At 32.4% G+C, this 230,686-nt stretch carries 199 protein-coding genes and 1 pseudogene (2 of these 200 running past the window's edge); 89 read left to right on the plus strand and 111 right to left on the minus strand.

The genetic code is table 11. From position 1 onward, the window contains the following. The 5 genes from ACZ098_RS06515 to ACZ098_RS06535 form a co-directional block, all read right to left on the minus strand. Positions 1 to 808: the beginning of a type I restriction-modification system subunit M gene (locus tag ACZ098_RS06515; RefSeq protein ID WP_487310933.1), read on the minus strand. Its footprint begins 824 nt before the window's first position; the window shows 808 of its 1,632 coding nt (coding positions 1–808); it begins with the start codon at positions 806 to 808; the stop codon falls past the left edge of the window. 11 nt (positions 809 to 819) lie between these two features. Further along, positions 820 to 1,947, minus strand: coding sequence for an AAA family ATPase (locus ACZ098_RS06520; protein WP_487310934.1), 1,128 nt, complete (start codon positions 1,945 to 1,947; stop codon positions 820 to 822). Between the two features lies 1 nt (position 1,948). Next, positions 1,949 to 3,220 carry a restriction endonuclease subunit S gene (locus ACZ098_RS06525; protein ID WP_487310935.1) on the minus strand — a complete coding sequence of 424 codons (1,272 nt, stop codon included), beginning with the start codon at positions 3,218 to 3,220 and terminating at the stop codon, positions 1,949 to 1,951. Further along, a complete protein-coding gene (locus ACZ098_RS06530; protein ID WP_487310936.1) occupies positions 3,213 to 6,209 on the minus strand; it encodes a type I restriction endonuclease subunit R in 2,997 nt (998 codons plus the stop codon). Before ACZ098_RS06530 ends, ACZ098_RS06525 begins: the two co-directional genes overlap by 8 nt. Before the next feature lie 526 nt (positions 6,210 to 6,735). Beyond that, a complete protein-coding gene (locus ACZ098_RS06535) occupies positions 6,736 to 7,971 on the minus strand; it encodes an NUMOD4 domain-containing protein (protein ID WP_487310937.1) in 1,236 nt (411 codons plus the stop codon). A 595-nt stretch (positions 7,972 to 8,566) separates the two neighbouring features. Between ACZ098_RS06535 and ACZ098_RS06540 the strand changes: the two genes are divergently transcribed. Continuing rightward, positions 8,567 to 8,671, plus strand: a complete 105-nt coding sequence (locus ACZ098_RS06540; RefSeq protein ID WP_487311211.1) for a type II toxin-antitoxin system RelE family toxin — start codon at positions 8,567 to 8,569, stop codon at positions 8,669 to 8,671. A 481-nt stretch (positions 8,672 to 9,152) separates the two neighbouring features. Beyond that, positions 9,153 to 9,461, plus strand: coding sequence for a hypothetical protein (locus ACZ098_RS06545; protein ID WP_487310938.1), 309 nt, complete (start codon positions 9,153 to 9,155; stop codon positions 9,459 to 9,461). Positions 9,462 to 9,678: 217 nt separating this feature from the next. Here ACZ098_RS06545 and ACZ098_RS06550 read toward each other — a convergent pair whose 3' ends face one another. The 5 genes from ACZ098_RS06550 to ACZ098_RS06570 form a co-directional block, all read right to left on the minus strand. Further along, positions 9,679 to 10,701: an ankyrin repeat domain-containing protein gene (locus ACZ098_RS06550; protein ID WP_487310939.1), complete on the minus strand. Its 1,023-nt coding sequence runs from the start codon at positions 10,699 to 10,701 to the stop codon at positions 9,679 to 9,681. Between the two features lie 35 nt (positions 10,702 to 10,736). Then, positions 10,737 to 12,269: a hypothetical protein gene (locus tag ACZ098_RS06555; RefSeq protein WP_487310940.1), complete on the minus strand. Its 1,533-nt coding sequence runs from the start codon at positions 12,267 to 12,269 to the stop codon at positions 10,737 to 10,739. A gap of 17 nt (positions 12,270 to 12,286) precedes the next feature. Continuing rightward, positions 12,287 to 12,955, minus strand: coding sequence for a hypothetical protein (locus ACZ098_RS06560; RefSeq protein WP_487310941.1), 669 nt, complete (start codon positions 12,953 to 12,955; stop codon positions 12,287 to 12,289). Between the two features lie 140 nt (positions 12,956 to 13,095). Further along, on the minus strand, positions 13,096 to 13,872 hold the full coding sequence (locus ACZ098_RS06565) for a LytR/AlgR family response regulator transcription factor (protein ID WP_487310942.1): 777 nt from the start codon (positions 13,870 to 13,872) through the stop codon (positions 13,096 to 13,098). A 166-nt stretch (positions 13,873 to 14,038) separates the two neighbouring features. Next, positions 14,039 to 14,662 (minus strand): alpha-ketoglutarate-dependent dioxygenase AlkB, encoded by a 624-nt coding sequence (locus ACZ098_RS06570; protein ID WP_487310943.1) that lies wholly within the window; start codon positions 14,660 to 14,662, stop codon positions 14,039 to 14,041. A gap of 139 nt (positions 14,663 to 14,801) precedes the next feature. On the opposite strand from ACZ098_RS06570, the gene ACZ098_RS06575 reads away from it, so the two are divergent. Further along, positions 14,802 to 15,242 carry a hypothetical protein gene (locus ACZ098_RS06575; RefSeq protein ID WP_487310944.1) on the plus strand — a complete coding sequence of 147 codons (441 nt, stop codon included), beginning with the start codon at positions 14,802 to 14,804 and terminating at the stop codon, positions 15,240 to 15,242. Between the two features lie 473 nt (positions 15,243 to 15,715). Here the strand turns inward: ACZ098_RS06575 and ACZ098_RS06580 are convergent, their stop codons facing one another. The 13 genes from ACZ098_RS06580 to ACZ098_RS06640 form a co-directional block, all read right to left on the minus strand. Then, positions 15,716 to 16,582 (minus strand): hypothetical protein, encoded by an 867-nt coding sequence (locus tag ACZ098_RS06580; RefSeq protein ID WP_487310945.1) that lies wholly within the window; start codon positions 16,580 to 16,582, stop codon positions 15,716 to 15,718. 2 nt (positions 16,583 to 16,584) lie between these two features. Next, positions 16,585 to 17,358: a hypothetical protein gene (locus ACZ098_RS06585; protein WP_487310946.1), complete on the minus strand. Its 774-nt coding sequence runs from the start codon at positions 17,356 to 17,358 to the stop codon at positions 16,585 to 16,587. A 375-nt stretch (positions 17,359 to 17,733) separates the two neighbouring features. Continuing rightward, positions 17,734 to 18,021, minus strand: a complete 288-nt coding sequence (locus ACZ098_RS06590; protein ID WP_487310947.1) for a hypothetical protein — start codon at positions 18,019 to 18,021, stop codon at positions 17,734 to 17,736. Between the two features lie 14 nt (positions 18,022 to 18,035). Continuing rightward, positions 18,036 to 20,069, minus strand: a complete 2,034-nt coding sequence (locus ACZ098_RS06595) for an AAA family ATPase (RefSeq protein ID WP_487310948.1) — start codon at positions 20,067 to 20,069, stop codon at positions 18,036 to 18,038. 14 nt (positions 20,070 to 20,083) lie between these two features. Continuing rightward, positions 20,084 to 20,428, minus strand: coding sequence for a hypothetical protein (locus ACZ098_RS06600; protein WP_487310949.1), 345 nt, complete (start codon positions 20,426 to 20,428; stop codon positions 20,084 to 20,086). Positions 20,429 to 20,433: 5 nt separating this feature from the next. Beyond that, positions 20,434 to 20,793: a hypothetical protein gene (locus ACZ098_RS06605; RefSeq protein WP_487310950.1), complete on the minus strand. Its 360-nt coding sequence runs from the start codon at positions 20,791 to 20,793 to the stop codon at positions 20,434 to 20,436. A 369-nt stretch (positions 20,794 to 21,162) separates the two neighbouring features. Next, entirely contained in the window at positions 21,163 to 21,939 is a 777-nt protein-coding gene (locus tag ACZ098_RS06610) for a hypothetical protein (protein WP_487310951.1), read from the minus strand. After that, complete coding sequence (locus ACZ098_RS06615; RefSeq protein ID WP_487310952.1) at positions 21,932 to 22,351, minus strand: hypothetical protein; 420 nt, start codon at positions 22,349 to 22,351, stop codon at positions 21,932 to 21,934. Before ACZ098_RS06615 ends, ACZ098_RS06610 begins: the two co-directional genes overlap by 8 nt. 83 nt (positions 22,352 to 22,434) lie before the next feature. Next, positions 22,435 to 23,088, minus strand: coding sequence for a response regulator (locus ACZ098_RS06620; RefSeq protein WP_487310953.1), 654 nt, complete (start codon positions 23,086 to 23,088; stop codon positions 22,435 to 22,437). Position 23,089: 1 nt separating this feature from the next. Continuing rightward, the gene (locus ACZ098_RS06625) at positions 23,090 to 25,018 is read right to left on the minus strand and encodes a tetratricopeptide repeat-containing sensor histidine kinase (RefSeq protein WP_487310954.1); all 1,929 of its coding nucleotides are present in this window, start codon (positions 25,016 to 25,018) and stop codon (positions 23,090 to 23,092) included. A 96-nt stretch (positions 25,019 to 25,114) separates the two neighbouring features. Next, positions 25,115 to 25,360 carry a hypothetical protein gene (locus ACZ098_RS06630; RefSeq protein WP_487310955.1) on the minus strand — a complete coding sequence of 82 codons (246 nt, stop codon included), beginning with the start codon at positions 25,358 to 25,360 and terminating at the stop codon, positions 25,115 to 25,117. Between the two features lie 366 nt (positions 25,361 to 25,726). Next, complete coding sequence (locus ACZ098_RS06635; protein ID WP_487310956.1) at positions 25,727 to 27,301, minus strand: hypothetical protein; 1,575 nt, start codon at positions 27,299 to 27,301, stop codon at positions 25,727 to 25,729. 2 nt (positions 27,302 to 27,303) lie between these two features. Next, positions 27,304 to 27,699 carry a hypothetical protein gene (locus ACZ098_RS06640; protein WP_487310957.1) on the minus strand — a complete coding sequence of 132 codons (396 nt, stop codon included), beginning with the start codon at positions 27,697 to 27,699 and terminating at the stop codon, positions 27,304 to 27,306. A gap of 346 nt (positions 27,700 to 28,045) precedes the next feature. Between ACZ098_RS06640 and ACZ098_RS06645 the strand changes: the two genes are divergently transcribed. The 6 genes from ACZ098_RS06645 to ACZ098_RS06670 all read left to right on the plus strand — a co-directional run bounded on the left by ACZ098_RS06645 (position 28,046) and on the right by ACZ098_RS06670 (position 33,460). Then, the gene (locus ACZ098_RS06645; RefSeq protein WP_487310958.1) at positions 28,046 to 29,449 is read left to right on the plus strand and encodes a type IV secretory system conjugative DNA transfer family protein; all 1,404 of its coding nucleotides are present in this window, start codon (positions 28,046 to 28,048) and stop codon (positions 29,447 to 29,449) included. A 34-nt stretch (positions 29,450 to 29,483) separates the two neighbouring features. Next, entirely contained in the window at positions 29,484 to 29,843 is a 360-nt protein-coding gene (locus tag ACZ098_RS06650; protein ID WP_487310959.1) for a DUF2958 domain-containing protein, read from the plus strand. A gap of 92 nt (positions 29,844 to 29,935) precedes the next feature. After that, positions 29,936 to 30,307: a hypothetical protein gene (locus ACZ098_RS06655; protein ID WP_487310960.1), complete on the plus strand. Its 372-nt coding sequence runs from the start codon at positions 29,936 to 29,938 to the stop codon at positions 30,305 to 30,307. Then, positions 30,308 to 30,775, plus strand: coding sequence for a hypothetical protein (locus ACZ098_RS06660; protein WP_487310961.1), 468 nt, complete (start codon positions 30,308 to 30,310; stop codon positions 30,773 to 30,775). It abuts the gene before it with no gap. Next, a complete protein-coding gene (locus tag ACZ098_RS06665; protein WP_487310962.1) occupies positions 30,759 to 31,616 on the plus strand; it encodes a relaxase/mobilization nuclease domain-containing protein in 858 nt (285 codons plus the stop codon). Before ACZ098_RS06660 ends, ACZ098_RS06665 begins: the two co-directional genes overlap by 17 nt. Positions 31,617 to 31,933: 317 nt before the next feature. Then, positions 31,934 to 33,460: a recombinase family protein gene (locus tag ACZ098_RS06670; RefSeq protein WP_487310963.1), complete on the plus strand. Its 1,527-nt coding sequence runs from the start codon at positions 31,934 to 31,936 to the stop codon at positions 33,458 to 33,460. On the opposite strand, the gene ACZ098_RS06675 is transcribed toward ACZ098_RS06670, so the two are convergent. From ACZ098_RS06675 to ACZ098_RS06735, 13 genes and pseudogenes are all read right to left on the minus strand, one after another. Continuing rightward, positions 33,450 to 33,695: a hypothetical protein gene (locus tag ACZ098_RS06675; protein WP_487310964.1), complete on the minus strand. Its 246-nt coding sequence runs from the start codon at positions 33,693 to 33,695 to the stop codon at positions 33,450 to 33,452. The two genes, ACZ098_RS06670 and ACZ098_RS06675, sit on opposite strands and share 11 nt — an antisense overlap. Positions 33,696 to 33,766: 71 nt before the next feature. Next, complete coding sequence (locus ACZ098_RS06680; RefSeq protein WP_487310965.1) at positions 33,767 to 34,261, minus strand: hypothetical protein; 495 nt, start codon at positions 34,259 to 34,261, stop codon at positions 33,767 to 33,769. A 416-nt stretch (positions 34,262 to 34,677) separates the two neighbouring features. Beyond that, positions 34,678 to 35,580, minus strand: coding sequence for a replication initiation protein (locus ACZ098_RS06685; protein ID WP_487310966.1), 903 nt, complete (start codon positions 35,578 to 35,580; stop codon positions 34,678 to 34,680). A gap of 507 nt (positions 35,581 to 36,087) precedes the next feature. After that, entirely contained in the window at positions 36,088 to 36,549 is a 462-nt protein-coding gene (locus tag ACZ098_RS06690) for a hypothetical protein (protein WP_487310967.1), read from the minus strand. Between the two features lie 900 nt (positions 36,550 to 37,449). After that, positions 37,450 to 38,274, minus strand: a pseudogene (locus ACZ098_RS06695) (DNA cytosine methyltransferase). 1,219 nt (positions 38,275 to 39,493) lie between these two features. Then, a complete protein-coding gene (locus ACZ098_RS06700) occupies positions 39,494 to 39,904 on the minus strand; it encodes a hypothetical protein (RefSeq protein WP_487310968.1) in 411 nt (136 codons plus the stop codon). Between the two features lie 39 nt (positions 39,905 to 39,943). After that, positions 39,944 to 40,222 carry a hypothetical protein gene (locus tag ACZ098_RS06705; protein WP_487310969.1) on the minus strand — a complete coding sequence of 93 codons (279 nt, stop codon included), beginning with the start codon at positions 40,220 to 40,222 and terminating at the stop codon, positions 39,944 to 39,946. 22 nt (positions 40,223 to 40,244) lie between these two features. Then, on the minus strand, positions 40,245 to 40,499 hold the full coding sequence (locus tag ACZ098_RS06710; protein WP_487310970.1) for a hypothetical protein: 255 nt from the start codon (positions 40,497 to 40,499) through the stop codon (positions 40,245 to 40,247). Continuing rightward, positions 40,496 to 40,939, minus strand: coding sequence for a hypothetical protein (locus ACZ098_RS06715; protein ID WP_487310971.1), 444 nt, complete (start codon positions 40,937 to 40,939; stop codon positions 40,496 to 40,498). Before ACZ098_RS06715 ends, ACZ098_RS06710 begins: the two co-directional genes overlap by 4 nt. Further along, on the minus strand, positions 40,891 to 41,133 hold the full coding sequence (locus tag ACZ098_RS06720; RefSeq protein WP_487310972.1) for a hypothetical protein: 243 nt from the start codon (positions 41,131 to 41,133) through the stop codon (positions 40,891 to 40,893). The genes ACZ098_RS06715 and ACZ098_RS06720 overlap by 49 nt, the downstream gene beginning before the upstream one ends. A 38-nt stretch (positions 41,134 to 41,171) precedes the next feature. Next, positions 41,172 to 41,759: a hypothetical protein gene (locus ACZ098_RS06725; RefSeq protein WP_487310973.1), complete on the minus strand. Its 588-nt coding sequence runs from the start codon at positions 41,757 to 41,759 to the stop codon at positions 41,172 to 41,174. A gap of 43 nt (positions 41,760 to 41,802) precedes the next feature. Next, a complete protein-coding gene (locus ACZ098_RS06730) occupies positions 41,803 to 42,252 on the minus strand; it encodes a hypothetical protein (RefSeq protein ID WP_487310974.1) in 450 nt (149 codons plus the stop codon). 165 nt (positions 42,253 to 42,417) lie between these two features. After that, positions 42,418 to 42,633 (minus strand): hypothetical protein, encoded by a 216-nt coding sequence (locus tag ACZ098_RS06735; RefSeq protein WP_487310975.1) that lies wholly within the window; start codon positions 42,631 to 42,633, stop codon positions 42,418 to 42,420. Positions 42,634 to 43,235: 602 nt separating this feature from the next. Between ACZ098_RS06735 and ACZ098_RS06740 the strand changes: the two genes are divergently transcribed. The 10 genes from ACZ098_RS06740 to ACZ098_RS06785 all read left to right on the plus strand — a co-directional run bounded on the left by ACZ098_RS06740 (position 43,236) and on the right by ACZ098_RS06785 (position 61,569). Beyond that, the gene (locus ACZ098_RS06740; protein WP_487310976.1) at positions 43,236 to 43,853 is read left to right on the plus strand and encodes a type IV secretory system conjugative DNA transfer family protein; all 618 of its coding nucleotides are present in this window, start codon (positions 43,236 to 43,238) and stop codon (positions 43,851 to 43,853) included. Positions 43,854 to 44,165: 312 nt separating this feature from the next. Continuing rightward, positions 44,166 to 44,483, plus strand: coding sequence for a hypothetical protein (locus ACZ098_RS06745; RefSeq protein ID WP_487310977.1), 318 nt, complete (start codon positions 44,166 to 44,168; stop codon positions 44,481 to 44,483). Between the two features lie 40 nt (positions 44,484 to 44,523). After that, a complete protein-coding gene (locus tag ACZ098_RS06750) occupies positions 44,524 to 44,736 on the plus strand; it encodes a hypothetical protein (protein WP_487310978.1) in 213 nt (70 codons plus the stop codon). 39 nt (positions 44,737 to 44,775) lie between these two features. Then, positions 44,776 to 45,372 (plus strand): hypothetical protein, encoded by a 597-nt coding sequence (locus ACZ098_RS06755; RefSeq protein ID WP_487310979.1) that lies wholly within the window; start codon positions 44,776 to 44,778, stop codon positions 45,370 to 45,372. 51 nt (positions 45,373 to 45,423) lie between these two features. Then, entirely contained in the window at positions 45,424 to 45,819 is a 396-nt protein-coding gene (locus ACZ098_RS06760) for a hypothetical protein (RefSeq protein ID WP_487310980.1), read from the plus strand. Positions 45,820 to 46,594: 775 nt separating this feature from the next. Next, positions 46,595 to 48,499, plus strand: coding sequence for a T9SS type A sorting domain-containing protein (locus tag ACZ098_RS06765; RefSeq protein ID WP_487310981.1), 1,905 nt, complete (start codon positions 46,595 to 46,597; stop codon positions 48,497 to 48,499). A 2-nt stretch (positions 48,500 to 48,501) separates the two neighbouring features. Then, a complete protein-coding gene (locus tag ACZ098_RS06770; protein ID WP_487310982.1) occupies positions 48,502 to 59,247 on the plus strand; it encodes a SpvB/TcaC N-terminal domain-containing protein in 10,746 nt (3,581 codons plus the stop codon). A gap of 4 nt (positions 59,248 to 59,251) precedes the next feature. Next, positions 59,252 to 59,683, plus strand: a complete 432-nt coding sequence (locus ACZ098_RS06775) for a hypothetical protein (protein ID WP_487310983.1) — start codon at positions 59,252 to 59,254, stop codon at positions 59,681 to 59,683. A 205-nt stretch (positions 59,684 to 59,888) separates the two neighbouring features. Further along, entirely contained in the window at positions 59,889 to 60,881 is a 993-nt protein-coding gene (locus tag ACZ098_RS06780; protein WP_487310984.1) for an RHS repeat domain-containing protein, read from the plus strand. A gap of 10 nt (positions 60,882 to 60,891) precedes the next feature. After that, a complete protein-coding gene (locus ACZ098_RS06785) occupies positions 60,892 to 61,569 on the plus strand; it encodes a hypothetical protein (protein ID WP_487310985.1) in 678 nt (225 codons plus the stop codon). A gap of 217 nt (positions 61,570 to 61,786) precedes the next feature. Here ACZ098_RS06785 and ACZ098_RS06790 read toward each other — a convergent pair whose 3' ends face one another. The 3 genes from ACZ098_RS06790 to ACZ098_RS06800 all read right to left on the minus strand — a co-directional run bounded on the left by ACZ098_RS06790 (position 61,787) and on the right by ACZ098_RS06800 (position 67,275). Then, entirely contained in the window at positions 61,787 to 63,079 is a 1,293-nt protein-coding gene (locus ACZ098_RS06790) for a DDE-type integrase/transposase/recombinase (RefSeq protein ID WP_487310986.1), read from the minus strand. A gap of 293 nt (positions 63,080 to 63,372) precedes the next feature. Continuing rightward, a complete protein-coding gene (locus tag ACZ098_RS06795) occupies positions 63,373 to 66,492 on the minus strand; it encodes an efflux RND transporter permease subunit (protein ID WP_487310987.1) in 3,120 nt (1,039 codons plus the stop codon). Between the two features lie 429 nt (positions 66,493 to 66,921). Then, positions 66,922 to 67,275 (minus strand): hypothetical protein, encoded by a 354-nt coding sequence (locus tag ACZ098_RS06800; RefSeq protein WP_487310988.1) that lies wholly within the window; start codon positions 67,273 to 67,275, stop codon positions 66,922 to 66,924. Positions 67,276 to 67,946: 671 nt separating this feature from the next. Between ACZ098_RS06800 and ACZ098_RS06805 the strand changes: the two genes are divergently transcribed. From ACZ098_RS06805 to ACZ098_RS06835, 7 genes are all read left to right on the plus strand, one after another. Next, positions 67,947 to 68,174, plus strand: a complete 228-nt coding sequence (locus ACZ098_RS06805; RefSeq protein ID WP_487310989.1) for a hypothetical protein — start codon at positions 67,947 to 67,949, stop codon at positions 68,172 to 68,174. A gap of 9 nt (positions 68,175 to 68,183) precedes the next feature. Further along, positions 68,184 to 68,405: a hypothetical protein gene (locus tag ACZ098_RS06810; RefSeq protein WP_487310990.1), complete on the plus strand. Its 222-nt coding sequence runs from the start codon at positions 68,184 to 68,186 to the stop codon at positions 68,403 to 68,405. Positions 68,406 to 68,409: 4 nt separating this feature from the next. After that, entirely contained in the window at positions 68,410 to 68,637 is a 228-nt protein-coding gene (locus ACZ098_RS06815; RefSeq protein ID WP_487310991.1) for a hypothetical protein, read from the plus strand. Between the two features lie 67 nt (positions 68,638 to 68,704). After that, entirely contained in the window at positions 68,705 to 69,742 is a 1,038-nt protein-coding gene (locus ACZ098_RS06820) for a BF3164 family lipoprotein (RefSeq protein ID WP_487310992.1), read from the plus strand. Between the two features lie 3 nt (positions 69,743 to 69,745). Next, positions 69,746 to 70,156 (plus strand): DUF1573 domain-containing protein, encoded by a 411-nt coding sequence (locus tag ACZ098_RS06825; RefSeq protein ID WP_487310993.1) that lies wholly within the window; start codon positions 69,746 to 69,748, stop codon positions 70,154 to 70,156. Positions 70,157 to 70,170: 14 nt separating this feature from the next. Beyond that, positions 70,171 to 71,244 (plus strand): efflux RND transporter periplasmic adaptor subunit, encoded by a 1,074-nt coding sequence (locus ACZ098_RS06830; protein ID WP_487310994.1) that lies wholly within the window; start codon positions 70,171 to 70,173, stop codon positions 71,242 to 71,244. After that, positions 71,244 to 74,213: an efflux RND transporter permease subunit gene (locus tag ACZ098_RS06835; protein WP_487310995.1), complete on the plus strand. Its 2,970-nt coding sequence runs from the start codon at positions 71,244 to 71,246 to the stop codon at positions 74,211 to 74,213. Before ACZ098_RS06830 ends, ACZ098_RS06835 begins: the two co-directional genes overlap by 1 nt. 740 nt (positions 74,214 to 74,953) lie before the next feature. Here the strand turns inward: ACZ098_RS06835 and ACZ098_RS06840 are convergent. Then, positions 74,954 to 75,487, minus strand: a complete 534-nt coding sequence (locus ACZ098_RS06840) for a DDE-type integrase/transposase/recombinase (protein WP_487310996.1) — start codon at positions 75,485 to 75,487, stop codon at positions 74,954 to 74,956. A 72-nt stretch (positions 75,488 to 75,559) separates the two neighbouring features. Then, the gene (locus tag ACZ098_RS06845) at positions 75,560 to 76,018 is read right to left on the minus strand and encodes a hypothetical protein (RefSeq protein WP_487310997.1); all 459 of its coding nucleotides are present in this window, start codon (positions 76,016 to 76,018) and stop codon (positions 75,560 to 75,562) included. Between the two features lie 332 nt (positions 76,019 to 76,350). Here ACZ098_RS06845 and ACZ098_RS06850 point away from each other — a divergent pair, with 332 nt between their 5' ends. Then, on the plus strand, positions 76,351 to 77,649 hold the full coding sequence (locus ACZ098_RS06850; RefSeq protein WP_487310998.1) for a DUF2927 domain-containing protein: 1,299 nt from the start codon (positions 76,351 to 76,353) through the stop codon (positions 77,647 to 77,649). A gap of 764 nt (positions 77,650 to 78,413) precedes the next feature. On the opposite strand, the gene ACZ098_RS06855 is transcribed toward ACZ098_RS06850, so the two are convergent. The 3 genes from ACZ098_RS06855 to ACZ098_RS06865 form a co-directional block, all read right to left on the minus strand. Further along, positions 78,414 to 79,103, minus strand: a complete 690-nt coding sequence (locus ACZ098_RS06855; protein ID WP_487310999.1) for a TlpA family protein disulfide reductase — start codon at positions 79,101 to 79,103, stop codon at positions 78,414 to 78,416. Positions 79,104 to 79,309: 206 nt separating this feature from the next. Further along, positions 79,310 to 80,161 carry a M23 family metallopeptidase gene (locus ACZ098_RS06860; protein ID WP_487311000.1) on the minus strand — a complete coding sequence of 284 codons (852 nt, stop codon included), beginning with the start codon at positions 80,159 to 80,161 and terminating at the stop codon, positions 79,310 to 79,312. 536 nt (positions 80,162 to 80,697) lie between these two features. Further along, complete coding sequence (locus ACZ098_RS06865) at positions 80,698 to 81,927, minus strand: PQQ-dependent sugar dehydrogenase (protein WP_487311001.1); 1,230 nt, start codon at positions 81,925 to 81,927, stop codon at positions 80,698 to 80,700. Between the two features lie 283 nt (positions 81,928 to 82,210). Between ACZ098_RS06865 and ACZ098_RS06870 the strand changes: the two genes are divergently transcribed. The 3 genes from ACZ098_RS06870 (at position 82,211) to ACZ098_RS06880 (ending at position 90,738) form a co-directional block, all read left to right on the plus strand. Continuing rightward, positions 82,211 to 84,229: a M13 family metallopeptidase gene (locus tag ACZ098_RS06870; RefSeq protein ID WP_487311002.1), complete on the plus strand. Its 2,019-nt coding sequence runs from the start codon at positions 82,211 to 82,213 to the stop codon at positions 84,227 to 84,229. A gap of 254 nt (positions 84,230 to 84,483) precedes the next feature. Then, complete coding sequence (locus ACZ098_RS06875) at positions 84,484 to 88,407, plus strand: choice-of-anchor I family protein (RefSeq protein ID WP_487311003.1); 3,924 nt, start codon at positions 84,484 to 84,486, stop codon at positions 88,405 to 88,407. 222 nt (positions 88,408 to 88,629) lie between these two features. Next, positions 88,630 to 90,738, plus strand: coding sequence for a prolyl oligopeptidase family serine peptidase (locus tag ACZ098_RS06880; protein WP_487311004.1), 2,109 nt, complete (start codon positions 88,630 to 88,632; stop codon positions 90,736 to 90,738). 175 nt (positions 90,739 to 90,913) lie between these two features. Here the strand turns inward: ACZ098_RS06880 and ACZ098_RS06885 are convergent, their stop codons facing one another. The 4 genes from ACZ098_RS06885 to ACZ098_RS06900 form a co-directional block, all read right to left on the minus strand. Next, the gene (locus ACZ098_RS06885; protein ID WP_487311005.1) at positions 90,914 to 91,108 is read right to left on the minus strand and encodes a hypothetical protein; all 195 of its coding nucleotides are present in this window, start codon (positions 91,106 to 91,108) and stop codon (positions 90,914 to 90,916) included. Between the two features lie 175 nt (positions 91,109 to 91,283). Further along, positions 91,284 to 98,219: a T9SS type A sorting domain-containing protein gene (locus ACZ098_RS06890; RefSeq protein WP_487311006.1), complete on the minus strand. Its 6,936-nt coding sequence runs from the start codon at positions 98,217 to 98,219 to the stop codon at positions 91,284 to 91,286. Positions 98,220 to 98,625: 406 nt separating this feature from the next. Further along, positions 98,626 to 99,219, minus strand: coding sequence for a hypothetical protein (locus tag ACZ098_RS06895; RefSeq protein WP_487311007.1), 594 nt, complete (start codon positions 99,217 to 99,219; stop codon positions 98,626 to 98,628). A gap of 204 nt (positions 99,220 to 99,423) precedes the next feature. Next, complete coding sequence (locus tag ACZ098_RS06900) at positions 99,424 to 100,014, minus strand: 2OG-Fe(II) oxygenase (RefSeq protein WP_487311008.1); 591 nt, start codon at positions 100,012 to 100,014, stop codon at positions 99,424 to 99,426. Between the two features lie 458 nt (positions 100,015 to 100,472). Here ACZ098_RS06900 and ACZ098_RS06905 point away from each other — a divergent pair, with 458 nt between their 5' ends. The 3 genes from ACZ098_RS06905 (at position 100,473) to ACZ098_RS06915 (ending at position 102,180) form a co-directional block, all read left to right on the plus strand. After that, on the plus strand, positions 100,473 to 100,967 hold the full coding sequence (locus tag ACZ098_RS06905; RefSeq protein ID WP_487311009.1) for a nuclear transport factor 2 family protein: 495 nt from the start codon (positions 100,473 to 100,475) through the stop codon (positions 100,965 to 100,967). 160 nt (positions 100,968 to 101,127) lie between these two features. Further along, positions 101,128 to 101,565, plus strand: a complete 438-nt coding sequence (locus ACZ098_RS06910) for a hypothetical protein (protein ID WP_487311010.1) — start codon at positions 101,128 to 101,130, stop codon at positions 101,563 to 101,565. Positions 101,566 to 101,583: 18 nt separating this feature from the next. After that, positions 101,584 to 102,180, plus strand: coding sequence for a globin family protein (locus ACZ098_RS06915; protein WP_487311011.1), 597 nt, complete (start codon positions 101,584 to 101,586; stop codon positions 102,178 to 102,180). Between the two features lie 72 nt (positions 102,181 to 102,252). Here ACZ098_RS06915 and ACZ098_RS06920 read toward each other — a convergent pair whose 3' ends face one another. After that, positions 102,253 to 103,209 carry an L-threonine 3-dehydrogenase gene (locus ACZ098_RS06920; RefSeq protein WP_487311012.1) on the minus strand — a complete coding sequence of 319 codons (957 nt, stop codon included), beginning with the start codon at positions 103,207 to 103,209 and terminating at the stop codon, positions 102,253 to 102,255. Positions 103,210 to 103,361: 152 nt separating this feature from the next. On the opposite strand from ACZ098_RS06920, the gene ACZ098_RS06925 reads away from it, so the two are divergent. Both ACZ098_RS06925 and mfd read left to right on the plus strand, forming a co-directional pair. Further along, positions 103,362 to 103,982 (plus strand): hypothetical protein, encoded by a 621-nt coding sequence (locus ACZ098_RS06925; RefSeq protein ID WP_487311013.1) that lies wholly within the window; start codon positions 103,362 to 103,364, stop codon positions 103,980 to 103,982. 71 nt (positions 103,983 to 104,053) lie between these two features. Further along, a complete protein-coding gene (gene mfd / locus ACZ098_RS06930) occupies positions 104,054 to 107,344 on the plus strand; it encodes a transcription-repair coupling factor (protein ID WP_487311212.1) in 3,291 nt (1,096 codons plus the stop codon). 61 nt (positions 107,345 to 107,405) lie between these two features. On the opposite strand, the gene ACZ098_RS06935 is transcribed toward mfd, so the two are convergent. The 4 genes from ACZ098_RS06935 to ACZ098_RS06950 form a co-directional block, all read right to left on the minus strand. Next, entirely contained in the window at positions 107,406 to 108,959 is a 1,554-nt protein-coding gene (locus tag ACZ098_RS06935; RefSeq protein ID WP_487311014.1) for a DUF4394 domain-containing protein, read from the minus strand. Between the two features lie 146 nt (positions 108,960 to 109,105). Beyond that, positions 109,106 to 111,277 (minus strand): M12 family metallo-peptidase, encoded by a 2,172-nt coding sequence (locus ACZ098_RS06940; RefSeq protein ID WP_487311015.1) that lies wholly within the window; start codon positions 111,275 to 111,277, stop codon positions 109,106 to 109,108. Between the two features lie 81 nt (positions 111,278 to 111,358). Next, positions 111,359 to 111,718, minus strand: a complete 360-nt coding sequence (locus tag ACZ098_RS06945) for a YraN family protein (RefSeq protein ID WP_487311016.1) — start codon at positions 111,716 to 111,718, stop codon at positions 111,359 to 111,361. 87 nt (positions 111,719 to 111,805) lie between these two features. Next, complete coding sequence (locus ACZ098_RS06950; protein WP_487311017.1) at positions 111,806 to 112,765, minus strand: S66 peptidase family protein; 960 nt, start codon at positions 112,763 to 112,765, stop codon at positions 111,806 to 111,808. A gap of 490 nt (positions 112,766 to 113,255) precedes the next feature. On the opposite strand from ACZ098_RS06950, the gene metG reads away from it, so the two are divergent. From metG to ACZ098_RS06975, 5 genes are all read left to right on the plus strand, one after another. Then, positions 113,256 to 115,343, plus strand: a complete 2,088-nt coding sequence (metG, locus tag ACZ098_RS06955) for a methionine--tRNA ligase (RefSeq protein ID WP_487311018.1) — start codon at positions 113,256 to 113,258, stop codon at positions 115,341 to 115,343. Positions 115,344 to 115,356: 13 nt separating this feature from the next. Next, positions 115,357 to 116,775: a hypothetical protein gene (locus tag ACZ098_RS06960; RefSeq protein WP_487311019.1), complete on the plus strand. Its 1,419-nt coding sequence runs from the start codon at positions 115,357 to 115,359 to the stop codon at positions 116,773 to 116,775. Further along, positions 116,772 to 117,461 (plus strand): HAD family hydrolase, encoded by a 690-nt coding sequence (locus tag ACZ098_RS06965; RefSeq protein WP_487311020.1) that lies wholly within the window; start codon positions 116,772 to 116,774, stop codon positions 117,459 to 117,461. The genes ACZ098_RS06960 and ACZ098_RS06965 overlap by 4 nt, the downstream gene beginning before the upstream one ends. Before the next feature lie 88 nt (positions 117,462 to 117,549). Next, positions 117,550 to 118,176: a CatA-like O-acetyltransferase gene (locus ACZ098_RS06970; RefSeq protein WP_487311021.1), complete on the plus strand. Its 627-nt coding sequence runs from the start codon at positions 117,550 to 117,552 to the stop codon at positions 118,174 to 118,176. After that, positions 118,176 to 119,075, plus strand: a complete 900-nt coding sequence (locus ACZ098_RS06975; protein WP_487311022.1) for a histone deacetylase family protein — start codon at positions 118,176 to 118,178, stop codon at positions 119,073 to 119,075. Before ACZ098_RS06970 ends, ACZ098_RS06975 begins: the two co-directional genes overlap by 1 nt. Before the next feature lie 58 nt (positions 119,076 to 119,133). Here ACZ098_RS06975 and ACZ098_RS06980 read toward each other — a convergent pair whose 3' ends face one another. Both ACZ098_RS06980 and ACZ098_RS06985 read right to left on the minus strand, forming a co-directional pair. Beyond that, positions 119,134 to 119,568, minus strand: coding sequence for an HRDC domain-containing protein (locus tag ACZ098_RS06980; protein WP_487311023.1), 435 nt, complete (start codon positions 119,566 to 119,568; stop codon positions 119,134 to 119,136). A gap of 8 nt (positions 119,569 to 119,576) precedes the next feature. Next, complete coding sequence (locus ACZ098_RS06985) at positions 119,577 to 119,909, minus strand: single-stranded DNA-binding protein (RefSeq protein WP_487311024.1); 333 nt, start codon at positions 119,907 to 119,909, stop codon at positions 119,577 to 119,579. A 185-nt stretch (positions 119,910 to 120,094) separates the two neighbouring features. Here ACZ098_RS06985 and ACZ098_RS06990 point away from each other — a divergent pair, with 185 nt between their 5' ends. The 4 genes from ACZ098_RS06990 to ACZ098_RS07005 all read left to right on the plus strand — a co-directional run bounded on the left by ACZ098_RS06990 (position 120,095) and on the right by ACZ098_RS07005 (position 124,065). Then, positions 120,095 to 120,367 carry a hypothetical protein gene (locus tag ACZ098_RS06990; RefSeq protein WP_487311025.1) on the plus strand — a complete coding sequence of 91 codons (273 nt, stop codon included), beginning with the start codon at positions 120,095 to 120,097 and terminating at the stop codon, positions 120,365 to 120,367. Between the two features lie 137 nt (positions 120,368 to 120,504). Further along, a complete protein-coding gene (locus ACZ098_RS06995; protein ID WP_487311026.1) occupies positions 120,505 to 120,855 on the plus strand; it encodes a hypothetical protein in 351 nt (116 codons plus the stop codon). Between the two features lies 1 nt (position 120,856). Next, positions 120,857 to 123,244, plus strand: a complete 2,388-nt coding sequence (locus tag ACZ098_RS07000; protein WP_487311027.1) for a M20/M25/M40 family metallo-hydrolase — start codon at positions 120,857 to 120,859, stop codon at positions 123,242 to 123,244. Positions 123,245 to 123,246: 2 nt separating this feature from the next. Further along, on the plus strand, positions 123,247 to 124,065 hold the full coding sequence (locus ACZ098_RS07005) for an NAD(P)H-binding protein (RefSeq protein WP_487311028.1): 819 nt from the start codon (positions 123,247 to 123,249) through the stop codon (positions 124,063 to 124,065). Positions 124,066 to 124,111: 46 nt separating this feature from the next. Here ACZ098_RS07005 and ACZ098_RS07010 read toward each other — a convergent pair whose 3' ends face one another. Beyond that, the gene (locus ACZ098_RS07010) at positions 124,112 to 126,166 is read right to left on the minus strand and encodes a M13 family metallopeptidase (RefSeq protein WP_487311029.1); all 2,055 of its coding nucleotides are present in this window, start codon (positions 126,164 to 126,166) and stop codon (positions 124,112 to 124,114) included. 141 nt (positions 126,167 to 126,307) lie between these two features. Here ACZ098_RS07010 and ACZ098_RS07015 point away from each other — a divergent pair, with 141 nt between their 5' ends. The 4 genes from ACZ098_RS07015 (at position 126,308) to ACZ098_RS07030 (ending at position 131,925) form a co-directional block, all read left to right on the plus strand. Next, a complete protein-coding gene (locus ACZ098_RS07015; protein WP_487311030.1) occupies positions 126,308 to 127,003 on the plus strand; it encodes an SCO family protein in 696 nt (231 codons plus the stop codon). A 210-nt stretch (positions 127,004 to 127,213) separates the two neighbouring features. Then, complete coding sequence (locus tag ACZ098_RS07020; protein WP_487311031.1) at positions 127,214 to 127,453, plus strand: FeoA family protein; 240 nt, start codon at positions 127,214 to 127,216, stop codon at positions 127,451 to 127,453. After that, positions 127,453 to 129,555 carry a ferrous iron transport protein B gene (gene feoB, locus ACZ098_RS07025; protein WP_487311032.1) on the plus strand — a complete coding sequence of 701 codons (2,103 nt, stop codon included), beginning with the start codon at positions 127,453 to 127,455 and terminating at the stop codon, positions 129,553 to 129,555. Before ACZ098_RS07020 ends, feoB begins: the two co-directional genes overlap by 1 nt. Before the next feature lie 138 nt (positions 129,556 to 129,693). Then, positions 129,694 to 131,925, plus strand: coding sequence for a TonB-dependent receptor family protein (locus tag ACZ098_RS07030; RefSeq protein WP_487311033.1), 2,232 nt, complete (start codon positions 129,694 to 129,696; stop codon positions 131,923 to 131,925). Between the two features lie 143 nt (positions 131,926 to 132,068). On the opposite strand, the gene ACZ098_RS07035 is transcribed toward ACZ098_RS07030, so the two are convergent. From ACZ098_RS07035 to ACZ098_RS07045, 3 genes are read right to left on the minus strand one after another with little or no spacing between them, the layout of a single operon-like run. Then, on the minus strand, positions 132,069 to 132,455 hold the full coding sequence (locus ACZ098_RS07035; protein WP_487311034.1) for a hypothetical protein: 387 nt from the start codon (positions 132,453 to 132,455) through the stop codon (positions 132,069 to 132,071). A 3-nt stretch (positions 132,456 to 132,458) separates the two neighbouring features. Next, positions 132,459 to 134,330 carry an Nramp family divalent metal transporter gene (locus ACZ098_RS07040; protein ID WP_487311035.1) on the minus strand — a complete coding sequence of 624 codons (1,872 nt, stop codon included), beginning with the start codon at positions 134,328 to 134,330 and terminating at the stop codon, positions 132,459 to 132,461. 2 nt (positions 134,331 to 134,332) lie between these two features. Next, on the minus strand, positions 134,333 to 134,986 hold the full coding sequence (locus tag ACZ098_RS07045) for a metal-dependent transcriptional regulator (protein ID WP_487311036.1): 654 nt from the start codon (positions 134,984 to 134,986) through the stop codon (positions 134,333 to 134,335). 88 nt (positions 134,987 to 135,074) lie between these two features. On the opposite strand from ACZ098_RS07045, the gene ACZ098_RS07050 reads away from it, so the two are divergent. The 11 genes from ACZ098_RS07050 (at position 135,075) to ACZ098_RS07100 (ending at position 147,690) form a co-directional block, all read left to right on the plus strand. After that, entirely contained in the window at positions 135,075 to 137,117 is a 2,043-nt protein-coding gene (locus ACZ098_RS07050) for a TonB-dependent receptor plug domain-containing protein (protein WP_487311037.1), read from the plus strand. Between the two features lie 73 nt (positions 137,118 to 137,190). Continuing rightward, on the plus strand, positions 137,191 to 137,580 hold the full coding sequence (locus ACZ098_RS07055; protein ID WP_487311038.1) for a hypothetical protein: 390 nt from the start codon (positions 137,191 to 137,193) through the stop codon (positions 137,578 to 137,580). Between the two features lie 82 nt (positions 137,581 to 137,662). Continuing rightward, positions 137,663 to 138,511 carry an HAEPLYID family protein gene (locus ACZ098_RS07060; protein ID WP_487311039.1) on the plus strand — a complete coding sequence of 283 codons (849 nt, stop codon included), beginning with the start codon at positions 137,663 to 137,665 and terminating at the stop codon, positions 138,509 to 138,511. Between the two features lie 29 nt (positions 138,512 to 138,540). After that, positions 138,541 to 139,683 carry a lycopene cyclase family protein gene (locus tag ACZ098_RS07065; RefSeq protein ID WP_487311040.1) on the plus strand — a complete coding sequence of 381 codons (1,143 nt, stop codon included), beginning with the start codon at positions 138,541 to 138,543 and terminating at the stop codon, positions 139,681 to 139,683. 120 nt (positions 139,684 to 139,803) lie between these two features. After that, entirely contained in the window at positions 139,804 to 140,214 is a 411-nt protein-coding gene (locus tag ACZ098_RS07070; protein ID WP_035124683.1) for a BrxA/BrxB family bacilliredoxin, read from the plus strand. A gap of 169 nt (positions 140,215 to 140,383) precedes the next feature. Further along, a complete protein-coding gene (trhO, locus tag ACZ098_RS07075; protein ID WP_487311041.1) occupies positions 140,384 to 141,742 on the plus strand; it encodes an oxygen-dependent tRNA uridine(34) hydroxylase TrhO in 1,359 nt (452 codons plus the stop codon). 162 nt (positions 141,743 to 141,904) lie between these two features. Then, the gene (locus ACZ098_RS07080) at positions 141,905 to 143,251 is read left to right on the plus strand and encodes a PSP1 domain-containing protein (RefSeq protein WP_487311042.1); all 1,347 of its coding nucleotides are present in this window, start codon (positions 141,905 to 141,907) and stop codon (positions 143,249 to 143,251) included. After that, positions 143,235 to 143,720 (plus strand): gliding motility lipoprotein GldH, encoded by a 486-nt coding sequence (locus ACZ098_RS07085; protein ID WP_487311043.1) that lies wholly within the window; start codon positions 143,235 to 143,237, stop codon positions 143,718 to 143,720. The genes ACZ098_RS07080 and ACZ098_RS07085 overlap by 17 nt, the downstream gene beginning before the upstream one ends. Positions 143,721 to 143,726: 6 nt before the next feature. Beyond that, entirely contained in the window at positions 143,727 to 146,048 is a 2,322-nt protein-coding gene (locus tag ACZ098_RS07090; protein WP_487311044.1) for a penicillin-binding protein 1A, read from the plus strand. A gap of 189 nt (positions 146,049 to 146,237) precedes the next feature. After that, entirely contained in the window at positions 146,238 to 146,939 is a 702-nt protein-coding gene (locus tag ACZ098_RS07095) for a CoA transferase subunit A (RefSeq protein WP_487311045.1), read from the plus strand. A 94-nt stretch (positions 146,940 to 147,033) separates the two neighbouring features. Then, the gene (locus ACZ098_RS07100) at positions 147,034 to 147,690 is read left to right on the plus strand and encodes a CoA transferase subunit B (RefSeq protein WP_487311046.1); all 657 of its coding nucleotides are present in this window, start codon (positions 147,034 to 147,036) and stop codon (positions 147,688 to 147,690) included. Positions 147,691 to 147,772: 82 nt separating this feature from the next. Here the strand turns inward: ACZ098_RS07100 and ACZ098_RS07105 are convergent, their stop codons facing one another. The 11 genes from ACZ098_RS07105 to hemB form a co-directional block, all read right to left on the minus strand. Beyond that, positions 147,773 to 148,168, minus strand: coding sequence for a hypothetical protein (locus tag ACZ098_RS07105; RefSeq protein WP_487311047.1), 396 nt, complete (start codon positions 148,166 to 148,168; stop codon positions 147,773 to 147,775). 130 nt (positions 148,169 to 148,298) lie between these two features. Continuing rightward, positions 148,299 to 149,900: a fumarate hydratase gene (locus tag ACZ098_RS07110; protein ID WP_487311048.1), complete on the minus strand. Its 1,602-nt coding sequence runs from the start codon at positions 149,898 to 149,900 to the stop codon at positions 148,299 to 148,301. A gap of 348 nt (positions 149,901 to 150,248) precedes the next feature. Further along, entirely contained in the window at positions 150,249 to 150,581 is a 333-nt protein-coding gene (locus ACZ098_RS07115; RefSeq protein WP_487311049.1) for a transposase, read from the minus strand. Between the two features lie 48 nt (positions 150,582 to 150,629). Then, positions 150,630 to 152,069, minus strand: coding sequence for a nucleoside recognition domain-containing protein (locus tag ACZ098_RS07120; RefSeq protein ID WP_487311050.1), 1,440 nt, complete (start codon positions 152,067 to 152,069; stop codon positions 150,630 to 150,632). A 110-nt stretch (positions 152,070 to 152,179) separates the two neighbouring features. Continuing rightward, on the minus strand, positions 152,180 to 152,413 hold the full coding sequence (locus ACZ098_RS07125) for a hypothetical protein (protein ID WP_487311213.1): 234 nt from the start codon (positions 152,411 to 152,413) through the stop codon (positions 152,180 to 152,182). Positions 152,414 to 152,593: 180 nt separating this feature from the next. Further along, complete coding sequence (locus tag ACZ098_RS07130) at positions 152,594 to 153,307, minus strand: 3'-5' exonuclease (protein ID WP_487311051.1); 714 nt, start codon at positions 153,305 to 153,307, stop codon at positions 152,594 to 152,596. 82 nt (positions 153,308 to 153,389) lie between these two features. Next, entirely contained in the window at positions 153,390 to 156,419 is a 3,030-nt protein-coding gene (locus ACZ098_RS07135) for a T9SS type B sorting domain-containing protein (protein ID WP_487311052.1), read from the minus strand. Between the two features lie 36 nt (positions 156,420 to 156,455). Continuing rightward, complete coding sequence (locus ACZ098_RS07140; RefSeq protein ID WP_487311053.1) at positions 156,456 to 158,978, minus strand: T9SS type B sorting domain-containing protein; 2,523 nt, start codon at positions 158,976 to 158,978, stop codon at positions 156,456 to 156,458. A gap of 285 nt (positions 158,979 to 159,263) precedes the next feature. After that, positions 159,264 to 159,734, minus strand: coding sequence for a methylated-DNA--[protein]-cysteine S-methyltransferase (locus ACZ098_RS07145; RefSeq protein WP_487311054.1), 471 nt, complete (start codon positions 159,732 to 159,734; stop codon positions 159,264 to 159,266). Beyond that, positions 159,735 to 160,106 (minus strand): hypothetical protein, encoded by a 372-nt coding sequence (locus tag ACZ098_RS07150; RefSeq protein ID WP_487311055.1) that lies wholly within the window; start codon positions 160,104 to 160,106, stop codon positions 159,735 to 159,737. A 115-nt stretch (positions 160,107 to 160,221) separates the two neighbouring features. Further along, complete coding sequence (gene hemB / locus ACZ098_RS07155; RefSeq protein WP_487311056.1) at positions 160,222 to 161,214, minus strand: porphobilinogen synthase; 993 nt, start codon at positions 161,212 to 161,214, stop codon at positions 160,222 to 160,224. 198 nt (positions 161,215 to 161,412) lie between these two features. Between hemB and ACZ098_RS07160 the strand changes: the two genes are divergently transcribed. The 5 genes from ACZ098_RS07160 to ACZ098_RS07180 all read left to right on the plus strand — a co-directional run bounded on the left by ACZ098_RS07160 (position 161,413) and on the right by ACZ098_RS07180 (position 165,878). Continuing rightward, positions 161,413 to 162,006: a DUF6705 family protein gene (locus tag ACZ098_RS07160; protein WP_487311057.1), complete on the plus strand. Its 594-nt coding sequence runs from the start codon at positions 161,413 to 161,415 to the stop codon at positions 162,004 to 162,006. 284 nt (positions 162,007 to 162,290) lie between these two features. Beyond that, on the plus strand, positions 162,291 to 163,298 hold the full coding sequence (recA, locus tag ACZ098_RS07165; protein ID WP_487311058.1) for a recombinase RecA: 1,008 nt from the start codon (positions 162,291 to 162,293) through the stop codon (positions 163,296 to 163,298). Between the two features lie 117 nt (positions 163,299 to 163,415). Further along, positions 163,416 to 163,820, plus strand: a complete 405-nt coding sequence (locus ACZ098_RS07170; RefSeq protein ID WP_487311059.1) for a hypothetical protein — start codon at positions 163,416 to 163,418, stop codon at positions 163,818 to 163,820. 16 nt (positions 163,821 to 163,836) lie between these two features. Continuing rightward, positions 163,837 to 164,385, plus strand: coding sequence for an RNA polymerase sigma factor (locus tag ACZ098_RS07175; protein ID WP_487311060.1), 549 nt, complete (start codon positions 163,837 to 163,839; stop codon positions 164,383 to 164,385). After that, positions 164,382 to 165,878 carry a porin family protein gene (locus ACZ098_RS07180; protein ID WP_487311061.1) on the plus strand — a complete coding sequence of 499 codons (1,497 nt, stop codon included), beginning with the start codon at positions 164,382 to 164,384 and terminating at the stop codon, positions 165,876 to 165,878. Before ACZ098_RS07175 ends, ACZ098_RS07180 begins: the two co-directional genes overlap by 4 nt. A gap of 86 nt (positions 165,879 to 165,964) precedes the next feature. Here the strand turns inward: ACZ098_RS07180 and ACZ098_RS07185 are convergent, their stop codons facing one another. Next, positions 165,965 to 166,702 (minus strand): lysophospholipid acyltransferase family protein, encoded by a 738-nt coding sequence (locus tag ACZ098_RS07185; protein ID WP_487311062.1) that lies wholly within the window; start codon positions 166,700 to 166,702, stop codon positions 165,965 to 165,967. A 95-nt stretch (positions 166,703 to 166,797) separates the two neighbouring features. On the opposite strand from ACZ098_RS07185, the gene trpS reads away from it, so the two are divergent. From trpS to ACZ098_RS07225, 8 genes are all read left to right on the plus strand, one after another. Next, a complete protein-coding gene (gene trpS, locus ACZ098_RS07190) occupies positions 166,798 to 167,769 on the plus strand; it encodes a tryptophan--tRNA ligase (protein ID WP_487311063.1) in 972 nt (323 codons plus the stop codon). Between the two features lie 297 nt (positions 167,770 to 168,066). After that, entirely contained in the window at positions 168,067 to 168,543 is a 477-nt protein-coding gene (locus tag ACZ098_RS07195; RefSeq protein WP_487311064.1) for a hypothetical protein, read from the plus strand. 20 nt (positions 168,544 to 168,563) lie between these two features. Further along, positions 168,564 to 168,941: a hypothetical protein gene (locus ACZ098_RS07200; protein ID WP_487311065.1), complete on the plus strand. Its 378-nt coding sequence runs from the start codon at positions 168,564 to 168,566 to the stop codon at positions 168,939 to 168,941. A 135-nt stretch (positions 168,942 to 169,076) separates the two neighbouring features. Continuing rightward, on the plus strand, positions 169,077 to 169,271 hold the full coding sequence (locus tag ACZ098_RS07205; protein WP_487311066.1) for a hypothetical protein: 195 nt from the start codon (positions 169,077 to 169,079) through the stop codon (positions 169,269 to 169,271). Position 169,272: 1 nt separating this feature from the next. Beyond that, positions 169,273 to 169,794 (plus strand): hypothetical protein, encoded by a 522-nt coding sequence (locus ACZ098_RS07210; protein ID WP_487311067.1) that lies wholly within the window; start codon positions 169,273 to 169,275, stop codon positions 169,792 to 169,794. A 145-nt stretch (positions 169,795 to 169,939) separates the two neighbouring features. Continuing rightward, positions 169,940 to 170,140: a hypothetical protein gene (locus tag ACZ098_RS07215; protein ID WP_487311068.1), complete on the plus strand. Its 201-nt coding sequence runs from the start codon at positions 169,940 to 169,942 to the stop codon at positions 170,138 to 170,140. 44 nt (positions 170,141 to 170,184) lie between these two features. Beyond that, positions 170,185 to 170,403: a hypothetical protein gene (locus tag ACZ098_RS07220; RefSeq protein ID WP_487311069.1), complete on the plus strand. Its 219-nt coding sequence runs from the start codon at positions 170,185 to 170,187 to the stop codon at positions 170,401 to 170,403. Positions 170,404 to 170,659: 256 nt separating this feature from the next. Beyond that, complete coding sequence (locus tag ACZ098_RS07225) at positions 170,660 to 171,070, plus strand: hypothetical protein (protein WP_487311070.1); 411 nt, start codon at positions 170,660 to 170,662, stop codon at positions 171,068 to 171,070. Positions 171,071 to 171,163: 93 nt separating this feature from the next. Here the strand turns inward: ACZ098_RS07225 and ACZ098_RS07230 are convergent, their stop codons facing one another. Further along, positions 171,164 to 172,693: a hypothetical protein gene (locus ACZ098_RS07230; protein WP_487311071.1), complete on the minus strand. Its 1,530-nt coding sequence runs from the start codon at positions 172,691 to 172,693 to the stop codon at positions 171,164 to 171,166. Positions 172,694 to 172,743: 50 nt separating this feature from the next. Next, positions 172,744 to 174,234 (minus strand): hypothetical protein, encoded by a 1,491-nt coding sequence (locus tag ACZ098_RS07235; RefSeq protein WP_487311072.1) that lies wholly within the window; start codon positions 174,232 to 174,234, stop codon positions 172,744 to 172,746. A gap of 121 nt (positions 174,235 to 174,355) precedes the next feature. On the opposite strand from ACZ098_RS07235, the gene ACZ098_RS07240 reads away from it, so the two are divergent. Both ACZ098_RS07240 and ACZ098_RS07245 read left to right on the plus strand, forming a co-directional pair. Next, the gene (locus ACZ098_RS07240; RefSeq protein WP_487311073.1) at positions 174,356 to 174,643 is read left to right on the plus strand and encodes a hypothetical protein; all 288 of its coding nucleotides are present in this window, start codon (positions 174,356 to 174,358) and stop codon (positions 174,641 to 174,643) included. 14 nt (positions 174,644 to 174,657) lie between these two features. Further along, positions 174,658 to 177,144, plus strand: coding sequence for an Hsp70 family protein (locus ACZ098_RS07245; protein ID WP_487311074.1), 2,487 nt, complete (start codon positions 174,658 to 174,660; stop codon positions 177,142 to 177,144). A gap of 1 nt (position 177,145) precedes the next feature. On the opposite strand, the gene dprA is transcribed toward ACZ098_RS07245, so the two are convergent. After that, positions 177,146 to 178,255 (minus strand): DNA-processing protein DprA, encoded by a 1,110-nt coding sequence (gene dprA, locus ACZ098_RS07250; protein ID WP_487311075.1) that lies wholly within the window; start codon positions 178,253 to 178,255, stop codon positions 177,146 to 177,148. 102 nt (positions 178,256 to 178,357) lie between these two features. On the opposite strand from dprA, the gene ACZ098_RS07255 reads away from it, so the two are divergent. Both ACZ098_RS07255 and ACZ098_RS07260 read left to right on the plus strand, forming a co-directional pair. Continuing rightward, complete coding sequence (locus ACZ098_RS07255; RefSeq protein ID WP_487311076.1) at positions 178,358 to 179,305, plus strand: HU domain-containing protein; 948 nt, start codon at positions 178,358 to 178,360, stop codon at positions 179,303 to 179,305. A 248-nt stretch (positions 179,306 to 179,553) separates the two neighbouring features. Then, a complete protein-coding gene (locus ACZ098_RS07260; protein ID WP_487311077.1) occupies positions 179,554 to 180,063 on the plus strand; it encodes an acyl-CoA thioesterase in 510 nt (169 codons plus the stop codon). A 56-nt stretch (positions 180,064 to 180,119) separates the two neighbouring features. On the opposite strand, the gene ACZ098_RS07265 is transcribed toward ACZ098_RS07260, so the two are convergent. From ACZ098_RS07265 to ACZ098_RS07390, 26 genes are all read right to left on the minus strand, one after another. Beyond that, positions 180,120 to 181,373, minus strand: a complete 1,254-nt coding sequence (locus ACZ098_RS07265) for a murein hydrolase activator EnvC family protein (RefSeq protein WP_487311078.1) — start codon at positions 181,371 to 181,373, stop codon at positions 180,120 to 180,122. Positions 181,374 to 181,435: 62 nt separating this feature from the next. Then, a complete protein-coding gene (gene lolB1, locus ACZ098_RS07270; protein ID WP_487311079.1) occupies positions 181,436 to 182,206 on the minus strand; it encodes a lipoprotein insertase outer membrane protein LolB1 in 771 nt (256 codons plus the stop codon). Then, complete coding sequence (locus tag ACZ098_RS07275; protein WP_487311080.1) at positions 182,206 to 183,555, minus strand: tetratricopeptide repeat protein; 1,350 nt, start codon at positions 183,553 to 183,555, stop codon at positions 182,206 to 182,208. The genes lolB1 and ACZ098_RS07275 overlap by 1 nt, the downstream gene beginning before the upstream one ends. Before the next feature lie 7 nt (positions 183,556 to 183,562). After that, positions 183,563 to 184,573, minus strand: a complete 1,011-nt coding sequence (locus tag ACZ098_RS07280; RefSeq protein ID WP_487311081.1) for a sugar nucleotidyltransferase — start codon at positions 184,571 to 184,573, stop codon at positions 183,563 to 183,565. A 107-nt stretch (positions 184,574 to 184,680) separates the two neighbouring features. Then, a complete protein-coding gene (locus tag ACZ098_RS07285; RefSeq protein ID WP_487311082.1) occupies positions 184,681 to 185,043 on the minus strand; it encodes a four helix bundle protein in 363 nt (120 codons plus the stop codon). Between the two features lie 130 nt (positions 185,044 to 185,173). Then, positions 185,174 to 185,608, minus strand: a complete 435-nt coding sequence (gene dut / locus ACZ098_RS07290; RefSeq protein ID WP_487311083.1) for a dUTP diphosphatase — start codon at positions 185,606 to 185,608, stop codon at positions 185,174 to 185,176. Continuing rightward, positions 185,608 to 187,074, minus strand: coding sequence for a lipopolysaccharide biosynthesis protein (locus ACZ098_RS07295; protein WP_487311084.1), 1,467 nt, complete (start codon positions 187,072 to 187,074; stop codon positions 185,608 to 185,610). The genes dut and ACZ098_RS07295 overlap by 1 nt, the downstream gene beginning before the upstream one ends. A gap of 91 nt (positions 187,075 to 187,165) precedes the next feature. Next, the gene (locus ACZ098_RS07300; RefSeq protein ID WP_487311085.1) at positions 187,166 to 188,563 is read right to left on the minus strand and encodes an AAA family ATPase; all 1,398 of its coding nucleotides are present in this window, start codon (positions 188,561 to 188,563) and stop codon (positions 187,166 to 187,168) included. A 74-nt stretch (positions 188,564 to 188,637) separates the two neighbouring features. Then, positions 188,638 to 189,468, minus strand: a complete 831-nt coding sequence (locus tag ACZ098_RS07305) for an ATP-binding cassette domain-containing protein (RefSeq protein WP_487311086.1) — start codon at positions 189,466 to 189,468, stop codon at positions 188,638 to 188,640. Between the two features lie 4 nt (positions 189,469 to 189,472). After that, positions 189,473 to 190,243 carry an ABC transporter permease gene (locus ACZ098_RS07310; protein WP_487311087.1) on the minus strand — a complete coding sequence of 257 codons (771 nt, stop codon included), beginning with the start codon at positions 190,241 to 190,243 and terminating at the stop codon, positions 189,473 to 189,475. Between the two features lie 63 nt (positions 190,244 to 190,306). Further along, the gene (locus tag ACZ098_RS07315; protein ID WP_487311088.1) at positions 190,307 to 192,121 is read right to left on the minus strand and encodes an OmpA family protein; all 1,815 of its coding nucleotides are present in this window, start codon (positions 192,119 to 192,121) and stop codon (positions 190,307 to 190,309) included. Positions 192,122 to 192,155: 34 nt separating this feature from the next. Beyond that, positions 192,156 to 193,277, minus strand: coding sequence for a hypothetical protein (locus ACZ098_RS07320; RefSeq protein ID WP_487311089.1), 1,122 nt, complete (start codon positions 193,275 to 193,277; stop codon positions 192,156 to 192,158). Between the two features lie 5 nt (positions 193,278 to 193,282). After that, complete coding sequence (locus ACZ098_RS07325) at positions 193,283 to 193,948, minus strand: hypothetical protein (protein ID WP_487311090.1); 666 nt, start codon at positions 193,946 to 193,948, stop codon at positions 193,283 to 193,285. Between the two features lie 114 nt (positions 193,949 to 194,062). Beyond that, complete coding sequence (locus ACZ098_RS07330; protein WP_487311091.1) at positions 194,063 to 194,500, minus strand: GNAT family N-acetyltransferase; 438 nt, start codon at positions 194,498 to 194,500, stop codon at positions 194,063 to 194,065. Positions 194,501 to 194,581: 81 nt separating this feature from the next. After that, entirely contained in the window at positions 194,582 to 195,442 is an 861-nt protein-coding gene (atpG, locus tag ACZ098_RS07335) for an ATP synthase F1 subunit gamma (protein WP_487311092.1), read from the minus strand. Positions 195,443 to 195,541: 99 nt separating this feature from the next. Beyond that, positions 195,542 to 197,116 (minus strand): F0F1 ATP synthase subunit alpha, encoded by a 1,575-nt coding sequence (gene atpA / locus ACZ098_RS07340; protein WP_487311093.1) that lies wholly within the window; start codon positions 197,114 to 197,116, stop codon positions 195,542 to 195,544. A gap of 31 nt (positions 197,117 to 197,147) precedes the next feature. Beyond that, positions 197,148 to 197,579: a hypothetical protein gene (locus ACZ098_RS07345; protein WP_487311094.1), complete on the minus strand. Its 432-nt coding sequence runs from the start codon at positions 197,577 to 197,579 to the stop codon at positions 197,148 to 197,150. Between the two features lie 7 nt (positions 197,580 to 197,586). Next, positions 197,587 to 198,120, minus strand: coding sequence for an ATP synthase F1 subunit delta (gene atpH / locus ACZ098_RS07350; RefSeq protein WP_487311214.1), 534 nt, complete (start codon positions 198,118 to 198,120; stop codon positions 197,587 to 197,589). Further along, positions 198,120 to 198,620, minus strand: coding sequence for a F0F1 ATP synthase subunit B (locus ACZ098_RS07355; RefSeq protein ID WP_487311095.1), 501 nt, complete (start codon positions 198,618 to 198,620; stop codon positions 198,120 to 198,122). Before ACZ098_RS07355 ends, atpH begins: the two co-directional genes overlap by 1 nt. 80 nt (positions 198,621 to 198,700) lie before the next feature. Continuing rightward, entirely contained in the window at positions 198,701 to 198,898 is a 198-nt protein-coding gene (atpE, locus tag ACZ098_RS07360) for an ATP synthase F0 subunit C (protein ID WP_395065510.1), read from the minus strand. 33 nt (positions 198,899 to 198,931) lie between these two features. Next, on the minus strand, positions 198,932 to 200,083 hold the full coding sequence (atpB, locus tag ACZ098_RS07365; RefSeq protein WP_487311096.1) for a F0F1 ATP synthase subunit A: 1,152 nt from the start codon (positions 200,081 to 200,083) through the stop codon (positions 198,932 to 198,934). 519 nt (positions 200,084 to 200,602) lie between these two features. After that, positions 200,603 to 200,836, minus strand: a complete 234-nt coding sequence (locus ACZ098_RS07370; RefSeq protein WP_487311097.1) for an AtpZ/AtpI family protein — start codon at positions 200,834 to 200,836, stop codon at positions 200,603 to 200,605. Continuing rightward, positions 200,802 to 201,209, minus strand: coding sequence for a bactofilin family protein (locus tag ACZ098_RS07375; RefSeq protein ID WP_487311098.1), 408 nt, complete (start codon positions 201,207 to 201,209; stop codon positions 200,802 to 200,804). Before ACZ098_RS07375 ends, ACZ098_RS07370 begins: the two co-directional genes overlap by 35 nt. Before the next feature lie 5 nt (positions 201,210 to 201,214). Then, entirely contained in the window at positions 201,215 to 204,100 is a 2,886-nt protein-coding gene (gene porW / locus ACZ098_RS07380; RefSeq protein WP_487311099.1) for a type IX secretion system periplasmic lipoprotein PorW/SprE, read from the minus strand. Between the two features lie 247 nt (positions 204,101 to 204,347). Further along, positions 204,348 to 205,046 (minus strand): ABC transporter ATP-binding protein, encoded by a 699-nt coding sequence (locus ACZ098_RS07385; RefSeq protein WP_487311100.1) that lies wholly within the window; start codon positions 205,044 to 205,046, stop codon positions 204,348 to 204,350. A gap of 79 nt (positions 205,047 to 205,125) precedes the next feature. Beyond that, positions 205,126 to 206,595 (minus strand): DUF5687 family protein, encoded by a 1,470-nt coding sequence (locus ACZ098_RS07390; RefSeq protein ID WP_487311101.1) that lies wholly within the window; start codon positions 206,593 to 206,595, stop codon positions 205,126 to 205,128. A gap of 120 nt (positions 206,596 to 206,715) precedes the next feature. On the opposite strand from ACZ098_RS07390, the gene ACZ098_RS07395 reads away from it, so the two are divergent. Beyond that, entirely contained in the window at positions 206,716 to 207,771 is a 1,056-nt protein-coding gene (locus tag ACZ098_RS07395) for a 2Fe-2S iron-sulfur cluster-binding protein (protein WP_487311102.1), read from the plus strand. Positions 207,772 to 207,853: 82 nt separating this feature from the next. Next, a complete protein-coding gene (locus ACZ098_RS07400; RefSeq protein ID WP_487311103.1) occupies positions 207,854 to 208,162 on the plus strand; it encodes a hypothetical protein in 309 nt (102 codons plus the stop codon). A 121-nt stretch (positions 208,163 to 208,283) separates the two neighbouring features. Here the strand turns inward: ACZ098_RS07400 and ACZ098_RS07405 are convergent, their stop codons facing one another. After that, positions 208,284 to 209,285: a glycosyltransferase family 9 protein gene (locus ACZ098_RS07405; RefSeq protein WP_487311215.1), complete on the minus strand. Its 1,002-nt coding sequence runs from the start codon at positions 209,283 to 209,285 to the stop codon at positions 208,284 to 208,286. A 138-nt stretch (positions 209,286 to 209,423) separates the two neighbouring features. Continuing rightward, positions 209,424 to 210,029, minus strand: a complete 606-nt coding sequence (locus ACZ098_RS07410) for a DUF4254 domain-containing protein (RefSeq protein ID WP_487311104.1) — start codon at positions 210,027 to 210,029, stop codon at positions 209,424 to 209,426. A 99-nt stretch (positions 210,030 to 210,128) separates the two neighbouring features. Here ACZ098_RS07410 and upp point away from each other — a divergent pair, with 99 nt between their 5' ends. After that, entirely contained in the window at positions 210,129 to 210,782 is a 654-nt protein-coding gene (gene upp / locus ACZ098_RS07415) for a uracil phosphoribosyltransferase (protein ID WP_487311105.1), read from the plus strand. On the opposite strand, the gene ACZ098_RS07420 is transcribed toward upp, so the two are convergent. After that, a complete protein-coding gene (locus tag ACZ098_RS07420; RefSeq protein ID WP_487311106.1) occupies positions 210,777 to 211,706 on the minus strand; it encodes a DUF6427 family protein in 930 nt (309 codons plus the stop codon). The genes upp and ACZ098_RS07420 overlap by 6 nt on opposite strands. A gap of 134 nt (positions 211,707 to 211,840) precedes the next feature. Here ACZ098_RS07420 and ACZ098_RS07425 point away from each other — a divergent pair, with 134 nt between their 5' ends. Next, positions 211,841 to 212,071 (plus strand): DUF6341 family protein, encoded by a 231-nt coding sequence (locus tag ACZ098_RS07425; RefSeq protein WP_487311107.1) that lies wholly within the window; start codon positions 211,841 to 211,843, stop codon positions 212,069 to 212,071. On the opposite strand, the gene purD is transcribed toward ACZ098_RS07425, so the two are convergent. After that, entirely contained in the window at positions 212,063 to 213,337 is a 1,275-nt protein-coding gene (gene purD, locus ACZ098_RS07430; RefSeq protein WP_487311108.1) for a phosphoribosylamine--glycine ligase, read from the minus strand. The two genes, ACZ098_RS07425 and purD, sit on opposite strands and share 9 nt — an antisense overlap. Before the next feature lie 107 nt (positions 213,338 to 213,444). On the opposite strand from purD, the gene ACZ098_RS07435 reads away from it, so the two are divergent. The 4 genes from ACZ098_RS07435 to ACZ098_RS07450 all read left to right on the plus strand — a co-directional run bounded on the left by ACZ098_RS07435 (position 213,445) and on the right by ACZ098_RS07450 (position 217,904). Further along, positions 213,445 to 214,758, plus strand: a complete 1,314-nt coding sequence (locus tag ACZ098_RS07435) for a phenylacetate--CoA ligase family protein (protein ID WP_487311109.1) — start codon at positions 213,445 to 213,447, stop codon at positions 214,756 to 214,758. A gap of 25 nt (positions 214,759 to 214,783) precedes the next feature. Further along, complete coding sequence (locus tag ACZ098_RS07440) at positions 214,784 to 215,311, plus strand: ORF6N domain-containing protein (protein WP_487311110.1); 528 nt, start codon at positions 214,784 to 214,786, stop codon at positions 215,309 to 215,311. A gap of 115 nt (positions 215,312 to 215,426) precedes the next feature. Beyond that, positions 215,427 to 216,524 carry a non-hydrolyzing UDP-N-acetylglucosamine 2-epimerase gene (gene wecB / locus ACZ098_RS07445; protein WP_487311111.1) on the plus strand — a complete coding sequence of 366 codons (1,098 nt, stop codon included), beginning with the start codon at positions 215,427 to 215,429 and terminating at the stop codon, positions 216,522 to 216,524. Between the two features lie 186 nt (positions 216,525 to 216,710). Further along, positions 216,711 to 217,904: a glycosyltransferase family 4 protein gene (locus tag ACZ098_RS07450; RefSeq protein WP_487311112.1), complete on the plus strand. Its 1,194-nt coding sequence runs from the start codon at positions 216,711 to 216,713 to the stop codon at positions 217,902 to 217,904. On the opposite strand, the gene ACZ098_RS07455 is transcribed toward ACZ098_RS07450, so the two are convergent. The 4 genes from ACZ098_RS07455 to ACZ098_RS07470 are packed head-to-tail and all read right to left on the minus strand — an operon-like array spanning position 217,901 to position 222,604. Next, positions 217,901 to 219,268: an undecaprenyl-phosphate glucose phosphotransferase gene (locus ACZ098_RS07455; RefSeq protein WP_487311113.1), complete on the minus strand. Its 1,368-nt coding sequence runs from the start codon at positions 219,266 to 219,268 to the stop codon at positions 217,901 to 217,903. The genes ACZ098_RS07450 and ACZ098_RS07455 overlap by 4 nt on opposite strands. A gap of 1 nt (position 219,269) precedes the next feature. Beyond that, positions 219,270 to 220,253 (minus strand): UDP-glucuronic acid decarboxylase family protein, encoded by a 984-nt coding sequence (locus ACZ098_RS07460; RefSeq protein WP_487311114.1) that lies wholly within the window; start codon positions 220,251 to 220,253, stop codon positions 219,270 to 219,272. A gap of 4 nt (positions 220,254 to 220,257) precedes the next feature. Further along, positions 220,258 to 221,556 carry an O-antigen ligase family protein gene (locus ACZ098_RS07465; protein WP_487311115.1) on the minus strand — a complete coding sequence of 433 codons (1,299 nt, stop codon included), beginning with the start codon at positions 221,554 to 221,556 and terminating at the stop codon, positions 220,258 to 220,260. Then, entirely contained in the window at positions 221,504 to 222,604 is a 1,101-nt protein-coding gene (locus tag ACZ098_RS07470) for a DUF1972 domain-containing protein (protein WP_487311116.1), read from the minus strand. The genes ACZ098_RS07465 and ACZ098_RS07470 overlap by 53 nt, the downstream gene beginning before the upstream one ends. 166 nt (positions 222,605 to 222,770) lie before the next feature. Here ACZ098_RS07470 and ACZ098_RS07475 point away from each other — a divergent pair, with 166 nt between their 5' ends. Further along, positions 222,771 to 223,547 carry a 2OG-Fe(II) oxygenase gene (locus ACZ098_RS07475; RefSeq protein ID WP_487311117.1) on the plus strand — a complete coding sequence of 259 codons (777 nt, stop codon included), beginning with the start codon at positions 222,771 to 222,773 and terminating at the stop codon, positions 223,545 to 223,547. A 1-nt stretch (position 223,548) separates the two neighbouring features. Here ACZ098_RS07475 and ACZ098_RS07480 read toward each other — a convergent pair whose 3' ends face one another. Genes ACZ098_RS07480 through ACZ098_RS07490 form a run of 3 tightly spaced genes read right to left on the minus strand, consistent with a single transcriptional unit; the run spans position 223,549 to position 226,827 of the window. Next, positions 223,549 to 224,658, minus strand: coding sequence for a glycosyltransferase family 4 protein (locus ACZ098_RS07480; RefSeq protein WP_487311118.1), 1,110 nt, complete (start codon positions 224,656 to 224,658; stop codon positions 223,549 to 223,551). A gap of 24 nt (positions 224,659 to 224,682) precedes the next feature. Further along, positions 224,683 to 225,615, minus strand: coding sequence for a hypothetical protein (locus ACZ098_RS07485; RefSeq protein WP_487311119.1), 933 nt, complete (start codon positions 225,613 to 225,615; stop codon positions 224,683 to 224,685). Between the two features lie 36 nt (positions 225,616 to 225,651). Then, complete coding sequence (locus ACZ098_RS07490; protein WP_487311120.1) at positions 225,652 to 226,827, minus strand: O-antigen ligase family protein; 1,176 nt, start codon at positions 226,825 to 226,827, stop codon at positions 225,652 to 225,654. Positions 226,828 to 227,017: 190 nt separating this feature from the next. Between ACZ098_RS07490 and gmd the strand changes: the two genes are divergently transcribed. The 4 genes in view from gmd to ACZ098_RS07510 are tightly spaced (at most 24 nt apart) and all read left to right on the plus strand, a layout consistent with a single transcriptional unit that may run on beyond the window. After that, positions 227,018 to 228,103, plus strand: a complete 1,086-nt coding sequence (gene gmd, locus ACZ098_RS07495; RefSeq protein ID WP_487311121.1) for a GDP-mannose 4,6-dehydratase — start codon at positions 227,018 to 227,020, stop codon at positions 228,101 to 228,103. Positions 228,104 to 228,127: 24 nt separating this feature from the next. After that, positions 228,128 to 229,048: an NAD-dependent epimerase/dehydratase family protein gene (locus ACZ098_RS07500; protein WP_487311122.1), complete on the plus strand. Its 921-nt coding sequence runs from the start codon at positions 228,128 to 228,130 to the stop codon at positions 229,046 to 229,048. Further along, complete coding sequence (locus tag ACZ098_RS07505; RefSeq protein WP_487311123.1) at positions 229,048 to 230,214, plus strand: DegT/DnrJ/EryC1/StrS family aminotransferase; 1,167 nt, start codon at positions 229,048 to 229,050, stop codon at positions 230,212 to 230,214. The genes ACZ098_RS07500 and ACZ098_RS07505 overlap by 1 nt, the downstream gene beginning before the upstream one ends. 4 nt (positions 230,215 to 230,218) lie before the next feature. Further along, on the plus strand, positions 230,219 to 230,686 hold the beginning of the coding sequence (locus ACZ098_RS07510) for a hypothetical protein (RefSeq protein ID WP_487311124.1). 480 nt of this gene lie beyond the right edge of the window; 468 of the gene's 948 nt are visible here — the first part of the coding sequence; its start codon is at positions 230,219 to 230,221; its stop codon lies beyond the right edge, outside the window.

Here is a 230,686-nt window from a genome sequence, read left to right on the forward strand (position 1 = left end):
TGCCAATATTTCCTTTAGCCTTCTTTAGTTGAGTTCTTACGTTTAGAAGCAAAGAACCTGAGCCACAAGTAAAATCCAACACCTTGTTCAATTTATTCTTATAACCAGTTATTGGATCTTGTGAATCTAACAGAACAATTTGAGAAAGAATGGTTGAAATTTGTTGAGGAGTATAAAATTCACCTGCTTTTTTTCCTGAACCTGCTGCAAATTTTCCAATCAAATATTCGTAAGCATCACCAAGGGTATCGGTATCAGTAGAAAAGTCCGCAATGCCTTCCGCTATTTTGGTTATTATCTTGCAAAGTTTATCGTTTCTTTCTTTAGGTGTTTTACCAAGTTTTTCAGAATTTAAATTGATTTCAGAGAACAAACCTTTAAAAGAACTTTCAAACGATTCATCTTCAATGTATCGAAATCCTTTTTGGAGCGTTTCTAATAAATCACCGTTTTGAGTTCGTGATAATTCAGTGATGTTGCTCCACAAGAATTTTGGCTTGATAACATAATGCACTTTTTTTCGCATATGTTCCTCAAACTCATCAATGTCTCCTTTATTTTTTTTGTACCAAAGTTCCAAAGGTGGTGGCACTAAGAAGTCTGCTCTCAAATCTTTTGAAGGACTTGGCGGATAATCTTTACCCAATTCTTTTCTTGCAGCTTCTTCATAGTTAAAAGATAAATACCGAAGGAAGAGAAACGAAAGCATATAATCACGGAAATCATCCGCATTCATAACTCCTCTTAAATCATTGGCAATGTCCCAAAGGGTATCGCCTAATTTTTTATTTTGTTCTTTTTGTGTCATTTATTTCACTTTTATGCTAGTATTTCAGGCAATTGAAATTCATATTTATCCGTAAAGGCTTTTAGTATTTTTTTGAATAAATCCTTATTGTCCTCATTCATTTCAACAGGCTGATAAATGGAGTATTTCCCGTGACTTAACAAGTTTAGTGCTCTAGAAAAAAGTACTTCATCGTTCACACCTTTGATGCAACTTGAAAAGTCGTCATTCCCAAAGAATGTAGACGTTTTTTCTAAAATAGCCCTCAACATATTGAAATGATAAGTGTTGACTTGACCATTTTGATCAACCTTTTTTAATTCGGTCAACATAGCTACGTGATGAAAAAATGGTGTTTCATCGGTTGCTCTTAAAATATATCCATCCGTTCCGTTCTTGTGTAGAAAATGACTTTTATGCTCAATCTTCTTTAGTTCATTATACATCACATTATAGAACAATGAATGATGAGAAGAAATGACTACTTTTATTTTATCCTTACCCCTTTTTAATAGTTTGGCTAAATCACTTGCTACTGCAATAGCATTATTGTCGTCAAGTGAAGAAATTGGGTCGTCTATGTAAATATTTTTTACCCACTTATATGGGCCACTACCATCATCATCAATAGCAAGTTCAATTAGAACAAGGAAAATACACCAAATAAAAATATTCTCCTCACCTCTAGAAACTTTAATATCTGACTGCATAATATATTCAGGTTCGCCAGAATCAGGTTTGAATTTTGGATTTTTTACTTGCTTTTTAAATGAAATGGTTTTCTTAGTGAAGTCAAGGTCAAAATTAAAATCAGCATAACGTTCCAAATAACCAAATATTTTTTCATCTAAAGCCAGTTCCTTAAACCCATCAAAAAAAGCAGATTGAGTATTTATAATTAGATGCCTTTCTAAATCATTTTCAAGGTCGTTGTTCCAATGGAAAAGGTCTTCAGTAAAAGCGTTGTAATACAATGTATCTGTTACTGGGTTTTTCTTCCGTTTTTTGCTTATGTTTTTGAACTCCATTGAGAGACGAGTTTTGCCTGTTCCGTTGTAGGCATAAAGCAACACAAAGTGATGGTCGTTTAAATCGTCCCTCAATCTTACTGCAACATTTCTCAATGTTTTGTACTTATATAGTTTTTTTTGACCACTCATTTTAATTAATCATTTTTGGAAACAAACCTTGCATCAATCCATTTTTATGCTTTTTCAATTGCTCTATTTTCTCTGTCTGTTCAGTTATAAGCTCATCTAAAGATGAAAGACAGGAAGCAATTTTTTGTTGCTCTTTTAAATTAGGAGGAAACCAAATTTTGTAATTTTTAATTTGTTGTGCACTAATGTGAGGTATTCCAGAACTTGTATTTACTGCATCTACATATGTTCTAAAATTATCTGAAATGAAAAATTGATAAATAAAAGTAAAATCTGCTCTTTTATTTGCTCTGATTCTCGCTACTCTTTGAATTAAAATTGCATTTTCATCAGTCTTACCAACGAGAGCTACATTTTTCCCAACTTTAGAACCATCCATCGCAATAACAATGTCATTTTCTTTAACAAAATATCTTTTTAATTTTTCTATAGATCCTAAATAGAATTTGTCAATTTCTTTTGAATGCCTTATATATCCTTCCGTTATATTGATGCCTCTTAATATTGCTATTCCAGATTCATCATCACATATTTCCTCACCTTTAAGTGCTATTCCAGAAAGCAAATCAATAAAATCATCCACCTCTTTCAACACCCAAGCACTATCTTTCTCAAATTCCTTAAACCGATACTTTGGCACATTCTCTCTCTCTTGCGGAAAAAGGTTTTGCATCAAACCTTTTTTATAGTCTTTGAGTAAATCCAATTTTTGGTTGTGGGAATCAATCAAATCATCTAGGGAGGCAAGGCAAGAAGCTATTTTTTGTTGCTCTAACTTGTTATTAGCTATTGGTAATTGGCAAGTGACGATTTGACTTGGGTAAATGTGCTTTACTGTCGTTCCTGAAATTAGTTTGATAATTTCCTTTTTGGAATGATTTAGTAAATAGCTTAGAAAAATTGAATTAAATTTTTTTTTGGGTCTCAGAATATTCATATCTCCACCCAAAACAACATCTGCAAGCATTATTGCTGAAGCTTTTGCTAATCCATCAGGTGTTACATCAGAACTTGGCATTAAAATATCTCCAACTTTACTTTTAAATCCTTCTTTTTTATTAGTTTTTGAATAAATGGCAGAAATCACTTCTTTATATTTTGTGAACAACTCACCATAATGAATACAAGAATAAGAGCCATTTTCATCCATATCGGCTTTAGAGAACGTGCCACCTCTGTACACATCACACATATCCGAAACTGAAACGATATCCCAATTTTCAGAGAACTCAGGAAATCGCAATTCGGGTATTAGTTTATTCTTCTTACTCATACGCTGCTAATCCTGAAATTTCACGCCCTTGGGCAAGTTTCTTTAATTGTGGCACTAAGTCTTCCATTAATGCCAATTCTCTTACTCTACGTTCTTTCCAATTCAAATCCAATGGAGCTAAAAGGTCAGTAAGTTTTTCACCGTCAAAAATCATTCGGCTCATAATCTTATCTATGAACTTTTTCAAGTCTGCCATTTTTATGCCGTGTTTGTTCGCAATAGAAGCTATTTCCTTATTGTATTTATCGTCTTTGAAAGTGTCATAACCCTTGCGAAGCGTTTCAACATCTTGTCCGCTCTCCCAATCCAAACTATTGATGTATTCGGTCAAATCTTCTTCCTCTTCCATTAAATTAGAATTTGATTTTAACAAGCTGATCACTTGTGATTTGGTCATCTTTTGCTGGGCAGGTTTCTTCTGTGTGCTGTCTGCAATCAGATTCATTATGTAATCATAATCAATCACGGCAGAAGCAAACAAAACAAATTCAAAATCGAGTTGTTGAATTTCAGGTGGAGCATTTTCACCTTCTTTTTGTTGTACCTCTCTTAATTGCTTTGCTGTTTCTATGTAAGAACTTCGGAACTCCTGCAAGGTATCGTCAGACAAAACGGCTTTGATTTTATCCTTTTGTTGTTCGTCCAAGTCTGTGTATTGGTCAAGCTGTGTTTTGAGGCGTTGCACTTCCTTAAAGTTTTGTACAAAAGCTATTCTTGCTGCATCTCCTTTCAAATTGTAAACTTCTTGTGGCTCGTTCACCAAATTATGTTGCTGCATAAACACCCCTAATTTCTCAACGGCTTCTTTGTATTTGTCAATCATTACAGGTGCGGGGTCAACCAACCAGATTTCTCTTGCCTTGCCGTTGTCTTCTCCTGAGAAAAGTGCAATCGCTTGATTTACACTTTCTTGTTGAGAACGAAAATCTAAAATATTACCGTAAGGTTTGGTGTCGTTCAATACACGATTAGTGCGTGAAAATGCCTGAATCAATCCGTGGTATTTCAGATTTTTGTCCACATACAAAGTATTGAGGTATTTGCTATCAAAACCTGTAAGCAACATATCTACCACTATGGTAATGTCAATTTTGTTTTCGTGCGGATAATCTTTGTTACTGTATTGTTGGTCTTTTATTCGTCTTTGAACATCCTGATAGTACAAATCAAATTCGTTAATGCTATGATTGGTATTGAATTGCCTGTTGTAATCTTCAATAATTTCAGTCAGCGCTTTTTTCTTTTCTTCTGGATTTTGTTTGTTGTCCTCACGTTCTTGTGTCAAATCTTCCTGCAATTGTTTGATGTCTGCGGCATTTTTCTGACTTTGTTGGTCTCCCTGTTTTGCAATAAGTTGAGAAGGTGGCGAAAACACACAAGCAATGTTTAACGGAACATATTCAGGATTTTCTTTTTGCTTTTTCTTTTGTAATTCTTTGAAAAGTTCATAGTACTCAATAGCATTATTGATTGAAGCCGTTGCCAAAACAGCATTGAACTTTCTCGAATTTGTCGCAGCATTGTGTTTGTTAAAAATGGCTTCAGCTACTGCCTGCCTTGAAATTGCTTCTCCGGGTTTTTGATTTTTATTTCCTTTGAAATAATCAATATGAAAACGCAATACGTTTTTATCATCTATAGCGTGGGTGATAGTATAAGAGTGTAGCCTTTGTTGAAAAATGTTCTCCGTTGTTTTGTATGAGGCATATTCTCCTTCTCTTATGCTGTAAGTGGCGTTTTCATCAAAAATGGGGGTACCTGTAAAACCAAATAATTGAGCATTTGGGAAAAACTCTTTAATCGCCTTGTGATTCTCTCCAAATTGGGAACGGTGGCACTCGTCAAAGATGAAAACCACACGTTTTTTGCTTAATGGCTCTAATCGTTCTTTATAGTTTTTCTTGTAAGTACCGTCTAATGCCAAGCCCAATTTTTGAATAGTAGTTACAATTACTTTATCGGCATAATCCATAGAAAGCAAACGCTTTACTAATGTCTCCGTATCAGTGTTTGCCTCCACACTTCCTTCCTGAAATTTATTAAATTCCTCTCGGGTTTGTCGGTCAAGGTCTTTACGGTCAACCACAAACAAACATTTTTCAATTTCGTGATTGTCCTTTAAAAGGGTAGAAGCTTTAAAAGAGGTTAAAGTTTTACCGCTTCCTGTTGTATGCCAGATGTAACCGTTTCCTCTGTTTTGTTTCACACATTCTTCAATCGCTTTTACAGCGTAAATCTGATACGGTCGCATTACAAGCAATTTTTGTTCGCTTTCTACCAAAACCATATACTTGCTTATCATTTCCCCAAGCGTACACTTGCTTAGAAATTTTTCAGTGAATGAATCAAGATGCGTAATTTTTTTATTTGTTTCGTCTGCTAATTGGTATATCGGCAAAAACTGTTCATCCGCATTAAATTGAAAATGCTGAATCTTGTTGTTCGCAAAATAGTAGGTATTGGTTCGGTTGCTCACAATAAACAACTGCATAAAGCAAAGCAATGAATTTCCGTAACCGTTGCCAGTTTCGTTTTTGTAATCCACAATCTGTTGCATTGCTTTTCTTGGTGAAATATCAAGTTTCTTCAACTCGATTTGTACCACTGGCAATCCATTTATCAATAAAATGATATCGTATCGTTGATGACTGTTTTCTGTGTTGATGCGTAACTGACTGATAACTTCAAAGTCATTTTTACACCAATCTTTAATATTTACTAAAGTGTAGTATAAAGGCGTTCCATCCTCACGTTGCAAATATTGTCTTTCACGTAATTTTTTTGATGCAAGGAAAACATCTGAATTGATGATTTCCTCTCTAAGTTTCAAAAACTCATTATCGGATAAGTGAACACGGTTGAGTTCTTCAAATTTTGTTTTGAAGTTTTGTTCAAGAGTTTTTCTGTCAACTATGTCAGGGCGGTAACTATATTTCAGCCCTTTTAATTGCTCTATAAGATTTAGTTCTATTTGATTCTCTTTGCTCATTCTTCTTTCAATAAATCTTTGGCGTTAACGTCTAAAATTTTGCAATTCGGTACTAATCTTCCAGGCTCAGTTGTCTCACATTGCGAGAATAATCGTTAATTGTGTTGTAACTTTTGTCCAACTTCATAGCAAGCCAAGTTTGGGAAATGCCTTTTTCCATTAAGCACTTCTTTAATTCGGTTCATTGAAGCCTAATTAATTTTTAACAGGTCAAAGATAGTAAAATCACACTGTTTGATAGCGTAAATGTCCACAATATTATCGTGGGTGGATAAAAGGCTCATTATATTGACCTGTCCAAGAAATAGATTCTTTTAATTATAAATAAGTCATTATGAAAGAAGAAATTAAGTAACTATACATAAATATATTCGAATTTTTAGTACAAGTCATGTGAACTGGCAAATCAAGCAGCTTTGAATAGACATAATGTTTCTAAAAAGATAGTGAAATTTATCTTAGAAAGATAAACCAAATACTAATGTTTTACAACGAATAATTACATCTGTAAACATTAATTTATTTATTAACTAATAGATTTTATACTTACTTTTCTTTTTAGTACAGAATGAATTGATTGTAATGAAAGTTTTGAAATATCCATATTCCATAGTGATTCATTTTGATTAACAACAACCTGTGTTTTGTCGTATATGTCATACTTTTTTACAAAACAATAGTAAAGAAGTCGGGCCGTAGTTACACGGACTTTTTTTTCCTTGTTAAATAATGTAACATAAAATGAACAAGCTTTATTTTTATGTTGTGTCAATGTTTGCGAAAGAATTTTGTCCTGCATAAAAAACTTCTTCTTACCAGGCGTCCAACCACTTAAATGCTTTACCCTTCCTTTATTTGAAACAAGGTGAGAATCTTCAAAACCCGGTATCGGTTTCCATACTTCGCCGGGAAGATCTGAAAGTGATAAATTCATACAAGCAGGTGGATTATTTGAATCTATTGGTGGCTTGCCTAATTTTTCCCAAAGAGATTTATTAAACACTACTTCTGAGGAGTTTTGCTTTGGAGAGATAATAAAATCTTCTTTTTTTGGTGGTTCATTCTTCAAAAACCATCTGAATCCACCAGCAGTCAGAAACTCTTTATTTATTACATCTTGAATACTTTCGCAACCAACACCTACTGCTTTTTGAGCCTCATATATATTTTCAAAATCAGCCACCAAATTACCTTCTACAGTATACTGACTCACAGGCTTTAAATAGTCAATATTTCGGTTTCTTGCCTTATCATTCTGAAAGGTTTTTAATCGTTTTTCACTTGCTGTAAGCTTTTCTAAATTATTGATATGCAAATGCAGACTATTATCATCTTTAAAAGAAATGACTGCACTACGATCATCCATATCAAACTTTTCAATAAAATGATAATACACCAAACGAGCTACAGACTTTCGGTATTTAACACCTTCTAATGAAAATGAACATTGGATACTATAAAAATTACAATCAAGATATTTGTTATACTGTTTTACAAAAATAAGCTTCATTATCAGCTCAGGCTGAATTCTCTCTCCTCCTTTAAACGAAAGAGTAGCGCGCTCTAAACTTTTCACCCGACCGTAATTGGAAATTGCATAGTTTTCAAAATTTTCTATCAGTTCCCACTTTTCATCAGGTAAATTTTCTAATGAAGTATTTCTAAGAACTTCCTTAACATATTGGTTTTCTATCACATGTATTAAATTCATCTCATATTCAATATCAATTGTTCCTGTTTCAAATATTGCTTTCCAATACATCAGAATGCTTAATTGCATAGCCTCAAACAATCATTATCGTTAAAAGACTTGGTATGACAAATATATAAAAGAATTAAAGTGCTAATATAAATATGACTTAAAATTAATCGTACCAAATAATTATCTCTTGATAATCTGATTCAAAAAAAATATAGTAGGGTAATTTATTATTTAATCCATTTGTAATGTCTACAATAGCACTTCCTACAGCCTTTATCAGAAAGTGAATTAATTTTTTAACAAATGATAAAGGACAAAAAACAGCGGTTGTATTTGACCTTAAGAATTCTTGAGTTCAACAAGTTATGGAGGACTTTTTCGATAGTCTGACAGCAATTGAGAGAATTAATGAACCCGCAGTATCTCTTGATAGAGTCAAGCAACAACTTTTATCTAAAAAATGAAATGCTTAATGTGATTGTATAGCATTATATTTAATAAAAAAGCGCAGAAAGAATTGGCAAGGCTTCCATTTTGAATCATTAATAGGATTATTTCACAAATTGAAATGCTTGTTGAAAATCCATATCCCAATTGACATAAAAAACTTAAAAATTTCAATATTACATGATTTGAATCATTAACATTATATAGAATTAGAGTCGGTAATTATAGAATCATTTACTCCATCAAAAACAATGAACTTAGAATAGAAATTATTAGGATTGGTCACAGAAAAGAAATTTATGATAACCATTAAGAATGGTAATACTCAAGATTTTTATACTGTTTAGCTAGAAGGGTAGTGCTAAAATGACTTACATATACAGTTTTTAGCCAACAAGGTTATCAAATATCTTATAGAATGAAAACTTTTAAGAAAATGATTTATAGTAAAATATATCATATTTGAATATAAATTCTCATAAAATTTACTTAGCACAACAAAATATTATCTTCATAAAATACTAGGTGTAAAGCCATAATTCTTACCCAGCACAATGATACTTGTGCAAACTAAATTGTTTTTTGATGGGGGATTGTCTAAAAAGCTACGAGTTTTTAATATAATCAATTGAACAATGATTAGATTATACTATTAATGACATCAATTTGGAATTTGTTTAAATGTTATTAATCATTAGATATTTTCCTTTTTCTAGCAACTAGAAACAACTATTTTTTACTTGATATCTATACTCTCTTTGTTATGCTTATGCAATAATTGTAAAAGTATATAAATGGAAACATTAGAAAAATGGTTGTATCAACCACAAGAAACGGATGGAACATATAAATTTTCAGGAAGTTTCTTTGCGACAATTGGAATTCAGCAAAGTTTGTCGCAAGATGAAATTTTTGAGATTTATTTGTTTATCAAATCACTAGTAGAAGATAAAAAAGGATTAGATTACCTTCAGGTCTTTATCCATAAAGATACTGGTCAAAAATTATTTTTTATTGACCAACTTAATACTGAAATGATTGAGTCTGGTAAATATAAGTCTGAGGATAATTATTGCACATTATTACTAGCAAGTGAATATTAAACAAAGTAGGAATTCCTACTTTGTTTTTTTAAAAGATAAACCCCTTCAAATTTTCTATTGGATAGAATGAAAGGGTTTAAACTAACTGTCTTATTTTTGATATAGGGGACAAATATAGAAATTTCTTTTACACTACCACCTTACAATTCATTTTCAATGATAAATTGGCTTGTCATCGTATAAAAAATATCTGTAAGCATAAAACTTAATGCCCATCTTACTTTGCTCCCTTTAAGAACAAATAATCCACAATATCATTCGCATTATTGTTAATAGCCATTTCAACAGGCTTATTAGCATTACCACTTCGTGTACATCCTGTCATTTCTATATTTATTTTAGCCCCATTTTCAACAAGCAGTTTTACAAGTTTCAGGTCACTGCGACAAACGGCAAACCATAACGGTGGTTGTCCTTTAGTGTACGCTCCACTTGGAACTCCTAAGTTTACATCTGCTCCATTTTTTACTAAAAACTCTATAATTTCATAGGGATATTCTCTGTATAAAGCTTGAAATAAGCAACCATCACTGTGATTAACTTTTGCTCCTCTACTTATCAAATCTTTTATTTTTTCTAATTTGACATTTTTTTTGTCAGTTAAATAAATGTAATCCCAAAGTGAGTTTACTGAAACCGCATTAGAGCCAATGAACTTTTGAACAAACTTAGCGTATCTATAATCCGTTGAATACGCTTTTATCTTTTCTTTTATAGGCTCAATATCGGCACCATATTTTTTTAATAAACTCATTTTTAAAGTATCTAAATTCTCCAAGGCTATTTCTATTGGATACTTTGAATAAATTATTCTACTTTCTCTACTTTGAGTTCTCATACTCATTGATCCATACTCCGTAAAGAAGGTTCTTAAATTGGGATTAGCGCCATTTATTAGAAAATGTTCTACTACTTGGTTGCTACCACTTTGAGTAACCGAATTTAATATTGGCTCCCCTGAAGAGCTAATAAAATTGTAATTTATACCGTTAGAAGACATGAACGTTTTTACCTTTAATGTATCTTTATCCTTTATTAAATTTTGATACAAATACTTCAATTTAGGATTACTATTACTATCCTTATTTGGGTCATAATCTTCTTTATATCCCGATGTTTGTGGATATTTATCCTGTAACTTAACTAGATTTGGATTTGATTGTTTTTTCTTTCCAAATATTTGTGCATTAGTAGTATTAATTACTAAAAATGATACTAAAATTAAAAATAGTTTTTTCATTTGTTTTTATTTTTTTGTTAATAGATAGCGAAATATCAATAAGCAACGGTATAAGTATTGCCTTTTTCTCCAATATATTGTTCATAAAGTTTTATAGCCGCACTTTTAAAATCACCATTAGAATTTATGTAATCAGAACCCATAACATCTCCTGGGCAATTGGTCCTCCATTCTCCGTTTTTCCTTTTCCCAAGGGTTTCGGTACTGTGTTTAATTCCGTCCTCATATATTATAAATTCAAAGCTCTCCAAACAGTCATAAGCACAAGCATTAGTTTTAACAACCTTAAATTCTACGTTTTTTGAACCGCTTGGGTTGTTTGACGAAGAGTTATCCTCAATTGTAGAGTAATCAGAACTTGAACTTGTATCAGGCAAGTTCGATAAAGCACTAACAGCAAACTCTCCAAGTTTTGTAAGCCCCGTTGAAATATAGCTAGCTGAAGTTGCCGCACTATTAGCATTTGTCATTACAAACTCTCCTGTTCTTACATTAATAGTACCATAAACTTCAAATTGCTCTCTTGGGCAGATTCCACAAATTCCAGCCGTCCAGTAAAGTGTAACTTCCCGTGAATCATTTTTGTAGTCATCGGATTTAAAAGTATAACCAGGACTTGCTCCAGTATTGGGAGAAATATTTGACATGTACATTTTTGCAAACTCATAACCCATTATGTTATAGGCATCAATTTGAGGTTTAAAATAGGCTAGAATCCTATCCTCTTCTTCTTTCTTCTTTCGCTGTTGCTGATCTAAATCTTTTTGATTGGAAGTGTAATCGATAAATTTCCCTTTTGAATCTATAATAGTCTCCTTGCCATTATTTAATACAATCGCTTGATTATTTATAAATCCAGAAATGATTCTTGAATACTCAGGGTTTGATACAAACTCATAATTCTGGTCTATAATTCCAAAAAGGTTGTTTCTTTTATAAAACCCAACACCTCCTTTAATGGATAGAATCTCTATTGTCTCTTCTTTTTTAGTTCCATTTTCAAAATTGCTTTTGGTATATTCGTAAGTGATATAGATAGATTTACCAATTGGCTTACCATTTTCAAATTCTCCATAAAAGCAATTTTGAGAGGCGCTATTTTTATAAAATCCAATACCCGAACCATAAGGCAAATCATTCTTTAAATCACCAGACCATTGTATTTGAGTATTTTCAAATTTATTAGTCTTAGTATTAAATACATAGCCGTTACTTGTTTTGCTCGAGATAATTTCTTGATACGATTTTGACCAACTGCTTTCAGAAACAAATTTTTCAAACACGTAAGCATCTATCTCCGTATTGGGTAAAAACTCAAATGATTTGACTCCACTAAAAAAATCTCCAAATCGATTTACCTTTTGATACGTAATGTTTTTAATGATATAGAGGTTTTTTTGGGCATACTCCGTTATATCTGATTCTTTTACTACAGTACCATTATCAACTACAACTTTATATAAAGCTTGTCTTTCCCTTCCTTTTTCAATTGCTTGTTTGAAAAGTTTCTTTTGAGATAAACCAAATAAAGGTGCTAGAACTAGAAAAAATACAATTATCCTTTTCATGGGGTTACTTTGTAAAATTAAAAGCTAAACATCAGACCTGAGTCTAAATGATATGCATTAAATCCGATACTTAAATCACTGTCTTTTGCAGTTGTTGTTCCTGATTTACCTGCTGCAATACCTGTATCATAGCTAACACCTGAATAAAGAGCCATTTTATTAGATAAGTAAAATTTTATTCTAGCTTTCCCAGATAACGAAAAAAAGAATTTTTCAATTGGCTCACCCGATACATAATTTCCACCAAAACCAGCATATATTGGGAATTGTATTCTCTTTTTATTATTAATCGTGTATCCGTAATAAACACCCGCACCATATATTGTTGCTTTTTGTGTAAAAGAAGCTGGTTCCAAGGTGTTATTTACTCCTAAATCTATTTTATCCAGTTTTATTTGAGCATAATTTCCCTCAAACATTAAAGAGGATCCATCTGATAATTTTTTTTCGTAGAAAAAATGTGCATTTAGATAGTTGCTATAATCCAATCTCATGTATTGTTTGCCTTTCACATCTTCAAAACTTGAAGAATAGTTATTTGAATTTGAAGAAAACTTATATTTTATCCAAGATGTTCCGTATAAACTAACTCCAAAACCTAAGCTGTTTGAGGTTTGAGTTTGCGCCTTTCCAATTGTAGAAATTGCTAAAAATGTTACTGCGAAAATTAAAGTTTTTTTGTTCATTACGTTTTACTTTTAATGTTTGAATGGTAGCAATTTTAAAACAAAAAAACCGTCTGTTTTAGACGGTTTGGAGTTATTTAGTAAACAGGTAATTTGAGCTCATGAACACGGTAAAGTAGCGAGTAAGACTAATTTTATAGTTACTCCAATTTAAAGGTTAATAAAGCTTGTTTTACTCTTTCCAAAAATATATCTCCAATAGGAAGTTCCAAAACAACGCTCTTTAAGGTAAAAGATTCATCAAGTCTTATCTTGCTTTGTTCAGTTACTTCAAAATGCCCAGTTCTGTAATGAAGCGTTATGGTTTTGAGTGTTGTATTTATAGTTTCTGCATAAGCGGTATTGATAATATACGAACGGTGTATCCTTAAAAAGGAATTGGGTAATAAACTTTCTACCTCTTTTAGAGTTTTAGTGACCGTTACAATTTTATCATTAATTCTATGTATATGACAGTAGGAACTATCACTTTGGATGTAAAGAATATCTTGGTGACGAATTATTCTGTGAGCAATTTTATCTTTAATGGTTAAGTGATGTCTAGTGGCAGAGAAATGCTTTTTAAATTTAGTAAGTGCGATAACGAGCTGTGTAGATTCGATAGGCTTGTCTAAGCAAAACAGAACATCATAATTGATTGCTTTTTTAATGTACTTTTCACTATCGCTAATTAGGATAACAAATGGAGGCTGATTGAAAAAAGGAAAAGCGTGTTTAATTATTTCAAAACCCGATTCATTATTTAATTCTGAATTTAAAAAGATGACATTAGGTTGTTCTTCTAAAGTAAGGGCAATACCGTCCGCTACGGAGTTAGCCACACCTTTGCAAATATAGTTAGGAAAGCTATTGAGTTCTTTTATTAACCAATCAGCATCATTTTTTTTATCATCTATAACCACGAAACTATAATTCATTTGCTTTAAATTAAAAAGCTAACTTCATAAAAAATAGTTTCTAAGTCAAGTAATTACAAGCCAAGAATAAGTTAATTTCGAGTTATTTACTAAACAAGTTAAATAAAGCAATAAACCACCTAAAATAGCCTGTAAAACCCAGTTTAATGCAAACTAAAAAGATGAATTAAAGTATCACTTTTCTAAGTGTGATTGAAACTCTTCTAGTTCTATTGTAAATATTTTCATTAAAAACATCTTTTTTTCTTGAAGGAATTGCATGATGCCACCTGTATCTTGACTCTCCTTTCATTATTAATAAGGTTCTTGGAGGTATAAGTAAGGATATTTTAATTGGATTGTTAGAATTCTTATCTTTTATAAAATCCATAGCGCAGCTGCCTGCGAGGGAAAGAGATACGATACAATCGGCAAAACAAGGCTCACAATCAATGTGATGGGCAATTCCCTGATTATCCACATACTCGTTTACAATGACTTGATCGGGTATGAAATCTATAATTCCTTTATTAAATAATTCTTCGGCTAAGGAATCCAGCCAAATGGGGATTTTACCAAGATACAAACTGGAGTCAATACGTCTTGCTTTGTAATCATACTTGTAACCATAGTGTTGTACTCTTCTAGACAAGTCATTGAGCCATAAATTATTATCTATCTGAGATAACAATTCTCTTTCTTGCTCAGTAGTTATAAAATCATAATGTAGTTCCAAACCATTTATTTGACTAGCTAATTCTAAACTATGATTCAAGTCTTCATTAGAATTTGAAAACAAACTTTTTTCCATACAAATCAGCTGAAATACTAAAGATTAAAAAGGTTATACGTATTATAAAATGCATTTCAAAGAGAAAAAGTAGTTAAAAATTTGACAAATCAATTTATAAAGTTATACTAAGGTTGTTTTATTATTAAACATGCTAAATATGGTAAACAGCAGTATTAATTCGTCAAAAGATGAGCAAAACAATCTAAAGGTACATGAAACGGAGTTAACCCAAAAAATAAAAACCCGTTTTGCCAATAGTAATTTAAACTTGAATGAGGCAGATTTTGACTATTTAAGAAAAGTACATCAAGATTTAATCCAAGACTATTCTATGAACAACCTTAGGCAAATAATAAGTCAAATTCCGCAGGATAGAACTGATTTAGCCCAAGTAATTACAACTTTGATTTATCAAGAGGCGGTAAAACAAACTAATTCCAATCAACTGCAAATGGAACAAAAATCAGTTGCAACAGGAGCTGAAATTGCTGATGCTATTTCTGAATCTGTTGATTCAAAAACGCACAAAGACCTCTTGGACATAGACTATTTAAGAAAAAATCATCCTGCATTTATGAAACTGGAACTCAATGCGTGAGAATGGGATTATTTAGACCAAGTAAAATGGAGTTTTATTGAAGACCCAAGCCTGTATAATTTAAAAAGAACTATTGGAGAATTGACTGGTAACGTTTCTTATCTTGCCCAGCCCATCATCTTTTTATACAATCAAGCTGATAAACTTAAACATGAGGTTTTAGACATTAGAATTCTTGCAAAATACAACCATTATCTTAAAACTAAGAAATTCACAGAAGAAGAACTCAATCTTCTGCAATGAATTATAGATCATTTCAAACAAAGTGAAGACTCTTTTGAAAATCTAATGCAAACCGTAAATAATCTGCCTCAAGACAAAAAACATTTAGTATCTTCTGTAGGATATCTTTTCTACAAAGTAATGTTTTCATTCTACTAAAAAGAGTGCATTGAATTGTAAAAGACCTCTTATTCTGAAAATGCTCCAAAAGTGAACATTCCCCAAAAAGTAAAACACTCTTTTTGGGGTTTTTACTTAATGTTTAACTGCAATTTTGCTTTTTTAATAAAATCGAAAGACCAAAGATCATAATCTGTACACTCTTTTAAAAAAACTTTAACCACTACGTACAGTTGATTGTCGTCTGATATCGCATTTTTATCTTCTATAAAACCACTGTACTGATCGTTGTAATCAAAAATATCCTGATGGTAATTCCTTGATTGATTTAAAAGTTTTTTTCTCTCTCTGAGCATACTATTGTAACTTTTAAGAATCTCAATCCTCTTGTGCTCCTCTATAGTTATACCCTTACTTCTAAGTAATAAAAGAGTTCCTGTCATTAAAGTAAAAAATAATGATATCATATAGATTTCTTTATTATCTATCTCCAAGTGAGTACCATAAATCATAAATAGATTAAACAATGGTAAAGATAAAATGGATAAAAAAGCCAATACAAAACTAGTGTTCTTAGAATCTAACTTGCCTTGTGAACCAATAGTTTTTAATGCAAAGTTTACAATTGCATAAGAAAACCCAATTGAAATAACACTCCGAATTATAAGTATAATCAAATTCTCAACAAGAGCCTCTAAATTTACAGCGTGCATAATTAATCCAAAAGCTAAATAGGCTCCAAACGATTCAAATAATATAAGCGCCCATTTAAAAATAATAATGGAATGCATGGATTTAGTATACGAATTAATCTCGGCTTTGGTGACTATTTCCATTTGCTCAAAACTTGAGGTGGTTTTTGCATCTCCAATCACTACCGATGGATTCTCTATAGTATGCTCTATTACAGCAATTCTATTTAAAGCCTTTTTAATTTTTTGAATGGACATATACACTTTTCTTAGCCCAATTCCACTATCATTATCTGATTTTGACATAGTTACTTCTTTAAAATTGTTTCAAAATAATTTTCAAATTCCTGCTCGGTTGTCATATTAATAAAATCTTCTTGCCTTACATAAGGAACAGCACTCGAGAATCCTGGGCGAATAATTTTATTGGTGAGTTGTATCGCCTTATTGTTCTTAGGGAAATTAACCAAATCTGAAAAAGCAATAATCCATTTACTCTTTACCTTACTGTACTTGGAATAATCTATAAAAAAAGAGTTTAATTTATTATCCGCTAGCCTTAGTGCCGATGAACAATCACTACCTTTTGTTGCTCCACTCTTTTTAAGCATTTGGACAAGGGCTAAAAGCAATTGATTTTTACTGCGCTTAAAATCAATATTAATTTGTTTTAAGTCCTGCTTTTGTTCTTCTATTTTTTGTTTAAAATCACTTTTCTTAGAAACAACATCACCTGTATTTTGTCGGTAAACCGTATCTAACATTTCATTAGTTTCTATTTTTAAAAACAATTCTTTGTTGCCTTGAACATTTAAATCAATATAATTGAAAAATAAAACAACATCATTTTTCTCTGGATTTTGATTAGCATACTTTTGAACTTTATCTATTAATTTACTTATATAAAGAGTATCAATATTGATATAGTTCTCCTCTACTCCTCCATCTGAGGAATAACTGTTACTAGACTTATCCAAAATAACATAAAATAAATGAAGCCCTTTTTTAGATGGCTTAACATCTGTCTTTTTGCAAGAAAATAAACTTGCTAAGAGTACAATAAGTAACGTAATTTTTTTCATTTTTTCAATAGTGAGTAAATAAAATAATATATAATAATCAGTACTAATGCTTTAAAAATTAATAACAAAAGAAACCCTCCTATAATGAGTCCTAGTGTGGAAACAGTTAAATCTAATGTAAAAGAGAAGGGTAAAAAAATAACTGATAATAATCCTCCAAAAAGCCCCTGGTTACTTAAAACCGATCGTACTGATGTAGTGATTGTGAATTTTTTAGAAAAAACAAATAATGCATTTGATAAGCTATAGACCTTGGACTGGGTTACCTTTTTAATAGAAATACGCAAGTTATCTTTTAATCTTCTCTCGAAATAATAGGTTTGACCTGATGATTGGTCACTAAAAGGAAATTTCATAAATCCCATAAAATAATTGTTAAAGATTAACCATTACACTCTGAAGCCATGCTAATCCCAATTGATTTACAAAATGTGAAGAAGTGGTAATAGCTTGTGCAAATCCTTCAATTTTGGCAATTCTATAGGTATGTATTTGTTCTTCACAAATAAGCTCCATATCAATCAATTTGGCACTTTGTCCACATCCTTGACATTCCACCCAAGCCTTTTCATTGAGTGACAAAACTCCTCCGCAAGGCATAGAATGTCGCCAATACTGCTTAGTGGAATTAATCCCTTGTGCCAAACACACCGGACAGGACATATAAAGTTCTATTTTCATTTTATCTCCAATGTAGATTCCTCTATTCTTGTTATATGTATGCCAATACCTTGCTCGCAGGCACCGAACTTTTGAATTATTTCTTTTGTTAAATCATATTTTTTAGACAGTTGCTCTTTTATTTCTGAAAAAAGAACTTTTTTAAATTCAACTATTTCGTTAAATCCTTGATAACCATTTAGATTCTCTAGCGCAATATCCTGCTCAAGGGCTATCACAACAACGACACTTCCTTGAGATTGTAATTCACAAAGCATGGCTTTTAGTTTAATTAAAAAAATGGAATGAGCTGAAAAGTACCCTAGATTCTCAATATAAAACACACTTGGTGCTAATTGTCTGGCTCGTTGCAATCGCTCTTGAAGACCTTGGATGGTTTTCTCTAATGAACTAGAAAAAAAATCTGTTACATCCAATCCTATCCACTCGTAATTAAACTTTTGAGCAAATGAACGCATGAGTGTTTTTCTGCCTGTGCCATTGGAGCCTAGAAAAATCAAATTCATAAAATCGGGTCTATGAACAACCGAAGATTTTTCAAGTAAACCAACTTTTTGATGCAGGACATTTAGATATTCTTTTTGAGTTTCTACACCTAATAAATCCTCCCAAACAACTTTATTTTCCATAATATTTGTGCCTCTAAGAGAGGTGGGTGTAATCTTTTTTAAAGTTACAACTACGTCTTCTTTAGACAACTTTATAGGCTCTTGTGGATGTACCAGATTAAACTTTCCGGTTTCTTTATCTACTTGCATCTTTTTACTAATGGCATGCATTACAGATAATCTGTACAGTGAAACTAAATCAGCTCCCGAATAACCATGTGTAATTTGGCTGATGTGCTCTAAAAAAGCAAGATTCAAATCAGGCTTAACAAGCTCATTGTTCTCTAGCGGAAAAGACTTTTGCAAAATATCCAAACGAGAACTTAAATCAGGCAGTGGAATTTCAAACTCCAATTCAAACCTTCCCGGTCTGCGAAGTGCTGGATCTACAGCTCCAAGTCTGTTGGTTGCTCCGATTACAAAAATCCCATTCTCTGAACTCAAACCATCCATAAGATTAAGCAAAGAAGCCACCATAGAGATTTGAAACTCCGAGGAACTATCCATAGTTCTAATGCTGGCTAGTGAATCTATCTCATCTATAAACAAAACACCTCTTCCCCCTTTTGCTACTTGATCAAACTTATCGCGTAATTTTTTCTCTGACTCACCTGTAAATTTAGAACTCAATTCTGGTCCTTCAATACTGACAAATTTAGAACCCAAAGAATGGGCAATGGCTCTTGCAATCATCGTTTTTCCATTGCCTGGTGGTCCATACAAAATCAGGCCTTTGGGCGGCTTAATATCAAAGGAATTATAAATTTCAGGGTAAACTTGGGGGATTTGTATAATCTCTCGTAAGTTTGAAATGATCTTCTGTAAGCCTCCAATTTTATCAAAATCTATTGTTTTTTGTCTGTTTTGTGGCAGACCGTCCAAATGAATAAGGGTTTTTTCAGTAACCCTAAAAACTTCCATTTCTGTAGAACTTGGCTTTGGATAAATTTTAGTAACTTCCCCAAAAACACTTTTATTAACCGATGTTAACATTTTGACTCTTTGGTCTAAATAAACAATTCTGTTGTTAATACTAAAACTAGTTTGTGCAAAATCTATCTCATCTTCACTCCAACTTAACACTTCTTTCTCCACTAGTTTAATCTCCAATGATTCTGCAACAGAACAATTCTGTAGATCTAGTAACGAAATCGTAACAGGACTCTCCTGACTAAAAGCACTTCCACTTGGCAGAAAATTAGGATTTATATAACATCCTGATTGCTCCATTTTAACTTTCTCTATTTTTATAAATACATTCAGTTCCTGCAAGGGCAGGTTGCACTGCATTTTGACAAATTGTAACCCGTCGTCTTTAGAGGTGATTTGATCATACAGATCCTCGCTAATCCATAAAATTTCGCCCGGGATGGGAATTGATTTTAGTAAGTCTCCTTTTATATATGTTAAATTGGTGGTCATAATAATTTTCTTTATTACAAATTGCTCAAAAATGAGTTCAGCCAAGCCACTCCTGTCTCAGTAACCATCATACCCGCAGTACAAAGTACACCTGCAACACCTTCAGGGGTACTACTTATAAATTGAGTCTGTCCATTACTATGGGAAGGACAGCCATACTTCCATTCTGAAACATGATTTTGCCTACTGCATTTATCACACAGATAATGTGCGTTGTCTCCCAATAATAATGTGCCTCCACATTGATTATGTACCCAGCCCGATTTCGGGGTGTGAACACCCCTATCAAAACACACCGGACAGCTTACAACCATCTCAAAAAAGGTGTTTTTTCCTATTGTCTTTGTTTTTAATGCCATATTATTTATTTTTTAATTATTTCTAAATTGTTTAAAAATTTATTCAACCAAACAATGCTCGTTTGATGTACCATCATACTTTTGGGAAAGGAGTAATAATTGACTACTAAATCAAAACTCATTTGTGGTATTTCTGAAGTTGAATCGTGATTGGGACAATGAAAATTTCCATAAGAAACAGGCTTTTGTAAATCACATTTATCACATAAATAACATGCATTATCACCAATGTATATCAAACCACCGCAATTTTTATGTACCCAAGAGGATATCGCAGTCATTACCCCTTTATCCCAGCAGTACATACAACTAGAATTTAATTCAAAAAAAATATAACCGTCCATGGCCTTAGATTGTAATGTCATTATCTTTACTTTTACATCTATTTTAAATTGTTTAAAAAAGTATTCAACCATGCTACCCCAGTATGGTTAACCATCATCCCTACCGTACACAGTGCAGTACTCCCGGTACAATTAGTACTGATAAAATTTCCTATGCAATTAGCGTGTGTGGGGCATTTAAAACTCAACAAAAAGTAAGAAAACTCCTTTTTACAACCATCACAATAGCAACATGCATTATCACCAACATAAATAATACCTCCGCAATTCTGATGTAACCAATTCGATTTTTCTGTTCGAACCCCACTATCAAAACAAACTGGACAACTCACTAAAAGTTCATAATAGGTAGTTTGATTTAATTCGATTTTCTTTGGTTCCATAAATCTATTATTGCTTTAGTCTTCTTAGCTCCGCTATATAATCCAATAAAATAGGTAAAGCATCAAAAGTGATATCCGCTAAATATTTTTTTCTTGTTCTATCAAGAAATAATATAGGTGTGTTTTCTTGGTATAAATTCAAAAAAGCATTGTACAAACGCTCAAAACCTTGCTCGATAGTACCTCTTTGATGTACTGTAAATTCTACTTCCTGTTCACTTAAAAGAAACTTTTGCATTCGTTGCTCCACGATATCTGTAGCTTTTGTTAATGCAATCCAACCTTCTTCAATAGCTTTCCTTTTATCATCTTCTGAATAAGTTGTAATATCATCCGCCTTGAATTGTACATACTTCTCAACGGTTTGTTGTAATTGACTGATATCGTTAACTTGACGGCTTAATGCACTAACAATTGGAATAAAAAATTTATCTACATCATCATAAGCAATATCAGATCCTCGTGCTCCGTACCACATAAATAAATCCGCTAAAAAATAGTTTATAGTTTTAGCCGACAACTCTTGATCATCTGTATGAGAAAGAAAAAACAAGCATGAACATTGTAATTGCAACTCAGAATACAATAATTTTTGCGTTGGAGTAATATGCTGGTCATCATGTAAATCTCTATCGGTGGAAATTGCTGTGATTTGAAGATTATTTTGATTATTTCTTAGTAAAAAACGCTCCAATCGTTCTAGGGCAATAATAACCGAGTGAAAAGAATCATCCGCCGTTTTAAGCCTCATCTTAAGCTGCTGTTGGGTTTGTCCTTTACTCATTTGAATCAGTATTAGAAAGGTTATCAGTGCAATTATCTTGTTCACTAGTTTTTTGAACTGGAGCTGGTATTGCAGTAAATACTTCCATTAAACTTCTGAGGTAATTCCTTAGTTTCTCCTTCCCCACTAACTGTCCAATCATCGAAACGGCAAAAGAATAATCCAATGGTTCGAAACCATCATTTGCCACATCCTCATTGGATACTAATTTCATAGTGAGGGTATTTTGGTTTACTAACCATAGGTCAATACGAGCGACCGAATTCTCACATTGAATATCCCAATTAGTAGTATTTAGTGCTAATGGCTTGCCTGTTATATGATCATGCCAAGATGGGGAATCAATACTTTGCGCCTCGCTAATACCCTCTAAGGTTTTAGGCGCGATAAATTTTAAAAGGAGATTTTCCATAATATAAGATTTAACAGTTACTATTTTACTGTTACAAACTTATCATGGATTACAAAAATTAAAAAGCGGATTTCCCGCAGAATTTAAATGAGTCCTTTTTCTCTTGCTATTTTAAGTAATTGCTCGTTATTATGGACATCAAAGAGGATCATTAATTTGTTTTTTCGCTCTTCAATAGTACGAAGAGCTAGTGGAATATATTGATCCATATCCTTTATTTTAATTCCTTTACTTAAACAGCTAAGTAATTTTAAATCATTAGAATCTAATTTTAGTTTTTTAGTTTCTAATATTTTCTTAACTCCACTACTAAAATATGTTTCATTTTGTAGTACGCTCTCAATGGCTTGTATAATGTCTTTGGTACGAAAATCTGTTTTTAAAAGAAGAGCCTCAGGCGCTGCCTGCTCTAAAATATAATGCAATCGCTCCGCTTGAATGTATAAGGTGGGAATGACTATCTTTATCTTTGGAAATTTAGCACGTAACTTGGCTACTAATCCCTCTCCTGAAATAATCTTAGAATCTTGACCATGTGGTAAACCTACATCTACAAACGCTATGTCAAAAGGCAATATATCTGGCTGAATTTTAATGCAATTTAATGCTGAGTCGATATCATAGGCTTGCGATACTACAAATTTATAGTTTGTAGACATTAGTTCTAACGCTCCTTTATAGGCCTCAACAGTAATTGGATGGTCATCAATAAGTAGAATATGATAGGATTTTTCCATATTATGATAATGTAAATTGTACTTCTATTTTGGTTCCTTTTTCTATTTTAGTTTCTATGTTAAATATAGCTCCTACTGAACTGGCTCTTTTTTGCATGCTCGGTATACCTACACGCTCTTGCATACTAGCATCAAATCCCCTACCATTGTCTATGACCTGCATGATAAGCTGTTTTTCATGAACTTCAAAATTCACTTGTACTTGAGTTGCTTGCGCATGTTCTTGGATATTTCGCAGGGCTTGTTGAAGAATATAATAACAAACTACTTTAATACTATTGGAGATGCTTTCCCAATCTAAATTTTTAGAACTAGTTATCTCTGGAAGGCAACCAATAGGAGCTTGTTGCAAAATTAATTCTTTTATTAATGAATCATAAGAAGACTGTACAATTCTCTGATTGTTTAAATCATAAACTATATCTTGAATCTCCCCTACAACTCCTTCCATCTGATTGACTAAAGAATCTATAAGCGGCTTTATTTTCAGCTCAGATTTTAAAGACAAGTTATCCATTTGCAATTTCATTCCCGATAATTTTCCAGCTACACTATCGTGTAAATCTTCGGAGATACGTTTTTGTTCTGTAAGTTTAGCTCTTTGGGCAAAAACATACTGCTCCAACAATAATTCTGCGATTTGTTTTTGAGACTCTTGTTCCTTTTGATTTATAATTAGCTGCTTTTCCTTTGCCTTTAAACGGGAATAGAGTGTATAAAAAACAACCACAAGTGTTATAAATACAAGTATTCCAATTAAAATTTTTATAAAAAATTTTAATTCTTCTCTTTTAATTAGTTGAAGCCTACCTTGCTCTTTCAGCTTTTGATTGTCTTTTTCTTTTTGTGTGGCTTGGTATCTTATATCCGCAAACTTTTCACCTATTTTCAATTCCTCTTTTGCCAAATAAGCTACAATAGAATTGTATTGGCGCGCATAACGTAATGCTTTTTTATAATGTTCCCTTTTTTGACTGTTGGATTCTAAAACAACAAGTGCAACTAGTGCGTCTCCATAGTTTTTATTTGCTAATGCGTTTTGATAGGCTTTATTTGCATAAACATCAGAAGCCTTTGTATCATCAACTCCTTGATGATATGAAGCTAAATGTAGGTAACTAGTCACAATTCCCGCTTGATGTTTTATACTATCACGAATATAAAGAGCTTTCAATAAATCCGATAGAACTCCCTTATCACCTCGCAAATATTTTAAATACGCATTGTTGTCGAGTAATCTTGAATATTCCTTTGGAAACTGTTCTAATATTTGTTTTGGATAGCTTAATCCCAAGCGGTAAAACTGTGCTGCGTTTTTTAAAAATCCATTCTCTAGGTAACAGGTTCCAATATTGTTATAACTCTGCAAAATTAATTCCTGATCATGATACTTATTTCGTAATTCTAACGCTTTTTTATGATAAAAAACAGACGAACGTACATCTTTGAGTTCATTGTAAACAATGCCTAAATTATTATAAATACTCTCCAAAAAATCAGGTTCAGCAGTATTTAATAACGCTAAGGATTTAAAACAACTCTCTTTGCTTTTTAAATAATTTCTAGTGTTTTTCTCTAGAATTGCTAAACGTAATAACGTCTTTGCAATTTTTATAGAATCTTTATCTTTACTATACGCTCTGTAGCCCTTGTAATAATAATCATAAGCAGCCGTACTACTCTCACTTTTATCATAATAATAATTACCAAGAGCAATATATACTTTACCTTTTATAGAATAACCTCCTAAAATTTCTGCAATGGTGATTGCTTTTTGAGCACTGATTAGCATTTGTTTCTCATTGCCTAAGTCTCTTTGATTTTTTAAATTTTGTAGATAATACTCGTATTTTTTTCGTAAAGAATCTTCCTTTGTCTCAATAGCCAAAGAATGCAAACTGAAAAACAAACAAATAAGTAATGTTCTCATTTTTTTAATTTTAACTTTTTAAATATATAAATTTTTTCTAAAAAAAGACGCCTACCAAATAAATGGTAAGCGTCTAAAACTAACTCTGACTACTCTTTAGTCATCCCCTTTGGGTTTGGAATCACCCTGATTCCCGTGGTCACCATCTTTGGCGAAATTTCCCTTAATTGGAGACTGACTTGTTTTGTCATCTCCTGGCATATGATTTCCTTGGTTCCCGTGGTCATTAGCCAACACCTCTTTGGTAGATTCTAAATCTGATTGATCTGCCTCACAAGAAGTAAATCCCGCTGTTAAAATTGTTAAACCTAACAACAATAACTTAATTTTTGCATTTTTCATTTTAAGATACTTAAAAAAAATTAATAATTTAAAAAGTATCAGCGCTGATGTTAATTACGGTGTCTGGTTTTTATCTGAGTAGAAATTGATCAGGTTTATTACTTAAACTAGAACCTTCCTCCGTTTTTGGTACCGTTTCTAACTTTATAAAAGTCAGATTGAAATTTCTACTGCAAATCAATGAAAGATTTAAATTTTAATTATTGTCAATCCTTTGCCATTCCTGACAAATTTTACTTTCCTGAAGATATACTTCTAGAACAGTTATAAAATCTACTTGAAAAAGCTGGAGTAGTAGGATATTGTGAAAATAAAAAAAGGCTTTCCAAAAGTTATTGAAAAGCCTCTTGTTAAGTAAAAAACTCTTTACGTAATTTCTATTTTACCATGTATGTGATCTGCTTTTACAAGGTTTTTTGCAAAATTTTGAGTTATTGGAAAAAGATACATAGGAACATTAGTTGCTTTTGAGATTTCCACTAGTTTATCTATATTCATCATAGTTAATTGTTGATGAAATCCTTCTACTGAAATTACCGTTTGGTTTGGTAATGTAAAAGCATCTAATAGAGCTTCTGAATCTGATATGTTCCAATTTTTTTGCTGAAATTCAGATAAAATTTTAGTAATAGTGGCATTTTGCGTTAATTTGGTTTGAAATTCATTTAGCTGATTATGAATTGATACCGAGTGGTCTTGAGGGTTTTTGCTGTCACACATCATACCAAAAAATCTTTGTTGACCATTTATAAAAACCTCTGAGAACTGCTCATCTGAGAACTGCTCATCTGAAAAATAAAAAAAAGAAACTTCGTCAGATGTTCTCTCTAGTATTTCTACACCTACCATCTTTTGTATGCTATTAGATAAAAAAATGGTAAAGCTTCTAGTCAATTCCTCTATAATGAATCCATTTTTTAGGCCTGTATTTAGAGTTTTAACTGGTGTTTGCCATCTGTATTTTATGCAACCGGGACCAATTGATACTTTCTTCTTGTTTCTGTATCCAATCTTTTCTAGGTGAATTAAATAATCCAATTCACTTTTGTCTATAACTGTTAGTTGAGTCTGTTGAAAATTAATAATCCCTTTAATTTGTTTAGGAATTACCTCAAAGAGTGTTTGCCCATAAAAAATTTTACACTTTGCATTACCTATAAAAGTTAAATTCTCATCTACTTTTAAATTATTTAACTGAGTCATACCCTTAAATGCAACGTTAGAAAATTCGGCATTTTCCTTATAATGATTGTCTGAAAAACTTACTAGCAAATTATTGAAACTAGAATCTCTTAAGAAAAAAAGTGAATGAAAAACATTTCCTATGATATCAAAACAATTCTCATTTTTTTCAATTGAGATAAAATCCACTTGTTCTTTAAATATACAGTCTCCAATATAAAGGTTTGCCTGAAAATCTTTCTGATGATTAAACTCAAAGTAACCTTCAAATTGACAAAACGAAATTTGAACGGATTGAACTTTGTTTGTATTGAGAAATAAATTATTAGAAAATACAACTTCTTGTTTGAACACACAGTGTTTAAATATTACATTCTGCATAAAAAAACAATCATGGAAAAGAATCTGATGTGAAATTTCTTTTTTTCTAGTCTTTAATCCTTCTATACAGATGGTCTCTAAAAAGCACGCTTCTTGTAATTCACAATGTACAAGAAGTTCCAAATAATCTATGTTATAACTTCTTTTATCAGAAACAAAATTAACTTGACATAAATTAATTTTACTTTTTTTCTTTTGACAAATTTGTCTGTACTTTTTCAGGTAACCAACGAAGTCATTGTCTTTTTTCCATTGAATATCACTACTATGAAAAATACATTTCTGATCGTAATCTAAAGGTAAATCTTTAATAAAATCTCCAAATTGGCAATTGAGGTTTTTATGGTTCGCCTCATTTTTATAAACATAATTACACATATTTATTGCATTATTATATCTCCATTCATAGTATCTGTTTTAGTTATGCTTTTTGCGATAAATATTTCAGTTTTTGTACTTTCATTTTGCTGATATTTTGATAAATATTCCATATAACTACTATATCCTAAATATCTTGATAGTTGAAATCTAAAATCACCATCAGGCACTTTAAAGCCATCATTAGATGAGTCATCCCATTTTTCCACATATTTTTTGTGGTACCGCTCCAAGGTCTTGCATGAAATCGCTTTAAATTTCCAATCTTCATTTTCCTTGATATCAAAAATACTTCTTTCAATATGCTTTACAACTGCATCTCTAACTTCTGAGCCGCACTCTTTTCTTGCTTTTTCAAATACTTCTCTCATGAAGTCTTCAATAACTATACTCTCCATAATTCTTGTTTTTATTTTTTGTCAAAGTTGGAAATAAACTGACAATATCATTTTTAAAAATTTTTAACTACTTGCACCTCATTAAAATAGCTGCCTACAATTTATAACAAAGCTAGAAAAAAAACACAGAAAAAAAATGCGGGAAAAACACATCATTTTCTTTACAATTTTTAAATCACTCACTTATGAAAAAAACACTCGAACTTCTATCGGACTCTTTTATCAAACTCTTTGATGCACTGTTCAAAATCATCTTAACAATCATCTACCTCGTCTTTTACGCCATGGAACAAGTCTGCTCAATGATTGCAAACAAAATTCAAAAAAAACTTTAATCTCATTATTTATGTTCAAAAAGTTAATCAACAATGCTATAGATAAAGCATCCGATCAAATAATCGAAGCTGGCAAAGATTTTCTAGGTGTTAAAAAACCATTTAAGGTAGAATTTGCAAATCCATCTCGGTTAATTTCTGAAAAAGAAAAAGGATTCTGTATAGATGGACTGCGCTTTATTTCACAGGCCAGAAGTAGAGAAAATTATTTGGTGGTAGCACCATCTGGAAAAGGCAAATCCCAAGTCAGCGTTTTCCCATTTCTTCTAAATAATTTAGGGGAACACTCTCTAATAGTAAATGACCCAAGTGGCGAATTATCTCAAAGCATTCCCTATCTTGAATCACAAGGCGTGGATTGCCATGTACTTGATTTTGGTAAAAAATCAGGGGTATACTTCAATCCTCTTTTAGGGTGTAAGGGAAATTTAACACAAATGAGAAAAATTGCCAAAACACTCTTACTGGCCACACAAAAAGAAAGTGACTTTTTTACGCTTTCAGCAACCGATACCATTGTAATGTTCATCCAATATCTTACTGAATCTGAATCTAGCGAATATCAAAATTTAGCCAATGTGTATAGATTACTTTTGGAATACCAAGGAACACCGTCCGTTGTTGAATCACTTCTAGCTGAAAGAGCCTCGGAGGATGTTTTTAGAAAATTAAAATCTCTTAGTGGCTCTTCCGAAAATACTCGTAAATCAATCATAGCAAGCGCACTAGCTGCACTGTCTTTTTTAGGTGATGATCCCCTACTTTGTGATATTACATCACACAACACCATCGATTTTAATGATTTTCGATGCAAACCAACTGCATTATTTGTTCATGTTCCAATTGGAGATGTCGCCTATTATGCTCCCATGATAAGTATCTTTTTTCAAGAATTCTACAGGTACGCTTTTAGCCAGTTACCCAATGAGAATCATAAAGACGTATTCATGATTTTAGATGAGTTCGATACGCTGACCGCCATAGGTGATTACTCCGAAATTATATCGAATAGTCGTAAGTATAGAATCCCGCAACAAATCATTTTACAGAGTGAATCACTTCTTAGTAAATACGGTGAAAAAGCTAAAAACATTCTTAATAATTGTGGGGTTAAATGCTATTATGGCGGCCTTGGAGAGGAAACTTTTAATCTTGAAAAATTAATGGGACAATGCGAAGTAAAAGACAAAAAAACAGGTGCTATAAAAATTAAACCTCTAATGTCAGCCACACAGATCAGAGAAATGTCAGATGAACTTCTTATCATTCCCTCAGGAGAAAAACCAATTAAAGTTTGTTATACTCCAGCATACAAGCAACGTAATCTAGTTCGAAAGTTAAACATTCCCTCTAGACAAAGACAAGATCCACAAATATTGAGCGTGCAATACCTAAATCTAAGTTCTTTTCAATAACCAGCCCATCAAATAATTCTAATTTAAAAACACCATGAAACTAATTACTAAAAAACTAGAAGAGCGTTTTGCTCAAATTGGAGACCAATCACAAAGCCATGACCCTATTGTTGTTGCTAAGTTCTTTAACCCCTGCGGAAGTATGACTTGGTATGCCACTGAATATGATCCTCAAACGAATATTTGTTTCGGATTTGTAACTGGTACAGGTTTCGATGAGTGGGGGTCATTCTCGATTGACGAATTGGAAAGCATCAACTTATATTTAGGTTTAAAAATAGAACGAGATCTTTATTTTAATGAAAAAACCTTTGATGCACTAATGAAACAACTTTGCCAAGAAATGTTCCCCAAGAAAAAAGAATCTAGCAAGGACCAAGACTTGGAACTATAACAACCACAATTATGACGCATCCAACTGTAAGTACTCTTAAGCAGCGTTGCGATAATCCATTATAAAGTATCTTATTTAATCTATATCCTATAATGACAACAAACAACACACCTTATTTTACAAAAAACGATGTTTTGCATTTCCTTATCAGAGAATGTAATCAAGATGCAGCATCACTCTTTCATTTAAAACAAATAAATCCTGAAAAATATCTTGAAATCGTTGACCGGGTTTTCAAAAGATTTACCAATCATTGGATGGATAAACAAACTGGGGAACTCGTCACCGAGCATCCCCAAAATCCACTAATGCAATTTTTTGTATTTGGTTATCCGGGTTATCACACTATAGAAAACCTACAAGATTTAGTTGCTCATATGCAAAATGCACACATATTGAGAACGGAACGCATTTCAGATTTCAATCATGTAATTCACAGAGAAGATCTAGACTTAGATTTATAAATGAAAAAGATGTTCCCCTATAAAAACCTGCACCACTACCTTGATTTGGTCTTTATGGGTATGGATCCAACACCAGAACAGGTTATTTTACAAAAAAAGGTCTATTGGAAAGCGTACAACACCCATCTTAAACAAATCCAAAGAACAAAACAAAAACAAATTACTATTACCCTTGACAAACCACTCTTTGAGATGCTCTTACAAAAAAGTAATCAGAAATCAGTACCCACTTACATCAAGAAAGTACTAGTGGAACATACCCAAGAATATGAAACGGGCCGGATTGTTGCATCGCACGATACAGTTGTTATAGAACAACAATTTTTTTTGGTTATCGATTATCTAGAAGCACTACTTTATTTAAGAAGAACAATTGATAAAGAGGCTGTAACTAAACTAGAAAAAATACTTAAGGAACTTGTGGGTTTATTAGAAGATAAATTTAAAAAAAATGATAATCAAAAGTAAATCCTACAAACACTTAGGTAGCTTCTGCTCTGTGCTCAGTTATATACTTCGAGAGAATGAAAAAGAAGATGGTTTTATCTTAAGTAAGTTTGTTAAAGGCAAAAACCTCTCTAGCGAACAACTACAAAAGCAATTGCTCATAAATGAAGCCTTACGCATCAATAAACGCAAGAATAATGTTGTACTCTATATGGACATACTCTCTTTTCATCCTAAAGATGCCAAGCACTTAGATAACCAGAAATTGTATCAAATCGCATTAAAATATTTATCACTCAGAGCCCCTAAATCTATTGCCATCGCTACTGTACATCGTCACGAGAAAAAGCACATTCATTTACATATTTGCTTTTCTGGAGTAGAATACAAAACTGGTAAATCCATCCGCATTTCAAAAGAAGATTTCAAAAAAAAGGTAAAACTAGAAATGGAGCGGTATCAGCAAGAAATGTTTCCAGAATTGGAGCGGTCCAAAATTCGACATGAAAAATCTAATTCTATTATCATAAAACAAAAAAAAGAGTTCGAAATTATATTGGAGCGAAAATCACAAACTTCTGAAAAACAACAAATCCTGCTACTTCTAGAAGAGGCCTTCAAAACCGCTACTAATGAATCCGATTTTTATACAAAACTAATAGAAAAAGGGTGTCTACTTTACACTCGAGGTGGCAAAATAACGGGAATTGAATCGGTACGTAAATTCCGTTTTAAGACCCTAGGATTCACTCCTGAAGTTTTACGCACACTAGAGCAAAATGCTACCCTAGTAAAAAGAATGCAACTTCTTGAAACTATAGAACAAAACCGAAATGAAAAACAAAATGAACATTACAAATAGACCGCCAAAAAGGGGTCCAGGGGAAATTCCCCTGGCAGGAGGGCATTGTTACAATAATGTAGTGACCGTCACAATGCAATCCTGCAATAAGTGCTAAAGTGAAGCTAATACCTACTATACAACTTCTTTATGTCAAACCTAATTCGTATTTTGCTTGGAATCAAACCTAAAAAATAGTACCAAAAAAGACTCTGAAAAAACTCCTTTTGACGCAAGTAAAACAGGTCGATTTGTCATTGAAAAATTAAATGAATTGGCACTTATTGAATTTCTAATCGCTCAAGAAAAAAAGAAAAAAGTACAAAAAAAATAGCCCGATGAGTAAACGAGTAATCACCTATGCTAGAACTTCTACCGAAGAACAATCCAAACATTCTATAGATCAACAATACGAATCCTTACAAAGGTATTGCGCACATCAAAACTATAGTATTGTAGAGCATTTCAATGAACACTGCTCGGCAAAAGATTTTAACAGACCTGTTTTTAAACAAATGTATGAATTTGCTAAAAAACACAGAAAATCTATTGACGCATTACTGGTTTTACGTTTTGATCGTTTTGGTAGAAATATCATTGAAAATTTTACAACAATAAAAAAATTTCAATCCTTAGGCATTGAGGTAAATTCCATTGAAGACCCCATCGATTTTAGCTCTCCTGAACATAAAATTTTGATGTCACTTTTTTTCTCTGTAAGCGAAGTGGAGCGCGATAAAATAGCATTAAGAACACGTCAAAATATGAATTTTAGTATGAAATCTGGTTTTTGGTGTGGAACTGCGCCTTTTGGCTATTCCAATTTTAGAGACCAAAATGGTAAGTCTACCTTAATTCCGAATGAAGATGCTAAACTAGTAAAATTATTTTTTGATGAATATGCTAAAGGAGTTTATAGCATTGAGCAGGTACGGCAAAAATTAATTCCACTAGGACTAAAACGCAATAGAAACTCCTGTATGAATCTTATTAACAACCCCGTTTATACCGGAAAAATAATTATCAAGGGTGATAAAAAAGAAGATGCTATTTTAGTCGAAGGTATTCATCCTGCTATTATTGAGCAAAACCTGTTTGAAACTTGTCAACGTATCATTAAAAGACATCATAAACCACCTGTTTTAAAATCGTCTCTGATTGATGATGCAATGCCTTTGAGAGGATTTATTTTTTGTCCCAAATGCCATAAATTACTAACAGGTAGTTTCTCTAAAGGAAGAGGAGGAATTAAAAGATATGCTTACATTCATTGCAACCCACCTTGTACAATACGCTACAAATCAGAACCGTTACACCAATTGTTTGAAAAATTACTCTCTCAATTAGCCCTTAAAGATGATGTCAAGAAAACCTATCGAGACTTGCTTAAAAAAAACTTTAACTCCATTCTAAAAGAAGCGCAGCTACATAAAGAATCATTCATCCGAGAGAAAAACAAAATTGAGACTAGAATAGATTCTCTTAGGGATAAATACTTGGATGATGAATTGGATAAAAACACTTTTGATCTCATGAATCATAAACTAAAAATCCGCTTAGAAGAAATAATCTTTGAACTGACCAAACTGGAAAATCACGGCAAAGATTTTGAAAGACATCTTGCCAATGGAATATCATTCTTGCATCACATCGACCAAATTTATCGTGAAGCCTCAACTGGTCTAAAGAAGAAAATAATTAACACACTCTTTCCAAATAAATTATACTTTAATAATTCTAACTTTATAACACCAAAGTTGGATGATATTACTAGTCTAATACTGGATTTAGATAAAGTCGACTTACTTAAAACAAATCCAGCACAAAAAGACCAACCCCTTTTAGCTCAAGATATTAATGTTTAGCATTGCAATGCAAACAATAATAAGCAACTTTAGCGCCCAAGAGCGTATATTTCTCAACAGTACCTTCGATTTCTTTATTACAATCGGGACATCTTTTGCTCAGTCCTTCAAAAAATTTTTCATTAAAATCACAATTACTGCAATAATAAATTACTTCTACCCCAGCTGGAAATTTCTTTTCATCCTTAGCATACATTACCTTATTACAGTAGGGGCAATTTTTACCTTTAGCCATTTTTTTTGTATTTTATATCACTCACAAAACTAGGACTATTTAGTCTTTTCCCCTTGCGGGAAAACCGCTAACTAATCCTTGATGTAGTTACTCTGCATAGGAAACGAAAAGCCTTCTCTAGTATATTTGAAAAGTTTCAAAGACGTAAAGGCATCCGAATTGTACTTTGCAAAACTAACAAGCATATAATAATTCCCTTCTGTATCCCTAATAAAATATCCTTTTATCTTTGGTAAAAAATCCATTTCTAACATTAGATTATCGAAGGGTTGTAATAGTGTATTTGGGCTGTATTGACCAAACCCATTTTGAAGTAGCCAATGCCAATAATCTGGATTTAAATCACTTGCATCAACATCCCAAAAATGCATATTGAAAGCTTCGCAAGTTGGATTTATTTCAAGAAATGTCAATTCGTTGAATTTTTGATCCAAATAATTAAAGGTGTGCAAAAAACTTTTATCCCCTTCTTTGTACTGAATTTTTTTACCAGAAGCAAAATCAATTATTTTATTAAAGCCTGTTTGTTCAAGTAATGCCTCTAGCGTAGCTTTTAGTGTTTTCATAGTGTTATTTTGAAAAAATAAATGACTTGATTAGTAGTGTTGTTTTTCTAACATTTTGCAAGAGAATAACAAGATATAATTTTAAACTCATTTTAATTATCACCATAAAGTTCTTTGAGTTTTCTATCTACAAATCCTTGCAAGAATTTATTAACCTTTCCCGCTACCCAATCTTTTTTCATTATCGGATGCAAAAAATTTCACTGATATTGCTCTAAAACCAATTCTATAAATTCATCATCCATGTACTGCTCTCTTAGTTTCTGTAACTGCTCTTCTTGCTGAATTTTCTTTTCTTGTGTATGCTGCATTTGAAATAACTCTTGCGCTTTATCCTGATTTTTTTTCTTGGTCTTTGACTGCTCTATTTCTATATCTCTTTTATAGTATCCTTTTTGTAAAGCAGTTAGAAAAAATCAAGCCTGATTAGCTACATTATTAGTTTTAAAATGTGACTGACAATTTTTTAAAGTTTCTTGAATATATAACTCATCGTAATATGGAAGTATTTCAGAATCTATAACCGATTGCATGACCCCCAAACTCCTTATGGTATCTAATGGATTGCTCTGGGCAATATCATTAATTGTTCCGATGACTTCATTGCACGTATTACCTTTCAATTTTTGCTTTGGAGTATTTTTATGAATGTAAAAAGTGATTTTCTCCACACGGCGAGAATTCTCTGAAATTTCTTCAAAAGTAAAACTAATATCGGTGTGTTGTAATAAGTCCTCTTGCGCTTTGAGTAAAATACGTGTTTTAAAATTGGCAAATTTGGAATACTTATCTTCAACACCTAAAATCTGTTTTAATTCCTCAATATCAAATACTCTTTTACCAATCCCCTCATACGACTTTAAAAGCTCGTACATTCTTATGGAGTTTCCACTAGAGATTTTTAGAATATTTTTCAAATCATACAACAAAAATTTGTTCTTCAATTGTAATAAATAAGGTTTCATAGCGGGATGAAACGTAGCTTCAAGTATTCCTCTTCCATTTACATTGTATTTGAAAGAGGACACTAATGTGGTTTTCAACTCTTTTTCTTGATTATTCTCTCTAAGTGGAATGGTGATTACTTTTTTGAGCATACTAGTGGTGAGCTGACTAATTTCAGCATAGATTGTTTTTGATTTCAGTTCAAAAGTTTCAATGATATCTTTAATTGGGATTTTATAGGTTTTAAAATCCTCGTCCCTGTCGTCAATTAGACTTACTATTATAGTAAAAAGTCTCATTTCCATAAGGGTAAAACTGTGCCTGGCCGTTACTAAATCATGTGATTTTTTAACTGTAAGTTGTGTGGCATTCATTGGCGCGTTTTATAAAATAAAACATTTATGTTTTAAGCTACAACTCTTAGCTACTGTAATTTTTAATTGTAATATTTCAAGAGTATATCGCCCCGAATTTGTAACCTTAGTGAAGTCCCCAAATTAGTAGCACTTGCTGGCTGTTTTTGAAGCATCCAACCCCAATTTTGTAGCTGATGCAAACCGAATTTGGAATACTTGACCCCATTTATGTTATACTCTGTTCCATTTCTGGTGCCCAATCTTTTCAAAACAGGCTTTACAACTAAGTTTTTACGCACTATAAACAATATAAACATCTAAGTAATGTAACAAATTAAACAAGAAAACTAACTAAATACTTTTTGTTGCTCTTCTTTAATTATTTTGCTAATTTTTGGCTTTGTAGTGCTATTTACTATTATTTGTTTTAGACTTGGTATTATTATGGGAATCAATTTTGGGGTAACGATTAACAAACGCTTGTCAAGGATAATGATAGCTTCAACAAACCTAGTCACTCCCCTGTTAGAATTTTAGTTTTCCTCGAACAACAAGTCCTATAAATAGTAGTAGTAAAATAGTTAGCGCTATACTAACTATTAAAAAAGCGGTGGCTTTATTAGATGCTTTTATAAGTTGCACATACATCATATTAAACTGCGATTGGGCTTGTTGTAAACCATTTTGAAGTTGCTGTGTTTGTTCTTTATACAGCGTAATTACTTCATTGTTGGCTTTTATGGATTCCTCTTGCTGGCTAATTTTTAATTGAAGGGTAAAATTTTCTTGTTGAATCTGCTGAATTTTATCATCCTGCTCTGCCCCGTTTGAGGTCTCTTGCTCTTTTGGAGTTTCTTTTTTAGATTCTGATTCTTTATCAGTTGACTCCCCTTCAATCGATTTTCCCATAGCTGTTGCCATCCTTTGCAAATCCTGCCACTCAATGTAACTACTTTTACCTCTAGTATCAATTTTAGTAATCAGCACAATTCAAAGTTTGTTAACCCGATTATAAAAAGTAGTATAACTTACACCTAGAATTCTCTCAGCTTCTGCTTTTGCAATTTGCATCACTTATTTGGTTATTATTTAAATGCTAACTAAGGGTTATCACACAAGGTAGTACCTTGCATATTACAGGGTTGTCAGTCCCATTGTCCTACTTTTATCAATGTTTTGTCAAAGCTTGTTTTTACGATTGTCAGCGGCTTTGACAGGGGAGTGACAATCTTTGTTTAGTATACCCTTTTAAAGCCATTTTTCAAGAGCATTTTTTTGATACGGTATTAACAAAGCTTTTGTAAGGTTGAAACTAGGTTTGTTTTCCCTTAAAGAGGAGTGAGTCAAACTATGTTAAAGGTTTGACAAAGCTTGTTGCTAGACTTGTCAAAGGTTGTTTGTTCTATTGTTTGACTGTGTCAAAATTGTATTCTTAAAGCCAACTTATTCTTGTCAAAACATTCAATGGTGTTTGACAGACCTTTGACAATCCTTTGTGATCATCGTTAATCAATAATCTCATAGCAGAGGAGTCCTACTTATAAAAAACACTTCTTTTTTATAGTTCAATTTTCCCTAAATAAACTTTTTAAAAATCAGTTTTTCAGGATTTTGATTGGCACTTAAATCCGGACACACTCAAAATAGTCTCTTGGAAATAGTCGTAAATTATTCGAATTGGAAACCTTTAACCTAAGACATTTGCCATTACTACTCATTTATATATTTTTAAACTAAAAAAGTAGTACCCAAGCTAGATTAAGAGGTTTGTATTTGATTGACAAACCTTTGTCAAAGTTCTTTCTTGCTTTTTCGTTACAACCTTTAAAACCATTGCTGCTTAATTGAATTAGCTATTAATGCTATCATAAGGGGAGGGACACTCATTCAGCAGATATTGCGAACATCTAATTTGCAAAAGTCGTAATCTAATGGAAAGCTACTCATACGAATGTATTCTGCATCGGTAAGATTACGAGCCTCATTGTAGTATACTGTAGCTCCATTTGAAGTCAGCGTTGGTGCGACAATATGGTCGTAGAGAATATTGGTACTAAAAAAAGCATTATAGGTGTTTAGTTTTCTGTATCTGGCATCCGCAAATTTTAGATTCTGATCCCCATATTCTACATAAGGCCATCTAAGTCTAATGGATTCTCGTAAGGGTTTATACTGAGTAGGGTTTTGATCGGCAATAGTTCCAAAGTATATTGGAGACTGCTTAAAATCCAACTGCAGCTCAGGTAGTTTCAAATCCATTCTCCTTGCAATAAAGAACAAACGCTCACGCGCTTGTGGTACTCCCATCGTTGCGGAATTCAGTGCAAAGAGTTGTACATCGTAACCGTTTTGAGAGAGTTTATCCCAAACAGCAAGGGCATATTTTTGAGATGCTCCAGCTACAAGTCCCATTACGTTTTCCATTAATGCTACTTTAGGTTTTAATTTTATTACTGTATCACAATACACCAGAACCAAATCTTCCAAGGTTTGCTTTTTTTGTCCTTCCTTAAAGACTCTTGGTTTTCACCAATCCTTCTCGCGTTTACCGCTCATCGAGAAGGCACTACAAGGAGGGGAGCCGTCCAAAATATCTAAAGAGTACAGTTCCATAGGCAAATCTTCTCTAAGATTAAATTCTCTAAGGTCTTGCTCGTAATAATACTTAGGTTTGTGGTTCTTTAAATAGACTCTGCTCATTTTTGGGTCAATCTCTACCCCTCACAAATGGTTATATCCTGCAAGTTTATAGCCCATAGTGGAGCCTCCACCTCCAAGAAAAAGTCCAAATACGCTCAGTGAATTACTCTTGGGGTAATCTTGGCTTAATTTTCGGTTGTAGTTTAAATTTTTCATATCTTTTTTTGATGTTGTTAAAAGATATTTCTCTGTTTTTAAATGCCTTTTGTCTGAGTCTTTGCTTGATTCTTAGTCTTTGTCTTTCTCTAGATTTTTTATTCAAGACGCTTCTATTGGTTTTCATATCAAGATTTAGTAAAGAATATAAATACTTCATTTAAATGGGATAGTTGGCTACAAGAATTTCTTTTTTTCTTTTTCATTGGGACACCTTAAGCCTATTTCCTGCTGTAAGTGGCATATCTATGGTTTTGGTATACCATCCATGTTTTGTAACAAACTCCATTAAAATATCAGAAGGGTAGTTACAGAGTAGAAATTTTCATTTTACGTTAACCAGTACATTTAAATCACGCACAAAATGTTCCTTCATATAACCTCCATAATGACCTTGATTTGTGCCAATATATGGAGGGGTCGCAGAAAATGAAGGCCTGTTTATGGTCTCTACTTTCAATTACTTTATGTGCTGGATTATTTTCTATTTGGGTATGAGCTAAACGTTTACTTAATATTTCTTTAAAATTCTCAACCTTGTTTTTAAATGATATAGTAGCTTTATTCTCTCTATCGTATCACCAACTGCCTATCTTACAAGAATATCACATGTTGGTGACAATAAAAAAAGCCCAAGCTCTAATAAGAGGGGAGTCTGCAAAAAGTTCCGGAGTATCGTAAATTAAAAGTGCTTTCTTGTAAGTTGACCTAGAAAGCAGTGTCGTTTCTACTTTTTGTTGTAACGCTTTAAAATTGGTTTTTAGAACGTCGTAAAAATTAACTACGTTCATATTAATGTCGTTAATAATCTCCACAGGGGATTGCTCCTTAGCAAAATACAGCGCTCATCCGCCAAAAAACGGCTCTATGTACGTTGTATGCTCTGGAATTATTGGCAAAATATGTTTGAGCATCTGTTGCTTTCAACCGTAGTAACTTATAGGTGTTTTAATTTTTGTTTGAGTTTTCATTTTAATAATCACGAAAAATAAAGTTTAAAAAAAATAGCTCAGAAACCCCGAGCTATTCATTTGTAAAAAATGATGTTAAAGACAAACCATAATTCTAACTGGATTTAGTCTTTTTTCTCTTCCCCTTTTGGGTCTTCTTTTTTTGTTTCATTTTTTGTTTCATTCTTTTTGGCTTCAATTTTAGCTGATGCAGCTGCTACTGAAGTTGGGATGATGGGATGTTCTGGAGCAAGCGGTAATAAAAACACATCCTTACTCCATTTTTCTGTCATATACGAAATGATAAATAAATCATCTCCTATGAGTTTTAATAATCCTTCATTTTCCATCTCCACCAGATTGTGTTCTTTGGGAACACTGCCGTTAAAGATTTTAGTAATAATTTCAATTAGTTCTTTTCTGGAAAAGAACTTTACCATCTCTGGGCTGATAACTCTGAATTCAGACTCCGCCTTCGATCTTTCTTTTAGTACTAATGAAAATATTTTCATCAGTGATTGCTTGTTTTGATTCATAATTTTACTTTTTTTATTTCTTTTTTGTCAACTTTTATCTTAGAAGTAGCTAAAAACAAATTGTGGATTGATAACCTCATACTTTTTAGCCTTATGATCTTTGACCATAGTATATTCAAATGGCACGTATGGTTTTATCCAAACACTAATAACTGTTCTGTCTTTAGTTTCTTCTAACTCACATCTTGGCAATTGTTTTTCTTTTTGATATCCTTCTGTATCTTGATTATCATAGTGTAGAATTTTAATACGATTCTCATTTACTATTTCATACTCAAGAGTCCAAACGGAGTCAATAAGCCTTTTTGTAGCTTTCATACTTCATTTTTTTTTAGATTGTTTATTCGATTAAATGATCTACACCCATCCTTTTATAAATCTCCAAATTATGGTCGAAAGCGCCTTTACACCTATGATTGGCTTTACGGTTTTTACCTTCTGTCCCGTGACAAATTTGATGCGCTTTAAAAAGCGTTCTTTTAATGACTTCATTAGCCAAATGCGTATCTTGATAGTGTCCCAATTCATTAGGTTTAAAAGGACAGGTTTTACAATGCGACGGCATTACAGGGAGCTTACTTGCATCTATTTTCATTTTTCTAAATCGGTATTAATTAACCAAATTTCATTGGCTTTATCATATCCGACCCACTGGTGGTTCTTGTCATAACCTCTAGAGGCTAATTCATAACGAATGATACGCTCAAGTGGAACTTGATATTGCAAAATAAATCGAAGTATCTCCCCATGAGAAGAACTAAAAAGTCCCATAATTTCTTCCCAATGATTAAGTGGACATTTTTGGGAGCGAAGCGCAGCAATTTGCTCATAGTCCATTTGATTATAATTTTGGGGTAGTGTTATATAAGAACCTTTTCTTCTTCCCTCTTTAGTAACTACTTGATATAATTTTGTTTTTTTGTCTTGAATCACTACATAACTTCTTTTTTGCATTCGGTATTTAAAATTCATCCACAATGCAATATCTATAGCTCTTTGCAGAGATCCGTGCTGTTTGAAGGCTTCACTTTCCATACACTTTGAATTTTTAATTGATTGGATTCAAACGTTCCTTTATTTATTAATTTATCTTTTATCTTTTGAGCATCCTCATGAGTAGCGAAGAAGATTTCAGGCTCGGCTATGTAATGCCTGTATCTTCCTCTTTTGAGCGCTACTAGAATAACAAAATACTTTATGCATTTATTTTCTTTGTTTTCATTATCCATTTTTGTTTTTGTTTAACAAATCGAATTTTCAATTTTTTCTACAATTCCATCACTTTAAGCTCGCCCTCGCAAAACCCTGCTTCAGCTATCAGTAATGCCAACATCATTTGAGCTTCCCACTCTGTTGTATAACGTTTGGCTGGAGTGGTACAAGAATACTTGTCCTCTTCTCTTACAGTAGCATCAAAAATGCCGAATCTTGGAGTAAGCTTGCCTGCTTTTTTAAGTAGCGTGCGAAAGTTACTTCTATCATATTCATCCCAATCGGGTATGGGTTTTTCAGCTAGATAATGGGTTTGAAGTCCCAACTGTTTGAGGGTTGCGTGAACATTATTACTGTCCATCACATAATCCTTCTCTTTTTCGTTATCCCATAGTTGTACAATGTAAAGTAGAATACTTCGCTCACTAGCTATGGCATCTAGTACTTCTTCAGGACTCATTTCAGACAGGTTATACGTTTGTGGGATATTCCCATGATACAACCAGCTGAGAATTTCTAGTAGTTCTTCTTTTGTAAAGAACTTCAAAAAGATGGGATTTACTATTTCTTGTTTTTCTGCCGATAATCTTTTCTCTAGCACACTTAAAAAGTAATGCAGGGTCACACGAATTTTTGCATTCATTTTTTTGTTTTTGTTTAAGGTGGTTTTAATTTTTTTAATTGCTTTAGACAGCTACAACCCTTAGATTTTCGATGTCCCCATTTTGCTCTATATGAAGATTAAAGAGCGCTTTTCGGGCTTCTGTTTCGCTTTTGTACAACTCTATTTGGTCAGCAAACACGCCAATGTTCTCTTGCGCTATTTCTTTTGATACAATCCCATAGCGAGAGTAAGGTTTACCCGCTTCTTTAAGTAAGGCTTGATAGGTTTTGTAATCCGAACTATCCCGCTCTAGAATTAGTTTTTTACTCAAAACATGTCTTTGGATACCCAATTCCTTTAGGGTTTGTTTTACCATTTGGGGAGTGAACTGATTGGGAACTGCTAAGTCAAAGTCATTCCAATTATCAATGATGTACGACAGGATATAACTGTTATCACCAATAATCTCTAACAAATCATCTACGGATACATTTTGCAAATCATAATGCCTATCAATGGACCCGTCATACATGTCTTTAATAATCAGAATCAGTTCCTCTTTGGTTAATAATTCTCAAAAGATGGAATCCACTTTAAGTGTCATCGGTGATTGTATCGTCTTATAATGACTCAGCAAGAAGTATTTGATAACCAAATAATGTTCTTTTTTCATTTGCCTTTGCAATTGCTAAAAGTTTTAATCCCTGTTTTCTACCTCACAATAATCAAGTATTGTTGATAGTAAATGATTGTAATCCTTACTTTGTGCCTCTTCCAAAACGAGTTCTATCTCCTTTGCGCTCCAACCTTCCTTAGTGGCTTGTCTTTTAAAACGTGCCATAATGCCATAGGCGTTTCCATCCACTCCTACTAAATCTAAATTCACTGTTTTGTCTACTAATTTGTTGCTCATTACTTTTTTTTTAAATGGTTACTTTTTTTTACTTTGTTACTGTCTTATTTTTTTCTTTACTACCTTTTTGGGGCTTTAGGATATAAAGGCTATTTTTTGTCGACATACATTTTTTAAGAAAGTGTTTTTAGAGTGCAAGCTGTTTTGTAATTTTTAACTTGACGCCTCATTTTGGCTTACTACTTTTATAAGAGGTTTAAATAGTGCTTCTAAGACTATTATTGCATACGCAATACAATCTTGCTCTTGTTATTAAACCGCCTCTTGCCTCTCTCTTTACAGGTCTTCAAAAATGCCTTCATAAGGGTTTTTATAAAGGTTTTGCCTTAACCACTTGACATTTTTATGCTACTCACTTGCTCATCAAAGTTGACTTGATTTTTGAAGTGTCAATCCATATCTAAGCCACTATCTTTTTTAAAAAAAGTTTTTAATTCTTTAATCCCTCCTACTATGATACATACTATTTTGAATTACATCAAAAACTACATCCTAAACCCATTAGGCACTTTTTTAGCCCTTGGAAACTGCCATTTCCCATAAGCGCACTGCAAAGACACTTAGTAATAACTTGAAGAACTGGATCTTGAAAAAGCCACTATATGAAAAGTTTGTTCTATTACTTGCAAGAGACTACTGCGGAGAAACAGCAGGCAAGTTTAATCCTGCTCGACCCCCACGGGGATATCTCTACTGAACTTTATGCTCTTAAATTAAATCTAAAAAATCCAAGCCGTCTATGGTATATCGACCCGTACTTGGACACTGAAAAAATACCCTGCATAAATCCTTTTTGGGACAAAATTACCGACCCAATACTTGTGGACTTACTATCCCAACAATGGGCTAAAGCCTTCTGTGAGCTCATCCCAGAAACGGGACTGACCCTTCAAATGCAGACCCTTTTAAAACCCTGTCTTTCAGTGCTTTTTGAAAAAGGGGAGTGTGGACTTACCGATTTACAACATTTTATGGACGATACTCAAAATAAGCAACTTGTCCTTCTTGGCACACAATCAACCAATGTGGTCTTTCGCAGCTTTTTTGAATCAACTTTTTTGGATAAAAAATACAGCACAACCAAACTCGCTATTTATACCAGACTACAATATCTTTTGAATAACTACCGTTTTTATCAAATGATGAACGGACCTTGTACCATTGATTTGAAAAAAGCTATGCTTCTAGGCAAAGTAGTGCTGTTTAATCTCTCTAAGTGAAAACTTTGAGAGGACACCTCCAAAGCTTTAGGAAAATTCATCTCGGCTACAGTTCTAAGTATCGCCTTACAAAGAGCCTTCCAAGAGGAGTCAAGCAGAAAAGCCTGTTATCTGTTCAGTGATGAGTTTCAAAATCAAGGCTCTTTAAGCATGGAAACTATCTTCTGTGAGGCAAGGAAGTACCGCCTATATCTTATCGTGTGATGTCAGAGTATCACTCAGCTAGAGCCCTCTCTAAGGGAGATGGTATTAAATAATACCGCCATAAAACTAGTGTGACTCAATGGTCTTCCTGCCTTAAAGGCACAGGCTTTGGATATCGGGGTTGCTGTACCTGAGCTCCAAAAGTTACCTGCCTTTCAGTTTTATCTAAAGTATGACCACCATCCTGCAATTAAAGTGCACAGTCCCTCCTTTTTACTTCACAATGCCAAAAGTTATTTTGCATTGCCAAAAGAGCTCGAATCTATAAAAGAATATTGTCTGAATCAAAGTGGTATCTATAGGGACAATCAATCACAGGCTGAGCAAATTACTATAAAAAGCAAACTAGTACCTCCCGATGAAAATCTAAAGACCAATACCACTGCAGACACCTTAGGAAATTTTGCACCAAAATTTAAGCTCTAACTTTCTAAGGGTAATTTAAAATCTAAAACAAAAACAAAAAATGAATCTAGATTCTCCCTTTGAGCGTATCACGCTCTCTCAACAAAAAATTTTACTGGCTCTTGCTACTTTTAAATTCTTAACTACAGGTCAATTACTTACTTTAGAAGTAATGAGCGATAGAGCCAACATTAATAAAAACATCAGTGCATTAAGGTCTCTCTTTAGACCTCTTTTGGGCTCGGTATCTTTTGGAGTGCATCCAAAGTTTTGAAAACTTGAAAGTGTTCATTATCTAACTATCCATGGCGCTATGCTTCTTAAAGAGTGGTTTGGGCAGCATGTATTGGTACGCTATCCAAAGGGAAGAAGTGGGCTTTTTTTACATGATTACTATCATAGAATAGGCACTGTTAACGTACACTTGGCTTTTAAGAGGCGAGCGGTAGCTAATGATTTAGATTTGCTTTTCTTTTGGACCTACTTTGATAAGCTTACCAGTGGCAAACAAAAAGGATACCGCGCCCAGTCTGCTATTTTTATTAGTGAAAACGAGTATTTGATTGCCGATGCACTTTGCATGTTACAAACCCCAATTAGAGAGGAACTTTATGCAATCGAATTTTTTAATGGAGATAACACCCATAGGGTGCACACTTCCTTATTTACCCATCTTCAAGCCCTTTCTAAAGGAGAACCCAGCAATCAGTTTGGACTAAAGCACGGATCTTGTGTGTTGTGTGTTTTTGAATTAAAAGAGTACAAACTCCATGCAATGAAAAGACTCAGCGAAGACACGCGTTTTCATGATGCCAAAAAACATTTTCTATTTAAATCAGTTGATGAACTATCTCAAGACAGCTTTTTCGATTGGTGGTTATTTGACGGAACTAGTGCCAGCTTGTTTTAGACTTGTAATTCATTGCAAAACGAGTAAAAAAAAGTCTAAAACATTTTTATTATGCAAAAATTTTATTTCGTACGCTATGAATTTGGGTTCGTTTTGGCACAAAGCCCTCAAGCTGCCTCTGATGCTGCTGCTAATGGTAGAGTTAATCCCGATGACAGTAAAGTGCTAATGGTAGTGGCTCAAAAAGCCGACACGCAGCTTTTTCCAAATTTATCTGAAAAAGAAGTAATGACGCGAATTGTGTATCTCCAACTCGCCATTATTTGGACTGTTTCGCACTTTGAGACAAGAGCTCTTAAAAAGGAAAAAGAAGCCGTCGGTAGTATTTATGACCGAAAGACTTTCGAAGGTGCGCTAGTCAAAATGATTGAAAATCATCATCGTGAAGAAGGTATTAGCTGGGTAACGGTAGATTACTACCTAGATAAGTACTGCAAAAAAGATTAAAATTATTCCCTGTTTTTTACAGGGATTTTTTTGTTTATGAAAAATAAAAAAGTTTAAAAAAAACTTTTCTGATAATTTAATTTCTTTTTTTAAAAAGTATTTTGACACTATAATCTCTAAATTATAGTGTTCGTATCTTAAAGCATACCGTTTAGAAAATAACTTAAAAATAATTTATTCAGAGCAAAAAAATTCTGCTTTTTTGAATAGATTTGATGCAGTATTCGGTTTACAGGATATGCTTTTGTAAAAAAATACAAATTTTATCAACAAATTAAATATTGATTTTCAATAGTTTAGAATTTTTGTTTAAAAATAAAATCTAAAACTAACTCTTAAAGATAATTTTAAGTTAGTCAAAGTAAATTAAAGTTAATAGCATTGTAAATTTTTTAACATTACGGTTTTGAAAATTTACTAATAAATGAAAATGTACACTTTTTACTTAAATCTAATCTTTAGGATGTTGACAAATAGGAATTATTTCATTATTAGTAATTCATCATGAAAAAACTATTCTTAGAAATTTATGGATGTAAAATGCTTATTTATATAACATCTCAACTTAGTATTGTTAAATTTAAGAATCATTGCTCATAGAATTTTTTAAAAAGTATTTCAACAAAACTTTCATTATCAACAAAAATACCAACCTATTATTTTAAAATTACTTTTTGGATACTGTTTTATTATTAAATGTAATTTTTATAGCCCAACAGAAATTTCATTTACAAAGTACTGTCGCAAAGCGTAATTAAAATCTTAACCTAATTCTATGAATAAAATCATCCGCTGTTTTCTACTATTTGTTTATTTTAACTCATTTGCTCAAAATCCTGCAAATGTATCTGGAAATTCGATTTGGATTAAAAACACTAAAGAGAGCTCAAGTCCTTTACTCAAAGCCAAAAATGATTCTTTAAATTTTAATTTAGAAGTAACTTTTTCTGAAAAAGAAAAAACAATCATTAGCAAGAATAAACTTAATCCTAACTTTACATTGTTTATTGTTTATAAATCAAATGAAGAAAGTGAAAGCGATATTGTAAACTACACAGTAGGTAATGAACTTTTGCAAATAACCAATAAAAAAGTTTATAGTTCATCAGGATTAGCATACTCAAAACATAAATCTAACAATGGCGTAATTGTAGAATATAGTGCCAATTTAAGGTTTGCCAAAAATTCAAATGTCTGTGTGTTATCTTTCCCTATGGGGAAAAACGATAGTGAAACTTCAGAGGAAAAGAGAACATCGGTATTTGAATTTATTTTTTATCCTAGAATACTCACTGCTACAGAAAAACTAAAAATAGAAAGTTATCTATCTATAAAGTATGGAATATCTCTTGTTGGAGAAACAAACTACTTAAGTTCAAATAGCACTAAAGTCTGGAATATTGAACAAAATGAAGCCTTTAACAACAATGTAACAGGGATTGCTAGAGATGATAAATCAGAACTATTTCAAAAACAATCTGTAAATGCAGCTAAAAAAGGACTACATATAGGCTTTGGAAATTATGACTCTATTTCAAAAGTTATAAAAAATGATTTTGATGATTCTTTTTATTTAGTTTGGGGACATAACAATAAAAGTGTTTCATTTAAACAGGAAGCCAATCAAAGTACAAATGACTCAATAGTTAAAATGGAACGAGTATGGAAGGTGCAATGTTCCTCATCTAATATTAAAGAGAGTCCAAAAAGTTTCGTTTTAATTAAGCCCAGTGATTATTTTATTAACTACAAAGCCAAAAAAGGTTATACGTTGTGGTTAGCAATTACGCCATATTGCTCAGATTCTTTTGATTATAGTGGAGCAATTTTTTACCCTGCTCAGATAAATAAACAAGGCGAATTAGTATTTAATAATGTTGTTTGGGACAAAGACAAAAGTGGTTCCGATGGATTTACTTTTATTCAAGCTCCTGAGTTATTTGTTGTAGATAAGCTTATTGATAGGGATTGTAATTTATCTACAAACTCAAAAATAAATCTAAAAGTAATTGGGGGTGTCGCTCCATTTGTTTTAAATGTAAAACATCAGGGTAACACCTCAAGTTTTGAAAAAAATATTAGAGATATTGAAATTGAATCACCAACCTCAGGTGATTATGAGTTAACTGTGGTTGATGCCCAAAAGCAATCGTTCTCTAAAATTATAAAGGTAAATTCTCTTGAAACCTTAAATGACTTTTCAAGCTCCGATTGGTTTTTAAATCAAAATTCAGAATTAGAACTAGCTCCAGCTTTAAATTTATCGCAATCAAATACAAAATATACTTTTACTTGGCAAATAGACCATAAAATCGTCTCTAATGAGAGCTCCTTAAAAGTTAGCACTCCTGGAGTTTATTCGTTGAAAATAACCAGTGATAAAGGTTGCCAAAAAAACCTTGCTTTCAATGTATTTGAAAAACCAGCGGATAACTATGGCGTAACACTTTATCCAAATCCTGTTAAAGGCTCTGAGCCATTTAATCTGAAATTTAATTTAAAAAAACCAAGCGATGTTGAAATAAAAGTGTACTCTATAACTGGTGCTTTATTAAAATCTGAAAAACTTAGTGCTGTTTCTCAATATAATTTTTCTCAAACATTGCAAACAAGTGGAAGTTACTTGATTGTAATCACAACAAATACACTATCTACCACTTATAAACTTATAGTAAACTAACCATGAAACAGTCAACTAACAAGAGTAATAACAAAACTTTTGGAATAAATAATTCTGCATTAAAAGCAATACATTATATTGTGCTTTTTATCATGTTGCACATTACATTTATTGTACCAGCACAGGGTGTGGTGTTTGCCTATAAAAAAGTTTTTAAAACACTAAAACCGCAAGGAAATCTTAGTCCAAATAATTATTTTCAATTAACTAACAGTTCCTCTGTTGTGCCTAAGATTGTGTATCAAAAACAAATACAGTCCAATCAAAATAGTCCCGTTTTAGCACAACAAGATGATTATTCAAATAAAATTGAAAATACCCCAATAGATTATCCAACACTAATTAGCTCCGATTTAAAGGAAGGAACTATCGGAATTTCAAAACTAGTTCCAATGGATAATCCATCGGATAATTTATTTAAATTCACACTTAATGGATTACCGTCAAGTCAACAAAAAGCAATTCTTACTTACGAACTATTTGGAGTTGAAGATCAAAATTCGGTAGCAAGAAGTATTAATGAACGCTTTTCTATTGGTGGACATTTAGTTAAGTTAAACAATCGGTGGACTACTCAAAGAGAGGAGTTATCTGTTAGTTGGTTAAAAAATGGAGAAAATAAAATTTTGTTTACAACTCCAAAAGGAGCTGATTTTAATTATAAAATTAGAAACCTACAAATAGAAATTACAAATCCAACTTCTGATATTTCCGATGTGGTTGTAGTTCAAAATAATGATATTACTTTAAGTAAAGATAACAAAATCTACATCAAAGGGTTTGTTAAACATATTGAAAACAATGATTTAATTATTGATGTAGAAGGGACAACTTTAAAACAACAATCTTCAGAATTTGAAGGGTTCGTTACCTTAACAAATGAAATAAAAAATAAAAAGTTTGTCGTCGTAAGAGCTTTTGATAAACAAGGATTGTTAGGACAACAAATAATAACTCTAGCTGATAAACTCTTGGATGCAGATGCCTTGTATTCAATAGAAACAAAAAAGTCTTTTGAAAAAATTAATGTTAAAGCATTTGAAAAAACAATAGTATCAATTGAGGGTGCCTCTATTGAGGTAATTGATAGTGCCCTTACTCGAGATAGCGAAATTTCGATTTTTGAATTAAGAAATGTTGATTTCGCTCCTGTTGGAGCTGATTTTACAAATGTTACTAAAAATGGTCTAGCATTTAGATTTTTACCAGATGGTACTACTTTTGCAAAACCTGTAACTATTACACTTGCCTATGAGCCAAAACTAATACCTTTTGGTTATACTGCTAAAGACATCAAAACATTTTATTTTGATACTAAATCTAAAAGTTGGCAAAGTGTTCCTGTTGTGAGTTTTGATGAAAAAAATCATACCATAACAGCACTGACTACTCACTTTACCGATTATGTTAATGGAGTGATTCAAGTTCCTGAGAGTCCTGAGACCAATGCTTATACCCCAACTTCTATTAGTGGAATTAAAATTGCAAATCCTGGAGAAAAGATAAATCTTATTGAGCCTCCAACGGCAAATCAAGAAGGTGATGCTAATTTGTCTTATCCTATTGAGATTCCGGCAGGTCGCAATGGGATGCAGCCCAATCTATCAGTGAGTTATAACAGTTCGGGAGGCAATGGCTGGATGGGTTTGGGTTGGAACATCACAACACCGTCAATAGAATTGGATACACGTTGGGGAGCACCTAATTTTGATGCTACCACAGAAAGTGAAATCTACACCTACCAAGGAGAACAATTACTACTTAAAAATGGGAATAGTTTTTATTTGGCTAATAAAGCAAATCCAATTTCTAGAGTTCCAAATGCTATGTTTTATGAAAGAGTTGAAGGGGCTTTTAACAAAATTCAAAGAGTTGGTTCTACTCCAAGCACTTATTCATGGAGTGTTACTGATAAATCAGGAACCATATATACCTATGGCACTACAGGAGCCACATTAACAAATAATTCAGGAAATATTGTCCGTTGGTTGTTAAAAAAAGTGCAAGATGTAAATGGAAACTTTATGGAGTACTTTTATACTACTAAATCTTTTACAGGGTCAACAATATCAGGAGGAAGACAAATTTATTTAGAACGAATAGAATATACAAAACATGCTTCACTACCTTCTTCCTATTCTATAGTTTTTAATAAAACGACTTCAGTGCCTAAAGACTTAAACGGAACACCAACATCATTTACAAGAGAAGATAAAAGCATAAATGCCCGACTTGGATTTAAAGAAATTACAGATGATGTTCTTGAAAGTATTGACGTAAAATATGGAACTAATCTTGTTAGAAAATATAAGTTTTTTTATAAGCAAGGGGTCTTCAAAAAGACACTGTTAGAGAAAATACGACAGTATGATGGTGTGGGCCTTTTATTCAACGAGCATAAGTTAGAATATTATGATTATACCACTGATGATGGAGGCAAACCGATGTTTGGGAATGAGGTGAGTATAACTGGACTAGCAAATGACGGTGGTGATTTACAAGGTTTAAATTCTACTTCCCTTGGCGCTAGTCACACTTCAAGTTACAATGCTGGTGTTGGAGCTACCGTAGGATTTGTTGATAGTTTAAGGTTTTTTGAAACCTTAATCCCGCTTTCTCAATCAGGTACTGGTGGTGTAAACGGCGGTATCTCAGGAAGTACTTCGTCGGGAAGGATAACGTTTCTAGATGTTGATGGAGACGGTCTGCCAGATAAATTATTCAAATCGGGTTCACTTGGTTATAGAAAAAATTTAGGTAATAATACCTTTGACACTCCAAGAAGTATTCCATCAATGGATCAAATTACAGAATCAGAGTCATTCTCGAAATTTCTTGGAGTGAGAGGAAATTTCACCTCTGGTGTTTTTGCGGGAGCAGAAAGAACTTGGACTAACTCCTACACAAACTCCTACTTGGAAGATGTTAACGGAGATGGATTAATAGATGTCGTGAAAGACAGAAAAGTATATTTTAATTCATTAAACCCTTCTGCTATTCCTACTTTTACAACTCTAAGTAGTAATTCTCCTAATATTATATATCAAGGACTCACCACAGCTCCAGAAGCAACCCAACTTCCTACTCCAATACTAAATAATTTTCCCTATGATGTTGTAAAAGTTTGGCAAGCACCCTATGATGGATCCATAGAAATTACTGGGATTGTTTCCATAGCTACTACTCCTATAGCGCCTTCTGATGGTGTTTATTTTTCTATTGAAAAAGGAAATATTGTTGGGGACATTACCACAACAAACCCAACGTACAACGCAAATGAAAATGCGCTTGTTACTGGATTTCCTATAACTCTTGATTCCACTTTACCTTCAAAAAATTTAAGTACAACATTAAGTGTTACTAGAGGACAACGACTTTATTTTAGAGCCAATACCATAATAAATGATAAGGATGATTTAATAAATTTTGATACTTCACAAATTTCGATCAATTATATCTCAGCTATTAGCACAGTAGCCTCTATGCCTAATATAGAGCAAGTGGATGCAAACCAATTATCATCTGTTAATAATAACGCATCGGAAGGCTTTATTGTTTCAGCAGATCAAAAAATATCCTTACCAAAAAATGGCACGTACAACGTTTCGTATCCTACTTTTTCAATTAATAATCCATTCTACAATGGGACAACAAGCCCAATACCTGTTCCTGAATTATCAGATGAAGTAAAGCTTATAATAGAAAAACATACTAGAACCGTTGTTACAAACCCTACTAATAACAGCGTGGTAACTGATACCGATTTAGTATCAATATTAAATTCAGGAGGAATTCGTATTAAAGTTAACACAAACAATACTATTGATGCATTTGTTATCAATGATAATGTAACCAGTATAGATACTGATAATACAGATAACACTACAACACAAGTGTATTATTTATTTAAAATCGAATCGAATTCAAATGTAGATTGGAAAAAAATTAGCGATTTGTGGAAACCAAAAATAGTAATGCCAATTCCAAATAGCGCAGTACCCGGTTCCACTACTACAGATGTATATCCAGTTGCGAATCTTAGTATTTACAATCAAAAAATAAGAACAACCGATGCATCAGTGGTAAGTGCTACTCTTATTGATAAATATGCCAATTATATTGTTCCACCTACTATGAATACTACTGGAACTACTAGAAAAATTTATCAAATGCAACCTATTTTTCCTATAGTTACTGTTGGAAGCGTTAGGAAAAATAATTTTGGTACTTGTACTACTTGTACTTCTACAGCAGAGATAAGAAAATTATACCTTACTGTTAAAGGAACCAATAAAAACTTACTTTTCCACAATACAAATGCAATTACAAATGCCTTACCTACTGCAGCTCTTCAGCAAACAAATTTGGCTAAATATGAAATAAGTATTAACTATAATGGAGATATTTTATCTACACCAACCACAGGAACTGTAAGTGGTATTAAACGATTTAATACAGTAACTGGTGCATATGATATAGCTATTGTAGGTCCTACATCAACTAGTGTTACTGCAACTGTGCCTCAGAGTACGCTAATCAATGTAATCTTTGATGCGATAAATAGTCCAACAACAGTTGCAACACAAACTAAAAACAACAAAATTTATTTTGAATATTTTACCCAAGACCCTGTAATTGCTAATGCTTTAGCTACTGTTCCTTTTGGTGCATCAAGAATTAGAGCAGGAGCTACGACAGCTTGGAATTATGCCAACAATGTAGCTACAACTGCTCTTTACCCAAATATCTTCCTTAAAAAAGGTAATAATATTTTTGGCACTGATTATAGAAATTGGGGACAGTTTGCTTATAAAACTGAGAAAAGTGGCTCTACTATAGTAAGAATTAGAGAGTCCGAATTAATTCCCAATGCTCCTTTAACTTCAGCACAGCAGAGTGCTGCACAAACAGCAATTACAGCTTGTGGATCCGCTTCACCTCCATTATCTGATGCTGATTATCAAACTTGTATCGAAGAAGCGCTATACCCATCTGCAACCAATCCACTAAAAAGGATCTTCCAGATGATTCCCGATGTCACTTTAATAAACGGTATTTATACTAAAAGATGGAAAGGAACTCAAGACAAAATGTATGTGTCTCAAAATGAGATGAGTCCAAAAAACAAATATGATGAAACAATTGATACACCCATAATTCCAAACCCAACAATCACCGCAACGTCTGAAGCCTTTGGAATAGTAAAGAAAACTAAAAGTACTTCAAACTCTGTTACCCTTGGAGCAGGTATTGGTGCATTTACCAATTCGGGAGATAATAAAGTCTTGAACGATCATAGAGATATAAATGGAGATAATTATCCTGATTTTATTACTGAAAATTCTTTTCAATTAACCAATAAATTAGGAAATCTTTTCCCTACTATAACATCTCAAGGATATAGACAAGAATCCAATGGAACTGGATTTGGAACTACTGTTTCAGGGAGTATTCCTCGATTTAATTACATACCCAAAGGAAGTAATGGAACTACAACCAATCAAAGCTCTAACGCTGGCTCAGGGAAAGATATTGGGTTCAATGGTTCAATTAGTTCTACAACTGATGAATCTAAAAGCATTTTATTAGACATCAACGGTGATGGTTTATCAGATAGAGTGGATGTATATGGTGTCAATTTAAATATTGGTGGTACTTCCTCATTATTTGAAGGTATTACCTCTTGGGGCTATGGCAATGTTCAAAAAGGAACAACCGGTTCAGTTGCTTCTGGAGCAGGTGTTAGTTTATTCACAAATAGTGTTAGCCTTGGACTGGGAATCGGAACATCAACTACTCCCAATCCACTTGCCAACAGTTCAGAAACATTTTTAGATATTAATTCTGACGGTCTTGTCGATAAAATTGAAGGGTCAAATGTTCGTTACAATTTAGGAACAACTTTTGCTTCAACAACAACTTCTATAAGTAATTTTGATAAAGCTAGCCAAAGTCTTTCCATTAATGCAAGTATTAATGCCGGATTTAGTTCTTGTTTCTATTTCCCTATTATAGTTCCTATTACACCTTTCCTATTCTACATTACTGGACCAAAATTCTGTGCGTGTGGTGATGGAAGTTTAGGTTATGGTATTAATAGCGAATCGCTCATAATGAGTGATGTTAATGGAGATGGGTTCGTTGATATTGTTAAATCCAATAACGAATCTGAACTAAAAGTCCGCTATTCCAATATTGGCAGAACCAACATGCTCAAAAAAGTTACCAGACCTCTTGGTGCAACGATTACAATGGACTATGCGGTTAACAATCCTATTACTGGAACTAAGATTGGTAATACCTACAAGATGCCATTCGCTAAATGGGCATTAACTAGTGTGGTAGTAAACGATGGTCAATCAGGCGATGGTGCAGATAATTTAACCACAAAATTCGAATACTTAGAAGGTGTTCAAGATAGAAGAGAACGCACCTTTTTAGGTTTTGGAATCGTAAAATCACACAATATTAATTCTGCCAACACGGTGTATAGAACTTCCGTTTCAGAATATGCTACAGCAACTATTCCTGATTCTGAATTGTATGTGGGATGTTTGGACAATCGCATCAGACAATACTTCTACAAAAAAGGGGTTCCTACAAGATCTTACATGGTAGATGGTCTTGGAAGAATGCATAGTGAAGTGGTATACTCTTACAAATACTACAATCCAGGTATTCCGACACCAACCACAACGGTAGCTGATTACAACACGGCAACAAGTCCAACTATACCGCTAGCAACGGGTACTTTCAACGCTTCAAGTTTTTCTGATAACTCAAGAGTGCTTCCACTTCTTGTAGGAACGAACTCCAAAGTTTGGGAATTTAATAATGAGACTGCTGGCGCTTCCTCGCACATGAAACAACAATTTACTACCATAGATGTATACGATAAATATGGAAATGTAAAACAATTTCAAGACAAAGGTGCCAACTTAACTGATATTGCTGATGATATTAAAGTAAACATGCTTTACTTCTATAATGCGAACAACGTAGTGAACGTTCCTATGGAACATAAAGTAACCAATAGTGGTGTAAACTTTAGAATTAGCAGAAATTTTATCAATTCAACAGGTGATGTTACTCAAATTAGAAAGTACTTAACAACTTCGCTAACAGCAAACTATGCCTTATACGATATCGAATATGATACATTTGGTAACGTGACAAAAGTAATACATCCTAAAGGTGCTTTGACTGACTCTAATACTAGTAGAATGAGCTACACCTATACGTATGATACGGGTACAAAAACTTATATCACTAATGTTATTGATGCCTACGGTTATACGTCTTCTACTACCTATAATTATGGTCTTGGTGTTCCAACACAAACTACAGATTTGAACAATAATGCTATTGTATATAAATACGATACTTTTGGAAGACCAACCGAGGTTAAAGGCCCTTATCAAAACGATTGGACTATTAAAAACCAATATTTTCCAAATCTCACAGTTCCCGTAGCTGTAACTGCGCATTTTGATGATACTGATCAAATTTATACTAGTACTTTTATAGACGGACTATCAAGGGTAATCCAAACTAAAAAAGAACTTCAAAGTTGCAGTTGTCCCGAAGGTAGCGCTTCCTATCGTTTGTCTGTATCAGGCAAAATAGTATATGATGAATTTGGAAGAGCTACACATTCGTACTTAGGTAACGAACAAGAAAATTGTAGTGGTCCGATACTAGATGTTTTAAAACAATTTATTTCATTTCCTAACAACCCAAATGAACTTACTACAGCAACGTATGATTATCTTGATAGACCATTACTATCAACTGTATACGGTCTGTCTGCTGGTGATGCAACCACACAAATGAAGTATACCTATGGAGAAGACCGCTTTGGAGTAATTCAATTTAAAAAAGAAATAATCCTGCCCAACGGAAATGTTTCTCAAAGTTTTACCGACTCTAAAGGCAGAGTTACTTCTTCTAACCAAATTGGTGCCGGAGAAACCTATTGGACAAGTTTTGTTTACAACAAGTTAAATGAACTTCTTAATGTTAGAGATGCTAATGATGCCATAACCTCCTACACCTATGACAATTTTGGAAGAAAACTCACAGTAAACCATCCCGATGCTGGTGTGGCTACTTTCAAATACGATCTGGCTTCAAGACTTAAAGAATCTACCAATGCCAACCTATCATCTGTTGGTCAAAAAGTACTGTATGGTTACAACATCAATCAATTGACAAGCGTTACATTTCCTTCGCATACTGTTGCTTATCAATACGGAGCCGCAGCAGCACCAAATAATGGTGCGGGACGGTTAATTTATCAATCAGACCTTACTGGCGAACAATTTTTTAAATATGGCAAGTTGGGCGAAGTTACAGTCAATAAAAGAACTGTTGTTGACCCACTAGGAGTTTCAAGGGTTTTTGTTACTGAATTCAATTACGATACTTGGGGTAGAATAAAAAGTTTAATCTATCCTGATGGTGAAGTGGTAAAACATACGTACGACAAAGGAGGACTTATAACCCACATTGAAAATACGGATGGCCAAGTGTATTTAAAAAACATTTGTTACAATAAATTCGAACAGCGTGCAACGGTTGTTTATGGTAATAACACCACAACAACCTATACTTATGAACCGCAACAACTCTTGGCTCAAATGCAAGTGACTACGCCATCGGGAAATTCGTTTATGAATAATGGTTATCAATATGATTTAAACAGCAATGTTACTCAAATAGAAAATACAGCTTCTGCAATTTCTCTTTACCATTTAGGTGGTACAGAAATGAAAACGTTTACATATGATGATTTTAACCGCCTAAAACATTCTGAAGGTGCTTGGTACGGAGAAAATGAAGACCATATTTTCACGCTTGATATGGAGTACAATTCATTGCACAATATTCTCTCTAAAGTGCAATTGCATCAAACAGCTCCTGTAGGTACCAACAGTTTTTCTAATACCAACAATAGTGTAAACAATTATTACAGTTACACAGGAGGTGGACAGCCACATGCACCATCGACTATAGATGTATTTGACCCCGAAACAGGAATGCAATCGGAGCAGGTAAACAATACCTATGATTTAAACGGAAACCTTAAAATCATATCGCATGATAATTTAGATACTGGCACATCTACGGTAAGAGAGCACTATTGGGATGAACAAAACCGTCTTCAAGCCATTGTAGATAATGGTGCTGCTTTCCATTATGTTTATGATGCAGCAGGTGAACGCGTTTTAAAAAGTTCTGGTAGTAGTGCGAATTTAGTGATAAATGGTACCCAAGCCACCTCACTTAGTAATCCTGGTACTTATACCATGTATCCTAGTGGCTATGTTGTAGTAGGTCAGCACGACTACACCAAACACTATTATACCGGCTCACAACGTATTGCCACACAAATGGGTAATTTAGCAGCTGTTAACAATTTTGAAACTACATTATCCAAACAAGCAGCGCAAAATACTGACGATTCAATCAAACAAAAAACCACACTAGATGCTAAAAAGGTAGTACTTCAAAAACAACTTACCACTATTTTTGAAAAAGCCAAATTAGCTAAACCTAATTTTACAAGTACTGCAGCACCAATTGCTACTGATGAGGCAGCCTGTCAAGCGCATTATGATGCCTTATTACAGTATTGGTTTAACTTACTTCTACTTCCTCCTGCTAATAATGATGAAGTGGAAGATTGCATTAAACTAATTACCGATGCCTATGCAAGTACCCATAGCTATTGTCAAACCTTAGCAATTGTGAGAACTACAGGAAGATGTTATAGGGAGTTTGAAAAACCAAGGGCTGTGTGGTGGTACCATCCAGACCATCAAGGAAGCAGTTCTTACCTTACGGATTTTACTGGTTCGCCAAGCCATTATTACAATTACTTACCTTTTGGAGAGGAAATGGTGGCACAAAACACGTCTTCTTACAATAATGTTTACAGATTTTCTGCAAAAGAGTTGGATGAAGACACAGGATTGAGTTACTTTGGAGCTCGGTATTATGATCCTAAGTTTAGTATTTGGTTATCTGTTGACCCGCTGGCCGAGAAGTTCCCAGCTTGGTCTCCGTACAACTACACTATGAATAATCCTATCAATTTAATTGACCCTGATGGTAGAGAAGTTGCTAAACCACCTTTAAAAGGAACTAAAGAATTTAATAGTTTTGTAAAGGATATAGTTAATAAAAACAGTGGCCCAGTAAATTGGATTGATAAAGATGGTAGTTGGACATATGATGCAAAAAAACAATCTTGGATAGGATTTGATGAAAGCAAAGGGAATAATATTAGTTTTAATAAAAAAATCATTTCTGACGATGCAAATAAAGCAGCTTCAGCTGTGAGTACGGGTTCAGGAGTAAAAGATTTATTAATAGAAGGAGCAGTTGCTCAAAGTAGTAATACAAAAATTTATAACGTTACTGATGATATTGTATCAGCAACTTCAGGAGTTGGTGCTGCTAAATATTTAAAATATTCTAAAGGAGCTGGAGTTCTTTTAGGAGCTGTAGGTACAGCGTATAGTACAAATGAAGCAATAAATCAGTATCAATCTGGTGGTATGAACGAAGTGATGCAACATAGAGATGGTCTTGATGCAACTGTTGGAGCTGTAGGTTTAGGAGCAACTGCTTTAACAACTTTAGGTATAATAAGTAATCCTGTTGGTTGGGGTATTGGTATTGGATGTTTGGCTTATGGTGCAGGTTGCTTAATATACGATGCAGTAACTGAAGAAAAAAAGTAAGATTATGAAGTTCTATTATATATTATTTTCGGATGCTATAAACAAAATTTTGACTGTTGAAAAGAGCAAAGATTTGTGGAAGTTTTACACACTTATCTTTATTTCATTTGCAATGGGATTAAATTTACTTATGCTGAAGTTTATTTATTTTGAATTAAATACATTTAAACAATATACAATTTTAACTAATCTTAACATTACTGGCTTTCAAAAGATTGATGGTATTTTAACATATTTTACGTTTCATTTGTTTCCATTTTTAATATTAAATTATTTTTTGATTTTTTATAAAGACAAATACAAAGAGATTATTGTAAAATACAAACATTATAATGGAAAATTAATTGGTTGGTACTATGCTCTTTCCTTTTTCTCTTTTCCTGTACTATTTGTTATAGGAGCTATAAAGTATTATTTTTTTGGCTCCCTCTATTGACCAAGTTAAAAAATAGAGTTTTTAGATTATATATAAGTGGTTATGATAAAGGGAATTAATTAACACAAATAGAATACAAGTTATTCTATATCAATACATTCGAATTTTCGAATTAAGCCTTGTAGAAATATTATGTTTCTACAAGGTCTAAAAAAATAACAAAACAAGTGATTTCTGTTTGAATAAAACTTAAATTACAAAATAAATGTTCATTGATTTATTGCCAGATTTTCCCGACCATCTAGGAAGCAGTTCTTACCTTACGGATTTTACCGGTTCGCCAAGTCATTACTACAATTACTTGCCATTTGGCGAGGAAATGGTGGCTCAAAACACGTCTTCTTACAATAATGTTTACAGATTTTCTGCAAAAGAGTTGGATGAAGACACAGGATTGAGTTACTTTGGAGCTCGGTATTATGATCCTAAGTTTAGTATTTGGTTAAGTGTGGACCCATTAGCGGAGAAGTTTCCCAACTTTTCACCATATAATTATTGTTTTCAAAATCCAATAAAGTATGTTGACCCTGATGGTAGAGCAGCGTATTCTCCAATTTATGATAGTAAAACAGGAAAATACTTAGGTGTTGATAGTCAAGGCTTTTTAAGAGGTGAAATTCTTTTTATGGACTCTAGTAAATATAATCAATTATCACAAAATGGAAGAATAAATCATAATGTTGCTGTTAATAATAGTATCTCAATATCTCAACTGCCAAGTAATGAACAAGGAATGAATTTATTTTATAAAGCCGTAAATCACGTTAGCAAAACAATGGATAATTGGTTTTACAATAATAATCCTTCAGAAAATCTTTTTGGAAAAGACATAAAAGTCTTTTCAAATCAATTAGGAATTGGAACTAAAGGATCAAATCCAAAAGGATATAGTATAGGAACCATCGGACAAAATGACTCAATATTAGATGATGGAATTAATCCGGATAAACGAATTGATAGAATATCGATGAATTTTGATTATCGAAACATTATTAATACTGCTCCAAATATTTTTTCACTATTTGAACATGAGTTCTATGGTCATGGGGAAAATGGTTGGAGAAATAAAGTTGGTCAAAGTGAAGACCCACATAAAAAGGTTTATAATTTTCAAGTAAATACATTTAATTTTAGGCATTATGTCAATGGAAAATATAAAGAACTAACTTTAAAGAAAAATAAAGCTCAAGGCAATTAAAAGTATTATTATGAAATCAATAAAAAAATTTATTATAGCTATTTCTTTTCTTTATTTTATCATTGCATGTAATGATAAAAAAAAAGAAAGTAATTTAATAAATATTAAATTTGAGAGCTTTGAAATTGTTTTAAAGAGTGAAATTTCAACAACACCTTTTTACTATTTAAAATTTTCAATAGAAAATCTTAACAAAGAGCAATCAAATTTCTTCTGTGCAAAATCTTATAAAAAAGACACTAAAATTCATTCAAGACTTTATTTATTGGATACTGTTAAAAATCAAATGATTGAAATTTATAGTAATTCAAGACCGATAATTGAAAAAGGTGATAAACAAGATATTTATGCCTCAATAAATTTATATGAAAACAAAGAATATTTTAAATTAAATGATAGTTTTTTCAATGAAAATAACTTTAATGTAGAACCACTTAACAATCTATTTTTAAAGTCACTTAATAATTCTATTATATTCTACCAACAGGATGAACGAGACTTAAATGGATTTATTATAGATATTTCAAAACCAAATCTACTTCAAAAAAATACAATGACTGTTATCAGTAAACCCAAAAAAATTACAAAAAAATGGTACGGGGCTCCCTCTATTGATCTAGACAAAAAATTAAAGAATTTAGATTATATGCAAGTGATTATAAGTAAGACTATTATACAAAGCAGATAGAATGCAAGTTATTCTATATCAATACATTCGAATTTTCGAATTAGGCCATGTAGAAACATTGTGTTTCTACAAAGTTTAAAAAATAACTAAACAAGTGATTTCTGTTTGAATAAAACTTCAATTACAAAATAAACGTTCATTGATTTATTGTAGAGATTTAAAAAAAGTAAAATTATACAGTGTTATGAAGAATATTTTCAATTTTTTAGACTGTTGTCTATGCAGATAACTTGCAACAATAATTGCGATTTTCTTCCAATCTTTGTTTATTGGATTTATCTAGTACGATTTTGATATTGGCAAGTTCAGGATTTTCATGGATTTCCTCTGGTGTATAAATTTTATGTTTGTGGCAAGGTCGGCAGTTATTGTAATCTTCAATAAAGAATTTTAGTTCTTCATAGATTGTTGTAGAGAGAATTTCTTTTGTTCTAAAGTAATAACTTTTCATAATTTTGTAGGGACCTTCCACGATAGAATTAGAAAAGGTTACATCTTTTAGAGCAATTTTCTTATTGATGTTTACATGGCAGTTTTTAATAAATTCATGAATGGTTTTATTATTGTTTTCTGTTCCGCCATCAACAATAAGATCTATAGATTGGTTATCGATAGTTACATCAAATTCATTTTTGATGGCTAGCTTTACAGTCTCGGTTCTGATTTTGGAACACTTTTTTGTGGAGATATCCCAAGCAACTATTTTTCTTGAGAAATTATCAACTACGGTGTAGATGTAAAAGATAACATTATCTAGAGTTTTATATTGTGAGATATCCATGTGCCAAGTCTCATTTGGTCGAGTTGCATTAAAAGATCCTTTTTTGCGTGGTTTCTTTTCAAGTTTTCTAGATTTTGAATACCCAAGCCTTCTAGCATATTTATACCAAGTTGATTCCGCCATAGAAATAGCACCATCTCGAAGAGCCTTACCCCAAATAGAACGAATACACCAAGTTTTAAACTTAGAATTATTCATATATTTTTTTAAAACAGTTATTTCTTTATTCGAAATTTGTTTAGGTCTTCGCTTAAAGCATTGCCCAATTAGTGATTTGGAACAAGCAAACTTTCTATCTGATAGCCAAAACGCATATTGTTGCTTTTTAATCATTAAAAAACGAAGTAAGTCTTGCTTAGCAATTGGAAAGTCATCACCTATGTTTTCTAATAAATCAACAAAAATATTTCTATTATCTTTGATAATCTTCCTTAGGCTCTCCTTCCCTATTAATGTTATTAAAGTTATATATAGTTTACCGAATTGAACAAATGCTTTTCTGCTCAAAGCAAGACGTCTATCAAGAAATAATTTGGTATCATCCAATCCTTCCTCTATTTGTGAAACGTAATCGGAACCCAAATATTTATCTGGGCTCTCTCTTTTCCAATAATGAGAAGTAGAATTTGGAATTGATTCTATGAAAGTCTGTGGCAAAAGTTGCTCTTGGAGTCCTAAAGCAAAACAAGTTTTAACTCCAGTGTGGTAGGTATTATAATTCGTTTTCATTTTTCTTTTTACAAGATATGTCAAATTGAAATCTTGTTTTTCTCTACTTTTATTATAAATTTGGGTGCGGTAGCAATTCGAAAATTCGAATTAAAAATATCAAACCCTTGATGGTTCGATGTCCAAGAAGGGTTGATTTTTAGGCTAATATACAAAAAATCAAACGATTGCGGTTCGAGAATCAGTCAGTAGGGGGAGCTAGGGAATTCTTATTTTGAATAAAAAAATATTACAAAAAGAATTGACCAAAATTAAACCCTTTTTCGAACTGGCTATGACTTATTATATAATTTTTATTTTTTAATACAAAAAATAGGTAAAAAAAATGTAATTGCTAGTAAAGTGAAGAATAATCCTCCCATCGAACCAATTGCTAAAGCAAACCAAAACACTTCATTTTGACCATTAATTACAAAAGGCAGAAAACCTAAAAAAGTAGACAATACGGTCATTCCAATAGGAATAATTTTATTTTTGTAAGCTAAAATAAATATTTGAACCACATTTAATTCTCTATTATTATTTTTGATATAATTAAATTCATTAAGCAAAAAAATTGAAGAATTTACTGATATTCCAGACAACAACACAAAACTTGCAAAACCACCTTGATCAAAATTAAAAGCAAATAAATAAAACACTAAAAAAACACCAATAAAAGATATAGGTATAACACTTAAAATTATTAATGGCTGAGTTAAACTTTCAAACAAAATAGAACAAATAAAATATATTAAGACTATAATTAAAAACAACAAATAAATGTAGTTACTTTTTTTCTCATCATTAAAGTCCCATAAATTAGCATCTTTCTCAAATTTATAGCCTAAAGGCAATTTTAGCTTTAATTCATTTAAGCTTTTTTCTAAAAAATCATTGCCAAATTTAAAATTACCCGCATATTGAAATGCTATAATTCTAACATATTCCTGATTTTCTTTATCTATCTTTTCAGCACTTGGCTCTTTAGATATAAAAGCAATACTTTTAAGATTTATAAAACTTAAATCTTTTAATAAAACATCATTTTTAACATTCCATAAATCAAACTTGGAAGCATTTGTACTTTCAAACCTAACAGCTTCATTAATACCATTTACATTAATATACAAATCACTAAACTTTGAAACTACTTTATCATTTATACTTTGAAAAGCATCAAATGAATTGGTTTGATATAACGCTAATTTCTCTTTATCAAATTTAAATTGATATTCAAATGATTTTTTTCTTCCATAAAAACTATTGTCAGTAATAATAACGTTTTGAACACGAGGATGTTTTTCTAATTGGATTCTTAAACTATCAGCCCAAGTGGATAGAACGTTATAATTATAACCTATTGCTTTTAACTTGAAGTTTATTGGTTCATTATCACTGCCACCATTCCTAAATCCATTTCCGACGCCATAAATTTGCCAATCCATCCCACCAAAATCAAGAACTTTTCTTATCAATTGTGACTTTAGTATATAAGGAAAAGCAGAATCTTCAAATTCCTTTTTAAATACAATTTCAATTGTAGCCCTATCTGCACTTTGCACATGTGTGGTAAATTGTTTAATTTGAGTAAATGAATTTAAATAATTATCTAACTCTATAAAGGCTGTATTCATTTGATGAACCGTAGCACCTTTTTCCATTAATGCAGAAACATACAATTTTGTTTCTTTGTCATTTTGATAATTAGCATTTTCAAAAACATAAGTTGAAAACAATCTAAAAGTACCACCAAGATAAGTGTCGCAAAAAGGTCTTAAATTATCAATAAACCATTCATTGCCAATCGTGGAGTTGTATAATTTTTCATACCAATACTTATTCTCTTCTACTTTAACAGGCAACATAAATATCGGTAATCCAAACAAAAGGATAATAGATACAATTGTTAGTTTTTTATACTTTAATAAAAACAACAATATCTTTTCATATAGTATTACTAAAAAATCATTGCTTTTAATTTTTTTTCCTTTAGCAACTCTTAAAGGAAAACGTTTTAATAATGCAGGAATTAATAGTAAAGCTGTAAACAATGAAACTCCTAAGTTAATAATTATAACCCATGCAAAATCAATTAAGTTTTGTTTGTATTTCTCATCTAAAAAATAAATAGCAGATAAAGCACCAATTGTTGTTAATGTTGCTGCCAACAATGGTAAAAACACTTTGAGATTATTATTTTTCCTCAAATGATCCATCATGATAATCGTATTATCAATAATCAATCCGAGCGAAATTGTTACACCTGCTAAAGAATATAACTGTATTTCTATTTTAAAAAGATAATAAAAGATTAAAGAAATAGCTAATGTTGTAGTCATTCCAACTATTAAAATCATCACGTATCTGTAACTTCTGCTAGCCAATAAAACAAACAGAAATAATAGTAGTATGGTATAAAAAGAACGACTATAAATTTTATTTAATTCTTGCGATAAATAATCTGAGGCATTATAAGATTGATTAATACTAAAGGTTTTAGGTAATTGTTGTCTCATTTTTATTACCGATGATTCAACTTCTTGAGCAAGTTTAATTGTATTTACATTTTGCTCAGCATAAACTGCCATAGTTATTGCATTCTTTCCATTTACACGAAAATAATTTTGACTCTCTTGTTCTTTATGGACTACTGATGCAATATCATCTAAGTAAATAATTTTTCCATTAACTTTTTTGATAGGAATATGTGCATTAAATAATGTGTTAGGATTATTCAAAGTTACATTCAAAATTCTATTATTTTCTTCAATAACCCCTAAATCAGAAGAATTATAGCATTCTTGTAAACTAACTATTATATCATTTTTTGAAATATTAAGAAGATTTAACTTATCTGGATTGTAGGTAATAAACCATTCTTTTTGATTTGCTCCATAGACAGAAACAGTACTTACTCCATTAATTGCAACTATAGTTGGAGAACAATTTTGCATAACATAATCCTGAATTTCGCTTGGTGTAGTATCTCCAAATATGGTATAGATTAGTAGAGCATTATTTTGTTTCTCCTCATTTGGTTTATTTAAACTAATAATAGGATAACTAACTTCATTAGGCAATTTATTATACAATTGTCTAATAATGGTAGCAACTTCAAACCTAAGGTTATCTATATCATTATTTTTATCCAATTCCAAAATAATAGTGCCAGTGCCTTCTTCAGAACTCGATATAATTTTTTTTACACCTTGTAACACACTAAAACCAGATTCTAAAACAGACGTTACTTGGCTTTCTACAGAGAAAGACGATGCGCTAGAATAGTCGTAAGAAACTGTCAAAGTAGCATGTTCATCACTTGGGTTTAATTGAACAGAAAGTTGTGGCAACAACATAAGCCCAACAACAGACAAAACACTAAATAAAATGATGATCTTGAATGACGATAAGTGCATTACTAATTTTTGCATAAAGAAAATACTATTTTATTGCAAAGTTCATTTTTTTTTTCAATTAGCACCATGAAGTCGTTTAAACTTTTTTGATTGAAGCAAAAAAATGAGGATTTTTTTCTAGATTTTGGCTTTTTTACTGCATAGCACTACAGGGTAATAAAAAGAAATACATGAATCAGAAAGACATTTTGTAGCCAATTGAAGAAAGTTTAAACGACTTCTTAGGATTAAACCCAAATTACGCATTAGAAATCTATTCCAACCTAAAACTACTTCAAAAATAAGCACTTACTCTTTTTTTAAATCTTAAAATATTAATATATTCCAAAATTTAAAAAAGTCCGTGAGCACTTATTTTTATTGCGTTTTTAGCTTTCATAACGAAGTCTAATGCGTAATTTGGGTTTAAAAAAAATCCCAATAATCAAATTGGGATTTTGTCTTTTAAGGATTTGGCTTAGTACTTGCTCTTTTGCGTTCGCTTTTCTTTACTCCTCCAGCCATTTCATACTGCGAACTATTTTTGCCAAACTTAGTTGCAACCCCTGTCAATACTCTATCATTCCAATCTCTTACAACGTCTATTTGAGCAATACATTCGTTATATAAATCATCAATAGTACTCCATGCGCTGTTATAATTTGCCAATTTGGTGCTCAACAAAGTAATTTCTGTTTCATAATTGGTACCGGTAATACCATTGCCTAAATCGATTTCCGGATCAATACTTTTTACAAATGCTAAACGAGTGACACCTTTTTCTAGGTCTCTCACTCTACTTAATTTTTTTCTTGCCATCTCTTTATAATTGTAAAATTATACTACTATTATAGAAAAATCGGGTTTGTAAAAAATATTTCTCATTATTTTAACATTTTTATAACTTATAAACCTCTTTTTTTTTATAAAAAAGTACTTATTTTATATTTTATAAATATCTATAAATGACTATTTCAAACGTTTCCTTAAAACTAGTCAACGTTTTTTAATAATACTCAAACATTTGCTTTGAACTAGTAAGCATTTGTTATACACTAATAAGGATCTAGCATAAATTAGTAAACTTTTATTAATAATGTTTACTAGTTTATTGTAAACTATTAAGCATTTACAAAAAAATAGTAAACCTTTCTCTATAACGTTAAAGCGTTTATTATATAGTAGTAAGCATTTTTTAATAACATGTAAACATTTACTTTAAATTCCAAAGCATTACTAAATTAAATTTATTAAGTTTTACCAAAAACTGAAATTCTAACAATTACTGTATTTAAAATATTTTCCATTTAATCATTTCATCTCCAATACTTTGCATTTCTATAAATATATTTAAATTAACTATAAACCATTAAAAAATTGCACATCTTTTTAAACCCTTTTACTATTTTAATAAAAAAATAAAATTTTTCTTGCAAAATTGATTTCTTTTTTTTTAATTAGCTCACTAATAATTTTAAAACCGTTTAATTATGAAAAAATTAATTCTTAAGTCTGTTTGCATTTTTGGTGTTTTTGCATTGGGCTTTTCAACAATGTCATTGAGAGAAGCACCTGGAAGTGGTGGAGTTGGAAGCTCATCACACACTTGCTATGATACTTTTAAACTTGGAAACGAATACTACAACGTAAATTGCAACAACTGTGTAGCTAAAAGAAACAGTGGTCATTATGATGAATCAACTTGTAAAACAACTTAATTCAAAGCTATGAAAAAAATATTTTTTAGAACATTATTATCACTAAGCCTTTTCATTCTTGGCTATATTACACTTTCTCTAAAAGAGTTTGATGGAGGAGGTGCATCTACATCACATACTTGTTATGAATTAATAGCTGATCCAGCAGGAGATTACCTAGCTTTTCGCTGTAGTGACTGTGTACAAAAAAAAGCTTTTAGAGCTAAAGGCAGTGGAACATGTAATAAATAAAATTATGAAAAAAATCTTATATAAAACTATATTTATGTTTAGCCTTTTTACAGTTGGTTATCTTACTATGTCTGTAAAAGATGGTGGAGGAATTGGATCTGGAGGAGGAGGGACTTCTGTGACCTGTTATGATGAATTTAAAATAACAGATTTAGAATTTAAAGCTTGGTGTTTAGATTGCAGAGTAAAAAGAGGTTCAGAATTTAAGCTGGAATCACATTGTAACCGATAAAAATAATCACTTATACAAACTTGCCTTACTCACTAATTAAAAAAGTTGTAAGGCATTATCTTTTTTTATGAAAAAATTCTACATCTATATCTTACTATCTATTACTTTTTTTTCTTGCAAAAATGCAGAAAATAGTATACATGTTAATCTTAACGACTTTCAAAAAACAACCAATTTAAAATCAAATAAAATTGAAAAAATTAATCAATTAACGCCATCATCAATTTGTGTTTTTGATTCTATAATTATGGTTACCGATTACACAGAAAATCCAAGATTTCATTTTTACAATAAAAAAACATTAAATAAAATAGGACAATATGGTTTAATTGGCAAAGGTCCAGAGGAATTTAATGAACCAGAATGTAATTGCCAAACCTTCAAGAAAAGCAATTCAAAAGATGAATTCATAATGATTTACGAGTTTGGATATGGTCTAATCCATGAAGTAAATTTAAGTTCTATAGTAAGAAATCAAAAATCTTCAAAGATTAATAAATTTTATTTAAATCCCGAAATCTTTAATGCTGACAATGTCTATTTCATTAATGATAGTGTTTATGGTGAAGCTACAGACAATAAAGATGTTAAATATTTTAAATCATCATTAAAGAATCCAAAATCTTATAAAAAGTTGGGTATTGTAAACAATAGTGAATTTTTATCAAAATTACCTATTGAAGATAAGGTAAATTTAGACAGGTCTTACATGGCTTTTTCTAAAGACAATAACAAATTTATAGCAGCATACCTAAGATACAATAAAATAAAAATATTAGACAATCAACTCAATGAAAGATTTACAATTTTGTATGGAGAATCTGAAACTGAAATAAAGAAATTTAATTTATCATCTCCACAAAATATTTTTTATTTTAAAAGACCTTTTGCTGGAAAAGACTATTTTTATGTTCCATATGTAGGAGTAAAAAATGAAGTTTCAAAAACGCCTAAGGAAATACATGTTTTTGATTACAATGGAAATCCAGTAACTAGGTACCTATTGGACACTCCTGTTGAATATTTTACAGTTGATGAAAAACAAAAAAAGCTCTACGTAATTACTGGACTGGACGATAAACCATACGTAGAATATAACTTATAAAACATGAAAAAAATTGTTAAATATCTTTTTTTGGCTCTATTTATATTTACATTGGGCTTACTGGCAAAAAAAAACAATCTTTTTGACTTTATTGTTTCAAAAAAATCTGAATTATCAATAATTAATGACATTACGAAAGATTTTGGCATAATAAATAAAAATGACCCTGGAATTGTTTTTTTTAAATTTTCTAACACTGGAAATTCTGATTTAATAATTTCTAACATTGAAACTAAATGTGGCTGTACAATTACTGATTGGAATAAAAAACCAATCAAGCCTAATCAAGTTGATAGTATACGTATTGAATATGACACAAGTATAATTGGTCCATTTAACAAACCTATTGCAATTTATTCAAATAGTGATATTAGCCCTATTTACCTACACATTAAAGGTATTGTCAAAGATTAAAGTAAATCATCATAATGAAAAGTAATTTAAAAATTTTTACAATTACATATATATTTTTAATATTATGTTCTTGTTCAAAAAAAACAGAAAAGGAAGATTTAGATAATTCAGCAGCAACCTCAAATATTATCAATGTAAGTTGCATTATTCTTGACAAAAGCAGCTTTCATAAACAAATTATAGCTAATGGTAAAATTGAAGCTCATGATAGAAGTGAATTGCGCTTTAAAACAAATGAGCAACTAGAAAAAGTTTATGCAAACAATGGACAAACAATTAGCAAAGGATCCATAATTGCTAATTTAGAGAATTCACTTTTAAAAAATTTACTTAGTAAAGCACAAATTGATTTTGAAAAGGCTAAAAATAAATTTATAGAAGAACAAATAAACTTTGGTTATGGACAAGTAAATGAAAATGAAATTCCTAAAAATATTTTAAAAACAATACAATTCAAATCTGGATTTCTTGAAGCAAAAAACAATGTTGAAAATGCTGAAATACTATACAACCAAACTATTTTAAAAGCTCCATTTACCGGAATTATTGCTAATTTAAATAGTAAATTTGGTAATTATATTTCATCTTCAGATATTTTTTGTACTCTAATAAGCCAAAATAATCTAGAAGTAATTTTTAATATTCTAGAAAACGAAATGTCTTTTGCAAAAAGAGGTCAAAATATTACATTAACTTCATTTACAAATAGCACTCAAGAATTCCAAGCTAAAATCACTGAGGTCAACCCAGCTATAAGCAAAGAAGGATTTGTGAGAGTTAAAGCTAAAATAACTTCTAACACACAAAATCTATATGATGGAATGAATGTTAAAGTAATTATCAACAACACTACAGAGAAAATTCTTGTTATACCAAAAGAAGCTTTAGTATTGCGTTCTAATAAAGAAGTTGTGTTTACAACAAAAAATGGTTTTGCAAAATGGAATTATGTAAAAATAGTGGATGAAAATAGCTCACATTATGCTGTTAGCGAAGGATTAAGAATGGGAGATACAATTATAATTTCTGGTAACCAAAACTTGGCGCACGATGCAAAAGTAAAAAAAACTTTTATCAGAAATAAATAATGATAAAGTATCTTATACAACGTCCAATTGCTGTCTTTATGACAGCTTTAGCCTTTATAATTTTAGGTACTATAAGTATTTTTAAGATTCCAACTTCGTTGTTGCCTGATATTGCTATCCCAGAAATAACTATTCAATTATCATATCCCAATAGTTCTGCAAAAAATATAGAAACTGCTATAGTAAAACCTCTTAGAAATCAACTACTTCAAATTGCTAATATCAAAGATATTCAGAGTGAATCTAGAGATGGTCTTGCAGTAATAAAACTAACTTTCGACTTTAATACTAATATTAATTATGCATTTATTGAAGCTAATGAAAAAATAGATGGTGCATTACTTTTTTTGCCGAAAGATCTTGAACGTCCAAAAGTTATAAAAGCAGCAGCATCTGATATACCACTTCTTTACTTATCGATATATAATAAAAACAATGATAAAATTGATTTTTTAAAACTTAGTGAGTTTACAGAAAGTATTATCAAACGAAGAATTGAGCAATTACCCGATATAGCAATAGCCGATATTAATGGCGTAGTAAAACCCGAAATAAGCATTAAAATAGATGAAGAAAAAGCAAATAGTTTATCGATTTCACATCAAGAAATAATAAATACTATTAAAGAAAATAATTTTGAACTTGGTAATTTATTAATTCAAAATGGTATATATCAATATCAATTTCGATTTTCGAATCCAGTACAAAATATAGAAGATTTAAAAAATATCTACTTAAAAAAGAATGACAGAATACTACAATTAAAAGATATTGCCAAAGTTAGCATCGAGAACCAACAAGAAAGAGGCTTTGCATTCTACAATAAAGATAGATGTATAAACATAGCGATTATAAAACAAGCTGATGCGAGAGTAAACAATCTTGAAGAGTCATTAAACACAACAATAAATCAATTTAAAAAAGATTATCCACAATTAGAGTTTAAAACAATAAAAGACCAAACAAAACTTCTAAAACTATCAATAGATAATTTATTACAAAGTTTAATTATAGGTTCTTTATTAGCGATAATAATTTTATTTCTTTTTATTGAAGACTTACAATCACCAATAATTATTGGACTTAGCATTCCTATATCTCTACTTTTAAGTTTTTTATTTATGTATTGGTTTGGAATTTCAATTAATGTTATTTCCCTTTCAGGACTAATTTTAGGTGTTGGAAATATGATTGATAATGCAGTAATAGTTATTGATAATATATCCCAAAAGTTAAAAAATGAATATTCTCTTCTTGAATCTTGTGTCGAAGGGATTCAAGAAATCATTACACCGCTAATAAGTTCATTATTAACAGCGTGCGGTATATTTATTCCATTGGTATTTTTAAGCGGTATTAGTGGAGCCCTTTTTTATGACCAAGCAATTGCAGTTACCATTGGCTTAACAGCATCTCTTATAGTTTCAATATTTATAATACCTGTTCTCTTTTATTATATTAAAAAAAGAACTATTAATTATAAACTACCTTTTAGCTTAAATAATATTGAAAATTGGTATGAAAAAGGATATAATTATTTTTTTAATAAAAAGACCTTAAACTTTTCTATAGTTGGTTTTTTTTTAATCGTTGGTGTCATTCTTATTCAAAAACTTCCATACGAAAAACTCCCTAAATTTAGTGAAAATGAAATTGAACTCTTTATAGATTGGAATGAAAATATCACACTAAAAGAAAATTATGAGAGAACAGTATCGTTAAATAAAAATGATTCTGACTTATTTCTTTCTGAGATAGGAGAAACTCAATATTTATTAAATAAGGAGCAAACTAAAAGTCTATCAGAAACCAATATTTTCATTGCAGAAAAAAGCATTGAAAACATAAATAAAACAAAGAATAAAATAGATAGTATTTTAAAAGAAAAATATCCAAATGCTATCTATAAATTTAGTCCTCAGAAAAATTTATTTGAATATATTTTTGGTTCAGATGAAAGAAATCTTGTTGCAAATTTTTATAGCAATAAATCAAATAAAGAAATAAATTTTGCAGATCATGAAAAAATAGCATCTTCCTTAAAATATGGAAAACCAATCGCAACATTTCAAAATCAAATAATTATAGATGTTAATTTTGAAAATCTTAAATTATATTCTGTTTCTTATTCAAATTTATTAGAAACTATCCAATCGTTATTTAATCAGAATACTATTGATAATTTAAAAACGTCTGAAAAATTTATTCCTATAAAAATAAACAACTATTCGAATGCTGAAAATATTTTAAATAACAGCTTTGTTAAAAACGACAATCTAGAATTAATACCATTAAAAAACCTGATAAAAACCATAATCAATAATGATTTTAAAACAATTTTTGGAGATAAATTGGGTACAAAATTAATGTTTACAATACCTCAAAATAAACTAGAAGTAACTAAAGAAAAAATAAACACTGAAAATAATTATAAAATTGAATTTACAGGAAATATATTTGAATTAGATAAATTAAAAGGTGAAATGCTAATAATCCTAACAATATCGATATTAATGCTATATTTAATAATGGCCGCACAATTTGAATCATTAATTCAACCACTAATAATATTAATAGAAATCCCTATAGATATAGGTGGTGCATTATTATTTCTATATCTTTTTAATGAAACGATTAATATTATGTCAATTATAGGAATAATAATAATGAGTGGTATTGTAATTACTGATAGTATTTTAAAAATCCATACCATAAACGAACTAAAAAATAGCGGAATTGAATTAAAGAAAGCAATTAAAATTGGTGGGACTATGAGATTGAAATCAATTTTAATTACTTCATTAACAACTATATTAGCCTTACTACCTGTTTTATTTGGTGACGGCTTAGGTAACGAAATGCAAAAACCATTAGCAATCACATTAATTGGAGGAATGATTATAGGTACATTTGTTAGTCTATATTTTGTACCATATATTTATTATCAAATTTACAAAAAAGAAGAGTAATAGGTAATGCAGTATGAAATTAGTAATTCTGGGGTGTACACATTAAGAAGTACTGGAGAATTAATCACGAAAACTTGAATTCATGCAGGTTCCGATGTTATATCTACAGAATTTCAATTTATAGGTAAAGACTTGGTTAAAGAACTGAACAATATTGCTACACCTATTAAACCTTAAAATAATTAGCGATGAGTAAAAAGTTTTGTGGCTCCCTGTATTGACCAAGTCAAAAAATAGAGTTTTTTAGATTATATATAAGTGGTTATGATAAAGGGAATTAAATAACACAAATAGAATACAAGTTATTCTATATCAATACATTCGAATTTTCGAATAATGCCTTGTAGAAATATTGTGTTTCTACATGGTTTAAAAAAATAACTAAACCAGTGATTTCTGTTTGAATATAACTTAAATTACAAAATAAACGTTCATTGATTTATTGTAGAGATTTAAAAAAAGTAAAATTATACATTGTTATGAAGAATATTTTCAATTTTTTAGACTGTTGTCTATGCACATAACTTGCAACAGTAATTGCGATTCTCTACCAGTCTTTGTTTATTGGATTTATCTAGTACGATTTTGATATTGGCTAGTTCAGGATTTTTATGAATTTCCTCTGGAGTATAAATTTTATGTTTGTGGCAAGGTCGGTTGTTGTTGTAATCTTCAATAAAGAATTTTAGTTCTTCATAGATTGTCGTGGAGAGAATTTCTTTCGATCTAAAGCAATAGCTTTACATAATCTTGTATGGTCCCTCAACGATAGAATTAGAAAAAGTTACATCTTTTAGAGCAATCTTTTTGTTGATATTCACACGGCAGTTTTTAATAAATCCATGAATGGTTTTATTATTGTTTTCTGTTCCGCCATCAACGATAAGATCTAAGGATTGCTTGCCTATGGTAACATCAAATTCATTCTTGATAGCTCGCTTTACAGTCTCGGTTCTGATTTTAGAACATTTCTTTGTGGAGATATCCCAAGCAACTATTTTTCTTGAGAAATTATCAACTACGGTGTAGATGTAAAAGATAACATTATCCAAAGTTTTGTATTGAGAAATATCCATGTGCCAAGTTTCATTTGGGCGTAATGAATTAAAAGAACCTTTTTTGCGAGGTTTCTTTTCTAGTTTTCTAGCTTTTGAATACCCAAGCTTTCTAGCATATTTATACCAAGTTGATTCCGCCATAGAAATAGCACCATCTCGAAGAGCCTTACCCCAAATAGAACGAATACACCAAGTCTTAAAGTTGGAATTATTCATATATTTTTTTAAAACAATGATTTCTTTATTCGAAATTTGTTTAGGTCTTCGCTTAAAGCATTGCCCAATTAGTTATTTGGAACAAGCAAACTTTCTATCTGATAGCCAAAATGAATATTGTTGCTTTTTAATCATTAAAAAACGAAGTAAGTCTTGCTTAGCAATTGGAAAGTCATCACCTATGTTTTCTAATAAATCAACAAAAATATTTCTATTATCTTTGATAATCTTCCTTAGGCTCTCCTTCCCTATTAATGTTATTAAAGTTATATATAGTTTACCGAATTGAACAAAAGCTTTTCTGCTCAAGGCAAGACGTCTATCAAGAAATAATTTGGTATCAACTAATCCTTCCTCTATTTGTGAAACATAATCGGAAGCCAAATATTTATCAGGGTTCTCTCTTTTCCAATAATGAGAAGTAGAATTTGGAATTGATTCTATGAACGTTTGTGGCAAAAGTTGCTCTTGGAGTCCTAAAGCAAAACAAGTTTTAACTCCAGTGTGGTAGGTATTATAATTCGTTTTCATTTCTCTTTTTACAAGATATATCAAATTGAAATCTTGTTTTTCTCTACTTTTATTATAAATTTGGGGGAGGTGGCAATTCGAAAATTCGAATTAAAAAATATCAAACCCTTGATGGTTAGATGTCCAAGAAGGGTTGATTTTTAGGCTTATATACAAAAAATCAAATGATTGCGGTTCGAGAATCAGTCAGTAGGGGGGCAAGGCAACTAATAAAAATCAAACACTTACTGTACGAAATTTAGTCAATAGGGGAAATAATAATCGCTTTTCTAAATTAGGTAAGATAACTAGTTTATCTTACCTAATTATTAACATCAAAAAAATGTAATGAAATGAAATATTTACAAATTTTATATATGTCGCTTTTTTTAATTAGTTGCAAAGATCAAGTAAAAAACGTCAGAATTGATAATGAAAAAGTTTTAAAAGTAAGTAAAAAATATTCAAAAGAAGCTTTCAATTATTTTTATGAAATAGGTTTTTTTGATGAAGGCTTAAAAAAATCGATTCCTTTAAGAAAATGGAATACTAATGTTAAAATATTTATTAAAGGAAATCCATTAATAAATGATGTGAAATATGTAAAGGATTGCATAGGAAAAATAAATGAAGTGAGACTTCCAATTAAATTTATTTTAGTTGAAAATATAAACGACTCAAATGTGTTGATTAATTTTGGGAATATTAAAGACTTTACTAATATTAATATCGATAATACTGTTGATGGATTCGGAAACGTTTATTCCAAAAAACACATAATATATAAAGCCGAAATTTTTATTTTAGATAAAATAATTAACTCTATAGAAAGAGAATCACTGATATTAGAAGAGTTGACTCAAATAGCTGTTGCTGGTGCTGATAGCTTCTCTTACCCCAATAGTGTTTTTTATCAAGGGAAAAATTCACCTCTTAAATATACGAGTTTAGATATTGAAGTTATGAAATTAGCTTATGACCCAATACTTCCAATAGGATATCAATTAGAACAGTTCGAAAAGGACTTTAATAATAAATTGAATTATGTTGATATACATTCAAAATTAAAAAAATATATTACTAAAGAAAAGTTAAAGAAGGAAATACTAGCGGAAATAAGAAATACATGTTTTATAAACAACGAGTTTTTTAAACATCCAAAAGAAGTTTCTATTTACCTTAATGGTTTTAATGAATCCGACTCACTCCTTGTTCAAAAATATATTAATACTATCAATAAAATATCAAAAAATCTATTTCTAAAACTAACTGAAAAAAATAATCTAATTCCCAGTTCAGGCATTTCAATTACTTTAACTCCAAATGACGAGCAAAGTTCTGATACACAAACTTCTATAAAAAATAATAAAGGTTTGGTTTTTAAGCCAAAAAGATACGAAAGCATTGTAGATATTAGTTATAAAAATTCAGTAGATATAAACAAAAAGCATAGTGTTATTTTTAAATCTATCTATAAATCTCTTGGTGCAACAGAAACTAAAAATTTTGACGAGAATTGGTATATTATTGAAAATGATAAAATACTTTTAGCAAAAAAATATAAAGATATTTTAAAAACTATTTATCAAGATGAGTTTGTAGATGGTTTAAAAATAGATGATTTTGATGAAATTATAAATGAAATTTATTAATGAAAATATTAACTGTACATCCTGCTGGTTCAGGAGCATCTAGGTTGATACCTTTATACGTACTAGAAAAAAGATATATATAAATATTAAAAAATATTAAAAAAAAATTACTACCATCGTATTATCCTGAAGAACTAAAAAGAAATGGAATTAATGTACTTGATATCGATACTTCAATTGACCATAATAAACTAACGAAGCTATTAACAAATAACGATAATAATAGTAGTAATGAGAAACAATTGTTTGGTAATGAGTTAAAAAGAAATATTCATAATGCTATAGAAATCACAAAACCTGATATCGTAATTAAAGATTTAGAACCATTTCGCCCTCTACTAAATGCGTTAATATATCTTTAGAAGATTTTTTTAAAGAAGGTTTTGATAACCCTAAATATAAAAGCTTAATTATAAACCATATTAATATTGCCAGCCGTGAACAAGATTGTTTTAACTGAAATCTAATTCTTAATACTAGCAATGCATAATTCAATAAAAAAATATTTTTTAGTATCGAATAAATCTCCAAAGTTTAAGCAAATTTGTAAATTGATCTAAGATTTTCATATTAATATTCTCGTCTTTACATGTTCCGCTGATGCAGTATTCAGGCGTATACAATGAATAAAGTTACAGGTAAATATAATCATCTCAAGAAATCTATTATCTTAATGGAACAAAAAATATTGGATTATTATCAAAAAAAGTATGATAATTGGCATTTTTTTTAAATATCATAGTAATAACTTGTTGTAAACCGCCTTATTGGCTGGTTTTATATTTTTTTTGTTTTAAATATTTTATTGAAGCATAAAATATAGTAATCAAAAAGTATAGTATTGTAAATAAACGCAATATTTTAACAATGTCTTTTTTTGAATATGAATTAAAATGCTTTTCAAAAGAAAGTTTAGCAGTTAAGATGTTACCAAGTTTATTTTCTACCGCATAAAGACCACTTTTTGGCGAACTTATTAAAGCACCATTTTTATCTATTAAAAAATAGGTTGGAAACACTGTTACATTAAAGGATTGAAGATTTTTATTATTAATATTATAAAATGTCCAAATTAGTTTTTTATCTTCTAAAAAGTCCCACGGCTTTCTTTTTTGTTTTAATAAATTTTGTGTCATCTTTTGCGAATCAACACTTATGCTTAATATGACTAAATCATTGTGTCTCTTTAATAATTCAGGATAAAATTTCATTTCTTCAAGACATGGCTCACAACCTGAAAACCAAAAATCAACAAGTATTAATTTTCCTTTGTAATCGTCAATTGTTTTGAGCTCTCCAAACTGATTTCTTAAACCTATTTTTGGGAAATTTGTAATTAATTTTTCTCTGTCACCAATGTTTTTGATATAAAACGTTATTATAAATATTGTTAAAAAAAAGATTAATAGGCTTAAAATATACCTTTTCAAATGATTAATTATTTGATATTTCATTTTTTACAAATCTATTTTGGTAATTGTCATTCTGCAAAATTGCCACTAAATTATTTGGTTTGCACCAGTTGCTGCTGCAAACACTAACCAAAACAAAACTGCAAATTTACTTAGAAAGTTAGAGTTTTAGACACCTGTTTATTCTCCACGAATAACAAAATAGCAATTGCAAACCTAATAGTTAAAACCCGATACTCACCATACATTTATTTTTTTAGCTCATCTCCTTTTTTCAAGCTAATCCCCTTAATACCATCAACAAATTCAATAGGTACTGATTTTAGTCCATCTTCATTATCTGTAGGAACAAGAGAACTAAAATGTAAATGTTCTATAGTACTTTGTCCCGTATTACCAGATAAGGCAATATTTTGTCCACGAGTTACTTTTTCCCCAATCTTTACTAAACTACCATTTTCTACTAAATGAACATATTGAGTAAAGATGCCAGACTTTGGATCGTAAATTGTTAAAAAATTTCCGTATTGTTTCCACTCTGATCCTGTACCAGAATGTTTATATTTATCTACAACTCCAACCACAAAGCCATCTGTTGCTGAGCAAATGGTGTCATTTTTTTTAAGGTCAAAATCTAATGCAAATCTTGACCAATCTGAATTATGCGTGAAATTAGTATTATTTTCTTGGATGATTTTATATTTTTTGTTTGTGGAAAATGGCAAATCAAGTTCGATTACATCAATTTTTTTAGAAATGTCTCCTAATTTTGAGCTAAATCTAATTCGTTCGACTTTTCTAGGAATATTAACAAAAGTCAAAACTGTGTCACTCAAAGAGTTTAGAGTTATTGGTGTTAATCTATCGAATTCCATCTGAGTCTGCTCGTCAGAAGAAAAAAACCATACTCTAAGTGGACAATGCAAAGGATTATCCAACGTAATTTTTAAAGTATCTTTATTATAACTAAGTGATTTCCCGTACTCATATTGATTGTATTTTACACTTGGTAATAAAAGAACGGATTTGCAGCCCAACAATAATGAAATCATTGTCAATATGCAAATTGAAAATTTTGTAGATTGAGTTCGTTTTTTCATAATTGGCTAAAACGTCAGACTGTGAAAAAACATCACAATCCTTCCATCAAATATAGTAAAATAATTGTAAGAAAGTTTGGGTAAAAGCTTTTTTTATCGTTTTTTAATGATTATAAAGCGAGATGTAGAACTGGGAATTGATTCAATAAAAGTTTGTGGAAGAAGTTGCTTTTGAAGTCCCAAAGCAAAACAAGTATTTACACCAGTGTAGTATGCATTATAACTCGTTTTTAATTTTATTTTGCAAGATTTTTCAAATAAAAATCTTGTTTTTCTATGCTATAATTATAAAGATTTGGACGCGGCAGCAATTCGAAAATTCAAATTCAAAAATATCAAACCCTTGATGGTTCGATGTCCAAGAAGGGTTGATTTTTAGGCTAATATACGAAAAATCAAAGCATTGCGGTTCGAGAATCAGTCAGTAGGGGGAGCTTTTTAAAGTCTAACATTTTGTTAGACTTTTTTTTATTTTAATAATTCTGCAGTCATCATATTTTCAATTTTTATAAATCGTTCCTGCTTAACTTCTTTATTTATTTTCTATCTATCAGGTACAATTTTCCACTATCAGTAATTGCATACAAGGCCCCATCTGTTCCTTGCTGTACATCTCGAAAACGTTCTCCTACATCAGTTAATAAGCGCTCTTCACCAACAACTTTATTATTCTCAATAACCAATCTCAAAATATGCTGGCTACTCAATCCGCCAATGAATAAATTATTTTGCCATTCCGGAATTTTACTTCCTTTATAAAATGTCATTCCGCTAGGAGAAACCACAGGATCCCAATAATAAATAGGCTGTTCCATACCTTTCATTTGGGTTTTTCTTTCACCAATTATTTCGCCATCATACTCAATTCCGTAAGTAATAGTTGGCCATCCATAATTTTTCCCTGCAATAATTAAATTCAACTCATCGCCACCACGAGGTCCAAATTCATTTTCCCATAAAGCTCCAGTTACTGGATGAAACGCCAAGCCCTGAACATTGCGATGACCATACGAATACAACTCAGGCTTTGCATTTGATTTTCCTAAAAAGGGATTTCCCTGTGCTGCTTTACCATCAACTGTGATCCTAATAATCTTACCTAAAGATGATTTTAACGACTGTGCTTGAGGTCTTGTTTCTTTATCTGAACGTTCACCTGTACTGAAAACAATACTACCTGTTTTGTCAAATAGTATTCGTGATCCATAATGTAAAACACCTTCATAAGCCGGAGTTGCATTGTAAATAATTCTTGCATTTTCAATGGTCGTTTCATCGTTTGAAAGGCGACCTTTAGCAACTGATGTTAAAGTTCCGTCTTTGGTTTCATTCGCAAAAGTCCAATATACCATTCGATTTTTAGCAAAGTTAGGATCGATAGTAACTCCTAAAAGTCCACCTTGCCCAGAATCATTTACTTCAGGCAATCCTGTAACATCTTCGCCTACTTTACCAACTTTATCTACAATTTTAAAAGTTCCTGCCTTTTGAGTTACTAGCAACCTACCATCAGGAAATGGCGCAATTCCCCAAGGTTTTTTCAATTCATCAGTAACAATCTTGCTTTCATAAACGGTTTTAGTTTTGACAGCTTTTATTCGCGTTTGACCAGAGAATGCTGGTTGATAATCTGAATTGGGTGACTTTGTTTCAACAGATTTTCCTTCTTGTAAAACAACTTTTGGCGTTTGCTGTTGGTTTTTATCTTTACAAGCTACAACCATAATGGAAACTGTTAGACACAAAAAGGTAAGGAATGATTTCATACGTTATACATTTAAAAGTGACAAGAAAGAACACAATAGGTATTGTAAATTTAAAATAGTTAAACTAAAAAAAATTATAACATTCTAAATTAATCTTGCAAAATTAGCGCTTCAACTGATTTTCAATTATTAATGCAATTTCAGTAGTTAACTATTTAATTCAAAAATATCAGTATAAATATTATGTGTGAATAATTTGAAACCTAGTGTAACAATTTTCAATATTGTACACTAATTGGTTATAGAATTATACAACTTCAATAGTAACCAACAACATTATACCATGAAAAACCTAAAAATTTCTCTTGTTGCAGCAGTTGTGCTTATGGCATCATGCAATAAAAAAGAAGAATTAATTTCGGGTATCACCAAGAAAAATATGGATACACTCGTAAATCCTGGTGATAACTTCGATGCCTATGTAAACGGAACTTGGGTAAAAAATAATAAAATTCCTGCCGACAAAACGTCGTATGGTGCTTTCGATATTTTGTACGATCAATCTCAAAAAGATGTAAAAGCAATCATCGAAGAGGCTTCCAAAGGAACTTTTGCAGAAGGCTCCGACGAACAAAAAATTGGTGATTATTACAGCTCATTCATGAACAGAAAAGATCGTGATGCCAAAGGAACTTCTCCGATTCAACCAGAATTAAAAAATATTGATGCTATTGCAAACTATTCTGATTTGGCAGCCTATTTCGGAAAATCTAATAGAACAGGTGTTTCAATTCCTTTCTCAGTAGCCGTTACCGAAGATTTTAAAAATCCAAAACAATATACGCTAATGACTTGGCAAGGCGGATTAGGTCTTCCTGAAAGAGAATACTATTTGCAAACCGATGCTAAAATGGTAGAAACCCGTGCAAAATATGTAGCTCATATTGAAAAAATGTTGCAATTGGTTGGTCTTCCAAATGCAGCAGAAAGCGCTAATAAAATCATGGCTTTGGAAACCTTGCTGGCAACCAACCACATGAAAAAAGAGGAAACCAGAAACACGGCAAAACTATATAACAAATACAGTGTAGCCGACTTAAAAACAGTAATGGCAGATTTCGATTGGAATGCTATGCTTAAAAACGCAGGTATCGACAAAGAGAAAACAATTGTGATTTCGCAAGTTGAATATACCAAAAGCTTAAATAACATAATCAAAAATACGCCAATTGACACTTGGAAAACCTACCTAAAATGGAGTTTGATAAACAACACGGCAAGTTATTTAACTACCGCATTAGACAAACAAAATTTTGACTTCTACGGAAAAACACTTTATGGAACAGAAGCCCAAGAAGAAGATTGGAAACGAGGTGTAAACTCTGTAAATGGTGGCTTGGGAGAAATTGTGGGTAAAGTATACGTGAAAAAACATTTCTCACCAGAAGCTAAAGAACGCATGACTACAATGGTAAAAAACCTTTTAAAAGCCTATGCCGAAAGCATCAAAAACCTTGATTGGATGAGTGAAAACACCAAAAAAGAAGCGCTTGCCAAAGTTGATAAATTCATGATTAAAATTGGATATCCAGACAAATGGAGAGATTATTCTGCTCTAAAAGTGGCCAAAAACGACTTGTATGGAAACGCACAAAGAGCGACTGAATTCGAATACAATCGAATGTTAAACAAGCTAGGAAAACCTGTAGATAGAACCGAATGGGGAATGACACCACAAACGGTAAACGCTTATTACAACCCAACTTTAAACGAAATTGTATTTCCAGCAGCTATTTTGCAACCGCCTTTCTTTAATTTAAAAGCAGAAGATGCTGTAAATTATGGCGGAATTGGAGCAGTAATCGGTCACGAAATTGGTCATGGTTTCGACGATCAAGGAAGTACTTTTGATGGTGAAGGTGTTATGAGAAATTGGTGGACACCACAAGATTTAACTGCTTTTCAAGGAAAAACCAAAGCTCTAGTTGATCAATATACTTCTTTCAAAGCATTTCCTGATTTAAACCTTAACGGAGAATTCACTTTGGGTGAAAATATTGGAGATTTAGGCGGCTTAAGTATTGCAATAAAAGCATACAAACTAAGCCTAAACGGAAAAGACGCTCCAGTCATGGATGGTTTTACCGGAATCCAACGAGTATTTTTAGGTTGGGGACAAGTCTGGTTAGATAAAAGTCGTGAAAAAGCAATCAGAAATCAAATTGCTTCCGATCCGCATTCGCCAGCTAAATTTAGAATTAATGGTGTTGTACGCAACGTTCCAGAATTTTACGAAGCATTTAAAATCAAACCAACAGATTCGCTTTATTTGGCAGCAGATAAACGTGTGAAAATTTGGTAAACTTTTTTATATCATAGGAAAGCTCAGCAGTAATGTTGGGCTTTTTTTATTTAATGTGAACTTATATCAGATTCTTTCAATTGTAATTTAAGATTAAGGAAACTTATATTTCATGTTAATTTTTGTTTCAAGTTTTAAATTTCCTAACACTAAAAACATTTTAATACAGCTGTTATTAATTATTATTTATTTTTAGAATAACACTGCTTTAACTTTTGACATTGACTTTTGTAAATTATTTAAACAACTAAACTATGTCAAAAAATTACATCAAAACTGGATTACTTTTTTTGGTTTTTCTCTTTAGTACTTTCTCTTTTGGGCAAAACCTAATTCACTACTGGAATTTCAACAACAGCGCTTCTGTCGCTTCAATCACAACTCCTACAATTACTAACGTTTCTGGCGCTTCTTTAAACGCAACAATCACGGGAATCAGTGCCATTGATTTTGCTAATGGAACAGGCCAAAACTTCAATCTTTTGAATTTAAATGCTCAAAACAGTGATGTTTCTGGAACGCATTTACGATTTAATGATCCAATAGGAAGCGCATTAATTTTTGCTTTGCCAACAACTGGCTACCAAAATATTATTGTAAAATTTGCTACACGCCGATCTGGTTCAGGTGCAGGAAATCAACTTTGGTCATATTCTACTGACGGAACTAACTATGTTTCTTTTACAACAATTATTCCAAACAATGGCGATCCAGCATTGGCAACATTAGATTTTTCTGCAATTACTGCTGCGAATAACAATGCTAATTTCAAACTTAAAGTAGAATTTGCAGCTGGCTCTGGAGGTACAGGCGGAAACAACCGCTTCGACAATTTCACAACAGAAGGCGGAACTATTGGCGGTGGCGATACAATTGCTCCGATTGCAACTTTTTCACCTGCTACAGCAACGGCTAATGTTTCTACAACTGTGAACCCAACAATTTCATTCAACGAAAATGTACGTTTGATTAACAATACCGCTATTGATAATACAAATGTTGATGCTTTAATCGAAGTTCGTTTAAACAATGCATCTGGAACTGTTGTACCATTTGATGCAACATTCGCTTCAAATACAATTACAATTATACCATCAACAGCATTGGCTAACAATCAAACTTACTACGTTGCTTTACTACCAAATGTCGTTGAAGACGCGAGTAACAATGCCATCTCAACTTCAGTATCATCAACCTTTACAACTATTGCAATTCAAACACAATTTACTGCTGGTGATTTAGCTTTTGTAGGTTATAGAATGAATGCAACAGCTACCGAAGACGAAGTAGCATTTATTACTTTCGTAGATATTATTGCTGGTACTTTTATCAATTTTACGGATTCTAAATACACCACCAATTCTCCTGCGCTTTGTTCAAACGGAATTGTATGGACAGCAACACAATGTGTACCAGCTGGTTCTGTTGTTACAATTCAAACATCAGCTTTGCTTTCTAATAATGGAACAGTTACAGGTTCAGGTTTCGGTTTAAGCTCTGGTGGTGATCAAGTTATTGTTTACACTGGATCCAATAGTTCTCCAACATTAATTACTGCAGTATCATCCAATGGTTGGATTACAAATAATACGTCTTGTAGTGGAAGTTTATCAAATATTCCAGCTGGTTTGGTTGACGGAATTTCGTCTTTAAACACAACTACATCTCCAGGAAACACTGCTGGAAATACAGTAAATGCTTTCTACAGCGGAACTCAAATTGGAACTCCATCACAACTGAGAACTTCTATTCTTAATCCTGCAAACTGGACTGGTGTTGCTGGTGGAACTGCTGCTCAAATATGGCCAACGTGGAATTTCCCAAGTTCATTACAAGTGCAATCTGTAGCTGTTTTAAACAATACTACAATTCAGGTAACGTTCAATAATAATCTAAATGTAGCTTCTGCTTCGAACATAGCAAATTATTCTGGCGTACCAAACTTAGCTTCGGTTACAATTTTAAACAATGTTGCAACTTTAAATTATGCTACTGGATTTGCATCTGCAACCAATTATACTTTAGTCATAAGTAACATTCAAGATACAACTAATGCTTTAATGTCTTGCCCATATTCTTTTTCGTTCAATTACAATACATCGGTTAGTTTGGCATCAAACTTTGTAACTGTAAATGAAGCTGCCGGAACTGTATCCTTTGTTATAAACTTAGCAAGTCCAACAACTTCTTCAGTAAATTTAGTGGTAAAAACGGCACCTTTCAGCACGGCAAATGCTTCTGATTTTACTTTAGCTACACAAACTTTAAACTTTACAGGTTCTAGCGCTTTAACGCAAACCATCACGATTCCAATTATTAATGATACTACACCAGAACAACAAGCAGAATATTTTGTTTTAAGTCTGGAAAATCCTGTTGGTTTAGCCATTACTGGAAATCCATCTGCAACGATTTACATTATCGATAATGATGATCCAGTGCCTACTCCATCGCAACAAATAGAATTGAATTATGTTGGAAGTTTCGACCCTTCGGGAGCCAATACAAGTACTTGCGAAATTGTAGTTCACGATCCAACATCGCAACGATTATTTACAACTAGTGCTGTTGCAGGATTTTTGGACATTATTAATTTCTCCAATCCTTCAGCGCCAACAGTTGTAACATCGGTAAATATGAATCCGTACGGTGGTGTAACATCGGTAGCTGTTAAAAACGGAATTGTAGCTGTAGCTTCGCCAAACACGGATGAAACCTTAAATGGTTCGGTAGTATTTTTTGATACCAATGGTGTTTTCTTAAAACAAGTAACCGTAGGTGCTTTGCCAGACATGATTACTTTTTCTCCAGACGGAACTAAAGTTTTAACCGCCAATGAAGGCCAACCCAACGCAAATTATTCAATAGATCCAGAAGGTTCTGTAAGTGTAATTGATATTTCTGGAGGAATTCCTGCATTGACTCAAGCAAATGTTTCTACATTATCATTTACCGCCTATAACGCACAAGAAGCTACATTAATAGCATCAGGTGTTAGAAAATTAAAACTAACAAGTACTTTATCGCAAGATTTTGAACCAGAATACATTACTATTAGTGCCGATTCTCAAAAAGCTTGGGTAACATTACAAGAAAATAATGCTGTAGTAGAAATCAATTTGGCTACAACAGCTTACACTGATATTTGGGCATTAGGTACCAAAGATGTGAGTATTCCTGGAAACGGAATGGATATTTCGGACAACAACAACCAAGTACTTATTGCCAACTGGCCAATTCAAGCATTTTACATGCCCGATGCTGTTGCAAGCTATGCTATCGCTGGAACAAACTATTTAGTAACTGCCAACGAAGGTGATGAAAAAGAGTACACAGGATTTGTAGAAAGAACAACTGTTGGAGCAGCAACTTATATTTTAGATCCAGCAATTTATCCAAATGCTTCTGTATTGAAACAAAGTTACAACATGGGACGTTTTAGAGTTTCTAACCTGAGTGGAAATACAGATGCTGATACAGAATTTGAGACTATAAACGCTGTTGGAGCACGTTCCTTCTCTATTTTTAATGCAACTACAAAACAACTAGTTTTTGATAGTGGTGACGATTTCGAAAGATACACAGCAGCCAACTTACCTACACTTTTCAATGCCGATCACGAAGACAACGTTGCTAAAGGAAGAAGTCGCGCTAAAGGTCCAGAACCAGAAGGTGTAACTGTTGCACAAATTGGAACAGAAACGTTCGCTTTCATATCATTAGAACGTGTTGGCGGTGTAATGGTGTACAACATTACCAATCCTAATAACGTTACTTTTGTAGATTACAAGAACAGCAGAAGTACATCAGCTTACGCTGGAGATCACGGACCAGAAGGTATTACTTACATCGCACCAGCAAACAGTCCAACTGGAACAGGTTACATATTGGTAGCAAACGAAATAAGCGGAACAATTACTATTTTTGAAGTCGATGCCAACGCATTAGCAACTCCAGATTTTGATACAGATGCTAAAACATTTGCAATTTTCCCAAATCCATCTCAAAACGGAATTGTATACTTCAATAGAGTTGCTGATTATGAATTATTCGACATTTCTGGAAAAAAATTAAGCGCTCAAAAACAAGCCTTAACAATAGATACATCATCTCTTTCTACAGGAATCTATCTTGTAAAAACCAGCGAAGGAATCACTAAAAAATTAATTATTAAATAAATCTATAGTTCTTAAAATATTAAAACCTCTAACAGCTTTGTTAGAGGTTTTTTTAGTTTACCCAAAACTTAAAAGCAAGACACTTTTTTCTGCTTCTATCTTCCATCTTCTATCTTCCAGCATTCTAAAGTCTATTTCTCTATTATCTATTCTCTCTTTTCTCTTTCCTCTTTTCTCTTTCTCCCAAATTCACTATTTTTGTTAGAATTAAAATCAATCATCATGAAAAAACCAATTGTAGCACTAACTTTAATAGCATCCTATTTTTCGATGGCACAAAACGCAATTAATTATCCTAAAACTAAGAAAGGCGAAACGGTAGATACCTATTTTGGAACCAAAGTTGCCGATCCATACCGATGGCTAGAAGACGACAAATCGGCCGAAACCGCGGCTTGGGTAAAAGCCCAAAATGAAGTTACCTATGCTTATTTATCTAAAATTCCATACCGTGAGCAATTAAAAAATCGATTGGAAAAATTATGGAATTACGAAAAAATTAGCGCTCCTTTCAAAGAAGGAAAATATACCTACTATACTAAAAACAATGGTTTACAAAACCAATCGGTATTGTACCGAAAAGATGCTAAAGGTGTAGAAACCATATTTTTAGATCCCAACACCTTTTCTAAAGACGGAACCTCATCGTTGGCAGGAATTAATTTTTCTAAAGACGGTTCAAAAGTAGCCTATCAAATTTCAGTTGGCGGAAGCGATTGGCGCACTGTTGTTATTATGGATGCCGAAACCAAAAAAGTATTGGAACCAAACCTTACTGACATTAAATTTAGTGGCATTTCGTGGATGGGCAACGATGGTTTTTACTACTCAAGCTACGACAAACCAACTGGCAGCGAACTTTCGGCAAAAACCGATCAGCACAAATTGTATTATCACAAATTGGGAACTAGTCAAAAAGTTGACAAAGTACTATTTGGCGCTGACCAAAAAAGAAGATATGTAGGCGGATATGTAACTGAAGACTTGCACTATTTAGTGATATCTGCTTCGACATCTACCTACGGAAATGAATTGTACCTTCAAGATTTAACCAAACCAAACAGCCCAATTGTAACTGTAGTTGACAATTTCAACAGCGACAATTCTATCATTGAAAATCAAGGGACAAAATTATTTATTGTAACCGATTTGAATGCACCAAACAGCCGAATTGTGACCGTTGATGCAAGTAATCCTAAACCTGAAAACTGGAAAGATTTTATTCCAGAGACTGATAATGTTTTGAATGCATCAACTGGTAGCGGATTTTTCTTTGCCAATTATATGAAGGATGCCGTATCGCAAATTAAGCAATACGACTACTCAGGAAAATTAGTGCGAGACATTGAGCTTCCTGGAGTTGGAACTGCGGGCGGTTTTGGAGGAAAAAAAGACGAAAAAGTATTGTATTATTCGTTTACAAACTACATTACACCAGGTTCAACTTATGCATATGACGCAAAAACTGGAGTTTCTAAAGTGTACAATACTCCTAAAATAGATTTCAATTCTAACGACTACGAATCGAAACAAATATTCTATACTTCTAAAGATGGAACTAAAATTCCTATGATTATTACCCACAAAAAAGGATTGAAACTAGACGGGAAAAACCCAACCATGCTATACGGTTACGGTGGTTTCAACATCAGTTTAACGCCAAGCTTTAGTATTGCTAATGCCGTTTGGATGGAAAATGGTGGAATATATGCAGTGCCAAATCTTCGTGGAGGTGGCGAATACGGAAAGAAATGGCACGATGCTGGAACTAAAATGCAAAAGCAAAATGTTTTTGACGATTTTATTGCTGCAGCACAATATTTAATTGACAACAAATACACTTCATCAGAATATCTTGCTATTCGTGGTGGTTCTAATGGTGGATTGTTAGTTGGAGCAACCATGACACAAAGACCAGATCTTATGAAAGTAGCGCTTCCAGCCGTTGGGGTTATGGATATGTTGCGTTACCATACATTCACCGCTGGTGCAGGATGGGCATACGATTATGGAACAGCCGAAGACAGTAAAGAAATGTTTGATTATTTAAATGCATATTCTCCTGTTCAAAATGTAAAATCTGGTGTGAAATATCCTGCTACAATGGTAACTACAGGTGACCATGATGACCGCGTAGTACCAGCACACAGTTTTAAGTTTGCTGCTGAATTACAAGACAAACAATCTGGAACCAACCCAACATTAATCAGAATTGATATTAATGCCGGACATGGTGCTGGTAAATCAGTAGCGGCAACTATTCAAGAAAATGCCGATATTCAAGCCTTTACATTGTATGAAATGGGCATAAAAGAGCTTATCAAAAAGTAATTTACAATTCAAATACTATCAAATCCAGTAACAAGTTGTTGCTGGATTTTTTTTTACAATTTATTTAGACTCTATCGATTTTGAAGTTATGAAAAGTAATATTCTACATCAAGTATGTCTGCTTTAAAATTGTATCGAGAACCTTTCTAAACAGAAGTTACTAACCAATGAATTACTATGATTCGTCCTTAGTAGTTTTTACAAGACTAATTCCAGAAACAAAAAATACTATTCCTAAAATACCATAAATAATTAAACCCTTAATATCTTTAGTTTCTCCGCTGGTACCAGAAAATAATACTGCTGTATAAATTAAACCCGCAATTCCTAAAAGAGTTAAAATAGTTCCAAAAAGTCGTTTTAAATTCATAATGTTTGTTTTAAAAGTTAAAGCCTTGACTATTGCAAAGCACTAGCAAAGGTAGGCTTACTATATACTACAGCGTTACACAATGAAATTGAAAAGTTATATCATTTAGCAAGTTATTCCAATAAAAAAGGGCCAATCTTTTCAGATTAGCCCTTTACTTTGTGTGTTTTAAAACTTATTTTTTAAGCAACTTAATTTCAGTTTGTTTTCCTGCCGCAGTTACTTTTGCAATATACATCGCCGAAGCTAAATCTGATAAATCAACTACAACTTCTAACGAATTAGGTGTTACTTGTTTCAACAGTCTACCATTTAAATCATAAACAGTAATTGATTCAATTTCTTTATCATATTTAAAAGTTATTGAAGAAATAACTGGATTTGGATAATAATTGAAATTATTTAAGTCGAACGAAGCACCACTTAAAGTTGTAACATCAATACAAGCGCTTCTTACAAAGCATCCATTTTTAGTAATTTCAACAGCATAACTTCCAACAGCAGTAACTTCATAAGACTGTAATGTTGCTCCAGCAATAGGAGTAAATACACCACCAGCACCACAGGTAACCCATTGATACGTTGCTCCAGTTTCTGTAGCTGTAAGTGTGTTATCAATTTGTGAAGTTGCTGTACTTGGATTTGGATTTACTGTTAAATTCAATATTTCAGTAGCACAACCAACCACATTGGTGTACGTTCCGCTTGTAGTATATGTTGTACCATTCACATTCCATAAATAAGTACCGCAAGCAGTAATAGTTGTAGTGTTAGTAGTAGCATTACAAAACTCGTCTGCGCCCATATCTGGAGTTGTAGTACTTCTTGTTTCTCCGTCAATATCCAAAGTAACCGTAGGAATAAAAGTTCCTAAATTACTTAAGGCAGCATTTGTAGTTGCAACTAAATGCAAATCAGAAGCTGAAACGAAATTAGGAACTACATTTACCGAAGCACCATTTTGTCCAAAACCGGTTTGAATGGCAGCTAAATTTGTTCTATCAGCAAGTGCTATAAACCCTAATACACCTTGACTACCACTTACATAATAGTCATTATTGTTGATGTTTGTAAATGCCGTACTTGGTGCTTCACTAGCAATAGCATAAGACTTAGCAGCCGCTGCAACTGAATTGACAAGATTTGTAGCAAAAATATTATTTCTTACATCTAAAGCAGTTACCGCAGAACCAATATGAAATGCAGTAGAAAATGTACCATTTGTATTTCCTGCAAAAGTACCATGACCTAAATTAATAGAGTTATGATATACATTTACACCACCTGTAGTACCAGTAATTCTAAGTCCAACTATAATATCAGTTGAAGCTAAAGAACTCCAGCTATCACCTTTTATTTCGCTAATTACATTGTTTGAAATAGTCAAGTTACTTGCAGCAACTCCAGTATTTACGACGATACCTTTACCTGCATATCCATTTATACCTGTATACTGAATACCACGAATAACATTTGAATCTACTGTAGAATTTGTAACATTTGCAGCCACATCAATTCCAAATGGATTTAAAGCTGTTGTGATAATGTCAAAAATTGTATTTTTAGAAACAAGTAGTCCATTGTTGTTAGATACAAATATCCCTTTAAAGCCAACTCGATCGCCTACAACTGTAGAACCTATTGTATTTTGTCTTATAATATTACCAGTATTTCCAGCAGTATTTCCAGCTACAGCAATTCCAATTTGAACTTTTGAGACAGCGTTATTTTCAATAATAACATTGTTATTTGGCGTTTCTGCTGCACCACCTGCTGTGGTTCCACTTCCACTAAAAATACCTCCAAAGGTTGTCAAAGGCGCATTACCTATTACATTCAAATTCTTAAAAGTATTATTACTTGCACTGTTCGTACTGGATACACTTGCATTCCAAACCACAAAACTTGAAGTTCCTGCATTGGTATTGATAAGAGTTAAATCTTTGGTTGTACCTCCTACTGCATTACTACCATCAATAGTAACATAGTCGGCTCCATTCAAACGAATGATTGAATTAGCGCTACTTCCTGTTAAAGTAGTAACTACTCCTACAGCTGGTTTAATAGTTAAAGTATTAACTGCACTCGCTTGAACATTATCGTTTATTGCTATTGGATAAGTTTCTGATGGGTAAGCAGTATCAATTAAGCTAAAAGTTACAGCACCATTCAAACAAGCGCCATTGTATGCAGTAACTGCAGCAGTAAGTGTTGGATAGTTTCCTGTTACTCCAACAGTATAAACACCTGACAATGTAACTGAATTGGCATAAGAAACAGGTGTTGGTGCTGTAGCAGCAGCTGGTGGATTAGAAGTTAGTCCTAAACCTCCATTTGGAAACGAAGCCAAAATTCCTGTATTATCTTGAGCAACGATATAATAAGAAATTACATCACCTTGAACTGATCCTGTACCTAAATTGAAAGTATACTGATTTCCTCCTATCGAAGCTCCTGTTGAAGCTTGATAAGCACCACTATTAATTCTCCAATACAAAACTGGTAAAGAAATTCCTGTAGTAGGCATCCCTGACAAACTAGTGATAGTTGCTGTTAATGTTCTAGCGCCTGGAGTACAAGAATTTGGCAATGTAGTATTAGTAAAAATTGGCCCACTTCCAAAAGCACCTTCGTAAGCACCCATATCTGGTGTTGTAGCACTTCTTGATACACCTAAAAAGTCGGTTGTTATACCTGCAACAGGTGTTCCTAAATTATCCAAAGCTAAAGCTGTTGGTAATAAATTTGTTGGCGATACAAACGATGGATTAATAGCTACTGAATTTGCATTCTGTCCAAAACCTGCTACCAAAGCAGTCAAATCTGTACGGTCACTTCCTATAAATCCAAGTTGTGCAGATGCAGCATTAAATGTATTAGTAACAAAATAATCGTTATAATTAAGATTTGTAAATGCAGTGTTCACAGCAAGAGAATAAATACTATAATTTTTCTGTGTTGCATTAGTTGCTACTTGTGTATTTACAAAAATGTTATTTCTGATATCTAAAGCAGTTGAACCAATACCAACAAATAAAGCTGTAGTTATAGCTGTACCAGAACCAGCACCCATACTTCCAGTCATATTCACCGTATTGTGGTATATATTTACACCTCCAGTAACTGTAGTCAAAGTTCCTGAACCTCCAATTACTCCGATTCCAATTCCCATAGATGATGAGTTACCAAAACTGTTCCAGTTAGAACCATTAACACCATTGATTACGTTGTTTGCAATCGTTACGTTACTCGTTGCACTTCCTGTACCAATTGTAATACCTCTACCACCATAACCACCTGTTGAAGTAGTTAAAATTTTAACTGTACTGTTTAAAGTAACTGTTGAAGAAACAAAACCTGTTTCTAATGATATCCCTACTGGTTGGGTTGATGCATTGGTTTCAATACTTAAAATATTGGAAGATATTGAACTATTTAAAGCATTCCCTGCTTGAATACCAATAGGAGAAGAAGATGTATTTGTGGAAACAACACTATTTCCTGAAATAATTAAATTATCTAATCCACCAGCGCTTACTGAGGCAGTTCCGTTTGCATATATACCAACTGTAGATACTGAAATAGCATTATTTTGAATTAAAACTGTATCATTATCTGCACCAGATGTTCCAGGTGTTGTACCACCTATAGAAATTCCATAAGTAGTGCCAGATGTTACAGAGGCTGTACTTACATTACAATTACGAACCACATTATTCATAGCACCTAATCCTGCACCTAATGAAGCTATTGAAATAGCAGTTGGCGCTGTAGTACTAGTATTGGTTATAGTAAGACTTTTATCCGATCCACCACTATTACTTCCATTAATGGTTATAAAATCTGCTCCATTCAATCGAAGTAAAGCACCACTCGCAACCGAACCACTAATTGTAGCTGTAGTATTTGGCTTAATAGTTAAAGTATTTATAGCACTTGCTTGTGGATTTGAATTTATAATAATTGGAAAAGTTTCTCCAGTACTATAAGTAGTATCCATCAAATTAAAAGTTACAGCACCACCTAAACAAGAAGAGTTATAAGAGGCAATTGCAGCAGTTAATGTAGGATACGTTTGACCCGCACCTACGGTATAGGTACCTGCCAAAGTGCTAACAGTGTAACTTGAAGGAGTTGTTGGTGGAGTAGCCGCTGCAGGTGGAGTAGCTGTAAAACCACTTGCTCCAACTGCTGGACTAGTTCCAACATTCGGGATAGTTGCATTATCTTGAGCTGCTATATAATAAGAAACAACATCATTACTTGCCGTTGTAGTTCCACCAAATGTAAAACTATAGGTAGAACCACTTACAAATACACCTTGTGTGGCAGTGTAAGGTCCAGCGTTAACTCTCCAATAAACCACTGGTAAACCAGCTCCTGAAGTTGGAACTCCCGCAGCATCTGTGATAGTAGCGGTTAAAGTTACACTAGTTCCAGGATCGCATGCAGTTAATATAGGCGTGTATATAATGACCGGACTTGACAAATCAAGAGGTATACCACTCAATTCCCATGCCCCAATATCTGGTGTAGAAGCACCTCCAGGACAACCTGCTCCAGGACAACGTACTGTTCCTGAAAAATCATCTGCAATTCCTGTTCCAATTCCTCCACCTTGTTCTAATTGTAAACCACTAGTTGTCGGATATTTTAAAAAATCTGTCACCGGATTAGAACCAGTTGTAGATACAAATAATGGATTTTCGGTAATAGAAATACTCTCTCTTGTTGAAGTTCCAGGAGCTGAAGAAATATAAGCCTTATATCCTGCAAGAGTTTGTTGCGGATTAGTTGCTGTTGCAGTAATTGTTTCTCCATAAATCAAATTAGTTGCTGATGGAGTACCTGCAAAATATAAGTTGTTGTTGTTACCTACAGGAAAATTAGTTGCCGTTGGCGCTGATGTATACCGTATTGCCGCAGTGAAACCTCCTGTTGGTCCTGAAGTCGAAGTATTTACAAAAATATTATTTCGTAAATTGTTAACTGGTGTCGCACTACTAAAATAAATACCGCTTGTACCAAAAGTAGTGGTGCTTGTACTAGTTGCAGCAATGTTCACCGTATTATGGTAAATATTATTTGTAGTTCCACTAGCCACAACAATACCGTTTACAGCATTGTTTCCTGTAGCATTTGGAGCTCTTAAATCGCCAATCAAATTATTGCTTATGGTATTAGTACCTGTTGCATTAACATTGATACCTACTATAGTTGGATTTGTACTATTAGAAGACAAATCATAAATAGTATTTTTAGAAACGGTAGCAGCACCAGAATGAGTAATACCGAAAATAGTACCTCCTGTACCTCCTGTTGTTCCTGTACTTCTTATGCTATAGATGTAATTTCCTCTGATGTCTACAGTAGCATTTGACCAAGTGATTCCATTGGCTGAAAAACCACCAACACCACCAGTAGATGTAGAAAAATTAAATATTTGATTGTTTCTACACTGAAAAGTTCCAGCTACAGTATTATTTTGAATTCCATTCAAAGTTCCTGTTGTAGGTGTAGAAAAATTGCTTATTATATTATTATTCCAAATTTCTTGAGTTGCCGATGAAAGATTGTATATACCAGTTATAGAACCTGTCGAAGTTACATTGGTATAACTCAAATTAGTAATTGTATTTCCTGTACAAGTGTACAATCCTACCGGAGTGTTAGCTGTAATACCTCTTAATGTACCAGATGCTCCTGTCATAACAAAATCTGAAATGGTATTATTGGTAATAGATAACGTTCCATTTGGAGAACCTCCTGCAATTACAGGTATAGTTCCAGTAGTAGGATAAGCCGTGTTAGGCACTTGCTGAATTGTATTGGAATCAATATTTACAGCAGCTGCCGTTGAAGTATTTGCAATTGCAGTAAAAATTCCTGATGTAGCTGTTGTATATGAAAAACCAATAACATTGTTATTTATGTTCACAATGTTATTTGCAGCAGTTGAACCAATTCCATTTTCGATTGCAGTTAAAGCTGACGTGGTTGCACCAGAACGAACTGTAACCGAATTATATGAAATAGTTACACTTGCACTAGTTCCTGCTTGTGCAAATATACCTCGTAAAGTAGTAGCATGATTTATTCCACTACCTGTATTATTATCAATACTATTGTAAGAAATATTCAAATCCCATTGATTATTGGCTCTAATACCAGCTGCCGCACTAGTTGCTGCACCACCACCAAAATCAAAAATATTATTTCCCGTAACCTCAGAAAAACCTCCAACATCATTGCTAGAATCACCCAATGTAAAAGGTGTTGCAGCAGCAAATCCAATCAGAGCAATACCATGGTTACCACCATTAATAGTATTTGAGTGAATCATATTAAAGGAATTGGTTCCAGATGCAGCAGTAGGAGTTATTGCAGTTACAGCAGCGGTGGCTGTAGCATTTATAACCAATATAGCAACCGAACCTTCAACCATTGGTGCTGTAGAAGCAGCGTTGTTAATTCTTTGCATATTAAAAATACAATTCTTGATCAAGTTATTACTTGAACCATCGGTCGCTGAAGCCTTAAACAATCCCAAACCAAACTCCATAGTAGCCGGATTAGCAGTATTGGAATCAGTAAAGGTCAGTCCGTCAATCGTAACATAATCTGCTCCTCTAATACTAAAGATTCCGTCAGGAATTGCAGAAGTTGGAGTTGCTGTACCACCGGCAGCGGCATTTAATATCACATCACCACCTGCACCTTTCACAATAGTAATGGTATTGGCACCACTCAGTAAAGGATTTAAAGTCGTGCTTCCTAAAATAAAACCAGCAGCACTAGGTGCAGTTTCTGAAGTATTACCACTTAAAGTTAAGGTAACAGGTCCAGTCATCGCTGTAATCGCATTCAAATCAGTCAAAGCACTGTTTAGCGAAGTGTAGGTTGGCTGCAAGTTAGGCGTAGTACTCGTTGCATTGGTAACCGTAACACCAATTTGAGCACTCGCAAGAGTAAAAGAAAATAAAGCACTAAAAACCAAAAAAGCAGAAAACAATCTGCTACTTTGATTCGTACTTGATACTCTTCCTCTTTTGTTAAAAAGTGTTATTCTCTTTTGTAAATGAGAAATAACAGAATCGTAATTTTTTGTCATAAAACGTAATTAATTTGGTAAAGTAACTGGTTAAAAGTTTATTAAAAGTCAATAAAATTACAAATAAAATCGATTTTATAATGAAATACCGTTTAAAAGCAAAAAAATCCGATTGAATGCAAATCATAATATTAATGAAAATTCATGTGTCTTACTCAGTAACTACAGTACTCAACCAAATACAATCATATAAAAATAAAATTTTATAAAGAATTTAAATTCAATAAGTAACTTAAAATGAAATACTTATAACTTATTATAGTAATAAAAAGAATAGTACTTATTTGTAAGAAAAAAGTCTTTTAATATTTCATTTTAAAAAAAAAAAACAGCTCTATACGAGCTGTTTTTAATTGTATAAATAACACTTCCAAACTACGAAAGTCTGAAACCTATCAATCGAAATTTATTTTGGCAAAGGTGCACCAACAGCAACAGAACACACATGCCCTGCTTGACCGTGTGGTGGATTCATGCCTTCTGGTGTAACCACAGGCGCGTTAGTAGTAGTGGTCATTGTAGTTTTACCATCAGCACTAACAACAGCGTTAGGCGAGTTTGGTACCGTAGCCTGAGCCGAAGTAAACTGCGTAGAAGTTGTAGGTTGTGGTACAGCATTAGGCTTTCCTGGAGGTGAATTCAAAGGAGCGCCAACGGCAATGTCACAACGATGACCTGGCTGACCGTGTGACGGGTTCATACCCTTAGCCACTTTTACAGGTGTAGCTACTTGTTGGGAAACCATTTGAGTAGTAGTTGTTGCTTGTTGCGCAGCAGGATTTGGCACCATTTGTCGCATTATGGTATTCGGATTGCCACCATTAGCATCAGGTTGTACAGGTTGAATTTGTGCAGCAGCAGGATCGGTAACCGCTACGCCATCGGTAGCAACTGCAGTACTATCAGTAGCAGTAACAGTTTCTTCAACGGCAGCCTCTTCCTTTTTGCAAGAAACCAATAATAAACCCACAACAGCTAAACTATAAAGTATTTTTTTCATGATAATTTTATTTTTAACGATTTCAAATATAGTAGTTTTTAAAATATGTTTTGAAATACAACAGTGTTAAATATTAAAATTTAGAGTTTTACATTACTTTTTTAAAATTGACTAAATCTAATTTTTAAGTGTTACACTCAAACACAAAACCATTCTTTTTAAAAGAATTAGTCTCAAAAAAAAACGATTAACTCTTAAATTATATTAGCTCTTCAACCAACCTGTAACACTGAATCGTCTAGAATGAGTAACCAAAACCTCATGCAAAACAGTATCACTTTTAAAGAAAACTGTTGTTCCACGTAGTGGAGAAACCGATTGAGGCATGGGTAATAAATGTAACAAAAGTGCACCACCATCGGCATCTAGCCAATCAGCATTAAGATAACTTACCATCGAAAACTGACGTTGTCCATCACTTTTAAACTGATCTAAATGTGGCAAGTAAAAACTACCTTCTTCATACAACGAATAATGAAATTCATAACTAGTTATTGCAGTAAAACAAGTAGTATTGAGATAGACAATAAATGCTTCTATCTGTTCTAAGAATTGGGTTTCACTAGCGTTACCATGCGATTTATCTAGCCAATAAATCTTATCATTGCGCACTTGAGCATCATTTTTACGCTTTTCATCATTACCTATTGCAGCCAAAACCAAACGTTGTTGCTCGTTCAAAGCCACAATATTTGCCTGAAGACCAGCACACAAATCATCATCTAAAAAATCGGTCCCAACACCATAACTATTGGTCATGTAATCAGCAATCAGGGTTTCAAAATTCACATCCATACCACATTCCACACTTGATTAGACAAGATTGGGAAAGGTACTATTATAAATAAGAGCAAATCGATAAATTAACTTTTAATACAAGAAGTGAATAATCATTCAATCTCTATCTTTCACACTTTAGAAATTAAGTTTCGTTGATCTAAAATAGTTATTCAGAAAACAGTATATAGTATAAAAGAATATTTTTCGCTTGAACAACAAAAAATTATTTTAACAAGCGTTAGTTTTAAATCTTGTAATTTAATGACTTTAAGATTAAAAACTATATTTGTATAATTACACTATGACTAATTTAATAAACGATAAAATTATTTTAATACTACTAGCTGAATAAAGACACTATATGAATAGTATATGACAAAAGTATACCAAAGGTACAGTTGTGGTAGGTTTATAGCAACAAACAAATTTACAATTCATAATTATAACTATTTTCGTAAAACAAAAACTAAAATATGAGAAACTTACTACTTTTAATTTGCATTATCATCACTTCTTGCAAACCTTACACCACAAGAACTTCAGAAAAAGAAGCCATTAACAATACACTAAACGATTGGCACAAAGCTGCTGCCGACGTAAAATTTGATGCTTATTTCAGCGTACTTACAGAAGATGCTATTTACATCGGTACAGATGCTACCGAAAACTGGAACAAAAAACAATTTGAAGATTTTGCAAAACCTTACTTTGATAAAGGAAAAGCATGGAGTTTTACTGCTTTAGAACGTAACATATTTTTCTCTAAAGATGGAAGCCTTGCCTATTTTGACGAATTACTAGACACACAAATGAAATTGTGCCGTGGTAGCGGAGTGATGGTAAAAATAAACAACCAATGGAAAATAAAACATTACGTATTATCGATGACCATACCAAACGAAACTACAGATGATGTGGTAAAAATAAAAGCGCCTTTTGAAGACAAAATCATCAACATTAAAAAATAACTACTTTATTATCAATTTAAAAAGCTCCATTGTGGAGCTTTTTTTATGCCCAAAAATTACGCTATCTTATTTAGAATAATTACAAATTAAAAAAAAATAAACCATTTTAAAACCAAATCTCATCTTGTTCCGTAAATCCAAATAACTAAACAAAATTAAAATGAGAATCAACAAAAAATTAAAAATCGCTTTACTCAGCTTTCTAGGTGTATTCCTATTGCTGTTTGTGGTGTTAGTAGTGCACATTGCTACTGCAAAACCACTTGTAATTGACAATGCTACATTGCAAATAAGCCGAATTGATTTTAAAGAACCCATCGATTCGCTTAAAGCAAAAGAAATTCATAGAAATATGAAAAGCATTGCAGGTGTTAAAAACCCAAAGTTTTATCCTGAAAAGAATGTATTGGTGTATTACCATGATATGAAAATCGCTAATTCTGAGCAGGTTTTCAATCAGTTAATGGCCAAAGGTGCTTACAAAGCCGAAAGGCTAATTATCCCTGTTGATATAGCATCAAAAAAAGTATGTCCAGTGATGAACGACGACAGCTTTAGTGCTAAATTTTCAAGAGGCATACAACGAATTTTTAATTAATCTATAAATACTATTACTATGAAAAATTTATCAAAATTAGCACTATGTGCATTGGTAATTGGAGCTACTGTATTCACATCGTGTAACGATGATGATAATAACGGACCAGCGCCAACTCCATCAATCTACGCTAGATTAGGTGGGACAACTATGGTTGCAGACCCAAACAACCCAGGTCAAATGATCGAACAAGGACGTTTAAGTTTCCGTTCTGTGGTAGACACAACCATCAACTACATTGTGGCTGATATCGTTGCTGGAAATCCAGGAAATTTAGGAGCACATTTTGGACCAATCGCTGGTGAGGTTTTCGGACCAACTATGAACACAACTAACGTTGCTGTTTTAAGTGATAACCTTACTGACTTTTTCTCTTTCAATACAGGAGGAACTAGCGCAGTAAACACGTACTCTGGTTTAGACATGGTTGCGGCTCACAACCCAGCTCAAAACCCAAGAATGGGCGCATTGTCTACAGATGCTAACTACAACACTTTTGTTGGATTTGTTGGCGCTGCTGCAGTAGCTAACGGTGTTCCAGCTAACTCAGAATTATTCGCAGACGTAGTTGCAGTATTGGAATCTTTAAGAGATCCAATCGTTCAAGCACCATAAGAAAAATAAGTTTGTTTTGTTTAGAGGGAAAACGCTACCTGATCTTTTTTGGGTAGCGTTTTTATTTTATACTTATTTTTTTGGATAAACATTATTGTTTAATTGGGCAAACATTTCAACGGTCATGTTCTCTAGGTTGTAATCGTTACTCCAATTCCAATCTTCTCGAGCTGACGAATCATCAATACTAGCCGGCCAAGAATCGGCAATCTTTTGACGAAAGTCTGGTGCATAATCAATTGTAAAATCGGGATAATGCTTTTTAATTTCACTTGCAATCTCTGCTGGTGTAAAACTCATTCCAGACAAGTTGTAAGACGAACGAATCTTCACCTCATCAGCACCAGCTTGCATTATTTGTACTGTAGCTTTTATTGCATCATCCATATACATCATAGGAAGTCCTGTATTTTCAGATAAAAACGAAGTAAACTTTCCTTCAGTTATAGCTTTGTGATAAATATCTACGGCATAATCGGTTGTTCCACCACCTGGTTCGGTACTCCAAGAAATCAATCCAGGATATCGAATACTGCGTACGTCAACACCGTACTGATGATGGTAATATTCACACCAGCGCTCACCAGTTTGTTTCGAAATTCCATATACAGTTGATGGTTCCATAATTGTATATTGCGGCGTATTATTGCGCGGTGTTGTTGGACCGAAAACTGCAATACTTGAAGGCCAAAATATCTTCTTAATTTTTCCAGCCTTTGCCAAATTCAATACGTGAAACAACGAATTCATATTCAAATCCCAAGCAAAAGCAGGGTTTTTTTCGGCAGTAGCCGATAATAAAGCCGCCATCAAATACACATCGGTAATGTGATATTTCTCGATCAAATGTTCGATTTGGTTGTAGTCTAATGCATTTACAACTTCAAAAATACCGTTGTTTACAATATCGTTATTTAGTTTTCTAATATCCGATGCAATTACATTGTCGTTGCCGTATGTTGCTCTAAGTTTGGCAGTAAGCTCGGTGCCTATTTGACCACAAGCACCAATTATTAATATTTTAGTCATATAAAGTAGTTAGTTTGTTGTGACAAAGATAACGATTTCGTAAATGTGATTTTTTCCAGCTTTAGTTAAAGTTTATTCTGATGCTTTTTATACAATTTTTAGCATTTACTTTATCCTACTTTTGTACTTTTGTAATCCGATAGTTGCAACCCATGAAACACAATATTTTATACTTTTTAACGCTTATTTTTTTTGTAGTTTCTTGTAAAGACAACACTGCAGAACTGCGACTAGAACAAGAAAAAGAAGCTCATAAAAAAGAAGTAATCTTTGATAAAATCAACAAAGGTTGGGTTTTTAATACACCCAATCTTGAATCGCTAACCCAATCCAAAGTTAATCAATGGATAGAATGGCGCGCTTTTTTAACCGAAATTAACCAAAAACCGAAAAGTACAATTGGCGCATTTCAGAAAAAAGCTAAAGCACTATCGCAAAAAGTAACCGATTTAAACAACAACATTCCAGCAGATTTTAGTAAACCACAAGTAAAAAGTCGTATCGCAGTACTTACTACCAAGGTGAAATCGCTAGACTTGTTTATTCATCTTAATCAAATTCCCGACCAAAAAGTAGTGCAACTGGTTAAGGAAATCAATATCGAAATAGTATCCTTGCAAAGTCAAATGGAAGAAATGGTAAAACGAACTCTTATTCCACGTGAAGAAGGTGAACCCGATTTTATCAAAATGAAAGATACCACAAGAGCTATTCCAACGGTTCCAGAAATAAAAACACCAGATCAAATAAGAAAAAAATTATTTCAAAAATAACTTCCTTGAGTAAATCTTCAGTAATTGCTTCCTACCAAAAATCGGCTAAAGTTCAACTTTTAGCCAACGAAATTCAACAACGTGATGCCAAGGTAAATGCCAGAGGTTTATTGGGTTCATCGCTTTCATTTGTAATTCAATCGGTATTTGAAAAATCAGAATTACCTTTTCTCTTATTGTTTAACGATAAAGAAGAAGCGGCTTTTCACCTCAACGATTTAGAAAATTTAATCAATTCTGAAGACGTGCTTTTTTATCCGGGATCGTACCGAAGACCTTACCAAATTGACGATGTAGATAATGCCAATGTTCTACTTAGAGCCGAAGTTTTAAACCGAATAAATTCTAGAAAAAAACCCGCTATAATTGTTTCTTACGCTGAAGCTATTTTTGAAAAAGTAGTTACTCGGAAAGAATTAGAAAAAAATACATTTAAGATAGCCGTTAACGACAAGTTGGCCATCGATTTCATCAACGAAGTCTTGTTTGAATACAATTTCAAACGTGTCGATTTTGTTACGGAACCAGGAGAATTCTCGGTGCGTGGTGGAATTGTAGACGTATTTTCGTTCTCAAACGATAATCCGTACCGAATAGAATTTTTTGGAAACGAAGTAGATTCCATTAGAAGTTTCGATGTAGAAACGCAATTATCAATCGAAAGATTGAAGAAAATTGCCATCATTCCGAATGTTGAGAATAAGTTTTTTGAAGAAAACAGAGAAAGTTTTTTAGAATACATCAACGAGAAAACGGTAGTTTTTATTCAAAATACCGAACTTTTAGTACAGCAACTCGATCGTGCATTTGTTAAAGCCAACGAAGCATTTGAAAAATTATCTAAAGAAATAAAACACGCCAAACCCGAAGAAATATTTGTAAATAAAGAACAATTTCTTAAAAAAGCCAATCATCTTACGGTTGTAGAATTGAGTAATTCACCAATATTTACTATTGACAAAACGATCAAATTCGAAATAAAACCGCAGCCATCCTTCAATAAACAATTTGATTTACTGCTGAATAATCTTAACGAAAATCACTTTAACGGAATTAAAAATTACTTGTTTTGTTCCAATGAAAACCAAGCCAATCGCTTTAAAGAGATTTTCGAGGATATTGACGAAAACAACCACGAAGACAATTTAAAAAAATACAAGTCAGTTGTGTTATCGCTTCACAGCGGATTCATTGACGAAGAAAACCAAATTGCTTGCTACACCGATCATCAAATTTTTGAACGTTACCACAAATTCAATATCAAAAATGGTTATTCGAAAAAGCAAACCATAACCTTAAAAGAACTAACCTCGCTTTCGGTTGGCGATTATGTAACACACATTGACCACGGAATTGGAAAATTTGGTGGATTGCAGAAAATTCAGGTTGAAGGAAAAACTCAAGAAGCTATAAAATTGGTTTATGCCGATAACGATATTGTGTACATTAGTATTCACTCGTTACACAAAGTTGCCAAATTCAACGGCAAAGATGGTGCGCCACCTAAAATATACAAGCTTGGTTCTGGTGCGTGGAAAGCGTTGAAACAGAAAACCAAAGCTCGAGTTAAACACATTGCATTCAACTTAATACAATTATACGCCAAGCGAAGATTAGAAAAAGGATTTGCTTGCGCGCCTGACAGTTACCTTCAAAAAGAATTGGAAAGTTCATTCATTTATGAAGATACACCAGACCAAATTACTTCAACACGCGATGTAAAAAACGACATGGAAACCGACCGACCAATGGATCGACTGGTTTGTGGTGATGTAGGATTTGGTAAAACCGAAGTAGCCATTCGTGCTGCTTTTAAAGCCGTTGACAACGGAAAACAAGTAGCAGTTCTAGTTCCAACAACCATTTTGGCATACCAACATTTCCGTAGTTTCTCCGAACGATTGAAGGAAATGCCTGTGTCAATTGGTTACCTCAACCGTTTTAGAACCGCCAAAGAAAAAGCCGAAACTATAAAACAACTAGCTGAAGGAAAACTAGACATTATTATTGGTACACACCAATTGGTAAATAAAAACGTGGTTTTTAAAGATTTGGGATTGTTGGTTATAGACGAAGAACAAAAGTTTGGTGTGAATGTAAAAGACAAACTCAAAACGATTTCTGCCAATGTAGATACGCTAACATTAACTGCTACACCTATTCCGAGAACACTTCAATTTTCGTTAATGGCAGCACGTGATTTATCAGTAATTACAACACCGCCACCTAACAGATATCCTATAGAAACCAATGTTGTTGGCTTTAATGAAGAGCTAATTCGCGATGCAATTTCGTATGAAATTCAGCGCAACGGACAAGTATTTTTCATTAATAATAGAATAGAAAACATAAAAGAAGTTGCCGGAATGATTCAGCGTTTGGTTCCAGATGCACGAGTTGGAATTGGTCACGGTCAAATGGACGGTAAAAAACTGGAAGAACTAATGTTGGCTTTCATGAACGGCGAATTTGATGTTTTGGTAGCCACTACAATTATCGAAAGTGGATTGGATGTGCCCAACGCCAATACTATTTTTATAAATAATGCTAATAATTTTGGACTGTCCGATTTGCATCAAATGCGTGGTCGCGTGGGTCGAAGTAATAAAAAAGCATTTTGTTATTTTATCTGTCCACCGTATTCTGCTATGACAGAAGATGCTCGAAAACGAATTCAGGCATTAGAACAATTTTCAGAATTGGGAAGCGGATTTAATATTGCTATGAAAGATTTAGAAATTCGTGGCGCTGGCGATTTACTTGGTGGCGAACAAAGTGGGTTTATAAATGACATTGGATTTGATACCTATCAAAAAATCATGAATGAAGCCATTGATGAATTGAAGGAAAACGAATTTAAGGAATTGTATCCAACCGAAAACGACATTGACAACAAAGAATATGTAAAAGATTTACAAATAGACACCGATTTCGAGTTGCTTTTCCCAGATGAATACATCAACAGTATAACGGAACGACTGAATTTATACAACGAACTGAGTTTGATAAAAGATGAAGAAACGTTATTGAAATACGAGCAAAAACTTATCGATAGATTTGGTGCTTTACCAAAACCAGCGATTTCACTTTTAAACAGCATCCGAATAAAATGGATGGCAACCCAACTCGGAATTGAGAAACTCATCATGAAGCAAGGCAAATTGGTTTGTTATTTTGTATCCGACCAACAAAGTGATTATTATGCTTCGAAAAAATTTCAAAAAGTACTTCAATTTGTTCAAAAACAGTCTCATTTGGTAAAAATGAAAGAGAAACAAACACCAAACGGATTGCGATTATTAATGACTTTTGAGAATGTAAAAAGCATTAACAAAGCACTGGAAATGATTAGTTTAATATAACTACAAATAAAAAAAGCCTTGTGAAAAATCACAAGGCTTTTACATAACTAACCTATTTTATTTAGAAACCTAATCCAACTGCCATTGCTGTTGGTTGCACATTAAAGTCAGATACTTTTGTAGCTGCTCCAGTTGCTAGGTTGATAGAGTAAATTGCTGTAGCATTATTTACTTTTAATAAAGCAAATGCTGCATTGCTGCTTCCTCCAATATCGAAACCGCTGTTCGCATCAACATCAACTCCCAAAGGTCCTACTGCAACTAAAGTACCGTTATTCGGTGGATTTTGAGTATACAACATATTAGTTTCAGAATCTATAACATACAAAGTGGTTGTTGTAGATGAAGCAAAATTATTAGTGTAAGCTGCTCCGTTTACAGATGGAGTACCTGGATTTAAGTTACCGTCAGTAAATGCTACTGTTCCTAAATCTGGGTGTAATCTTAAATTTTGTCCTGTATTACTTACCAATCTAATACGATCAACTGTTGGATTAAAATCAAAACCAAATGAAGTACCTGCTAACGCTGGTGACAAAGTTGAACCAACTTGTGCAACAGCACCAGTAGCAGTATTTATTGTTAACATTCTACTTTGATTAGTCACTGCATACAATTGTCCTCTTACTGGTCTAAAATCTAAACCTACTACCGTTTCACCTGCCATTAAACCAGTCATTGCAACCGTTGTAGATGAAGCATTTGTTGGGTTAAAACGAACTAACTCATTAGATGCAGTAGTTGCGAAAGCGATTGGATTAGTTTTGAAAGCTATACTTACTACTGGTGAACTGAATGTACCAATATCTGTAGCTTTACCAGTAACTAAATTAATTTTATATAATTTAGATTGATTGTTGTTGAATGTAACAGCAAGTGCTTGTGAATTATCTGTTAAAATATCCATATCACCAACACCTTGGAAATCTACTGTTAAGTTTCCAACTTCTTGTAACGCTCCATCATTTGGTGGATTTTGTATGTACAATTTATCTGATTGGAAATCGATGTCAAACAACATAGTTGTTGCTGCACCAGAAACACTATTAGTATATCCTACAGCTCCAACACGTGGAGTAGTTCCACCATTGATAGCGCCATCAGTAGCAACAACAGTTCCTAATTCTGGATGTAAACGTAAATTTTGTCCGGACTCAGTTACTAAACGAATTCTATCTACCGTTGGATTGAAATCGATAGAAGCGTTAGCACCATCTAATGCGGGTGTGAATGCTGCAGTTCCTAGTGGTGTTGCCAAACCAGATTGCTCGTTGATGATGTACAATCTACTTGAAGAACCTAGCGCATACAATTGACCTGTTGCTGGTCTATAATCGATACTTAATAACATTTCATTAGCAGGTAAACCTGTAACTGGTGTAGTAGATAATGCAGTTGATAAATTTTTGGTATTGTACTTTACAATTGAATTGTTATTAGACAATGTTGTAATGTTAATTTGTGGTGTAATTACCGTTGGCGGTGGCGGTGGTGGCGGTGGTGTAGGAGTTGTTGAATTATTTTCATCATCATCACTACAAGATGCTGCTGAAAATACTAATGAAGTAGCTAACATTAGTGCTAGTACTCGAAATGTGTAGTTAAATTTTTTCATATTTAATAAGATTTTTTTGTTCATACTTTAAATACGTTGAAAAAACTGGTCTGGATTTTGTAAAAAGTTAAAAAAAAGTTAAAAAAAACATAACTTAACAAAAAATCCGCCAAAAGAGGCGGATTTCTTTAACTTATTTAAGGAATTTACATCTTCAATACTTTGAAATTAACTTCTTTTTCATCAAAAAACAATTTGAAAAAATAGGTTCCTTTTGCAAATCCTGAAATATCGACCGAAGTATTTAGTTCATTAAGCTTTTTGTTATATAACAATTGACCAGCAACATTGTATACAGCTACAGATGTGATGGAACTTTTAGAAATTATATTCACAACATCCGATGTTGGATTAGGATAATAGGTAAAATCAATTATCGAGTTAGCACTCAATCCTAGAGTTGCACAAGAAGTATTTGCTACAAATCCACTATCAACTACGCCTTGATCTGAAAAAAAACGAAGTGTTAACGAACCATCTGGTGCTGTTGAAGTAAAAGGTCCAGGAATAGTTGTACCTGTTGAACCACCAACATTCATCAATTCGGCATTGGTAGAATTACCATTGTGAACATAAATGTAGTCGTAATCCAACTCTAATGAAAATGCCGAAAAACTTAAAGTAATTGCTTGTCCAGCAGTTTGCGGAATCATCACTCTTACACTGTTCTCTTCGTTAGTATAATTTCCTGTTACACCACCTGTGTCACTTATTGTAGTTCCAGCACAATAATTGGTTGACGTTACAAAAATAAGTTCTCTACTAGATGATACCAAACCTGTTGTACAAGTTGGTCTTACCTCGACTACATAGTAGGAATTTGGAATCAAACCAGTAGCAGTAAAAGTATTTGTTGTAACTGTTGTGAAAGAAGTTGGTGAACCTCCAAATAGATAAACTGCAACCTGCCAAGAACTGTATCCACTAGTGATTGGCCACGATATTTGAGCCGAAGTTGGAGTCACACTAACCATTGTTACAGAAGCTATAGTATTGATACAAGTATTGATACAATCGGTGCTTAGACACTGTCCGTTATTTACTGCATTTAAAATTCGTGTAGTTGGCTGCGGACCAAAACCATTGTTGAAATTAATACCTACGCCAGAAACTAAATGACAATAACTCATTATAGTACCTTTCTCTATAGTTGAAGGAATTGGACCAGTTGCACAATTACCCTCAGTATAACCAGCTTGTTGTCCGCAACCATCGATTGCAGTATTATTTCCGTTCCAAGAACATGCATGCGTATGACGCGAACCTAACAAATGTCCAAACTCATGAGCAATAACCATAATCGTAAACGAGTAGGTTGGAACTGTATTGTATGAAAAACTCACGTCTGAATAACTAAAATTATTTTGAGAACAAAGACCATTTATTCCAACAGCGACGCCACCTAAACCACCAGGATCAATTCCTAGTAATTGTCCAAGATCTCCATCAAAAACTGGACGAATTGAGTTGAACTGATATAAATAATCTGAAGAACCAGTTCCAGAGTATGGATCTTGTGTCGTCCAAATAAACATTGATTTTAAGGAAATGGTAATACCATCATTCGTATATAATGTTTGTACATTATTAAAAACCGATGTTAACCAATTAGTTGTGGTTGTAGTATTACTTCCATTACTTGTATACAAATTATAATCCAACTCGAAATACATAGTTACGCATCGCGTACTGTTAGCATTTCTTCCTGCATCCGAATGTGTTTCGTTAGAATGATCTGAACCATCATCTTTCACAGCACACTGAAAATCATTTGATATTTTCAAATTTTGATCGGCATATACGATATAATTTTCAACGTTGTTGGATTTATCTAATTTACCAACTACCACATTACTCAATCCGGTTGCCGATACAACTCCATTAAATTCATTGTTGAAAAAATTAAAAGAGGCTACCGACGTATAATCACCTTTTACAATTCCTCTATAATAAACTCCTTTTTCATAAGGGATATTTTGACTTTTATCTGAATCAACGTGAAAACCTTCTGCGAACAAGTCAACTTGGTACAATTCTATTTTTAAAATTTCATTGTTGTAAGGTATGTCTAGCTCTATAATGCTTGGTTTACTAGCAACTATTTGATTAAGAACAGCAAGGTCAACGTTTGCAAAAGTAGCGTTTGAAACCACATTATTTATTGCATCACTAGGTAAGTCTTGCGTGACATTTAAAACTTTAAAGTTTCTAAAAATAGCTTTCTCACTTTGCAAACTTTGTATTCTTTTAGCAATATTATTTTGAGAAAAAAGCAAAAAGAAACTGAACAATGAGGCAATTGTTAGTATTTTTTTCATAGCATGTAGGTGTTTTTGGCAAAAATAATGCAAATAGTTTAAATATAATTCAATAACTATAAATTTATACGTTGTTCAGATTTAAAAATGAAAAAATGCATCTTCAATATGCTCTATTGAAAACTCTTTATCTTCTTTGCTTATTGCAATAATGTCAAATCTAACAGTTAAATCTAAATCATTGGAAATCACATATTCATTTACGGCTTTAACCAAGAGCTGGATTTTTTTTGGTTTAACAAAATCCTGCGGCAATCCAAAATCAATTGACGACCTGGTTTTTACTTCAACAATGGCAAGAACAGCATCTTTTCTAGCAATAATATCGACTTCAGCTTTTTGAAAAACCCAATTAGTTTCTAAAATTTCATAGCCATTTTTTTGCAGGTATTCTACAGCAAGTTCTTCTCCTAGCTTTCCTAAATCGTTGTGATCTGCCATATTTAATACCTATTATTCTGAATTTATTTCAAAATTTTTTAAAAGTTGTTAATCGAAGAAGATGAAATAAATTCAGCATGACAAAACTTATTCAAAAACTACTTTGCTCTCCAAATCATTCACTTCCATAGAAATTTGTCTACCAAAAATCAATGCGCGATTATCGGCCATATGACCTGCTGGGAAATTATAAATCACAGGAATATTGTAATTTTTAGTTACATCATCAATAATTTGCAAGGCATCTTTTCCCCAAGGAATGTCATTGTCTTTCATTTTGGTCATTCCGCCAACGATTATTCCTTTTAAACTTTCTAGGCAACCGTTTCGTTTTAAGTTGATCATCATTCTGTCAATGTGGTATAAATATTCGTCCAAATCTTCTATAAACAAGATTTTATCCGAACAATCTATTGCCGATAGTGAACCAAACAAACTGTACAAAATGGATAAATTTCCACCAACCAATTCGCCTTTTGCTTTTCCTAATCGATTCATGTTTTCACACGGAACGGTGAATTCTAAAGGTTCTCCAAATAGTGCTTTTCGTAACGTTTCTTTCGCTTCTTCAGATGCTTTGGAACTCACAGGCATAATGCCGTGGATCGAGGCAAAACCCATTGTATTTAAATGACTGTGTAAAACCGTGACGTCGCTAAAACCAACAATCCATTTTGGTGATTGTTTGAACTTTGTAAAATCTAATAAATCAATCATTCGCACAGTTCCATAACCACCGCGAACACACCAAATTGCTTTGATATTTGGATTATCCAATTGCGTTTGAAAATCGGCTGCACGTTGTTCATCAGTTCCGGCGAGTTGGTTGTTGTCTAAACCTATGGTAGTACCAATTACAACTTCTAAACCCCAATTTTTTAACCAAGAAATGGCTGGCTTTAAATTGTCATCAATATTTTTTCTAGCTGTTGCAACTATGGCAATAGTGTCGCCTTTTTTTAGATATGGAGGTGTAATCATCTTTTTTTGAGCTTGGATGTTGATTGAGAGTAAAGAAAATAGGATAAACAATATAGATTTTTTCATTTAGGATTTTAATCTTTAGCAAATGTAAAAATTTTTTCACACGAATTTCACGAATTTTCACGAATTGGATTGTCATTAAGATTTCACGAAAATCTACTAAAAGCAATTTGAATAATTGAAGTGCTTAAAAAAAATCACCACAAATTTCAGCAAATTTCAGCAAATTGAACGATGTTTAAATTTTGAGAAATCGGCTGAAAGCAGATATGAATTTGTGCAATTAATTAAGCATTTTTTAATTCGTGCAAATCGTGTCAACTTCTATATTGCTTTCTTGAAAAAGATCAAATTTAATTCTACCAAAAAGTTCTTCTGAAAACGATTGCCCTAGCCCAGATTGAAGCGGCATCCTTTTTATACCTGTCAGGTTTCTAAAAACCTGACAGGTATAAAAAGATATAGCGGAAAGCTGGAAAAAGCTTCAAATAAAAAACTTATAAACTATAGATTCTATTGCTTATTTTTGCAAAATATATATACAGAATTTAAAATGTTAGAAAATACAACCCGAGGCTTTGCCGAACAGAGCGAAGCTAAAAGATATACAATTACTGCTGCCTTGCCTTATACAAATGGTCCGATTCATATTGGACATTTGGCTGGCGTTTATGTTCCGTCTGATATTTATGCGCGTTATTTGCGACTGCAAGGAAAAGATGTAGCGTTTATGTGCGGAAGCGATGAACACGGCGTTGCGATATCGATGAAAGCCAAAAAAGAAGGCATTACGCCGCAAGAAGTGATCGATAAATACGACGGAATCATTAGAAAATCCTTTCTAGATTTCGGAATATCATTTGATAATTACTCTCGAACTTCGTCTAAAATTCATCACGATACGGCGCAAGAATTTTTCAGAAAATTGTATGACAACAACGATTTTATCGAAGAAGTTACCGAGCAATTGTATGATGCCAAAGCCGATCAGTTTTTGGCAGATCGATTTGTGGTTGGAACTTGTCCGAAATGTGGCAACGAAGAAGCATACGGCGATCAATGTGAAAAATGTGGTTCGACGTTAAATGCTACAGATTTAATAAACCCGAAATCGACAATTACTGGTGAAACTCCGATTTTAAAATCGACAAAACACTGGTTTTTACCTTTAGACCGATACCAAGATTTTTTACAAAAATGGATTTTAGTAGATCACGCTAAAGATTGGAAAGACAACGTTTTAGGACAAGTCAAATCGTGGTTGAATGACGGCTTGAAACCTCGTGCAGTTACGCGTGATTTAGATTGGGGAATTGACGTTCCAGTGGAAGGAGCAGAAGGAAAGAAACTTTATGTATGGTTTGACGCGCCAATTGGATACATTTCGGCAACCAAAGAATGGGCTGCAAGAGAAGGAAAAAACTGGGAAGATTACTGGAAAAAAGACGATACCAAACTGGTTCATTTTATTGGAAAAGACAATATTGTTTTTCATTGCATTATTTTTCCAGCGATGTTGAAAGCCGAAGGAAGTTTTATCTTACCAAATAATGTGCCTGCGAATGAATTTTTGAATTTAGAAGGAAACAAACTTTCTACTTCTAAAAACTGGGCAGTTTGGCTGCACGAATATTTACAAGATTTTCCAGATAAGCAAGATTCATTGCGTTATGCCTTGACATCAAATGCACCAGAAACTAAAGATAACGACTTTACGTGGAAGGATTTTCAGGCGAGAAACAATAACGAATTGGCTTCTATTTTTGGAAATTTCATCAATCGTGTTGTGGTTTTGACAAACAAATATTACGACGGAATAGTTCCGACTCCAAACGAATTTAGTGATGTTGACAATCAAACTTTAGCCGAATTAAAAGCCTATCCAGCAGTAATTTCTTCTTCAATAGAGCGTTACAGATTTAGAGAAGCACAAGGCGAAATGATGAATGTTGCTCGTTTAGGAAATAAATATTTAGCCGACGAAGAACCATGGAAAATGGTAAAAACGGACCCTGCTAGAGTTCAAACGCAAATGTATTTGGCGTTGCAAATTGCATCGGTTTTAACAACCCTATGTGAGCCGTTTTTACCGTTTACTTCTAAAAAATTGACAAAAATTTTAAACATTGAAGTGAACGATTGGAATTTGGAATTTGGAAATTGGAATTTAACAACCGCTGGACATAAAATTGGTGAGGCCGAAATATTATTTTCTCAAATAGATGATGCCGAAATTCAAAAACAAATAGACAAACTAGAAGCTACCAAAGTAGCCAATAAAGCCGAAAACGCCGTGATAGAACCGCAAAAAGAGACAGCAACTTTTGAAGATTTTTCGAAATTAGATTTACGTGTTGGAACCATTATTGAAGCTGAGAAAATGCCAAAAGCCAACAAACTTTTAGTCTTGAAAGTCGATACTGGAATGGATGTAAGAACAATAGTTTCTGGAATTGCAGAACATTTTTCGCCAGAGGAAGTGGTTGGAAAACGAGTAACCGTTTTGGTGAATTTAGCACCTAGAGCATTGCGTGGCGTTGAAAGTCAAGGAATGATTTTGATGACGAATTTACCTGATGGAAAATTAGTTTTTGTAAATCCAGATGTTGACGGAGTTTCTAATGGCGCAATTATAAGTTAATTAATAAACTAATATGAAAGTATTATTTTTACTGTTTACGGTTTTTTTTGGATTAAAATCAGCTAGTCAAGAATTGGTAAAATCGTTGAATTTAAACCTTGACAAATCTACCGAAGCTTTTCAAATTATTGATGAAGAAACAAACGATATAAATTTATTTTTAAACAATAAGAAAACAATAACATCTTTGCGTTTAAATGAAAAAATGATGATTCTTGATTCTTTAAGCGCTGATAAACCTGACAAAAATGCTCAAGTTTTAGGAACAGTTGTTTTTGAAAGAAAACCAACGGTATATTGGTCAATTTCTAATCAAAAAAAAATCATTTCGCAAACTTTTGATTTTCAAAGTTCTAAAACTACTAGTGCTACTTTTGATTTAGCTTTTAAAAATGAAGTTTATCTTAAAGCAATATCGGTAAAAAATCGCTTTGTTGTACTTTCATTACTTAAAGATAAAAATGCTCTTAAATTATATTTACTGAATACAAATGGAAATTTAGAAACAAAAGAAATTAATTTAGATGGGCTTCGATTATATCATCGTTCTACATTATTAGATACTTTTGAAGAAGCTTTTGATCCGTTGGAGAGTTCATATTCGTTGGAGTTAATCGATTCTAAAAGTCCGATTTCTTTATCTCAAAGCGCAAAAAAAAGAAAATGTTATGTAAATAACAACCAGATAAAAATAAGTATTGACACTGACGTTACTTATACTCATCTCTTTACAATTGATTTAGAAAAATACAGCATAGTAGGAAAAACCTATCAAAACACTCCTAACAAATTTTTTAACACTTCCGAACTTAATTCAAATTCTTTTTTAAAAGACGATAAATTGTATCAAATTAAAACAAGTTCTTCAAAAGCTATTTTTACAATCAAAAATCTAGATGATGCTGTACTTAAAGAGTATGAAATTACTAATGATAAACCAATAACATTTAAAAATTCGGAGGTTATTCAAGAAAATGGAAGCATTAATAATAAAAGAACTCTCACTGAAACTAGTCAATTTACAAGAAAAATAAACAACCTCAATGTTGGAATATCTCTTTACGAGACCAATAATCAGTACTACACCACTTTTGGAAGCGTCTCTGAAGTTAAAGAAAGCAAAGGTGTTTTTTATGGTGCAATGTTTGGAGCAGTAGGCACTCTACTTTATTATGCTGTAGCTAATCCAGTTTTAGAAAATTTTAACTCTTATGCCAATAGAAAGGTAGTTTATTTTGATAGTTTACTCGATCAAAATGGAAATCATATTCAAGGTGCCTTAAAGCCATTAGCGTTTGAGAAGATCAGGAAATTTTTATCCGATAAAAAGGACCTAACTTCTCACACGGTTTTTAAATTGGACACTTCTTATTATTTGGGTTATTTCGATGTTAAGTCAAAACAATATTCTATTTTAAAATTTAACGAATGAACCTAAAAGTAATAGCTTTCGATGCCGACGATACTTTATTCGTAAACGAACCTTATTTTCAAGAAGTAGAACAAAAATTCTGTGCCTTGATGAGCGATTATTTGTCGCATCAAGGTTTGTCGCAAGAATTATTTAAAACCGAAATTGCCAATTTAGAATTATATGGTTACGGAATTAAAGGTTATATTCTTTCGATGATTGAAGCTGCAATGAAAATTTCTAATAAAACCATTTCCATAGAAATTATTGAAAAAATTGTTGAATACGGAAAAGAGTTGCTTCAAAAACAAATTGAATTATTGGATGGAGTTGAAGAAACCTTGTCTGCATTGCATGGAAAGTACAAACTAATTGTTGCCACAAAAGGCGACTTATTAGACCAAAGAAGAAAATTGCACAATTCAGGATTAGGTCATTATTTTCATCATATTGAAGTAATGAGTGACAAGAAAGAAAACGATTATCAAGATTTATTGAAGCGATTGGAAATCAATGCCGATGAATTTTTCATGATTGGAAACTCACTAAAATCAGATATTTTACCCGTTTTAGAAATTGGTGGTTACGCTGTTCACATTCCGTTTCACACCACTTGGGAACATGAAAAAATAAGTCATAAAGTGGAACATCCAAAATTTAAAACTTTAGAAAAAATCACCGAAGTTTTACCTATATTATTAAAATAATTTTTTTTAAATCATTAAGAACGTTAAGAAAATTAGGGAATAATCTTAATGAAACTAATACCTTAATGGTTTAAATTTTGACTAGTATATGAAGCAAAAACTAAACCTCGAAACTTGGAATAGAAAAGAACACTTTTTGTTTTTTAAACAAATGCAAGAGCCTTTTTTTGGTGTTACAACAACAATAGATTGCTCAAAAGCTTATGCAAAATCCAAAGAATTGGGTGTTTCCTTTTTTATTTATTACCTTCATAAAACACTTCAAGCAGTAAATGAATTTGAATGTTTTCGATTTCGAATAATTGAAGATGAAATCTACATTTTTGATAGAATTGATGCTTCTGCAACCATCATGCGTGAAGATAAAACATTTGGTTTTTCGTTAATAGAATATGATGAAAACTTGAACTCTTTTGAAACTCTTTCCAAAACAGAAATTGATAGAATTCAATCCACAACCGGACTTTTTACGAGAGAATATCCAGAAAATTTAATTCACTTTTCAGCTTTACCTTGGGTAAATTTTACATCATTATCGCATGCGAGAAGTTTTACTTGGCCAGACAGTTGTCCCAAAATATCTTTCGGAAAAATGATAGATGAAAACGGTAAAAAAACCATGGCGATGTCGATTCACGTGCATCATGGTTTAATGGATGGTTATCATGTTGGACTATTTGTAAACCATTTTCAAGAAATAATGAATCAAGACTAATGATTCCTATTGCTTTTCATCCAAAATACAAACATCCTTTACCCGACGGGCACCGCTTTCCTATGCTAAAATATGAGTTGCTACCGCAACAATTGCTACATGAAGGAACTGCTGGCGCAAACGACTTTTTTGAACCTGAAATTATTGATGATAGTCATGTTTTAAAAGTACACACTTTAGAATATTTGAATAGTTTAAAGCAATTAACTTTAGACGCTAGAGCTGCTCGAAAAATAGGTTTTCCACTTTCTGCGGAATTGGTCGAACGCGAATTGCGGATAGCGCAAGGAACTTTGATGGGTTGCAAAAAAGCATTTAGTCATCAAGTGTCATTTAATATTGCAGGTGGAACACATCATGCTTTTTCTGGCCATGGTGAAGCATTTTGCCTTTTAAACGATCAAGCTATCGCAGCGCAATATTTACTAGACTACAAATTAGCATCTAAAATTTTAATCCTAGATTTAGACGTACATCAAGGCAACGGAACCGCAGAAATATTTAAAAACAATTGCAATGTTTTTACTTTTTCGATACATGGTAAATCCAATTATCCGTTTAAAAAAGAAACTTCTGATTTGGATATTGCATTACAAGATGATACTGATGATGCCACTTACTTATCTATTTTAAACGAAATTTTACCTCAATTGATAGCACAACAAAAACCTGATTTTATTTTCTATCTAGCTGGTGTCGACATTCTAGAAACTGATAAACTTGGAAAATTATCGTGTTCGCTTTCAGGTTGTAAAAAAAGAGACGAACTGGTTTTTTCTATTTGTAAACAACATGCAATTCCGGTACAAGTAAGTATGGGTGGCGGATATTCTCCAGAAATTAAAACTATTATTGAAGCGCATGCCAATACGTTTCGAATGGCAAAACACATTTTTTAAGATATTATCAAAAAAAGAAAAGACCTTCGGTTTTGAAGATCTTTTACTTTTTGATTATTTACTTTACTGCATGTACTAAAGCAATAATTTCGTGTCCGTATTTCTCAGATTTTAGCTCGCCAAAACCTTTAATTTTTCTTAGTTGAATTTTATCAAAAGGTTTTTTAATAGCAACATTTTTTAATTCTGAATTATGACTAATCATATAATGAGGTAAACTCAATTCTTGTGCTTTTTCGTTACGCCATAGTTTGAGTTTTTCAAAAAGGATTTCATCAGTTTCTGATAAAAGTATTTCTTCAGCTGCGGCAGCAACTTGAGTTTCAACCTCATTTTCATAATGAATTAAAACCGACCAGCAACTGCTTTCTGATTCGATAAAATGGGTGTCCGATTTTTTAAAAGTGACATTTTCAAGAAAATCGTTCAAGCTATTTTGATCAAATTCTAAAAAATCGGCATCCATTCGTATGGTAAATAATTTTACTTGCATCGCCTAAATTATTTTCCTAACAATAATATTTCATTGGCAACGACTTCTGTAATGTATCTTTTTTCTCCGTTTTTATCGTCGTAACTTCTGTGTGTAAGTTTTCCCTCAATGGCAATTTCTTTACCTTTTACTACATATTTCTCGATAATTTCGGCTGTTTTTCCCCAAGCGGTAATTCGGTGCCATTCGGTATTTTCGACCTTATCACCGTTTTCTTTGTAATATACGTCGTTGGTAGCAAGTGTAATATTTGCTAATTTTTTTCCTCCTTCAAGATTTTTGATTTCTGGCTCTTGTCCTACGTGTCCGATAAGTTGTACTCTGTTTTTTAATGCGTTCATGGCGTGTAAATTTAAATTGTTATTAAATGATTTATGATGATTGTTGTTTCAAATCAACGATGCAAAGTTGTGACGATTGGCAAATAGTATTCGGTACATAACCATTTAATTTCGGTTGTAATTGTTTGTAAACGTTTGTAAATGGAAATTTATTTATATATTTGATTGATTTTAAAAGAATTACGATGAAATATTTTTGCCTAATATTTTTTTACTTATTTTGTTCTTGTTCAGTAAATAATGAAGATTTAGAGGATTATATGTGGAAATTTTCTGGTGGATTGTATCTCGGTGATGTATTAAGAGTAGATTTTAAGACATTAAAAAATGACACTATTTATCAAAATAACCAACCAAAATATTTTATAAAAACATCTATTGGTTATTTTGGTTATCCAACTGAATTGATAATAAAAGATATTGAAAGTGGTAAAGAAGGACGTTATGTTGGAAAATAATATTTAAACAAGACCAAAATAATCTAGCCCTGATTGCAGTGAAAAGCTCGCGATTTTTCATCGCGACTTGAACGTAAAGCAGGAATAGGGTTGATAAAAATGCCCAAACCAATTGCTCCTAAAAAACTTTGAGAACTATGAGTAAAAACTGTTTAGAATGCAACGAAAAAATTGTAGGCCGCGAGGACAAAAAGTTCTGCAGCGACGGTTGCCGAAATGCCTACAACAATAAAATGAACAAAGACAGTAACAATTATATGCGCAATGTGAATAACAAATTACGAAAAAACTATCGCATTTTGGTGGAAGCTAATCCCGATGGAAAATCGAAAATAAGCAAAACTAAATTGCTGAGTAAGGGTTTTGACTTCGAGTTTTTTACTTCGGTTTTAAATACCAATACTGGAAATACGTATCATTTTATATACGACCAAGGGTATCGATTTCTAGATAATGATTTTTATATGCTGGTAAAAAAAGAATATTAGGATGCAAAAAAAATATACTTCTGTTTACACAATTCTGATTTTATCGGCTTTGATTTTTGGCACTTTTTTCTTTATGATGCCTCAAGGTTATGATACTACCGAAACATCGCTTTCGAAATTTTCTACCAAACGTGCTTTGGAAAAAGTGAAAGAAATCGCTGCGCAACCGCATTATGTTGGCTCTAAAAATCATGAAGTTGTAGCGCAATATTTGTTGAAAGAGCTACAAAACCTTGGGTTACAACCGAGCTTTCAAGAAGGTTTTACAATGACCGAAAAAGGTACGTTGGTATTTAGTAAAAACATTGTTGCTAAAATAAAAGGTTCAGATTCTAAGAAATCATTATTATTATTGTCGCATTATGATTCGGCGCCACATTCTTTTTCGAAAGGCGCTAGCGATGATGCCAGTGGTATTGCGACTATTTTAGAAAGTGTACGCGCATTTTTGCACACTAAAACCAAACACAAAAATGATATCATCCTACTTTTTACCGATGCTGAAGAGTTGGGATTGAATGGCGCGGCACTATTTGTTACGCAACATAATTGGGCAAAAAACGTTGGATTGGCATTAAATTTTGAAGCAAGAGGAAGTTCTGGTCCGAGTTATATGCTCATGGAAACTACTAAGGGAAATGCTAAAATGGTAGAAGCTTTTAGCGATGCCAATGTAGATTTTCCTGTAAGTAACTCCTTAATGTACAGCATTTACAAAATGTTACCCAATGATACCGACTTGACTGTTTTTAGAGAAAAAGGTGGTGTTCAGGGATTTAATTTTGCTTTTATTGACAATCATTTTAATTATCATACAGCGCAAGATTCGTATGAAAATCTTGATCCGAGAACTCTTGCGCATCAAGGTTCCTATTTGGTTCCGTTACTGAATTATTTTAGTAATGCTTCGATATCATCTTTAGAATCTGACACTGAACGCGTTTATTTTTCAGTTCCATTTACTTTAGTTAGTTACCCATTCACTTGGATATTGCCGTTGCTTATTATAAGTTTCGGATTGCTATTGATTTTTACTGTTATTGGATTAGGAAAGCACATTTTAAGAATTGACGAAATCATAAAAGGATTTGTACCTCTTTTTGGAGCATTGCTTGTTTCAGGTTTTATTGCTTTTATAGGATGGAAATTGCTACTAATATTCTACCCACAATACAACGACATTCTTCACGGATTTACCTACAACGGACACGATTATATTCATGCATTTGTAAGTAGTACTTTGGCTATCTGTTTCTTGTTTTACAAAAATACCGGAAAGCGAAATCCAGAGATGAACCAACTCATTGCACCACTACTGATTTGGATTTTATTAAATATTGGAATTGCAATAAAATTGCAAGGTGGTGCCTTTTTATTACTTCCAGTTATTGCTGCCTTATTGGCTTTAGGATTTTACACGATAACCCAAAAATCCAATTGGTTGATAAATTGTATCTTATCACTTCCTACTTTACTTATTATAGTTCCGTTTGTACAAATGTTTCCTGTTGGTTTAGGTTTAAAAATTCTGGTTGGAAGTGCCGTTTTAACTGTGTTGAGTTTTACATTACTACTGCCGTTATTTGGTGCTTTCGAAAAGAAAAAAAGTTGGGCATTATTTTTTACAATTCTCGGAATCGGATTTTTTATTAAAGCACACTTATCATCTGGTTATGAAGTTGGTAAAGCTAAACCGAACAGCTTGGTTTATTTGCTAAACGGCGATACAAACAAGGCGTATTGGACAACTTATGATAAAAATCTAGATGCTTGGACCAAAAATTATTTAGGTGAAAAACCGCAAAAAGCAACCTCATTAAACGCTAATAAATTGTATAGTAAATACGGTTCAGAATTTACCCTGATGCATAATGCTCCGACCAAAAACATAGCAAAACCAACAATTCAATTTGTACAAGATACTATTGTTGGAAAACTTCGTAGATACAAAATTATAATTGTTCCCAACCGAAAAGTGAATCGTTATGATATTTTTTCGAATTCTAAAATTAGTAATTTGAAAGCCAACGGTGTACAAGCAATAGATTTAGAAAGTAAAATTTCGGGTAAAACAAGTAATAAGATTTTAAGCTATTATGTGGTTGACAACATTCCGCTTGAATTGGAATTTTCGACCGATAGCAATACCAAATTAGATATGAATGTGATGGAAAGTTCATTTGACTTACTTACCAATAGCAATTTCAAAATGATTCCTAGAAAAAATTGGATGATGCCTACACCGTTTGTGTTAACCGATGCTATTATAATTCAGCAAAAAATAAAACCAACTATAAAAACTGCTAGTGTAGTTTCAAATTTACCATCAAAAGTTAGATTTGCAAATAAACAAGATAGTTTAAAAATTACAACAGACACAATAAAATAATCATGCAAATAAGTATTTTAGGTTGCGGTTGGCTTGGATTGCCATTAGCAAAATCGCTCCTTGAAAAAGGGTTTCAAATTAATGGATCAACTACTTCGGACGATAAAATTATTGTCTTGGAACAAGCAAAAATTACAGCGTTTAAAATAAATTTATTCGAAGATAAAATTGACGGAAAAATTGAAGATTTTTTAAAAGATTCTGAAGTTTTGATAGTAGATATTCCTCCGAAATTGCGAGGCGATTCGAATGAAAACTTTGTTGGAAAGATAGAAAATTTAGTTCCATACATAGAAAAATCTTCTATAAAAAAAGTTGTGTTTGTAAGTTCAACAGGAGTTTATGCTGATGCATCTACATTGCCGATATTTACAGAAAATGACTTGCCCATTCCAGATACAGAAAGCGGTAAGCAATTATTGAAAGTCGAATCATTGTTGCTAGAAAACAGTAATTTTGAATCAATAGTTATACGTTTTGGCGGATTGATAGGCGAAGATAGACATCCAATAAAATTTTTATCTGGAAGAAAAAATATCGAAAATCCAGATGGACCAGTTAATTTAATTCACCAAAAAGATTGCATCGGAATTGTGGAAACTATCCTCCAAAAAAAGGAAAACGAAAAAGTAATTTGGAATCAAGTGTACAACGCAGTTTATCCTTTTCACCTTACTAGAAAAGAATATTACACCGAGAAAGCTGCTGAACAAAACTTGGTTTTACCCGAATTTTCATTTGAAAAACAATCGGTAGGAAAAACTATTTCAAGTTTCAAAATTGAAGAAAAGCTGCAGTACAAATTTGTAAAAAAAGTATAAAAAAATGGCGCGAAATTCGCGCCATTTTTATTTTCGTTTTGGAATATTACCAAATTCTAACTCTCTTCTCTGGAGCAACGTACATTCCGTCACCTTGCTGAATACCGAATGCTTGCACAAAAGTATCCAAATTTATTAACGGTACGTAAGCACGATACATTGCTGGTGAATGCGGATCGGTTTTAACTTGATTTTTCAAAGCTTCGTCTCTGATTTTTCCTCTCCAAATAGTTGCCCAAGAAATAAACAATCTTTGTTCTGGCGTATAACCATCTATTAAACCTGGATTTCCATTTTCTTTTAAATACAATTGCAAACCATCATAAGCTGCATTGATTCCGCCTAAATCTCCAATGTTTTCTCCTAGAGTAAATTTACCATCTACTTTGGTTCCTGGTAACGGTTCTAAAGCTGAATACTGATCGGCTAACGCACCACCAAGCGCCGTGAATTTCGTTAAATCTTCCGCTGTCCACCAATCGATAAGGTTTCCATCTGCATTGTAACTTGCACCTTGATCGTCAAATCCATGAGAAATTTCGTGTCCAATTACGGCACCAATTCCGCCATAATTTACAGCTTCATCTGCCTTATAATCATAAAATGGTGGTTGTAAAATTGCAGCTGGAAACACAATTTCGTTATACGATGGATTGTAGTAAGCGTTTACCGTTTGTGGCGACATACCCCATTCTGTTTTATCAACAGGTTTATCTAACTTTTCAAGATCTTTTTTCCACTGCCATTTTGAAATACTTTTTACATTATCAAAATAACTTCCACCTTCAGAAGGACTTGTAATTGCTAAAGCAGAATAGTCTTCCCATTTATCTGGATAACCAATTTTTACCGTAAGCTTGTTCAGTTTTTCTACCGCTTTAACTTTGGTTTCTGGCGACATCCAAGTTAGGTTATTGATTCTATTTTCATAGGCACGCATCACGTATTTAATCATTTTAGAAGCTTTTTCTTTAGCTTCGGCAGGAAACATTTTTTCTACATATAGTTTTCCTAAAGCTTCACCAACTGTACCATTTACAACTTGTAATGCTTTTTCATTTCTTGGCCTTTGTTTTAAAGCACCGGTTAATGTTTTTCCGTAAAACTCCCAATTGGCAGTTTCAATATCGGTAGATAACTGACTTGATGCACCGCGAAGTAACATCCAACGCATGTAAGCTTTCCAAGAATCTACTTTATTTTCAGATAAAATAGTTTGCAAAGCTCCAATATATCTTGGTTGCGATACGATTATGGTATCCACTTTTTTAAATCCAATTCCTTTTAGGTAGGTATTCCAATCGACAATTGGTAACATTTTTTGCAAATCGGCTACCGATGTTGGATTGTATTGTTTTTTACTATCGCGACGTTCTACTCTATCCAATCTTGGTTTTGACATTTGAATTTCTAAAGCCAAAATTTTCTCAGCATTTGCTTTAGCTACTTCAGGTTTGTCGCCCAAAAATTGTAACATCTTGGCAACATGAAGTACATATTTATCTCTTTTCTCTTTAGAATCTTTGTCTTCAGAAACATAATAATCACGATCTGGTAAACCCAAACCACCTGGTCCAAGACTTACCACATTTCGGTTACTGTTTTTCTCATCAGCACCAACTCCTACTCCAAAAAAACCAACTCCACCACCTTGAGCTTCGGTTTCCATCATCAGTTTTTGTAAATCTTTAGCGTTTTTTACAGCATCGATTTTAGCTAAATACGGTTTTATTGGATTAATTCCTTGTTTGTTTCTCGCTACAGTATCCATAACCGATTTGTACATACTGATGGCTTTGCCTTGATCGGTATTGGACTTGTATTTTGGATTTTTAGTTGCTTCGTTTAAGATGGCAAGTGCATCTTTATCTGTATTTTGTCGCAACTCGTCAAAGCTACCCCAACGTGTTTTGTCGGCTGGAATATCAGTATTTTTTAACCAAGTTCCGTTTACAAACTTGAAGAAATCATCGCTTGGCTTCACCGATTTATCCATTAAATCAAGATTGATTCCTGGATTTTTTTGTTGTGCATTCGATTGGTTTATTGCAAATAAGCTGGCAACAAGCAAACCAAATTTTAAATTAGTTCTACTATTCATTAATTGAGTTTTTAGATTGTTTTTACAAATCTATTTATTTTTACGATAAACTAATGTTAAATTAGCTATAATTACAAAGTTTTACTGCGTGCGTTGGTAAAAATTACAAAAGGAGTTTTGTAACTTTGCAAAAAAATTACAATGCTTTCTATTTTAAAGAAATATAAAATTTTCATCGGTTTTTTCGTCATTTTTTCTATCGTAACTGTTACTGCTTTTTATATGGTTTTGAAACCAAAAAAAATGCTTCCAATTTATAATCCGAGTGATGTAAATCCGGAGTTGGTAGATTCTACCGTACAATATGTTGCCAATAATCATAGAATTCCTGATTTTAAATTTACCAATCAAAATGGAAAAACGATTACTCAAAAGGACTATGAAGGAAAGATTTATGTTGCCGATTTTTTCTTTACGACGTGCAAAAGTATCTGTCCAAAAATGACCAATAATATGGCTTGGTTGCAGGAACAATTAAAAAATAATCCTAAGGTAATGTTGCTTTCGCACTCGGTTACACCGGAAATTGACACGGTTGAAATCTTGAAAAAATACGCATCAGAAAAAGGTGTGATTGATAGTAAATGGAACTTGGTAACTGGAGATAAAAAAGACATTTATTATATTGCAAGAAAATCCTATTTGGCGGTAAAAACTGGCAAGCCCGAAGAAATGTATGATATGGTGCATACCGAAAATTTTGTTTTGGTAGATTCTAAAAAACGAGTTCGCGGTTTTTATGACGGAACCAATCTTGATCAACCGACAGAAAAAGGAATTAAAAATGTTAAGCAATTGTTGGAAGATATTTTGTGGTTGTGTGAAAACGACAAATAAAAGAGAAAGACAACGGCTGATTAGCCCTGATGGCAATGGAAATCCTGTATAATTGCGATTAGAAATTATACAGATTGCATTGTACAGCAGGAATAGGATTGGCGGATAATTCCCGAACCATTTGCTCCTAAAAACTTAAAGTTATTACAAATCGTAAATGTTTTAATACAAATATGTATTTTTGTATTTTAATTCAATCTAAATAAACTAGTGAAACTAACTCTTGCAGATTTAAAGAAAGGTCAGAAGGCTGTAATTTTGGATATTAATATTGACGAAATTCCTTTGAAATTGCTAGAAATGGGATGTTTACCTGGTAATGAGGTTGAGTTGTTTCAAATTGCGCCGTTTGGCGATCCGTTGTATTTTATTTTTAATGATTCGCATGTGGCTATTCGATTAGAAACGGCTAAAGAAATTGAAATTTCGATGGATAATACTTCAATATAATGGCTCATAAAACTATAAAAGTTGCACTTATTGGTAATCCAAATACTGGAAAAACTTCGGTTTTCAATCAGCTTACAGGTTTGCGTCAACAAGTGGGAAATTATCCTGGAATTACGGTAGAAAAGAAAATTGGTTCTTGCAATTTAAACAAAAATGTAAAAGCTACAATTCTAGATTTACCTGGAACGTATAGCCTTAACGCCAGCTCGATTGATGAAAATGTGGTGATTGAGTTGCTGATGAATAAAAACGACGAATACTTTCCCGATGTTGCTGTTGTAGTTACAGAAGTTGAAAATTTGAAACGAAATTTATTACTTTTTACTCAAATTAAAGATTTAGAAATTCCGACAATTTTGGTTATCAATATGAGTGATCAAATGGCCAAAAAAGGAATAGACTTAGATCTTCCGTTTCTTGAAAAAGAATTAAACACTAAAATCGCACTTGTAAGTTCTCGAAAAAATATTGGCATTGATAAAATAAAAGATTTGATTTTAAAATACGAATCGCTTTCAAAAGAACCGTGTTTGAATGCATCAAGTATTGATGAAGAATATTTTAATAAATTGAGAAAAGCGTTTCCAAACCAATTGTTGTATAAACTGTGGTTGGTAATTACGCAAGATGTAAATTTCTTGAACTTAGAACGTAACGAAATTGAAAGTAATTTTACCAAATCGAAGAACGATTTAAAACGATTACAGCAGAAAGAGACCATAAAAAGATACCAATTTATAAACGATACTTTAAAGATTGGTCAGAAAATTGACGTTTCCAAAGCTACGGATATCAGAGCAAGATTGGACCGAGTTTTGACGCATAAATTTTTTGGTTACGTAATTTTCTTCGGAATTTTAATGCTCATTTTTCAATCGATATTTAATTGGTCGAGTTATCCGATGGATTTTATTGATGAAACTTTTACAAGTTTGGCAGCTTACGCAAAAATACATTTGCCAGCTGGAGAATTTACCAATTTAATTGCAGAAGGAATTATTCCAGGAATTGGAGGAATCGTAATTTTTGTACCTCAAATAGCGTTTTTATTTTTGTTTATTTCTGTGCTTGAAGAAAGTGGTTACATGAGTCGCGTGGTGTTCTTGATGGATAAAATTATGCGTCGTTACGGACTTTCGGGCAAAAGCGTTGTACCACTAATTTCTGGAACTGCTTGTGCTATTCCAGCCATTATGAGTGCTCGAAATATTGAAAACTGGAAAGAACGATTGATTACCATTTTGGTTACGCCATTCACAACCTGCTCGGCACGATTACCTGTGTATGCAATATTGATTTCGTTAATTATTCCCGACAAAAAAATTATTGGTTTCTTTTCTTTACAAGGATTAACCTTGATGGTTTTGTATCTATTAGGATTTTTTATGGCAATTGTTGCTGCAATAATTCTAAACAAAATTTTAAAATTTAAAAGCAAATCCTACTTTGTTGTTGAAATGCCAAGTTATAAAATTCCGATGTTTAAAAATGTTGGAATTAATGTTTTAGAAAAAACGAAAGCGTTTGTTTTTGGCGCCGGAAAAATCATTTTGGCAATCTCAGTAATACTTTGGTTTTTAGGTTCACACGGACCAAAAAATACGTTTGGAAACGCGCAACAAATTGTTGAAAACGAAGTGTATTCGAGCAAGTTAAAAATAAATCCGTCGGTTATTGAACGTAATGTGGAAGCCTACAAATTAGAAAATTCTTATATAGGAATTATCGGTAGAAGCATCGAGCCTGTAATAAAACCATTGGGTTACGACTGGAAAATTGGAATTGCTGTAGTTACTTCATTTGCCGCAAGAGAAGTTTTTGTTGGAACCTTAGCCACCATTTACAGCGTAGGAAATAGCGATGATGAAACCACTATTAAAAACAAAATGGCTGCCGAAGTAAAACCGGATGGTTCAAAGATTTTCAATTTTGCCACCGGCGTTTCCTTACTGCTATTTTATGCTTTTGCAATGCAATGTATTTCTACGCTAGCCATTGTAAAAAAGGAAACTAACTCTTGGAAATGGCCAGTAATCCAACTCATTTTTATGAGCGGATTTGCCTATCTAGTGGCATTGTCTGCCTATCAAATTTTAAAATAATAAAACAGTAAATCCGATTTTCTCGTATATGTTTGAAAATTGATGACACTTAAAAAAATTTTGTTTTAAATCTTATTTTTAATTTGTCTAAATAAAATCAATTTGATAATTTTGCAACGTAGATTTAATCTAAATAAAATGAAGAATTTTTTAGTACTTGTTACCGCACTATTTGCACTATCAATTCATGCTCAAGGAGAAGACTTAGCTTCAAATGATACAGTTAAAAGACTCAATCCAGTTATAATAACAATCAAGCAACAAAGTCCTGAGCGCATGCCTGAAGTTAAAGACAATATCTTGTTTTCTGGTAAAAAAAATGAAGTATTAAAGTTATCCAATATTAATGGAAATTTTACGACCAACAATGCAAGAGAAATATTTTCGAGAGTTCCTGGTGTAACGATTTGGGAAAACGAAGGTTCGGGAATTCAAATTAATGTTGGAGTAAGAGGATTAAGTCCTAATAGAAGTTGGGAATTAAATACAAGACAAAACGGTTATGATATTTCATCAGATGTATTTGGATATCCTGAAGCTTACTACAATCCACCATTAGAAGCGGTTGAAACTTTAGAACTTATTCGTGGCGGATCTTCATTGCAATTTGGACCTCAATTTGGTGGCATGCTAAACTATCAATTAAAGCGAGAGACAAAAAAGAAATTTTCATTCGAAACTCAAAATACAACTGGTAGCTACGGATTAATGAGTAGTTACAATGCCATTGGTGGAAAATTAAATAAATTCTCTTACTACGTATACAACCATTCCAGAAGTGGCGATGGTTGGAGAGAAAATTCCGATTATACTGTTCGAAATACTCACGCTTTCTTAGAATATCGATTTACCGAAAAAACAAAATTATCGGCTGAATATACCAATATGGATTATAAAATGCAGCAAGCAGGTGGTTTAACCGACGAACAATTCGATGCCAATTCGCAACAATCATTAAGAGAACGAAACTGGTTTGGTACACCATGGAATTTATTTTCTATAAATTTTGACACCAAAATAAACGATCAATTCTCATCTAATACTAAACTTTTTGGATTAATTGGTGAACGAAATAGCGTTGGATTTACAGCAACTCCAAATACTGCTGATGCAATAGATCCTACAACAAATGATTATGCCAACAGACGTGTTGATCGAGATTACTATAAAAATTTTGGTGTAGAAAATAGAAATATTTACAAATATAGATTTGGTAAAATTAACAGTAACCTTGCGTTTGGAGCACGTATTTACAAAGCAAAAACACAACGATTACAAGAAGGACGAGGAACAACAGGATCCGATTTTGATTTATCAATCGATGGACAATACGGACGTGACATTAATTTTAGCACCGAAAACGTAGCTGTTTTTGCAGAAAATCAATTTAAAGTTACCGAAAAATTAAGTGTTACACCAGGTATTAGATACGAATATATTAAAAATACTGGAGAAGGAAGATTTAGCGTTAGCAACGGAAATGCTGTAGCTTTTCCTGATAAAACAATTTCTCGTAGCAAACCATTGTTCGGACTTGGTGTTGAATATAAGTTTATATCAACCAACATCTATGCAAATATTACACAGGCTTACAGACCAGTATTATTTTCAGATTTAACTCCGCCAGCAGTATCCGATGTAATTGATCCAAATCTAGAAGATGCAAGCGGATTCAATGCCGACTTAGGTTTTAGAGGTACTTATAAAAAATTCTTGAATTTTGATTTTAGTTTGTTTTATTTGAGTTACAATAACCGAATTGGTGGCGTTAGACAGTTTATTAATAACGATCCAAATCAAGGAACTTTTATTTACCGAACTAATTTAGGTGAAACAGTTAATAAAGGTATTGAAGGATTTGCTAATTTAAATGTTACCAAACTTTTGGATGTGGATAAACCTTACGGAAGTTTAGATGTTTTTGCAACTGTGAGTTTCATAGATAGTCGTTACACCGATTTTATAGTTTCTACTGCTTCAGGAACTGCACCAGATGTTACAATAACCGAAACCAACCTTAAAGGTAACCGAGTAGAAAATGCACCCAGATACATTCATAATTTCGGAATTTCTTGGAGTAATAATAACATCTCAGCCACGGCACAATACAAAATGTCGGGTAAAATATTTACAGATGCGAACAACACTGTTGCGCCATCTGCAAATGGATTAACTGGATTGTTGGATAAGTATAATGTTTTCGATTTATCTACAGAATATAAGTTTCTGAAAAATTACAATATTCGTGGTGGAATAAATAATTTATTTGATAAGGAATATGCCACAAGAAGAGCTGGCGGATATCCTGGACCAGGGATTTTACCTGGAGAAGGAAGAACTTTTTATATTTCTATAGGCGCTAAGCTTTAAGATTAACAATTAAATAAAAGTATTATGATACAAATGGTTTTAGTATATATATCACTTGCAATCGCAGTATTCTTTGTGCTAAAACCATTAATTGGCAAAAAGAAACCTAAAAAAAATTGCGGTAGCGATGATTGTGATTGTCATTAATTTTCAAAAACAATAGTAATGTATTTCTTTTTGTCTTTTACAATTACGCCTTCTTTTGGATAAGGGAAAACAGCTATTGACTTGATTTTTTTGGAATAATATTTGGAAAACCATTGCGTATTTTCTATTCTATTTTTCGTGTTTAAAGTCAACGTTTTCTCTTCAACGATTTTCTTGTCGTCATAAACTTCAACTACCACTGAAACTTCGCCTGCCCAAACACAATTTGTTCCTTCTGGACAACGCGAATCGTTAAAAACACTCTTCAATTTTATATGATATCCTTTTTTAGGAATGCATTTTTTGGATGTTGTTTTTAGTTCCGTCTGAGCATAAAATGCTACGCTGCATAGAATTGTTAAGAATAAAAATAGCTTTTTCATTTTCTAATTTTTTACAATCAATAAAGGTATTGAAATTTTATGACGTAACTTATCTACTGTAGTACCAAATAAAATATCTTTAAAACCAGTGTGACCATGCGTTCCCATTACTAGAATATCAAAATCTCCTTCATTTACAATTTTGGCAATCGTTGCATTAGGCTTTCCAAATCCGAGTTTTGAATCGACTTTAAATCCTTTTTCGGTCAACATTATTTCGTACTCTTTCAACAATTTTTCATCAATTGTCGTTTCATGATCTTCAATATTTTCACCATACATAATTGCTCCTATTGTTTCAACAATATGAATCAATGTATAATTAGCTTCTTTACCGCCTATTTCAAATGCACTATTAATGGCAATTTCATCAGCATCCGAAAAATCAACTGAAATAGCAATATTCTTTTTATCATTCGATTCAGATTGAGAAAAATCCAATTTCAGATTGTGCGGCGAATGATTGTCAATACTATGTTTAGCCTTGGTTATAAACGGTTTGAAAACTATGTATAGTAGTAAAAACAAAAATCCGAACGCTAAAGGAACAACAGTAAACCAGAGAATTATTGGGTTTTCTGAAGTTTCTAACCAACCTTGAATTTCGTTATAAACCAATTTCGCATTCAACGAAACAATTATGGAAGCAATAATCCACGATGCAACTTGAGTTGTTTTACTGATATGAAATCCTTTCATTTTTGACTTATCTGAAACAAAATGTATCAACGGAATTATGGCAAAACCTAGTTGTAAACTCAAAATCACCTGACTTAAAATTAGCATTTTCCCTGTAACGCTTTCACCAAATATGGAAATGACAATTACAGCCGGAACGATAGCAATTAAACGCGTTATAATACGTCGAACCCATGGTTGAATTCGTAAGTTTAGATAACCTTCCATAATAATTTGCCCAGCCAAAGTACCTGTAATTGTAGAACTTTGTCCAGCTGCAATTAAAGCAACGGCAAATAAAATTGGCGCATATTGAGTTCCTAAAAGTGGTTCTAAAAGTTTATGTGCATCCTGAATTTCGGCAACTTCAAAAAAACCGTTTTTGTGAAATGTTGCTGCCGCTAATATTAAAATCGCTGCATTTACAAAAAATGCCAAGTTCAATGCAATGGTAGAATCGATAAAATTATATTTCAATGCTTGTTTAATTCCTGCTTTACTTCGGTCAAATTTACGGGTTTGAACTAATGACGAATGCAAGTATAAGTTGTGTGGCATTACAGTTGCTCCGATAATTCCAATGGCAATATAAAGTGCCGCTTCACTAGGAATTGATGGAATCAAACCTGTTAGTACTTTTCCAACTTCAGGTTCTGCAAAAATCATTTCAAATACAAATGAAAATCCAATAATGGCGACCAATGCAATGATAAATGCTTCCATTTTTCGCATGCCTTTATTGATAAGAAAAAGCAATAGAAATGTGTCCAAAACGGTAATCATCACACCTTGAATTAAGGAAATATCGAACAACAAATTAAGTCCAATTGCCATCCCAAGAACTTCGGCTAAATCACAGGCGGCAATTGCAATTTCTGCCAGAAAATACAAAACATAATTGATGGGTTTCGAATAGGTTTCGCGCGAAGCTTGAGCTAAATCACGTTGCGTAACAATTCCTAATCGAGCGCTTAAACTCTGTAAAAGCAATGCCATAATGTTACTCATTAATAAAACCCAAAGCAAAGAATACCCAAACTGACTTCCGCCAGCTAAATCGGTTGCCCAATTTCCGGGATCCATATACCCAACGGAAATTAAATAAGCCGGACCAAAAAATGCGAAAATTTTTCTAAATGTCGATGTTTTTCCTTGCGTAGAAACTGATTCGTGAACTTCTTCTAATGATTTACTCATAGCTATAGTGCTTTTATAAATAAATTTTCTGCAATTTTATTCGATATCGAAATATTTTTTGAATTTAAAATTATCGTCAAGGAAGAATCAAAATCTTCACATGAGATAACTTTTATTGTTGAACCAAGTGAAATCTTCTGTTTATCCAAATATTGAAGAAATTCTACAGATGAATTCTTAACTCCAACACAAACATAGTCCATATTTAATAGTGCTTCGGACAATAAAAGCTTATCAATTTTAACGAGTTCTCCTTTGGCATTCGGAATTGGATCACCATGCGGATCAAACGATGGAAACCCAAGAAATTCATCCAACTTATTAATTAACTTTTCCGATTTAATGTGCTCCAATTCTTCGGCTATTTCATGAACTTCATCCCAAGAAAAATGCAATTTATCTACCAAAAAAACTTCCCACAAACGGTGTTTTCTTACAATCATTTTGGCAGAATAAAATCCTTTTTCGGTCAACGTAACACCTTGGTATTTTTGATAAGCAACCAACTCTTTTTCAGATAATTTCTTCAACATATCAGTTACAGAAGATGCTTTGGTATCCAACATTCCTGCAATTGCATTGGTATTTACTCCTTTTGGAGAAACTAACGATAAATGATAAATAACTTTAATGTAATTCTCTTCTGAAATGGTCATCGTAAAATTTATTTAAGACAAATATAGAATTATATTTTTGTTTTACTAAATATTATTTTTAGATTTGTCTAAATTTTTATTTTGATACATGAAAAATTTATGGGCTTTTCTATTGGTTGTGCCATTTTTTGCATTTTCACAAGAGTACGACACAATTCCAAATAAAAAAGAAAACCAACTCGATGAAGTTGTAATCTCTGGCACTTTGAAAGCTGTAAAACGACTGGAAAATCCTGTACCTGTTGAAATCATTACGGCAACTTTTTTAAAACAAAATCCAACTTCAAATGTATTGGATGCGTTACAAAACGTTAATGGATTACGTCCACAAAACAACTGTAATGTTTGCAATACTGGTGATATTAGAATTAACGGACTTGATGGTCCATATACGATGGTGACTATAGACGGAATGCCTATCGTTAGTGCGTTAGGTAGTGTGTACGGTTTATCTGGAATTCCAAATTCGATGATAGAACGAATTGAAGTAGTAAAAGGTGCCGCATCTACTTTATACGGTAGCGAAGCCGTTGGTGGATTGATCAATATTATTACAAAACGACCAAAAGCCGTACCGCAATTCACGGCCGATATTTTCTCGACATCTTGGCTTGAAAACAACATCGACATTGGTTATCGCACATCATTAAGTAAAAAAGTAGATGTGTTGCTCGGCGTAAATTATTTCAATTACAACAATCCTATTGACAATAACAACGATAATTTTACAGATGTGTCGTTGCAAAACCGTGTTTCTGTTTTTAGTAAATGGAATTTTAATAGAAAATCAGAAAAAGAATTTAGTCTAGTTTCGCGCTATTTGTATGAAGATCGTTGGGGTGGCGAAATGCAATGGAATAAAAGTTTTCGTGGCGGAAGCGAAGTTTATGCTGAAAGTATTTACACTTCACGTTGGGAGCTTTTAGGAAGGTATCAATTGCCAACAGCTGAAAAAATGTTTCTTCAATTTTCACTAATTGCGCACGACCAAAATTCTGTTTATGGAAATTCGATTTTTCTGGCCAATCAAAAAATTGCATTCGGACAATACCTTTGGGATAAAAACCTGAAAAATCATTCGCTGCTTTTTGGTGCAGCATTTCGATATCAATATTACAACGATACTACGCCGGCAACCAATTCTAGCAATTCGTCTGAAATTTATAGCTTGTTTGCTCAAGATGAAATTCAATTTTCTCAAAAATCGAGTATTTTATTAGGTTCACGATACGATTATAATTCGGCTCACGGTTCGATTTTTACTCCTAGATTGGCTGTAAAATGGAAACCAACAACCAATGATATTTTGCGATTAAACTTTGGAACTGGATTTAGAATTATAAATATATTTACCGAAGATCATCAAGCATTATCGGGTTCGCGAGAAGTGGTTTTAACCGAAAATCTAAAGCCTGAAACCTCCTATAACTTGAATTTGAATTACTTGAAAAAATATGTTTTGGATAATTCTGGCATTATCAATCTTGAATTTTCAGCTTGGCACACCTATTTTACCAACAAGATTTTTGCCGATTACGATGTCAATCCCAATCAAATTGTGTACGATAACTTGAACGGTTATTCCAAAATGTTCGGACTTAGTACCAATGCAGATTGGATTACTCCTTTTGGATTAAAAGCAACCATTGGTGCCAGCTTTTTTGACGCCAAAACGAAGCAAGACGACCGAAAATTTACGCCACTTTTCACCGAAAAATATTCTATAAATTGGGCAATTAATTATGAAATTCCCAAGTGGTTTTTATCGTTTGATTATACTGGAAATCTTACAGGAAGTATGCGTTTGCCTTTGCTAGGCGACCTCGATCCAAGACGTGAATATTCGCTGCCGTTCAGCATTCAGAACATCCAAATCACCTATAAAAAAATCCACGATTTAGAAATTTTTTCGGGCGTAAAAAATATTTTGAATTGGACTCCCAATCGAGGAAATCCGTTTATAATTGCTCGTTCCAATGATCCATTTGATGAGAATGTTCAGTTTGACACCAACGGAAATGTAATCCCAACAGCTGATAATCCTTATGGTTTAACCTTCGACCCAACATATGCATACGGACCAAATCAGGGGATTCGTTTTTTTCTAGGATTAAGATACCATATTGATTAATTAACTTTTCATTATCATTTTGGCATTTCATAAATTCTAATTTTGTACTTCACTTTTTCACAAAATTCTAGTAATGCATTTAGCTGTTAGAAATAATAAATTTACCAACTTTATATGTTGTGTTTTAGGAATGTATTTCCTAAACATATCAGTGGATGCAACCGATATTTTATACTACGAAAAAATTGAAAATTTAAGTATTAATAATCAGGAAAGTATCATTGAAATTATAATTGAAAAAGTTTTTGGTTTTGATAATGCCATTGCTGAACAAGATGACAACGATAATTCTCAAAATTCTATTTTCAAAAAAATAAAAACATTAGATTTTACTATTGAAAATGAAAACTCTATTAACTTTTTCAGTAGTTTGATTTCAAATCCAAAGGAAATTAAGAAAATTCAATTTCAGCATATTCCCAATCCATTATTGGAGATTATTTCGCCTCCACCAAAAGTATAATTTGTATCATTTAGTTACATAATTCATTGTTTTACATTGTAAAGCGATGAGTATTTTTATTATTAATTTACAAATTATACCCATGAAGAATACATATTTCAAGGCATTATTATGCTTAATCATAACTGCAAATGTTTTTGCACAAGAAGATAAAAATTTAAAAGATAGTCTGTACATAAATGAGATTGAACACAAAAAAGGAAGGGCTAAAAACCTGCACGCTGAGCCTTTATACATAGATTTAATTAGAGATTTGGGCGCAAGAAAAGGCGAAAAAGAATGGAATGTAGGATTGGGAATTACCGATAACAAAACTCATGATAGCTACACTACATTAGTCGAATATGAATTTGCACCTATTGATAGATTAGGTCTTGAAATCGAACTTCCATTTTCGTTTTATTATCCAATTGATAAGGGTGTTTCAACTCCAAAAAATAAATTAAATAGTTTAAAACTTGCTGCACAATATACTTTTTTAGTTTCTGAAAAGGCAAAAACGTCTTTGGCGTTTGGATACATTCACGAATTTGAAATGAACGAATTTAGCAATTATAAAAAAGAAACGGTTTTCATAGGAAACATATACAATCCATTTTTTGTTGCAGCAAAACGTTGGGGACAAAATTTTCATACCTTGCTTTATACTGGACCATTATTTGAACAACATTTCAACAGCAATTCTATTCACACATTATGGCAAATCAACTCCAATTTTCATTACATGATTGATGGAACTCGAAATTTTATTGGGATTGAATTCAATAAAGAACTTCAAAAACACGATTTTGACATGACTATTCGCCCTCAAATGCGTGTTGGTGTGACCGAAAATCTACTCATTGGTATTGTAACTGGAATTCCTATTAAAAGAGAAAATGAAAGATTTAGCACGTTTTTAAGACTGATTTATGAACCAAAACACAAATAAAAGTATCTTTGTTGTTTAAGAAATAAGTAATGCAACACTATCACTACATTTTCACAGGTTCAGGGTTATCGGCTTTAATGACCGTTTATGAAATGATTATGTCGAGAAAATTTTATGATAAAACAATATTACTTATTGATGAAAATCCCAAAAACGCCAACGACAGAACTTGGTGTTTTTGGGATAATTCTTCGCTTTTTGAAGAAATTGTTTCCAAAAAATGGGATGTGGCACTTTTTGCCGATGAAAACTTTCGAAGAGATTTAGATTTGAATCCGTACCAATATAAAATGATTCGCGGATTGGATTTTTACAATCTAGTTTTCGACTTAATTTCTAAACAAGATAACATTCATTTTGCAAACCAAAAAGTGATTGATTTTGAAGAATTAGGAAATCATTGTATTGTAAAAACAGAAACTCAAAATTACACTTGCAATAAGATTTTCAATTCTATTTATAATCCAAATCTTGTAAAGAGTCAGTCAAAATATCCTTTATTGCAACAACATTTTATTGGTTGGTTTATAAAATCGAATGCAGCAGTTTTTGATATAAACAAAGCCTCTTTCATGGATTTTTCGGTTGAACAAAGAGGAAATACTCGCTTTATGTATGTGCTACCAACTTCATCAACTGAAGCTTTGTTAGAATATACTTTGTTTTCGAAAGACTTACTTTCGAAAGAAGAATATGAAAATGAAATTCAGGATTACATCAAAAAACTGGGAATTACAGAGTACGAAATCGTCGATAAAGAACAAGGAAATATTCCGATGACTTCTTATAAATTTTGGAAACACAACACCAAAAACATCATAAATATAGGTTCTGTTGGCGGATGGACCAAAGCAAGTACAGGTTATACTTTTAAAAATACTACCAAAAAATCGAAAGCATTAATTCAGTTTTTATCCAAAGAAACCGACTTTAGAAAATTTCATAAAATAGATAAATTTTGGTTCTACGATTTGCTGTTTTTAGATGTTTTATATCGAAGAAATGACTTAGGTTCCAAAGTATTTGCGTCATTATTCAAAAAAGGGAATCCAACCTTAATTTTCAAATTTCTTGATGAAGAAACTTCGTTTTGGGAAGACTTACAAGTCATTTGGAAATGCCCAAAAGGGTTGTTTATTAGAGCTTTAATTAGCAGAATTTTTTGGTTTTAACTCTCTATCAAACTATAACAAAACTTTATAATCAAAATTATTATAAAATTGCAATTCTCACTATCTTTGTCCTAGATTTTTATATCTAAAATTTAATATCAAATATCTAATATCAAGAATATGTATCCAGAAGAAATGGTAAAACCAATGAGAGCAGAACTTTCTGACGCAGGTTTTCAAGATTTATATAATGCAGAAGAAGTAAAAAACGCTATCAAAGCAGAAGGAACAACACTTGTGGTTGTAAATTCGGTTTGTGGTTGCGCTGCGAGAAATGCACGTCCAGGAGCAAAAATGAGTTTGGATGGAGCTAAAAAACCAGATCATTTAGTAACAGTTTTTGCTGGTGTTGACAAAGAAGCGGTTGATGCTGCTCGAGAAGAAATGTTTCCTTTTCCTCCATCATCTCCAAGTATGGCTTTGTTCAAAAATGGCGAATTGGTTCACATGTTAGAACGTCACCACATTGAAGGCCGTCCTGCTGAAATGATTGCAGAGAATTTGAAAGACGCTTACGCAGAATTCTGTTAAGACTTTTTACTGTTAGAATTACAACCCTGTCAGAGTTTTGAACTCTGACAGGGTTTTTTAATAAATTATTTTTACATTTGCACCCGAATTCTTCCATTTAGAATTCGAGGCAAAGCCGAATAGGGCGAAGCCAATTCCAACACCTATTTCTCACTTAAACGTTTATAGCATGCAACTGTATAACACCTTAAGCGCAGAAGAAAGAGCCCAACTTATTGATGAAGCCGGACAACAACGTCTTACATTATCTTTCTATGCGTATGCCAAAATTGAAAATCCCAAAAAATTTCGCGACGACTTATTTATCCAATGGAATCAACTCGATGCTCTTGGTCGAACGTATGTAGCCAAAGAAGGAATTAATGCGCAAATGAGCATTCCAGCCGAAAACTTAGAAGCTTTTAGAGAAACTTTAGAAGCTTACGAATTTATGAAAAATATTCGTCTGAATGTCGCTGTTGAGCATGATGATCATTCCTTTTTGAAATTGACTGTAAAAGTTCGTGATAAAATTGTAGCCGACGGATTAAACGACGAAACTTTTGATGTTACCAATATCGGAGTTCATTTAAAAGCCAAAGAATTCAACCAAATATTAGAAGATCCAAACACGATTGTAGTTGATTTTAGAAATCACTACGAAAGTGAAATTGGTCATTTTAAAGGCGCCATTACTCCAGATGTGGAAACTTTTAGAGAGAGTTTGCCAATCATCAACGAGCAATTAAAAGATTTTAAAGAAGATAAAAACCTAGTGATGTATTGCACTGGTGGCATTCGTTGCGAAAAAGCTTCGGCTTATTTCAAGCATCAGGGTTTTAAAAATGTATTCCAATTGGAAGGCGGAATTATCAATTATGCCAAACAAATTCAAGAAGAAAATATCGAAAGTAAGTTTATAGGAAAGAACTTTGTTTTCGATCACAGATTGGGTGAAAGAATTACCGACGATATCGTTTCGCAATGCCATCAATGTGGAAAACCATGCGACAATCATACCAATTGTTTAAATGATGGTTGTCATTTATTATTCATTCAATGTGACGAATGTCAAGCAGCTATGGAAAATTGTTGTTCTACAGAATGTCTAGAAATTACGCATTTACCATTGGCTGAACAAGTTAAATTGCGCAGAGGAAAACAAGTTGGTAATAAAGTATTCCGAAAAGGAAAATCGGAAAATTTGAAATTCAAACATTCAGGCGAATTATCCGACAAACCATTAGCTGTTGCTAGTAAAACAAAAGACATTCGTCAGAAGATAAAAGTAAAAAAAGTACTTCTTGGAAACGTCCAACATTACTACGTAAAAGCTCAAATTGGATTGTTCATTATTGAAAATGACGAATTGAACCTTGGCGATAAAATTTTAATTTCAGGTCCGACCACAGGAAACGAAGAAATCGTTTTAACCAAAATGATGGTAAATGGAAGTGAAAATGCTGTTGCAAAAGCAGGTGATAAAGTTACCTTCGAAATACCTTTTAGAATAAGATTATCTGATAAAGTATTTAAGATTTTAGAATAACTATTTTAAAAATCAACTGATTAAAATCCCAAATTCCAACTGATATTTCAGCCGTGGAAATTGGGATTTTTTTATTGGAATATAATTTCTAAAAATACTATCTTTACCAATTAATCGTTTTATAAACTTAAATCGCTTTTTGGCGATACTACATATATAATTATGGCATGTACAAGTTGTTCAACTTCTGATGGTGGCGCACCAAAGGGTTGTAAAAATAATGGGACTTGCGGCACCGATAGCTGCAATAAATTGACCGTTTTCGACTGGTTAGGAAATATGAATTTGCCTAATGGCGAAACTCCTTTTGACTGTGTTGAAGTACGTTTTAAAAACGGAAGAAAAGAATTTTATAGAAATACTGAAAAACTTACCTTAAGCATTGGAGATATTGTTGCTACCGAAGCTTCACCTGGTCATGATGTAGGAATTGTAACTTTAACTGGTGAACTTGTAAAGGTTCAAATGAAGAAAAAAGGTGTCAATCACACAAGCCCAGATGTTGCAAAAGTATACAGAAAAGCATCTCAAAAAGATATTGACATTTGGAGTGAAGCTCGTGATAAAGAAGAGCCGATGAAGGTAAAAGCACGAGAAATTGCTATTGCTTTAAAGTTGCAGATGAAAATTTCTGACATCGAATTTCAAGGTGATGGATCTAAAGCAATTTTTTATTACACTGCAGACGATCGCGTTGATTTTCGTCAATTGATTAAAGAGTTTGCCCAGTCGTTCAAGACTCGAATTGAGATGAAGCAAGTTGGTTTCCGTCAGGAAGCAGCTCGTCTTGGTGGTATTGGATCTTGTGGAAGAGAATTGTGTTGTTCTACTTGGTTAACCGATTTTAGAAGTGTTAATACCTCTGCAGCACGCTACCAACAATTGTCGTTAAATCCGCAAAAATTGGCTGGACAATGTGGAAAATTAAAATGTTGTCTCAACTATGAATTGGACACGTATCTTGATGCTTTAAAAGATTTTCCAGATTTCGAAACCAAATTAGTTACCGAAAAAGGTGATGCCATTTGTCAAAAACAAGACATCTTTAAAGGCTTAATGTGGTTTGCATACACTAATAATTTTGCAAATTGGCATGTATTAAAAATTGAACAAGTCAAAGAAATTGTTGCTCAAAACAAACAAAAAATTAAAGTTTCTGCATTAGAAGATTTTGCAATTGAATTGGTTGTAGAGCAAGAAGTTACCTTTAATAATGCAATGGGACAAGAAAGTTTAACACGATTTGACCAACCAAAAAAGAAAAATAACAACAAAAACAGAAATAAGGTCTCGGCTAAAAATTCGCCAGATCGCAAGCGACCTGATGAAGTAAATCAAAACAAAGCCAATCCAAACCAAAATAAAATAAATCCAAATCAAAATAAAATAAATCCAAATCAGAATAAAAACGCCAACCCAAATCAGCAAAAAGCCAATCCAAACCAAAATCAAAATAAACCAGCTAACAAAAAACCAATTATCATAAAAAAGAATGAAGATTCTAAATAACCTTGTTGTAATTTTAGTAGCAATTTCTATTGTCTCCTGTGATGAAAAACGTGTTTTTGACGAATATAAATCGGTAGGAAGTGCTTGGAATAAAGACAGTATTGTCGCCTTTAAATTGCCTCAATTAGATGCAGCAAAAAAATACAATTTATTTGTAAACATTAGAGATAACAACGATTTTCCTTATAATAATTTGTTTTTAATAGTGTCGTTAGAACAACCTAACAAGAAAGTTAAAGTAGACACCTTAGAATATATGATGGCAAATACTGACGGAACATTGCTAGGTGACGGATTTACAGATATAAAGGAAAACAAACTGGTTTATAAGTTAAATGAATCTTTTTCGCAAAAAGGAGATTACAAAGTAAAAATACAACAAGCTGTAAGACAAACAGGCAAAATTGTTGGAGATGCTGAATTAAAAGGAATTACCGAAGTTGGTTTCAGAATTGAATCGATAGAATAAAATACTATGGCACAAAATAAAACAACTCAAAAAAAATCTACACAAGTACGAGATATCAATTACTACAAAAAGAAATTCTGGAGACTTTTCTTCTATGCTTTTGGTGGAATATTTTTATTTTTCTTATTTGCCTCTTGGGGATTATTTGGCGCGATGCCATCTTTTGAAGATTTAGAAAATCCAAATTCTAATCTTGCAACCGAAATTATTTCTTCCGATGGTGTTACACTTGGTAAATTCTACAACGAAAATAGAACCGCAATTAAATACAAAGATTTACCTAAATCACTTGTAGACGCCTTAGTATCAACCGAAGACGAGCGTTTTTACGAACATTCAGGAATTGATGCCAAACGAACATTTGGTGCCGCTTTACGACTAGGACAAAATGGAGGTGCAAGTACAATAACCCAACAATTAGCCAAAAATTTGTTTCATGGCGAAGGATCAAAATTTTTACCTTTTAGAATCATTCAAAAAGCAAAAGAATGGATAATTGCCATTCGATTGGAAAGACAATATACTAAACAGGAAATCATTGCTTTGTATTTAAATCAAGTAGATTTTGTTAATGGCGCAGTTGGAATTCGCTCTGCTTCAAAGGTTTATTTTAGTAAAGAACCACGTGATTTAAATGTTGAAGAAAGCGCAATGCTTGTAGGAATGCTTACCAATCCTTCACGATTTAATCCAAACCGCTTTCCAGACAGAGCATTAAAAAGAAGAAATATTGTGCTTGGACAGCTAGTGCGTAACAATCATTTGGAAGAATCTGCCAAAGCACTATTAGAAAAAAAACCTATAAAGTTAGATTTTCATCCCGAAAGTCACCTAGATGGAACTGCAACTTATTTTAGAGAATACCTTCGCGATTACCTTAAAAACTGGGTTAAAGATCATAAAAAACCAGATGGCGAAGAATATGACATCTATGGCGATGGCTTAAAAATCTATACAACTATAGATTCTAAAATGCAAGAACATGCTGAAGAAGCTGTAAAAGCTCATATGAAAAACCTTCAAGAGGAATTTTTTATTCAGCAAAAGAATAATAAAAATGCTCCTTTTATAAACATTACCGATGCCGAAACTCAGAAAATCATCAACCAAGCGATGCGTAATTCTGAACGTTGGAGAATTCTAAAAGCCGAAGATAAATCGGAGGAAGAAATCATTGCATCGTTCAATGTAAAAACCAAAATGACTGTTTTCACATGGGATGGTGATAAAGAAATGGAAATGACTCCGCTAGATTCTATTCGCTATTACAAGCACTTTCTTCAAGCAGGATTAATGTCTATGGAACCACAAACTGGCGCTGTAAAAGCTTGGGTTGGCGGAATCGATTATAAATATTTCCAATACGATCACGTGGGTCAAGGTGCAAGACAAGTAGGTTCGACCTTCAAACCATTTGTTTACGCTACAGCCATCGAGCAACTCGGAATGTCGCCTTGCGATACCATTATCGACGGACCGTTCATGATCCGAAAAGGCCGCCATCACGTAACCGAAGATTGGGAACCACGAAATTCCGACCAAAAATACCGTGGTATGGTTACCTTACAGAGCGCTTTGGCCAATTCCATCAACACGGTTTCGGCCAAATTAATTGATAAAACCGGACCAGAAGCTGTCGTAGAACTAACACACAAATTAGGAATTAAATCCGAAATACCTGTTCAGCCATCAATTGCCCTTGGCGCAGTCGATATAACAGTACAAGATATGGTTGCCGCTTACAGCACATTTGCCAACCAAGGTGTTTACATAAAACCACAATTTATTGCTAGAATCGAAGATAAAAATGGTGCTGTGGTTTACGAACCAACTCCAGAATCGCACGATGTGCTTAATAAAGATATAGCCTTTGCAGTAATAAAACTTCTAGAAGGCGTAACCGAAAGCGGTTCGGGTGTACGATTAAGAACCGAAAGTGGCGGAAGCGGTGACAACCGTTGGACAGGATATCCCTACATGCTAAGAAACAAAATTGCAGGAAAAACAGGAACAACCCAAAATCAATCAGACGGTTGGTTTATTGGTATGGTTCCCAATCTTGTAACTGGCGTTTGGGTAGGTTGCGAAGACCGTTCGGCACGATTTAAAAGCATCACTTACGGTCAAGGTGCAACAGCAGCATTGCCTATTTGGGGTTATTTTATGAAAAAATGCTACGAAGACAAAGACCTACAAGTATCTAAAGACGATTTTGAAAGACCTGATAATTTATCTATAAAAGTAGATTGTTGGCAACCACGAAAAGTAGTAGTTGTAGACTCAACAGCCGTGCAAGAAGAACAAAATACCGACGAATTCGAACTTTAATTTTCAGGAGCTAATCCAGCTATCCGTTCCAAGATTTCATGAAAAAAGTACGTTTTTCTACAATAAAAAAAGAGCTTCCAAGGTCGCTTTTTTTCATCAAGAAAAACACTACTTTTTTTCATAAAATGCTTTTCACTGCTATCTGGGCTAGACTGTTGCAAAAAACAAACCTATAATTCATACTAAACTATGATCAATAAAAAAGTAAAAAACGTTAAAGAAGCACTTCAAGGTATTGAAGACTCAATGACCATAATGCTCGGCGGATTCGGCCTGTGCGGAATTCCAGAAAATTCTATTGCCGAATTAGTAAAAAAAGGAACCAAAAACCTAACTTGTATTTCCAATAATGCCGGTGTCGACGATTTTGGTTTGGGTTTGTTGCTACAAAAGAAACAAATTAAAAAAATGATTTCTTCCTACGTAGGAGAAAATGCCGAGTTCGAACGTCAAATGCTTTCGGGTGAACTTGAAGTAGATTTAATTCCGCAAGGAACTTTAGCCGAACGATGTCGAGCAGCACAAGCAGGAATTCCAGCATTTTTTACACCAGCAGGATTTGGAACCGAAGTTGCGGAAGGAAAAGAAGTACGTGAATTTAATGGCAAAATGCACATCATGGAACACGCTTTCAAAGCCGATTTTGCCATAGTAAAAGCATGGAAAGGTGACGAAGCAGGAAACCTTATCTTTAAAGGAACAGCAAGAAACTTCAACCCATCAATGTGTGGTGCAGCCACCATAACAATCGCCGAAGTAGAAGAATTGCTTCCAGCAGGAAGTTTGGATCCGAACGAAATTCATATTCCAGGAATATTGGTTACCCGAATTTTCGAAGGAGAAAAATACGAGAAAAGAATAGAACAAAGAACCGTTAGGAAAATATTTTAGTAATTATTTTTTAGATATTCTGTAAACTAAATATTTTCAACAAAGTAAATCTTAATAACCTTAATTTCTTAATGGTTTAAAAAAGAAACATTTTATGTTAGATAAAACTGAAATTGCAAAACGTATTGCAAAAGAATTAAAACACAATTACTACGTAAACCTAGGAATCGGAATTCCAACACTAGTTGCCAATTACATTCCAGAAGGAATTGATGTAGAATTTCAAAGTGAAAATGGTGTTTTAGGAATGGGTCCATTTCCGCTTGAAGGCGAAGAAGACGCCGATTTAATCAATGCAGGAAAACAAACCATCACAATGTTGCCTGGTGCAAGTTTGTTTGATTCAACATTTAGTTTCGGGATGATTCGTGGTCAACATGTAGATTTAACAATTCTTGGCGCCATGGAAGTTTCAGAAAACGGTGACATAGCCAACTGGAAAATTCCAGGAAAAATGGTTAAAGGAATGGGTGGCGCAATGGATTTGGTTGCCTCTGCAGAAAACATTATCGTAGCCATGATGCACGTAAATAAAGCTGGCGAGAGTAAGATTCTTAAAAAATGTACCTTACCTCTAACTGGTGTTGGTTGCGTTAAAAAAGTAGTTACCGAATTGGCCGTTTTAGAAATCACTCCAAATGGATTCAAATTATTAGAACGCGCACCAGGAGTTTCTGTTGAGCACATCATTGCTTCAACCGAAGCTGATTTAATTATTGAAGGTGATATTCCTGAAATGGTAATTGATTAGTGTTATACTATTGAACCATTAAGAAATTAAGGTATTTAAACTTAATGAAACTTAACTTCTTAATGGTTTAAAAATAGTTGTATTACTGATTCTTATTTAAATACGCTAATAAAACTTCGTTGGCATTCCCAAAACTAGGAAATTGCTCCACAATGCTCACGGCACGCTTTTTATTCAATTTGTAAGTCAAATCAAATTCGGTTGTAAATAAAATTGCCGATAAAAACGGATTATTTATAAATTCCAACAACCTATCAAAAGCTTTTTCGATGGAATGAATTTCGAATATTTCTTCCTTTTGAAATTTGAATTTTAATTCCAGTTTCAAAACATCCTCATCCATAATCGGACGCACATAAATATTCATCAATTCGGTATTTCCAATGGTTTTTGCTAAGGTCAATTTAGCAAAAGTCCCATCTTCTAAACTCGATTTAACTTTAGAATAAAACTCAGAAAAGGTTTCTTTAAAAGGCATGTTTATTTATTTATTTTTTGACACGAATTTCACAAATTGATTCTGCTTACTTATCACACGAAAAACAAATTAGTGACATGAAAAACACAAACAAAATTTCGTGAAAATTCGTGGAATTCGTGTCAACTTTTTATAAGTTAGCAAAGAAATCATTTCCTTTATCATCAGTAATAATAAAAGCTGGAAAATCTTTTACAGTAATTTTTCTCACGGCTTCCATTCCTAGTTCTTCAAAATCTACAACCTCAACTTTCAAGATATTATCTTGAGCTAAAATTGCAGCTGGTCCACCAATGGAACCCAAATAGAATCCTCCATAAGTTTTACAAGCTTCCATCACTTCTTTTGTACGATTTCCTTTAGCAAGCATAATCATACTTCCTCCAGCTTTTTGGAATTCTTCTACATATACATCCATTCGTCCTGCGGTTGTTGGTCCGAAACTTCCTGACGCCATTCCATCTGGAGTTTTTGCTGGTCCTGCATAATATATCGGATGGTTTTTGAAATACTCTGGCATTGGTTTTCCAGCATCCAGAAGTTCTTTGATTTTTGCGTGAGCAATATCTCTTGCAACAATTAAAGTTCCGTTTAACTTCAAACGAGTTTTGATTGGATAGTTTGATAATTCAGCTAAAATATCGGCCATCGGACGGTTCAAATCAACCTCAACTGGAGCTTCCAAATGTGGTGGAACTTCAGGTAAAAATTGTTTCGGATTGGTTTCTAATTGTTCTACAAAAATTCCATCTTTAGTAATTTTCCCTTTGATATTTCTATCGGCAGAACACGAAACACCCAATCCAACTGGACAAGAAGCTGCATGTCGTGGCAAACGAATTACACGAACATCATGTGCAAAGTATTTTCCACCAAATTGCGCTCCAATAGCACTTTCTTGACAATATTCTAAAACTTTCTTCTCCCATTCTACATCTCGAAATGCTTGACCCGACATATTTCCTGAAGTAGGCAAATTATCAAAATAACCCGCAGATGCTTTCTTAACCGCAGCTAAATTAGCCTCTGCAGAAGTTCCTCCAATTACCAAAGCTAAATGGTATGGCGGACAAGCAGAAGTTCCTAAATCTTTAATTTTATCACGAACGAATTCCTCCATAGATTTCTCGTTCAATAGTGATTTTGTTTTTTGGTACAAAAAAGTTTTGTTGGCAGAACCGCCACCTTTTGCTAAAAACAGAAATTCATAAGAAGCTCCTTTTTTGGCATAAATATCTATTTGAGCTGGAAGATTAGAACCCGAATTTTTTTCTTCAAACATTGAAATCGGAACAATCTGCGAATAGCGCAAATTCTTCATTTGATAGGTATTGAAAATTCCCTTTGATAACCATTCGGCATCATCGGCTCCAGTAAAAACGTTTTCACCCTTTTTAGCCATAACAATAGCTGTTCCTGTATCTTGGCAAGAAGGCAATTGACCATCTACAGCAACTACAGCATTTTGCAATAAATTGTAGGCAACAAATCGGTCGTTGTCAGTAGCTTCTGGATCATTCAAAATATTATTTAACTTTTGCAAATGCGAAGTACGTAACATAAATGAAACATCATTCATGGCTTCTTGAGCTAATAATTCTAAACCTTTGGGATCAACCGTAAGAATTTCTCTGTCTCCAAATTGTTCTACTTTTACGTAGTCAGAGGTAATTTTTTTGTATTGCGTATCGTCTTTTAAAATAGGATACGGATCTTGATATATAAAGTCCATTATGAAATATTTTTGATGTGTAAAGTTACGTATAACCTGCAAAGTTTCCAAAACCTTGTAGGTTTGTTTATTGTTGTTTTTAAGATTTATACCTACGCGGTTTTGGAAACCTTGCAGGACTTTAATTATTTATTCAAAAGTAAATTTTTCTGTTAAAAAATCATTTTTAAAATTATGACAAATGATAAAATTGTCAACGTTGTCAAAGTAACTCAAAACTTCAGTTCTAGCTAACTTGGTTTGATTAGTGGAAATAATTGATTGAAATGAAGAAAACTTATAAGTTTTATAATCTATATTTAAGTGATGTTTCGGATTTAGATGAATATATTGAATAATGTTTCTTACCTAATTTTCATCTTGAATTTTTATCCTTTTAAAATGTTTTTCGAATAAACTACCTGTTCTATTGTTTTGTTTATTAAAGGCCTTTGCATAAGAATTAAAAAAATTTGAAAATGCTTGAGTTACTGCCTTTTCATTATCAACTAATTTGATAAGAAAATGGAAATGATTATCCATTAAACAATAAGCAAAAACTTCTATCTTACCGTTTAAATGTTTTGAAAGTAATTTTAGAAAATAGGATTTGTTATCATCGGATAAAAAAATATTTTCACTATTTATTCCTCTATTATAAATGTGGTAGAAATGGTCTCTTTCTAAAACTTCTAATTTCATTGACTTTCATTTATACCTACAAGGTTTTGGAAACCTTGCAGGAAAACACTAAAAAAACCAACTAGCCACAAAAATTGCCGTAATCACACAAATTACATCTACTAAAAGCATGGTGCTTAAAGCGTATCTGGTGTTTTTTATATTTACCGAACCAAAATAAACGGCAATAACATAGAACGTACTTTCGGCGCTACACTGAAAAATAGAACTCAATCGTCCAGTTAAAGAATCGGCTCCGAAAGTATTCATTGAGTCAATCAAAAATCCTCTTGAACCAGCGGAACTAAAAGGTCTTAGCATCGCTACCGGAAGCGCATCGGTGATTTCTTTGCTCACTCCCATAGTAGAAAAACCAAAAGCAATCCAGTTACTAACAATTTCGAACAAACCGCTATTTCTGAACAACGAAATTGCTACTAACATTCCTAAAACATAAGGAAAAATAGTAACGCCAGTTTTAACTCCATTGTTGGCCCCAACCACAAAAGCTTCGTAAACTGTAGTATTTGCTTCAGTAAATTTCTTTTCTTTAACGAACGATAAAATCAATGTAAAGGCAATTATTACAACCAATATCAATGCGGAAAGATTCGATGTAAAATAATTTTTACCTATTAAATCTAAATGATTCACATACATTAATAAACCAATAATTGCAGCAATTAATACCATCAATCCGACTACTAACGAGGCACTTTTAAAGTTAATTTTTTGCTTTACACCTACAATAAGAAAAGCTGCAATTGTTCCAATAAAAGAGGTAATTATACAAGGTAACATTACATCAGCTGGATTTGCTGCGCCTGCTGCAGCACGATAACCAATTATTGAAGTTGCGATAAGTGTAAGTCCTGAAGCATGCAAACACATGAACATAATTTGCGCATCACTGGCTTTATCTTTTTCGGGATTTATCTCTTGTAAACTTTCCATTGCTTTTAGCCCGAATGGTGTTGCAGCAGAATCTAATCCTAAAAAATTGGCTGCAAAATTTAAAGTCATATACGATATTGAAGGATGATTTTTAGGAATACTTGGAAAGACTTTTACAAATACCGGACTCAATAATTTTGCTAATTTTTCAGAAGCTCCAGAAATAATTAAAAGTTCCATCAATCCGCAGAAAAATGCTAAATAGGCCATTAGAGGCAAAATTAAATCCAATAATGTACTCTTACAAGTGGGTAAAAGTCCATCTGATTTTTGAACTCCACTATAAATTTTTACTGTTTGATTGTTATAAACATAAGTAGAATCGGCATTCAAAGTATCTCTATTTACAACATAGGTTTTGTCATCAGACTTTTGAATACTGTCTTTAATAAAAACTGGAATGTCGTTTAGGTATTTCTCTGACACTAATATCTTATCATCTTTCTTTCCGTTCAAAACATGATCAATTGTGTAACTGTTGCCAGAAAACAAACTGAACATTACAAAAATTATTGATGAAATAAAGATAACGAGCCAAAATCTGCTTAATACCATGGTTTGTTTGTTTTTTGTAAATGTACTTATTCAATTGCAAATTCAAAAATCAAATTCAATTTCAAAAGTCAATCTCAATATCAAAAATCAATCTAAATTTTAAGATTGACTTATTTTTTATTAATTTTCATTTTTGATGCAATTGCAATTAATTCTTCAACTTCAATTACTAGAAAAGTCCGAATTTCCTGATTACCTTCGTTTATATAATTTAAAATTTTTAACGAATTACTAGACTCTTTTAACTCTTTAGCCACTAGCGTTAACTTGAATACTAAATCTTTATCCGTTATTGTTCCTTGCGATTCACCACGGTTTAAAGACGAACTTCCTGATGAACGAATAAGCTGATTTTTATACTACTCGTTTACATAGCTTTTACCCAATTTTCTAGTAAAGAAAATACATTCTCCAGCAAAACGAATTAATCTATCATCAAAATTAAAAATTTTCTCACTAAAAGGATTCGATTCTGGCATATTAATTTAATAGTTGATTTTTGAAGTTGATTTTTGAAGTTGACATTAAATATGAGTAATTTCGTCTTCTATCAATAAATCTTCTTTTCTGAAGCGAAGAAAAACTTGGGCGACAGCAATAACATCTTTTTCGCAATAGGTTACAATTCTATCAATATCTTTTTCAACGTAAAAAACATGACCAACTTGACTTCCGTCAATGTCGCCTTTTGATGAAGGAATTCCGAGTATTTTGGTAAGTAATTTTAAGGAAGTAAAATGTTTATAATCGCCAAATTTCCATAACTCAAGTGTGTCTAAATGTTGGATTTCCCATGGCTTTTTTCCAAATAAATTGAGCTTATTTGGAATGTCAACTTGATTGATAATCATTCTGCGAGCAATGAATGGTAAATCAAATTCTTTGGCATTATGACCACACAAAATATTTTGAGAATTATTGAAATGATTGTTCAACAAATTATTGAAATCTAATAATAATTTTTTCTCTTCACCAAAAAAAGAAGTAACTCTAAAGTTTCGAATGTCACCTTTAGTTACAAAATACCCTACCGATATACAGACTATTTTACCGAATTCGGCCCAAATTCCTGCTCGGTCATAAAACTCTTCTGCAGTATAATCCTCTTTTCTTTGGTATTGCGTTTTTAATTCCCAAAGTTGTTTCATTTCTTCGTCTAACGAATTGAAATTTTCTTCTATTGGAACAGTTTCAATGTCAAGAAATAAGATGTTGTCTAAGCGTATTTTTTCTATCATGATTATTCACTTCATTTTACTATAAAACGAATTTACATAAATATTGCTTCAATTGAAAGATTTATAAATTAAAAGTATTTTCTTATCTTTTTAATGAAAAATTCGCTTTAAATGTTTTGGCAATTCCATTCTCAATATAATCAACCGTAAACCAATAATCATCAGAAAACATAAGTTGTCCGTTGTAAGTTCCATCCCAACCAGCACTATTGGTAAAAATTTGTTTTAGCAATTTTCCAAATCGGTCATAAATTAAAATTCTTGATCGTTCCGCCAATCCTTTAATATTCCAAAAATCATTACTACCATCACCATTTGGTGTGAAAAAGTGTGGGTAATTTATTATTGTTGCCGTTGCAGTTAAGTTGGTACAAAACGTTTCGTCTACAACCGTTACAGTATGAAATCCTGATGGAACTGAAGAAAAAACATTGGAAGTTTGAAAATTAGAATTATCTAATTGATATAAAAACGGACCATCACCTCCTACTACAGTAACAGTAATTGTTGGATTGTCACTAAATGTTCCTGTTTGATTAATTATTAAACTTTCGCCTTGAATGGATTCGCTGACTGTTGCAAAAACCTCATCAGAACTGCAACCTGTACTATTATCAGTAGCTATAACAGAATAACTTCCAACTTGATTGGCATCAAATGAACTTCCTGAAGCGGTTGGAATTAGAACGCCATCAAAATACCAAGAAAAACTGTAATCGGTTGAATTCAATCCTGTTGATAAGGTGTAAAATTGCGATGCAGGCGTACTCGAATTATTCAAACAAATCACTCCATCATTGATAATCGGATTTGGCAAAGCATGAATTACCACATTAATTTCAATAGTCGTTCCTGCACAACCGTTATAAAATGGTGTAACAAAATAAGTCGCAGTTCCATCAGAATTTGCAACCGATACAACTTGATTAATTGCAGCACCTGAACCTGAAGTTGCGCCAGATGTTCCGTTTTGAGTTACAGTCCAAGTATAGGTTGTTCCAGCTATATTTGAAGCTAAAGCAATATTCAATGTTTCATTGGAACAGTAATTTAAATTGCCCAAAAAACTGGCTATTGGAGTCGGATTGATAGTTACTAAAGCCGAACTAGAAAGTGATTGACTGCATAAAGTCGAGCCTGGAAGTGCAGCGTCTATCAATTGAAAAGTAGTATCCGTAGTAATATTGGATACCGTAACAGATGCCAAACCAGTTGCGCTTAAAGTTACGTTTTGGCTAGTTGCACCATTTTGCGAATACGAAACAATAGCGTTCGGTGTTCCGCTAAAATTTAATGTACTTGAACCGCCTGAACAAACCGACGATGGATTTGCGCTAACTGAAGCCGTAGGCAACGCTGCAATAGAAATTACAAAGTTTTGAGACAATGGTTGTGTGCAAGAATTTGCTCCAGATGATACAATATTTGTTAATGTATAGGTGGAACCAGAAGTTAAATTAGGTGTTGTTACTGTTGCGTTTCCATTAGAATCTAAAAAAACACTTTGAACAGCACCACCATCAACAGTAAAAAACACATTTGCATTTGAGGTTCCTGTAAAAGTTAAAACAGTAGTTGAACCTGAGCAAATGGTTGAATTACCAGTTATAGTAGCAGTTGGAATCGGATTCACAGTAATTGGAAATAAAAAATTTAAAGTGGCCACACAGGTGTTCAAGACATCCGAAGTTGCATTGACAAAATTATAACTTCTATTCGTAGTTAGGACTGGAGTTGTAATAGTAGCAGTACCAGATGAATTAATTAAAACTGTTTGAATTGAACCACCATCAACCGTGTAACTTACAGAAGTATTTGGAGTACCGTTAATATTGATTGTTGCAGAATTCCCAGAACAAATAGATGATGTTCCTGTAATTGAAACAGTGGGTAACGAAACAATTGTTAACGTAACTGGTGTTCTTGCACTACTTTTACAATTGGTGGTTATGGTATAACTTTCGGCATAAAAAGTTCCGGCTGCAGTAGGTGTATAAGTTAAGGAGTTGGCTTGTAGCAAATTTCCTCCTGTTGCTGCATCATACCAATTCACACTTGTTCCTGCATCAGAAGAAACCGATAATGAAGGTATCGCTTGGTTAGCGCAAATGGTAACATTACCGCTGTTTACTGCGTTATTTGGTCCAGCTAAAAATGAAACTGTAAAGACATTGGATAATGTTGAACAAAAGTTGTTGTTTAAATTGGCTGCATCTTGGGCAACTTTGGTTCTAAAATAGGTAAGAGTTGATAAATTTGGTGTTGTAAACGTCGAAGCATTAGCTCCAGCGATATCTGTCCATGTAGTTCCATCGAGACTGGATTGCCATTGATAAAAGTAAGTAGCCATTCCAGTTGTTGTTGCTTGAAGTGGAATAGAAACTGGAGTAGTACAAGTCGAAAAAGTAGTTCCTGCACTTGATGGACTAGATATTGTGGTCAAGTCGCCACATGATCTAAACTCAATATCGTCTATTGCTAAATCGTTTCCACATCCGCCCAAACCATTATTTTTCATTTTTAAAACTACCGATGTCTGATTTGTAGTAGTAAAAACCAAGGCAAATTGTTGCCAAATAGGCGAAGATGTTCCTATAATATTTCCTGTATTTCCTGCACCTAAAAGTACTGTTTCGGTATCATTCCAAATTTCAAATTGAACGTTTATAGGTATTTCATTAGCGCCACAAAAACCCGAACCAGGATTATAAATATTCATCAGCCAAGCCGAAAATTCAAATGTAGTGTTAATGCACAATCCTGTAACTGTTCGTTTATAAAACTCTCCAGATGTACTTGAATTAGCATTTACAATTAAAGCCTTTCCGTTCGCACCATCTGTAACATCAGGTGTGTGGTCAAGCGAATAATGCCAAGTACTATATAAATTGGTTCTGTAATACAAGGTGTAAAATCCATCATTAGGATTTCCGGTTATATAATTGTAATTGGTAGTACCTGCTGGTAAGGCTGGTCCGTAATTAAGTCCGTTTCCAAATTTTTCACTAAAAATTGCGGCACCTTTACTTCCTGTACAAAATCCTAATTGGGAATAACTGTACGAGGAAATAAATGCAAACACTAGTAAAACTATTTTACTAAAATAATTCATGATAACAGAAATTTAGAATAAGAGTAAAATGATTTATTATTGTTCTCTGTTAATGTAAATCCAACCTGATTTTGTTTCCAAATCCGAAAAATCAATAACATAATAATAGGTTCCGTCTGGCAATTCATCACCTTTATCTGATTGACCATACCACTCGTCTCGATATCCTGATTTGTCGTAGGCTACTAATCCGTATCTATTGAAAATTTTCAAATTATTTACATTATAAGAAGACAAGTCGAAGTTGTCGTTTCTACCATCGTTATTAGGCGAAATTCCTTTTTGGATTGAACAAAACGGAGCAATTACATTGATAGTTTCTTCTGTACTACAACCATTTTTGGTAATTATTAATTTATAAATTCCTGGAGTTGTAATAATCACTGAAGATTGGTTTCCGATATTAGTATTAGAAGGATTGAACCATTGATAATTTGAATTGGATGTTGCATCAAATTCTACCGCTGATAAAGTATAGCTAATTCCATTACAGCCTTCAGAAATCGAAAAATCTGGTAACGTATTTACTTCTATTGTCAAGGTAGTTGTCGAGGCACATTGTCCGGCAGTTGGTGTAAAAGTATAAGTTGTAGTTGCCATATTATTTAATGCTGGCGACCAACTTCCTGCAATTCCATTAACCGATGTTGTAGGAAGAGCAGCAATTGTTGAACCTTGACATACTGGATTTATTGAGGTAAAACTAGGCGTAACAAGAGGATTAACTACTATCGTCAAACTAGTTGTTGTAGCACACTGATTGGCATTTGGTGTAAAAGTATAAGTTGTTGTTGCCAAATTGTCTAATGGCGGTGTCCAAATTCCAGTTATATTATTTGTAGAAGTTGTAGGTAAAGCATTTAAAGTACCACCTACACAAATTGGATTAACAGGATTAAACGTTGGAACAGTTTGTGGAGTTACGGTTACGGTTACCGTTTTCTGGTACAAACAAGTTACGGTTTCTACTAATGAAATGTCGTCTAGAGCAAAGTCATTTCCGAAATCGGCAAACTCTCTATCATAAATACAAATATCGGCTGTGGTACTACTTCCTGAATTCCAAATATGTGAAACCAATGTCCATAAACCTGTGGTCGAAGGCGCTGTAACAGGCGGTGCTAATGAAACTCCGTTGATTAGAACTTCTAATCTAGCTGGATTTTCTGGCGCAGCCGAAGCTACGTAATAGGAAAAAGTATAACTGGTGTTGGGTACAACGGCAACTGGTGTTCCAGCACACCAAGCTTTTATACCACCTGTAGGATCGGTTGAACCATCAAAAACCATAAGGTTTCCAGTTCCTGTAGTATGATCGCCAAAGGATGCAAATGCCGTAAACCATGCATTGGGATTGGTAACAATATCATAAGAAGATTGTACGCCAAACGGATTTGGATTGGTTACTTGTGTATAGTCAGTCGTAAAGCCATTATTCCCTTGTGAAAAATTTCCGTTAAAAATTAAATTTGTTGTAGAAGAAGCGGTTCCAGAAGTTACAGTATAAGTTGTAGTAACAGCTGGACTAACCGTTTGGTTTGCATTATTAGGATTTGTAATCGAACCATCTGGAGGATTTGCACTCCACGTGTAAGTTCCTATTCCACCACTTGCAGATAATGTTGTCGACTCTCCATTACAAATAGTAACTGGATTACTCAAAACTAAATTATTTGGTACAGTAAGCACAATGTTAGATTGCGTATAAACTTGACCTGTTGCATCAACTGCTGTTACAGTATAAGTTCCTTCAGTCAAACCAGTAAAAATTCCCGTCGTATTAGATTGAGTAGAAGTTCCAGACAATGTATAGGTTCCGTAAGGCAAAGAACCTCCAGATAAATCTACATCGATAGAACCATCAGTAGCATTAGGACAAGTTGGATTTATTGAAGTATAAGTTCCTACAAATGGTAAGGCGCCTTGCGTAATTGAAAAATCATCAAGGGCAAAATCGTTACCAATTGCTCCAGCATTTAAAGTTCTTAATCGAATCAAAATATTATTTGCCGTAGCTGTAAAAGAATAACTCACTTGTTGCCAACCCTCAGATGGCAAAGGTGCCAAATTGTTCAATGAGGAAGGATTTATATTGGTTGCATTTACAAATATCAAACCTATATTCGATCTTGTAGCAACATCTGAAGTTACTTGATTAGAAACTGACTTTATCCAATATCTAAAGGTATAGGTTACACCAGCTGTAAATCCACCAATGGCACCACCTGTATCGCTTGTTGTCCAAATAAACTTATTGGCAGCTGTTGCGCCATCCACTACTAGCATATTTCCTGTACCTGTGGTATGATCGCCACCAGATAGGAACGAACTATTCATCAAAACAGGATTGGTAGTTCGGGCATAAAATCCAGGATTACTTGTTCCTGTTAACGGATTGATTACTGTATAATCGTGAACAAAAAACCCAACACCACTTCCGCCACTTTCAAAGTCGCCATTGTTTAAAATGTTTTGAGCATTTGTAGTGTTACTTACAACAATTATTAACAACAAGAATAATTGTATTTTCTTAATAAAAAACGAGTAGTGTGTTCCCATAACTTAAAATATTTCATAATTCATAAAAATAAAGCATATTTTTTTTGATAATGAAAATTCTACGCTATAGAAACTATACAAAATATAATTTTAACATAGTGAGTTAAAAAAGTTAGACTTACAACATGTAAACCCAACAAAAACAGCAGTGTTAAAATAGTCTTTTGAAAAATGTTGTGGTAATGTTTAGGTAACGAAAACGTTGTAATTAGATTGTTTGCGTAATTTTTATACTAAAAAACCAGGCAAAATATTGAAAATAAAAATTAAATAAATAAAGATTCCTTAAAACAAAGATTGTTGTGTAGATGGATTTTCATGCTCCAACAACCATTTCTTGCGCCATAATCCACCAGCATAACCTGTAAGCGAACCGTCTTTACCAATCACTCTATGGCAAGGAACAACTATCCAAAGTGGATTTTTACCATTGGCTGCTGCAACCGCTCTAATGGCTTTTACATCGCCAAGTTTCTGAGATAATTCTAAATAGGACATCGTTTTTCCATAAGGAATAGTACCTAATTCTCGCCACACTTTTTGTTGAAAATCGGTTCCTTTTGGATTCAACTTGAACGTAAAATCTTTTCGTTTTCCTTCAAAATATTCCTGTAATTGATGCGTTGCTTCTTGAAGATGCACTGGGATTTCAACAGAAACAACACCTTCCGACAAGACTGATATTTGGGTAATACCGTTTTCATTACCCTCAATTTTCGTGATTCCAAGAGGTGATAAAATATGAACAATATCCATTTAGAAATTTGAGAAGTTCCTTATATAAACTTTTTGAACCACTTCAGAATGAACATCTGCTGGCAAATCGCGACCACAAATATCTTGTTGTCTTAAATTCAAAGCCATATTTTTATAGCTTTCAATTCTTCGCATATCCTTAGACCAATTGAAATTTTTAGGTAATAAATTAATCTTGTCTGTATTTAAGTAACTTTTCCAAGATGTTTTTCCTAACAGTTGAATGCTGTATACGGCGACAGTATCGGGTTTTTTTGTGGTAAATAAAGTTGTAGAAAGCGTGTTTTTGAAACTTATAAAAGGTGATTTTATCTGACTAGTTGCAGAAGAAAAAATCAGTACTAAAATAAAAGTAAAATATGCTGATTTCATAATTCATTTGATTTTAGTAAAGATAAAAATTTAATTAATTACAAATGAAGATTTTAAAACAAATTCTTATTTAGAATGTAAAATAAAATCTTCACTTATCATCAATGTCAAAAGACTATTTATTAAGAATTACCGCTGCTTCCTTAGCAAAATAAGTCGATATTAAGCTGGCTCCAGCGCGTTTGATACACATCAGCTGTTCCATCATAATTTTGTCATGATCCAACCAACCTCTTTCGGCAGCAGCTTTAATCATGGCATATTCTCCAGAAACATGAAAAACCGTAACCGGAACATTCACAGCGTTTTTAACTTCACGAACGATATCCAAATAGGCAATTCCTGGTTTTACCATAACCATATCGGCACCTTCTTCAACATCCATAAGAGCTTCTTTAATGGCTTCGATGCGGTTGGCGTAATCCATTTGATAGGTTTTTTTATCTTTCGGAATTTCAATATTATCAACTGGCGCAGAATCTAACGCATCTCGAAATGGTCCGTAAAATGCCGAAGCATATTTGGCTGAATAACTCATGATTCCAACATTGTGAAATCCTGCAGCGTCTAAACCTTGGCGTAAACGCAAAACACGTCCGTCCATCATGTCGCTTGGCGCAACAAAATCGGCTCCAGCTTCGGCATGAGAAACTGCCATTTTTACAAGTGCTTCGTTGGTAGCATCGTTAGCAATATCGCCATTTTCTATTATTCCGTCATGGCCGTAAATTGAATAAGGATCTAAAGCAACATCGGGCATTACAATCATTTCTGGACAAGCTTGTTTGATCGCTTTTATAGCTCTTTGCATCAATCCATCAGGATTCCAAGCTTCTTTTCCGGTATTGTCTTTCAAAGATTCGTCTACTTTTACATAAATGTTTACGGCGCGAATTCCTAATGCGAAAAGTTCCTTAACTTCTTCAACAGTTAAATCTATCGAACGACGGTAAATACCAACCATTGACGGAATTTCTACTTTTACATTTTCACCTTCTGCAATGAACATTGGAAACATAAAATCACTCGGACTTAACGTTGTTTCACGTACTAAACTTCTAATAGATTCGTTAACACGCAGTCTTCGGCCTCTTTGTAATGGGAACATAATTTTTATCTTTATTTACTGAATGCAAAAGTACGTAATAAATTGATTGCAAGTTTTAGTAGCCATCAAATTAAAGAAACTTTAAACCCTGTTCAATTACTAGAAAATAGTTTGAAATTTATATATTTGATTGTTTTGGCGATTTTATATTAAACTAATTTATGTCGAAAAATTAAATCCTAATTCAAATTAACAAAAATGAAAATAATAGCACTTTATACATTATTATTGCTAACGAACATTTGTGAAGCGCAAATAATAAATATTAAAGATAATGGAACCGTTTTTGATGCTCCAGGTCAATACTATAAAGATATTGATAACGTCTTAAATCCGTTCGAAGGAACTTGGAAATACACCAACGAAACCACATCTTTAACTATAGTTTTAGAGAAAAGAGTGAACCAAGAAGATGGTATGACACATGAAGACCGCTTGATTGGAGAATACCTATATGTTAAAAATAATTCAATTATAATTAATACGATACCCAATTTATCATCAACATCACAATTTGCTGGATCTTATTCAATATTTGGTAATAGCGTTTTAATAAACAGCTATTTCCCAGTATGCAACGATTGCGCTGCTGGTGAACTACGTTTAAATTTAAGCATATTTGATAAAGATACACACCGTTTTAGAGATATAATTGTAAAAAGAATTATGGTAAATGGTCAAGAAGCGTTAAAATTCAAAATAACAGGTGTTGGTGGCTACTACCATCAAGATTCGCCACCAAGTGACAATTATATTTTTCCATCTGGAGAGTACATTTTAATAAAACAATAATTTAAACAATAATCCAAACTTTTCGAGTTTGGATTTTTTTTATTTAAAAACTAGCTAAATAATTACATTTTAATTTCACAATAACTTTCGCAACCTCATCCATATAAAAATTCCAAACAGAAAAAAAACGAAATTAATTTTTAGTGCATCTGCCTACAAATAAAGACCTAACCAAGTACGCCAACTAAATTTTGTCAATTGTTTAAAAGTCATTATCATAAACTACTTTTACATTAAAAAAAAACTTAATTTTACGGAGTTAAAAGCCAAAAATTTTAGAAAAAATGAGTTCAGAAAAAGAAGCAAAATTAAAAGCATTACAACTTACGCTAGATAAACTAGACAAAACCTACGGAAAAGGAACTGTAATGAAAATGGGCGACAAAGCCATTGTAGAAGTAGAAACAATTTCGTCAGGATCATTAGGTTTAGATTTAGCACTTGGTGTAAACGGATATCCTAAAGGTAGAGTAATTGAAATTTATGGTCCAGAATCTTCTGGAAAAACAACGCTAACACTTCACGCTATTGCCGAAGCACAAAAAGCGGGTGGTATAGCCGCATTTATAGATGCAGAACATGCATTTGATCGTTTTTATGCCGAAAAATTGGGTGTAGATATTGATAACCTTATTATTTCGCAACCCGATAACGGTGAACAAGCATTGGAAATTGCCGAAAATTTAATTCGATCTGGTGCTATTGATATTGTGGTGATTGACTCGGTTGCCGCATTAACTCCAAAAAGTGAAATTGAAGGAGAAATGGGCGATTCTAAAATGGGTTTACACGCCAGATTGATGTCGCAAGCCTTAAGAAAACTTACAGGAACAATTAGCAAAACCAATTGTACCGTATTTTTTATCAACCAATTAAGAGAAAAAATTGGAGTAATGTTCGGAAATCCAGAAACTACTACAGGTGGAAATGCCTTGAAGTTTTATGCATCGGTTCGTTTGGATATTCGTCGTTCGTCTCAAATAAAAGATGGTGAAAATGTAATTGGAAACCGAACCAAAGTAAAAGTGGTAAAAAATAAAGTAGCACCACCATTTAAAACAGCCGAATTTGACATTATGTACGGTGAAGGAGTTTCTAAAACTGGTGAAATTTTAGACTTAGCGGTAGAATTTGAAATAGTTAAAAAATCAGGTTCATGGTTTAGTTATGGCGAAACCAAACTAGGTCAAGGTCGCGATGCAGTAAAATCGTTAATCAAAGACAATCCAGAATTGGCAGACGAACTAGAAGTGAAAATAAAAGCTCAAATTAAAACCTTGGCTGAAGCATAATACTGAAAATCAGTTCAAATAATTAAATCACCTCTAAAAAATGAGGTGATTTTTTTTTATCTTTATACGCAACCTTTTTAACAAACTTGCATCTACATACATAATAACTAAACAATAATGAAAAAGATATTTTTTTTACTAGCATCGGTAATCGTAATGAGTTCTTGCAGTATTGGCGAAGATCCACAAAGCGAATTTGTACTATTGCCAGTTTCAGAAGTAGAATTGCCAACGGCATACAAGGTGGATAGTATTTCGGTTTTTAATCTAAAGTACACAAGACCAACCGATTGTCATATTTTTGACGGAATTTATTACGATGCTGTTGATTCAACAAGAGTAGTAGGAATTAGAGCAGTAAAATTACTTCAAGGTGGTTGTTCACCAGATGATCAAACCATTTACGAAGTTCCGTTACGATTTAAACCAGCCGTTTCTGGAACTTACAATTTTAAGTTTTGGCTAGGAACAAATAGCGCAGGTGTTGATGAATATTTAAATACAGAAGTAATTGTACCATAAATAAAATCCTTATATATTGGATTTAGAGCAAATTATAAATGACTGTAAGAAAAATGATATTAAAGCACAAGAACAACTGTATCGGCAATTTTCGCCCAAGTTGTTTTCTGTTTGCTTGAAATATTCGCGCAGTTATGCCGAAGCTCAAGATCATTTACAAGATAGTTTTATTATAATTTTTAGTAAAATTAAACAGTATCAATTTAAAGGTGCTTTTGAAGGTTGGATAAAGCGAATTACAATAAACAACATTCTGCAACAATACCGTTCGGCATCATTTTTAAACTTGGTGAACGAACCCATTGAAGATGAAATTGTAGAAGTCGAAGTTGAAACAGAAGACATTTCATTAGAATTTTTAATGAAAATTATTCAAGAATTGCCTGATAGATATCGATTGGTATTTAACTTAAATGTAATTGATGGTTTTACACATCAAGAAATAGCCGACTTATTAAAAATATCGGTAGGAACATCAAAATCAAATCTATCAAGAGCCAAAATGATTTTAAAAGATAAAATAGAAAACAATACAGGCACGTATAAAATACCATCTGTAAAATGAAAGAAAGAAAAAATTTAGACAGCCTCTTTCAAGAAAAATTTGAAAATTTCGAAGTCCTTCCACCAGAAAATGCGTGGAATAACATCGAATCAAAATTAAAAGAGAATAAAAAGAAAAAAAGAATTATTCCGTTTTGGTGGATGTATTCTGGTGTTGCGGCATTAATTGCGCTTGGAATATTTTTTATGAATCCCAACAACAAGAATTTAGAAGATGTACAAAATCCAATTGTAAATCAAGAATCGAATGCTGATACTAAATCCAATTCTAACAATGATTTCAACCCACAAAACTCAATAATCAATGCACCTGAAAAAACAGAAAATGCAACTGACGAAGTGGTAACTACAATTTCTAAAGAAAATAATAGTAGCAATAATAATCCAACTTATAATAACAAAACTACTCTGAAATCTAATTTTAATGAAAAATCGAGTTCGTCTACATCAGTAGTTTCAAACGCTATTGCGCGCAACAATTCTAAAATTTCAAAAACAAAATCTACGGTAAATTCTACTGCAATTGCAAGCATAAATTACAATACTACAACTAACAGTACTTTGCCAATTGGTACTAATTCAAATAATAATACAAAAAATACAAATTCAGTTACCGACGACAAACTTGTAATTGAAACTGAAAATAAAATCGTCTTCACTACTGATATCAAATCAGTTGACGATTCCATTAAAATTGATTCGACAAAAATTGCTATAGTCGAAAAAAATGCGCTGGAAGAATTGCTTAATGAAAAAGGAAAGAAAATTATTGCAGAACAAAAAATAAATAGGTGGCAGGTTACCTCAAGTCTTGCTCCTATTTATTTTAGTTCAACTAATAACGGTTCACCTTTAGACTCAAAATTGCAAAACAACAGCAAGTCGTACAACACCAATATCAGTTATGGTGTCGGGGTAAATTATGCATTAAATAAAAAACTAAAAATTAGAGCAGGCGTGAATAATCTAGCCGTGGACTACAATACCAACGGAATAGTATTTTTTCAAACCAATAACGCAGCAAGATTAGAACATGTAAAAACCAATGAAAAAGGAGCCGTAATTCAGATTGAAAATAAATCGGACAACAAATTGCCTACACTTAATCTAAATGGAAGCGAGTTAAACAAGTTTAATAGTAATTTAAATCAACGTATTGGATATATTGAAGTGCCATTAGAAATGTCTTACCGTATTGTTGACAAAAAGTTTGGTGTTGACTTTATTGGAGGTTTAAGTACAATGTTTTTAAATGAAAATGAAATTTCAATTCAGACTAATGGATTAAATATGGCAATTGGTGAAGCCAACAATTTAAACCAAATTCATTTTAGTGGAAATTTAGGAATAGGCGTAAAATATGAATTTATAAAACGATTTGAAGCTCGAATAGAGCCAATTTTCAAATACCAATTGAACACTTTTACCAACGACGACGGTAATTTTAAACCGTATGTTTTTGGAATTTATTCAGGAGTTAGTTTCACTTTTTAGGTTAGGTTATTTAGTTAAAATTAGTTAAGTAGTGTTATTGCTTTCGAGTGGTAACTGAAAAGAGCGCCTTAGTTAAGCGCTCTTTTTTATGAATTAAATTTATGCAACTGCTCTAAAATTACAGCTCTAGTTGCTTCTTTTATAGTTTTTCTATCTTCCGATTTTTTATCTTTAGTTTCAATAAATCGATGAACTCTAGCTCTCATTATTCCGGGACTTCCACTAAAAAACGTATAGGAAAATCGCTTTTTATTGTCGGCAAAAGTCATTGGAACTATCGGAATTTGGTGTTCTATTGCCAAACGAAAAGCACCGTCTTTGAACTCGTCCAAAAGTACCGACTCATCTGGAACGCCACCTTCTGGGAAAATACAAATACTCAACCCTTGGCTCAATCGTTTCTGCGCTCTTTCAAAAACTTCATGGCGACTTTTCGGACTATTTCTGTCGACCAAAATACAAGTGCGCTTGTAGAAAAATCCAAAAAGTGGAATTTTTACCAACTCCATTTTGCCTACAAAAACAAACGGATTTTTAACGATGGCAAGCATCAACATAATATCAGCCATCGAGGTATGGTTGGCGGTAAGCATGTAACTTTTGCCTTCTTCCAATTCTTGTTCACGAACTACTTTATAGTTAAAACCCATTCCGTACAAAATCACTTTAGCCCATATTCTAGCCATGATAAAGAAATACGGATACCATTTTTCTTTCAGAATAGAAAGTACCAAAAAAGGTAACATCACCAATATCGGAATGGCCATTAGAATGTAAAACCAAACGCGATATAACGTCCACAAAATTATTTTTAAAATCCTCATAGCGTCAAAAATAAGTTTTATTCCTCAAAATACGCAACAATTGGGTTTAACTTTCACAAAAACTTTAGTTACTTTGCAGTAAATATAAAAGTAGCATGTCAAAAATACTTACAGGCGTTCAAAGTACAGGAACGCCACATTTAGGAAATTTACTCGGCGCCATTATTCCGGCTATCGAAATGTCTAAAAATCCCAACAATCAATCGTTTCTTTTCATTGCCGATTTGCATTCGATTACACAAATAAAAGATGGCGAAACGTTACGCAACAATACGTACAGTACAGCTGCAGCTTGGCTTGCGTGTGGTTTAGACACAAATACTGTTACGTTTTATAGACAATCGGATGTGCCACAAACAGCCGAATTATCGTGGTATTTAAGTTGCTTTTTTCCATTCCAACGATTAACATTAGCACATTCTTTCAAAGATAAAGCCGATCGACTAGAAGACGTAAACGCGGGTTTATTTACCTATCCAATGTTGATGGCTGCCGATATCTTATTATATGATGCCAATTATGTTCCTGTTGGAAAAGACCAAATGCAACACATCGAAATTACACGTGATGTAGCTTCAAGATTCAATCATTTAATGGGTGAAACATTTGTAATTCCAGAAGGAAAAGTACATGAAGAAACCATGTACATACCGGGAACAAATGGTGGAAAAATGAGTAAATCTGCCGGAAATATCATCAATATTTTTCTAGATGACAAAGCCTTGAGAAAACAAGTAATGACGATAGAAAGTGACAGTACACCACTTGAAGAACCTAAAAACCCTGATACTTGTAAGATTTTTGCAATTTATAAAATTTTGGCAACCGAAGATCAAATTGCTGCAATGCGCCAAAATTATCTTGGCGGAAATTACGGTTACGGTCATGCAAAACAAGAATTGTTTGAACTAATTTGCGAGAAATTCAAAACCGAAAGAGAAAAATACAATTACTTCATCAACCATAAAAACGAAGTTGACGAATTGTTAAAAAAAGGCGCTTTAAAAGCCCATGCTGTTGCTAACGAAGTGCTGAAAAAAGTAAGAATAAAATTAGGATTTGAATAATCACTTTTTAGAATTTAATTTTAAAAAAACAGTACCAATATTCGTTTCAATTAAAATAAATCCTCAGTGAAAAATTAAATTTTTGCTGGGGATTTTTTTATAAAACATACATTCTAAAAAAATAAAAAAATTACTCATTTTACGGTTTCCCGTAAATTGAAACTAAGCGCTAGTTGTAAGTTTGAAAAAACACATCGTAAGTCCTATGTTAAATATTGAAAACCAGCACAAAGAACTGGTTCTAAAACCGTACCTTCATCTTGCTTTACTAAGTATTAATTTAAAAAACTTCTTTTAATGAAAACAAAATCTATGTTACTAACCCTGCTGTTTGTCTTTATGTTTTCTTGCGACAAACAAGAAAATGAAACAATAAAAGGTGAACTATTTTTTAAACTAATTAGCTACGGTAATCTATCAAATCTATCCGATGAAAAAATAAAAAAATTTGAAAAGCAAATAGACAGCATTTACAATCTCACAGGATCAAAAAAGGATGAAAAAATCATTAAAGATTTAAAAAAAATTAAAGATTTAAAATTATTAAGAAATCCGTCTGCTACTATAATCTTAAATGACAAGAAAATAATAACTGTATATTTTTCTGCAACAGAATATGAAAAAATTGAGAAATACACTTTAGATTATTTAAAGAAATTCAATAAAAAAATATCTTTAGAGGTACAGGTTGAAAAACTGGATTCCGACTTATATTTTTCTGATAAAATCGTTAATGTAATGGAACTGAATGGAAATACAAGGTGGGAAAAGTAACCTTTGCTAAATTTTAAATTATGAAAACTATATACATATCGTTACTGCTTTTCCTAAGCAACGTTATATATGCACAAAATACCACTAAAATAAAGGATAGTATCTATTTTAATATAAATTGTAAAAGTGAGCTGTCGTTGTTAAAAATTAAAAAAGAAAAAAAACAATATAGGATTTCATTTCATGTTAACGGTGATAGTATCGCTTTTTTGGGTAAAAAAATAAAATTTACCAAAAAAAATAATCAAACTAAATTTATAAATTGCAATGAAATGTCTAAGTTATCCATGAAGCAATATATAAATATAATGGAAAACAAGATAGTTTACATTTTTAAAAATAATAAAATGTTTTACTTAGTCGATGAAATGACTTACTATAAAAGAGGCCAAGATTAACACTATAAATTTTACATTACGGAGATTATGAAAAAAATATTTTTAACTACTTTTTTATTATTAGCGAACTTATTATTTTCTCAAGATTATATAATAATAGACTCATTGAAAATAAATGAAACTAGTTACAAAACTATGCATATCAGCGATGGTAAATTAAGTTTTTACAAAGCATTTGCAGTAATCACTTTAGCCGAAAACGAACTAGATACTATCAAAAATAAAATAATTCAATGTTATTTAAACGGTAAACATGAATATACAGAAATGCAAAATTATAACATGTATATTCAGAGAGGTTACGATAATTTAATCAAAACCTGTAATTAATATGAAACTTATATTTTTTTATATTTCCTTATTGTCATTTTCAATTGAAGCACAAACATCAATTGAGCAAGAATTTATTTCTACTATTTTTGCAAAAGAAAAAAATCAAAACATTGTCTATACCGATAGAATTCCCAAAAATGAATTTGAAACTATTATACAAAAATTAAAGAAAAATATAATTTTAAAAATTAGAAGGAATGATATAGAGCCTGATACAAAATTGAAATTGACTGAACAAGAGATTACTTATATAAGCAATGAATTTGAATGTGCGAATAACCATAATTGGTCAGCACAAAAACTACCGCAATATAAATTCTTATCAAGTGATACTATAGCCAAATTTCCAGATAAATATTCGCATTTGTATTTCTACAATTTTACAAAACCGGTTTTTTTACGTGAGAATACTATTGTAGTTTTCTATTATCAATCAAACGATTGGGGTGCACTACGAGTATATATTAAAGAAAACAATAGATGGGATAAGTTTTATACACTTTACACGTGGGTAGGATAGTCGCAACCTCAGACTCCGCAAAGCCTAAAACTTTGCGGAGTTTTTTTTATTTTAAATAACCTCAAACAATTTCCCAGGTTTGTATGATTATTTTGTTAGGTATAAATCAAATAGCTCTAGCCCGACAGGATTTCAACACCAGGTAATGGCACAACATTATCGTGACATTATTAAGCAAGCTCTGAAAGAGTACGACAATAATGAACATAATGAAGGTTTTTATGAAACCCTATCGTGGTTTGGGCTAAAAAACACAATAGCATGGAATAATCTTACGCCAGCAGAAAAAGCACAAATTAATCTTAATCTTCAAAATATCTATCAAAATGAAGAACATTGCAATTAATTTTCTCTTTATACTTTTTTCTTTTTTTTGCAATGCTCAAAAAATTGAAACAAAAAAAATTTATCCGAAATTTAATGATTTTGAATTGTAATTATGATTTTGAATTAAAAAGAATAAATGATAAAGAAATAATTTTCAATCTTTGTGGTAAAGCAATTTTTTTTAATAAAAAAAAAGCAGATACTCTAAATATTTTTATGCTGAAAAATTATAAAACACTAACATTTGAAGAAATAGAAAAAATGGAAAAAAATGGAGGATAGATAATAAAAAAGCACTAATAAAAAAATGGGGCAAGTTGTATCCACCGTATGATAAAAATTCAATATTTCAAACCTATATAATAGCAGTAATTAATAAAAAACAATTTGTTATATATCCTGTTTCGTGGCAAGGTCTGAATGTAGCAAAATAAAATGTTGCTATATAAAAACCAAACCTGCAATTATGGGCACTTTTTTAACGCAAACGGTGGCGTAAAGGAAATTTTATTTATGAACTAACTTAAATTTAACTAATATGAAAACAGTATTTACAATTGTATTTGTTCAAATTATAATTACATCTTGTTCTTCTTTAAAACAAGAAGATGAGAGGCAATATGTTGAAGAATTTAAGTATAGATATTTTCAACAATGTATAAAAAAAGGGTTTAACAATTCTACTGAAATTAATACTCTATTTGAAATTGATAAAAGCGGATATAGCGAACCTATTTTAAGTGATCATTCTTATGATTTAATTAATAACTTATCTGACATTTCATATGCAAAAATGAAAGCAGATTCATTAAATTCAATCGGACGAAGAGCTGAAGGAAGTGCAGGAAAACGAGTTTTTTATCCCACTTTAAACGAGTTTAAAAGTAAATGGCTGGATTCAATAGCTAAAGCGGAATACAGAAAAAAGGGATATTACAAACCTAAATAAAAAACAAACAACTCCGCAATTTATATCTAAATTTTGCGGAGTTGTTTATTCATTCCTTTCTTTGACTTACATTTATAAAAACATCAAGAATTTTTATTGCTTTTTTAGCTCTTCAATAAGCACCTCTTGCTCTTTAGCAATTTCCTTAAACGATTTCTCATTTTCCGATTTGCTATCGGAGTTGATACTTATAACACCGTTTTTTTCTATAATTTGAACATCGTTGGTAAATCTAAAAGTTTCTCGTAGTAACTCTTTACTGTTTTTAGCCAACTCGGTAAATCTTGGTTCTACAATAGAGCCTAATCGTACATACAACTTTTCATTTTCGTTATGAAATGAACCCAATCGTTTTCCCACATAAAAATAAAATGATCGGTTGTAATTGCTAGTTAAATCCAGTTTAAATGTTTGCTTAGCTTTAATGAAATACGCTTGTTTTGCCGTATTTATAGTATCAAATGCTATGGCATTTTCCATCAAAATTACATCGTAGTTGGTTTTGTTTTCAAATTTCATAAAGTTATCTGAAGTAGAAACAAACTGTTGTTTGTAAAACGTTTCAAACGGATTTTGTCCGGTTTTTATCGAATCGTTATACGTTACATTTCTTAATTTATACTTGTTGAAATCTACCAAAAACATCTGAAAAGAATCAATCTTGGGTTGTGCTTCTACATAATATCGGTCTAAAACTTGTTCTCCGACTTGCGGTGGCTCTTCATAGATGGTGTTATTATCAATATTTACATTGTCATAATCGTAACTGCTTCTATCGTCAGAAGAACATTTGTTAGTATAAAACGCCACTCGAATTAAAATAAAAAGTACCACGGCAAATGTTTTCCAAGAAAAACCCGACTTACTTTTTTCTTCTTGGTTGTATCTACCAGCTTTATTATCTAAAACCACTCTTTTATTACTAGCTAATGTTTCTTCGAGATCGTCGTCAAAAGCGGCATAACTCGACATTGAAACCATGGTGGTTCCGGCAAAGTCTGAACTTTTGGAAACATTATAAATATCTACAATTACGTTTAGTAACGACTTGACTTTTTCATCCAATTCTAACGTGCTAAAATGAGAAAGAAAATGATAGAAATTTTCTTGTTTTATGAAGAGTATCGGAGCATAATTCTGTTCTTTAGCATACAATTTCGACAAGGCAAAATCTAATTTTCCTTCGGCTTTTTTGGCAATCTTGTACAATACATCTTCTGGAAAATAATTTTTATACACCAGATAATCGTTCATTTCTTCAAAGCTGTTATCAATAAGTTTTTTATCGAAAAAAAGCAGTAATTCATCTGCAAGATACAGTTCTATAAAATGCCTAACAGCTTCATAATTTACCTCAATATTTTCTTTGGGAAAACTATCTCTAAAATAGCTTTTCTTCGCAAAGAAATTATACAAAACCCGATTGTTGGCAATAAATTGAAACTCGTTAGGATAATTTTTTAGAGCATTAATAAGGTTGGAAGCCACATTAACCTCAATATCTGGATTTATTTTTCGCTCAACATTAACTTGCTTTTCTATTCTAATAATTTCTTCCTGCGATAAACTACTAATGGTATTTTTATCAATAGTGAGCTTTTCAAATAATTCGATGATGTTCATAAACTTCTGTTGTAGTTGAAACAAAAATAAAATTTTAATATTTACAATACTTATTTAAAATCGAATTGATTCACATTTTCCATTGATGAGTTTGGACCTTGCTCATACAAATGCGCTGAAAGGATTGAAAATTTATTGTTTTTTTCCACAATTTCAACATCATTTTCAAATCTAAAATTGTGTTTAATAATGTCTTTTCCGATACTAGGTTGTTTTAAAAATCGATATTCACTTATAGAATCGCGTCTTTTAACATAGGCGTCATTTTTGGCATAAAACGATGCTAAATTTTTCCCAAAATAAAAGGCATAATTTTTATTGAAATTTTCCTTAACATCTATATTTATATGGTCTTTAGACCTTAAATAATAGGCATGATTAGGAAGTTCAACAGTGCTACTTGGCATTGAGTTTTCTAAAATAATAATGTCGTAAGATGTAGTATTGGTAAATCGAACACCACCTTCACTTTTACTAAAATTAGTGCCGAAAAAATAATTGGCCTGAAACGGATTCTCGCCAGTTGCAAACCTCATTTCCTGAATGCTTTTGGTATCTATTGAATCAAAATCTGTTAGATAATTTACAAATTTTGCAATTCTTAATTCATTTGTATAATTTCGAATAACTTGCTCGCTATTTATAGTAGTATTTCCGTCATTAATATACATTTCATTGCTCGGATAAGGCGATGAAGTAGAACTAGAAGAACCACAATTTCTTAAAGAACCAAACAAAGCTATAATTGGAAAAAGAATAGCCAAAACCACCCTAAACGAAAATCCAGACGATTCTACAATAGTAGGTGCTTGTAATTGATTTGCACGAATGTTTCCTCCATTTCTAACTAAAATTTCCTTAAATTCTGGAATAAAAGCATCATAATATTCCATTGATAACATACAAGAAATGGCAAATTCTGAATTGTTATTTGTCTTGTAAATTTCGGCAGCAACTTGTAACAACGATTGCACTTTTCTATCCATTTCTAAAGATGAAAAGAAGGATAAAAAATCGAAAAAACTCCTTTGTTTGCAGTATCTGACTGTTTCAAAATCAAATTTTCTAGTAAGTGTATCCAGTGTAAGAAGAATTTTATCATTGGTTTTTACTGCCAAATGATACATAAAATCATCTGGTAAAAATCGATGAAACTCTAGTAAATTATTCATATCATCAAATCGATTCTCAATGAATTTTTTGTCAAAAAACAACCGCAATTCGTCTTCTAAAAAACGACTTATAAATGCCTGAATTTTATCATTTTCTACGACAGTTGATTCATTCAAAAAGTGATCTCTGGAATATGTGGTTTTGGCAAAAAAATTATAAAAAACCCTATGACTTGCAATAAACTGAAATTCTAAAGAGTAATTTTTCAGTGCATCAATTAGGTTAGAAGCCACTGTAGCTTCAACTTCGGGATTTATTTTTCGCTCAACATTTATCTGCTTCTCAATTCTAATGATTTCATCGTTCGATAAACCAATCGTTTTATCTTTATCAATAGTAAGCTTTTCAAATAATTCGATGATGTTCATAAAATTGACTTGTAGTTGAAACAAAAATAGAATTTAAAACGTTTTATCCTAAATCAATTACCATAAAAAAACAAAATAATTGTAAATTGGCTACCAAATCAACTTTAGCAATTACCCTAAAATGGAAGCCATTATCAACCAGTTATTTGAAATTGAAAAGAAAGCAACCGAACAAAACATTGATGTTTTTGAACGAAATTTAAACCGAATTCAGCACGAGTTGGAAGAATTGGGCTATAAAATCATTAATCCAATGGGAACCATTTACGACGAAAGAGATGCTTCTATAGATGCTAATTTGCTTACTCCAAATGCCACAAAAATTACCAAAGTTTTAAAACCAATAATTTACAAAATCGAGAATAATGGCTATGCCTTAGTTCAAAAAGGTGTGGTTATTGTTGAATAATTATTAATATTGTTATGAAAAACATATCTATAGGAATTGATTTAGGAACAACCAATTCTGCCATTGCAAAATATGAAAACGGAAAAGTAACCATTTATAAAAATCCGGTTGGCTTTAAAGATACCATTCCGTCGGTAGTATCGTTTAGAAAAGGACGCATCCAAATTGGCGATAAAGCACGCGAACATTTTTTATCCAATTCTGAAAATGTATTTGCCTCGTTCAAACGAAAAATGGGTTCCGACGAATCGTATTTTGTAAAAGATTTAGACAAAACCATTTCTCCTATAGAACTTTCGTCGATGGTTTTACAAGAATTAATCAATTTTACACAAGCCGAAAATCCAAAATCGGCAGTAATAACGATTCCCGCATCGTTTGATACCATCCAAACCAATGCAACCAAAAAATCGGGTTATGCTGCAGGATTTGAAGAAGTGGTTTTATTGCAAGAACCAATTGCGGCGTGCTTGGCATATTCGAATTCTCAAAATTTAGATGTTTCATCCGAAAAAAAATGGTTGGTTTACGATTTTGGTGGCGGAACGTTCGACGTTGCATTGGTAAAAATTGACGAGCGTGAATTGAAAGTTATCGATCATAAAGGAAATAATTTTCTTGGCGGAGTTGATTTGGATACTTTATTCGTAGAAAAAATTATTTGTCCTAAAATTGAAGCACAAACGCAGGAAAAAAATCTTTGGAACACCATGATTTCTGGTGAAGATGCTACCTATAAAAAACTATATTTCGAATTACTTTTTAAAGCCGAAGAAGCCAAAAAAGAACTTTCGTTAAAAGATAAAACCAGTATAGAAATTGAAGTTGACGACTTGGACATTTCATTGGATATCGAAATTTCTAAATCAGAATTTGAACAAATTGTACAACCAAAATTTGAAGAATCGTATCAACTGACTGAAAAACTGATTAAAGAAAATGGTTTGCGTTTTTCTGATATTGAGCGTATTATTCTTGTTGGTGGTACAACTTATATTCCTTTTATCCGTCAGGAATTACAAACTAGAAGTCAGATAATTGTTGATGCTACCATTGATCCAACAACTGCTGTGGTTCTTGGTGCGTCGTTTTACGCAGGTTCAAAACCATCTGAATTGGTAGAAACAGAAACTACACACGAAACAATTTCTCAAATAGATGCTTTGAATGTTGAACTTATTTACGAACCAAGTTCTAAAGATAAAGAAGAATTAATTGTGGGTGTTTTACCTCCAAATTTTGACGGATTTTACAGAATTACGCGTGGCGATGGCGGATTTGACACCGGAATTTTAAAAGTGAATCAGAAAATTGCTGAGTTTGTTCCGTTATTAGAAAAAGCAACCAATATTTTTTCATTGTTTGTATACGACAACCAACAAAAACAAATCTTTCAGAATTCTTCTATTCAAATCACCAACGGACTTTATAACATTTCAGGACAACCGTTACCCAACGATATTTGTTTGGAAGTCGACGAAGAAAGTGGCAAAACTTTTATGGAACGAATTTTCAAGAAAAACGATATTCTACCGCTTAAAAAAACCATTTACAAAACGTGTTCTAAAAATATTTTAAAAAATTCTGACGACAAACTTATCATCAATATTGTAGAAGGCAACGCCGGAAGCATGATTGGTAGTAATCTAACCATCGGTTATATCGAAATATGCGGTAAAGATTTTCAGCAAGATTTACTAAAAGGTATGGATGTGGAACTGAATTTTAAAATTTCGGAATCACGCGATTTGAGTGTTACCGTATACATCAGTTCGTTGGATTTAGAAATCAAAGAAGTTTTTAATCCGCACGAACGTACAGTTTCTTTACATAAACTAACCGAGGAAATTAAAGACGTTTTAGACGAAATAAACTATGAAATTGAAGAGCAAGAAGATGAAGAAAACTATGAATATCTTTCTAAATTAAAACGAATTCACGACCATTTGGCGGTGCTTTACAATGAATCATTAGAGATAGAAAACGATAAATCGACCGATAAAAAATACCAAATTGATGAGATGAAACGCATCACCATTCAGGAATACGACGACTTGGTTCGACACAAGCACGTCTTGAATGAACTGAGCGAATATACGCATACTAAAGAAGTTTTTGAAAGTTACTTGGAACGCGCCAACCCGAAACAAGTTGAAGAATATCAAAAAATCATCAAGAATGAAGCCGAAATTTTGCAGTCGAATAACAAATATTTAATTCGTAAAAAAACCAAAGAATTAGACAATTTGTTGGATAATATTTACCTCAAGCAAGACGAACGATTTATAGATTACTTCTATCATTATCGTTTTATGGATGAAGATGCTTACACCAATGTGGATAAAGCCCGAAAGCTTACCGAACTTGGCGAGAAAGCATTAGAAAACAAGAATTTATTAGAGCTAAAATCCATATGCAGTCAGTTTTGGGAATTGCTAAAAGTGAAACCTAAATATAAGGATGACTTTAATAATTTTGATGGGAATTTGGGGTTGAAGTAATCTAAATAACTTCAAATAGTTTTCCTGGCAGCGGACGAATCACACCTTTCAACTCCATATTCAATAAGGTTGAAGAAATTTTAAAAACCGGAAAATCACATTCGAGAGCAATTACATCTAGTAGTTGCTTTCCGTTTTTTTGGAGGTAATCGTAAATTTTTTGCTCGTCGTTTTCAAGTGTGACAAAAAGTTGTTTTTGAATTGGTTTGTCATTGCGAGCTTGCGAAGCAATCTCCCAATTCAAGATATACATAATATCGGCAGCAGATGTTAGTAAATTAGCGCGTTGTGTTTTTATCAAGTTATTGCAACCTTGACTCAATTTATCTGATGTTCTTCCTGGAACTGCAAATACATCGCGGTTGTAATCGTTGGCAAGATTTGCAGTTATTAACGAACCTCCTTTTTCGGCACTTTCTATGACAATTGTAGCTTGACTCATTCCTGCAACAATTCGATTTCTTTTTACAAAATTTTCTTTTTCAGGATTGGAAGTACTCCAAAATTCGGACATGAAACCACCGTTTTCTTCCATTTTGGCAACGTACTTTTTATGCACTTTGGGATAAATCTGATTCAAACCGTGTGCTACAACTCCGATGGTTTGCAAATTATTATCCATTGCGGCTTTGTGTGCTACAATATCTACGCCATAGGCAAAACCACTTACAATTATTGGATTTAAAGGTGCTAAATCTTCAATCAATTTTTTACAGAATTCGGTTCCGTAAGACGTGATTTCTCTTGTTCCGACAATACTGATGATTTTTTGATTGTTCAAATTGATGTTGCCCGATGTAAATAATAAAATTGGTCCGTCTATGCAATGTTTTAATTTATCTGGATAGTGTTCGTCTTTGAAGAAAAGAGTATTGATGTTATTTTTCTGAATGAATTGGTATTCGGATTCGGCTTCTTGAAAAACCTTTTTATTTTTTAAATTTTTTATTAAAACTTGTCCCACACCATCAATTGATGCTAGAATATTGGACTTGGTTTTGAAGATTTCTTCGGCGCTTCCGCAGTGGTTGAGTAGTTTTTTGGCTACGATATCTCCAACTCCATCTATTTTTAGTAAGGCTAATAGGCTTATAATTTCTTGTTCGTGCATGGTAAATAATTGAATTTCAAATTAAAGAAAATTATTTGAAATTGTTAACAAAGTTTGTTGATAAAATTTTGCGTTTGACCTAAAATAATTAAATTTGTTGTTATGAAGATTGAACAATATATTTCGCAATTATTATACCGTTACCAATGTGTGACTGTTCCGGGATTTGGTGCTTTTTTAACCGAAATCCAATCGGCACATATTCACGAAGGTTCGCATTCGTTTTATCCACCAAAAAAAGTGGTTAGTTTTAATGCGTATTTAAAAAATAACGATGGTTTACTTGCAAGCCATATTGCACAATGCGAGAAAATGTCGTACGAGGTTGCGGTTACTGCTATTGAAAAACAAGTTGTTATTTGGAAAAACAAGTTGCAAGATTTTGAAGGTCTTGTGTTAAAAAATATTGGTGAAATTGTATTGAATGCAGACAAAAATTTGGTTTTCGTTCCTTACAACCAGGTGAATTATTTAACTGATTCTTTTGGGTTATCAAGTTATGTTTCGCCAACAATTAAAAGAGAAGTTTTAAAAGAACTTGCGTTAAAACAGAACGATGTTGCTACAGTAAATGAAGAAGCAATTGTTCTAAATCCTGAAAGAAGAAGCTACAATTATCTAAAATATGCTGCTGTTTTTGTTTTAGGACTTGGTGTTTTAGGAACTTTAGGTTTTAACTATTACGAGACTAAAGTTGCTCAAGATACCTTGCTAGTTCAAACCAATGTTCAGAAAAAAGTAAACCAGAAAATTCAAGAAGCTACTTTTTTCATTTCCAATCCTATTCCAAGTGTTACCCTAACTGTAAAAAGTGATAAATTACCGTATCATATAGTTGCTGGTGTTTTTAGTAAAGAACAAAATGCGACTAGAGAATACAATTCGCTATTGAAATTGGGTTATGAAGCCAGACGCATTGGCGCTAACAAAAAGGGATATTTTCCTGTTCTTTACGGAAGTTTTTCTAGTTATGCCGAGGCACAAAAAGTAATGGATAAAATTAAGCAAACGCACAATCCTGAAGCTTGGCTATTGATTGAAGAATTATAAAAATTGTCCCGATTTTTTCGGGATTTTTTTTGGTTTTAAATCAGAATATGAATTTTCACTATTGCCTAGCCCAGATAGCAATGGAAAGCTTTTTAAAACAAATGCTAACTTTTTCTTGGCTGTAAATTGCGACCAACGGAAGCACATTTAGAGCTTAGAAAAACAGCAATTTGGTTTAAAAACTTGTAATGGATAGCTGGAAGTTGCTTCTTAAAAAAACAAATAAGTATCTTTGCAAAAAAAAACTTATGACTCCTAAGAAAGCTTCTGAATCTTTAACGATATTAACCGATTTAGTTTTACCGAGTGAAACCAACCCATTGAACAACCTTTTTGGTGGCGAGTTGTTAGCAAGAATGGACCGCGCCGCCAGTATTGCTGCCAGACGTCATTCGAGAAGAATTACGGTTACGGCTAGTGTAAATCACGTAGCTTTTAACAAATCGATTCCGTTGGGAAGCGTTGTTACGGTTGAGGCGAAGGTTTCTAGAGCGTTTAAAACATCGATGGAAATTTATATTGATGTGTGGTTGGAAGACCGAGAATCTGGAATTAGAACTAAGGCAAATGAGGCAATTTACACGTTTGTTGCCGTAAATGAAACTGGAAGTCCTGTAGAAGTACCGCAACTGATTCCTGAAACTGAAGAAGAAAAATCACGTTACGATGCGGCTTTGAGAAGAAAACAACTGAGCTTGGTTCTTGCCGGAAAAATGAATCCGCATGATGCTACCGAGTTGAAAGCGTTATTTGTATAAACTTTTGAATACTAAAATTATAAAAAAAGAGAACTAAAATTTAGTTCTCTTTTTTGTTATCTGCTAATCCAAGTTGCTGGATTGTTGTACGTTGTGTTTTGGGAAATGATGAATTTCAAAATTGTTTTCCCTTCGGCATTGGTTCGTATTTTTCCTAAACTTTGCTTAGTTGTGACTTTGTCGCCAGCACTTACGGAAACGCTACTTAAGTTTTGATACACCGTGAAATAATCACCATGCTGAATAAATACAGCTTTGTTTAATGGTGAAATGGCTACTACTTTGGTTACTTCTCCTCCAAAAACAGCTCTTGCATTGGCGCCGCTATCGGTTGTGATTTCGATACCACTGTTGTGAATTACCAACGATTTGTACACTGGATGCGGCTGATCGCCATAACCTAGCGTAATTGCACCTTTTTCAACTGGCCAAGGCAAGCGACCTTTGTTGGCTTTGAAATTATTGGATATTAATTGTCCTTCTGGTGTAAGTACTATTTTGGTTGAATTTTCAATAGCTTTAGTTTCGGCCGCAGTTGTGGTTTTAGGATTAGCTTTGGCGTTAGCTGCTGCTGCTTTTCTGTTGGCTTCGGCAATGGCGTCTCTAATTAATTTCTTTATTTGAGCATCTATTTTTTTAGACTCTTGTTGCTTTTTCTTGATTTCTGCAGCGATTTGGTTCTTGCTTTTCTTTAAAGAATTGGCAATTTTTTCTTGATCGGCTTTTTCTTTTTCTAAATCTTGACGTTGCTTTTCTTGTTCGGCAAGCAATTTTTCTTTCTCGGTTTTTTGTCCGCTAAGTTTTGCGTTATAATCGGTTAGTTTGTCTGTTTTAGATTTAATTTCCTCGCCTTGCATTTTTCTATAATTCGTATATTGTTTCATATACTGCATGCGCTTGTAGGCTTGAAGGAAATTTTCTGATGATAACAAAAACATCAATCGGCTTTGCTCTGATCGGCTTTTGTATGATTTTATAATCATCTCGGCGTAGTCTTCTTTTAGCTCGACCAATTCTTTTTTAAGCTTGTTAATTTGAACCTGATTGATGTACATATCATTGCTTAACAACTTGGTTTGTTTAACGGTAGTATTGATTAATTTCTCTTTTAATCCAATTTTTTCTTTTTGAATTTGCAATAATTTTACTGCTGATTTTTCTTTCTTCCTAACGTCTTGCAACATCATTTCTTTCTCGCGAATTTCTTCTTGAAGTTTGGCTTTTCGTTGCTCTAATTGTTCTTGCGTAAGCTGACTCCAACTGAAAGTTGAAATTAATAAAAACAGGAAAGTGTAAATCAGTTTTTGCATTGTTGTTGAGTTATAGCAATTAAAATTAGGGTATAATGAAAATCTTAATGCGTTTTGGTATTTTATTTTTTAATATAAATTCGTTCATAACCGTCAGGAACTTCATAAGGAAAAGATAGCTCTTCATTAAAGGATACTGATTTATATTCGATATCAATTTCGGTTTTTTTGCCTTTTTGATTGGCATCAATTTGCATATTGGTTGGCAAAATCATCGTTTCATATTTCTTAAAATCTGGAAATAAAACTTCTAAAGAACGATCTTGTGATGGCTGCGCTATTTGTTGTTTTTTTACCAAAAAATTATCGCTTTCGAAATAAAATGATTTGAAGGTTTTGCCGTCGGAATTGTCTTCTAACTTATATAGTTTTTCTGCAATAGAAACCAAATATTTTCCTTTGGATAGATCATCTAATGCTTTTCCAAGAAACATATTTTGGATTTTATTAAAATCTAAATCGGTTCCCAACCACTGACTAATTCCAGCATAATCGCCTTCAAAATAGGTATTGCTGCCTTTCTCGTAGTATTGAACTGATGTTGGAGTTATTAATGCTTTGGCCGCCGTAAAACCAAGGAATCGAACACTTACCAATATTTTTTCGTCTTTCTTAATTCGAATATCTGCCGTTACGCCAAGCGATTGTTTATCGTCTTTATATTTGGCTGATGATTTAATATACAATGTAGAAAAATCATACTTATTGTTATTGTGATTTTCGATAATCTTGCTCGCAGGTAGCAATCCATTTGCGCTTCCTTCAGCTAATAACGCTTTGGATTTACAGGAAATTATTAAAAAAACGAATGCTAGACCTATATATTTCTTCATTACTTTTTATTCTTTTTTATTAATTCGTTGGCTTTACTAAAATAGCTTTCTTTCTTTTTCATATCGCCAAGTCCGTTGTAAGCTTCGCCTAACTGAATGTTGAAATTAATTTCCAAAGTTACGTTTTCCAAAACTAAATCTAATCCTGATTCTAAAACGTCTTTAGCTTTTTTATAATTGGTTAACTGATTTTGTGCTAAACCAGCATAATAATACAATTCGGGTTGTGTTGGAAATAGCTCCATTTTACTTTCGGCAACTTTGGCCAATTTATCAAATTCTAACCCATCCGTGTAGGCTTGAAGCAAAAGTAAAATGGTTTCCATGTCATCATTTTGATTTTTCAAATGATTTTCATAAAACTTAATTGCTTTTAGATTCTCTTTTTTAGCCTGGTAAAACTTTCCAATTTCTTTAGCAACTTGAACCTCTTTATCGTTGTCAAAATAAGCAATAGCTTTTTCTAAATCGGCGTCAAACTGTGGGTTGGTTTGTGTATAAATTAGAAATTCATTAAACATTCGGTGCTTAATTTTCCTGTCAATTTTATCGCTTGCCAATACTTTGTTCATTGCTACAACTGCTTTTTCACCATCATTATTGTTGATGTGAAATTTAAACAAGCTTACTTGCGCCCAATCGGAAGTTGGAATTTCTTTTTCTAATTGACGTGCAACTTCGTTAGCTTTTTCTTCTTGATTGCTTTTGGAGTACAAATATATTAGTGAAATATAATTGGCTTCGTCTTTAGGATTCTTTTTAATTTGATCTAATAAATTTTGCTTTTCTGAACCAGCATATTTCGAATCTTGTAGAATTTGAAGTTTATAATTTTCACGTTTTTCGGATTTGCCAAATTTATCATTGAGCTCATTTATTAATGCAAGTGCTTTGTCAAATTGCTGCGTACTCATGTAAAGTGAAGTTAAATCTTCTTTGTACTCTTCTTTGAATTCTATAAGCTTTTCGACAACAATTATGGCTTGATTGAAATCTCTAGTGTCATAGCACACATCGTACATTCCAACCCAAAACCACTTGTTTTTAGGATCAATTTGGGTTGCTTTTTCAAAATTATCATAGGCATCTTTGTATTTCTTCTGAGCCAAATAATTTTTTCCCAATTCAAAATAAACGACCGCATTTTTAGGTTGAATATTTTGGCATTTTTCTAATGCATCAATGGCTTTATCGTAGTTTTCAATTCCTTTTTGCTTCAAAGATTCGTAGTAATAATTTTCGAATTCGTCGGAAACCGCTGCAATTTCTTCTGGTTCGGTTTGAGCCAAAAGTACCTTTGGAACGAAAAACATTCCAAAAAGAAAACTGTATAAAACTATTTTTTTCATCAATTATTTATTCTAAAACGGAATAATCGCCAATACTTACACTTGTAAAATTACCATCGAAACTCGCATGATTTCCGATCATGGCATTGTCCAAATTGGCATTTTTAATATGTGCATGTGTTTGAATCAAACTATTTTTAATTGTACTGTCAATTACGTGACAACCTTTACCCAACGAAACATTTGGACCAACCGTAGCGTTTATCACAACCACATCTTCACCAATGTAACAAGGTGGAATGATAGTTGCATTTTCTAATTTTACATCAGCTGAAACTAAATTTTCGCCATCCTGATGCAAAAACCCTAACATTCTTGAGTTGGTTTCTACAGTAACATCTTTATTTCCGCAATCCATCCATTCATCCACTTTTCCTGGTACAAATTTCATGCCTTTTGCCATCATTTGTTTGATTCCATCATTAATTTGGTATTCGCCACCATGAATAATGTTGTTGTCTAAAACCGATTGCAGTTCATTTTTAAGAACGGCAATATCTTTGAAATAGTAAATTCCGATAACAGCCAAATCAGAAACAAATTCTTTTGGTTTTTCCACCAATTCGATAATCTCACCGTTTTCGTTTAAATTCACAACGCCAAAAGCTTCGGGTTGGTCTACTTGTTTTACCCAAATAACGCTATCGGCTGTGGTATCTAAATCAAAATCGGCACGAATTAGAGTATCAGCATAAGCAATAACCGCCGAACCACTTAAGGAATCTTTGGCACACATAATAGCATGTCCTGTACCTAACGCTTCATTTTGATAATATATTGTTCCTTTAGCGCCTAATTTTTGTGCAATTGCAATTAAATCTTCCTCTACTTTTTTACCAAAACTTTCGTGTATGATGAACGCTACTTCTTCAATTGGTTGATTTAAGACTCCGGCAATATCTTCTACCAATCGGTGTACAATTGGTTTTCCTGCAACTGGAATTAATGGTTTCGGAATTGTTAATGTGTGCGGACGCAATCTTGAACCACGACCTGCCATTGGTACTATTATTTTCATTGTTTTATATTTATTTTTAACTTCAACATTCGTTATTCATCATTGAATATTCAACATTTTTGAACTTGGAATATTCATTAACGAATTTTGAATTTTGAATTATTTGACTACTTATTTCTATTCCTTGAAGTTTCAATACTTTTTACAAAAATCGATATTAATTCATCATTTTCATTTACCGCTAGTACTAGATCTTGTTCATTTTTTAAATATAATTTTGCTCTATGAATTATTTTTAAACAAGAATGTGTCTCTCTTAATTCTTTTAATACGACAGACATTTTATGAATAAAATCATTTCTTGATTCAGCGCTTTGAGCTTCACTATAATTTAGAGACGGCGATGTACCTGATCTTACAATTTGTCCTGATAAATGATTTCCTGCTTTTGTAGCTTTTAAATTGTCGGTAATAGTAATGATTTCTACTGCAAAATCAATTAGTCTTTCGTGTAAATCAAATTTTTTCATGGCTTGTATAAATTATTTGCGGTTTATATTTTTTTTGAAACTTCGCCATTCGTAATTCATCACTGAATATTCAATATTTTTTTGAACTGAGAATATTCAACAATGAATTGTGAACATTGAAGTGTTTCCTCTACTTCACTCCAGTACTACCAAAACCGCCTTCACCTCTCGAAGTTTCGGATAATTCTTGAACTTCAATCCATTCGGCGCGTTCGTGTTTGGCAATAATCAATTGAGCAATGCGTTCGCCATTTTCAATCACAAAATCTTCATTCGATAAATTTACTAAAATTACTCCAATTTCACCACGATAATCGGCATCGACTGTTCCTGGAGCATTTAAGACTGTAACACCTTTTTTAGCAGCCAATCCGCTTCTTGGACGTACTTGTGCTTCGTAACCGATTGGTAATTCTATAAAAAGTCCTGTTTTTACAATAGTTCTTTCTAATGATTTTAAAGTAATTGGTTCAGATATATTGGCGCGCAAATCCATTCCTGCCGAAGCAATGGTTTCATAATTTGGTAAATCGTGGTTTGATTTATTGATGATTTTTATGGTCATTATTTTGCTTTTCTTTTTATGATTTTAAGTAATGTTTCTTTTTCGTTATAATAGATGAAATAGGTAAATATCACTATTAATGTAATTCCAACAAAATAATTTTCTCTGAAGAAATAGAATGATAGAATGGAAAACAGAATTGAAATTCCTAAATATCCACTTATCTTTTTCATGTCATAAGGAATTGGATAATATTTATTACCAAGGACATACGATATTATCATCATGCTTCCATAGGCTACAATTGTACCGATTGCCGAACCCATATAACTGTATTTTGGAATCAGGAGATAGTTTAACAACAAAGTGAAAATCGCACCAACAATTGAAATGTAGGCGCCAATTTTTGTTTTATCTGTTAACTTATACCAAACCGAGAGATTATTGTAAATTCCTAAAAAGAAGTTTGCTAAAATAATTAACGGAACAACCTTCATGGCTTCCCAGTAGGATTCGTCTTTAATCATTATTAGTTTCAACAAATCAGCAAAAACAATAACTGTTAAAAGAATTAATGAACCAAAAACCACAAAAAATTTGGTTATTGTAGCATAGGTTTGCTTCGCATTTTCATTTTTTGCATGGCTAAAGAAAAAAGGTTCTATTCCTAATCGAAATGCGGTTGCAAATAAAACCATAAATAATCCTAGTTTATAACAAGCTGCATATGCTCCAACTTCTGATTTACCAATATTTTTAGGCAAAAGGTATTCGAGTATTATTTTGTCCAAATGTTCGTTTACCGCAAAAGCAATTCCGGCGATTAAAATTGGAAATCCATAGAGCATCATCCTTTTCCAAAGTTGTATATCTAGCTTCCATTTAAGATGAAAATAATTTGGCGAAAGCACTACGAAAGTTGCCAAACTTGCAATAAGATTTGCCATAAAAATATAGCCAATTTGAAAATTTTCAAAATATAATGTAGCAATAAATGAATCAGGATAATTGGAAGCAATTTCTGGTAAATACAAAAGGAAAAACAAGTTTAAAATCATATTTATTGCGACATTTCCAATTTTAATAAAAGCATATACAATTGGTCTTTGCTCTGCTCTTAATTTTGAAAAAGGAATAATAACCAATGCGTCTAAAACTAAAATCCAAATAGCATAGGTTACATATTCTACATCAACATTTATCCAGCTTGATAAAAATTTTCTAAAAAAAAGCGAAAGAAATAAAAACCCTATTGATGTCCAAAATATAGAAATCGTAGAAGTTTGGATGACACCTTTTTTATTTTCCTCCGAATTATAAAAACGGAAAAATGCAGTTTCCATTCCATAAGACAAAATTACATTGAAGAATACCATGTAAGCCAAAAGAATAGTCGTTTCTCCATAATCGGCTTTTACAAGTTTGTCCGTATGCACCATTACCAAAAGGAAACTCAACATACGTGGCAAAACCGTTGCCAAACCATAGATTAATGTCTGCTTAAAAAGATTTTTATATAAACTCAAAGTGATTTTTTTATGGTGTAAAAATAGGGTTTTCGATACAAATTTTCACTAATTAACACGAATTTAATGCAGCACCAATTTTCATAAAACTTTATTCTTTTATTTCAAAAGCTACTTGATTTTGAGTTTCATTTGGCTCCGGAATGTCTTGTTCTGTAAGTGTTTTTAAAGTTTTTTTAGAGAGCTTCTTGATTTTTATAATTCGGTTGGCGTGATTCTGAACACACTTTTCAAACAGATTTCTTACTACACGAGCGTTTCCAAAGCTTTCGTTTTTCTTTTCATGAAGCAAAACAAAGGTGTCGTTGAGTTTTTCTTTGGCATCATCTGTAATTACAAAATCAGATTTTTGGGCAACGGACTCAAAAATCTGCAATAACTCGGAAGGAGAAAAATGATCGAATTCGAAAAATCTATTGAATCGCGAACGCAATCCTGGGTTGGATTCGACAAAAATTTTCATAGGTTCAGTGTAACCAGCAACAACCAAAGCTAAATCGTCGCGATGGTCTTCCATGCGCTTGATTAACGTATTTACTGCTTCTGCGCCATAATCGTTTCCTAAAGAATTTTGAGTTAAGGCGTAAGCTTCATCAATAAACAATACACCACCTAGACTTTCATCAACCACTTTGTCAACTTTTAAGGCCGTTTGACCCACAAATCCGGCAATCATTCCTTCTCTATCGGTTTCGATTAATTGTCCTTTGGAAAGAAATCCCAAATGTTTGAAAATTCTACTCAACAATCGTGCAACGGATGTTTTTCCAGTTCCTGGCGGACCAAGAAATACCGTATGAAGTGTAATTTCGGTGTTTTTTAATCCTTCAGAAGTTCGTTTCTTTTGGATTTCTAACAGGTTTATCAATTCTGAAACGTCTTTCTTTACGTTTTCCAATCCTATTAGTTCGTTCAGTTCTTTAAGAACTTTTTCTAGCGAATCGTCTTCTGGAAGTTGGTTTTTATCAGAATTGGATTGAAAAAACTGATTTACCACAGCATTGTTTTCAAATGATTTATCAAATGAAAACTGTAGAAATTTATAAAAATGCTGCTGTATGTTTTCTAAATTTGGGTTTCTATTTTCGGATAAAACTTTGATAAAATCACTTGAATCTACAGTAGAAATTGTGTTTTCAACTTTTACTTTTTCAAGGAAATTTTTAAAATTTGGTGAAGCTACTAATTTATCAAATTCACCTAAATTTTTAGCATCCGCAAAATGATTGTTGCGTAAAACATCATAATAATAAGCCAACGTAAATTGCGATTTATCGGTTTCTTTTTCGCCCAATTTTCTATAAATTGAAATACAATCGGAAAGAAAAAAATGTTCAGCTTTGAATAATAATCCGTTTTCAGAATTTGATTTTACAAGCTCATTTATCTTTTGAATAAACGAATCATCAGCATTTAAAACTTTACAAATAGCCAAGATTGAAAGTGTTTCTTGCTCTAATTGTTGTAAAAAAGTTGTAGTAAAACCCATGTTTTATTGTTGTTAAAAACCCACAAGATCAAAAGAAGACCTTGCAGGATTTAGAATTTTATTTGTTTTTAAATTTACGAATTCATCATTTGAAGCGCAATTTCTTTGTACAATTTATCGTGATCTTCACATTTATCTTTCCAACAAATTCCCATTTCACGCAAATCGTATTTGGCTACAATACTTCCATAAGTTTGCTTTTTTCCGCCGACTGTTGGATAACCAATTACGTAAATCGCTTGAGCCAATTCAATTGCTAATTCAATATCGTGTGTCGAAAAAATCACCGTATTTAAATCGTGTGATGAACTTAACAAATCAAATGATTTCTTCACTTCTTCAATATTTCCGATATCTAAACCTGAAAAGGGCTCGTCTAAAACAATTAATTTATCAGATGAAAAAAGCTGTTCAATAATAGCTGTTCGTTGTCTTTGTCCGCCAGAAAGTTCGTTTGGATATTTGTCTCTACACGATTCCAATCCCCAATCTTTAATATAATTTTCAATTTTAGCATCTTGCTCTTGAGCCGATAAAGTGGTCTTTCTCAACGCAAATTTCAAGGTTTGAAGAACCGTTTTATGTCGGAACAACGTATACTTTTGATCTACAAATCCAATGTCACCTTCACTTACAGGTTTTGCCGCATTTAGCTCCTTACTTTCAAAATCTTTGATTAAAATTTTACCTGTATTTGGATGAACTAAACCAGTTAATGTTTTAAAAAACGTAGATTTTCCGCGTCCCGATCTTCCAACAACGGCAATAACTTGTCCGGTGTTATCATGTTTTGGTCTAACCACGTTTTTTTCAATTAAACTAACATCTTTAATAATTGTTACGCCATCGTATACTACGCTAAGATTTTCAACGTACAAAAGTGTTTCTCTAAATTCGAATTCCATAGCGTTATATTTTTGAATATCTGAATACTGATTTTCTTAAAAAATTGAAGAACCAATCCAATCCCAATCCTATTAAAAGGATAATGATTTGCAAAGCAATAATTCGACCGTGATTCATGAATTTATCAGAATTTTTAATTAAAAATCCTAATCCTCCAGAAGCTACTACAATTGATTCTACCGTTACTAGCATCATCCAAGTAATGGCTAAATTTTGACGAATTACATCAATCACATAATCGATTCTTCCTAAAACTATTACTTGCCAAAGAACTTCCCAACGGTTGCATTTTAAGGTTTTGGCATGATCAAATTCTTCTTGCGGAATGTCTTTAATAACTGCAATTAAAGATGTGGTCAAGAACGTTGTCAAGAAAATTACCAAGATCCAAACTTGCATATTTCTGGCGTCATGCACCATTAATGTGATGTAAAATGACAATCCGGTGAAAGGTAAAAATCTAAATTTTGTTACAAATTCTGCTACAGGTTTCATTAACGGAATTGGCCAAGAATAGGCAAATAACAAAGCAATAATAGTTGCTAAAATGATAGACAGAAAACAAAGTTTTAGCGATTGAAAAACATGAACTACCAATCCTTCTTTGTACAATTCTGAAAAACCTGTTAGTACTTGGCTTGGCGTTGGAAACAAATGTTTGGTTCCAGACGAACCTATAAACCAAATTGCAAATAATACAACAACCCAAGAAACTAAGATGATAGTTCGTTGTATTTTGGTTGTGTTTTCAAAAGGGATAAAATATTTTAACATCAAAAAAAGAGTTAAAAAAAGCTACTTAAAATTATAAGTAGCTTTTAGTTATTGAATAAAAAATTATTTTAAGAACGTAACTACAACTCTTCTGTTTTTAGCTTTTCCGCTCGCAGTACTGTTGTCAGAAATTGGTTCGTTTTGACCTTTTCCATCAATTAATTGGAAACGATTGGAAGGAATTCCTTTTTGTGTTAAATAATCCACAACCGATTGTGCTCTGTTTTTAGACAATGATAAATTTGAATCTGGATTACCAACATTATCGGTATGACCAACGATTGTCAGTTTAGAGTTTTCAGCCTGAATCAGCAAGTTGTAAATTCTCTCTAAATCTTTAGATGAATTGCTTAACACTTCGGCACTTCCAGAACTAAAGTTAATTTGCCATTCTCCAGAAGCCATAACTTCAGTAGCTTTTGCAGAATAATCTGATTTATCTGCCGCAGAAGATTCAATATCGTTGATGTTTTTTAGATAAAATAAATTGACTGCTTCGTCATAAGGAACAACTTTTCCAACATTTTCATTAAATCCAAACGGATTCAATTCTGTTAAATACGTTCCAACTTGATTGTAAACCGCTTTGTATCGGTTAACGCCATCAGACAATCCAAAATATTGCATAGCATCAGCATAATTAAATACTTTTGATCCACCCATATTGTACGTCAAACCGTTTTTAGTTCCTTGTTGTCCTTTGAACATTTTGTACCAGTATTCTGCATTTTCAATTTGGTACGTATCAGCAACTGCTTCAGAAGCTCTAACTTTCCAATCTTCGTAATTCTTCATTTGATTGGAAGCTGTCAATGCCGATTTTAGAATATTGGTAACAATTTCTGGATTTTTAGCTGCCCATTCTTTAACTCCGATAATCGCAGTTGGCATTTGGTTGTTGAATTCTTTTGTAGAAACGATATCTACAAATCCTGTAAGTTTGTCAAAAACTGTTTTATCACCAGGTGTCCAAGTTGCACAACCGTCAATTTTTCTGTTAACAGATTTTCCTGTAAGTTTTCCGTTTACAACTTCTTTTAAAGAAACTGTCCATCCTGTAGTTTGCGATTTTATTAATTCTTCTGCCGATTTCATGTAATCATCATTTTCTGATGGATAAATATTTACAGCATCAGCATCGTACGTTGTTGGATCTGGATTTACTTTTAAACCATTTGCAAAACAATAATTAACAGTCGTTACCCAATCTCCATCTCCAAGAACAGTAGAAATAACGGCACCTTTCATAGATTTTGGATTAGATTTCCAACTTGGTGGACCGATTAATTTATCTTCACCGTAACTCATACCCACAACACCCATAACTTGTAGATGGTATTTGTCTTTTCCGTATTTTTCATCTAATGATTTTTGCACCGAACTGATGTAAAATGGCGCACCATCACCCATAATCATAATTGCAAAAACACTTTTATCTGATGTTGGAAAAGCTTCACCTTTATCAAATTCTTCAATAAATTTCATTTGCATGTTACGAAGTTCTGAAAGCCAATCCTGACGAATAATTTCAAGATTTACTCCGTTTTTTTCCATTAATGAACCTTTGGTAGTTTTTGGACCACCATTAGAAACTATAATTCCAGATTGTCCGTTCCAAGCATAACCTGCTATTCTCACTAAAGGTTTGTCTTTAACTTCAGTAGAAATTTCTTTAGATGGCAATGCTATTTTGGCCGCGTTGGTTACGTTGTTTACATCTGTGCTGTTTAATTCTATTCCATTTAATTGTTTAGAAACTGCGGTTTTCAAACCTGGTGAAATAAAATAAACTGCAGTTAAAATTGCTCCAACTCCACCAAGAACTATTAAAAGCTCAGAAAAAGTGGTTAATTTAGTTGTTCGTAAAATTTTTCCCATTTGTATTTAAAAGTTAATTTGTTTTTGTTTTCAGTTAAAAAATATCTCCAAAACCACCACTGTTCAACTTATCGTCTTTAGTGATTTTATAATTTGGACTTGTGTATTTAGTAGAATCTGGAATGGTGTTGTCACCAGTTTTAATTTGATCTGCCAACGAATCCAATCTTGAATACAATTCATCATTATCTACAGAATATTTAGATGTTAATGCATCAATATCGATTAGGTTTTCAGATGTTCTAGCAATATCGAGAGCAATTGTTGATGTAACGACCTCTAATGCATATTCTAATTCCCAATCTTTGGTGAACATCATTGCACTTTTGGCGCTTTCCGTTGCTTCTTTCGCGTTTTTAGCAAATTCGAATTCCTTTTTTAGCATTACGACTGTGGCATCAAAATCGGCAATTTTTATATCAATTGCAGTTCCGGCAAGGGTTAATTTTCTGTCCATTTTACCAAGAACATTGGCTCTAACGCCATATTTTTGGATGAAACTTTTGCTTTGTTCGTATTGGTTTGAAATTCGTTGCGAATCGGAAAGTTTTCTTGCTAATTCACTTTGTAAAGCAACATATTCGTCAGTATCTTTTGCAGCTACACCATTTATTCGCACCATTTCATCCATGGCAGATTTCAATTTTTCGGATTGACGTTGCAAACTCAAAACTTCTTCTTGAAATGATTTGGCTTCTTTTTCAGATTTTGTAGCTTCAATTTCCATTTCGTTTTTCAAACCTTTCAACTTGGCTTTGGTGTTTTTAAAAACTTCACGGTTTTTTACCATTTTCTGTTTTTGCTCTTCCAATTCATTAAACGGATTGCTCTGAATTAAAGCTTTGTGCAAATTTTTGGTCATAAAACGCAAACCTTTCATAATCACTGGAAACATCATCACTAAAAAAATTAGAAAAACTCCAGTTGCCGACAATGCAATTGCTTGACCCAACATTGTGAATAACGGCGGAATGATGTACGTCCAGGTTAGATAACCACCCACTCCTAAAAGTCCGAGAGCTAGAATCCAAAAGATAGATTTTTCGCCTTTTTTTAATGCGTTTGAACTTAATGCAATTTCACCTTTAGACTCATCAAAATGTTTAAGAATTGGAAGTTCTAAAAGTGTTGTTTTTTCTTGTGCAAATTTATCCATTGATTTTATAAGTATTGATTGATACCGGTTACGATTGTATTAATTGAATCTAAAATTTTCTTTTTGGCTAAATTGTTAGCTTCGATTTTAAGTTGAATTTCGCTGAACTGCTCTTTATTTTTAAAGTCTATTTTTTCAAGTTCGGCTTTGTTTTTTTGCAAATCATTTTGAAGTTGAGCGATTTTAGATTCTAAGTCACTTATCGTTCTTGTTAGATTTCCTTTTTCGGCTGTGATTGCATCATTTAAATCTTTCTTTCTAGAATTTCCTGTAGCATCATATTTAGCATGAACCTTTTCAATTTCATCTGTATAGTATTTACTTTTTTCTAAAAGAAATGCTTTTGACAATTGTGGGTTGATCGTTTTTCCCATCGTAAAAGCCATTTGATAGCTTTGTGGATTGGTTGCTCCCACAGAAATTACCGATTTATACATTTCATAAAAGTCAAATCCAGTTTGATTTAAGGATTCAAAACCTTTTTCATAGACAGCAAAAATTTCGTTTAGAAAAGGATTGTTGGTTGCGCTTTCGGTTGGTTGAAATGTGTTTGGACTTTCTGGAAATTTATTTACATCGGAAATTGGTGTGTTAACAGTTTCTTGTTTTGAAGTGTTCTCTGCTTCTTCGTTTACAAAAAGACTTTTCCAATTAAAATTTTCTTTTGCCATTTGGTAGATTTTATTTTTAGATAAATAGGTAATGTTAAAGTTATACGAATATATGATTAAAAAGTTACTAATTTTTAGATAGAAATTTTTATAATTGTGAGAATTCCTTTAAAATTAAGAGAATCCGTTCTCATCAATTGTTTTAATAAAATGAAAACCTCTTGGAACATAACCTTGATTATAGTAAAATTTATGTGCATCAAAGTTTCCTGTAAACGCATCCAAAACAACACAAGTACAATCTAATTCTTTGGCTTTCTCATCTATAAATTGAGTTAATAATTTTCCGATACCTTTTTTTCGATACTCTGGATGGACTATAAAATTGTCAATTTCGATATATTTTCCTGTCCATAATTTGGTTCCAAACCAAAAACCGGTTAATCCCACACAAGTTGCTCCATCAAAAGCTGCAACTTGTTTGTAATTTTTTGGAATCATATCCGAAAGAAAACCTTCATATCGTTCAATAGTCATGTTTGGATATAGAAATTTTATGATTTCTATTTGTGAAATCATTTCCTGGACAGATGATAAAACTTGTAATTTCATTTTTTGGTTGTATTCAGATATAAAAATAACAAAAAAGAGCCAACTACTGTTGACTCTTTATGAATTTATTTGAACTAAAAATTATCCTTTCAGGGCTTCGGCTCCACCAACAATCTCCAAGATTTCGTTAGTAATTGCAGCTTGACGCGCTTTATTGTAAGTTAATTTCAATTGATTTCTCAGTTCGGTTGCGTTGTCTGTTGCTTTGTGCATTGCAGTCATACGCGCTCCGTGTTCAGATGCAAATGAATCACGAATTGCTTTGTACAATTGTGTTTTTAGCATCTTAGGAATTAAAGTTTCTACAATTTCTTCTTTTGATGGTTCGAAAATGTAATCACCTGAAGAAACTGGTTGATCAGATTTTATTGGTGCAAGCGGTAAAAACTGTTCTACTTGAACAATTTGTGTGGCAGCATTTTTAAACTGATTGTACACAATTTCGATTTTATCGTATGCTCCAGATGTAAATTTATCTGTCAAAATTTGAGCAATTTCAGCTACATTATCAAATGTTAAATCATCAAATATTGTACTTTTATTTGCAATTACAGTATTGGTTTTGCTTAAAATATCATTTCCTTTTTTACCAATAGCAAAAACATCAACTTGTTTTCCCGCATAAAAATCTGCTCGGTTTTTAGCCTCTTTGATTGCATTGGTATTAAATGCACCAGCTAAACCTCTGTTAGATGTAATAGTAACGATCAAAACTTTGTTAATCTCGCGTTGTTTGGTAAAATCGCCACCAACTTCTCCTTCAAGAGTTGAAGAAAGATTTTGTAATAATTCTGTCAATTTTTCGGCATAAGGTCGCATAGCTGTAATTGCATCTTGTGCTTTTTTCAACTTTGCAGCAGAAACCATTTTCATCGCAGATGTGATTTGCATCGTTGATGAAACAGAAGTAATTCTATTACGTATTTCCTTTAAGTTTGCCATTTTATATTAGTCTAATGTCGAAAGTTATAAAGTCGAAAGTTTCTAGAAATCAATTAAATGACTTTAAGACTTTTGACTTTACAACCTTTGACTTAATTATTAGTATTTTGCTGATAATTCTTTTGCTACTTTTTCTAAAACATCGGTAATTTCATCTGTGAATTTACCTGCTTTAAGCGCATTTAAGGTATCTCTGTGTTTGTTGTTCAAAAATTCGATGTAATCTCTTTCGAATTCTTTTACTTTTTCTACAGGAATATTTCTCAATAAATTTTTAGAACCAGCGTAGATAATTGCAACTTGATCTTCTACAGTATACGGATCGTTTACTGCTTGTTTCAAAATTTCAACGTTACGTTTTCCTTTTTCAATTACGTTTAAAGTAACTGCATCTAAATCTGAACCAAATTTAGCAAAAGCTTCTAGTTCACGGAATTGTGCTTGGTCTAATTTTAATGTTCCAGCAACTTTTTTCATTGATTTAATCTGTGCGTTACCTCCAACACGAGATACCGAAATACCTACGTTGATTGCAGGACGAACTCCAGAGTTGAATAAATCTCCATCAAGGAAAATTTGTCCGTCTGTAATCGAAATTACGTTTGTTGGAATATAAGCAGATACGTCGCCAGCTTGCGTTTCGATAATTGGTAAAGCAGTTAAAGAACCACCACCTTTTACGATACCTTTCAAGTTGTCTGGCAAATCGTTCATGTTTTTTGCGATATCATCATCGGCAATTACTTTACAAGCTCTTTCTAATAAACGAGAGTGTAAGTAAAAAACGTCTCCAGGATAAGCCTCACGACCTGGTGGTCTTCTTAATAAAAGAGAAACCTCACGGTAAGCAACAGCTTGTTTAGACAAATCGTCATAAATAATTAATGCAGGACGACCTGAATCTCTAAAATATTCTCCAATTGCAGCTCCGGCCATTGGCGCGTAAACTTGCATTGGCGCAGGATCAGAAGCATTTGCAGCAACAATAGTTGTGTAGGCCATTGCTCCTTTTTCTTCTAATGTTTTAGCAATCAAAGCTACAGTTGAAGCTTTTTGCCCAATTGCAACATATATACAAAATACTGGTTGACCAGCATCGTAAAATTCTTTTTGATTTAAGATAGTATCGATACAAACGGTAGTTTTACCTGTTTGACGGTCACCAATAACCAACTCACGTTGTCCTCTTCCTACTGGAATCATCGCATCGATAGATTTGATACCTGTTTGTAAAGGTTCTGTTACTGGCTGACGAAAGATAACTCCAGGAGCTTTTCTTTCTAATGGCATTTCAAAAAGTTCACCACCAATTGGTCCTTTACCATCAATTGGCTCACCTAGTGTGTTTACAACACGACCTACGATTTGCTCACCAACTTTTAAAGAAGCAATACGTTGTGTACGTTTTACAGTTGAACCTTCTCTGATTCCAGTAGATGGTCCTAAAAGTACAACACCAACGTTGTCTTCTTCTAAGTTCAATACGATAGCTTCTAGTCCGTTTTCAAACTGAACTAACTCACCATATTGAGCATTTGATAATCCGTAAACACGAGCGATACCATCACCTACTTGTAGTACAGTACCTACTTCTTCTAACGATGCACCAGATTCAAAACCTGATAATTGTTGTTTTAATATTGCTGAAATTTCAGCTGGTTTAATTTCCGCCATTTTGATATATCTTTAATGGTAATACTATTATTTATAATCTATCTGAAAATTCTTTTCCGTATTTTTCTACCAAACGTTCCACTTTTTCAGAATTAAGTGTTCCATCTTCGTTAACTACTTTTGCATTGTACAGTAACTCTATGCAATCTTTTTGTGTTTTTTGAACTTCAATTTTTTTCTTTTCACCTAAGAAACTTATCTCTACATATCTTAGTGTTCCTTCTGGATTAGCTTGTGTTCTTGGTTCTGCTCCTTTTACAGAAATAAATTTAAAAAAAATAATTTCTTCATTTTCCTTATTAAGAAGTGAACATGTAGATTGAAAAGTACCACAATCTTGGTATTTTAACCATACAACTTCATCTACTAAAACTTCTCCTTTTTTTAATTTTATTTTTTGAGAAAAACAAGACAAAGAAAAACAAGAAAACAGAATTAAAGCTATAAAATTAATATTTTTCATATTCTAATTAATTAGCAAATTCTCTTTTTAATTCTTGTAACTTGCTAGCAACAGATGCGTTGTATTGCATGTCGCCTATTCTTAAGATAAATCCACCAATAATTGATGCATCTACTATATTTTCAATGGTAATTTTCTTATCTGAAAAAGTAGCAATTTTTGCTAAAACTTGTTTTTCTAATTCTGGTGTAATTGCAAAAGCTGTTGTTACAGTTGCAACTTGAACACCATTAGTAACATCAAATAAGTTGTTATATTCTGAAGCAATCGAATGAAGGATTTCAAATCTTTTGTTTTCTAAAAGTAAATCGAACATTTTTTTAGTTTCAGGTTCAACCGAAGCAAAAACTTCAAGCAAAGCTGATTTTTTAATGTCTTGTTTTACAATTGGATTCGATAAAAATTCTTTCAACTCGCTGCTTTCCTCAATTGCTTTTACAATTGATTTCATATCATTATTTACAGCTTCGGCCTTTTTGGCTTCGGTTGCAAATTCTAATATTGCTTTGGCGTATCTAATCGCTGCTCTTGACATATTGATTAGTTTAATTTAGCGTCACCCAACATTTTCTCAACCAATTTAGTTTGAGATTCTTTGTTAGATAATTCGTCTCTTAATACTTTTTCTGCAATTTCTAATGACAAAGATGAAACTTGATTTTTCAATTCTGCCATAGCTGCATTTTTCTCAGAAGCAATTGCAGCTTTCGCTTGCTCAATCATTTTTTCTCCTTGAGCCGCTGCTTCCGCTTTAGCATCGTTAATCATTTTTTCTCTGATTTCACGAGCATCTTTCATCATTGCTTCACGCTCTGATCTTGCTTCTGCCAATAATTTTTCGTTATCTGCTTGAAGATTTTGCATTTCTTTTTTTGCATTTTCTGCAGAAAGTAATGCATTTTTAATTCCTTCTTCTCTATCGTTAACCGAATCAAGAATAGGTTTCCAAGCGAATTTTTTTAATAATAGAATCAATCCAACAAACAATACTGTTTGCAAAATAAATAAACCAAACGAAAACTGACCTAATAATTCTTCCATATATATGTATTCTTAAATTAGAATTTGAAAATTAATAAACAACTGTTGTAACCAACCGTTACAACAGTTGTTTGTTTTAATTATTTTACTGCGAATAACGCTGCAAAACCAATACCTTCAATAAGCGCTGCTGCAATAAGCATAGCTGTTTGAATTTTTCCTGAAGCTTCTGGCTGACGTGCAATTGCATCCATCGCTGATCCACCAATTTTACCAATACCTAAACCAGCACCAATAACGATTAATCCAGCTCCAACAAGGTTAAGAGTTCCTTCCATAATGTATATATATTTAATTAAACATTCAATTTATTAATGAGCTTCTTCATGATGATGCTCTTCTTTAGCTGCGCCAAAATATAACGCAGTCAGCATAGTAAAAATGTAAGCTTGCAACAAAGCAACCAAAATTTCTAAAATTGACAATACAAAAGCTAATATAAATGATAGCGGACTTCCTATTGGGCTGTTAAAAGTATACATTAATGCAATAATACTCATTAATACAACGTGACCAGCCAACATATTAGCGTACAAACGTATCATTAACGAAAATGGTTTAATGATTGTTCCTAAAAATTCAATTGGTGCTAATATGATTTTCATTGGCACTGGTACACCAGGCATCCAAAATATATGACCCCAATAATTTTTATTAGCTGTAAAGGTTGTGATCAGATACGTAATGATAGCTAAAGAAGCAGTAATTGCAATGTTTCCTGTAACATTTACTCCAAGTGGCGTTAAACCAAACATATTTAAAAACCAGATAAAGAAAAATACTGTCAATAAATGACTCATATATTTCTTGTAATGTTTTTCACCAATATTTGGAATAGCTATTTCATCTCTAATATAAAGAACTAAAGGCTCAAAAAATCTACCTGCACCAGTAGCAATACCTCCATTATTTTTATAAGATTTTCCTAAGTTTCTAAATAATAATAACATAATTAGAGCGACAATTAGAATCATTACAATACTTTTTGTAATAGAAAAATCTATAGGTTTTGTATTTGTAGTATGACCTTTATCGTCAACATTGAAAGTTCCTTTAGCATCTGTATTATAAATCATACCGTTATGATGATTTATAGCAAAATATTTACCGTTTGATTCTGCTACGGCTTCACCATGATGAAACTCAGATGACATAAAGAAATGTAATCCATCTTCCCATAAAATAACTGGCAACGAAAAGCCAATATGCTTTTCATGTCCTGACTCTTTTCCATAAGAAAAAAGGTGAAAATCGTGAGAATCTAATAAGTGGTGTTGAATAAATTCAGCTCTTTCTTCTTCTGGCGACTTCGCTACTTCTTCATGAGAAGCACCTTCAGTTTTTGCAACTTCGTGAGCTTCAACAGCAGTTGAATCATTTGTAGGATTTGCACTGGAAACTAATGGCATAAATGCTACTAGCAATGCTGCGATAAAATGGAGTGGTTTTTTTGAAATCACCATAACTTTATTTTACTTAAATTTTAAGGTTTCTAAAATTTGGTGCAAAGGTACATTTTTTATTAATATTCCAAGTAGATTAAAATATTTTTTTAATTGAATTTGCAGATTTAACGATTGATTATTGCTTTTTATTTAATAATCGAATAGCTATTAACGTCTCCATTGCTAAAAAAAGAATAAATACTATAAAAAAATTGACTCTTTCCACCGAATTTTCATAGCTAGAAGATACAATGTTGCGAAAAATAAAATATAAAACACCAACTTTTACAGTTGTCATGAGCATAAATGTCATTCCTACAACATCTTTATTTTTTGAATTTACAACAATTGATGTAGTCAAAATTATGACAGAAAAAAGGGTTAGAATACAATATATAAATTCTAATGATGTGCTAAACAATTTAAAATTTGATGAAAAAAAATCGCTTTGTAAAATTATTCTATTGATAAAAAAAAATACAATTGCTACAGACAAAGTAGCAATTAGGGTTTTAAAAATTTGAAGTTTCATTCGAGTTATTCTTCGGTTTTACCAAGATCTTTAACTTGCCTGTACACATTATACAATGCTAAGAAAACGCCTAATAATGTTATAGTTTTAGTGTAAATTTCTTTAGGATTTGGATATTTTTCGTCCAACCATTTTCCGGCATAAGCAAATATAAAAATGATTACGCCCATCTGAATGGGAATGTTGATTAACGCCAACCACTTGTTACGCTGTTTTTTCTTCGGATTGCTGTCCTCCATTTGGTAATAAGTTTTTTACATTGGGTTTCATCTCGCAACTTGCGAAAAATTCGGCTCCAGGTTCTACTGATAATTTTCCACAAATAACTTCTCCGTGAATACTGGCTTTCGATTTAAGGTTTAAGATTTCTGTAACTTGAATTTTTCCTTCAAACTTTCCTTCAATATCGCAGTTTTTACAAATGATATCCCCTTTTATACTTCCTGCTGGACCAATTACAAGCTTTCCTTTTGAATGAAAGTTTCCAATTAAATGTCCGTCCAATCTAAAATCGGCAGGTGATGTTATTGTACCTTCAATAACTGTTCCTTCGACTATTCTATTAGTTTTTCCTAATAAATCGGTGTATGACTTTGGTTTTTTATCAAACATAACATTTATTTTTTTGGCGCAAGAGATGGCGGACCAATATTGACACCTGGTGGTGCAGCACTATCATTAAATCTTGAATCGCCTTTACTTTGCTGTTGTTGCTGCTGATTGAGCTGCTGCTGATTATTTACAGGATCTTGTTGCGACTGATTAGCATTTGGTTTAGGCTCTGCTTTTGTTGCGTTCAATGATTTTCTAACTTCTTCAATAGTAACCACTTTTGGTTTTGCCTCTTCTACAGTTGTAATTGCTAAATTTCGTTGTACTGGTGTGATAGTTTTGTTTAACCAATCTCCAGTACTATATTCGTCAAAACTCTTTTTAATTTGAACTACTTTATAATTTTCTGTAGCAATTACGTAAGCGGTATCCTGAATTTTATATTCCTTAAAATCTTTTAATACTTGTGAAATTCCTATCGCGCTTTCTTTGGTTTTAATTCCGTGGATTACAATAAAATTTTTATCTATTGTATAAATATCTTTGGACAATGTTAATCTTTCGATGGTGCGTTCTTTGGTAAACTTTGATAACTTTTCAAATAAGGCAATAGTATTTTTATCTTCCAAATTATCTGCAACATATATAATTTTCCAAGAGGTTGGAAATTCTGAATTGAAACTTAATGACTCTAAATACGGGATTTTTGTATTAATAAAAACTTCAGTTTCTTTGCCTTCTTCACTATTAGGATAGGTTAACGCAAGGTAGTTTAATGCTTTTTTATACTCGGCTACACCTTTTAATTTACCTATTAAATTGGCTTTTAACAGTTCAAATTTAGAAACGATTTCTTCACCTGTATACTGTTCGATTGCCAATTCAGTTTTTATTAATGCTTCTCTTAATAATCCATCTTCGTATTCTTTATAAATACTATCATAGGCTATTTCTGGTGAAGTTGCTAATGCAGCGTTAGAGTTTGGATTGCTTATTATTTGTGCATAACGCGAATCTGGAAAATCAGATACTATTCTCGATTTCATAGCTGCAGCTTTATCTTTATCTATGATTTCGTAAATTTTATATAAGTTGTACATTGACGGTAAAATCAATCGTTCTTCTGGATTATTGGCTAATAATTTTTCTAGCTTATCAGCAGATCTTTGATATTCTTTAAATTTCTCTTTATAAATTACACCCAATTGATAGTAAGCGAAATTTCTTTCTTTAGATAAACTGTCTAAAATTTTAGTTTCTATAGGAATGCCTTTTGTGTAAAAATCAGTAGTGTAGCGTTCGTCAACTTCTTTCGTGTTTCCATTTTTTCCATCTGGATCATTTTCTGAAATTTCTTCCGTTTCGTTTTCTGAATTCTGCTTCTTCTCGCTCGACAATCTCCAATTTTCTACCAGATTACGTTTACCCCATTTTTTTACAAATTCTAACTTTCCGTAAGAAACTGTAGCTGGATTATAAAAATAAAAAGTACTTCCGGTAGTATTTCCAAAATTCGTTTTGATAGTATTGTCAGCAGGAGGAAGATTAGAATCTAAACCTTTACCATCCGATTTAAAGTCGCCATTATTATTTGCTTCAAGCTGTTCTCTAAGTTTTGCTTCTTTTAATTCTAACTTGCGTTTGGCTTCGTCTTCTTTTTTTAATTTATCAATATAATCTTGATAGTACTGATTTCTTTCAGAAGTTGACATTGCTGCAATTCTTAAGACACTATCATTAATCTGCGCAATACCCTCATATTTAATTACATCTTCAAGATTGGTTCTTTTTTTGGTAATTAAATTAAACTCTCTTGTTCTAGGTTTTAATGAAATCAAGGTACTATCGTAATATTTTCCAGCAGTTACGTATTTGGCTTTGTTGAAATAAATTTCGGCTAAATTGCGGTGGTTGGATGCAACTAGATATTGATCTTTAGGATTGGCGCGTAACGATTTGTTGTAATATTTAACAGCTTCCTTAGTGTTTTTAGATTTATCATAAAACAAAGCAACTTGATGGTTCAATACATCTAAAAATGGACGATTTTCTCTGTCCTTCAACAAATTTCTATATTTTTTTAAAAAAAGTGTAGTATCGCCATTTTTAAAATCGAATTGTTGTGCTTGCATCGCATGTGCTTGAATAACATACACTCGAGAAGATTTTCGTTTCATGTTGATAACCTCTTGAAAAGATGCAAAAGCGCTATCTTTATAACCTACTTGATCATAAATTTGTCCCAATATAAATCGGTAGCGCGCTTTTTCTTCATTGAGTTTGGTATAATCGGTAGCAATTTTAAGTTTGGCAATAGCACTATCATTTTCTTTTAAATTTAAAAATGCTTGCGCTAAAGTAGCATTGGCATCGGCAAAAATTTGATCTTTAAATTTTATTTCTTTTAAAAGTTTTCGAAGATTTGTAATAGCTAATGCATCGTTATCCATGCGCATATTAGTTTTTTCACGCCAAATTTTTACCTCATATATTTTATCTGAGTTTGGATATTTATACAAAACGTAATTAAAAGCTTCTAGCGCCGGCACAAATCGTTGATCGTAATAACGCGCTTTTCCCAACATTAAATGAGCTTCGTCCATTTGGCTGTTCTTTTCGCCACCATCGATATTCATAGAATGTTTTTGAATGGCTTTGGTAGCCTTTTCTTCGGCTCTATCAAAATTTGCATTTTGAGTTTGCCCTGGTAAAAACTGCTCTGAAACTTGCATGCGCTCAACAGGAAGCGTTTCCCAAAAGTTGTCGTTGTATTGCAATTTTAAATCTTCGATACCTTTGTCTAATGCAATTCCTCCGTTGTAGAGAATGTTATATTTAGTACTTAGTGCATGAGAATTTCTTGAAACAAAATTGTTTTTTTTAGTAGAACAAGCCAAAATAAAGGCTAGTGTTACAAAGGTAAATGTATATTTTAATGTAGTGGTTTTCAAGGTAAAAAACGTTTTAATCATTAACTTAAAAAAGTCGGTTTTAGTATAAATGACTGGTAAAAGTACGTTTCTTTTTGATATGGTAAAATTTTAAGCTGTTATTTTTTATAATTACCTTACAAGTAAGCACATTGATGCAGGAAGGACAACAATGAAAATCCTTTTTATAATTGTCTTGAAAATCAATTTAAAAGTTTGAAACGAATAGCTTGACCACGAAAAAAATCGTAGTCAAGCCGATTATATTTTAAACTGCAAAAAATGCTTCTAATTCTTTTAAAGTTTCTGGTGATGTTTCGATGTCTTTTACAATTTCACCTTTGTTTAAAGCTACAATTCTGTTGCAAACTTCAACGGTATGAACCAAGTCGTGAGAAGAAACTAAAACGGTAACTTCCGGATTATCACACAATTCTTTGATTATTTTCTTTAACCTATTTACAGTAGTTGGATCTAAATTGGCAAATGGTTCATCCAAAATTACAACTTCAGGATTTCCGATTAAAGCGGCAATGATTCCTACTTTTTTCATATTTCCTTTAGACAAGTCACGCAAGTATTTTTTACTTTTCAAGATTTCTCCATTAAAAAATTCTTCGTGTTTTGCTAAAAGTGAATCAACATCAGCTTTATTCTGACCACGCAAATCGCCAATAAAATAAAAATATTCCTCAGCTGTTAAATATCCGATAAGGAAACTTTCGTCAATAAATGCTGCTGTGAATGGTTTCCAAGCTTCGCTAGTATTTACCTGGATGGAATTGTTTTTTATGAATCCTGTTGAAGGTTGAATTAAATCTAATAGCAAACTGAAAAAAGTAGTTTTTCCTGCGCCATTATTTCCTACCAATCCAAAGCTTTGTCCTTTTGGAATTTCAAGGTTGGTAATGTTTAATACTTTTACTCCGTTGTTATATGTTTTTGATAAATTGTTTACTTGTATCATTTTTAAAATAGTTTAAAAGTTTATGGTTTAAAAGTTTATAAGTTTCAATAACTGAAGACTAAAAACTTAAAACTGAGTACTAATTTTTTTGTTTGTATGCTGCGATAGTTGCGTATTTTTCTCTTTTGTAGATTTTTTCGATTTGATTGAAAACATAATTTCTAAAAGCAAACCCTATAATTCCTGCCAAAGCCACCAATAATAATCCGATGTTTTGCGAGAAGAAATAATTTCCTATTGCATATAGCGCCATCGGTACAAGCATTTTTGGAATGGCAATTAACATTGTTTTGAAATTGAAGGCTTGCTTGTCGCCAAACGCTCCTTTACCTGTAGATAGGTCGATTGGTGTTTTCACAAATGCGCCACCTAGCATTACCAAATGCGAGTTTACACCAATATTGAAAATCGCTCCAACTACAATTAATAAATAGGTTTGAACTCCAAAAAACAAATAAAACGATGCTAAAATTGTTGAAACTAATGTTCCAATAACCATCAACCACCATTTAGAACTAATATATTCTCGGTATTGTATGTTTTGACTCATCATTAACTGATAATAAGCGCTGTCCCAACTTGGTACAAATTGTCCAAAAGTGAAAAGAAATCCTCCTGAAACAAAAATTCCGGCAAAAATTTGAAACATCGGACTTTTATAAGCTTCTATCGAATTGGTAAAAAATAACAATCCATAAAATATGAATAAGAAACTCATCGTTAGTGTAGTTTTAGAACGCTTGTTTCTTAACAATAATCGAAGGTCATTTTTTAAAAATGTTCCTAAAGTTCCAAATTGATCAAGAAAAGAAAAGTTTTGTGTTTTGGCGATTTCGCTTTTCTTGGCTAAACCTTCATCCAAATTCAAATTACTTTTAAAATAGTTGAAAGCAAAATAATAGGTTGCAACAGCTAAAACTATCGGAATCAAAAACACAAAAACCGTTTCATACATTCCTTGAAAAAATGGCTGTGTGTAAAGTGTTATGTCGAAAATCTTGTAATATTGTGACAATCCTAAACCTGCAACAATTGCCAAAACAGAATAAAATACACTGTCTTTATTATTGATTAAAACATTCACAAAATTGTTAAAATAGAAGAGCGACATAATTCCTAAATGCCACAAAATTACATTCAAAACAGAATAGCCATTCATCATCAAAACAATAGAAAACGGAATAAAGAACAAAGAATGTGACCAATTGAAAAAAGACAACGCTGTTTTTCCTAGAGTAAAATGAACAATCGTATTTCTTTTAATAGGTAAAGTCAATAATGGCCTAATGTTTATAACCGGCATCTTTTGAAGAAAATACCTTATAAATAAATCTACAGCAAGATAATAAATCATAAATTTATTTACTGTTGAAAGCGGTTCCAATTCTGCTTTTTCTAAAATAAAGAATGCTCCAACTCCCGCAGCAATAAAAATCACCATAAAATAAATCGCAAAAAAACCTATAAAGATTTTCATTGCAATGTTAGTTCCTAAGGATGCCGAACGAAGGAATGCCTTCCATTCGAGCATGATAAAATGTTTGAACATAGTGGATTGTTTTTTGGTTGAAGTATTAGATGGTGGATTTTAAAATTTGTTACAAACATTTTCAAACTTTAAATAAAAGTAAATAATTGCTATTTCTTACCTTTGTAAAAATTACTTACAATGTCAAATTTCTATAAATTACAAATAAAGGAAGTAAAACGCGAAACACCTAACGCCGTTTCTGTAGTCTTTAATGTTCCTTCTGAATTACAATCGGCTTATCAATTTATTGCAGGTCAATATATTAATCTTAAACTTACACTTGACGGACAAGAAATTCGTCGTGCCTATTCTATTTGTTCTTCGCCAGAAAGTGGTGAATTAAGAATTGCAATTAAGTCGGTTAAAAATGGGCATTTTTCAAAATTTGCTAACGAGAATTTGAAAGTTGGTGATATCATAGAAGTAGGTCAACCTGAAGGAAAATTTACTTTTGAACCACAACTTGACCGACAAAGAAACTACGCGGCTTTCGTTGCAGGAAGCGGAATTACACCGGTGATGTCCATTTTAAAATCAGTTTTACACAACGAAAAAGACAGCACTTTTGTTCTAGTTTACGGAAATAAAAATAATGAAGAAACCATATTTCATCAAGAATTACACGAATTGCAACAACAGTATGTAGGAAGACTTTTTGTGCATTATGCTTACACGCAAATTAAAGTTGAAAACGAACTTTTTGGCAGAATTGACAAAGCCAACGTAAACTTTGTTTTGAATAACAAACACAAAGAAAAAGAATTTTCAAAATTCTATTTATGCGGTCCAGAAGAAATGATTAATTTGGTATCGACCATTTTAAAAGAACATAATATTGCCGATAAAAACATCAAATTTGAATTGTTTTCAACGTCAACTTCGGCAGAGAAAGAAATTGCTACTTCTGAAAACGGTCATACTAAAATTACGGTTTTAGTTGATGGTGACGAAGCAACATTTGAAATGAGTCAGAAGCAAACTTTATTGGAAGCTGCTTTAAAACAAGGCATCGACGCACCTTATTCTTGCCAAGGTGGAATTTGCAGCAGTTGTTTAGCACGAATTTCAAAAGGTACAGCCGAAATGAAAAAGAACTCTATTTTGACTGACAAAGAAGTTGCTGATGGATTGATATTAACTTGTCAAGCGCATCCAACAAGTAGTGAAATATTTGTAGATTTTGATGATGTTTAAACTCAGTTTTCAGTTGCGTAGGTTGCGTTTAATTTGATTTTTCTACCTAAGCTTCGTCGAAGGATTTAATTATTTTAAATAAATGAAAAACAAACTCGAAATATTTAAAAAAGCTCAAGACCTTTTGGAAGAACCAGAAGTTCAAGAGCTTTTGGAATATTGTGAACAATTGGAAGACGAGTTGATTGATTTCAAATTTGAGAAAAATAAAAACAAAGAATTGATCCTGCTCGACATGATTAAAGAAGTTATAAAAGGTTGCAACGCCATCGAAAAAGAACAGCTAGAGCACGAACGTTTTGGTTATGAAGCGCCAAACTATCAAGCCACAATTTCAAATTTGAAAACTTATATTTTAGAGATTTGTAGAGATAATCAAATTTATTTATGATAAAAAGTTGACACGAATTGCACTAATTTTCACGAATTAAAAATTTTACAAAATATTCAATTCGTGAAATAATTTACCATCATAAATTCGTGTAAATTGTTGAAATTAGTGTGAAAAATTATTATTCTGCCAACTGCGACTGAACACTGAAAACTACTTTTTCCACAGAAATACTTCGCATTACATCATCATAACCAGCAATTTTTTTATTTCCATAAACCGAAGTTGGTAGTAATGGATATTGATTTCTATCAGAAACCAAGCAATTCTCTAGAGGTTGATTGAATGGTGAAAAACCAGCAAACGGATGCGTTGCACCCCAAAGTGTAACAACTTTAATGCCCAACATAGCTGCAATATGAGCGTTTCCAGAATCCATGGAAAGCATTACATCAAGGTTTGAAATAAGGTGTAATTCGTGTTCTAAATTTAATTTTCCGGCAACTACAATTACATTTTTTTTATTCTCAGAAAACGTGTTTAAGATTTCGATTTCCTTAGTTCCTCCACCAAAAAGGAAGATTTTATTATTTTGGTTAGATGCTAATTCATCAATCACTTGTTGCATTAAATCTTGTGGATACACTTTCGTGTCGTATTGTGCAAAAGGTGCAATTCCTATCCAATTTAAATTTTGCTTTTCGCCTGAAATCGCTAAAATTGCATTCGATAAAATAGCTTTTTTTGGAAAATTAGGTGAAGATAAATCAACAACAAAACCAAGTTTAGAAAAAGTTTCAACGTGTCTTTCAAACATAGATTTTAGTGGTTTGAAAATCTTGTTTTCTAAGCGAGTGAGTTGCTTTTTTTCTTTTCGTCCTTTATTTGTAAAACCCACTTTTTTTCCGCTCAAGGCAAACAGCAATCGGATTACTTTAGAACGTAAAACATTATGCAAATCGGCAATCGCATCAATGTCCAACTTTTTCAAATCAGAGTACAATTTCAATAATCCTAAAAAACCTTTGTGCCGATCTTTTACATCTACAGCAAAGAAATTAACAGTATCGATTCCGTCAAAAAAAGGTTTAAAAAAAGGACCCGAAACTATAGTGATTTTCACGTTTTTATTTTGCTCCACAAAAGCTCTAATAACAGGAACTGTCATAGCAACATCGCCCATTGCTGAAAGGCGAATTACGGCAATATGTTTAACTTTTTGTTGCAATTAATATGTTTTTTTAAACCAGTAAGGTATTAAGAAAAATTAAGAAAAAACTTAATGCAACTTAATTCCTTAATAGTTCAAATATAGGTTAGCTTACTTTTTATTCTGATACAAAACTGGATTCAAATCATCATCGTTGTACATCTTCATTTGTTTGTACACTTTCATGAATTTATCACCATTTTCAATATCGGTCAATAAATCGTCAATTGCTGTTGATAAATCGGTTCTTTGTTCCAAAAGAACGTTCAATTTTTCTTGACATTTATCTCTATGTTCTTGCGAAGCTTCTGCACGTGTTGCTTCTTCGCTCATGTGATAAATTTTCAAAGCCAAAATTGATAATCTGTCAATAGTCCAAGCTGGCGATTCAGAATTGATTTTAGCTGTTGGCTTAACTTCAACATGAGCATATTTTTGAAGAAAATAACTATCAATATATTCTACCATATCAGTACGCTCTTGATTGGAAGCATCAATTTTTCTTTTCAAAGTTAATGCTGCAACCGGATCGATATTTGGATCACGAATAATGTCTTCATAATGCCATTGAACCGTGTCAATCCAATTTTTAAAATACAATAAATGTTCTATTTTATCCTTTGGATACGGATTATTAATAGGCTGGTTTACATTATCGTAAACGTGATAATCCTTGATACTTTGTTCAAATATAGAATAGGCAAATTTTGAAAACATAATTATTAATTTTATTTTATTTCATACAATTCGACCAAAAGGTCTCGAGTGCAAAGATAGTTTTTTATACTTTTACGTCATCATACAAATTTCGACTTTATGCAAATTCATTACATATCTGAAAACAATAGCATCCTTAATCATTTTTTGGCCGAAATTCGTGATGTGAATATTCAAAAAGACAGCATGCGTTTCAGAAAAAATATTGAGCGAATTGGCGAAATTATGGCGTATGAATTGAGTAAAACTTTAGAATATAAGGCTATTGATGTTCAGACACCTTTGGGAGTAAAACACACTACAACTATTGCAGATAATGTTGTTTTATGTTCCATTCTTCGGGCAGGATTGGCATTGCATCAAGGATTTATGAATATATTTGATAATGCCGAAAACGGTTTTGTTTCTGCTTACCGACATCACCCAAAGAACGATGCTGATTTTGAAATTTTGGTAGAATACCAAGCCGCGCCTTCATTTGAAAATAAAAATCTGATTTTAATTGATCCTATGTTAGCAACAGGTCAATCAATAGTAGCTGTTTTTAACAAATTAATGACCGAACAAACTCCTAAAGAAATTCATATTGCCGTGGTAATTGCAGCGCCGGAAGGCATTACTTATCTACAAGAAAATCTGCCAAAAAATTGCCATTTATGGGTTGCCGCACTGGATGAAAAACTAAATGAAAAAAATTATATTATTCCTGGACTTGGCGATGCGGGTGATTTAGCCTACGGTAGTAAATTATAACTGAATAAAAAACGACAATAATCCTAATAATAAAGCTACCGAAAGAATAATTTCTTGCTGCCATTTACTCTTGGTAAATTCTATAGTATTGGTTGCAAGGACTGCCATTGGAAAAAAAGTAAATAACAATAAGTTATTACTTTTATTTGACGAAATTAAAAAAACTGTTATCCCAATAAAAAAACTAAAAACCAACTTTTTATAAGACGCTTGAAGGTTTAAAGGTCTATTTGTTAAAGCAAAAATCATAGGAATAACAAAAAAAACGGTCATTACAGCATAAATAGACAAAGCCAAATTTTGATAATTATTGGTAAAATAATCCAATTTAAAATTTGTTGCCTCATGCATCAAATACTTTTGAATTGCCGACGAATCGAATAATAAAGCATAAAACACAAATAAAACAATAGTTGTAAATAGTGCAACAAATGGAATTAACCAATTTCGATAATCTCGAGATACGTGAAAAATTATAGAAATATAAACCACCAAGAGAAATAAAATACACCAAAAATTAAATAAACTTGCTATAAAAATCCACAAAGAAGCATCAAATATTTTTTCTTTTGGCGCTTTTAACGTTTGCAACGAAACCAATCTTCGTAAAGCTAGCAAAACAAAAAAATTAGCCAAAATTAAATCAAAATCATTCCAAACATTTGGAAAAAAGAGCATAAAAATGAAAAAGAAAAATAGTGTATAACCACTATCTTTAGTGAGTCCATTTTTTTTAGCAATAAAATTCACCAAGAAAAAAGAAGCAATAATTGTACCCAACAAACCCACTTTTTTTATCACATCAACCCAAGTGTTTGTCGACGCTACACCCTGAAATTGATATAAAAAAAAGAACCCTAATACTAAAATTAGCATTAAAGAATAATTAATTGGTGTAGATTTATTAAAAACGCTTGTTATCATGCGGATATTTTATACTTTTGTGGTGTAAAGATACTACTTGTTTAAAAAACGAAATGAGTAAGAACTATTTTTTAATAAAAAAGTTTCGCCACATCGATTTACATTGAACACAAAAACAAATAAAATTTAAAGAAATGAAAGCATTTTTCGAAGGAATACAATCACTATTTGTAGATTTTTTATTTATACCTCACGATTTTTTCAGAAAATTAGAACTTACTACTTGGTTTGGTGCTAATATTATCAATTGGATTTTTATGGGAATCTGTGCTTACTACATTGTATACTGGATTAAACAACTTCGCATTTTTGACGATGCTGGTACAGAAGGCCAAGATACAACTGCTCACTCCTTCTTAAAGTAAGTCGAAACCGATATCTTTTCTAAAATACATCTTATCAAAATGTAGCTGGTCTATGTTTTGGTAAGATTTTTTTATGGCTTCTTGAAAGCTTTCGCCAAATGACGTAATGGCAATAACCCGACCACCATTTGTCACAACTTTTCCATCTTTTACTGTAGTTCCTGCATGAAAAGCAATAGAATCTTCAATGTTTTCTAGTCCTGTTATTTCAAATCCTTTTCCGTAATCTTCAGGATATCCACCAGAAACTACCATTATTGTTGTGGCACTTCTGTCGTCTATTTCTAAGGAAACTTGATCTAATGTTTGATTTCCAACTGCTTGAAAAAGTTCTACCAAATCCGATTTCAATCTCGGAATTACAACTTCCGTTTCTGGATCGCCCATTCTTACATTATACTCTATTACAATTGGTTCGCCTTTCACGTTAATTAATCCAATAAAAACAAAACCTTTGTATTCTATTCCGTCGCTTTGCAAACCAGCGATTGTTGGTTTTACAATTCGGGTTTCAATTTTTTCCAATAAAATAGCGTCTGCAAAAGGAACTGGAGAAACTGCACCCATTCCACCAGTATTTAAACCAGTATCGCCTTCACCAATTCGTTTATAATCTTTCGCCGTTGGAAGTATTTTGTAATTTTTTCCGTCGGTTAATACAAAACAGCTCAACTCAATTCCGTCAAGAAATTCTTCAATAACTACCTTTGCGCTTGCCGATCCAAATTTTTCATGAACCAACATGTTTCTTAATTCCGCTTTGGCTTCTTCTAAATCTTGAATAATCAAAACACCTTTACCAGCAGCTAATCCATCTGCTTTAAGTACGTATGGCGGTTGTAATGTTTCTAAAAAATGAAATCCTTTTTCTACAGTATCTTTTGTAAAACTATCATAAGCTGCAGTTGGAATTTTATGTTTGATAAGAAATTCTTTAGCAAATTCTTTACTTCCTTCTAATTGCGCTCCAACTTTTGACGGACCAATTACAGGAATATGATTTAGTTGAGAATCATTTTTGAAGTAATCATAAATTCCGTGAACCAATGGATCTTCTGGGCCAACAACAACCATATCCACTTTTTCAGCTAAAGCAAATGTTTTTATAGCATCAAAATCTAAAATATTTAAAGAAACATTCGTCGCAATTTGAGAAGTTCCAGCATTTCCTGGAGCTACAAAAAGCTTAGAACATTTGTTAGATTGTAACATTTTCCATGCTAATGCATGTTCGCGTCCGCCAGAACCAAGTAGTAAAATTGTCATTGTGTTGTGTTTATTGTTTTGCAAAAATAGTTTGTTTTCAAAAGAATTTATAGCTAATTGGTAGAAAAGTTTATGTTTTTAGTATTTTTGAACAAAATAGATTTTTTGTGTTCCAACTTTTCAATTTATCGCTCAAGTTAAATGGTTTTTCGATGAAGGAAGCAAGTGCTGAATTTAAAAAAATTCAATCCATTTCTGATGTCGATTATGAAAATTATATCGATTCTAAACGAAAAGAAATTGTTGCTTATCATTTAAAAAACAATAACTCATATCGAGAATTTGTTGGAAAGTCTGAAATAGAAAATTGGAACGAACTTCCAATAATGACCAAAAAGGATTTTCAAAAACCTTTATCTGAAAGACTTTCTAACGGATTTACTACAAAAAATGTTTATGTAAATAAAACTTCTGGTTCTAGTGGCGATCCATTTGTTTTCGCGAAAGATAAATTTTGCCATGCCTTAACTTGGGCCAATATTATTAATCGATTTGGTTGGTTTGGTATTGATTTTAATTCGTCTTTTCAAGCACGATTTTACGGAATTCCGCTGGATTTTATTGGAAACAAAAAAGAACGTGTCAAAGATTTTTTAAAGAAAAGTTATCGCTTTTCAATTTTTGATTTATCAGATGAAATTCTTGAAAAAGTGTTGCTAAAATTTCAGGATAAAAAGTTCGATTACATTAACGGTTATACATCTTCAATCGTTTTATTTGCGAAATTTCTTCAAAAGAAAAACATTGTTTTAACTTCGGTTTGTCCCACTTTAAAATGTTGTGTCGTTACTTCCGAAATGCTATTTGAAGAAGATAAACTATTGATGGAAAAACAATTTGGAGTTCCAATCATCAATGAGTACGGTGCTTCCGAACTGGATTTGATTGCGTTTCAAAATACAAATGATGAATGGCAAGTCAATTCAGAAACCTTATTTATAGAAATTTTAGACGAAAATAACAACGTTTTACCCAACGGAAAAGAAGGTCGAATTGTAATTACCTCGTTATACAACAAAGCACATCCATTTATAAGATATGATATTGGTGATGTTGGAATTTTGGACGAAAAAAGCACTATTAAAAAGCCGATTCTGAAAAAATTGATTGGACGAACCAACGATATTGCTATTCTTCCAAGCGGAAAAAAAGCACCTGGATTGACGTTTTACTACGTAACCAAAAGCATTATTGAAGACGACGGAAATGTAAAAGAATTTGTAATAAAACAAACAAAAATCGATACTTTTGAAGTGGAATATGTAAGTGAAAATGCATTAACAGAAGGTCAAATTCTAACTATTGAAAAAGCAATTACCACCTATTTAGAAAGTGGTTTGACGTTTACATTTAGTAGAAAAGAAAAATTACAACGAAGTAAAAGCGGAAAATTGAAGCAATTTGTTTCGATGATGAAATAAAATATAAACCATTTAAAATAACTATATGAGCCAAAATTTAATTATTTCAGAAGAAACGATTTCAGATAAAATTTACTTTATCAGAAATCAAAAAGTAATGTTAGACAGAGATTTAGCATTGCTTTATGGCATTGAAACTAAAAGATTAAAAGAACAAGTTAAACGAAATATAACAAGATTTCCTGAAGACTTTATGTTTGAATTAACAAAGGATGAATTTGCAAATTGGAGGTCGCAAATTGCGACCTCCAATTCCGAAAAAATGGGTTTACGTTATGCACCAATGGCATTTACAGAACACGGCGTTTTAATGTTATCAAGTGTTTTAAATAGTGATAAGGCAATTCAAACCAATATTCAAATTATGAGGATATTTACAAAAGTGCGTCAAATGCTTTTAGACACAACCGATTTGAAAATTGATATCATGCAAATTCAAAAGAAATTAGAAAATCATGACAAAAATATTGAACTAGTTTTTAGTTATTTGGATGAATTGACAGAGAAAAAAGTAGATGAAAAACCAAGAAGGAAAATTGGTTACAAACATTAATTTTTAAGGTCACAAATTGTGACCTTAAAGAAATCTAAATAAATTAACAGATACTGAAACAAGATTGAAAATACAATTCAGATGATGCAAAGATTCTGAAAAAAATTCAGAATAAATGAAAATCACTATAATCGCAGGCGCAAGACCCAATTTCATAAAAATCGCACCAATCATTAAAGCTATTGAAAGGCGACAAATTGAAGAAGAAAATCTCTCTTTCAGATTGGTTCATACTGGTCAACATTACGATAAAAACCTCAGCGATACTTTTTTTGAGGAGTTGAATATTCCGCATCCTAATGCCAATTTAGAAGTAAAAAGTGGTTCGCAAGCCGAGCAAACTGGAGCAATAATGGTTGCATTTGAAAAAGAATTAACTCAAAATCCATGTGATTTGGTTTTGGTTGTTGGCGATGTCAATTCGACTATGGCTTGTGCAATTGTAGCCAAGAAAATGACTATAAAAGTAGCGCATGTTGAAGCCGGAATCCGTTCGGGTGATAGGACTATGCCAGAAGAAATTAACCGAATTGTTACCGATAGTATCACCGATTATTTCTTTACAACCTCAACTTCAGCATCAGAAAATTTATTGAAAAATGGGGTTCAATCCAATAATGTCCATTTTGTTGGCAATGTGATGATTGATACTTTATATCAGAATTTAAATCGAATTTCGGCTCCGAGTTTTTGGAATGAATTTGAATTAAAAACTGGAAATTACATCATTTTAACTTTGCATCGACCATCCAATGTTGATGAAGAACAATCGTTGATTGATTTATTGGAAGGAATTGATAAAATGGTTGGCAACAAAAAGATAATATTTCCAATTCATCCAAGAACAAAAGCCATTTTGGGTGAAACCAATTTGCATTTGAAAAACATTTTATTTGTTGAGCCGCAGGGTTACTTAAATTTTATGTACTTGATAAAAAACAGTTTTGCTGTGATTACCGATTCTGGCGGAATTTCTGAAGAAACAACGGTTTTAGGAATTCCGTGTTTTACAATGCGAACCACAACAGAAAGACCAGAAACTATAGAAATCGGAACCAACAATCTGGTTGGAATTTCTATTGAAAATCTGGAGAATTTATTTGGAGAGTTTCTTCAAAATGGTGCTAGAAAAGCTGGAATTCCTGACCTTTGGGATGGAAAAGCATCTGAAAGAATTATTGCTATTTTATTAGACACAAATTTCACGAATTAACACGAATTCTGAACGCTCAGATTTCACTAATTTTTAATAAACAATAACTTATCCTAAAAGAAACACGAATTGAAACGAATTTTTGACCGTTGAGATTTCACGAATTCGAGTAATAAATAAACAATTATAATTCGTGAAAATTTGTGAAATTCGTGTGAAAAACAAATAAATCTGTGTAAAAAATAAATGAAAGAAATCCTAATCATATCCAATTATTATCCTCCTGAAAAAGGTGCTGCTGCTAATAGAATTGAGCAGTTGGCATTGAAATTGAGTCAAAATAATTATAAAGTTTCTGTAATTTGTCCGTTAGGAAATTATCCAAAAGGCGAATTGTTTCCTGAGTACAAAGGAAAATTTTCTGTTACTGAAAATCGGGATACTATTACGGTGAAACGACTTTGGATTTACCCAAGTGTGAGTAAAAATTTACTTGTTAGAATAATTTCTGTTTTGTCTTTTTCGTTGAGTTTGTTTTTTTATTTATTGTTTAAAAAAACTCCAAAAAAAGTAGTTGTTCAATCACCACCATTATTACTTTCGTTTATTTCAGTTTTTGTGCTTTCGCTGAAAAATAAAAAGATAATTCTCAATATTTCAGACCTTTGGCCATTGGCTGCAATCGAATTAAAAGCTTTAAAAGAAAACTCGTTTTCCCATAAATTTTCCTTGTTTTTAGAACGATTTATTTATAAAAAAGCAACCTTAATCATTGGTCAATCTAATGAAATTATTACTCATATAAAATCTATTTTTCCTGAAAAAGAATGTTTTTTATACCGCAATTTTCCCGATCATAAAATTGAAAACTTTGATTTGAAATTGGAGGAAAGTCAGCCCATAAAAATCTTTTATGCAGGACTTTTAGGTATTGCGCAAGGCGTTTTGGAATTGTGTGAGAAAATAGATTTGAGATCCGTACAGGATGAAAAAATTGAATTACACCTCTTTGGTGACGGCGCAGAAAGAAATCAAATAGAAGCTTTAATTTCGTCTAAAAAAGGCAAAAACATTTTTTTTCATGGCATGATGGAACGTAACGATTTACACGAAAAATTGAAATCGTTTGACATTGCCATTGTTCCGCTAAAAGTTCGAATTTATGGCTCAGTTCCTTCTAAAATATTTGAATATGGTTCGCTTGGATTTCCGATATTGTATTTTGGTGGTGGCGAAGGCGAAACTATTGTGGAAGAAAATAAAATGGGTTGGGTTGCTTCGGTTGAAGATTATACAGATTTGAATGAAAAGCTGAAATTAATTTCAAATTTGAATAAATCCGAATTAGATTTAATGAAAAGAACGATATTTGATAATAGTAAAAAAGCTTTTAATTTAGACAATCAGATGAATTATTTGATTGAAAAAAATGTTTTTTAGTAGGCTTTATCTTCGCCTTTGAATATGTTTATAACGGTTTGAATAATAATTTTTATATCCATTACAATAGACCAATTTTCGATATAAAAAACATCAAATTTGATTCTGTTAATCATGTCGTCATCTGTTTCAATTTCACCACGATAACCTTTTACTTGTGCTAATCCCGTAATTCCAGGTTTTACATAATGTCGAACCATGTATTTTTTTATTTTTTTTGCATATGCTTTATTTTGTGACCACAAGTGAGGTCTTGGACCAACCACCGACATTTCTCCGAACAAAACATTTAAAAACTGAGGAAGTTCATCTAAGCTTGTTTTTCTCATAAACCTTCCAATTTTAGTTACTCTTGGATCATTTTTAGACGCCTCTTTTTCGGTTGTTTCGTTAATGTGCATCGATCTAAACTTGTAACAAAAAAATTCATCTTCATCAAGTCCAGGACGACCTTGCTTAAAAAAGACTGGTCCTTTAGATTCTATTTTAATTAAAAAAGCAATGATTGGAACAAGCCAAGAAAGCAAAAAAACAATTACAAATAATGAAAATAAAATATCAAATCCTCTCTTTATTCCTTTAATTGTTGGATTATGCAGTTGTGTTTTTTGCAAAGAAAGGACCGGAAAAAGTTCGTAATAATCAATTTTTAAATTTTTTGAAAATATCTCTTTTGTATCAGGAATAAACTTGATTGTTTTATCATTATCATCAGTAAACTCTACTAACTCTTTTAATTTTTCGTCTGATATTTCGTTTAAGGAACAATAAATTTCATCAACTTTGTTATCGATTACATAATTTTTTAAATCCTCAAGTTTTCCTTTTATTTCATCATTTTGTTTTTTGTCTGAAAAATAACCTAGAAAGCGATAACCATAATCTATACGGTTTTCAAATACTTCCTTCAACCGAATTGCTTCTGGTGTATAACCAATTATGACAGCGTTTCTAAAATTATTTTTAGTTACTATTCGATATTTTTTTAAGTAATAGAATAAAAAATATTTGAAAGAAACAATTAACAAAAAGCTAGAAATCATGAATAAAGCAATTGCTCTACCACTAAAAATTGTTGTCTTTGCAAATGGAAAAAAAGCAATAATTACCAGTAAGAAAATAACCGATTGCTTAATTAATTTAGAAATAATCTCAACAGGAGTTGTAAACCTATATATATTATAAAATCTTACTATAAACGCAATGACAACCCAAGCAAAAGACTGATATAAAAGATAATACAACGTATTAAGATTTAGATCTTTAAAAAAATAAAGACTAAAAATTGCAATTACCAATAAGTCTAATGCAACACTTATTGGCCTAATGTATTTAGAATATCTTCCTGTTTGCTGTGCAACCATATTAATGAATATATCCTTTAAAATCTTTGTGTTCTTCTTTCAACAATTCTTCGGATGAAAGTGACTTAAAATAATCATAGGTAAGTTTCATTCCTTCTTCTCTATTCACTTTAGCTTCCCATCCCAAAATTTCTTTGGCTTTGGTTGTGTCCGGTTGACGCTGCATCGGATCGTTTACAGGCAACGGATGATATACTACTTTTTGATTAGTACCTGTAAGTTTAATTATTTCTTCGGCAAAATCTTTAATAGTAATTTCGTCTGGATTTCCAATGTTTACGGGAAGAGAATAATCAGAATGTAAAAGTCTAAATATGCCTTCCACCTGATCGGTTACATAACAAAAAGATCTGGTTTGTAAACCATCGCCAAAAATAGTTAAATCCTCTCCACGTAGTGCTTGACCTATAAAAGCTGGAATAACACGACCATCGTTGAGTCGCATTCTTGGTCCATAGGTATTGAAAATTCTAACTATTCTAGTTTCTACACCATGAAACGTGTGGTATGCCATGGTAATAGACTCTTGAAAACGCTTGGCTTCGTCATATACACCACGAGGTCCAATTGTGTTTACATTTCCGTAGTATTCTTCAGTCTGCGGATGAACTAACGGATCGCCATAAACTTCTGATGTTGAAGCTATTAAAATCCTCGCCTTTTTTACTCGGGCAAGACCTAATAAATTATGCGTTCCAAGTGATCCAACTTTTAAGGTTTGAATTGGAATTTTAAGATAATCAATCGGACTTGCAGGCGATGCAAAATGTAAGATATAATCTATATTTCCTGGTACATGCACAAACTTAGTTACATCATGATGATAAAATTCAAAATTTTTATCTTTAAATAAATGCTCTATATTTTTTAAATCTCCGGTAATAAGATTATCCATTCCGATGACATAGTATCCTTCTGCAATAAATCGGTCGCATAAATGGGATCCTAAAAAACCTGCGGCTCCAGTAATTAAAATTCTTTTCATAAGCTTATATAGATTGGGAAATCTTTTTTACATTAAATAAACAATACAAAAGTGTGAAAAACACTACACCTCGTTGTCTCCATAAGAATGATTCTGTCAAAAATAAACTTATCATTAGAACTGCAAAAGAAAAATGTATAAAATCTTTAGTCTTTATTGCATTTATTAACGTTATGATTACCATTAACACCAAAATTACGAATCCAAAGATACCTAACTCTGCAAAATTTTGGATGTATTGATTGTGAAAATTAAAAGTTTCATAACCTGGATACAAATTATGCTCTATTCTTTTCTCTTTTAATTTTGCCCAAGAAGCGTTTAAACCAAACCCTGTGAAAAAAATGGGTTCTTCATTTAGGAACTCTTTAAATATTCGTAATTGATAAACACGCATTGCAGTTCCGGGAAAATAATCATTTGCAGAAAATTTATCTTTAACCCAAGCATCTTTTATACTTACATTGTATACAAGTCCTTTACTTTCTTCTTCTTTATTTAACGATATCTTTTCGGTATTGGATTCTATTTCAATCAAAAATCTTTTTTTAATTGTTGTAAACATAATGGTACCAAAAATTACAGTACCAAAAAAAACTGCAATAAGTTGACTTTTTTTCCAATTTAATTTACCAAAAAATAAAGTATATATCAAAAACAATAGAACAAAGATTACTGTAATGTTTTTGGAAGAAAGTAAGACGATGAAAACAGCCATCAAAACCAATCCAATTATATCAAAAATAGTTTTGTCTTTCTTGATGAAAACAATAAAAAATGCAATCGAAACATATACTGAAACATGAATTGCATTTAAATCTAATGTAACCAATTCATGATAGAAAAAAACACTTGAATCTTTTAAAATTATGAATCGTATAAATGCCTTTAGTAGATAAAAAATGGTGTATCCTAAAAATATATAACTATAATTGGAGAGCAGTTTTTTGATTTGAATTGTATCAAACGATTGAAAAATAAAGCAAATCGGCAACAATAACAATGGAAGTTCTTTGGATAAGGCCTGAAAACTGGTTCTAAAATTGATACTCCACATCAAAGAAATGACCATTAAAATATATAATAAAATTGGAAGGAAAACTGCTTTTTGAAAGTTTGGAACAGCTTTTTTACTGTTATAAATAGTTTGCAACACAAATGCTATTATTGCAAGACTATTGAAAATATAAGGCAGCGGAAGTGTAATAAATATAAGTGTAATGAAAAAAACAGATGTGTTTTCTATTGCCTCATTTTTTACCTTTTGATAAACATTGTTCCAATAATTGAAGGTATTCGCCATTTATTTTATTCCAATTAAACTCATTTACTATTGCGTCAAAATTATTTTGTATCCAATGTAAACTATTCTTTTTTTCGGTGTTTAAAAGAATATTTTTTACTTCATTGGAATTCTCGAAATATAAGGCATTTTCTTTTAAAATACCTTTATTAAAATCGTTATGGTGTGCAATTATAAGAGCTTTTGACGCCATCGCCTCTAACAACGATGGATTTGTGCCTCCAACGGAATGACCATGAAAATAAAATTTAGAAAAATAACGTAAATTATTCAAATGATCTAGATTATAAATTCCTCCTTTAAATTGTATGTTGGCGTGATTCTTAAATTTCTTCTTTAGATATTCTCCGTATTTGGTTTCATGTTTTCCGACAACCAAAATTGGAGTTTTGTCTTGACTTAAAACCACTCCGTCCAATACCATTTCAAGATTGTTCTCAGGTTCAAAGCGAGCCATAATCATGTTGAAATTTTCGGGTTCAATGTGATATTGTTTTAAGATTTCAACATTAGGATTCTCAAAAGGATGTGCGCCGTAAGCAATATAAGTGGAATCCTTATTATATTGTTTTTTAAGAAATTTTTCAATTCCTATAGAATCTGAAATTAAATAATCGCTCGAAACTGCTGCAAGTCGTTCTGCAAATTTTAAAAACTGTTGTACTGGTTTGGAATATTTAGACCGTTTCCATTCCAATCCATCCATATTGGTAACAATAATAGATTTTTTAGGTAATAAAAAGAACCAAATTGAATTACTAGTATAACCCAATTGCAAAATGATATCAAAATCTCGTTTACGAGAATCCATAATACAATTATAATCATAAATAAACTGACCAAATGTGCCCAATTTATGTTCAGGATCGTTGATATGGATAAGGTTTACACCGTGAAAGTTTTTCTCTTGATAAGGATGATTGTGAGAGTTATAGCAGTATACTTCATGTCCTTTCTCAACTAAATAAACCGAAAAAAATTCAGCAAATTGCTCGAATCCACCATAATAATTGGGTATTCCTCTAGTTCCGAGAATTGCTATTTTCATTTATTTGCTTCTTTTTCGATAGCAAAAATAAGTAAATTTAGTAAATTTTCAAGTGTAAAAGATTTGGAAAATTTCAAATACAATTTCAATGTTAATAATGAAATATTAATTAAATTATAAACATTTATTTCTACATTTGTGATGTAAACTATTTATTCATAGTATAATGATTAATTTTGACTTTTTAGAAAGCAATTTAGATGCATTGCGTATTCAATATTTAACAGCACAACCATTTCCACATTTAATTATAGATAATTTTTGTGACGAGGAAAAATTATCAAAAGCATATGAAAATGTACCTGAACTTAATAATAAAAGTAGAGATCACGGCTTTGCAAATAATAAATTTGAAAAATCAAATTATAAAGAAATTTGCCCTGAATTTTTAGAACTATATACTGATTTATCTTCAGAGCGATTTAATAGGGTTTTAACTTTTATTACTGCAAAAAAAACATTTGTAGACCCAAAAAATTTTGGTGGCGGTCTTCATCAAGGTAAGAAAAATAGTTTTTTAGACATGCACTTGGATTTTAATTATCATCCTTTAAATAAAAATTGGTATCGAGAATTAAACTTATTACTATACTTAAACAAAGATTGGAAACCTGAATATAAAGGTGAACTAAAAATTAAAGATTTAAGAACCAACGAAGAAGCAGAATTGGCTATACCTTTTAATAGATTGATAATTCAACAATGTGCGCCTTATTCGCTACATGGTTATGATATGACTAATTTTCCAGAAGGAAGATACAGAACTTCTATTGCAACATATGCTTATCAGATTCATGAAAGACTTATTGAAACGCCTAGAACAACTGATTGGTTTCCTAAAGAAGATGCGTCAGCTTTAAAAAAACTATTTGCTAAGAATTACAATGTTTTGGTAAAAACCAAGAACAAGTTTTTTGGAAGCGCAACTGCCAAAAACCAGTAAATTATTTTATTTTAAGTAGTGTTTCATTAAAAATTTTGGCTGACAGTTTCCAATTATAGCGTTGTTTTATAATTTCTACTTTTTTATCTATCTGTTTGTCTTTCTTATTTATAACCATAAGTAATTTTTCTTGAAAATCTTGCTTATTGTATGGATTAAAGAAATAGTAACCCATAAAATCAAAGTCAGACATTGCTGTAGCATTAGATGATATTGTTGGTATTTTTGCTGCTATTGATTCTAATGGTGGAATTCCAAATCCTTCTGCTACTGAGGGATATATTGATACAGATGCACCTCTTAATATTACTATCATTTTAGCAAATTCAAGTTTTTTAAGGATTGCGATTTTTTGCTTTATTTTATCTTCTAAAAGATTATAAATTTTTTCATATTTTTTATTCTTAAATGTATCATCTCCAATGAATACTAAAGAATGATTTTCATATAATTTTAAATCCACAAAAGACTCTAAAACTAAATGATGGTTTTTTCTAGGTTCCCATCGGCTAATAAAAATTAAATAATCTGAAATTCCATATTGTTTAAAAACTTCTTCTTGAATTTCTTTTTTACTATATTCTTCATAAAAGATACTGTCAATTCCGTTTGGCATTACCGTTACATCAGAAACTTTCAAATGTTTAGTGATTTGTTTTTTAGAATATTCTGAAACAGTAAAAACTACATCGGATATTTTAGCACTAAATTTATAAGTAATGAAACTCTGAATTCTGTTAAGTTTTGGAAAATATTCGGGAAAATCTTCAAAAAGAACATCATGTGTTGTGACAATATATTTACATAATTTAATTGGCGCAACACGATATTGAAAATGAGCAAAATGAACTTTGTGTTTTTTAATTATAATGGGGATTTCAAACAGTAATCTGAAAATTGGATTTTTAGAACTGTATTTTATAAAAACAATGTTTTCGTGGTCTCCAAAAACTGCTCTTAAGTTTTCAATATCAGCAGCTGCAAAATAAAAAACTTTGCTTTTATCTTTAATCAATTCTAAATATAAACCCTGAATATAGGTTCTTGTACCTTGAAATCCTTTGTCAAACACATGGCAATCAACAAAAAAAATTGTCTTGGAATTATTCATTATTATTTTAATTAATGCACTGTGTTATAAAATAGTTAGACTTTGACCAATACTGTTTTTAATCTTGTCAGTAGTATTTGTTTCAATGTCGAAAACATCTAAGTTTTCTATTGTTTTTAATCTATCTGAATGTCTTAAAAATGTAAGCGCACCTTTTTCATTTTTAGAATCTCTGTTATCCGATTCGTTATAACCTTCAGTAGGAGAAAATATTTTGAAAGGTGTAGAAAGATCCTTTCTAACAAAATAAGCATTTACTCCAGCACTAGTTGTCCCTACAAAATCGTAGCCTTTTTTATTTGCCAGATGACAAAAAGCGGCTAAAGATGCTCCGAAATACAATTCCGAGTAATGTTCTTGACTCCTAACAAAATCGGACTTGTAAGGAACTGTTATCTTTTTTTCGCTCCCAAAAGCTGAATTATATTCACAAATTACAATTCTTGGATTAATAACGTCTATTGCATCCCAAACCCAATAATCATTTCCATCAATATCAATGCTCAATAGTCCAATATCTTTTACGTCTGTATAACTGCCTATTAGTTCATTAATATTCTCCTTAGTTATAAAGCTTTGTTTAGCTACAATGTCGTACTTCCAATAAATAAAATCATTTTTAATAAATTTTATGTTTTTATCACTTCCATCAATAACTAATCCTGACCAATTATTATTAATTAACAAAAATCTTGTGTTAGATTCTGTATAGGTTTCTACGCCAAACTCTACAAATATTTTATTTGGTATATCAATTTTGCTAATTAAATATTGAATAATTCCATCTTCACCACGCTGTGAAAATACTTGAAATTCTACTTCATCTAATGAATTTATTGCAGTTTTTTTACTGTTTATTTCAGAAAGGATTTTTGCGTTTAACATTAATGATTTATGCACTTCATAATTCATTTTCTGGTAAACTTTTTTGTACAAATATTTTATATAATTTTTCATTATTCTTTTTTGTCGCTATTTAAACTTTAACTTTTATTAATCAAATCCAACTATTGTATTTACAGATTTAACTTTATTTTCAAAATACAATGCACCGCCTAAAATAAAAAGAATTGCGTCTTTAGGAATATAAATTCCTGTAATAATTAGTGATGTAAATAAAAAATAAACTCCTATTGTAGATATTAAAATTTTAAAAAATAGAATTTGTTGGTTTGCACTAAAATGATAAATTCTTCTGTAAAGATTAATTAAAAACAATAGATAAAATAAAACTCCAAAAATCCCAATTTTATATAATATAAAAATATAGCCATTGTGAAGTACCGATATATATCGCATTCCATTCTCTCCTAAAGGTGCTTTAAATTTCAAGTTGACTAATGAACCATAACCTGTTCCAGTTATAAAACTAGACGGATTGTCTTCCATCAAATTTAGTGCTCTTTTCGCTTCATAAGCTCTCCAATGATCCCATAATTCTCTATGATCTTCTCTATTTACTTTGGCATTAAAAACTTCTCCAGGCGCCATCTTTATTTTGTACAATAAAGCCTCTATTCCTTTAGAATTTCTTTCAAATTTTACAGTTCCTAAATAGGCGTAAAATAAAAATAAAGTTGCTATTAAAATACCAATAATCTTTATCGATTTTGAAGTTAACTTAGCATATCCAGAAAACGAAAAGCCCAAGATAAAAATCATACCCAGCATTGTTCTAGAAAAATAAAGAATAATAGATACAATTAAAATGGAAAGAATAACTTTTTTATAAATTGGTTTCTCAAATAAGTCAATATTGTATTTAGAGCTGAACAACAGCATATACATGGCAAAAATTTCAATAAAATTATCCAGTCCAAATTCTCTTGCATCTTGAATTGAACCGCTTATTAAACTTGAAAAAAACAACACGCCAATCAAATGAACTACAGCAGTTACAACAGCAACTTTAATAATTGTTCTTATAAATATTGAGGGACTATTGATAGATTTAAATGTTAAATAACCTATAGATATTGCAAATAAAGGTTTGATAAAATGTGTAAGATCTTTTATAAAATTAACAATTAAATAATCATTCCAAAAAAAACCTAAAAAGCCTAGAACAAATACAATAGCAATTGGAAGCAACGTTTTTAAAAATCTTGAAGATACAATTCCTTTCCCAGATACTATTAATAGTAAAAGAAAAGCAAATTGAATAAGCAAATTTATCCTAAATGAAACGATATAGATTTCACATAAAACAACTATCGAAAACAGTAGAGAAAGACTTATTTTAGACTTCAAAATCTTTTTTTGCCAAATATAATTTATAATTTTTGTTTGAATATATAAAGTGAATAAATATATTTTCTATAATAAAACATATATTTGTCGTTAGAATAAAAAAATTGAAATGAAGAAAGCTTTAATTACTGGAATTAATGGACAAGATGGTTCTTACCTAGCCGAATTTTTACTTGAAAAAGGCTATGAAGTTCACGGAATTATAAGAAGAAGTTCTACTTTTAATACCGAAAGAATTGAACACTTGTATATAGAATCTTTAATTCGTGATTTACACCAGTCTAAAAAAATACAATTGCATTACGGCGACATGACCGATTCCACTAATTTAATACGATTAGTACAACAAGTTCAGCCTGATGAAATTTATAACTTGGCCGCACAATCTCATGTGAAAGTTTCATTTGACATGCCCGAATATACTGCAGAAACGGATGCAGTTGGAACTTTAAGATTACTTGAAGCTGTTAGAATTTGTAATTTAGTTGAAAAAACCAAAATATATCAAGCTTCAACTTCAGAATTATACGGTAAAGTTCAGGAAATTCCGCAAAAAGAAACAACACCTTTTTATCCGCGTTCACCCTATGGTGTTGCGAAACTGTATGCCTTCTGGATTACTAAAAATTACAGAGAATCGTATAATATTTTTGCCGTAAACGGAATCCTTTTCAATCACGAATCCGAACGAAGAGGAGAGACATTTGTAACGAGAAAAATTACTCTTTCTGCATCAAGAATTGCACACGGATTGCAAGAAAAATTATATTTAGGAAATCTGAATTCTTTAAGAGATTGGGGTTATGCTAAAGATTATGTAGAATGTATGTGGCTCATGCTTCAACAAGAAACTCCTGAAGATTTTGTTATTGCAACAGGTATACAACACTCCGTTAAAACTTTTTGTGAACTTGCCTTTCATGAAGCTGGAATAGAACTAGAATGGCAAGGTGAAGAAGAAAACGAAAAAGGCATTTGTAAAAAAACGGGTAAGGTTCTGATAGAAGTTGATGCCAATTATTACCGACCAGCAGAAGTAGAAAGTCTTCTTGGCGATCCAACAAAAGCAAAAACAGTTTTAGGCTGGAATCCGAGTAGAACCTCGATAAATGAACTTGTAAAAATTATGATGAAACATGATTTAGAATATGTAGTTCGTTTTAAAGATCGTGAATCTCTAAAATTATACGAATAGTATTTGTATTAATATTGTAATGCTATGAAGATTTTCTTAACTGGAGGAAACGGAATGGTTGGAAAAAACATTCTCAACTATTCTGAAGCCAAAAATTTTACCTTTTTTCATCCGTCTAGTAAAGAATTGAATTTACAAGATTACAACGCTGTTGATGAATTTATAAAAATCAATAAACCCGATTTTGTAATTCACGCCGCTGGCTTAGTTGGCGGAATTCAAGCCAACATTGCCAATCCAGTTAACTTTTTGATGGTTAATTTAGACATTGGAAGAAACATTATTCTGGCTGCTAAAAATAATAATGTAAAACATTTTATGAATTTGGCAAGCTCGTGCATGTATCCAAGAAATGCTGAAAATCCGCTTGCAGAAGAATTAATTTTACAAGGAGAATTAGAGCCAACAAACGAAGGTTATGCCATTGCCAAAATTGTATCTACAAGATTATGCGAATACATTACAAAAGAAGATAACAGTTTTATATACAAAACTATAATTCCGTGTAATCTATATGGAAAATACGATAAATTTTCGCCCGAACATTCTCATATGGTTCCAGCAGTAATCAACAAAATTCAAGATGCTGTACAAAATAATAAATCGGAAATTGATATTTGGGGTGATGGCTTATCAAGAAGAGAGTTTATGTATGCTGAGGATTTAGCAAATTTTGTGTTTTATGCTATAGCAAATTTTGATAAAATGCCACAAAACCTTAATGTAGGTTTAGGATACGATTACACTATTAATGAATATTACAGCGTTATTGCAAAAGTTTTAGGTTACAATGGAACATTTGTACACGACTTGACCAAACCTGTTGGAATGAGACAAAAATTAATTGACGATACCAAACTGAAACAATTTGGATGGAAACATTCGACTTCTCTTGAAGAAGGAATTGAAAAAACTGTTGACTATTTTAAAAAATACGTTTTATAATGATAAAATATCCATTAGCATCCTCAACTTGGGATGAAAAAGAAATAGAAGCAATACAATCTGTAATTGCCAAAGACATGTACACCATGGGCGAAGGTGTAAAACAGTTTGAAGAAAATTTTGCAAAATTTGTAAACTCAAAATATGCCGTAATGGTAAATTCAGGTTCCTCAGCCAATTTGCTTGCTGTTGGAGCTTTATTTTATACCAAAAATCCTAAGTTAAAAAGAGGTGATGAAGTAATCGTACCAGCTGTTTCATGGTCTACAACGTATTATCCTTTATATCAATACGGATTAAAATTAAAATTTGTTGATGTAGATTTAGAAACATTAAACTTTGATTTGGAGCAACTGGAAAAAGCAGTAACTGAAAATACAAAGATGATTTTGGCCGTAAATTTATTAGGAAATCCTAATGATTTTGATGCCATAAATAAAATTATAAACGGTCGCGATATCTTGTTAATGGAAGATAATTGCGAATCTATGGGTGCTGAATACAAAGGAAAACAAACCGGAACTTTTGGAATTGTTGGAACCTATTCTACATTCTACTCACACCACATGGCAACCATGGAAGGCGGAATTGTCGTAACAGACGATGAAGAACTTTACCATGTCTTAATTTGCATTCGAGCACACGGTTGGACAAGACATTTACCAAAAGAAAATAAAGTGTCTAATAAAAGTGATGATTGGTTCGAAGAATCATTTAGATTTATTTTACCAGGATACAATTTTAGACCTGTAGAAATGAGTGGCGCCATCGGAATTGAACAATTAAAAAAACTTCCAGATTTCTTAGAAAAAAGAAGAGAAAATGCAGTTCTTTTTAATTCATTGTTTGCTAATCACAACGATTTTTATATTCAGAAAGATATCGGCAACAGCAGTTGGTTTGGGTTTAGTTTTATTATCAAACCAGAATCAACTTTAAAAAGAAGCGATATTGTAAAAAAACTGGAAGCTAACGGAATTGATTGCAGACCAATTGTAACTGGCGATTTTACTAAAAATGAAGTGCTTCGTTTCTTTGATTATGAAATTTTTGGTGAAATGAAAAATGCTCAATATTTAGATAAAAATGGATTTTTCGTTGGAAATCATCAAGTTCCATTAAACGAAGAGATAAAGCATTTGTACGATGTTTTAAGTTCTATTTAATATCATGAAAAACTTTACATTAATAAAAACCAATTTTAATCATCACGTTTCGATGGATTTGTATCACGAATTCGAAAAACGAATTATTGATAAAAAAAACTGGGAAATTATAAACGGTGTAAACAATTGGCAAGCATTCATAATCAGACAATATTTAAAAGTATTTCCGCCGTTAAAATTTCCTTTTTTTAGTAAAAGAAATTATGTAGTTATTGGCTATCAAAAAGAAAAGTTTTTCCCTTATTTTCATTATAAATCCAATCTCAAAACGCTTTGGATGTATGATGCTTGGGAACCCTTATTTGACGAAATTGAAAAATCAGTCAGACAATATAATATCAACTTGCTTTTTACAGCAAGCAAGCAATCTGCGGATTATTTTAACTCATTAAATATTAAAAAGTTTAAAGCCGAATGGATTCCAGAAGCTGTTGAGTCAGAAAATTATAGATTCGTAGACTATAATAAAAGA

This window comes from Flavobacterium sp. SP2 (assembly GCF_057626655.1).

Bases quoted from the DNA above. Each gene is read 5' to 3' on its own strand.
- ACZ098_RS06520 (WP_487310934.1), bottom strand. From the start codon at position 1,947: ATGAGTGGTCAAAAAAAACTATATAAGTACAAAACATTGAGAAATGTT.
- ACZ098_RS06525 (WP_487310935.1), bottom strand. From the start codon at position 3,220: ATGAGTAAGAAGAATAAACTAATACCCGAATTGCGATTTCCTGAGTTC.
- ACZ098_RS06530 (WP_487310936.1), bottom strand. From the start codon at position 6,209: ATGAGCAAAGAGAATCAAATAGAACTAAATCTTATAGAGCAATTAAAA.
- ACZ098_RS06535 (WP_487310937.1), bottom strand. From the start codon at position 7,971: ATGTATTGGAAAGCAATATTTGAAACAGGAACAATTGATATTGAATAT.
- ACZ098_RS06545 (WP_487310938.1), top strand. From the start codon at position 9,153: ATGGAAACATTAGAAAAATGGTTGTATCAACCACAAGAAACGGATGGA.
- ACZ098_RS06550 (WP_487310939.1), bottom strand. From the start codon at position 10,701: ATGAAAAAACTATTTTTAATTTTAGTATCATTTTTAGTAATTAATACT.
- ACZ098_RS06555 (WP_487310940.1), bottom strand. From the start codon at position 12,269: ATGAAAAGGATAATTGTATTTTTTCTAGTTCTAGCACCTTTATTTGGT.
- ACZ098_RS06560 (WP_487310941.1), bottom strand. From the start codon at position 12,955: ATGAACAAAAAAACTTTAATTTTCGCAGTAACATTTTTAGCAATTTCT.
- ACZ098_RS06565 (WP_487310942.1), bottom strand. From the start codon at position 13,872: ATGAATTATAGTTTCGTGGTTATAGATGATAAAAAAAATGATGCTGAT.
- ACZ098_RS06570 (WP_487310943.1), bottom strand. From the start codon at position 14,662: ATGGAAAAAAGTTTGTTTTCAAATTCTAATGAAGACTTGAATCATAGT.
- ACZ098_RS06575 (WP_487310944.1), top strand. From the start codon at position 14,802: ATGGTAAACAGCAGTATTAATTCGTCAAAAGATGAGCAAAACAATCTA.
- ACZ098_RS06580 (WP_487310945.1), bottom strand. From the start codon at position 16,582: ATGTCAAAATCAGATAATGATAGTGGAATTGGGCTAAGAAAAGTGTAT.
- ACZ098_RS06585 (WP_487310946.1), bottom strand. From the start codon at position 17,358: ATGAAAAAAATTACGTTACTTATTGTACTCTTAGCAAGTTTATTTTCT.
- ACZ098_RS06590 (WP_487310947.1), bottom strand. From the start codon at position 18,021: ATGTCCTGTCCGGTGTGTTTGGCACAAGGGATTAATTCCACTAAGCAG.
- ACZ098_RS06595 (WP_487310948.1), bottom strand. From the start codon at position 20,069: ATGACCACCAATTTAACATATATAAAAGGAGACTTACTAAAATCAATT.
- ACZ098_RS06600 (WP_487310949.1), bottom strand. From the start codon at position 20,428: ATGGCATTAAAAACAAAGACAATAGGAAAAAACACCTTTTTTGAGATG.
- ACZ098_RS06605 (WP_487310950.1), bottom strand. From the start codon at position 20,793: ATGACATTACAATCTAAGGCCATGGACGGTTATATTTTTTTTGAATTA.
- ACZ098_RS06610 (WP_487310951.1), bottom strand. From the start codon at position 21,939: ATGAGTAAAGGACAAACCCAACAGCAGCTTAAGATGAGGCTTAAAACG.
- ACZ098_RS06615 (WP_487310952.1), bottom strand. From the start codon at position 22,351: ATGGAAAATCTCCTTTTAAAATTTATCGCGCCTAAAACCTTAGAGGGT.
- ACZ098_RS06620 (WP_487310953.1), bottom strand. From the start codon at position 23,088: ATGGAAAAATCCTATCATATTCTACTTATTGATGACCATCCAATTACT.
- ACZ098_RS06625 (WP_487310954.1), bottom strand. From the start codon at position 25,018: ATGAGAACATTACTTATTTGTTTGTTTTTCAGTTTGCATTCTTTGGCT.
- ACZ098_RS06630 (WP_487310955.1), bottom strand. From the start codon at position 25,360: ATGAAAAATGCAAAAATTAAGTTATTGTTGTTAGGTTTAACAATTTTA.
- ACZ098_RS06635 (WP_487310956.1), bottom strand. From the start codon at position 27,301: ATGTGTAATTATGTTTATAAAAATGAGGCGAACCATAAAAACCTCAAT.
- ACZ098_RS06640 (WP_487310957.1), bottom strand. From the start codon at position 27,699: ATGGAGAGTATAGTTATTGAAGACTTCATGAGAGAAGTATTTGAAAAA.
- ACZ098_RS06645 (WP_487310958.1), top strand. From the start codon at position 28,046: ATGTTCAAAAAGTTAATCAACAATGCTATAGATAAAGCATCCGATCAA.
- ACZ098_RS06650 (WP_487310959.1), top strand. From the start codon at position 29,484: ATGAAACTAATTACTAAAAAACTAGAAGAGCGTTTTGCTCAAATTGGA.
- ACZ098_RS06655 (WP_487310960.1), top strand. From the start codon at position 29,936: ATGACAACAAACAACACACCTTATTTTACAAAAAACGATGTTTTGCAT.
- ACZ098_RS06660 (WP_487310961.1), top strand. From the start codon at position 30,308: ATGAAAAAGATGTTCCCCTATAAAAACCTGCACCACTACCTTGATTTG.
- ACZ098_RS06665 (WP_487310962.1), top strand. From the start codon at position 30,759: ATGATAATCAAAAGTAAATCCTACAAACACTTAGGTAGCTTCTGCTCT.
- ACZ098_RS06670 (WP_487310963.1), top strand. From the start codon at position 31,934: ATGAGTAAACGAGTAATCACCTATGCTAGAACTTCTACCGAAGAACAA.
- ACZ098_RS06675 (WP_487310964.1), bottom strand. From the start codon at position 33,695: ATGGCTAAAGGTAAAAATTGCCCCTACTGTAATAAGGTAATGTATGCT.
- ACZ098_RS06680 (WP_487310965.1), bottom strand. From the start codon at position 34,261: ATGAAAACACTAAAAGCTACGCTAGAGGCATTACTTGAACAAACAGGC.
- ACZ098_RS06685 (WP_487310966.1), bottom strand. From the start codon at position 35,580: ATGAATGCCACACAACTTACAGTTAAAAAATCACATGATTTAGTAACG.
- ACZ098_RS06700 (WP_487310968.1), bottom strand. From the start codon at position 39,904: ATGAATCAAAACAAGCAATCACTGATGAAAATATTTTCATTAGTACTA.
- ACZ098_RS06705 (WP_487310969.1), bottom strand. From the start codon at position 40,222: ATGAAAGCTACAAAAAGGCTTATTGACTCCGTTTGGACTCTTGAGTAT.
- ACZ098_RS06710 (WP_487310970.1), bottom strand. From the start codon at position 40,499: ATGAAAATAGATGCAAGTAAGCTCCCTGTAATGCCGTCGCATTGTAAA.
- ACZ098_RS06715 (WP_487310971.1), bottom strand. From the start codon at position 40,939: ATGGAAAGTGAAGCCTTCAAACAGCACGGATCTCTGCAAAGAGCTATA.
- ACZ098_RS06720 (WP_487310972.1), bottom strand. From the start codon at position 41,133: ATGGATAATGAAAACAAAGAAAATAAATGCATAAAGTATTTTGTTATT.
- ACZ098_RS06725 (WP_487310973.1), bottom strand. From the start codon at position 41,759: ATGAATGCAAAAATTCGTGTGACCCTGCATTACTTTTTAAGTGTGCTA.
- ACZ098_RS06730 (WP_487310974.1), bottom strand. From the start codon at position 42,252: ATGTATGACGGGTCCATTGATAGGCATTATGATTTGCAAAATGTATCC.
- ACZ098_RS06735 (WP_487310975.1), bottom strand. From the start codon at position 42,633: ATGAGCAACAAATTAGTAGACAAAACAGTGAATTTAGATTTAGTAGGA.
- ACZ098_RS06740 (WP_487310976.1), top strand. From the start codon at position 43,236: ATGAAAAGTTTGTTCTATTACTTGCAAGAGACTACTGCGGAGAAACAG.
- ACZ098_RS06750 (WP_487310978.1), top strand. From the start codon at position 44,524: ATGAATCTAGATTCTCCCTTTGAGCGTATCACGCTCTCTCAACAAAAA.
- ACZ098_RS06755 (WP_487310979.1), top strand. From the start codon at position 44,776: ATGCTTCTTAAAGAGTGGTTTGGGCAGCATGTATTGGTACGCTATCCA.
- ACZ098_RS06760 (WP_487310980.1), top strand. From the start codon at position 45,424: ATGCAAAAATTTTATTTCGTACGCTATGAATTTGGGTTCGTTTTGGCA.
- ACZ098_RS06765 (WP_487310981.1), top strand. From the start codon at position 46,595: ATGAATAAAATCATCCGCTGTTTTCTACTATTTGTTTATTTTAACTCA.
- ACZ098_RS06770 (WP_487310982.1), top strand. From the start codon at position 48,502: ATGAAACAGTCAACTAACAAGAGTAATAACAAAACTTTTGGAATAAAT.
- ACZ098_RS06775 (WP_487310983.1), top strand. From the start codon at position 59,252: ATGAAGTTCTATTATATATTATTTTCGGATGCTATAAACAAAATTTTG.
- ACZ098_RS06780 (WP_487310984.1), top strand. From the start codon at position 59,889: ATGTTCATTGATTTATTGCCAGATTTTCCCGACCATCTAGGAAGCAGT.
- ACZ098_RS06785 (WP_487310985.1), top strand. From the start codon at position 60,892: ATGAAATCAATAAAAAAATTTATTATAGCTATTTCTTTTCTTTATTTT.
- ACZ098_RS06790 (WP_487310986.1), bottom strand. From the start codon at position 63,079: ATGAAAACGAATTATAATACCTACCACACTGGAGTTAAAACTTGTTTT.
- ACZ098_RS06795 (WP_487310987.1), bottom strand. From the start codon at position 66,492: ATGCAAAAATTAGTAATGCACTTATCGTCATTCAAGATCATCATTTTA.
- ACZ098_RS06800 (WP_487310988.1), bottom strand. From the start codon at position 67,275: ATGGCAAGAAAAAAATTAAGTAGAGTGAGAGACCTAGAAAAAGGTGTC.
- ACZ098_RS06805 (WP_487310989.1), top strand. From the start codon at position 67,947: ATGAAAAAATTAATTCTTAAGTCTGTTTGCATTTTTGGTGTTTTTGCA.
- ACZ098_RS06810 (WP_487310990.1), top strand. From the start codon at position 68,184: ATGAAAAAAATATTTTTTAGAACATTATTATCACTAAGCCTTTTCATT.
- ACZ098_RS06815 (WP_487310991.1), top strand. From the start codon at position 68,410: ATGAAAAAAATCTTATATAAAACTATATTTATGTTTAGCCTTTTTACA.
- ACZ098_RS06820 (WP_487310992.1), top strand. From the start codon at position 68,705: ATGAAAAAATTCTACATCTATATCTTACTATCTATTACTTTTTTTTCT.
- ACZ098_RS06825 (WP_487310993.1), top strand. From the start codon at position 69,746: ATGAAAAAAATTGTTAAATATCTTTTTTTGGCTCTATTTATATTTACA.
- ACZ098_RS06830 (WP_487310994.1), top strand. From the start codon at position 70,171: ATGAAAAGTAATTTAAAAATTTTTACAATTACATATATATTTTTAATA.
- ACZ098_RS06835 (WP_487310995.1), top strand. From the start codon at position 71,244: ATGATAAAGTATCTTATACAACGTCCAATTGCTGTCTTTATGACAGCT.
- ACZ098_RS06840 (WP_487310996.1), bottom strand. From the start codon at position 75,487: ATGAATAATTCCAACTTTAAGACTTGGTGTATTCGTTCTATTTGGGGT.
- ACZ098_RS06845 (WP_487310997.1), bottom strand. From the start codon at position 76,018: ATGAAAACGAATTATAATACCTACCACACTGGAGTTAAAACTTGTTTT.
- ACZ098_RS06850 (WP_487310998.1), top strand. From the start codon at position 76,351: ATGAAATATTTACAAATTTTATATATGTCGCTTTTTTTAATTAGTTGC.
- ACZ098_RS06855 (WP_487310999.1), bottom strand. From the start codon at position 79,103: ATGAAATATCAAATAATTAATCATTTGAAAAGGTATATTTTAAGCCTA.
- ACZ098_RS06860 (WP_487311000.1), bottom strand. From the start codon at position 80,161: ATGAAAAAACGAACTCAATCTACAAAATTTTCAATTTGCATATTGACA.
- ACZ098_RS06865 (WP_487311001.1), bottom strand. From the start codon at position 81,927: ATGAAATCATTCCTTACCTTTTTGTGTCTAACAGTTTCCATTATGGTT.
- ACZ098_RS06870 (WP_487311002.1), top strand. From the start codon at position 82,211: ATGAAAAACCTAAAAATTTCTCTTGTTGCAGCAGTTGTGCTTATGGCA.
- ACZ098_RS06875 (WP_487311003.1), top strand. From the start codon at position 84,484: ATGTCAAAAAATTACATCAAAACTGGATTACTTTTTTTGGTTTTTCTC.
- ACZ098_RS06880 (WP_487311004.1), top strand. From the start codon at position 88,630: ATGAAAAAACCAATTGTAGCACTAACTTTAATAGCATCCTATTTTTCG.
- ACZ098_RS06885 (WP_487311005.1), bottom strand. From the start codon at position 91,108: ATGAATTTAAAACGACTTTTTGGAACTATTTTAACTCTTTTAGGAATT.
- ACZ098_RS06890 (WP_487311006.1), bottom strand. From the start codon at position 98,219: ATGACAAAAAATTACGATTCTGTTATTTCTCATTTACAAAAGAGAATA.
- ACZ098_RS06895 (WP_487311007.1), bottom strand. From the start codon at position 99,219: ATGAAAAAAATACTTTATAGTTTAGCTGTTGTGGGTTTATTATTGGTT.
- ACZ098_RS06900 (WP_487311008.1), bottom strand. From the start codon at position 100,014: ATGGATGTGAATTTTGAAACCCTGATTGCTGATTACATGACCAATAGT.
- ACZ098_RS06905 (WP_487311009.1), top strand. From the start codon at position 100,473: ATGAGAAACTTACTACTTTTAATTTGCATTATCATCACTTCTTGCAAA.
- ACZ098_RS06910 (WP_487311010.1), top strand. From the start codon at position 101,128: ATGAGAATCAACAAAAAATTAAAAATCGCTTTACTCAGCTTTCTAGGT.
- ACZ098_RS06915 (WP_487311011.1), top strand. From the start codon at position 101,584: ATGAAAAATTTATCAAAATTAGCACTATGTGCATTGGTAATTGGAGCT.
- ACZ098_RS06920 (WP_487311012.1), bottom strand. From the start codon at position 103,209: ATGACTAAAATATTAATAATTGGTGCTTGTGGTCAAATAGGCACCGAG.
- ACZ098_RS06925 (WP_487311013.1), top strand. From the start codon at position 103,362: ATGAAACACAATATTTTATACTTTTTAACGCTTATTTTTTTTGTAGTT.
- ACZ098_RS06935 (WP_487311014.1), bottom strand. From the start codon at position 108,959: ATGAAAAAATTTAACTACACATTTCGAGTACTAGCACTAATGTTAGCT.
- ACZ098_RS06940 (WP_487311015.1), bottom strand. From the start codon at position 111,277: ATGAAAAAAATACTAACAATTGCCTCATTGTTCAGTTTCTTTTTGCTT.
- ACZ098_RS06945 (WP_487311016.1), bottom strand. From the start codon at position 111,718: ATGGCAGATCACAACGATTTAGGAAAGCTAGGAGAAGAACTTGCTGTA.
- ACZ098_RS06950 (WP_487311017.1), bottom strand. From the start codon at position 112,765: ATGAAAAAATCTATATTGTTTATCCTATTTTCTTTACTCTCAATCAAC.
- metG (WP_487311018.1), top strand. From the start codon at position 113,256: ATGTTAGAAAATACAACCCGAGGCTTTGCCGAACAGAGCGAAGCTAAA.
- ACZ098_RS06960 (WP_487311019.1), top strand. From the start codon at position 115,357: ATGAAAGTATTATTTTTACTGTTTACGGTTTTTTTTGGATTAAAATCA.
- ACZ098_RS06965 (WP_487311020.1), top strand. From the start codon at position 116,772: ATGAACCTAAAAGTAATAGCTTTCGATGCCGACGATACTTTATTCGTA.
- ACZ098_RS06970 (WP_487311021.1), top strand. From the start codon at position 117,550: ATGAAGCAAAAACTAAACCTCGAAACTTGGAATAGAAAAGAACACTTT.
- ACZ098_RS06975 (WP_487311022.1), top strand. From the start codon at position 118,176: ATGATTCCTATTGCTTTTCATCCAAAATACAAACATCCTTTACCCGAC.
- ACZ098_RS06980 (WP_487311023.1), bottom strand. From the start codon at position 119,568: ATGCAAGTAAAATTATTTACCATACGAATGGATGCCGATTTTTTAGAA.
- ACZ098_RS06985 (WP_487311024.1), bottom strand. From the start codon at position 119,909: ATGAACGCATTAAAAAACAGAGTACAACTTATCGGACACGTAGGACAA.
- ACZ098_RS06990 (WP_487311025.1), top strand. From the start codon at position 120,095: ATGAAATATTTTTGCCTAATATTTTTTTACTTATTTTGTTCTTGTTCA.
- ACZ098_RS06995 (WP_487311026.1), top strand. From the start codon at position 120,505: ATGAGTAAAAACTGTTTAGAATGCAACGAAAAAATTGTAGGCCGCGAG.
- ACZ098_RS07000 (WP_487311027.1), top strand. From the start codon at position 120,857: ATGCAAAAAAAATATACTTCTGTTTACACAATTCTGATTTTATCGGCT.
- ACZ098_RS07005 (WP_487311028.1), top strand. From the start codon at position 123,247: ATGCAAATAAGTATTTTAGGTTGCGGTTGGCTTGGATTGCCATTAGCA.
- ACZ098_RS07010 (WP_487311029.1), bottom strand. From the start codon at position 126,166: ATGAATAGTAGAACTAATTTAAAATTTGGTTTGCTTGTTGCCAGCTTA.
- ACZ098_RS07015 (WP_487311030.1), top strand. From the start codon at position 126,308: ATGCTTTCTATTTTAAAGAAATATAAAATTTTCATCGGTTTTTTCGTC.
- feoB (WP_487311032.1), top strand. From the start codon at position 127,453: ATGGCTCATAAAACTATAAAAGTTGCACTTATTGGTAATCCAAATACT.
- ACZ098_RS07030 (WP_487311033.1), top strand. From the start codon at position 129,694: ATGAAGAATTTTTTAGTACTTGTTACCGCACTATTTGCACTATCAATT.
- ACZ098_RS07035 (WP_487311034.1), bottom strand. From the start codon at position 132,455: ATGAAAAAGCTATTTTTATTCTTAACAATTCTATGCAGCGTAGCATTT.
- ACZ098_RS07040 (WP_487311035.1), bottom strand. From the start codon at position 134,330: ATGAGTAAATCATTAGAAGAAGTTCACGAATCAGTTTCTACGCAAGGA.
- ACZ098_RS07045 (WP_487311036.1), bottom strand. From the start codon at position 134,986: ATGACCATTTCAGAAGAGAATTACATTAAAGTTATTTATCATTTATCG.
- ACZ098_RS07050 (WP_487311037.1), top strand. From the start codon at position 135,075: ATGAAAAATTTATGGGCTTTTCTATTGGTTGTGCCATTTTTTGCATTT.
- ACZ098_RS07055 (WP_487311038.1), top strand. From the start codon at position 137,191: ATGCATTTAGCTGTTAGAAATAATAAATTTACCAACTTTATATGTTGT.
- ACZ098_RS07060 (WP_487311039.1), top strand. From the start codon at position 137,663: ATGAAGAATACATATTTCAAGGCATTATTATGCTTAATCATAACTGCA.
- ACZ098_RS07065 (WP_487311040.1), top strand. From the start codon at position 138,541: ATGCAACACTATCACTACATTTTCACAGGTTCAGGGTTATCGGCTTTA.
- ACZ098_RS07070 (WP_035124683.1), top strand. From the start codon at position 139,804: ATGTATCCAGAAGAAATGGTAAAACCAATGAGAGCAGAACTTTCTGAC.
- trhO (WP_487311041.1), top strand. From the start codon at position 140,384: ATGCAACTGTATAACACCTTAAGCGCAGAAGAAAGAGCCCAACTTATT.
- ACZ098_RS07080 (WP_487311042.1), top strand. From the start codon at position 141,905: ATGGCATGTACAAGTTGTTCAACTTCTGATGGTGGCGCACCAAAGGGT.
- ACZ098_RS07085 (WP_487311043.1), top strand. From the start codon at position 143,235: ATGAAGATTCTAAATAACCTTGTTGTAATTTTAGTAGCAATTTCTATT.
- ACZ098_RS07090 (WP_487311044.1), top strand. From the start codon at position 143,727: ATGGCACAAAATAAAACAACTCAAAAAAAATCTACACAAGTACGAGAT.
- ACZ098_RS07095 (WP_487311045.1), top strand. From the start codon at position 146,238: ATGATCAATAAAAAAGTAAAAAACGTTAAAGAAGCACTTCAAGGTATT.
- ACZ098_RS07100 (WP_487311046.1), top strand. From the start codon at position 147,034: ATGTTAGATAAAACTGAAATTGCAAAACGTATTGCAAAAGAATTAAAA.
- ACZ098_RS07105 (WP_487311047.1), bottom strand. From the start codon at position 148,168: ATGCCTTTTAAAGAAACCTTTTCTGAGTTTTATTCTAAAGTTAAATCG.
- ACZ098_RS07110 (WP_487311048.1), bottom strand. From the start codon at position 149,900: ATGGACTTTATATATCAAGATCCGTATCCTATTTTAAAAGACGATACG.
- ACZ098_RS07115 (WP_487311049.1), bottom strand. From the start codon at position 150,581: ATGAAATTAGAAGTTTTAGAAAGAGACCATTTCTACCACATTTATAAT.
- ACZ098_RS07120 (WP_487311050.1), bottom strand. From the start codon at position 152,069: ATGGTATTAAGCAGATTTTGGCTCGTTATCTTTATTTCATCAATAATT.
- ACZ098_RS07130 (WP_487311051.1), bottom strand. From the start codon at position 153,307: ATGATAGAAAAAATACGCTTAGACAACATCTTATTTCTTGACATTGAA.
- ACZ098_RS07135 (WP_487311052.1), bottom strand. From the start codon at position 156,419: ATGAATTATTTTAGTAAAATAGTTTTACTAGTGTTTGCATTTATTTCC.
- ACZ098_RS07140 (WP_487311053.1), bottom strand. From the start codon at position 158,978: ATGGGAACACACTACTCGTTTTTTATTAAGAAAATACAATTATTCTTG.
- ACZ098_RS07145 (WP_487311054.1), bottom strand. From the start codon at position 159,734: ATGGATATTGTTCATATTTTATCACCTCTTGGAATCACGAAAATTGAG.
- ACZ098_RS07150 (WP_487311055.1), bottom strand. From the start codon at position 160,106: ATGAAATCAGCATATTTTACTTTTATTTTAGTACTGATTTTTTCTTCT.
- hemB (WP_487311056.1), bottom strand. From the start codon at position 161,214: ATGTTCCCATTACAAAGAGGCCGAAGACTGCGTGTTAACGAATCTATT.
- ACZ098_RS07160 (WP_487311057.1), top strand. From the start codon at position 161,413: ATGAAAATAATAGCACTTTATACATTATTATTGCTAACGAACATTTGT.
- recA (WP_487311058.1), top strand. From the start codon at position 162,291: ATGAGTTCAGAAAAAGAAGCAAAATTAAAAGCATTACAACTTACGCTA.
- ACZ098_RS07170 (WP_487311059.1), top strand. From the start codon at position 163,416: ATGAAAAAGATATTTTTTTTACTAGCATCGGTAATCGTAATGAGTTCT.
- ACZ098_RS07180 (WP_487311061.1), top strand. From the start codon at position 164,382: ATGAAAGAAAGAAAAAATTTAGACAGCCTCTTTCAAGAAAAATTTGAA.
- ACZ098_RS07185 (WP_487311062.1), bottom strand. From the start codon at position 166,702: ATGAGGATTTTAAAAATAATTTTGTGGACGTTATATCGCGTTTGGTTT.
- trpS (WP_487311063.1), top strand. From the start codon at position 166,798: ATGTCAAAAATACTTACAGGCGTTCAAAGTACAGGAACGCCACATTTA.
- ACZ098_RS07195 (WP_487311064.1), top strand. From the start codon at position 168,067: ATGAAAACAAAATCTATGTTACTAACCCTGCTGTTTGTCTTTATGTTT.
- ACZ098_RS07200 (WP_487311065.1), top strand. From the start codon at position 168,564: ATGAAAACTATATACATATCGTTACTGCTTTTCCTAAGCAACGTTATA.
- ACZ098_RS07205 (WP_487311066.1), top strand. From the start codon at position 169,077: ATGCATATCAGCGATGGTAAATTAAGTTTTTACAAAGCATTTGCAGTA.
- ACZ098_RS07210 (WP_487311067.1), top strand. From the start codon at position 169,273: ATGAAACTTATATTTTTTTATATTTCCTTATTGTCATTTTCAATTGAA.
- ACZ098_RS07215 (WP_487311068.1), top strand. From the start codon at position 169,940: ATGGCACAACATTATCGTGACATTATTAAGCAAGCTCTGAAAGAGTAC.
- ACZ098_RS07225 (WP_487311070.1), top strand. From the start codon at position 170,660: ATGAAAACAGTATTTACAATTGTATTTGTTCAAATTATAATTACATCT.
- ACZ098_RS07230 (WP_487311071.1), bottom strand. From the start codon at position 172,693: ATGAACATCATCGAATTATTTGAAAAGCTCACTATTGATAAAAATACC.
- ACZ098_RS07235 (WP_487311072.1), bottom strand. From the start codon at position 174,234: ATGAACATCATCGAATTATTTGAAAAGCTTACTATTGATAAAGATAAA.
- ACZ098_RS07240 (WP_487311073.1), top strand. From the start codon at position 174,356: ATGGAAGCCATTATCAACCAGTTATTTGAAATTGAAAAGAAAGCAACC.
- ACZ098_RS07245 (WP_487311074.1), top strand. From the start codon at position 174,658: ATGAAAAACATATCTATAGGAATTGATTTAGGAACAACCAATTCTGCC.
- dprA (WP_487311075.1), bottom strand. From the start codon at position 178,255: ATGCACGAACAAGAAATTATAAGCCTATTAGCCTTACTAAAAATAGAT.
- ACZ098_RS07255 (WP_487311076.1), top strand. From the start codon at position 178,358: ATGAAGATTGAACAATATATTTCGCAATTATTATACCGTTACCAATGT.
- ACZ098_RS07260 (WP_487311077.1), top strand. From the start codon at position 179,554: ATGACTCCTAAGAAAGCTTCTGAATCTTTAACGATATTAACCGATTTA.
- ACZ098_RS07265 (WP_487311078.1), bottom strand. From the start codon at position 181,373: ATGCAAAAACTGATTTACACTTTCCTGTTTTTATTAATTTCAACTTTC.
- lolB1 (WP_487311079.1), bottom strand. From the start codon at position 182,206: ATGAAGAAATATATAGGTCTAGCATTCGTTTTTTTAATAATTTCCTGT.
- ACZ098_RS07275 (WP_487311080.1), bottom strand. From the start codon at position 183,555: ATGAAAAAAATAGTTTTATACAGTTTTCTTTTTGGAATGTTTTTCGTT.
- ACZ098_RS07280 (WP_487311081.1), bottom strand. From the start codon at position 184,573: ATGAAAATAATAGTACCAATGGCAGGTCGTGGTTCAAGATTGCGTCCG.
- ACZ098_RS07285 (WP_487311082.1), bottom strand. From the start codon at position 185,043: ATGAAAAAATTTGATTTACACGAAAGACTAATTGATTTTGCAGTAGAA.
- dut (WP_487311083.1), bottom strand. From the start codon at position 185,608: ATGACCATAAAAATCATCAATAAATCAAACCACGATTTACCAAATTAT.
- ACZ098_RS07300 (WP_487311085.1), bottom strand. From the start codon at position 188,563: ATGGGTTTTACTACAACTTTTTTACAACAATTAGAGCAAGAAACACTT.
- ACZ098_RS07305 (WP_487311086.1), bottom strand. From the start codon at position 189,468: ATGGAATTCGAATTTAGAGAAACACTTTTGTACGTTGAAAATCTTAGC.
- ACZ098_RS07310 (WP_487311087.1), bottom strand. From the start codon at position 190,243: ATGTTAAAATATTTTATCCCTTTTGAAAACACAACCAAAATACAACGA.
- ACZ098_RS07315 (WP_487311088.1), bottom strand. From the start codon at position 192,121: ATGGGAAAAATTTTACGAACAACTAAATTAACCACTTTTTCTGAGCTT.
- ACZ098_RS07320 (WP_487311089.1), bottom strand. From the start codon at position 193,277: ATGGATAAATTTGCACAAGAAAAAACAACACTTTTAGAACTTCCAATT.
- ACZ098_RS07325 (WP_487311090.1), bottom strand. From the start codon at position 193,948: ATGGCAAAAGAAAATTTTAATTGGAAAAGTCTTTTTGTAAACGAAGAA.
- ACZ098_RS07330 (WP_487311091.1), bottom strand. From the start codon at position 194,500: ATGAAATTACAAGTTTTATCATCTGTCCAGGAAATGATTTCACAAATA.
- atpG (WP_487311092.1), bottom strand. From the start codon at position 195,442: ATGGCAAACTTAAAGGAAATACGTAATAGAATTACTTCTGTTTCATCA.
- atpA (WP_487311093.1), bottom strand. From the start codon at position 197,116: ATGGCGGAAATTAAACCAGCTGAAATTTCAGCAATATTAAAACAACAA.
- ACZ098_RS07345 (WP_487311094.1), bottom strand. From the start codon at position 197,579: ATGAAAAATATTAATTTTATAGCTTTAATTCTGTTTTCTTGTTTTTCT.
- ACZ098_RS07355 (WP_487311095.1), bottom strand. From the start codon at position 198,620: ATGGAAGAATTATTAGGTCAGTTTTCGTTTGGTTTATTTATTTTGCAA.
- atpE (WP_395065510.1), bottom strand. From the start codon at position 198,898: ATGGAAGGAACTCTTAACCTTGTTGGAGCTGGATTAATCGTTATTGGT.
- atpB (WP_487311096.1), bottom strand. From the start codon at position 200,083: ATGGTGATTTCAAAAAAACCACTCCATTTTATCGCAGCATTGCTAGTA.
- ACZ098_RS07370 (WP_487311097.1), bottom strand. From the start codon at position 200,836: ATGGAGGACAGCAATCCGAAGAAAAAACAGCGTAACAAGTGGTTGGCG.
- ACZ098_RS07375 (WP_487311098.1), bottom strand. From the start codon at position 201,209: ATGTTTGATAAAAAACCAAAGTCATACACCGATTTATTAGGAAAAACT.
- ACZ098_RS07385 (WP_487311100.1), bottom strand. From the start codon at position 205,046: ATGATACAAGTAAACAATTTATCAAAAACATATAACAACGGAGTAAAA.
- ACZ098_RS07390 (WP_487311101.1), bottom strand. From the start codon at position 206,595: ATGTTCAAACATTTTATCATGCTCGAATGGAAGGCATTCCTTCGTTCG.
- ACZ098_RS07395 (WP_487311102.1), top strand. From the start codon at position 206,716: ATGTCAAATTTCTATAAATTACAAATAAAGGAAGTAAAACGCGAAACA.
- ACZ098_RS07400 (WP_487311103.1), top strand. From the start codon at position 207,854: ATGAAAAACAAACTCGAAATATTTAAAAAAGCTCAAGACCTTTTGGAA.
- ACZ098_RS07405 (WP_487311215.1), bottom strand. From the start codon at position 209,285: ATGGGCGATGTTGCTATGACAGTTCCTGTTATTAGAGCTTTTGTGGAG.
- ACZ098_RS07410 (WP_487311104.1), bottom strand. From the start codon at position 210,029: ATGTTTTCAAAATTTGCCTATTCTATATTTGAACAAAGTATCAAGGAT.
- upp (WP_487311105.1), top strand. From the start codon at position 210,129: ATGCAAATTCATTACATATCTGAAAACAATAGCATCCTTAATCATTTT.
- ACZ098_RS07420 (WP_487311106.1), bottom strand. From the start codon at position 211,706: ATGATAACAAGCGTTTTTAATAAATCTACACCAATTAATTATTCTTTA.
- ACZ098_RS07425 (WP_487311107.1), top strand. From the start codon at position 211,841: ATGAAAGCATTTTTCGAAGGAATACAATCACTATTTGTAGATTTTTTA.
- purD (WP_487311108.1), bottom strand. From the start codon at position 213,337: ATGACAATTTTACTACTTGGTTCTGGCGGACGCGAACATGCATTAGCA.
- ACZ098_RS07440 (WP_487311110.1), top strand. From the start codon at position 214,784: ATGAGCCAAAATTTAATTATTTCAGAAGAAACGATTTCAGATAAAATT.
- wecB (WP_487311111.1), top strand. From the start codon at position 215,427: ATGAAAATCACTATAATCGCAGGCGCAAGACCCAATTTCATAAAAATC.
- ACZ098_RS07450 (WP_487311112.1), top strand. From the start codon at position 216,711: ATGAAAGAAATCCTAATCATATCCAATTATTATCCTCCTGAAAAAGGT.
- ACZ098_RS07455 (WP_487311113.1), bottom strand. From the start codon at position 219,268: ATGGTTGCACAGCAAACAGGAAGATATTCTAAATACATTAGGCCAATA.
- ACZ098_RS07460 (WP_487311114.1), bottom strand. From the start codon at position 220,253: ATGAAAAGAATTTTAATTACTGGAGCCGCAGGTTTTTTAGGATCCCAT.
- ACZ098_RS07465 (WP_487311115.1), bottom strand. From the start codon at position 221,556: ATGGCGAATACCTTCAATTATTGGAACAATGTTTATCAAAAGGTAAAA.
- ACZ098_RS07470 (WP_487311116.1), bottom strand. From the start codon at position 222,604: ATGAAAATAGCAATTCTCGGAACTAGAGGAATACCCAATTATTATGGT.
- ACZ098_RS07475 (WP_487311117.1), top strand. From the start codon at position 222,771: ATGATTAATTTTGACTTTTTAGAAAGCAATTTAGATGCATTGCGTATT.
- ACZ098_RS07480 (WP_487311118.1), bottom strand. From the start codon at position 224,658: ATGAATAATTCCAAGACAATTTTTTTTGTTGATTGCCATGTGTTTGAC.
- ACZ098_RS07485 (WP_487311119.1), bottom strand. From the start codon at position 225,615: ATGAAAAATTATATAAAATATTTGTACAAAAAAGTTTACCAGAAAATG.
- gmd (WP_487311121.1), top strand. From the start codon at position 227,018: ATGAAGAAAGCTTTAATTACTGGAATTAATGGACAAGATGGTTCTTAC.
- ACZ098_RS07500 (WP_487311122.1), top strand. From the start codon at position 228,128: ATGAAGATTTTCTTAACTGGAGGAAACGGAATGGTTGGAAAAAACATT.
- ACZ098_RS07505 (WP_487311123.1), top strand. From the start codon at position 229,048: ATGATAAAATATCCATTAGCATCCTCAACTTGGGATGAAAAAGAAATA.